This window comes from Paenibacillus sp. JDR-2 (genome assembly GCF_000023585.1).
Classification (GTDB): Bacteria; Bacillota; Bacilli; order Paenibacillales; family Paenibacillaceae; genus Pristimantibacillus.
Genome location: NC_012914.1, coordinates 4,167,263 through 4,397,948, shown reverse-complemented (window position 1 = coordinate 4,397,948; position 230,686 = coordinate 4,167,263). Strand labels below are relative to the sequence as shown.

At 49.6% G+C, this 230,686-nt stretch carries 211 protein-coding genes and 4 tRNA genes (2 of these 215 cut by a window edge); 154 read left to right on the top strand and 61 right to left on the bottom strand.

Annotated features, from left to right (window positions below):
- The 3 genes in view from PJDR2_RS19425 to PJDR2_RS19415 are tightly spaced (at most 7 nt apart) and all read left to right on the top strand, a layout consistent with a single transcriptional unit that may run on beyond the window.
- Window positions 1-2,557: the 3' portion of an ABC transporter permease gene (locus tag PJDR2_RS19425; protein WP_015845425.1), read on the top strand. The gene continues 353 nt to the left of window position 1, outside the view; 2,557 of the gene's 2,910 nt are visible here — the last part of the coding sequence; the start codon falls outside the window, past its left edge; the stop codon is at window positions 2,555-2,557.
- 5 nt (window positions 2,558-2,562) lie between these two features.
- On the top strand, window positions 2,563-3,447 hold the full coding sequence (locus PJDR2_RS19420) for an ABC transporter ATP-binding protein (protein ID WP_015845424.1): 885 nt from the start codon (window positions 2,563-2,565) through the stop codon (window positions 3,445-3,447).
- Window positions 3,448-3,454: 7 nt separating this feature from the next.
- Window positions 3,455-4,999: an ABC transporter substrate-binding protein gene (locus tag PJDR2_RS19415; RefSeq protein ID WP_015845423.1), complete on the top strand. Its 1,545-nt coding sequence runs from the start codon at window positions 3,455-3,457 to the stop codon at window positions 4,997-4,999.
- Between the two features lie 100 nt (window positions 5,000-5,099).
- Here PJDR2_RS19415 and PJDR2_RS19410 read toward each other — a convergent pair whose 3' ends face one another.
- The gene (locus tag PJDR2_RS19410; RefSeq protein ID WP_015845422.1) at window positions 5,100-5,612 is read right to left on the bottom strand and encodes a YjcG family protein; all 513 of its coding nucleotides are present in this window, start codon (window positions 5,610-5,612) and stop codon (window positions 5,100-5,102) included.
- A 184-nt stretch (window positions 5,613-5,796) separates the two neighbouring features.
- On the opposite strand from PJDR2_RS19410, the gene PJDR2_RS33250 reads away from it, so the two are divergent.
- The 6 genes from PJDR2_RS33250 (at window position 5,797) to PJDR2_RS19385 (ending at window position 7,956) form a co-directional block, all read left to right on the top strand.
- A complete protein-coding gene (locus PJDR2_RS33250) occupies window positions 5,797-5,961 on the top strand; it encodes a hypothetical protein (RefSeq protein ID WP_015845421.1) in 165 nt (54 codons plus the stop codon).
- A gap of 151 nt (window positions 5,962-6,112) precedes the next feature.
- Window positions 6,113-6,189: transfer RNA gene (locus tag PJDR2_RS19405), tRNA-Met, on the top strand.
- 36 nt (window positions 6,190-6,225) lie between these two features.
- A tRNA-Ile gene (locus PJDR2_RS19400) sits at window positions 6,226-6,302 on the top strand.
- A 21-nt stretch (window positions 6,303-6,323) separates the two neighbouring features.
- A tRNA-Leu gene (locus tag PJDR2_RS19395) sits at window positions 6,324-6,412 on the top strand.
- 161 nt (window positions 6,413-6,573) lie between these two features.
- Window positions 6,574-7,251 (top strand): ribonuclease H, encoded by a 678-nt coding sequence (gene rnhA / locus PJDR2_RS19390; RefSeq protein ID WP_015845420.1) that lies wholly within the window; start codon window positions 6,574-6,576, stop codon window positions 7,249-7,251.
- Between the two features lie 12 nt (window positions 7,252-7,263).
- Window positions 7,264-7,956: a uracil-DNA glycosylase gene (locus PJDR2_RS19385; RefSeq protein ID WP_015845419.1), complete on the top strand. Its 693-nt coding sequence runs from the start codon at window positions 7,264-7,266 to the stop codon at window positions 7,954-7,956.
- A gap of 60 nt (window positions 7,957-8,016) precedes the next feature.
- On the opposite strand, the gene PJDR2_RS19380 is transcribed toward PJDR2_RS19385, so the two are convergent.
- From PJDR2_RS19380 to PJDR2_RS19320, 13 genes are all read right to left on the bottom strand, one after another.
- Window positions 8,017-8,970 carry a protease complex subunit PrcB family protein gene (locus tag PJDR2_RS19380; RefSeq protein ID WP_015845418.1) on the bottom strand — a complete coding sequence of 318 codons (954 nt, stop codon included), beginning with the start codon at window positions 8,968-8,970 and terminating at the stop codon, window positions 8,017-8,019.
- A gap of 98 nt (window positions 8,971-9,068) precedes the next feature.
- Window positions 9,069-9,890: an NAD-dependent epimerase/dehydratase family protein gene (locus PJDR2_RS19375; protein WP_015845417.1), complete on the bottom strand. Its 822-nt coding sequence runs from the start codon at window positions 9,888-9,890 to the stop codon at window positions 9,069-9,071.
- Window positions 9,887-10,375 carry an acyltransferase gene (locus PJDR2_RS19370; RefSeq protein ID WP_015845416.1) on the bottom strand — a complete coding sequence of 163 codons (489 nt, stop codon included), beginning with the start codon at window positions 10,373-10,375 and terminating at the stop codon, window positions 9,887-9,889. Before PJDR2_RS19370 ends, PJDR2_RS19375 begins: the two co-directional genes overlap by 4 nt.
- On the bottom strand, window positions 10,359-10,907 hold the full coding sequence (gene rfbC, locus PJDR2_RS19365) for a dTDP-4-dehydrorhamnose 3,5-epimerase (RefSeq protein WP_015845415.1): 549 nt from the start codon (window positions 10,905-10,907) through the stop codon (window positions 10,359-10,361). The genes PJDR2_RS19370 and rfbC overlap by 17 nt, the downstream gene beginning before the upstream one ends.
- A gap of 16 nt (window positions 10,908-10,923) precedes the next feature.
- The gene (locus PJDR2_RS19360) at window positions 10,924-12,156 is read right to left on the bottom strand and encodes a class I SAM-dependent methyltransferase (RefSeq protein WP_041613520.1); all 1,233 of its coding nucleotides are present in this window, start codon (window positions 12,154-12,156) and stop codon (window positions 10,924-10,926) included.
- Window positions 12,149-13,213 carry a CDP-glucose 4,6-dehydratase gene (gene rfbG / locus PJDR2_RS19355; protein WP_015845413.1) on the bottom strand — a complete coding sequence of 355 codons (1,065 nt, stop codon included), beginning with the start codon at window positions 13,211-13,213 and terminating at the stop codon, window positions 12,149-12,151. Before rfbG ends, PJDR2_RS19360 begins: the two co-directional genes overlap by 8 nt.
- The gene (gene rfbF, locus PJDR2_RS19350) at window positions 13,213-13,983 is read right to left on the bottom strand and encodes a glucose-1-phosphate cytidylyltransferase (protein ID WP_015845412.1); all 771 of its coding nucleotides are present in this window, start codon (window positions 13,981-13,983) and stop codon (window positions 13,213-13,215) included. The genes rfbG and rfbF overlap by 1 nt, the downstream gene beginning before the upstream one ends.
- A 50-nt stretch (window positions 13,984-14,033) precedes the next feature.
- Window positions 14,034-15,146: a glycosyltransferase family 2 protein gene (locus PJDR2_RS19345; RefSeq protein WP_015845411.1), complete on the bottom strand. Its 1,113-nt coding sequence runs from the start codon at window positions 15,144-15,146 to the stop codon at window positions 14,034-14,036.
- Between the two features lie 81 nt (window positions 15,147-15,227).
- The gene (locus PJDR2_RS19340) at window positions 15,228-16,145 is read right to left on the bottom strand and encodes a cation diffusion facilitator family transporter (protein ID WP_015845410.1); all 918 of its coding nucleotides are present in this window, start codon (window positions 16,143-16,145) and stop codon (window positions 15,228-15,230) included.
- A gap of 182 nt (window positions 16,146-16,327) precedes the next feature.
- Window positions 16,328-16,489 (bottom strand): hypothetical protein, encoded by a 162-nt coding sequence (locus PJDR2_RS19335; RefSeq protein WP_015845409.1) that lies wholly within the window; start codon window positions 16,487-16,489, stop codon window positions 16,328-16,330.
- 140 nt (window positions 16,490-16,629) lie between these two features.
- Window positions 16,630-17,460 (bottom strand): carbohydrate ABC transporter permease, encoded by an 831-nt coding sequence (locus tag PJDR2_RS19330; RefSeq protein WP_015845408.1) that lies wholly within the window; start codon window positions 17,458-17,460, stop codon window positions 16,630-16,632.
- Entirely contained in the window at window positions 17,460-18,335 is an 876-nt protein-coding gene (locus PJDR2_RS19325; RefSeq protein ID WP_015845407.1) for a carbohydrate ABC transporter permease, read from the bottom strand. Before PJDR2_RS19325 ends, PJDR2_RS19330 begins: the two co-directional genes overlap by 1 nt.
- Window positions 18,336-18,460: 125 nt before the next feature.
- A complete protein-coding gene (locus PJDR2_RS19320; protein ID WP_015845406.1) occupies window positions 18,461-19,771 on the bottom strand; it encodes an ABC transporter substrate-binding protein in 1,311 nt (436 codons plus the stop codon).
- A gap of 292 nt (window positions 19,772-20,063) precedes the next feature.
- Here PJDR2_RS19320 and PJDR2_RS19315 point away from each other — a divergent pair, with 292 nt between their 5' ends.
- Window positions 20,064-21,692: a cache domain-containing sensor histidine kinase gene (locus PJDR2_RS19315; protein ID WP_265525063.1), complete on the top strand. Its 1,629-nt coding sequence runs from the start codon at window positions 20,064-20,066 to the stop codon at window positions 21,690-21,692.
- A 44-nt stretch (window positions 21,693-21,736) separates the two neighbouring features.
- A complete protein-coding gene (locus tag PJDR2_RS19310; RefSeq protein ID WP_015845404.1) occupies window positions 21,737-23,248 on the top strand; it encodes a response regulator in 1,512 nt (503 codons plus the stop codon).
- A gap of 96 nt (window positions 23,249-23,344) precedes the next feature.
- Here the strand turns inward: PJDR2_RS19310 and PJDR2_RS19305 are convergent.
- A tRNA-Val gene (locus PJDR2_RS19305) sits at window positions 23,345-23,417 on the bottom strand.
- Window positions 23,418-23,550: 133 nt separating this feature from the next.
- Here PJDR2_RS19305 and PJDR2_RS19300 point away from each other — a divergent pair.
- Complete coding sequence (locus tag PJDR2_RS19300; protein WP_015845403.1) at window positions 23,551-23,889, top strand: cupin domain-containing protein; 339 nt, start codon at window positions 23,551-23,553, stop codon at window positions 23,887-23,889.
- A gap of 55 nt (window positions 23,890-23,944) precedes the next feature.
- On the opposite strand, the gene PJDR2_RS31995 is transcribed toward PJDR2_RS19300, so the two are convergent.
- From PJDR2_RS31995 to PJDR2_RS19275, 5 genes are all read right to left on the bottom strand, one after another.
- A complete protein-coding gene (locus tag PJDR2_RS31995) occupies window positions 23,945-24,682 on the bottom strand; it encodes an anti-sigma factor (protein WP_015845402.1) in 738 nt (245 codons plus the stop codon).
- On the bottom strand, window positions 24,679-25,251 hold the full coding sequence (locus PJDR2_RS19290) for an RNA polymerase sigma factor (RefSeq protein ID WP_015845401.1): 573 nt from the start codon (window positions 25,249-25,251) through the stop codon (window positions 24,679-24,681). Before PJDR2_RS19290 ends, PJDR2_RS31995 begins: the two co-directional genes overlap by 4 nt.
- Window positions 25,252-25,362: 111 nt before the next feature.
- Window positions 25,363-26,043, bottom strand: coding sequence for a cupredoxin domain-containing protein (locus PJDR2_RS19285; RefSeq protein WP_015845400.1), 681 nt, complete (start codon window positions 26,041-26,043; stop codon window positions 25,363-25,365).
- A gap of 10 nt (window positions 26,044-26,053) precedes the next feature.
- Window positions 26,054-27,313, bottom strand: a complete 1,260-nt coding sequence (locus PJDR2_RS31990; protein WP_015845399.1) for a plastocyanin/azurin family copper-binding protein — start codon at window positions 27,311-27,313, stop codon at window positions 26,054-26,056.
- A 149-nt stretch (window positions 27,314-27,462) separates the two neighbouring features.
- Entirely contained in the window at window positions 27,463-27,654 is a 192-nt protein-coding gene (locus PJDR2_RS19275; protein WP_015845398.1) for a DUF2524 family protein, read from the bottom strand.
- Window positions 27,655-27,818: 164 nt separating this feature from the next.
- Between PJDR2_RS19275 and PJDR2_RS33245 the strand changes: the two genes are divergently transcribed.
- The gene (locus PJDR2_RS33245) at window positions 27,819-27,983 is read left to right on the top strand and encodes a hypothetical protein (protein ID WP_015845397.1); all 165 of its coding nucleotides are present in this window, start codon (window positions 27,819-27,821) and stop codon (window positions 27,981-27,983) included.
- Window positions 27,984-28,041: 58 nt separating this feature from the next.
- On the opposite strand, the gene PJDR2_RS19270 is transcribed toward PJDR2_RS33245, so the two are convergent.
- Both PJDR2_RS19270 and PJDR2_RS19265 read right to left on the bottom strand, forming a co-directional pair.
- The gene (locus PJDR2_RS19270) at window positions 28,042-28,275 is read right to left on the bottom strand and encodes a DUF3892 domain-containing protein (RefSeq protein ID WP_015845396.1); all 234 of its coding nucleotides are present in this window, start codon (window positions 28,273-28,275) and stop codon (window positions 28,042-28,044) included.
- 160 nt (window positions 28,276-28,435) lie between these two features.
- Window positions 28,436-29,185: an MBL fold metallo-hydrolase gene (locus tag PJDR2_RS19265; RefSeq protein ID WP_015845395.1), complete on the bottom strand. Its 750-nt coding sequence runs from the start codon at window positions 29,183-29,185 to the stop codon at window positions 28,436-28,438.
- A gap of 114 nt (window positions 29,186-29,299) precedes the next feature.
- On the opposite strand from PJDR2_RS19265, the gene PJDR2_RS19260 reads away from it, so the two are divergent.
- From PJDR2_RS19260 to PJDR2_RS19250, 3 genes are all read left to right on the top strand, one after another.
- A complete protein-coding gene (locus PJDR2_RS19260; RefSeq protein ID WP_015845394.1) occupies window positions 29,300-29,515 on the top strand; it encodes a hypothetical protein in 216 nt (71 codons plus the stop codon).
- A 170-nt stretch (window positions 29,516-29,685) separates the two neighbouring features.
- Window positions 29,686-30,255 (top strand): stalk domain-containing protein, encoded by a 570-nt coding sequence (locus PJDR2_RS19255; protein WP_015845393.1) that lies wholly within the window; start codon window positions 29,686-29,688, stop codon window positions 30,253-30,255.
- A 116-nt stretch (window positions 30,256-30,371) separates the two neighbouring features.
- Window positions 30,372-30,692, top strand: a complete 321-nt coding sequence (locus PJDR2_RS19250) for a DUF1292 domain-containing protein (protein WP_015845392.1) — start codon at window positions 30,372-30,374, stop codon at window positions 30,690-30,692.
- Window positions 30,693-30,759: 67 nt separating this feature from the next.
- On the opposite strand, the gene PJDR2_RS19245 is transcribed toward PJDR2_RS19250, so the two are convergent.
- Together PJDR2_RS19245 and PJDR2_RS19240 are read right to left on the bottom strand one after the other, a co-directional pair.
- Window positions 30,760-31,158 (bottom strand): DUF1885 family protein, encoded by a 399-nt coding sequence (locus PJDR2_RS19245; protein ID WP_015845391.1) that lies wholly within the window; start codon window positions 31,156-31,158, stop codon window positions 30,760-30,762.
- Window positions 31,159-31,268: 110 nt separating this feature from the next.
- On the bottom strand, window positions 31,269-32,738 hold the full coding sequence (locus tag PJDR2_RS19240) for an aminotransferase class I/II-fold pyridoxal phosphate-dependent enzyme (RefSeq protein ID WP_015845390.1): 1,470 nt from the start codon (window positions 32,736-32,738) through the stop codon (window positions 31,269-31,271).
- Window positions 32,739-32,937: 199 nt separating this feature from the next.
- On the opposite strand from PJDR2_RS19240, the gene PJDR2_RS19235 reads away from it, so the two are divergent.
- Complete coding sequence (locus PJDR2_RS19235; protein ID WP_041613519.1) at window positions 32,938-34,122, top strand: tetracycline resistance MFS efflux pump; 1,185 nt, start codon at window positions 32,938-32,940, stop codon at window positions 34,120-34,122.
- 124 nt (window positions 34,123-34,246) lie between these two features.
- The gene (locus tag PJDR2_RS19230; RefSeq protein ID WP_015845388.1) at window positions 34,247-34,861 is read left to right on the top strand and encodes a YitT family protein; all 615 of its coding nucleotides are present in this window, start codon (window positions 34,247-34,249) and stop codon (window positions 34,859-34,861) included.
- Window positions 34,862-34,943: 82 nt separating this feature from the next.
- Here PJDR2_RS19230 and PJDR2_RS19225 read toward each other — a convergent pair whose 3' ends face one another.
- The 3 genes from PJDR2_RS19225 to PJDR2_RS19215 are packed head-to-tail and all read right to left on the bottom strand — an operon-like array spanning window position 34,944 to window position 37,460.
- The gene (locus PJDR2_RS19225) at window positions 34,944-35,603 is read right to left on the bottom strand and encodes a TetR/AcrR family transcriptional regulator (protein WP_015845387.1); all 660 of its coding nucleotides are present in this window, start codon (window positions 35,601-35,603) and stop codon (window positions 34,944-34,946) included.
- A gap of 55 nt (window positions 35,604-35,658) precedes the next feature.
- Window positions 35,659-36,678: an ABC transporter permease gene (locus PJDR2_RS19220; RefSeq protein ID WP_015845386.1), complete on the bottom strand. Its 1,020-nt coding sequence runs from the start codon at window positions 36,676-36,678 to the stop codon at window positions 35,659-35,661.
- Window positions 36,675-37,460 (bottom strand): ABC transporter ATP-binding protein, encoded by a 786-nt coding sequence (locus PJDR2_RS19215; protein ID WP_049790060.1) that lies wholly within the window; start codon window positions 37,458-37,460, stop codon window positions 36,675-36,677. The genes PJDR2_RS19220 and PJDR2_RS19215 overlap by 4 nt, the downstream gene beginning before the upstream one ends.
- Window positions 37,461-37,665: 205 nt before the next feature.
- Between PJDR2_RS19215 and PJDR2_RS19210 the strand changes: the two genes are divergently transcribed.
- Window positions 37,666-40,683: an efflux RND transporter permease subunit gene (locus PJDR2_RS19210; protein WP_015845384.1), complete on the top strand. Its 3,018-nt coding sequence runs from the start codon at window positions 37,666-37,668 to the stop codon at window positions 40,681-40,683.
- Between the two features lie 251 nt (window positions 40,684-40,934).
- Here the strand turns inward: PJDR2_RS19210 and PJDR2_RS19205 are convergent, their stop codons facing one another.
- Window positions 40,935-41,582, bottom strand: a complete 648-nt coding sequence (locus tag PJDR2_RS19205; RefSeq protein ID WP_015845383.1) for a DUF1054 domain-containing protein — start codon at window positions 41,580-41,582, stop codon at window positions 40,935-40,937.
- A 404-nt stretch (window positions 41,583-41,986) separates the two neighbouring features.
- On the opposite strand from PJDR2_RS19205, the gene PJDR2_RS19200 reads away from it, so the two are divergent.
- The 3 genes from PJDR2_RS19200 to gndA all read left to right on the top strand — a co-directional run bounded on the left by PJDR2_RS19200 (window position 41,987) and on the right by gndA (window position 46,167).
- Complete coding sequence (locus PJDR2_RS19200; RefSeq protein WP_015845382.1) at window positions 41,987-43,702, top strand: proline--tRNA ligase; 1,716 nt, start codon at window positions 41,987-41,989, stop codon at window positions 43,700-43,702.
- A 185-nt stretch (window positions 43,703-43,887) separates the two neighbouring features.
- A complete protein-coding gene (locus PJDR2_RS19195; protein WP_015845381.1) occupies window positions 43,888-44,484 on the top strand; it encodes a hypothetical protein in 597 nt (198 codons plus the stop codon).
- Between the two features lie 270 nt (window positions 44,485-44,754).
- Window positions 44,755-46,167 carry an NADP-dependent phosphogluconate dehydrogenase gene (gene gndA / locus PJDR2_RS19190; RefSeq protein WP_015845380.1) on the top strand — a complete coding sequence of 471 codons (1,413 nt, stop codon included), beginning with the start codon at window positions 44,755-44,757 and terminating at the stop codon, window positions 46,165-46,167.
- Between the two features lie 10 nt (window positions 46,168-46,177).
- On the opposite strand, the gene PJDR2_RS19185 is transcribed toward gndA, so the two are convergent.
- A complete protein-coding gene (locus tag PJDR2_RS19185) occupies window positions 46,178-46,474 on the bottom strand; it encodes a hypothetical protein (protein WP_015845379.1) in 297 nt (98 codons plus the stop codon).
- Window positions 46,475-46,620: 146 nt separating this feature from the next.
- Between PJDR2_RS19185 and PJDR2_RS19180 the strand changes: the two genes are divergently transcribed.
- The 5 genes from PJDR2_RS19180 (at window position 46,621) to ptsP (ending at window position 52,759) form a co-directional block, all read left to right on the top strand.
- Complete coding sequence (locus PJDR2_RS19180; protein ID WP_015845378.1) at window positions 46,621-47,136, top strand: shikimate kinase; 516 nt, start codon at window positions 46,621-46,623, stop codon at window positions 47,134-47,136.
- A gap of 35 nt (window positions 47,137-47,171) precedes the next feature.
- Window positions 47,172-48,464, top strand: a complete 1,293-nt coding sequence (gene aroA, locus PJDR2_RS19175; RefSeq protein ID WP_015845377.1) for a 3-phosphoshikimate 1-carboxyvinyltransferase — start codon at window positions 47,172-47,174, stop codon at window positions 48,462-48,464.
- Between the two features lie 30 nt (window positions 48,465-48,494).
- The gene (locus PJDR2_RS19170) at window positions 48,495-48,929 is read left to right on the top strand and encodes a CoA-binding protein (RefSeq protein ID WP_015845376.1); all 435 of its coding nucleotides are present in this window, start codon (window positions 48,495-48,497) and stop codon (window positions 48,927-48,929) included.
- 198 nt (window positions 48,930-49,127) lie between these two features.
- Entirely contained in the window at window positions 49,128-51,014 is a 1,887-nt protein-coding gene (locus tag PJDR2_RS19165) for a glucose PTS transporter subunit IIA (protein ID WP_015845375.1), read from the top strand.
- Window positions 51,011-52,759: a phosphoenolpyruvate--protein phosphotransferase gene (gene ptsP, locus PJDR2_RS19160; RefSeq protein ID WP_015845374.1), complete on the top strand. Its 1,749-nt coding sequence runs from the start codon at window positions 51,011-51,013 to the stop codon at window positions 52,757-52,759. Before PJDR2_RS19165 ends, ptsP begins: the two co-directional genes overlap by 4 nt.
- 34 nt (window positions 52,760-52,793) lie before the next feature.
- Here ptsP and PJDR2_RS19155 read toward each other — a convergent pair whose 3' ends face one another.
- On the bottom strand, window positions 52,794-53,321 hold the full coding sequence (locus PJDR2_RS19155; RefSeq protein WP_085982391.1) for a type 1 glutamine amidotransferase domain-containing protein: 528 nt from the start codon (window positions 53,319-53,321) through the stop codon (window positions 52,794-52,796).
- A 55-nt stretch (window positions 53,322-53,376) separates the two neighbouring features.
- Between PJDR2_RS19155 and PJDR2_RS19150 the strand changes: the two genes are divergently transcribed.
- From PJDR2_RS19150 to PJDR2_RS19135, 4 genes are all read left to right on the top strand, one after another.
- The gene (locus PJDR2_RS19150) at window positions 53,377-53,793 is read left to right on the top strand and encodes a VanZ family protein (RefSeq protein ID WP_015845372.1); all 417 of its coding nucleotides are present in this window, start codon (window positions 53,377-53,379) and stop codon (window positions 53,791-53,793) included.
- Between the two features lie 116 nt (window positions 53,794-53,909).
- Window positions 53,910-54,323, top strand: a complete 414-nt coding sequence (locus tag PJDR2_RS19145; protein ID WP_015845371.1) for a hypothetical protein — start codon at window positions 53,910-53,912, stop codon at window positions 54,321-54,323.
- 154 nt (window positions 54,324-54,477) lie between these two features.
- Complete coding sequence (gene ccpA, locus PJDR2_RS19140) at window positions 54,478-55,488, top strand: catabolite control protein A (RefSeq protein ID WP_015845370.1); 1,011 nt, start codon at window positions 54,478-54,480, stop codon at window positions 55,486-55,488.
- The gene (locus tag PJDR2_RS19135) at window positions 55,488-56,186 is read left to right on the top strand and encodes a 5'-methylthioadenosine/adenosylhomocysteine nucleosidase (protein WP_015845369.1); all 699 of its coding nucleotides are present in this window, start codon (window positions 55,488-55,490) and stop codon (window positions 56,184-56,186) included. The genes ccpA and PJDR2_RS19135 overlap by 1 nt, the downstream gene beginning before the upstream one ends.
- Window positions 56,187-56,249: 63 nt before the next feature.
- On the opposite strand, the gene PJDR2_RS19130 is transcribed toward PJDR2_RS19135, so the two are convergent.
- Complete coding sequence (locus PJDR2_RS19130) at window positions 56,250-57,425, bottom strand: acetoin utilization protein AcuC (protein ID WP_015845368.1); 1,176 nt, start codon at window positions 57,423-57,425, stop codon at window positions 56,250-56,252.
- A 26-nt stretch (window positions 57,426-57,451) separates the two neighbouring features.
- A complete protein-coding gene (locus PJDR2_RS19125; protein ID WP_015845367.1) occupies window positions 57,452-58,087 on the bottom strand; it encodes a GNAT family N-acetyltransferase in 636 nt (211 codons plus the stop codon).
- A 237-nt stretch (window positions 58,088-58,324) separates the two neighbouring features.
- On the opposite strand from PJDR2_RS19125, the gene acsA reads away from it, so the two are divergent.
- Window positions 58,325-60,049 (top strand): acetate--CoA ligase, encoded by a 1,725-nt coding sequence (gene acsA / locus PJDR2_RS19120; protein ID WP_015845366.1) that lies wholly within the window; start codon window positions 58,325-58,327, stop codon window positions 60,047-60,049.
- A gap of 198 nt (window positions 60,050-60,247) precedes the next feature.
- Here the strand turns inward: acsA and PJDR2_RS19115 are convergent, their stop codons facing one another.
- A complete protein-coding gene (locus tag PJDR2_RS19115) occupies window positions 60,248-63,331 on the bottom strand; it encodes a penicillin-binding protein 1A (protein ID WP_015845365.1) in 3,084 nt (1,027 codons plus the stop codon).
- A gap of 457 nt (window positions 63,332-63,788) precedes the next feature.
- Here PJDR2_RS19115 and PJDR2_RS19110 point away from each other — a divergent pair, with 457 nt between their 5' ends.
- Window positions 63,789-64,319: an NfeD family protein gene (locus PJDR2_RS19110; protein ID WP_015845363.1), complete on the top strand. Its 531-nt coding sequence runs from the start codon at window positions 63,789-63,791 to the stop codon at window positions 64,317-64,319.
- A gap of 32 nt (window positions 64,320-64,351) precedes the next feature.
- Window positions 64,352-65,887 carry a flotillin family protein gene (locus tag PJDR2_RS19105; protein ID WP_015845362.1) on the top strand — a complete coding sequence of 512 codons (1,536 nt, stop codon included), beginning with the start codon at window positions 64,352-64,354 and terminating at the stop codon, window positions 65,885-65,887.
- A 73-nt stretch (window positions 65,888-65,960) separates the two neighbouring features.
- Here the strand turns inward: PJDR2_RS19105 and PJDR2_RS19100 are convergent, their stop codons facing one another.
- On the bottom strand, window positions 65,961-66,734 hold the full coding sequence (locus PJDR2_RS19100; RefSeq protein ID WP_015845361.1) for a class I SAM-dependent methyltransferase: 774 nt from the start codon (window positions 66,732-66,734) through the stop codon (window positions 65,961-65,963).
- Window positions 66,735-66,889: 155 nt separating this feature from the next.
- On the bottom strand, window positions 66,890-67,489 hold the full coding sequence (rpsD, locus tag PJDR2_RS19095; RefSeq protein ID WP_015845360.1) for a 30S ribosomal protein S4: 600 nt from the start codon (window positions 67,487-67,489) through the stop codon (window positions 66,890-66,892).
- A gap of 363 nt (window positions 67,490-67,852) precedes the next feature.
- Here rpsD and PJDR2_RS19090 point away from each other — a divergent pair, with 363 nt between their 5' ends.
- The 5 genes from PJDR2_RS19090 (at window position 67,853) to PJDR2_RS19070 (ending at window position 72,588) form a co-directional block, all read left to right on the top strand.
- Window positions 67,853-69,805 (top strand): diguanylate cyclase, encoded by a 1,953-nt coding sequence (locus tag PJDR2_RS19090; RefSeq protein WP_265525061.1) that lies wholly within the window; start codon window positions 67,853-67,855, stop codon window positions 69,803-69,805.
- A 121-nt stretch (window positions 69,806-69,926) separates the two neighbouring features.
- Window positions 69,927-70,625, top strand: coding sequence for a hypothetical protein (locus PJDR2_RS19085; RefSeq protein WP_015845358.1), 699 nt, complete (start codon window positions 69,927-69,929; stop codon window positions 70,623-70,625).
- Window positions 70,626-70,701: 76 nt separating this feature from the next.
- The gene (locus PJDR2_RS19080) at window positions 70,702-71,817 is read left to right on the top strand and encodes an aminopeptidase (protein WP_015845357.1); all 1,116 of its coding nucleotides are present in this window, start codon (window positions 70,702-70,704) and stop codon (window positions 71,815-71,817) included.
- 101 nt (window positions 71,818-71,918) lie between these two features.
- A complete protein-coding gene (locus PJDR2_RS19075) occupies window positions 71,919-72,161 on the top strand; it encodes an HPr family phosphocarrier protein (protein ID WP_015845356.1) in 243 nt (80 codons plus the stop codon).
- A gap of 139 nt (window positions 72,162-72,300) precedes the next feature.
- A complete protein-coding gene (locus tag PJDR2_RS19070) occupies window positions 72,301-72,588 on the top strand; it encodes a YlaN family protein (RefSeq protein ID WP_015845355.1) in 288 nt (95 codons plus the stop codon).
- Between the two features lie 33 nt (window positions 72,589-72,621).
- Here the strand turns inward: PJDR2_RS19070 and cax are convergent, their stop codons facing one another.
- On the bottom strand, window positions 72,622-73,680 hold the full coding sequence (gene cax / locus PJDR2_RS19065) for a calcium/proton exchanger (RefSeq protein ID WP_015845354.1): 1,059 nt from the start codon (window positions 73,678-73,680) through the stop codon (window positions 72,622-72,624).
- A 183-nt stretch (window positions 73,681-73,863) separates the two neighbouring features.
- On the opposite strand from cax, the gene PJDR2_RS19060 reads away from it, so the two are divergent.
- The gene (locus PJDR2_RS19060) at window positions 73,864-74,247 is read left to right on the top strand and encodes an Asp23/Gls24 family envelope stress response protein (protein WP_015845353.1); all 384 of its coding nucleotides are present in this window, start codon (window positions 73,864-73,866) and stop codon (window positions 74,245-74,247) included.
- 58 nt (window positions 74,248-74,305) lie between these two features.
- Here the strand turns inward: PJDR2_RS19060 and ftsW are convergent, their stop codons facing one another.
- Window positions 74,306-75,481, bottom strand: coding sequence for a putative lipid II flippase FtsW (gene ftsW / locus PJDR2_RS19055; protein WP_015845352.1), 1,176 nt, complete (start codon window positions 75,479-75,481; stop codon window positions 74,306-74,308).
- Window positions 75,482-75,484: 3 nt separating this feature from the next.
- Window positions 75,485-75,829 (bottom strand): YugN family protein, encoded by a 345-nt coding sequence (locus tag PJDR2_RS19050; RefSeq protein WP_015845351.1) that lies wholly within the window; start codon window positions 75,827-75,829, stop codon window positions 75,485-75,487.
- Window positions 75,830-76,097: 268 nt separating this feature from the next.
- Between PJDR2_RS19050 and PJDR2_RS19045 the strand changes: the two genes are divergently transcribed.
- From PJDR2_RS19045 to PJDR2_RS19005, 9 genes are all read left to right on the top strand, one after another.
- A complete protein-coding gene (locus tag PJDR2_RS19045; RefSeq protein WP_015845350.1) occupies window positions 76,098-77,279 on the top strand; it encodes a M20 metallopeptidase family protein in 1,182 nt (393 codons plus the stop codon).
- A gap of 58 nt (window positions 77,280-77,337) precedes the next feature.
- Window positions 77,338-77,760 (top strand): CBS domain-containing protein, encoded by a 423-nt coding sequence (locus tag PJDR2_RS19040; protein ID WP_015845349.1) that lies wholly within the window; start codon window positions 77,338-77,340, stop codon window positions 77,758-77,760.
- 124 nt (window positions 77,761-77,884) lie between these two features.
- Window positions 77,885-79,549, top strand: a complete 1,665-nt coding sequence (locus PJDR2_RS19035; RefSeq protein WP_015845348.1) for a DNA repair helicase XPB — start codon at window positions 77,885-77,887, stop codon at window positions 79,547-79,549.
- A 56-nt stretch (window positions 79,550-79,605) separates the two neighbouring features.
- Entirely contained in the window at window positions 79,606-81,333 is a 1,728-nt protein-coding gene (locus PJDR2_RS19030; protein ID WP_150106519.1) for a hypothetical protein, read from the top strand.
- 73 nt (window positions 81,334-81,406) lie between these two features.
- Complete coding sequence (locus PJDR2_RS19025; RefSeq protein ID WP_015845346.1) at window positions 81,407-81,883, top strand: YlbF family regulator; 477 nt, start codon at window positions 81,407-81,409, stop codon at window positions 81,881-81,883.
- Window positions 81,884-81,920: 37 nt separating this feature from the next.
- Window positions 81,921-82,184, top strand: a complete 264-nt coding sequence (locus PJDR2_RS19020; RefSeq protein ID WP_041614405.1) for a YlbG family protein — start codon at window positions 81,921-81,923, stop codon at window positions 82,182-82,184.
- Window positions 82,185-82,447: 263 nt separating this feature from the next.
- The gene (locus PJDR2_RS19015; protein ID WP_015845344.1) at window positions 82,448-82,885 is read left to right on the top strand and encodes a hypothetical protein; all 438 of its coding nucleotides are present in this window, start codon (window positions 82,448-82,450) and stop codon (window positions 82,883-82,885) included.
- A 99-nt stretch (window positions 82,886-82,984) separates the two neighbouring features.
- Window positions 82,985-83,896 (top strand): selenium metabolism-associated LysR family transcriptional regulator, encoded by a 912-nt coding sequence (locus PJDR2_RS19010; protein ID WP_015845343.1) that lies wholly within the window; start codon window positions 82,985-82,987, stop codon window positions 83,894-83,896.
- On the top strand, window positions 83,887-84,747 hold the full coding sequence (locus PJDR2_RS19005) for a PHP domain-containing protein (RefSeq protein ID WP_015845342.1): 861 nt from the start codon (window positions 83,887-83,889) through the stop codon (window positions 84,745-84,747). The genes PJDR2_RS19010 and PJDR2_RS19005 overlap by 10 nt, the downstream gene beginning before the upstream one ends.
- A 62-nt stretch (window positions 84,748-84,809) precedes the next feature.
- Here PJDR2_RS19005 and PJDR2_RS19000 read toward each other — a convergent pair whose 3' ends face one another.
- Window positions 84,810-85,394 (bottom strand): C40 family peptidase, encoded by a 585-nt coding sequence (locus PJDR2_RS19000; RefSeq protein ID WP_015845341.1) that lies wholly within the window; start codon window positions 85,392-85,394, stop codon window positions 84,810-84,812.
- 439 nt (window positions 85,395-85,833) lie between these two features.
- Complete coding sequence (locus tag PJDR2_RS18995) at window positions 85,834-87,573, bottom strand: Rqc2 family fibronectin-binding protein (RefSeq protein WP_015845340.1); 1,740 nt, start codon at window positions 87,571-87,573, stop codon at window positions 85,834-85,836.
- Window positions 87,574-87,730: 157 nt separating this feature from the next.
- Between PJDR2_RS18995 and PJDR2_RS18990 the strand changes: the two genes are divergently transcribed.
- The 11 genes from PJDR2_RS18990 (at window position 87,731) to PJDR2_RS18940 (ending at window position 99,789) form a co-directional block, all read left to right on the top strand.
- Complete coding sequence (locus tag PJDR2_RS18990) at window positions 87,731-90,505, top strand: calcium-translocating P-type ATPase, SERCA-type (RefSeq protein WP_015845339.1); 2,775 nt, start codon at window positions 87,731-87,733, stop codon at window positions 90,503-90,505.
- 115 nt (window positions 90,506-90,620) lie between these two features.
- Window positions 90,621-91,454, top strand: a complete 834-nt coding sequence (gene dapF, locus PJDR2_RS18985; protein WP_041614404.1) for a diaminopimelate epimerase — start codon at window positions 90,621-90,623, stop codon at window positions 91,452-91,454.
- A gap of 12 nt (window positions 91,455-91,466) precedes the next feature.
- Window positions 91,467-93,365, top strand: coding sequence for a bifunctional homocysteine S-methyltransferase/methylenetetrahydrofolate reductase (locus tag PJDR2_RS18980; RefSeq protein WP_015845337.1), 1,899 nt, complete (start codon window positions 91,467-91,469; stop codon window positions 93,363-93,365).
- A 314-nt stretch (window positions 93,366-93,679) separates the two neighbouring features.
- Window positions 93,680-93,940: an extracellular matrix/biofilm regulator RemA gene (remA, locus tag PJDR2_RS18975; protein WP_005548256.1), complete on the top strand. Its 261-nt coding sequence runs from the start codon at window positions 93,680-93,682 to the stop codon at window positions 93,938-93,940.
- Between the two features lie 13 nt (window positions 93,941-93,953).
- Window positions 93,954-94,571, top strand: a complete 618-nt coding sequence (gene gmk, locus PJDR2_RS18970) for a guanylate kinase (RefSeq protein ID WP_015845336.1) — start codon at window positions 93,954-93,956, stop codon at window positions 94,569-94,571.
- 17 nt (window positions 94,572-94,588) lie between these two features.
- Window positions 94,589-94,798: a DNA-directed RNA polymerase subunit omega gene (gene rpoZ / locus PJDR2_RS18965; protein WP_015845335.1), complete on the top strand. Its 210-nt coding sequence runs from the start codon at window positions 94,589-94,591 to the stop codon at window positions 94,796-94,798.
- Window positions 94,799-95,104: 306 nt separating this feature from the next.
- Entirely contained in the window at window positions 95,105-95,863 is a 759-nt protein-coding gene (locus tag PJDR2_RS18960; RefSeq protein ID WP_015845334.1) for a DeoR/GlpR family DNA-binding transcription regulator, read from the top strand.
- A 28-nt stretch (window positions 95,864-95,891) separates the two neighbouring features.
- Complete coding sequence (locus tag PJDR2_RS18955) at window positions 95,892-96,620, top strand: (Fe-S)-binding protein (RefSeq protein WP_015845333.1); 729 nt, start codon at window positions 95,892-95,894, stop codon at window positions 96,618-96,620.
- Window positions 96,617-98,131 carry a LutB/LldF family L-lactate oxidation iron-sulfur protein gene (locus tag PJDR2_RS18950; RefSeq protein ID WP_015845332.1) on the top strand — a complete coding sequence of 505 codons (1,515 nt, stop codon included), beginning with the start codon at window positions 96,617-96,619 and terminating at the stop codon, window positions 98,129-98,131. The genes PJDR2_RS18955 and PJDR2_RS18950 overlap by 4 nt, the downstream gene beginning before the upstream one ends.
- On the top strand, window positions 98,124-98,864 hold the full coding sequence (locus PJDR2_RS18945) for a LutC/YkgG family protein (RefSeq protein WP_015845331.1): 741 nt from the start codon (window positions 98,124-98,126) through the stop codon (window positions 98,862-98,864). The genes PJDR2_RS18950 and PJDR2_RS18945 overlap by 8 nt, the downstream gene beginning before the upstream one ends.
- Before the next feature lie 343 nt (window positions 98,865-99,207).
- On the top strand, window positions 99,208-99,789 hold the full coding sequence (locus tag PJDR2_RS18940; RefSeq protein ID WP_041613517.1) for a hypothetical protein: 582 nt from the start codon (window positions 99,208-99,210) through the stop codon (window positions 99,787-99,789).
- A gap of 42 nt (window positions 99,790-99,831) precedes the next feature.
- Here the strand turns inward: PJDR2_RS18940 and PJDR2_RS18935 are convergent, their stop codons facing one another.
- Window positions 99,832-100,740 (bottom strand): hypothetical protein, encoded by a 909-nt coding sequence (locus tag PJDR2_RS18935; RefSeq protein ID WP_015845329.1) that lies wholly within the window; start codon window positions 100,738-100,740, stop codon window positions 99,832-99,834.
- A 207-nt stretch (window positions 100,741-100,947) separates the two neighbouring features.
- Between PJDR2_RS18935 and coaBC the strand changes: the two genes are divergently transcribed.
- The 12 genes from coaBC to spoVM all read left to right on the top strand — a co-directional run bounded on the left by coaBC (window position 100,948) and on the right by spoVM (window position 113,832).
- Window positions 100,948-102,183 carry a bifunctional phosphopantothenoylcysteine decarboxylase/phosphopantothenate--cysteine ligase CoaBC gene (gene coaBC, locus PJDR2_RS18930; RefSeq protein ID WP_015845328.1) on the top strand — a complete coding sequence of 412 codons (1,236 nt, stop codon included), beginning with the start codon at window positions 100,948-100,950 and terminating at the stop codon, window positions 102,181-102,183.
- On the top strand, window positions 102,180-104,681 hold the full coding sequence (gene priA, locus PJDR2_RS18925; protein ID WP_015845327.1) for a primosomal protein N': 2,502 nt from the start codon (window positions 102,180-102,182) through the stop codon (window positions 104,679-104,681). Before coaBC ends, priA begins: the two co-directional genes overlap by 4 nt.
- A 33-nt stretch (window positions 104,682-104,714) precedes the next feature.
- Window positions 104,715-105,200: a peptide deformylase gene (gene def / locus PJDR2_RS18920; RefSeq protein WP_015845326.1), complete on the top strand. Its 486-nt coding sequence runs from the start codon at window positions 104,715-104,717 to the stop codon at window positions 105,198-105,200.
- 4 nt (window positions 105,201-105,204) lie between these two features.
- Window positions 105,205-106,155 carry a methionyl-tRNA formyltransferase gene (gene fmt, locus PJDR2_RS18915; RefSeq protein ID WP_015845325.1) on the top strand — a complete coding sequence of 317 codons (951 nt, stop codon included), beginning with the start codon at window positions 105,205-105,207 and terminating at the stop codon, window positions 106,153-106,155.
- A complete protein-coding gene (rsmB, locus tag PJDR2_RS18910) occupies window positions 106,152-107,627 on the top strand; it encodes a 16S rRNA (cytosine(967)-C(5))-methyltransferase RsmB (protein WP_015845324.1) in 1,476 nt (491 codons plus the stop codon). The genes fmt and rsmB overlap by 4 nt, the downstream gene beginning before the upstream one ends.
- 97 nt (window positions 107,628-107,724) lie before the next feature.
- Window positions 107,725-108,771 (top strand): 23S rRNA (adenine(2503)-C(2))-methyltransferase RlmN, encoded by a 1,047-nt coding sequence (gene rlmN / locus PJDR2_RS18905; protein WP_015845323.1) that lies wholly within the window; start codon window positions 107,725-107,727, stop codon window positions 108,769-108,771.
- 6 nt (window positions 108,772-108,777) lie between these two features.
- The gene (locus PJDR2_RS18900) at window positions 108,778-109,548 is read left to right on the top strand and encodes a Stp1/IreP family PP2C-type Ser/Thr phosphatase (RefSeq protein WP_015845322.1); all 771 of its coding nucleotides are present in this window, start codon (window positions 108,778-108,780) and stop codon (window positions 109,546-109,548) included.
- On the top strand, window positions 109,545-111,749 hold the full coding sequence (gene pknB, locus PJDR2_RS18895) for a Stk1 family PASTA domain-containing Ser/Thr kinase (protein ID WP_015845321.1): 2,205 nt from the start codon (window positions 109,545-109,547) through the stop codon (window positions 111,747-111,749). Before PJDR2_RS18900 ends, pknB begins: the two co-directional genes overlap by 4 nt.
- Window positions 111,736-112,662, top strand: coding sequence for a ribosome small subunit-dependent GTPase A (gene rsgA, locus PJDR2_RS18890; protein ID WP_015845320.1), 927 nt, complete (start codon window positions 111,736-111,738; stop codon window positions 112,660-112,662). Before pknB ends, rsgA begins: the two co-directional genes overlap by 14 nt.
- Before the next feature lie 5 nt (window positions 112,663-112,667).
- Window positions 112,668-113,312, top strand: a complete 645-nt coding sequence (gene rpe, locus PJDR2_RS18885; RefSeq protein WP_015845319.1) for a ribulose-phosphate 3-epimerase — start codon at window positions 112,668-112,670, stop codon at window positions 113,310-113,312.
- Window positions 113,313-113,359: 47 nt separating this feature from the next.
- Window positions 113,360-113,608, top strand: coding sequence for a hypothetical protein (locus PJDR2_RS32765; RefSeq protein ID WP_190276161.1), 249 nt, complete (start codon window positions 113,360-113,362; stop codon window positions 113,606-113,608).
- Window positions 113,609-113,751: 143 nt separating this feature from the next.
- Entirely contained in the window at window positions 113,752-113,832 is an 81-nt protein-coding gene (gene spoVM / locus PJDR2_RS18875; protein WP_010345573.1) for a stage V sporulation protein SpoVM, read from the top strand.
- Window positions 113,833-114,279: 447 nt separating this feature from the next.
- Here the strand turns inward: spoVM and rpmB are convergent, their stop codons facing one another.
- The gene (gene rpmB / locus PJDR2_RS18870) at window positions 114,280-114,468 is read right to left on the bottom strand and encodes a 50S ribosomal protein L28 (RefSeq protein ID WP_015845317.1); all 189 of its coding nucleotides are present in this window, start codon (window positions 114,466-114,468) and stop codon (window positions 114,280-114,282) included.
- A 303-nt stretch (window positions 114,469-114,771) separates the two neighbouring features.
- Here rpmB and PJDR2_RS18865 point away from each other — a divergent pair, with 303 nt between their 5' ends.
- The 5 genes from PJDR2_RS18865 to PJDR2_RS18845 all read left to right on the top strand — a co-directional run bounded on the left by PJDR2_RS18865 (window position 114,772) and on the right by PJDR2_RS18845 (window position 120,310).
- The gene (locus PJDR2_RS18865; protein ID WP_015845316.1) at window positions 114,772-115,131 is read left to right on the top strand and encodes an Asp23/Gls24 family envelope stress response protein; all 360 of its coding nucleotides are present in this window, start codon (window positions 114,772-114,774) and stop codon (window positions 115,129-115,131) included.
- A 57-nt stretch (window positions 115,132-115,188) separates the two neighbouring features.
- Complete coding sequence (locus PJDR2_RS18860; RefSeq protein WP_041613516.1) at window positions 115,189-117,003, top strand: DAK2 domain-containing protein; 1,815 nt, start codon at window positions 115,189-115,191, stop codon at window positions 117,001-117,003.
- A gap of 24 nt (window positions 117,004-117,027) precedes the next feature.
- Window positions 117,028-117,882 carry a DegV family protein gene (locus PJDR2_RS18855; protein ID WP_015845314.1) on the top strand — a complete coding sequence of 285 codons (855 nt, stop codon included), beginning with the start codon at window positions 117,028-117,030 and terminating at the stop codon, window positions 117,880-117,882.
- 11 nt (window positions 117,883-117,893) lie between these two features.
- Window positions 117,894-119,948 (top strand): ATP-dependent DNA helicase RecG, encoded by a 2,055-nt coding sequence (recG, locus tag PJDR2_RS18850; RefSeq protein WP_015845313.1) that lies wholly within the window; start codon window positions 117,894-117,896, stop codon window positions 119,946-119,948.
- A 74-nt stretch (window positions 119,949-120,022) separates the two neighbouring features.
- Window positions 120,023-120,310 (top strand): stage VI sporulation protein F, encoded by a 288-nt coding sequence (locus tag PJDR2_RS18845; RefSeq protein ID WP_041613515.1) that lies wholly within the window; start codon window positions 120,023-120,025, stop codon window positions 120,308-120,310.
- Window positions 120,311-120,573: 263 nt separating this feature from the next.
- On the opposite strand, the gene PJDR2_RS18840 is transcribed toward PJDR2_RS18845, so the two are convergent.
- Complete coding sequence (locus PJDR2_RS18840; RefSeq protein ID WP_015845311.1) at window positions 120,574-121,272, bottom strand: SOS response-associated peptidase; 699 nt, start codon at window positions 121,270-121,272, stop codon at window positions 120,574-120,576.
- A 157-nt stretch (window positions 121,273-121,429) separates the two neighbouring features.
- On the opposite strand from PJDR2_RS18840, the gene PJDR2_RS18835 reads away from it, so the two are divergent.
- From PJDR2_RS18835 to PJDR2_RS18825, 3 genes are all read left to right on the top strand, one after another.
- Complete coding sequence (locus PJDR2_RS18835) at window positions 121,430-122,722, top strand: DUF2515 domain-containing protein (RefSeq protein WP_015845310.1); 1,293 nt, start codon at window positions 121,430-121,432, stop codon at window positions 122,720-122,722.
- Between the two features lie 182 nt (window positions 122,723-122,904).
- On the top strand, window positions 122,905-124,158 hold the full coding sequence (locus tag PJDR2_RS18830; RefSeq protein ID WP_015845309.1) for a DNA polymerase IV: 1,254 nt from the start codon (window positions 122,905-122,907) through the stop codon (window positions 124,156-124,158).
- A complete protein-coding gene (locus PJDR2_RS18825) occupies window positions 124,155-124,631 on the top strand; it encodes a hypothetical protein (protein WP_015845308.1) in 477 nt (158 codons plus the stop codon). Before PJDR2_RS18830 ends, PJDR2_RS18825 begins: the two co-directional genes overlap by 4 nt.
- A 51-nt stretch (window positions 124,632-124,682) precedes the next feature.
- On the opposite strand, the gene PJDR2_RS18820 is transcribed toward PJDR2_RS18825, so the two are convergent.
- A complete protein-coding gene (locus PJDR2_RS18820; protein ID WP_015845307.1) occupies window positions 124,683-125,552 on the bottom strand; it encodes a helix-turn-helix domain-containing protein in 870 nt (289 codons plus the stop codon).
- Between the two features lie 195 nt (window positions 125,553-125,747).
- On the opposite strand from PJDR2_RS18820, the gene PJDR2_RS18815 reads away from it, so the two are divergent.
- From PJDR2_RS18815 to PJDR2_RS18800, 4 genes are all read left to right on the top strand, one after another.
- A complete protein-coding gene (locus PJDR2_RS18815) occupies window positions 125,748-126,611 on the top strand; it encodes an ABC transporter permease (RefSeq protein ID WP_265525195.1) in 864 nt (287 codons plus the stop codon).
- Between the two features lie 15 nt (window positions 126,612-126,626).
- Complete coding sequence (locus PJDR2_RS18810; protein ID WP_015845305.1) at window positions 126,627-127,523, top strand: carbohydrate ABC transporter permease; 897 nt, start codon at window positions 126,627-126,629, stop codon at window positions 127,521-127,523.
- A 75-nt stretch (window positions 127,524-127,598) separates the two neighbouring features.
- Window positions 127,599-129,299: an ABC transporter substrate-binding protein gene (locus tag PJDR2_RS18805; RefSeq protein WP_015845304.1), complete on the top strand. Its 1,701-nt coding sequence runs from the start codon at window positions 127,599-127,601 to the stop codon at window positions 129,297-129,299.
- A gap of 169 nt (window positions 129,300-129,468) precedes the next feature.
- Window positions 129,469-130,092, top strand: a complete 624-nt coding sequence (locus PJDR2_RS18800; protein WP_265525060.1) for a hypothetical protein — start codon at window positions 129,469-129,471, stop codon at window positions 130,090-130,092.
- Between the two features lie 149 nt (window positions 130,093-130,241).
- Here PJDR2_RS18800 and PJDR2_RS18795 read toward each other — a convergent pair whose 3' ends face one another.
- Window positions 130,242-131,123: a LysR family transcriptional regulator gene (locus PJDR2_RS18795; protein WP_015845303.1), complete on the bottom strand. Its 882-nt coding sequence runs from the start codon at window positions 131,121-131,123 to the stop codon at window positions 130,242-130,244.
- 252 nt (window positions 131,124-131,375) lie between these two features.
- On the opposite strand from PJDR2_RS18795, the gene PJDR2_RS18790 reads away from it, so the two are divergent.
- The 32 genes from PJDR2_RS18790 to mraY all read left to right on the top strand — a co-directional run bounded on the left by PJDR2_RS18790 (window position 131,376) and on the right by mraY (window position 164,956).
- On the top strand, window positions 131,376-132,254 hold the full coding sequence (locus PJDR2_RS18790; protein WP_041613513.1) for a DMT family transporter: 879 nt from the start codon (window positions 131,376-131,378) through the stop codon (window positions 132,252-132,254).
- A gap of 232 nt (window positions 132,255-132,486) precedes the next feature.
- Window positions 132,487-134,280 (top strand): cache domain-containing sensor histidine kinase, encoded by a 1,794-nt coding sequence (locus PJDR2_RS18785; RefSeq protein ID WP_015845301.1) that lies wholly within the window; start codon window positions 132,487-132,489, stop codon window positions 134,278-134,280.
- Window positions 134,277-135,347: a helix-turn-helix domain-containing protein gene (locus PJDR2_RS18780; protein ID WP_015845300.1), complete on the top strand. Its 1,071-nt coding sequence runs from the start codon at window positions 134,277-134,279 to the stop codon at window positions 135,345-135,347. The genes PJDR2_RS18785 and PJDR2_RS18780 overlap by 4 nt, the downstream gene beginning before the upstream one ends.
- Before the next feature lie 156 nt (window positions 135,348-135,503).
- A complete protein-coding gene (locus PJDR2_RS18775) occupies window positions 135,504-136,850 on the top strand; it encodes an ABC transporter substrate-binding protein (protein WP_015845299.1) in 1,347 nt (448 codons plus the stop codon).
- A gap of 97 nt (window positions 136,851-136,947) precedes the next feature.
- Window positions 136,948-137,829, top strand: a complete 882-nt coding sequence (locus PJDR2_RS18770; protein WP_015845298.1) for a carbohydrate ABC transporter permease — start codon at window positions 136,948-136,950, stop codon at window positions 137,827-137,829.
- Window positions 137,826-138,650, top strand: a complete 825-nt coding sequence (locus tag PJDR2_RS18765) for a carbohydrate ABC transporter permease (RefSeq protein WP_015845297.1) — start codon at window positions 137,826-137,828, stop codon at window positions 138,648-138,650. Before PJDR2_RS18770 ends, PJDR2_RS18765 begins: the two co-directional genes overlap by 4 nt.
- Before the next feature lie 408 nt (window positions 138,651-139,058).
- Window positions 139,059-141,056 (top strand): ABC transporter substrate-binding protein, encoded by a 1,998-nt coding sequence (locus tag PJDR2_RS18760; protein ID WP_015845296.1) that lies wholly within the window; start codon window positions 139,059-139,061, stop codon window positions 141,054-141,056.
- 123 nt (window positions 141,057-141,179) lie between these two features.
- A complete protein-coding gene (locus PJDR2_RS18755) occupies window positions 141,180-142,178 on the top strand; it encodes an ABC transporter permease (protein ID WP_015845295.1) in 999 nt (332 codons plus the stop codon).
- 3 nt (window positions 142,179-142,181) lie between these two features.
- The gene (locus PJDR2_RS18750; protein WP_015845294.1) at window positions 142,182-143,324 is read left to right on the top strand and encodes an ABC transporter permease; all 1,143 of its coding nucleotides are present in this window, start codon (window positions 142,182-142,184) and stop codon (window positions 143,322-143,324) included.
- Window positions 143,325-143,357: 33 nt separating this feature from the next.
- Window positions 143,358-144,407 (top strand): ABC transporter ATP-binding protein, encoded by a 1,050-nt coding sequence (locus PJDR2_RS18745; RefSeq protein ID WP_015845293.1) that lies wholly within the window; start codon window positions 143,358-143,360, stop codon window positions 144,405-144,407.
- Window positions 144,400-145,413 carry an ABC transporter ATP-binding protein gene (locus tag PJDR2_RS18740; RefSeq protein WP_041613512.1) on the top strand — a complete coding sequence of 338 codons (1,014 nt, stop codon included), beginning with the start codon at window positions 144,400-144,402 and terminating at the stop codon, window positions 145,411-145,413. Before PJDR2_RS18745 ends, PJDR2_RS18740 begins: the two co-directional genes overlap by 8 nt.
- Window positions 145,410-145,985, top strand: a complete 576-nt coding sequence (locus PJDR2_RS18735) for an HAD family hydrolase (RefSeq protein ID WP_015845291.1) — start codon at window positions 145,410-145,412, stop codon at window positions 145,983-145,985. The genes PJDR2_RS18740 and PJDR2_RS18735 overlap by 4 nt, the downstream gene beginning before the upstream one ends.
- A gap of 19 nt (window positions 145,986-146,004) precedes the next feature.
- Window positions 146,005-147,024, top strand: coding sequence for a LacI family DNA-binding transcriptional regulator (locus PJDR2_RS18730; protein WP_015845290.1), 1,020 nt, complete (start codon window positions 146,005-146,007; stop codon window positions 147,022-147,024).
- A 166-nt stretch (window positions 147,025-147,190) separates the two neighbouring features.
- Window positions 147,191-147,334, top strand: a complete 144-nt coding sequence (locus tag PJDR2_RS33240) for a hypothetical protein (protein ID WP_015845289.1) — start codon at window positions 147,191-147,193, stop codon at window positions 147,332-147,334.
- Between the two features lie 93 nt (window positions 147,335-147,427).
- Entirely contained in the window at window positions 147,428-148,000 is a 573-nt protein-coding gene (locus tag PJDR2_RS18725; protein ID WP_015845288.1) for a hypothetical protein, read from the top strand.
- Between the two features lie 35 nt (window positions 148,001-148,035).
- Entirely contained in the window at window positions 148,036-148,425 is a 390-nt protein-coding gene (locus PJDR2_RS18720; RefSeq protein ID WP_041613511.1) for a hypothetical protein, read from the top strand.
- Window positions 148,426-148,487: 62 nt separating this feature from the next.
- Window positions 148,488-148,952: a ribosomal-processing cysteine protease Prp gene (locus PJDR2_RS31985; RefSeq protein ID WP_015845286.1), complete on the top strand. Its 465-nt coding sequence runs from the start codon at window positions 148,488-148,490 to the stop codon at window positions 148,950-148,952.
- A gap of 13 nt (window positions 148,953-148,965) precedes the next feature.
- On the top strand, window positions 148,966-149,361 hold the full coding sequence (locus tag PJDR2_RS18710) for a DUF6547 family protein (protein ID WP_015845285.1): 396 nt from the start codon (window positions 148,966-148,968) through the stop codon (window positions 149,359-149,361).
- Window positions 149,362-149,416: 55 nt separating this feature from the next.
- Window positions 149,417-149,674, top strand: coding sequence for a hypothetical protein (locus PJDR2_RS18705; protein WP_041613510.1), 258 nt, complete (start codon window positions 149,417-149,419; stop codon window positions 149,672-149,674).
- A 209-nt stretch (window positions 149,675-149,883) separates the two neighbouring features.
- Window positions 149,884-150,411 (top strand): copper amine oxidase N-terminal domain-containing protein, encoded by a 528-nt coding sequence (locus PJDR2_RS18700; protein ID WP_015845284.1) that lies wholly within the window; start codon window positions 149,884-149,886, stop codon window positions 150,409-150,411.
- Between the two features lie 159 nt (window positions 150,412-150,570).
- Window positions 150,571-151,230, top strand: a complete 660-nt coding sequence (locus PJDR2_RS18695; RefSeq protein ID WP_015845283.1) for a hypothetical protein — start codon at window positions 150,571-150,573, stop codon at window positions 151,228-151,230.
- 27 nt (window positions 151,231-151,257) lie between these two features.
- Window positions 151,258-151,659: a hypothetical protein gene (locus PJDR2_RS18690; protein ID WP_015845282.1), complete on the top strand. Its 402-nt coding sequence runs from the start codon at window positions 151,258-151,260 to the stop codon at window positions 151,657-151,659.
- Between the two features lie 892 nt (window positions 151,660-152,551).
- Window positions 152,552-154,102 carry an IS1182 family transposase gene (locus tag PJDR2_RS18685; protein WP_015845281.1) on the top strand — a complete coding sequence of 517 codons (1,551 nt, stop codon included), beginning with the start codon at window positions 152,552-152,554 and terminating at the stop codon, window positions 154,100-154,102.
- Between the two features lie 213 nt (window positions 154,103-154,315).
- Window positions 154,316-155,377 carry a LacI family DNA-binding transcriptional regulator gene (locus tag PJDR2_RS18680; protein ID WP_015845280.1) on the top strand — a complete coding sequence of 354 codons (1,062 nt, stop codon included), beginning with the start codon at window positions 154,316-154,318 and terminating at the stop codon, window positions 155,375-155,377.
- 29 nt (window positions 155,378-155,406) lie between these two features.
- Complete coding sequence (locus tag PJDR2_RS18675; protein WP_015845279.1) at window positions 155,407-157,275, top strand: sensor histidine kinase; 1,869 nt, start codon at window positions 155,407-155,409, stop codon at window positions 157,273-157,275.
- A complete protein-coding gene (locus tag PJDR2_RS18670) occupies window positions 157,272-158,786 on the top strand; it encodes a response regulator transcription factor (protein ID WP_015845278.1) in 1,515 nt (504 codons plus the stop codon). The genes PJDR2_RS18675 and PJDR2_RS18670 overlap by 4 nt, the downstream gene beginning before the upstream one ends.
- Before the next feature lie 142 nt (window positions 158,787-158,928).
- Complete coding sequence (locus PJDR2_RS18665; RefSeq protein ID WP_015845277.1) at window positions 158,929-159,807, top strand: carbohydrate ABC transporter permease; 879 nt, start codon at window positions 158,929-158,931, stop codon at window positions 159,805-159,807.
- Between the two features lie 4 nt (window positions 159,808-159,811).
- Window positions 159,812-160,642 (top strand): carbohydrate ABC transporter permease, encoded by an 831-nt coding sequence (locus tag PJDR2_RS18660; protein ID WP_015845276.1) that lies wholly within the window; start codon window positions 159,812-159,814, stop codon window positions 160,640-160,642.
- Between the two features lie 51 nt (window positions 160,643-160,693).
- Window positions 160,694-161,638 (top strand): glycoside hydrolase family 113, encoded by a 945-nt coding sequence (locus tag PJDR2_RS18655; protein ID WP_015845275.1) that lies wholly within the window; start codon window positions 160,694-160,696, stop codon window positions 161,636-161,638.
- A gap of 180 nt (window positions 161,639-161,818) precedes the next feature.
- Window positions 161,819-163,162: an ABC transporter substrate-binding protein gene (locus PJDR2_RS18650; RefSeq protein ID WP_015845274.1), complete on the top strand. Its 1,344-nt coding sequence runs from the start codon at window positions 161,819-161,821 to the stop codon at window positions 163,160-163,162.
- A 178-nt stretch (window positions 163,163-163,340) separates the two neighbouring features.
- Window positions 163,341-163,823, top strand: coding sequence for an NTTRR-F1 domain (locus PJDR2_RS18645; RefSeq protein WP_015845273.1), 483 nt, complete (start codon window positions 163,341-163,343; stop codon window positions 163,821-163,823).
- Window positions 163,824-164,002: 179 nt separating this feature from the next.
- A complete protein-coding gene (gene mraY, locus PJDR2_RS18640; RefSeq protein WP_015845272.1) occupies window positions 164,003-164,956 on the top strand; it encodes a phospho-N-acetylmuramoyl-pentapeptide-transferase in 954 nt (317 codons plus the stop codon).
- Between the two features lie 74 nt (window positions 164,957-165,030).
- Here the strand turns inward: mraY and PJDR2_RS18635 are convergent, their stop codons facing one another.
- Window positions 165,031-165,588: a TetR/AcrR family transcriptional regulator gene (locus PJDR2_RS18635; RefSeq protein WP_015845271.1), complete on the bottom strand. Its 558-nt coding sequence runs from the start codon at window positions 165,586-165,588 to the stop codon at window positions 165,031-165,033.
- Window positions 165,589-165,784: 196 nt separating this feature from the next.
- Between PJDR2_RS18635 and PJDR2_RS18630 the strand changes: the two genes are divergently transcribed.
- The 4 genes from PJDR2_RS18630 (at window position 165,785) to PJDR2_RS18615 (ending at window position 169,230) form a co-directional block, all read left to right on the top strand.
- Window positions 165,785-166,834: an NAD(P)-dependent alcohol dehydrogenase gene (locus tag PJDR2_RS18630; protein ID WP_015845270.1), complete on the top strand. Its 1,050-nt coding sequence runs from the start codon at window positions 165,785-165,787 to the stop codon at window positions 166,832-166,834.
- 35 nt (window positions 166,835-166,869) lie between these two features.
- Window positions 166,870-167,265: a cupin domain-containing protein gene (locus PJDR2_RS18625; RefSeq protein ID WP_015845269.1), complete on the top strand. Its 396-nt coding sequence runs from the start codon at window positions 166,870-166,872 to the stop codon at window positions 167,263-167,265.
- A gap of 27 nt (window positions 167,266-167,292) precedes the next feature.
- On the top strand, window positions 167,293-168,474 hold the full coding sequence (locus tag PJDR2_RS18620; RefSeq protein WP_015845268.1) for an MFS transporter: 1,182 nt from the start codon (window positions 167,293-167,295) through the stop codon (window positions 168,472-168,474).
- Between the two features lie 174 nt (window positions 168,475-168,648).
- Entirely contained in the window at window positions 168,649-169,230 is a 582-nt protein-coding gene (locus tag PJDR2_RS18615; RefSeq protein ID WP_015845267.1) for a manganese efflux pump, read from the top strand.
- 43 nt (window positions 169,231-169,273) lie between these two features.
- Here the strand turns inward: PJDR2_RS18615 and PJDR2_RS18610 are convergent, their stop codons facing one another.
- Window positions 169,274-169,498: a twin-arginine translocase TatA/TatE family subunit gene (locus tag PJDR2_RS18610; RefSeq protein ID WP_015845266.1), complete on the bottom strand. Its 225-nt coding sequence runs from the start codon at window positions 169,496-169,498 to the stop codon at window positions 169,274-169,276.
- Between the two features lie 164 nt (window positions 169,499-169,662).
- Between PJDR2_RS18610 and PJDR2_RS18605 the strand changes: the two genes are divergently transcribed.
- Window positions 169,663-170,049, top strand: a complete 387-nt coding sequence (locus tag PJDR2_RS18605; protein WP_015845265.1) for a MerR family transcriptional regulator — start codon at window positions 169,663-169,665, stop codon at window positions 170,047-170,049.
- Window positions 170,050-170,149: 100 nt separating this feature from the next.
- Entirely contained in the window at window positions 170,150-171,112 is a 963-nt protein-coding gene (locus PJDR2_RS18600; protein WP_015845264.1) for an aldo/keto reductase, read from the top strand.
- Between the two features lie 17 nt (window positions 171,113-171,129).
- Here PJDR2_RS18600 and PJDR2_RS18595 read toward each other — a convergent pair whose 3' ends face one another.
- Window positions 171,130-171,669 (bottom strand): TetR/AcrR family transcriptional regulator, encoded by a 540-nt coding sequence (locus PJDR2_RS18595; RefSeq protein WP_015845263.1) that lies wholly within the window; start codon window positions 171,667-171,669, stop codon window positions 171,130-171,132.
- A 216-nt stretch (window positions 171,670-171,885) separates the two neighbouring features.
- A complete protein-coding gene (locus tag PJDR2_RS18590) occupies window positions 171,886-172,695 on the bottom strand; it encodes an SDR family NAD(P)-dependent oxidoreductase (protein WP_015845262.1) in 810 nt (269 codons plus the stop codon).
- A 248-nt stretch (window positions 172,696-172,943) separates the two neighbouring features.
- Between PJDR2_RS18590 and PJDR2_RS18585 the strand changes: the two genes are divergently transcribed.
- The 6 genes from PJDR2_RS18585 (at window position 172,944) to PJDR2_RS18560 (ending at window position 182,738) form a co-directional block, all read left to right on the top strand.
- Window positions 172,944-174,761 (top strand): sensor histidine kinase, encoded by a 1,818-nt coding sequence (locus PJDR2_RS18585; RefSeq protein ID WP_015845261.1) that lies wholly within the window; start codon window positions 172,944-172,946, stop codon window positions 174,759-174,761.
- A gap of 40 nt (window positions 174,762-174,801) precedes the next feature.
- Window positions 174,802-176,385, top strand: a complete 1,584-nt coding sequence (locus PJDR2_RS18580; protein WP_015845260.1) for a response regulator — start codon at window positions 174,802-174,804, stop codon at window positions 176,383-176,385.
- Between the two features lie 152 nt (window positions 176,386-176,537).
- On the top strand, window positions 176,538-177,443 hold the full coding sequence (locus PJDR2_RS18575; RefSeq protein ID WP_041613508.1) for an ABC transporter permease: 906 nt from the start codon (window positions 176,538-176,540) through the stop codon (window positions 177,441-177,443).
- A 2-nt stretch (window positions 177,444-177,445) separates the two neighbouring features.
- The gene (locus PJDR2_RS18570; protein ID WP_015845258.1) at window positions 177,446-178,321 is read left to right on the top strand and encodes a carbohydrate ABC transporter permease; all 876 of its coding nucleotides are present in this window, start codon (window positions 177,446-177,448) and stop codon (window positions 178,319-178,321) included.
- A 67-nt stretch (window positions 178,322-178,388) separates the two neighbouring features.
- Entirely contained in the window at window positions 178,389-179,963 is a 1,575-nt protein-coding gene (locus PJDR2_RS18565) for an ABC transporter substrate-binding protein (protein ID WP_015845257.1), read from the top strand.
- A gap of 84 nt (window positions 179,964-180,047) precedes the next feature.
- Complete coding sequence (locus tag PJDR2_RS18560; RefSeq protein ID WP_015845256.1) at window positions 180,048-182,738, top strand: glycosylhydrolase-like jelly roll fold domain-containing protein; 2,691 nt, start codon at window positions 180,048-180,050, stop codon at window positions 182,736-182,738.
- Window positions 182,739-182,792: 54 nt separating this feature from the next.
- On the opposite strand, the gene PJDR2_RS18555 is transcribed toward PJDR2_RS18560, so the two are convergent.
- Genes PJDR2_RS18555 through PJDR2_RS18545 form a run of 3 tightly spaced genes read right to left on the bottom strand, consistent with a single transcriptional unit; the run spans window position 182,793 to window position 186,096 of the window.
- Entirely contained in the window at window positions 182,793-184,304 is a 1,512-nt protein-coding gene (locus tag PJDR2_RS18555) for a response regulator transcription factor (RefSeq protein ID WP_015845255.1), read from the bottom strand.
- Window positions 184,304-185,353 carry a sensor histidine kinase gene (locus PJDR2_RS18550; RefSeq protein ID WP_041613507.1) on the bottom strand — a complete coding sequence of 350 codons (1,050 nt, stop codon included), beginning with the start codon at window positions 185,351-185,353 and terminating at the stop codon, window positions 184,304-184,306. The genes PJDR2_RS18555 and PJDR2_RS18550 overlap by 1 nt, the downstream gene beginning before the upstream one ends.
- A 44-nt stretch (window positions 185,354-185,397) precedes the next feature.
- Complete coding sequence (locus PJDR2_RS18545) at window positions 185,398-186,096, bottom strand: hypothetical protein (RefSeq protein ID WP_015845253.1); 699 nt, start codon at window positions 186,094-186,096, stop codon at window positions 185,398-185,400.
- A gap of 170 nt (window positions 186,097-186,266) precedes the next feature.
- On the opposite strand from PJDR2_RS18545, the gene PJDR2_RS18540 reads away from it, so the two are divergent.
- The 5 genes from PJDR2_RS18540 (at window position 186,267) to PJDR2_RS18520 (ending at window position 195,159) form a co-directional block, all read left to right on the top strand.
- A complete protein-coding gene (locus PJDR2_RS18540; RefSeq protein WP_015845252.1) occupies window positions 186,267-187,598 on the top strand; it encodes an ABC transporter substrate-binding protein in 1,332 nt (443 codons plus the stop codon).
- Between the two features lie 25 nt (window positions 187,599-187,623).
- Window positions 187,624-188,493 carry a carbohydrate ABC transporter permease gene (locus PJDR2_RS18535; RefSeq protein WP_015845251.1) on the top strand — a complete coding sequence of 290 codons (870 nt, stop codon included), beginning with the start codon at window positions 187,624-187,626 and terminating at the stop codon, window positions 188,491-188,493.
- Complete coding sequence (locus tag PJDR2_RS18530; RefSeq protein ID WP_015845250.1) at window positions 188,490-189,308, top strand: carbohydrate ABC transporter permease; 819 nt, start codon at window positions 188,490-188,492, stop codon at window positions 189,306-189,308. Before PJDR2_RS18535 ends, PJDR2_RS18530 begins: the two co-directional genes overlap by 4 nt.
- A gap of 217 nt (window positions 189,309-189,525) precedes the next feature.
- Complete coding sequence (locus PJDR2_RS18525; protein WP_015845249.1) at window positions 189,526-194,058, top strand: glycoside hydrolase family 3 C-terminal domain-containing protein; 4,533 nt, start codon at window positions 189,526-189,528, stop codon at window positions 194,056-194,058.
- Between the two features lie 69 nt (window positions 194,059-194,127).
- Window positions 194,128-195,159, top strand: coding sequence for an S-layer homology domain-containing protein (locus tag PJDR2_RS18520; protein ID WP_015845248.1), 1,032 nt, complete (start codon window positions 194,128-194,130; stop codon window positions 195,157-195,159).
- Between the two features lie 36 nt (window positions 195,160-195,195).
- On the opposite strand, the gene PJDR2_RS18515 is transcribed toward PJDR2_RS18520, so the two are convergent.
- The gene (locus PJDR2_RS18515; RefSeq protein ID WP_015845247.1) at window positions 195,196-196,113 is read right to left on the bottom strand and encodes an AraC family transcriptional regulator; all 918 of its coding nucleotides are present in this window, start codon (window positions 196,111-196,113) and stop codon (window positions 195,196-195,198) included.
- Window positions 196,114-196,212: 99 nt separating this feature from the next.
- On the opposite strand from PJDR2_RS18515, the gene PJDR2_RS18510 reads away from it, so the two are divergent.
- The 3 genes from PJDR2_RS18510 (at window position 196,213) to PJDR2_RS18500 (ending at window position 200,290) form a co-directional block, all read left to right on the top strand.
- On the top strand, window positions 196,213-198,297 hold the full coding sequence (locus tag PJDR2_RS18510; RefSeq protein WP_015845246.1) for an amylo-alpha-1,6-glucosidase: 2,085 nt from the start codon (window positions 196,213-196,215) through the stop codon (window positions 198,295-198,297).
- A gap of 161 nt (window positions 198,298-198,458) precedes the next feature.
- Window positions 198,459-199,688: a multidrug effflux MFS transporter gene (locus PJDR2_RS18505; protein WP_015845245.1), complete on the top strand. Its 1,230-nt coding sequence runs from the start codon at window positions 198,459-198,461 to the stop codon at window positions 199,686-199,688.
- A gap of 125 nt (window positions 199,689-199,813) precedes the next feature.
- Complete coding sequence (locus PJDR2_RS18500; RefSeq protein WP_015845244.1) at window positions 199,814-200,290, top strand: GNAT family N-acetyltransferase; 477 nt, start codon at window positions 199,814-199,816, stop codon at window positions 200,288-200,290.
- A gap of 166 nt (window positions 200,291-200,456) precedes the next feature.
- On the opposite strand, the gene PJDR2_RS18495 is transcribed toward PJDR2_RS18500, so the two are convergent.
- From PJDR2_RS18495 to PJDR2_RS18480, 4 genes are all read right to left on the bottom strand, one after another.
- Complete coding sequence (locus PJDR2_RS18495) at window positions 200,457-201,956, bottom strand: glycoside hydrolase family 43 protein (protein ID WP_015845243.1); 1,500 nt, start codon at window positions 201,954-201,956, stop codon at window positions 200,457-200,459.
- 134 nt (window positions 201,957-202,090) lie between these two features.
- Window positions 202,091-203,002: an ArsR/SmtB family transcription factor gene (locus PJDR2_RS18490; RefSeq protein ID WP_015845242.1), complete on the bottom strand. Its 912-nt coding sequence runs from the start codon at window positions 203,000-203,002 to the stop codon at window positions 202,091-202,093.
- A 23-nt stretch (window positions 203,003-203,025) separates the two neighbouring features.
- Complete coding sequence (locus PJDR2_RS18485) at window positions 203,026-203,661, bottom strand: GntR family transcriptional regulator (RefSeq protein WP_015845241.1); 636 nt, start codon at window positions 203,659-203,661, stop codon at window positions 203,026-203,028.
- 12 nt (window positions 203,662-203,673) lie between these two features.
- Window positions 203,674-204,480 (bottom strand): sugar phosphate isomerase/epimerase family protein, encoded by an 807-nt coding sequence (locus tag PJDR2_RS18480; RefSeq protein WP_015845240.1) that lies wholly within the window; start codon window positions 204,478-204,480, stop codon window positions 203,674-203,676.
- A 320-nt stretch (window positions 204,481-204,800) separates the two neighbouring features.
- Between PJDR2_RS18480 and PJDR2_RS33555 the strand changes: the two genes are divergently transcribed.
- From PJDR2_RS33555 to PJDR2_RS18460, 5 genes are read left to right on the top strand one after another with little or no spacing between them, the layout of a single operon-like run.
- Window positions 204,801-205,235 (top strand): NAD(P)-binding domain-containing protein, encoded by a 435-nt coding sequence (locus tag PJDR2_RS33555; protein WP_265525059.1) that lies wholly within the window; start codon window positions 204,801-204,803, stop codon window positions 205,233-205,235.
- The gene (locus PJDR2_RS33550; protein WP_322597420.1) at window positions 205,202-205,660 is read left to right on the top strand and encodes a phosphogluconate dehydrogenase C-terminal domain-containing protein; all 459 of its coding nucleotides are present in this window, start codon (window positions 205,202-205,204) and stop codon (window positions 205,658-205,660) included. The genes PJDR2_RS33555 and PJDR2_RS33550 overlap by 34 nt, the downstream gene beginning before the upstream one ends.
- Before the next feature lies 1 nt (window position 205,661).
- On the top strand, window positions 205,662-206,720 hold the full coding sequence (locus PJDR2_RS18470) for a Gfo/Idh/MocA family protein (protein ID WP_015845239.1): 1,059 nt from the start codon (window positions 205,662-205,664) through the stop codon (window positions 206,718-206,720).
- Window positions 206,717-207,457 carry an amidohydrolase family protein gene (locus PJDR2_RS18465; protein ID WP_015845238.1) on the top strand — a complete coding sequence of 247 codons (741 nt, stop codon included), beginning with the start codon at window positions 206,717-206,719 and terminating at the stop codon, window positions 207,455-207,457. The genes PJDR2_RS18470 and PJDR2_RS18465 overlap by 4 nt, the downstream gene beginning before the upstream one ends.
- A gap of 27 nt (window positions 207,458-207,484) precedes the next feature.
- Entirely contained in the window at window positions 207,485-208,795 is a 1,311-nt protein-coding gene (locus tag PJDR2_RS18460) for a glycoside hydrolase family 140 protein (protein ID WP_015845237.1), read from the top strand.
- 65 nt (window positions 208,796-208,860) lie between these two features.
- Here PJDR2_RS18460 and PJDR2_RS18455 read toward each other — a convergent pair whose 3' ends face one another.
- Both PJDR2_RS18455 and PJDR2_RS18450 read right to left on the bottom strand, forming a co-directional pair.
- Complete coding sequence (locus PJDR2_RS18455) at window positions 208,861-209,142, bottom strand: hypothetical protein (RefSeq protein ID WP_015845236.1); 282 nt, start codon at window positions 209,140-209,142, stop codon at window positions 208,861-208,863.
- 227 nt (window positions 209,143-209,369) lie between these two features.
- Complete coding sequence (locus tag PJDR2_RS18450) at window positions 209,370-210,509, bottom strand: copper amine oxidase N-terminal domain-containing protein (protein WP_015845235.1); 1,140 nt, start codon at window positions 210,507-210,509, stop codon at window positions 209,370-209,372.
- 233 nt (window positions 210,510-210,742) lie between these two features.
- On the opposite strand from PJDR2_RS18450, the gene PJDR2_RS18445 reads away from it, so the two are divergent.
- The 11 genes from PJDR2_RS18445 to PJDR2_RS18385 all read left to right on the top strand — a co-directional run bounded on the left by PJDR2_RS18445 (window position 210,743) and on the right by PJDR2_RS18385 (window position 226,582).
- Window positions 210,743-211,831, top strand: a complete 1,089-nt coding sequence (locus PJDR2_RS18445; RefSeq protein ID WP_015845234.1) for a Gfo/Idh/MocA family protein — start codon at window positions 210,743-210,745, stop codon at window positions 211,829-211,831.
- Window positions 211,832-212,004: 173 nt separating this feature from the next.
- Entirely contained in the window at window positions 212,005-212,421 is a 417-nt protein-coding gene (locus PJDR2_RS18440) for a MerR family transcriptional regulator (RefSeq protein WP_015845233.1), read from the top strand.
- On the top strand, window positions 212,418-212,939 hold the full coding sequence (locus tag PJDR2_RS31980) for a hypothetical protein (protein ID WP_015845232.1): 522 nt from the start codon (window positions 212,418-212,420) through the stop codon (window positions 212,937-212,939). Before PJDR2_RS18440 ends, PJDR2_RS31980 begins: the two co-directional genes overlap by 4 nt.
- A gap of 370 nt (window positions 212,940-213,309) precedes the next feature.
- Window positions 213,310-215,700: a helix-turn-helix domain-containing protein gene (locus PJDR2_RS18425; RefSeq protein ID WP_015845230.1), complete on the top strand. Its 2,391-nt coding sequence runs from the start codon at window positions 213,310-213,312 to the stop codon at window positions 215,698-215,700.
- Between the two features lie 217 nt (window positions 215,701-215,917).
- Window positions 215,918-217,558, top strand: coding sequence for an extracellular solute-binding protein (locus PJDR2_RS18420; RefSeq protein WP_015845229.1), 1,641 nt, complete (start codon window positions 215,918-215,920; stop codon window positions 217,556-217,558).
- Between the two features lie 85 nt (window positions 217,559-217,643).
- Complete coding sequence (locus tag PJDR2_RS18415; protein WP_015845228.1) at window positions 217,644-218,576, top strand: ABC transporter permease; 933 nt, start codon at window positions 217,644-217,646, stop codon at window positions 218,574-218,576.
- Between the two features lie 16 nt (window positions 218,577-218,592).
- A complete protein-coding gene (locus tag PJDR2_RS18410; protein WP_015845227.1) occupies window positions 218,593-219,468 on the top strand; it encodes a carbohydrate ABC transporter permease in 876 nt (291 codons plus the stop codon).
- A gap of 11 nt (window positions 219,469-219,479) precedes the next feature.
- On the top strand, window positions 219,480-222,596 hold the full coding sequence (locus PJDR2_RS18405; protein WP_015845226.1) for a glycosyl hydrolase family 95 catalytic domain-containing protein: 3,117 nt from the start codon (window positions 219,480-219,482) through the stop codon (window positions 222,594-222,596).
- A 127-nt stretch (window positions 222,597-222,723) separates the two neighbouring features.
- Window positions 222,724-223,863, top strand: a complete 1,140-nt coding sequence (locus PJDR2_RS18400; protein ID WP_015845225.1) for a GNAT family N-acetyltransferase — start codon at window positions 222,724-222,726, stop codon at window positions 223,861-223,863.
- Between the two features lie 159 nt (window positions 223,864-224,022).
- Window positions 224,023-225,063 (top strand): AI-2E family transporter, encoded by a 1,041-nt coding sequence (locus tag PJDR2_RS18395; RefSeq protein WP_015845224.1) that lies wholly within the window; start codon window positions 224,023-224,025, stop codon window positions 225,061-225,063.
- 838 nt (window positions 225,064-225,901) lie between these two features.
- Entirely contained in the window at window positions 225,902-226,582 is a 681-nt protein-coding gene (locus PJDR2_RS18385) for a serine/threonine protein kinase (RefSeq protein ID WP_015845222.1), read from the top strand.
- 65 nt (window positions 226,583-226,647) lie between these two features.
- Here PJDR2_RS18385 and PJDR2_RS18380 read toward each other — a convergent pair whose 3' ends face one another.
- Window positions 226,648-227,238: a YjgB family protein gene (locus PJDR2_RS18380; RefSeq protein WP_015845221.1), complete on the bottom strand. Its 591-nt coding sequence runs from the start codon at window positions 227,236-227,238 to the stop codon at window positions 226,648-226,650.
- Window positions 227,239-228,012: 774 nt separating this feature from the next.
- On the opposite strand from PJDR2_RS18380, the gene PJDR2_RS18370 reads away from it, so the two are divergent.
- Window positions 228,013-228,612, top strand: coding sequence for a hypothetical protein (locus PJDR2_RS18370; protein ID WP_015845219.1), 600 nt, complete (start codon window positions 228,013-228,015; stop codon window positions 228,610-228,612).
- 27 nt (window positions 228,613-228,639) lie between these two features.
- Here the strand turns inward: PJDR2_RS18370 and PJDR2_RS18365 are convergent, their stop codons facing one another.
- Window positions 228,640-229,467, bottom strand: coding sequence for a helix-turn-helix transcriptional regulator (locus PJDR2_RS18365; RefSeq protein ID WP_015845218.1), 828 nt, complete (start codon window positions 229,465-229,467; stop codon window positions 228,640-228,642).
- Between the two features lie 151 nt (window positions 229,468-229,618).
- Between PJDR2_RS18365 and PJDR2_RS18360 the strand changes: the two genes are divergently transcribed.
- Window positions 229,619-230,686, top strand: the 5' portion of a protein-coding gene (locus tag PJDR2_RS18360; protein WP_015845217.1) for a glycoside hydrolase family 127 protein. The gene runs 870 nt beyond the window's last position; the window shows 1,068 of its 1,938 coding nt (coding positions 1-1,068); it begins with the start codon at window positions 229,619-229,621; the stop codon falls past the right edge of the window.

Genomic DNA, 230,686 nt, shown 5'->3' with positions numbered 1-230,686 from the left:
GGATCCGACCAAGGTGGATGCCAGCCGTATTCGTCAAATGACGATTATGACAATGGCGGACCTAGAAGAGAAAACCGAAATTACGCAAGGCCGCTGGTTTAAAAATACGGAAGGCGAAGATGACGTTCTCGAAGCCGTCATGCTGGAGGAAGGGATGTACCGCAACGATCTCCACGTTGGCGATATTCTCGAATATCCCGTATACGGCGGACTGGATATGACCCTTCGCGTCAAGATTGTTGGCGTTGTTAAGCCGCTTAATCAGACCGATCCTTACTGGTACCAAGGTCTGGAAGGCATGATGAATACGCTGCAGATCAGCGAAGACGAGTTTATGGGATCTCTGATTCAGAAGGCGGGTATCCCGGTAAACAATGCAAGCTGGTATTATGCGTTTGATCTGTCGCAGATCAAGACCAGCGAGCTGTCGCCTCTTGGACGGACGCTGGACCGTCTCAACATCGATTTGTACCAGAAGCTCAAAGGCGCAAAAGTGGAAATTTCCTTCGCCTCGACGCTGACGGAATTCAAAAAGCAAAGCTTGCAGCTCCAGACGCTTCTCTTCACGCTTGCAGCTCCGATGCTTGCCATGGTGTTTTACTTTATAGCAATGAATGCCCGCCAGTCATTGGATAAGCAGCGAAGCGATATAGCCGTTCTGCGAAGCAGGGGGGCGGGAACCAGGCAGATTATATGGATCTATTTGCTCGAGGGTTTGCTGCTTGGCGGTTTGGCCATTGTAGCCGGACCGTTTATAGGCTGGTTTATGGCAAAAAGCATAGGCTCCGCAGACGGCTTCCTGTCCTTCGTTAACCGGAAGTCGATTCCGGTAGGCTTCTCGACCGAAGCGATGATTGCAGGGGCAGCGGCTGTCTTGCTGGCCGTGCTTTCTACCGTCATTCCGGCGGTTATCTATGCGCGTTCCTCAATTGTCAGCTACAAGAGAGACCTGGCCCGTTCGGACCGGGGGCCGTTATGGCAGCGCTGGTTCCTCGATGTCGTACTGCTGGGAGTGGCCGGATACGGCTGGTATATGTTTAATGAACGCCAGATGCTGTCCTTCCAGACCGGCATGACAACCGATCAGCTGAACGTACAACCGTTCTTGTTCTTTGTTCCGGCATTATCCATCTTTGCGCTTGGCCTTTTCTGCCTGCGATTATTCCCGTGGCTGCTGAAGCTGTTCAACTGGCTCGGACGCAAGTTCCTTCCGGTGCCGCTTTATTTGACGCTGACACAGCTGTCACGCTCGTCCAAAGGCTATTACCCGCTGATGATCTTGCTTATACTGACGCTTGGTCTTGGCGTATACAATGCTTCTGCGGCGCGGACCATCGATCTTAACTCCACCGAACGCACGTTGTACAAATACGGTACGGATGTTACCGTTCAGACGGTATGGGAAGGCACTGTCGAGGTGGTGCGGCCAAACGGAGGGAACAACGGCAATGGCGGCAACGGCGGAGGAAACGGTGGCAATGGCGGCGGATCCGGCGGAGGTGGAGGCGGTAACGGGGGCGGAGGCGGAGGTGGCGGCCAGCAACCGGTACCTACCCGAATTCTGTATAACGAGCCGCCGTTTGAAATCTTCCGCAAGCTGGAGGGCGTCGAGGCTGCTGCCCGCGTTCTCCAAACCAAAGGCAATGTGGTTGTATCGGGCCGGTCAATCGGTCAGGGCAGCATCATGGGGATTGATAACGTGGACTTTGCGAAGGTCGCCTGGTTCCGCAGTGACTTGTTCCCGATCCATCCTTACAATTATTTGAATTATTTAGGCATGTATGAGCAAGCGGCGCTTATTCCGTCCAATGTAGCAGAGAAGTACCAGCTGAAGCCGGGTGATTTGATTTCGGTAGGTTTTTCGGAAGGCATGCTGGATTTCGTTGTGGTAGGCATTCTTCCATACTGGCCAACGCAATATCCGGATCAATCGCCGTTTGTTATCACGAATCTGGATTATATTTATGACCAGCTGCCGATGATGCCTTACGAGGTATGGCTCAAGATGAAGCCGGATGCGAAGGTGGCGCCGATCGTGGAGGAACTGCAGAAGGCGGGCATCGATATCGCCAATATCAAGGATGTGCGCTCGGAGCTGATTACCCAATCGAAGCTTCCGACAAGAGGCGGCGTATTCGGGATTCTTAGTCTCGGCTTCCTCGTATCCGTCATTGTTACCTTAACCGGATATGTGCTGTATTGGTTCTTTAATCTATCCGGCCGCGTCGTGCAATTTGGCGTACTGCGGGCCATGGGTCTTTCCAGAAGACAGCTGACCGGCATGCTGCTCCTCGAGCAGCTGTTTACGGCGGGACTCTCTATCGGATTAGGCATACTGATCGGCAAAATTACGAGTCTTATCTTCCTGCCGTTCCTGCAGACTGCGGAGAATGTGGCAGATACGGTTCCGCCGTTCCGGGTCGTTTTCGACTCGAAGGATACGAACCAGCTTTACGCGGTTGTTGGATTTATGATGGTGACAGGAGCGGTGCTGCTCTTCCTGCATATCCGCAGACTGCGTGTACATCAAGCAGTCAAAATGGGAGAGGAGCGGTAAACAACATGATTACTTGCGAAGGACTCGTCAAAATTTACAAAAGCGACGATCTGGAGGTCGTCGCCCTGCAAGGCTTGAACCTGAAGGTCGAAGACGGAGAGCTTATGGCTATTATCGGCAACAGCGGCAGCGGCAAATCGACCTTGCTGAATATATTGGGCGGGCTTGACCGCCCTTCCGCCGGATCCGTCCAAGTCGGTCCATGGGATCTGCTCAAAATTTCCGAAGACGACCTGGTGAAATACAAACGCGAAACCGTCGGCTTTATCTGGCAAAATAATGCCCGAAACCTGCTGCCGTATCTGACAGCCCTTGAAAACGTCGAAATGCCGATGATGCTTTCCGGCAAGGTCGACCGGGCTTATGCGAAGCAGCTGCTTGAATGGGTTGGTCTCAAGGAGAGGATGCATAACAAGCTGCATCAGCTCTCCGGCGGCGAGCAGCAGCGTGTAGCAATCGCCATTTCGCTGTGCAACCGTCCTAAGCTTTTGCTTGCCGATGAACCTACCGGTTCCGTAGATACAGCAACATCGGATCTCATTATGGGGATATTCCGAAAGCTCAACAAGGAGCTTGGGGTAACGATTGTAATTGTTACTCACGATCTTACGCTTGCCGGCAAGGTGGACCGTGTCGTTGCCATCCGCGACGGATTAACGAGCACGGAATTTCTGAAACGCAATCCGAATATGATTCCCGGTGGAGGTGAGGAGCAGCAGGAGGAGAAGGGGCTTCAAGCCGTTCATGAGGCTTATGTTGTCGTGGATCGAGTCGGCCGACTGCAAGTACCAAAAGAATATTTGAGCGCACTAAACATTAAAGACAAGGCATCGATGGAATTTGACGGCGAGCGGATTATTATTACACCGCCGAAATCACTGGGGGGTTAGGAACCAAATGAAGAGGAAATGGGCGTCTAAAGTTACTTTTTTGTCCTTATCGTTAATTATGTCAACATCGCTGCTTGCAGCCTGCAGCAAAGGCTCCGAGAGCACGGCTGAGAAGCATGTGCTTCGTCTTGGCGTATTGTACGGGGGAACGGATAATGAGGCGTATGTCCGCCAGCAATATACCGATACGTATGAAATGATGCACAAGAACATCGATTTCGAAATCGTAAGCGCGATTGATTACAACGATCAACGATATGATACTCCGGATCCAAACGGCGTCACAAAACAGCCGGATCCGTTCGAGAAAATGAAAGAAATGCTGACCGGCGACAATCCGGTTGACGTTGTTATTCTGGATTACAACATGCTGCGCCGTCTGATCCAGGACAATTTGCTTCAACAGCTGGATCCGCTTATCCAGAAGAGCAAATTTGACCTGACCGACTATGTGCCAACCGTTATCGACGGTATCAAATCGGCAGACGACAGCGGCAATATTTATGCTTTGACGCCTACTTTCAGTTCTTCCGCTCTGTACTACAACAAGAAATTGTTCGCTGATCAAGGCATCGATCTTCCAACGGACAACATGACATGGGATGAAGTCATTAACTTGGCCTCGCGCGTAGCTACCGGCGAAGGAGCGGACCGCAAGTTCGGCCTCTCCATTAACCGTTGGGCAGGCGACGGCTTCAGCGATGTTCAGACCTATGCGGCTCCATTGCAGCTGAAAATGTGGGATGACAAGGGCGAGAAAATGCTTGTAAACAACGAGCAATGGGAATCCGCATGGAATGCGGTGGCTAATCTCTATAAGCAAAAAATTTCTCCTAGCCAAGAAGATATGAGCGCTTGGCAGACAAAAATTTCGACAGACGATCCTGGCGCTTACAATCCGCTTGGCAGCGATATGTTCCTGAACGGAAAAGTTGCGATGACAATCGCGGAATACGGCTACGTTAACGAGATCAGCAACGCAATGAACAATGCTTCGAAGATTAAGAACTTCACGCCGTTCGACTGGGATGTCGTTACGATGCCGACTCAAACATCCAAACCGGGCATCGGAGGCAATATCTACTTCAGCCAACTGATGGGTATTAACGCGAAAGCGCAAAACCCTGACGACGCTTGGGATTTCGTGCAGTTTACTAACAGCAAGGATTGGGCGGAGCTGAAATCGCGCAGCTCGTATGAGCTGGTTGCGCGCAAAGAATTCTTGAAACCAAAAGACGGAATGAACTACAACATCAATGCGTTCACGACGCTGAAGCCGATTCCTCCGCAATCTACCGATACGGAGAAGCTGCAGCGCGAGAAACCGGGCATCTGGGAAGCGCAATCTCCGGGTTATGAATTGTTCCAGAAGGTCATCAAAGGGGATATATCGGCGAAGGAAGCGCTCCAGGAATGGGAGACCAAAGGAAATGCCGTCCTCGAGAAGCTTAAAACGAATCCGAACGGCGGTACCGGCGAAGGCGTTGGTGGCGGCGGTCCAATCGTGAGACCGCTTGACGACACGGCCGTAGAAGCCGTACCGGCAGGTTAAAATTTAATATAGAAAAGCGGCTGTGCCCAGATTAGCTCTGGCCCAGCCGCTTTTTTTGTTCTTATAACCAAAAGGCAACGGAGCATTCATACTCCTAACCTTATCCTTGGAGGTCAAAGCTCTTATCAATATGCCATACTCCGCTTGCCGTCTTGCGCAGAAGATGCAGCTGGTCAATCATTGCAGCCAGGTCGACGGACGACATCCGGAGATTGCCGTAAAGATCGTGGAGCTCATCAGGCGGCATATTTTGCCCAATCGTCACATGCGGGGTGTAGACGAAGTTTGGTGACGGAACATGAAGCGGACCGCTGCAGACGGCTTCGTGGAGCCGGATCATCGGTGTTGGGTCCTCCAGCGCCAAATAAAGCACATGACTTGCTGGATAAAAGGAAGAAACGCGGTTGAACCGGACTTGAAACGGCTTTGTTTGTGAAGCAATGGCTTCCAGATGCTCGGTAATAGTAGGTAATTGCGCATCGGAGAGCTCTTCTTTTTCCCGGACCGTCATATGCGGCGGAATAATCGAATAATGCGGATCATGTCGAATACGCCAGCTGTTGGCGAAGTCCTGTACAGCTTTTGAAGGGAATACCGCAATGCCGTAAAGCATACTCATCAGCTCCTTTATTCGAATATAAGAAAGTTACGGGTTATCTTTATCCTGTACATATTTTTCACTTGCGAAACGTATGCTGCTCCTCCTGAAGACGGCGCTGCCGCTCGTATTTTGATTATACCCGATTTGCTTGATTTAACCGAATTTGGGCATTATATATCGCGAGGAGGGATCCGTTATGAAATGGATATATTGGGTACGGTTATACGAAACCAAATTTCAGGCTGGCTGTCTTGTAAGAAGAATGGAAAATGACTGGTGGGTGTATGGCTACGAATGCCCGCAGGAGATCGAGGTTTTCCGGTCGAGAAAAGGGCGTTATGGCGTACGCTTTCTTGTTTAAGCATATGTTGTGAAGGGCACAGCGATAAGTTCAAATAAAAAAAGTTCATTTTTTTTCCTCGATGAGAAATAAATGCTTGACTCTGCATATAGGAGTATAGTATATTAATTCATGTCGCCATTTCAATTTGATGACTTTAACAAATGGATATCGCGGGGTGGAGCAGCTCGGTAGCTCGTCGGGCTCATAACCCGAAGGCCGCAGGTTCAAATCCTGCCCCCGCAACCAACCACTCGACTGAAACGTGATTCTGACGTTTATCGAGGGCCCTTAGCTCAGTTGGTTAGAGCGGTCGGCTCATAACCGATTGGTCGTGGGTTCGAGTCCCTCAGGGCCCACCATTTGAAGCATCAAGACAAAATGCCGGGGTGGCGGAACTGGCAGACGCACAGGACTTAAAATCCTGCGGTGGGTGACCACCGTACGGGTTCGATTCCCGTCCTCGGCACCATTTTTCAGAACTACATAGGAATTATAAGATAAACCCCTTTCGATTGACCTCGTGGTCTTGAAAGGGGTTTTTACTTAAGTTTGAGTATGCTTGAGTATGGATGATTATCCCCGAATCCATTACAATAGGAAGACAATGTTGAAAGAAAAGGTGGTTCATGGATGGCGGGAAGCAAACATTATGTCGTCTGGGTCGGCAAGCAGCCGGGCGTGTACAAGAGTTGGCCGGAATGTCAGGCTCAGGTGAACGGATATCCGGAAGCGAAATATAAATCTTTTGAATCCAAAGATAAGGCGGAGGCCGCGTACAAGGAAGGCTGGAAGAACCATTGGGGCCAAGGGAAAGGGGCGGCAACGTCCGCCGCTTCGCCGGCAAAGAAGAAACCTGCCTTTTACGCCTCCAAGCCGGCTGCAGCGGCAGCAGAGGAACAAGAGATTGATTATGACAGCATCTCGGTTGATGTTGGCACACGGGGCAATCCGGGGCCGGTAGAATATAAAGGCGTGGATACGCAAACAGGCGATATCTTGTTCTATGTGGGTCCTATTCCGAATGGGACCAATAATCTTGGAGAGTTTATTGCGGTCGTTCATGCACTAGATTATCTCAAGAAAAAGGGAAGTAACCAAACGGTCTACAGCGACTCAAGAACGGCGTTGAGCTGGCTTAGGAACAAGAAGATTGCTTCCAGTCTCGTAAGAAACGCATCGACCAAGCAGATTTGGGAGCTGGCCGATTGGGCGCTGGATTGGCTGCGCAATAATACGTACGGCAATAAAGTCGTGAAATGGAATACGGAAGAATGGGGAGAAATCCGCGCGGATTTCGGACGGAAATAAGGGAGAAGACAGATGGATTTTCAGCTGAACAATGACTGGGCAGAGCTGCTGCACAGTGAGATGGACGAGCCTTACTTCAAGCAGATGGAAGAGCAGCTTGGTGAGCTTTATGAAACAAAGACCGTATACCCGAAGGCCGAGCATGTTTTTAATGCGCTTTCGTTTACGCCTTATGAGCAGACGAGAGTTGTCATTATCGGACAGGATCCTTATCATGGCCCGGGTCAGGCGCATGGGCTTAGCTTCTCGGTACAAGAGGGGATTGCTATACCGCCTTCTTTGAGAAATATCTATAAAGAGCTGCAGCAGGATATCGGCTGTCCGATTCCGCAGCATGGCTCTCTTGCGTCGTGGGCCAAGCAAGGGGTATTGCTTCTCAATACCGTCTTGACCGTTGAAGAGGGGCAGCCCAATTCGCATCAGAAGCTGGGCTGGGAACGGTTCACCGACCGGATTATCCGCAAGCTGAATGAACGGGAAGAACCGGTTGTCTTTATTTTATGGGGCAAGCATGCCCAGGATAAAGCTGCCTTTATAGATACTGGTAAGCATCCGGTTATCTCATCGGCGCATCCAAGCCCGTTGGCGGCAAGGAAAGGTTTTTTTGGCAGCCGTCCGTTCTCGAGAGTGAACGAGTATTTGCGGAGCCTTGGTTATACGGAGATTGATTGGAAACTGCCTGAGCAGCCGGAAGAAAATGAATAAGCAAAAAAAAGCCTCCCCGTCCATGTCGTAATGGTGGGGAGGCTTTTCATTGGAGCAATATTAGCTAGCCGAAGCCAAGCTGCTGACGGCTGTATCGGCATTAACTGGAGCCAAAACCGGCTTGTAAGCCGCGTCTACATAAGTGGTTGCGCTAACTTCAGTAATCACTTGCGGGTACATTTTGTTCGGATCCGGTTGAACCGTCTCTACTTTGATAATCGCTTGACCATCAACGAAGGAGATCGATGTAACGCGAAGTCCATAACCAGGATGAGGCGCTTGACCGGACACGGTTACTTTGTTGATGTCCTTGTTCACCGAAGTTACAGTCAGTTTAAGATCTTGAATCGGCTGCGGAGCCGGCTCTGCCGGAATAGTTGGCGTCTTCTTTACGAATTCAAGACCGTCGTACAACCAGCCAGCCGCTACGCCGCGCGTAATTTTTTGTTTTGGATAGAAATTGTTTTTCTTATCCAGCGTTGCGATTTTGGAAATGAGCAGCTTTTGGATGCTGTTCATATAATCCTTGTTAACATCCTTTTCGTCGTTAACCGTCATGTACAGTTCGATAAAGGCGAAGTCGCCTTTTTTCGTAATCGCCTTGAAGAGATGATGGGCGAACTGCTCGCGTGTCATTTCGTCGTTGGCTTTTACGTTCTTAGGTACTTCCAAGCCATTGTACTGGGCAATGATAAACGCATCCGCATACCATGAGCCGTTCTTCAGATTCGGATAATAATCGGCAACTTCGGGTTTCTTAATGAAACGAATGTTGTCGATATTAAGGTCAAAAGCCTTGACGATCATCGAAATGCCGGCAGCATAGGTCAGCTTGCCGTTGGAGTTGAATTTATTGCCTTTTTCGCCTTTAATAACGCCTTGTTTTTCCAGGGACTCAATCTTTGATTTATTCGGATCTTTGCTTGTATCACTGAAGGCGAATACGGTTTGTCCCAGAGTAAATACAAGCAGCATGGACATGGCTAACAATAGAACTGCTTTTAGTTTCATCATCGACTCTCCTCTTGTTTGGAATTTGCTATAGCATCTATAATAACGAGTCCAATATTGGTATTGTTGCACCAAATAGAGAAGAGTCATACGAATTTTTGCTAAGTTTTTGCAGATCTTCCGGTTAAGAGCCGTTGAATAGCGGTCAGGCAGGATGCCGGCCGGAAGTCGAATTCTTCTTGCATCCGCGTAATCTGGATAGGCTTAAAGACAAGCCGAACAGCGGCAGGAGAGAGGGTCAGGTCGAAGGAACGCACTTCGGACCAAGCATCAAACAGCTGTTGGTTAGTCAGGTTAACTCCGCTTGCTACATTATAGATAAATTGCTTTCCACTCAAGGCGATTTGAATTAGAGCCTCGACCGCATCCTCGACCCGAATATAATCCTTCTCCGAATCCATCGTTGACAACAATGTAACCGAGCCATGTTCAAGGATATCCTTCATAACGGAATAAATAAAATTGCCGGAGCGGAAGTCGTCGCCTACCACATTGGACAGCCGGGCGACACGGACATTTGATCGGCCTGAGCATAAGCAGACAGATTCGCCAAGCAGCTTGGATAACGCATAGATATCTTCGCGCTGATTGGAATTAACGCTCAGATTAGCTTCCTCACGTGTGGATTCCGCCTGATGATAAAGCCTGGTTGTAGACAAATAGAGCAGAGAACGAAAATCTGCCGCTTGCAGGAGCCGGCTGATATAACCTGTATGAGCTTCCACCGCATCATAGGGGCGGGAACGGAAGTCCGATGTAATGCCGGCGCAATAAAAAACATGTCCCAAAGGCCGGTCGAATACGGACGGGGCTCCTTTTTCCGGGCAAAAAACGTCGAAACCAAGCGTTCGCAGCCTAGCCGCGAGATGCGAGCCTACAAATCCGCTTGCGCCAATAACGGTCGCCAGGTTGTCGCTTGTCATGAACGGACACCCTTTAGCCGAAGCGGGTTTCCCGCATAAACGCCGTAAGCCTCCAGCTTGCCGCGTACAAGCGAGTTAGCACCTACCACGGCTCCTTTTCCGATATGAGTACCGTCCAGGATAACGCAGTTTGCGCCAATCCATACATCTTCCTCGATGATGATCCCGCCTTTGCTCGGCAAAAAGCCTTGCTCCCGAATCAGTCTGTTCCGATCCAGGTAAGCGTGATTGACAGAAGCAAAGGTACAGTTGGCCGCAACAAGCACGTTGTCGTCCACTCTGACTCCGTTTCCGGAATAGATAACGGTACCGGAGTTAATCTGGACCTGTTGGCCCAGCTGAATATCGCCGGATCCGCCGGCAAACTTTATTTTTACAAAAGCGTCAATCTTGGAATGGTCGCCGATGATGAGCTTGCTGCCGCGGACGGAGGTTTCAAGATCGCATAAGGGAGAGATAGCTGCCGAATCAGAGATCAAGTGCATAATCATCGCTCCAAGGCGCGAGATGGGCGTCGCGCTCGCTTATGACGGGATTGTCGTATACCCATTTAATATGAAAGGCGGGGTCGTCATATCGCGCTCCATTCTGCACGGAGGGATCATAAATGCCGGACATATGGTAGTAGAGGGTAGAGTGAGGCTCCAGCGTTTGGAAGCCATGGGCGTATCCCGGGGGAATATAGAGCATATGATGATTTTCGCCGGTAAGCCGGAAGGCTTCCCATTGCTTGTAGGTCTTTGAGTCCTTTCGGATATCCACCACGACATCGTATACGCTGCCCTGTATGCATTGAATCAATTTGTTTTCGGCAAACGGCAGGTTCTGAAAATGCATGCCGCGGATCGTTCCTTTATGGATATTGCTCGAAATACTCCATTGCTGGAAGTTCTCTTCAAGCCCCCGTTCCTTGAACTGATTGCGGCAAAAGGCCCGGGCGAAAAATCCGCGGTTATCGGATATCGGCTCCGGTTCGATTAAATAAACACCTGCCAGCGATGTGTTTTGAAACAGCATATGACTTCATCCTTCCTCAATAAATTTCGAGCTTGGGAATACAGACGACCAGCTTGGCACCCCATTCACGCGTATATTGGAGTTCCTTCTCAATCTCGTCTTTCAGATTCCAAGGCAGAATGACAATGTACTCCGGCTTTGTTTCCATGATACGGTCGGGAGAATAGACCGGGATCCGGCTTCCGGGCATATACAAGCCTTGTTTGTACGGATTTTTGTCCACGGCGTAATCGATATAATCGGTGCCAACGCCGAGATAATTGAGCAGCGTATTGCCTTTTGCGGGGGCCCCGTAAGCAACAACCCGTTTGTTCTCGCGGGAAGCCTGGAACAGAAAGCGGTATATACCTTCTTTAACAGCTTTGACTTGCGCGGGAAAACGGAAATACGTCTTCACATCCTGCAGGCCATATGCGATTTCTTCTAATAGTACCTTCTCCACACGCGGGGTTACCGTCAGCTTCGCATACTCGGAATGTCTGGCAAATACGCGTAGTGAACCGCCATGCGTCGGATACTCCTCAACGTCATAGACCGTTAATCCGAGACGCTCAAACAGACGGGAGACGCTTAGCAGCGATAAATAAGAGAAGTGCTCATGATAGATCGTATCGAACTGATTGTCTTCCATTAGCTTCAGCAAATGCGGAAACTCCAGGGTAAGGGTACCGGCAGGGGACAGCAGCTCCTTGAGGCCCGACACAAAGTCCCGTAGTTCCGGAACATGGGCGAGTACATTGTTACCGATGATGAGATCAGCGCTCCCCCGTTCCCGGGCAAGCTGTTTGGCGAAAGCCAATGTAAAAAACTCCGATACCGTAGGGATGCCTTTTGCTTCCGCTTGCTTTGCGATATTTTTGGCCGGCTCAATACCTAGGACCGGAATGTTGTACGGTATGAAATACTGCAATAAATAGCCGTCGTTGCTCGCGATCTCTATAACAGAGGATGAGCGGTCTAAAGACAGGCGGGGGATAATAGCGTCTACATATTGCTTGGCATGAGCAAGCCAGCTGGAAGAATACGAGCTGAAATAGGCGTATTCCTCAAAAATTTCTTGAGGCGTCCCGAACTGCTCCAGCTGAACGAGAAGACAGTGCCCGCATACAAAAACGCGCAGCGGATAATAGGCGGTTCCTTGGTTTAACTGCTCCGGCCGCAGAAAGTTATTGGATAGAGGAGAGGTGCGGAGATCAACAAACAAATGCTGCAGCGGATGGCGGCAGGAGCGGCATAGGGCATTAACCAGGACGGTTCACCTCCAATTGCTCGTATTGGCTGATTTGCGCAAAAGTAAAGGCATGCGCATCTTCTCCGTCATAAAAGGCACGGTACCAGTCTGCTGTCCAGGCGAGCGTCTCTTCGAGGGTTAGCCTGGAGCCCCAGCCTAGCCTTCGGTAAGCTTTATCGGAATTGAGCAGAAGGGTGTTTGTTTCATGGGGCTGCTTGCCGGTGTCATACGCCAGCTCCGGAAGATTTCCCCATCGTCGGAGAAGACGGGCGGCTAGTTCGCCAACCGTTATGCCTTGGTCGATTGTCTGTCCGAAATTCCATGCCCCCCCATATTGCTCATCCGCCCAAAGTTTCTCCGCAAGAAGGATATAGCCGTAAATGGGTTCCAGCACATGCTGCCAGGGGCGTACGGCAGCAGGATTCCGAAGAACCGGCAGCTCACCGGAAGTCATGCTCCGAATCAGATCAGGAACGATACGGTTGGCTGCCCAATCCCCACCGCCGATCACATTACCCGCCCGGGCGGTTGCGATACGTTTGCCAAGCGGAGCGAGAAAGGCATCGCGGTAACTTCCGGTAATCAGCTCCGAGCAGGCTTTGCTTGCGCTGTAAGGATCATACCCGCCTAACGGATCGTTTTCCGAATAGCCGTCTGCCGATTCTTTGTTTTCGTAAACCTTGTCGGTTGTAATGTTAATGATGACTTTAGCAGTGGATGCGGGGGAATTCTTTATAGCTTCCAGAAGGACGGCTGTACCGTAAGCATTGGTCAAAAAGGTCCCAAGCGGGTCGCGATAGCTGTCTCGGACAAGCGCTTGGGCGGCAAGGTGAAAGACGATATCAGGCTGATGGACGGATAACGTCTCCGACATCGCGGTCAGATTGGTGATGTCGCCTGTTAATGAAGTCATATCAAGTTTTAAACATTCCGCCATATGAGGTACCGCGGAAGCGGGGAGGGAATAGCCGATGACTTCGGCTCCCCGGTGCTTCAATACCGCGCACAGCCAGCTCCCTTTAAACCCGGTATGGCCGGTGACGAGCACTTTTTTTCCATGCCAGAACGCGTCCATTATTTCCACACCTTCCAAGGTGCATTTCCTTTATTCCATAACTCATTGAGCTCGTTCTTGTCCCTGAGCGTATCCATCGAATGCCAGAATCCTTGATGCTGGTAGACGGATAACTCTCCAAACGAAGCGAGGGACTCCAGAGGTCCATGCTCCCAGACGGTCTCATCGCTGCGGATCAACTCAATGACCTTTGGCTCCAGCACGAAAAATCCGCCGTTAATCCAATGCTTATCGTTATGGGGCTTTTCCTTAAAAGTGACAGCCTTCTGATCCTCAATCTCCAGAATGCCGTAACGCATTCCGGGGTTCACTGCGGTTACGGTGGCCAGCTTGCCCTTGCTGCGGTGAAGGGCAAGCAGCTCGTTAATTTGGATGTCGCCAACTCCGTCTCCATAAGTGAAACAGAAGGACTCATCGCCGATATAGGGAGCCAGCCGCTTCAACCGTCCGCCTGTCATAACCTGCTCGCCTGTATCCACAACGGTTATTTTCCATGGCTCTGCTTTCGAATTCATTAGCGTCACCCGGTTATCGGAAAGATCAAAGTGGACATCGGATTGATGAAGGTAATAATTCATGAAATATTCCTTAATCACGTAGGATTTGTAGCCGGCCGCAATGATAAAGTCGTGAATCCCGTATTGCGAATAAATCTTCATGATATGCCATAAAATCGGCTTGCCGCCGATCTCGACCATCGGTTTAGGCCTGGATATCGTTTCTTCGGATAAGCGGCTTCCGAGTCCGCCGGCCAGGATTACAGCTTTCACGAGGGCAACCTCCTTATGGCAGATATCGTTCAGTAGCTGCTGCGATTAAGTTACGTGATGAGTTGCCCCGAAGGCAGCAAATAACGGGTCAATCCGTCGAAGGAGCGGAGAAATTCGGGATAGCCATGCTCAAATATGAGATAGTCGAATTGCTCGCCGCCAAGCAGCTGCTTGATATCGCTGATCGTTTCATAATAGAAGGTCCGGTCGGAGACTGTCCGCAGGTCAACCAAATACTTCTCTTGATCCGATAAGCTGGTAAGCCGGACGTCGCGGGCGCCTTGCTGCTTCAAAAAAGTTTTGACGGCGAGAGGCGTGGCGCCAATACAGCAGTTAACGGCGAGTATGGAGACCGATTCCTTAGGTGACCATCGGCTTCTTACGGCGTCTACGAGCTTCATATTCGGCAGCCCTTCCGCCCAGGAATCAATTCCGTATTTATTGTAGAAAATTTGTCTGCTGACCTGAAGGGAGTTGTTTTGCTGTTGGTCAATGCCGGTTGTAACCGAGCCGTGATGAAAAATAAACGTATCGCCCGCGTAGACAAGCTTGTAGCCGGCTCTGCGGTACCGGTAACTGATATCATCGTCTCCAAACTCCCCGAAGTAGAAGCGGGAGTCGTAACCCCCGATCTCGCGGAGCCGTTCGGTCAGGGAGAAGAGGATAACGGGCATTAACCGAATTCGCTCTTCCCATTTGTCCGGGTGGGATACGTTATACGCCTTCGCCTGAAGCTGCATTTCCTCTAGCGTGTGAAAGGGGAGGTTGATCTGCTGAAAGTTGCTTACATAGTTGGCTCCGGGCGAGACAAATCCGATCCGCGGATCCGACTCGATACAAGAGATCAGATTCGGAAGCCAGCCAGAGGTTAGAATCATATCGTTGCTGATTAATGCGATATACTTTCCTTGCGCAGCGTTCATCCCAACATTAAACCCGTTGACCGGACCGACATTTCGAGAGAGATGGACGGGTCTGGCGCCCGGGATGGAATCAAAATAAGCTTGTGTGCCGTCAGAAGAACCATTATTGACAAGAATCAATTCATTATCTTCTAACGGAGTATGTAGGAGAAGGCTGTCAATACAACGTTTTGTTATCTCCAGATGGTTGTAAGCAAGAACAACAAAGCTGACGAATGGTTGGTTAGGCAGAACAATCACCTCGCAATACAACAGATTACCGATTGTTAAATTGTATTTTTTGGAATCAAAAAAAGACCTTTGCAGGTCTTTAGAGGAGGGTTACTTCGAATCATCCTTATACCACGGATTCAGATGGATGAGGACTTCTTCCACATCCTTGTGATGGTCGAGAATAATTTGTTTTATTTTTCGGGAGACATCATGGCCTTCCTGAATGGTAAGCTCTCCGGGAATGCCGACACGGACATCAATCATGACATATTGGCCGAATTCTCTCGCCCGAATTCTATCAATACGCTTTACTTCCGGGATGGAGGAGACAAGACGCTCGTAATCCTGAAGCATCGCCGGGGATACGGTTTTCTCCATTAATACATCCACGGCTTCTTTTCCCATATGATAAGCAAGCTTCAATACGAAATAGGCAACAACAATCCCAGCGGCCGCATCGCCGTAGCTTAGAAACGCGATATCGTTTCTTTCCCCGATAATAGCAGCTCCGATACCGATAACGGCGGCAAGCGAAGCATAAACATCGGCCAGATGGTCGAAAGCGGTAGCCTCAAGACTTTTACTGCTCGTTTGCTTGCTGATCCGAATGCAATATATGTATAACCACAGCTTCCAGAAAAGGGAGACGACGGCGGCAACAAATGCGACGATGCTTGCCGCTGCGGCAGGGTGGAAGAAGGACTCGAACGAATGATAAGCGATAAATAAAGCGGCGATCACCATAATAATGGCAACCAGCGCAGAGCCGATCAACTCGCTTTTGCCATGGCCGTACGGATGGTCCTCATCCGCAGGCTTCTGCGCAACTTTTGCGGCGCCTAAGGCAGCCATCGACGCAATGACGTCACCGGCGTTATGTACACCGTCAGCAATTAATACCTGGCTTTTGAACATAAGGCCTACAATTAGTTTAATGCCCGTCAGAATCAGATTGCTGAATAAGCTGATCCAGATGGCAAAGACATTCGAAGAAACTTTTGAACTTGATACGTTTAAATCGCTCACTCTTTACAACCTCCAGTAATTTCCTAACCACGTGAAAAAAACAACGACCCTTATCATATATGATGAAGGTCGTGTGGGTCTAGAGAAACAGTGTTGCAACGGGTCAAGATTTTTAGGCGTAGTTAAAAGTCAGCGAAAGGGAGGGAGCCAAGGGTGGCTCCCTCCCTGCTTGTCCTGCAAAACTAACGGTGCTCAATCAGGTCAATGGCGCCAAGCACCATATGGGCCAGGCCAAATCCGAGAACGCCGGTACCCACAAGCTTATACTTGCTTTTTCTTAGCAGGGATGCACCAGAGGCCGACACAACAGTTCCGAGAACAGCAGGAATCAAACCTTCACGCATGATATCCACTCCTTCGATTGTTTTGCAAGACGGCTTAGTTTGCGCGATTTAAGGAAGAAAATTCATATAAAAAAGCCTTGATTTCTCAAGGCCTTTATTTTGAAGGGACAGTCCGTTTTTGTGCAATCACTTTTGCAGGCTTAACCTTTTACCGCACCTGCCGTAAGACCGCTGACGATATATTTTTGTCCCGCTAAATAAAGAATGAGGACAGGGATCGACGTCATTACGAGGTCGGCAAAAATCAGATTCCAGTCACGGCTGTATTTGCCGTAGAAATTGTAGATGGAAAGCGGCATCGTCCATGTCGAGCTGTCGGTAAGGAAGTACAGAGGGATCGTGATGTCGTTCCATACCGACATGAAAACCATGATGGCAACCGTTGCGTTAACCGGTACGATAAGCGGCGTAATGATTCGGAAGAACACGCCCATCAGGCTCGCGCCTTCCAGGAAAGCAACCTCATCTAGCACTTTTGGCACCGATTTGATAAAACCGCTGTATAAAAAGATACTGAATGCCGTATTTAAAGCTGCATAAATGAGAATGACGCTCGTGATGCTGCCGTAGAAGCCCAGCCATTGCACGACGCGGATCGTTGTGATGGTGGACATCGGAGCGATTAATCCCATGAAGAAAAACAGATACAGGTAGCTTGCAACCTTGCTGTTGCGGCGCGCTAATATAAAGGCGGCTGCGGAAGACGTGATAATGTTCAATACTGCGGATACTCCGGTGATGACGATACCGTTCAGAAACGCGCGGGCAAGACCGCCTTCCTTAAACACGGTCACATAGTTAGAGAACATCCATTTGTCCGGAAACCGGATCTGAAACTTGGAAACTTCGGCGCTAGTCATAAACGAACCAAATATCATAAGCAAAAGCGGAATGATTATGCCCAGGCAAGCGATGAGCAATATGATTTCTACAAGGTAGTTACGCAGAGATATTTTTCGAGTGAAATTCATTATTCGGTAACCTCCTTACGGCGCATGAAGATCAGCAACGGGATTGCTATCAGGCTGACGATGAGGAACAGCAGCGTATTGATCGCCGTGCCAAGGCCCCAGTTGCCTTCGCCAAACGCCCGAAGAATAATCGTGCCTACAACCTGCGAGGAATTGCCCGGACCGCCGCTGGTCAAAACGAATACTTCGGAGAATACTTTCAATCCGCCGATCAGCGTAAGCATTAAGTTGATATTGATGGCCGGCAGCAGAAGCGGAACGGTAATGTTCGTAAAGCTTCTCCAAGCACCTGCACCGTCAATCGTTGCAGCTTCATAGTATTCCTTCGAGATGGATTGCAGGCCAGCCAAGTAAATAGCCATTTGGAAGCCGGCTTGCTGCCAGATGGCAACCAGAGCAACCGTCCAAATTACAAGATGGGGGTTGGTCAGCCATGCCTGACTCAGGAAGTGAAGGCCGATGGCGTCAAAAAACTTGTTCACCATACCTTCTGTACGAAGGATTGGAGTGAAGACGATAGAGATTACCAAGACGCTTAAAATAGAAGGAGAATAAAAAATAGCGCGAAGGAAATTGCGGGATTTAAGCCGCATATTTAAAGCGATGGCAAGCACAAGGCCAATCACATTTTTTCCGACAACAGTTGCTAATGCAAAAATAAACGTGTTTTTCATGGCAAGAATCAAGGTATCGTCCGTGAAGATTTTGTTGAAGTTATCGAAGCCGATAAACTTGATGCCGATTCGATCCAGACGCCAGTCTGTAAAGGAGTAATACAGGCCGATAATTGCCGGTAACACGAAGAAGACCGTATAGATAAGCAGCGCTGGCCATACGAGGTAATAGCCATACATACTTTTGGAGCGTGTCATCATTTCTCATCCCACCAAAATGTTGATTTTATATTCTAGTTCTGCTGCCTAATCCTTAAGAAGAAGCGGCCGCTGCAAAAGAACAACAGCCGCAGATACGTCTTTAACAGGTTTATAGTTGTTGTTGCTTAGAAGCCGGCTTCGCCTTTGTCTTTCATCAGCTCTGCAAACTTGTCATTCCAGGTTTGAAGCACTTGCTGGGACGTTTTGCTGCCCGTGAACTCGTCTTGCAGGCTTCTATACAGTTCGCTGCGGTCAACCAGCATGTAAGCGTCCATCGTCATGGCAACCTTCTTAGGCGTAATGTAGTTGTCCAAAATTTCTTGCTTGTAAGCAGGAAGCTCAGGCGTTGTTACGTCGCTGAGATTGGACACGTAGCTTTGGTTGTTCACAATTTTTTGCGCTACTTCTTTTGTTGCAATGAAATCAAGGAATTTCTTAGCTTCTTCGATGTGCTTCGCTTTTTTCGGTATAAACAGCTGGCCGCCAAGCGGGCTTGCGCCAAGATAAGCGTCGCCGCTGTTGTCAGTCGGGTAAGCGAACAGGCCAAGGTTCATGTTAGCATCCTGTTGCTGTACCGATTCAATCAGCCAGTCACCCATGAACATCATGGCTACTTCCTTGTTCAGGAATTTACCTGCAGCCATGTCATAGCTGTCGCTCAATACGTCGGTATTGGTGTAGCCTTTTTTATACAGATCGTATTGCTGGTCAAGGATCGTTTGGAACGCTTGAATATCCGTCCATTTTTTCTTGTTTGCATTCAGATCGTCGAAGAGAGTAGGTTCGTTTTTAGCCGCGTATTCGCCAAACGATGCGCCCGGCATTACGTTTGCCGCCCAGTTGTCTTTGAATGGCATAAAGATTGGCGTGTAGCCGGCTGCTTTAATTTTCTCGCAAGCAGCAAGGAATTCGTCATACGTTTTTGGAACTTCAAGTCCAAGCTCTTTGAAAATATCTTTGTTATATACAACCCCTTGCATGCCCGTATCTTGGCTTACGTGGAAGCTGTAAATATGGCCGTATGCGGACAGGACGTCTTTGTTCAGAAGACGGCTGACCCAAGGCTGGTCATCCAATATTTCAAAGTTGCGCTCAAGATTAAGGTCGGTCGTTGCGCTAGCCAGGTTGTATTGCAGAATGTCTGGCGTTTCGTTAACGGCTAGCTTAGTTTGGAGCACGGTCGATGTTTGCTCTGCAGGAAGCAGCTGTAAATTAACTTTGATATTCGTTGCTTTCTCGAATTCGTCGAGCAGGTCCTGCTGTACGAATGCGGAGTCTTGCGAGCTTTTGGATAGGGCAAGCTCAATCGTTACTTTTTTGCCGCCTCCGGTACTACCGCTTTCGGAATTCGAGCTGTTGCTTCCGCATGCTGCCAGCGATACGGCTAGTACTGCGCTTACTGCGCCCAATGATAGTTTACGTGCTGTTTGTTTCATGTTTTTCTCCCCTCATGGTGCCCTTTGTTGTATCTTCGACTGAATCCGTTTACAATCCAATTGTAGGTTTTTTTCAAAAGGAGGTACATGTTTGACCTTTACCTTTTCTGTGTAAAATTCTGAACTTATATCGAATCGGAGGCTATCATTCTTGAAAGGCTTCAGCAAGAAAATCAAATTTACTCCACGACACACCAGCCTTCAAACGAAGGTAGTTCTTATGTTTTTAGTTTTGTTATTGTTTGTGCTGTGCTGTTTTTTGGCATATGTGAATTGGCAGGTCATCAGGCCTTTGAAGGAAAACAATGAAAACGATAAGCAGCTCACGGCAGCCAAAATCAGCGGACAGCTGGACCAATATATTAAAAACCAGAATCAGCTTTCTCAGCGCGTTTTGTCTAACCAGCAAGTTGCGGCGGCATTATCCGGGGGCTATCATTCGGCGGATTCCGCAGAAGGTCTGACTCAAAGCCGCATATTGAAACAGATGATGTTCGAGGCAATCGGTCCCAGCGTGGATATTCGGGATATGATCATCTATGATCTTGAAGGACGGGCGGTTTCTTCCTATATCGGTTATCCGTCGAATCCCTTGCTGCTGGAAGCCGGCCTCAGAACTGAAATGGATGATAACGACTATATTTTATACCAGCAGAAGAATGGCATAACGGCGTTTGATAGAGCGATTATCAATCAGAATGGCCAGATTTACGGCTATCTATCCATTCAGCTGGACCAGTCCGAGCTGCAGCTTCCAACCGAAGATGTTGCGGTTGGCGACGTCTATATCGTGGACCAAATGCATCAGTTGATTGCCCGCTCGCAGAATGCCAAGGAGCCGGATAATCTGGAGCTTGTGGAGGCTGACCCTGAGAGCAGCGGCATGTATGTGGACGGCGATTCCAATTACATCGCCTATAACCGTTCAGCCAGCACCGATTGGACAACCTATGTTGTTACACCAAAGCAGGCCGTGCTTGGACCGGTCAATTCTGTCAAATATTTATCGATTACGCTTATTTCCATATTGATGCTGTTTTCATTCGTGTATATTTATTTCAGTACCCGAAATCTGCTGCTGCCGATTCGGAAGCTGCGTGGCCAAATCTCGCGCATCAACTATAGCAACCTGGACGTCAAAGTGGACAACCGTTCTCATAACAACGAGTTGATGGCTTTAAGTGATTCCTTTCAGGAGCTGCTAGGCCGTCTCCAGCAATCGATCGAAAACGAAAAGCTGGCGCTGCATGAAGAGGTGAAGGCGAGAAACTCGGCTCTTCAATCGCAAATCGCGCCGCATTTTATTCACAATGTGCTATATTTGATTAGCATTGCCGCCCAAGAGGGCAAAAACAAAGCGGTATCCGATATGTGCAAGCATCTGTCAGATTCCTTGCGTTATATCGTGACGTCTCCCTATCAGCATGTCTCAATGGCTGAAGAACTAGAGCATATCCGAAACTATTTGTCGCTTGTCCAGCAAAATTACGAAAGCGATCTTGAATGGGAAATTATCGCAGATGATGCAGCCGTAAATCTTATACAGCTTCCAAGGCTGGTCATCCAGCCGTTCGTCGAGAACTGTATCGAGCATGCGTTTACGAATACCGACCCGCCTTGGCGCATTAAAATTCTGGTGAAGCTGTATAACGGGATTTGGGCCATCGAAATCAGCGATAATGGTGAAGGTATAGAAGCGGATAAGATTAATGAAATCATGAATAATATTTCGAATTCCGAAGCGAGGGAGCATGAGCTCCATATGCCTTCAAGCTTTGGAAATATGGGGATTGTTAATACGGTGAATCGGCTCAAGCTTATGTATAAGAACCGGCTATTTTTCAACCTGTACAATAACGCGGGGGAGGAAAAAGGCTCAACCGTGCAAATTATCGCCTCTCTCACGAAAGATTTTTATTAAGAAAATGCTTACGAGGCAACAATTCTTTTTAGGAGGAGAAGCCTATGTTTACCGCCTTGATTGCCGAAGACAGCAAGCCGATACTGCGTAATATCAAGGCGCTTCTCGAATCATCGGAACTGCCGATTCAGATCGTCGCTACAGCCTATAATGGAGAAGAGGCATTGGATTATTTGCAGAAGCAGTCCGTCGACATCCTGATCACCGATATCCGGATGCCCAAGCTGGACGGGCTTGGACTTATCGAGCAGGCCAAGCAGCTGCATTCGTCGCTGAAAGTTGTGCTCATTAGCAGCTACAGCGATTTTGAATATACGCGCAAAGCGATTAATTTGCAGGTGTTTGATTATTTGCTAAAGCCCGTTGAGAGGAAACAGTTGATCGAGGTAATGGAGCGGATCGTTGATTCGCTCGCGGAAAAGCTGGAGTATAGCATTGATCCCTTAAAGTCGATTGTTCCTCCTGCCTTTCTATCCGGCTTGCGACTTGGACCGCAATTTCATGAACAGCCGGTTTCGTTGTTTCTGATTGGCAAGCAGCCTTTTATTCCGAATTTGGACAATTGGAACATGGAGACGCTGCAAACGATGCTTGAGGACCTTTGTCAGCCGCAAAGCTGCTGGCTGTTTCCTGCTAAGGATTCGGACCGTTATATTGTTTTGGTCCAATCCGCTGTGAAGGAGCGGTTCGCTACAACTCTTGCTTGGATGGAATCCATTGAACGTCTAATGCTCAGTGTCGATATTGAAATCACCATGGCGGGCCGCTTCCAGCCGGTTGATATCAACCAACTGCAGCTTCAATACGATAGGCTTAAAGGTTTACTCGATGAAGAAACGCTGCTTGATAAAAGAGTGCTGCTGGATACGGATTATCGCATTCCTGAACAAACAGGAAAGGAAGACATTATCAGAAGCTTTACCGATATGATCGAACAGCGCCAATCACAGCCATTCCTGATAAAGCTCCGTGAATATCTGCAAATCTCCTATATCGAGCATGCCCGATATCTTGATCTCGAGCGGCTTGTATCAGCGATCGGAGATGCTTTTGTCCATGCTCTGCCGAGCAGCGGGCCGGAGGAAAGGCTGGCAGCGGCAGCGGCTGTCAAAGAAATGCTGGAGCAAGGCAGCTACGAGAGATTTTGTAAGCAATGTTTGGACTGGAGTGCCCGCAGCTTTGAGCTGCTGCAATTGCGCAACCGGAAGAGCGGAGAAGAGTTGTTCGAGCAGATGGATGCTCACGTCAAGCTCCATAAATTTTCGCAGCTTTCCATCAATGATCTGGCTGCCAAATTCCATGTCAGCGCGTCTTATGTGAGCCGGATCATAAAGCGTTATACGAACACAACGTTCGTCCAATATTACATGGAGCTGAAGATCGAGGAAGCCTGCAAGCAGCTGCGGGCTAAGCCGGATTTGAAAATCAAGGAGCTCGCGGATGCTCTTTCCTTTAGTGACCAGCATTATTTCTCCCGCGTGTTCAAGGATTATACGGGATTGAGCCCAAGCGAGTATAAGGAGCAATATGTTGGCTCAGGATTCTTGTTAGAATAGAGCCCAACGAAAAAGCGGTGCATGGATAATCCATGCACCGCTTTTTTGCTATAAGAAAACCCGCTCAGCACAAGGCTTTGCGGGTTTCTGTTCGTATGATCTGTAGTGGGCTCGAACCACTGACCCCTACCCTGTCAAGATAGTGCTCTCCCAGCTGAGCTAACAGATCGTGTGAGTGATGAATATTAATATATCAGCATCCAAAATGAATGTCAACACAATTATTACCTTTTCATATACCCGGAAAACTGCTACGATAACAATCACATTACAGGTCAAGCTGACAGCAAGGAGCAAGTGTGATGAAGGTAAGCAGAAGCAACACGGAACACTACATATGGGGGGACCAATGTGACGGCTGGCATCTGCTGAAGCAGCGGGATCTGAGTATCATTCATGAGAAAATGCCGCCGCATACGGCCGAAACGCGCCATTACCACGAGAACTCCCAGCAGTTCTTCTTTGTTCTCGAAGGGACGGCGACCATTGAGATTGCCGGCGAGACCTTTGAGCTGGAAGCGCATGAAGGGATTCATGTTGCCCCGCATACTCCGCACCAGATGTTTAACAAATCGGATCGCGACATTCAGTTTCTTGTCATCTCGGAGCCTACAAGCAGGGGAGACAGATATCCTTCCTAATCGAGTAAATTAACCGCCATTCGTGCCTGAACGTACGGATGGCGGTTTTTATGAATCAGGAGATTGAGCTGTACAGCCTTGTTCCCCGCGGTTGGTTGCCGTGTTCGTCAGGCTCAAGCGTAATGCCAATGGAATCAAAAGCAAGCGTATCGCCGGATATAGGCATCGCGAGTACTCCGATACCTTTGTCATCAACCCGGAAAGTACCCGCGCTATCCTTTTGTCCGGCATGGTTCAGCCATACCTGGTAGACGGAGCTGTCTTTGGAAGCCGGTGCGCCAAATACATAGACGACAAATTGCATGTTGCTTCCGTTATCCACAATACAGGCGACGGCATAGGACGAAGCGACGTCATCCGATACCGGCTTTAAGGATATAAGCTGATTGATCTGGGAAGCGGATACGGACAACGCCTGTTCGATAGGGATAACGGCCGGACCGCTTCGGCTGCGATACAGCTCCACATTCCATGCCGTGCCCGCAACCAACACGGCGAGTACGGCTGCGGCAGCAGCACCCCAGGTCAGCTTCCGGAAGGAACGTTTTGCAGGGTGAGGTTGAACAGAGGCCAGAGCGGCGTCCATGACCTGCTGCTTCAAGTCAGCCGGAGGTTCAATCAGCTCCATATCGGAAGGAAGAGAGTCCCATACGAGCCGAAGCTCTTCGAGCTCGCTCTGGCAGGCCGGGCAGCCTGGAAGATGACGTTCAAAAGCTTTCTTTTCTGTATCGGAACAAGCGCCTGAGATATAGTCAAGGGCATTATGGCAAACCGTCACATTTTGCTGCTTCATGATTGCTCTCCTTCGGCCACGAGATGCCTGCGTAATATTTTTAACGTCTGATGCAGACGGTTCTTTACCGTTCCTATCGGCTGGTTATAGATAGCCGCAAGCTCGCTGATGCTATAGCCCTGCCAATAGAAATGCTCAAGCAAATGGATCTGCTGGGCGGACAGATCACGGTAAGCGCTGCGGATCTGGTCCTTCATTTCGCTGTTAACGGCAGCCGTTTCCGGTGTAGCGGAAGCTTCGTCCGGGATTTTAGCCAGCTGCTCGGGTTCGACCTGAACGAGAGGAGCCGTGTCTCTCCGTCTTTTGCGCAGCCAGTCGGTTGTAATATTGCGGGTAATGGTCAGCAGCCAGCTGGAGAACCTGCCTTGCTCGGGATCATAGACGGATTTGGTTGTCCATAATCGCATAAATACGGCCTGGACGATTTCTTTAGCGACATTCTCGTCCTTTAAGGTTTTCCAGGCAAAGGAATAAACGAGAGACGAGTAACGGTCATATAAAACAGAAAGCGCCTCGCTCTGCTTGCTCTGAATGAGCAGCATCAATTGATGATCCGTAAGCTCCCGCATACGATGGTACCTCCAAGAGGATAATATAATTCTATTCTACCAACTGTTTACAGCTGCGCAATACGAAAGGAAAACAGGGATAACCAAGTATGGTTATCCCTAAATTTGTTTCTATTTGTCTGAGACGGTAATCGTGGCTTGCATGCCCGGATGCGGCATACAGTGGTAGGCGAACTCGCCTGTTTTATCAAAGGTAACGGTTTTACCTTCATTCTCCGCTAGCAGTCCGGTGTCAAAAGAACTGTCATCGGCTGTTGCGCTATGCTTGATTTCGTCCTTATTAATAAATTTGACGCGATCTCCCGGCTTTATTTCCAGCTTGGCAGGGGAGAAGGCGAAATTCGAAATTTCAACGACATATTCCTTGCCGCCATCATCTGTTTCCGATGCTGTAGCTGCAGGCGAGCTTTTTGGATGATCTTCGCTGGCAGCAGGAGATGCCTTGGAATCATCATCATCGTTATTGCGCCCGCCATGATGATCATCATGGGAGGGAGAAGGCGAAGGTTTTGGCGTTGCCGTAGCAGCTGCTTGCGGTTTGGCTGTTGCCGTTGCTTCCGGAGCTGCAGACGGCGATTCGGAAGGCGCGGCTGATTCATGCTCCATATTCTCATGCTCATCACTAGTCATAGAAGCTTCTGGGGTAGGGCTTGGCGTGACGGTCGCGGTCTCCTGTGAAGGAGGGGGCGCAGAGGCTGCCTTATCTGATGAGCTGCCGCATGCCGCCAGCATAAACACAAACAGTAGTCCTGACAACATGAGCAGCAGGCTTTTGCTAGTTATTAACTTCATGGCAAATTCCTCATTTCACAATAATCTGACCGGTCATAAACGATTTGTGCAGTTCGCAATAGTAATTGTAGGTACCCGGTTTATCAAGGGTAATCGTATAGGACTCTCCTGTTTTGAGCACGGGAACTTTAAAGCTGCCGTCGACTGCTACCGCGTTATGCTCCATCTCGTCATAGTTGGTAAAGGTAATTTTGGAGCCAGCCTCAACGGTTAGAGGTTCCGTTCCGAAAGAGAACTGTTTAATATCAATCTGATAGGTTTTCGCTTCCGGGGTCATGCCTTTGAAGGTAGACGGATTAATAACAAACCATACCTGGTTTACGTTCTGGCCAAGTGCATCTCCGGATTTTGTATCCTTGATAAAGTAGTAGAGCGGGTATCCTTTGTAGGTCCATTGCTTCGTGCCGTCGGCACGGGTGATGCTCGAGAAATCGGCTTTATTCAGGAAGGCGGGAATTTGCAGCTCGTCGGATGTGAACACAGGCCAGTTGACGAGGCATTGACCACCGCAAGCATTAATGTTCTCGGCATCCTTGGTGAAATAGTACAAGGTCATGCCGTTATTGTCGGTCAGATAAGTACCCAGCTCTTGATGGCTTCGCAGTTGAATTCTTTTCCCTTGAGGAAGCGCTGCGGATTGCGAGAGTACGCCTTTCTGCTGGAGGTTAACAAAAAAGGATTGCCCTTGCGGCGTTTGAACGGTTAATGACTCGATAAGAGCTGTCGCAAGATGAGCGTTGGTCAGCGGACTGGCTGCCGCAATGGATGCCATGCCTTTGGAAGCGGCAAAGGTCAACGTATCCGCATAAGCGAACTCGGCACCGGAACGGAAGCCAATATTTTCGAGAAGAACTTTGTACAGCTGTTGTGCGCTGACGGGATCGTTCGGACGGAAGGTGCCGTCCGGGTTTCCGGCCCAGCCCAATTCAGGATGCTGCTTCAAGTAGGCGAGAATAGGAGCATTGGATTTGCCTGCTTTGTCTGCGTCTTTAAAAGAAGAAGTGCCCATGCCCGCCATTGCTTCCTTCAAATGGCCGTTCAGGCGCAGAGAAATGATGGCCGCCTGCATGCGGTTGGTCCGCTTGGCCAGGTAAGTATCGTTAACGCCGTTGCCGTCGCCCAGCAGCAGTCCCAGCTTCGCAGCCGATTCTGCGTCGTTTGTTACGGAAGCGGGTTGCGGCTCCGCTGCCGATGCTCCAATGACAGACGACAGCAGACCCGTTAAGAGTACGGCTGAAAATATAAACATCGTTAGTTTTTTGGTGTTCATGAATAATCCTCCTTAAAGAATAATGGTTTCTTATAGGAGGTAACGAAGGAAATGAGAAAGCGGTTTGAAGGAAATTGAATTTTTTTTCGGGGTTTATAAAAGAGTAAGGTCCATGCGTTTAAACATGGACCTTACTTCGTTTCTCGTTATTAATGATTACCATGCGGAATATCGCATTTGTTCTGAATGAACCGGATCTGATTCTCGAGCCGGTTAATCTCCTCCTGCTGCTCGGCAGTGGAAGCGGATCCGTGTTTTAACGAATCAAGCTGCGCGATAAGATTCGGCAAGTCGGAAGAAGCATTTGCGCAATCATAGCTGCTGTTCAAATCTGGAGTCATGGTGAAGTCACTCTCCCTCTGTATTGTGAGTACGATTGTCCGCCATTTAGTATGAACCGGATCAGCTATTATGATGCGAACTTGTGACAAATTTAGCATATTTCATTCTGGCCATACATACCTGTATAGAAAGCATTTGCATAACTAATAGGAGGCGGTATCGTTTGGCACAGGAGTATGCCTATATGGCCGTATGGCTTCTGGGCTTGTTTGGCATCGTGGGTACGGTAATCGCTTGTGTGGCAAGGTTTGTCGTTAAAGATTCCTTATCTTATGATCAAACGCATGTATGGCGTAGAAAACTGCCTCCCGAAACGAAGAAAAAATGACCATCGATAGTAAAGAAAAAATCGGCTGTCCGCGATCGCGGCAGCCGATTTTCGTGTTTTAGAAGGTTGGCAGATTGTCGAGATTATTGTCCTTGCGGCCATCCGCGTTAGAGCGAAGATGGTCTTCGTGGTCACGGCCCTTAAAGACGTTTAATCCGGCAATTTCATTATTTTTAACCATCGATTGTGCGGTTTTATAATCGACGACCCGGCCAGACGTTAACTGCAGCTCAACAATATCGCCGTCTCCGTTTTTGCGTACGGCAACTACTTCTTCTTGTGTGTAATCCATATTATCATCCTCCCGATGATAGTATGGATCGAATTAGCCACTTACATGCATGCGCCTGTATGTACGTCAATTTTAGACTTTGACCGGACTCAATCCACCTGCATAAGCTATACCTAGAGCGGATGTCTGCAGCGCCAGTAGCGCGGTGGATATCTGCTTGTTATGTTTTAATTTCGTAAACGGCAAGCTGCTCCGCGAAACGCATTTTTCCCGTATGGCCGATGAACTCTTCCATATTGTCGTTATAGTGCATTAACCACATCTTCTCCTGGATGTCCTCGGGCAGCGTCAGCAGCTCGTCCAGACTCGCATGAACAACTCCAGGTGAGATCAACTGACAGTCATGGAAGACCGTGGTTACCCCGCCAGCGATCAATTCCTTCAGCAAACCGCCGTCAAACTTCATATCCGCGGAATAGAAAAAGGTCTCATTAAAGAGAAAAGAATAGCTGAGCTTGCCCGCGATATGATCCGTCCGGATCAGCTTTACATGAATCCCGGGATGAATTTCGCAAGACTCGCCTTCTTTAATAGGACGAACATCAAAGAAATCGGACAGCGCGTTAAGCGGCTCCTGTGTCAGACCTCCGCGAAGCGTCTGCTCCCATAATGGATCAACCAGCGTATCGGCAATATACAGGACAGGCCTTTTACCGTAACGGAACATCATTTGGAACGCGTATTCCTCCAGCCCTCCGACATGGTCGGCATGCATATGGCTGATTAGCACCGCATTGAGATCATCAAAAGAGTAGCCGGCATCGTGAAGCGACCGGGGCAGCGTGATGCCGCAGTCCACAAGCAGTTTGAAACCATCCACTGCGATTAAAGCATTATTGTTCGAATATTTTTTCGCGAAAGCACCGCCGGTGCCAAGCATTTGGATCTGCAAGCTAAGATCGCCTCCCATTTCATGGTTGTCTCCACTTTATCAAATAACGCAAGATGTTGACAAACAACAGATGCATAATGCACTCAGCCTACATATAATGCAGAAGCAAAATGGCGGGAGGATTGAACGAAGATGAGTGCAGCAGCGGCAAAGGGCAAAGGCAAAGTAGTGAAGAAGAAAAAGTCGTCCAGCGACAGGAAACAGTATTATTACAAGCTTGTATTGTCCGACACTTGTGCGGTGTGCAAGACGCCATGCGAGCGTGGGATGCGCTATTGGAAGCGAATGCAGGAGCCCGGAGCAGTGGGGAAGGGCGTACCTTGCATCTTGACCCGCACTTACAGCTAACCGCGGGCAATACGTAAGTATTTCCTGGGCAAGCGCATGATTCAACAGTTTTTGACAAGTTGAGCCTGAACGATCGGGCTTAAAACTTTTATTGCCGGGCGCAACTTTGGGCCAAAACCCGAGTATAACCAAACATCCAGACAAACCGGATGGAGGGAGGGTTAACAGCAATGAAAGTCAGATTCAAAAAAGTAGCTATTCTGCTCGCTATATTGTCGGTATTCGGAGGTACGCTCATTTTCGCCGATTCAGCATCCCAGAAAGTACGTGTCATTGTAAACGGCAGTGAGCTGGATGACGGCGGCATTATTGTGGACGGCAAAACCTACTTGCCTCTTCGCCAGATGGTAAACAGCCTGAATGCGCTTGTTGACTGGGATAATCAGAGCAAGAAAGCGACAATTAACAAGCCTAATGTCCATATGATTCTGTTCCAGGATAAAGTGATCTTTGGCAATGTGGACAAAGGCAATAAATATACGTTTAATGTCTTCTCCCAAATCGACAACCTTAAGACGGACATCTCTGCTGTAAAAGTCTCGATAACGGACCCATATGGCACGGAGAAGGTCATTCAATCCCAGAATGTAAGCATTACGAAGGATAACTTCTGGTACCGGACGGAGGATATCAAATATAACTTCGAGTACGCAGGCAAATACGCGGTACGGTTCTATTTGAAGACATCGCCTTCGGATGACTGGACGGTTGTATCGGAGAAACTCATCACATCCCAGTAAATAAGGCTTGAAATAAGGACGCTCCGGACTACGGCAGGGCGTCTTTTGTTTGACCGGCGATACTTCGCATGGTACGATACGTAAGTATGTATAAATAACTGAAATGGGGTAATTCCATGAGCGAGCATCAACATCAGCACGGCGAAGACTGCGGCTGCGGACAAGATCATGAACATGATGAGCATGTGTTCATCGTGACAGACGACGAAGGCCAAGAGCGTGAAATGGTCATGGTCTATACATTTGAATCGGAGAACAACGTATACGCGGTATTGCTGGATCGCAACGATCCGGAGGCTGACGGCGTTATCTTCCGTATTGAAGAAGAAAACGACGAAGCATTCCTCGTTGGTATCGAAGACGATGCAGAGTGGGATCGCGTAACGGCGATCTACGAAGAAATCGCGCGCACCGAGAACGAGAACAAAGAAGGTTAATGACCTAAAACACCCGTCAAATCCAAGCGGCAGCTGCAGCCAGGATAGACGGGTGTTTTTTTGCATGTCATTTACGCGGATTATAATAAATCGTGCGGCCGTTAAACATCGTAAGCTCGGCAAGCAGCTGTTTGGCTAAATACTTGCACAGCTCGTTAGCTTTGGCTTTGTCTCCGTGTGTGGACCCGTCGGGAAGGACTATTTGAATCGTGGAAGGACCCTCTGATCCATTGCCAAACACTATATATTTGTACCCGGGATTGGTGCCTTGCAAGTAAAACCATCGGTCATCCTGTTTCGATTCGATCGTATACGGAAAAGCCGCGTTTGCATAATCCCAGTCAAGCTGCGTTCCGGTTAAAGCGGTCTGCTCCCGGTAATGGATAAGCTTTTCCTTCAGTCCTTCTAGCAGAAGTTCACTAACGGCAGATCCTTGAACAAGCTTAATAAATGCGCTTTGACTCATTCGTCCCACCCCCACCTCATCATAGCATGGCGCTCAGAGGGTTTACAATAAGTGGAATCATACGAAAAAGCCAACAGCATCGCCTTAAAGCTCTGCTGTTGGCTTTTCGTTTAGAAGATCGCGTTTTCTTCCACAATGACTTTAACGAACTGAATGCTGCGATCCTCCGGCCCTTTGACAGGCAGGCCAACCTCAACATGATCAACGATATAGTCGATGTTCTTCTGCGAGATAACTTCACCTGGCAGCAAGATCGGAATGCCCGGCGGATAGACGTAAATAAATTCGGCGATAATCCGTCCTGCGGATTCCTTGAACGGTACAATCTCCGTCTCGCCGTAGAAAGCATCGCGCGGCGTCAGGGAAAGCTGAGGGATATCCGGAATTTTTACGACAAGCTCGCGTGCTTCCGCTCCTTCATGGTACGTTTCGGACAAGCCGCGAAGCGCTTGCAGTAACTTATCGATCGATTCGGAGGTATCTCCAGGCGTCACGAGGCAAAGAATGTTATACATGTCGCTCATCTCGATTTCTACGTTGTAGTTATCGCGGAGCCAGTTCTCAACCTCGTAGCCGGTTACGCCAAGATGGCGGACATGGACCGTAACTTTGGTTGGATCGTAATCGTAGGTTGCTTCATCGCCCAAAATATCTTCGCCAAAGCAATAAAGTCCAGGGATCTGATTAATCTGTTCACGGGCAGATTGGGCAAGTTCAATCGCGCGCTCTGCAATTTCATGGCCGTTAATCGCAAGATTGCGGCGGGAAGTGTCCAGCGATGCGAGCAAAATATAGGATGTCGAGGTTGTCGTCAGCATACTCAGAATCGTCTGGATGCGGAACGGATTGATCCGTCCTTTGCGTACGTTCAGAACCGAGCTTTGCGTCATGGAGCCGCCTAGCTTATGTACGCTTGTAGCTGCCATATCGGCACCGGCCTGCATAGCGGACATCGGAAGCTTCTCATGGAAATGGATAAGTACGCCATGGGCTTCGTCAACAAGAACCGGAATGTCGTAGCTGTGGACAAGATCGACGATTTCCTTCAGATTCGCGCAAATGCCGAAGTAAGTCGGGTTAATAACCAGCACGGCTTTGGCATCCGGATGACGGTCAAGCGCGCGTTTCACCGAGCGAGTCGTAATACCGTGGTCGATCCCGAGATTCGAATCGCGCGCGGGCGAGATAAATACCGGACGTGCGCCGGCGAAAATGATAGCAGCCATAACCGACTTATGAATGTTGCGCGGTACGATAATTTTGTCGCCCGGGCTGCAGACGGTCAGAATCATCGTAATAATCGCGCCGCTTGTGCCTTGAACGGAGAAATACGTGTAATCCGCGCCAAACGCATCCGCCGCAAGTTTTTGCGCTTCTTCAATAACGCCGGTTGGCTGATGCAAGTCATCAAGCGGAGCTATATTTATAAGATCGATCGACAAGGCGTTGTCGCCGATAAATTCGCGAAACTCAGTATCGCTGCCGAGACCTTTCTTATGCCCCGGAATATGAAATTGTACCGGGTCGTTATCCGCATGGCGGCGGAGTGCGCTGAAGAGCGGGGTGTTGTTATGATCCATCGCTTTCGTCCCTGCCTTTCGACTGTCGTCTAATGTCTAATGTACAAACAAAGTTGAGTATAGCAAAAACAAGTCGGAATGCAAGCAACAATTTTATTGACGTAGACGGGCATTCCGCAGCTGGACAAGTATTGTTCTCCATTTGTTCATAACTATGGCCAGCTTGTTATGTTACGATAAGGGATGGGGTGAAGACAAAATGCGAGATAAACGACTTCTTATAGTAATGGCTATTCTAATGACCACCTTCATCGGGTTTGGGATTATTATTCCTGTTATGCCTGAAATGATTAAAGCGGTCAGCCCGGGTAACGCTGAGCATCATACGGGTTTAATGCTTGCGCTCTACTCAGCCGTATCGTTCATACTCTCTCCATATTGGGGAGGCTTATCCGACCGGATCGGCCGGAGGCCGATTATTATCATTGGCGTGACCGGTTTCGCGATCAGCTTTTTCTTATTTGGCTTATCCTCCGACAACTTGACGATGATGTATCTTTCCCGTATTCTCGGGGGCTTGTTCTCCGGAGCGGTCACATCGGTTATTGTTGCTTACGTAGCGGATATTACACCGCCTGAGCAGCGTACAAAAGGTATGGGGCTTGTCGGGATGTCGATTGGCTTCGGCTTCACGATTGGTCCGGGCGTAGGCGGTCTGCTCAGCCAGGTTTCGCTCGAAGCTCCTTTTTACGCGGCATCGATAATGGCGTTAATTACTTTGTTCTTTGCAATAACCAAGCTGAAGGAATCGCTGCCGCCCGAGAAACGAAGAGCCGCAGGCGAGAAGCGGGAATCTCGCTGGTCGGCTTTTACCGGACCGCTTAAGTTTCTGTATGTTCTTGCGTTCTTCGTTACGTTTACGCTCGCCGGCATGGAAGCAACGCTGCAGTTCTTCGGCATTCAGCGCTTTGACGTAACGCCGGTGCAGGTAGGCATGTTGTTCTTCGTATGCGGCTTTGTTGGAGCACTTGTGCAAGGCGGTGTTGTGCGGCGCAGAATCAAGCGGGGACAGGAGCCGCAGTACATTGCGCTTGGCCTGATTATTTCGGCGGTTGGCTTCTTCCTGCTGCTGGCAGCCCATTCCTTATGGTGGGCTACGTTGTCGCTTGCCGTATTTGGCATTGGCAACTCGCTGATCCGTCCGTGCGTAACCTCGTTAATTACTCAGAAGACGCAGGTGGGCCAAGGCGTTGCCTCCGGTCTCAGTTCTTCGATGGACAGCCTGGGACGTATTCTTGGGCCGCTTGTTGGTTCGTTCTTGTTTACACTCGATTTACGCCTTCCATACGTTTCTGGCGGCATTCTGTGTCTCTTGGCATTGATCCTGCTTGTACAATTCCGTAGAATGGACAGCACAGCTGGTTCAACGGCAGCACAGGAATAACGAATGGCATACAGCCGGCCTCTCATGAATACATGAGAGGCCGGCTTTTTTATTATTTTCCAGAGAATGGCATGTACCAGACCCGCATATAAATGAGGTAGAGCAAAAAGAGGTGAAAGGAAGAATGGGGATACTGTCATGGCGCAGGTGGGCGGCCATCATATTGGGGAGCCTGCTGATATCGGTCGGGATTAATTTTTTTCTTGTACCTTTGATGATTTTGGACGGAGGGCTTATTGGAATCGCCCTCATTGTCAATTATCTGCTTCACATTCAAGTAGGGCTGACCATGCTGCTATGCAGTATCCCGATTTTTGCCCTGGTCTGGTTTCAAAGCCGGAGTATGATCTACCAGAGCCTGAACGGCCTGCTGTTATCCAGCTATGTCATCGATTTGCTTAGCCCCTACCGGTTCCACTTTCTCTATTACATTGAATGGACTCCGTTTACGCGGGCGGTGCTTGGCGGTTTTTGCATTGGGACAGGCCTTGGAATCATGCTAAGGAACGGTACTTCTACCGGAGGGACGGATCTGCTGGCTCATTTTCTGTCCCGGTATGTTCCGTTAAACGTTGGAGTTATTATTTTTTTAACGGATTTTATCATTATCGGAACGGGGGCCGTTCTGCTTCCGGAAGATACGTTTCTGCTATCCCTCATAACGGTTGCGGCAGGGGGAGTGGCGACTAGTCTCTGCACGTGGAATTTACCGCATAATCATCAATTCAAGCATCATTAAAAAGCCGAAGTCATCGCGGGAAGCTGCTCTCTTGTAAGAAGGGAGATTCCTGCCATGCCTTCGGCTTTTTGATTCGGATCCTTTAGGGGGTTAACCCTTTCATAATAAAAGCGATGGTCGCTTCCCGTTCCTGTTCATCATCCCAGCTGCTGCCTTCCCGTTTGCCGTAAATCATTCGTATGGCGGCATAACCCATGAGGGAGGAGACTGTAAGTCTAATAATCGTATAAGGCGACCAGTTTACAAGGCTTCCTTCTTCCTGGAATCTTCGGATATTTGGCGTGACCTTCTCGAACACCTTCGCGAGAATCAGCTTCTCGAATTGCTCCTGCAGCTCCGGATGGAACGGAATCTCCTGGATTAATATTTTTAGCACGTTTAAATGCTTCTCGAGGAACGCCAGCCTGTTCTCGAGTATCGCGCGAAGCATCTGGTCGTAGCTGTCGTATTTGCTGTCCAGTACTTTATAGAACTCCCTCATCACAAAAGGCGCGACAAGCTTTGCCATCACCGGTGCCACGATGGAGACAAGCAATTCTTTTTTTGTTTTGTAATGCCGGAAAATGGTACCCTCCGCCACACCCGCACGTTGTGCGATTTCGCTCGTGGATGATCCGGAAAAGCCCTTCTCCGCAAATATTTCGGAGGCAGCCTTGACGATTTTCAGCTGCTTATCGGTCATCGATTTCTCATCGCCAAGCTTATTCAGCTCATCCAGCCATTCCTCAATCGGCTCGCTCATGCCTGACACTCCTTTTTTGACCATTCCCGTCATTATAGCAGAAAAAGCAAGACGCCTACATCCGGCGGTGCTTCTTTAATGCCGCAACGTTGAGAAGGGCGAACAGGATCGACAAGCCGGCTAGCACGTAAATATCGAGCTGGATATCGGCAATGCCTTCCCCGCGGATCATAATACCCCGCATGGCATCCGCCCCGTAGTACAGAGGCATGATGTAGCTGAGCTTCTGCAAGATCGGATTCATGGCATCCAGATTAAATAAACCGGAGAAGAATGCTTGAGGCACGATAATGATCGGAATGAACTGAATGATTTGGAATTCACTGCTCGCAAACGAGGAGAGCAAGGTGCCAAGCGTTAATGCCGTTAGAGACAGCAGCAGATTAATCAGCAGCATATTGACGATGTGTCCGGCCATCGACATGCCAAGCACTTGAACGGAGAACCAAGCGATCAGGGAAGCCTGGAGCAGCGTGAAAATGCCAAACCCCGCTAGGTAGCCCAGTACAATCTCGGATCTGCGGATTGGTGTCGCCAGCAGTCTTTCCAACGTGCCGCTAGTGCGTTCGCGCAGGAAGGATACTCCCGCGAGCAGGAAGACAAAGAAGAAAGAAAAGAAGCCGATGAGTACGGGACCAAATGAATCGAAGGAGGCCATATCAGGCCCGCCGTACAGATAGTGAACCGTAGGAGCAAGCTCCTGAACATTGCTCTGCAGAGCTTTCTGCATGACAAGCTGCGTGCTGCGGCTTACCGAAGGATCGCTGCCTTCCAGCGTAATATCCGGTTTGCCTTCTTTGATCTGAATGAGTGCATCCAGCTTCCCGTTCTTCAAGGCCTCTTCCGCCTCGCTAACGGAATCAAAAACGGTAATGCTGGCATTCTGCTCTTCAAGTTTCTCGGCAAACGCGCCAGCCGGGCCGGTCAATCCGATTTCGGGCGATACGGTTCGGCCGTCGAATACAAGCTTTGTTAAGCCGAGAATGAGAAGAGGGGCGAGGAATAACAAAGCCAAAGTCCGTTTGTCTCTGACGAACTGGCGCATAATGCGCACGACCAGCGCACGTATTCTCATGCTTGTTCCTCCTTCCGGCTTCCAAGGGTGATAAACGCTTCTTCGATCGTATGGACTCCTGCTTGCTTGATAATAGCTTCGGGAGTGTCCAGCGCAATTAATTTACCGTCGCGGATGAGTCCCAAGCGGTCGCATTTCTCGGCTTCGTCCATTACGTGAGTGGTGACGATAATCGTTACGCCTTGCTGCGTCAGGGCACGCAGCTCATTCCAGATCGCTTGACGGAGAACGGGATCGATACCAACCGTCGGTTCGTCTAGCACTAGAAGCTGAGGCTCATGCAGCAGAGCAATGGCAAGAGACAAGCGGCGTTTCATGCCGCCGGAATAAGCGGTTACCGTTTTATCCAGATGTTCGGTTAAATTCACCAACGCGGCAGCGGATTGGATCCGGGAAGCGAGAGCTTTGCCGGAAAGCCCGTAGAGGGAGCCGTAAAAGGCCATGTTTTCTTTGCCGGTCAGCTCCTGATAGAGAGCATCGGACTGCGCCATATAGCCGAAGGTCTGAAGCATCTTGAGCTGGGGCATCGGCTCTCCGAACAATTCGACCTGTCCGGCGTCGGCGAGGTCAATGCCGGTTATGAGCTTGATAAGCGTTGTTTTCCCGGAGCCTGACGGACCAAGAAGTCCGAACAGCTCCCCGCGTGGAACGGTGAGCGTAATATCATCCAATACCTTTCGATCCCCGAACTTTCTCACGATTCGTGAGACGGCAATAGCAGGCTTTTCCGCTGATTTCGTCAATAGAAACACCTCTTTGATTAAAAGTGAGTGAATACTCATTTTTAGTATAGATGCGGTCTGCTTAACTGTAAAGTGAGTACTTGCTCACTTTTTATACTAGACCTAAGTCGTAGAAGCGCTCCGACCCGGGGCGAGAGTAAAATACCGTCTAGAGACGTTTTTACATTATTTTCAATGCAGGTATGCTTAGAAATGTCAAAAACACATAAAAGAGAAATCCGAATAGGGAGAAGGAGTAGTTGTAATGAATAAGTTAACCGAATGGTCGTTCCGTAATAAGGCGGCCGTTATCCTGATCGTCGTTATGGCATTGACGGTTGGGGTCATCAGTTATTTGAAGCTGCCAATGGAGTTCCTGCCGGAAGCGGATAACCCGCAAGTCATGGTGACCGTAATCGGGCCTGGCATGGACGCCAAATCGATGGAGCAGCAAGTGACGAGCCCGCTCGAAGAAGCGGTTATGTTCACGAAAGGCAAGACCGATATGTTCTCGACTTCGGGGAACGGTTACGCCCAGGTTAACGTAAATTTCGATTCCAATACGAATATGAAGGAAGCAAAAGCCGAAATCGAACGTTCGGTAGATCAGGTCCAGCTTCCGCAAGGCGTCATGAAGCCTTTTGTTGTCCAGTTTAATACGTCGATGATTCCGATCTCCTGGATCGTTGTTACGTTTGACGAAGGTCTTAGCGAGCAGGAGAAGGACGCGAAGATCAAGCTGGTCAATACGGAATTGCAAAAATCCGAAGGAGCGGGTCAGATCAGCGTAAACGGCAAGTCGACGCCATCGATCCACATTACTCCCGATACGGATAAGCTGGCGCAAAAAGGACTTCCGGTTCAATCCCTGCTAAGCGTGCTGCAAGGACGCGGCGTATCCGCTTCGATCGGCGAACGCAATGTAGACGGCGCTGCCGGCAACATTAATGTTTATGACGAGGTAACAAGCATCGATACGCTTCGCGATCTTCCGGTTGCCCCTGGCGTGAAGCTGTCTGAAGTTGCAACGGTCGAGCAAGCGAAAGAACAAGAGAGCATCAGCCGGATGAACGGCAAGGACGCGATTTTGTTCACCGTATCGAAGTCTGCGAATGCAAACGCCGTAACAACGGGCAAAAACGTTGAGAAAACGGTTGAACATTTGAACAAGGATGTAAAAGGCGTTGAAGCGGTTGTTCTGCTCAGTACGGCCGAATCGGTTACTCACTCGGTAAACAGCATGCTTCGCGAAGTGCTGATGGGTGCATTGTTTGCAACGATTATCATTCTGCTCTTCATGCGTAATTTGCGCGCAACGCTGGTTACGATCGTGTCCATTCCGTTGTCGCTTGGCATCACGCTGTACCTGCTTGATCTGTCCGGCGTAACCCTTAATATCATAACGCTTGGCGGTGTGGCTGTAGCGGTCGGGCGTCTCGTTGACGACAGTATCGTTGTTATCGAGAACATCTACCGCAGGCTGCAAAAGGAGCCGTTCTCGGTTACCGTTATTACCGATGCAACAAAAGAAGTCGCAACAGCGATTACCTCTTCGACACTGGTTACCGTAGCGGTATTCCTGCCAATGGGGCTGCTCCGAGGCTCTCTTCAGGCTTTCCTGCTGCCATTCGCGTTAACTGTAGCGTATTCTCTCTTGTCCTCGCTGCTGGTTGCTTTAACGGTCGTGCCGCTGCTTAGCGCGATTCTGCTTCGCGGAACGAAGGAAAAGCCGCATAAAGGCTCGGAGAAATTCGCATCGTTTATCCGTTGGAATCTGCAGCACAAATGGGTAACGCTGCTTATCGCCTTAATTCTGTTCTTAGGCTCTATTGCCTCTTACGCGATGATGCCGAAGGGTGCGCTTGATTCCTCCAGTGCGGAGAACCTGAACATTTCCCTGCAGTATCCGAGCGATACGCCTTCCGAGAAGGTTGAGCAGGGCGGCGCGCAGCTGGAGAACTTCCTGAAGGACGACAAGAACGTTGAATGGGTCATTATGCAGCTGGGCAACAGCTCTGAAAATGCGCAATACGGTTCGGTATCCTCGCCGACGCTTGTTACGTATATGGTTGATCTGAAAAAAGGCGTAGACGCCGAGGTATTCATGGAGGAAGTGAAGAAGCAAAAAACGAACTTCAGCGATGCCGAGCTGTCCGTAAATGCAACGGATCTGATGATGGGCGGCGGAGGTTCGCAAGTCTTCGTTGACGTCACGGGCGACGATCCGGAGAAGCTGACTCAAACAGCGGATCAACTGATTGCCGCAATCAAACCGATTAAAGGCGTGCTCAAAGTACAAAGCAACCAGGAAGAGAAAAAGCCGGTCTATACGTTCCAGGTGGACCCGGAAAAAGCAAAAGGCCAGGAAATTTCGATGCAGCTGCAAAGCATTCTGAATCCGGTACCGGTAGGCAGCATCAAGGTAGACGGACGCGACACATCTGTCGTCGTGCAGCCGGTTGTTAATCCGGATACCGAAGCGGCGCTTAAGGATCTGACAATTGCAACGGAATCCGGCGTGGTTCCGGTGTCAAGCGTGGCGAAGCTGGTACGTACGGAAGAACCAAGCTTGTATTACCACAAAGAAGGCAAGGTTTATGTTCGGATTACGGCTGATGCAGATCCGCAGAAGCTCTCGGTTGTAGGTACGGATATTAAAAAAGCGGCAGATAAGCTGAATCTCCCGGATGGGGTTGAACTGAAGGTTGGCGGCGCATCGGCAGACCAGTCGAGCGATTTTGCGGACATTGGCATGACCGCGCTGATCTCAATCGGCATCGTGTACTTGATTATGGTGCTTACCTTCAAGACTTTGCGTGCTCCGCTCGCCATTATGTTCTCCCTGCCGCTTGCGGCGATCGGCGCAGTGGTAGGTCTGTTGATCTCCGGTGTTACGCCTGACTTTACGGCAATGTTTGGCGCATTGATGCTGATAGGCATCGTTGTGACGAATGCAATCGTTCTGATCGACCGCGTGAAGCAAAACGAAGAAACGATGTCGATCCGCGATGCGCTGGTTGAAGCCGCAACAACCCGGATGCGTCCAATCATTATGACGGCTGTTGCCACGATTAGCGCTATGCTGCCTCTCGTATTCGGGTCGAGCGAATCGGGCAGTATCGTTTCGCAGAGCCTAGCGATCGTCGTAATCGGCGGTCTGGCCGCGGCGACGCTTCTGACGCTGATCGTTGTTCCTTGCATGTACGAATTGCTGTTCTTCCGCGCTTCCCGCAAGCAGCGCCGTGCTAAAGCACAAGCTGCCAAAACGGTTACAGCGGTCTAACAAAAAAGGTTCAACAAAAATAGCTGTGCGGAGTTCATTCCGCACAGCTTTTGTTCTTCTCCCAGCTTTTGTATCGTTTTTTCTGCTTAGTAATTTGGTTAATTGCGGTCGAAGCAATTCGAATGATTCTGGAGAAGCGTAGCGTCAGCTTTTGTGAGTGGATTCTAACCTTGTTCAATCTAATCGAAGGAATCCACGAGCAATGGCGATCGGAAGAACATTCGAATGCGCAGCCTGCCTTTAACCTAAAATTATTGTGCAGCCAAACGATACAAAGGCATCAACGTTTCATAGGTATCCTGAGCAAGCTTGTACAGCGCATCCCCATCGTGAAGAAGCGGGTCGCCGGCGGGAAGATGGCGGCCGATCAGCAGCTCGGCTTTTTGCACGTCGCGAAGCCGGGTGAGGGCGTTGATCCAGTCCTGCTTGTTCATTTCGCTTACGGACTTGGACTCCTTCTTCATATGGTCAAGCGAAAGCGCGTAATCCGAAGGAACAGCCGCGATGACTTCATCCAGATGGTCCAGATAGATAGAAGCAATTTTGGACTTATTAGGCGCCTCGTAAATAAGGGCAAACCACAGGAACAGGTGGTCGTCGAACAAGCCAAGCTGGAAATGCGGATGCGCTTTGTAGCCGCGTTTGTTGTTGCAGATGGCAAGCCAGGTATCCTTTGGCGGATTTACGGTCCGGCGGGCATGCTTGGCGATATGCAAGAACATTTCGTCGCCGGCCTGCACCGCAATGTCGCCGGCAAGCTTTTCGCCCAGATAGCGGAATTTCGGACGAATCCGTTCCTCAATGGCAGCCATGCGCTGCTCCAGCCCTTCGATCAGAAACGTGTCAAAATCCATTTGCTCAAAGCCCGTAAAGGCGCTCGTTGTTGGTGTAGTAGTCATCTATTTGATCTCTCCTTGTCATGAAAGTCGATAATTAAGCTTGATTATAGCACATTTGTTCCTATTCGCGCATCACGGACCATCTTGACGCGGAAGAACACTTGTTGTAAATTTATCTAAATATTCCAACAGCTTTGATCAAGGTCGAGCGTTAAGCGATTGTTCATTTCAGAGAGGAAGCCCGCGGCTGCAAGGCTTCCATGAACGCTTTAGACTCATCCTGCCTTGTGAGCTGCAAAGGCTGCCGATTCCTAATCGGTCTTTGCCGGGATGAGAATCCCGTTACCCATTAGAGAGCCGGCAGCGTTGCTGCCCCGGCTAACAAAGGGTGGTACCACGAGCACATTCGTCCCTTGCGAATGTGCTCTTTTTGTTTTTCCATCAACCGTCAGGAGTGAGGAACTATGCGTCAAAGTCAACTATTATTGCCAACCTTGCGGGAAGCGCCTTCCGAAGCGGAAGCGGTCAGCCACCAGCTGATGCTGCGCGCAGGCTTGATCAGGCAGCTTGCTGCCGGAATTTATACGTATTTGCCGGCGGGCCGCCTGGTACTGCGCAAGCTGGAGAAGATTATACGGGAGGAGATGGACAATGCCGGCTGCCAGGAAGTGTTTATGCCCGCGATGCAGCCCGCCGATCTATGGCGGCAGTCCGGCCGCTACGAGAAATACGGTCCCGAGCTGGTGCGGCTGAAGGATAGGCATGACCGCGAATTCGCGCTTGGTCCAACCCACGAGGAAGTCATAACGGATCTGGTGCGCGGGGAAGTGAACTCTTACCGGCAGCTGCCGGTTACGCTCTATCAGATCCAGACCAAATTCCGGGATGAGAAGAGACCGCGTTACGGCTTGCTTCGCGGCAGGGAATTCATGATGAAAGACGCCTACTCCTTCGATGCCGACTGGGAAGGACTTAATGAAAGCTATCAAAGGATGTATGACGCCTATCACCGTATATTCTCCCGTTGCGGGCTGCATTTCCGTCCGGTGGAAGCGGATGCGGGGACGATAGGCGGAGAAGGCGGCACCCATGAATTTATGGCGCTTGCCGATATCGGCGAAGATACGATAGCAGCTTGCGACCACTGCCGGTATGCGGCTAATCTCGAGAAAGCCGGGTACAGGATCCCTGAAGGGGAAATAAATACAGGAGACTCTGAAGCTTACCCTGAGCTTGAGAAAATCCACACTCCGAACGTCAGAAAAATCGATGAGCTTGTTCAGGCGCTGGACGTATCTGCGGATCGGATTTTGAAGACGCTGCTTTTCCTTGCCGACGGCAAACCTGTTGCGGTAATCGTCCGCGGCGATCATGAAGTCAACGAAATCAAGCTCGCAGGCTTGCTGCAGGCGGATAAGCTGGAGCTTGCCGATCAGGAGACGACCGAGAGATTGACTGGCGCAGCGGTTGGCTTTGCCGGACCAATCGGATTAAGCATTCCGGTTATCGTCGATTACTCCGCAGCGGGTCTAGATTCCGCCATTGCAGGCGCGAACGAAACGGATTACCACTGGAAGCATGTTCGTCCCGGTGCGCATTTTGTGGCTGCCCGGCTAAGAGACGTGCGCAATGCCGTACTTGGGGATGGTTGTCCGAATTGCGCGGAAGGGAAGCTCCGGATGTTCCGGGGAATTGAAGTTGGACAAGTATTCAAGCTTGGGACCAAGTACAGCGAAGTCATGCAGGCTAATTATCTTGACGCCACGGGATCGGAGAAGCCAATCATTATGGGGTGCTACGGGATCGGGATATCGCGCGTTATGTCTGCGGTTGTAGAACAGCATCATGATGAGCAGGGGATTCGCTGGCCGCTTGAGCTTGCGCCTTATCAAGTTCATGTCGTGCCTGTATCGGCCAAGGACGGGCAGCAAATGGATGTTGCCGGCAAGCTGTACCGCGAGCTTATGTCTGCCGGCTTTGAAGTGCTGCTGGATGACCGCGACGAACGCCCGGGCGTGAAGTTTAAGGATTCCGATCTAATCGGCATTCCGGTTCGAATCGTTGTCGGAAGACAAGCGGCTGACGGAGTTGTAGAGCTCAAGTACAGGAATGAAGGAGAAGTCTTGCAGGCAACAACCGAGGAAGCGTTGGGGCTTGTTACAGGCTATTTCCGTTCTTAATAAGCTTTTGCGAGGCGGTCAGGCATCCGATTTGGACGGCTTGACTGCCCTTTTTTCGATTTGGACGGCCAATCCTTTAAAATTAGTCAATAATCCAAGTTGCCAGATCATAAGATGGAGTATAAGATAGAAGTAAGAACAAATTGTCAGACTATTTCGTCAACTGTTTGAAAGGAGGGATTGCCGTGAATAAGAGCTACGAAGTCGAATATTGCAATTTGGAGCTGCGTTTTGACCGCCGGCAAATCCAGAACCTCATCCGTGATCTCATTCAGGAAGGGTACTCCTTGTATTGGAGCGAGACGGAGGGGCAGTTCCTCATTTCAATTCGAACAGGTCGTAAGCTCGTGAAGTTAAGGTTTCAGCGGATGAAGAACCGTTACAAGATCGTCGGGGATTACACCATTAAGGACGAGAAGCTGTCGGAGTTGCTTGAAAAGCTTATTAATGACACACGCGGACATGCGATAGTCAAGCGGATCAAAGATCGTCAGATCGTCATTGAGAACATCATGTTTGGTGAAATAATACGACTTGTGGAGGTGTCCGGAATGGAACATCGGATTATTTATCAAAAGAAGCCATTCGTAACTATAGAGGAAATGATTAAGGCATTCCAATCCAAGCGTGCCGAAGAACGCGCGGTGGTGCTGCGCTATGAATTGGATTATGAGCTGACGGTGCTGTACGACGCACTCCAGGAGAACAACGAGGAAGCCATTGCCGAGTCGAAGGAAAAGCTGGCGCTGCTTCGTTCGGAAATGCTGCAGCTGGAGCTTTGAGATCTCATAGATAAATTTTTTTTCTAAAAACGAATCAACGGATGATTCCTGGCGAATCATTTGATTGATTCGTTTTTTTGTCGGTATCGGATTTCTCATTTTCTGGTTAGCATTTCTTCGCAATATAAGGTAAACTTTCTAAAGCGGTCAGGAAAACTAATGGACGAATGCCGACAAATTCCGCGCAAATGGTTTTCATCTCCTTGCAAAAGGAGTAATATAAAACTATTGAAGACCACCATACTATAAAGAAAAGGATGGAAGAACCAAATGGCTAAACAGCAAATTGGCGTTATCGGCCTCGCAGTTATGGGTAAAAACCTTGCCCTGAACATTGAGAGCAGAGGTTTCACTGTATCGGTGTACAACCGTTCCCGTGAGAAAACAGATGAATTGATCAAAGAATCCGCAGGCAAAAACCTTGCTCCTGCATACACAGTTGAAGAGTTCGTGCAATCGCTCGAATCTCCTCGCAAAATCCTGATCATGGTACAAGCAGGCGCAGGTACTGACGCAACAATCGACGCTCTTGTTCCGCATCTGGACAAAGGCGACATCATCATCGACGGCGGCAACGCTTATTTCCCTGACACGGTTCGCCGCAGCAAAGCTCTTGAAGAGCAAGGCATCCGCTTTATCGGTACTGGCGTATCCGGCGGTGAAGAAGGCGCCCTTAAAGGTCCTTCGATCATGCCAGGCGGCCAAGAATCGGCTTACAAGCTGGTTGAGCCTATCCTTACAGCTATCTCGGCAAAAGTCGGCGACGACGCTTGCTGCACATATATCGGTCCGGACGGTGCGGGCCACTATGTAAAAATGGTTCACAACGGCATTGAGTACGGCGACATGCAGCTCATCTGCGAAGCTTACGACCTGCTGAAAAACACGCTGGACCTGAACGCTGAAGAGCTTCACAGCATCTTCACAGAGTGGAACAAAGGCGAACTCGACTCCTATCTGATCGAGATCACTGCTGACATCTTCTCCAAATACGATCCTGAGACTGGCAAGCCTATGGTTGACGTTATCCTTGACTCCGCTGGCCAAAAGGGTACTGGTAAATGGACGAGCCAAAGCTCCCTCGACCTTGGCGTGCCACTGTCGATCATCACGGAATCCGTATTTACTCGCTTCCTGTCCGCTATGAAAGACGAGCGTATCGCAGCTAGCAAAGTACTGAACGGTCCTGAGAAAAAACCTTTCGAAGGCGACAAAGTGGCATTCATCGAATCCGTTCGTAAAGCTCTCTTCGCTTCGAAAATCTGCTCGTACGCACAAGGCTTCGCACAAATGCGCGCAGCTTCCGAAGAATATGACTGGAACCTTCGTTACGGCGACATCGCGATGATCTTCCGCGGCGGCTGCATCATCCGTGCACGCTTCCTGCAAAACATCAAGGACGCTTACGACCGCGATGCTAACCTGCGCAACCTGCTTCTTGATCCTTACTTCCAAGGTATCGTTGACTCGTACCAAGGCGCATGGCGTGAAGTAGTTGGCACAGCTGTAGCAAACGGCGTACCGGTGCCTGCATTCGCAAGCGCATTGTCGTACTTCGACAGCTACCGTACAGAGCGTCTGCCTGCTAACCTGCTGCAAGCGCAACGCGACTACTTCGGTGCACATACCTTCAAACGTCTGGACAAAGAAGGTTCGTTCCACCACAACTGGATGAACTCCTAATCCGGCTTGATTATTTTAGCCCGTATGAAGCTTCGATGAGGCAATTCCGCAGGCGGGTAGCCTCCTGCTCGGAGTAATGCTTGCGGCGGATCAGCAGCATCGAGGCTTCGGCGAAATAATGAAAGTTTTTCAATAAGCGTGGCTGCGAAAGGTCCCTGAGTGCAGGGTCCCCGTCAGCCACCTTTTTTTTAATATATTCAAGCATCCAGACCACGTCTTCGCGGCAGAGCGGGTGATCGGGACTCAGGATTCGGTCAATTCTTTCGTTGGTCAGGCGGCTGTCAGGCAAATTCGATTCATTGGTCATGCCTATTCACTCCTACTTATGAAATATGCATCATTATCATCCATACGGCATATGCAACATTTTTATACCCTATTCCAGATAAAAAATGATATGATGTTGTGGAAAAGCATGTATTTAGGGGAAAAGATGATAGGGGAGTTCTTGCATTGGAGCAACGCACAAGCAAAATTGTATTGGTAGGCTTTATGGGAACGGGCAAATCCACCGTCAGCCGTTTGCTTGCGGAGCAGCTTGGCTGGTCCCGTTACGATTCGGATGAAGTGATTGTAGAGCGCGAAGGAACGATCTCGTATCTGTTCGAGACCCTCGGCGAAGCGGGCTTCCGCGATATCGAGAGCAAAGTGCTTGCATCGCTTTTGGAAGCGGAGGAAAGCTCCGTTATTGCGACAGGCGGCGGCTGCGTGCTGATGGAGCAGAACCGTGAAGCCATGCTGAAGCACGGCTATGTAGTCGCTCTTACGGCAGACGCGGAGCATATTATCGATCGGGTGAAGTCCGATACGGCACGTCCGCTGCTCCAGGGCGATATCGCAGCAAACGTTCACCGGATTATGGAGCAGCGTAAGAATGCTTATGATTTTGCGCATCTCCGTTTGGATACAACGTCATTAACGCCGCAGGAAGCGGCCGAAGTGATATTGAAGGCATTACAGGAGAAATAACGAACCACTCTAATAAAAAGGAGAATTGCTGCATAATGGACGTAATTGTTACACCCACTCCAACACTCCAAGGGGAAATTCAAGCGCTTTCCTCTAAAAACTATACGACTCGCTACCTGCTTGTCGCTGCGCTTGCGGATGGTACAAGCACGATCTACTACCCTGCTCATAGCGAAGACAGCGACGCGATGCGCCGTTGCATCCGAGATTTGGGTGCAATCGTAGAAGAAGACGACGAAAAAATCGTCATTACGGGCTTTGGCAAAAATCCGAAAGACGTAGATCAACTGGATGTAGGCAATGCCGGCGCAGTACTGCGTTTCCTGATGGCTATTGCCTCGCTATGCCCGGATGTTACTTTCATTAACCGCTATCCGGATTCCTTGGGCAAACGTCCACATAACGATCTGATCGATGCGCTTGGCCAAATGGGCGTAAAGATTGAACATAACGAAGGCAAGCTGCCAATCCGTATCCAAGGCGGAGCGCCTAAAGGCGGCAAAATCCAGGTATCCGGTAATGTTAGCTCTCAATTCCTGAGCGCGCTCCTGTTCCTTACTCCGCTTCTGGAGGAAGACAGCGAGATCGAAGTCCTGCATGATCTGAAATCGAAGGTTGTTGTTGGCCAGACGCTTGAAGTGCTTGAGCAGGCAGGCATCGTGATCCACGCTAGCGAAGATCTCATGCACTACCGTATTCCGGGCAATCAGAAATACGAAGCGAAGAAATATGTCGTTCAAGGCGACTACCCGGGTTCGGCGGCGATTCTTGCTGCGGCTGCGGTAACGAACTCGGATGTCATCGTTCACCGTCTGGCTGAGAACAGCAAGCAAGGCGAACGCGCGGTTGTTGACGTACTTCGTATGATGGAAGTACCTCTTACGCACGAGAACGGCATCGTTCACGTTAAAGGCAATGGCAAGCTGAAAGCCGTCGAGTTCGATGGCGATAAAGCAACGGATGCAGTGCTCGCTATGGTTGCCGCGGCAGTCTTTGCCGAAGGAACTTCGCGCTTCTATGACGTTGAGAATCTTCGTTACAAAGAATGCGACCGGATTACGGATTACTTGAACGAGCTGCGTAAAGCCGGTGCTAACGTTGAGGAACGCCAAGCTGAGATTATCGTTCACGGCCGTCCGGAAGGCGTTGAAGGCGGCGTGGAGATTAATGCCCATTATGACCACCGCGTTATTATGGCTCTTACCGTTGTTGGACTGCGCGCCAAAAATCCGATCCGGATCCGCGACGCGCATCATGTTGCCAAGTCCTATCCAATTTATTTCGATCATTTGAAAGCGTTAGGCGCAAACGTAGAATGGGTAGAATAAAGGAAAAAGGATGAAAGCGAGGCGCTGATTATGGCATTTGAAAATCCGACCCGAGATGAAATCAAGGAAATTCTGCAAGCGAGCAACACCATTGCCGTAGTGGGGTTGTCCGACAAGCCGGACCGCGTATCCTACATGGTATCGCAGGCGCTGCAAAAGAAGGGTTACCGCATCATTCCGGTAAATCCCGCTGCCGAGACCATTCTGGGCGAGAAGAGTTATGCTTCTCTCAAAGATATTCCGGAGCCGGTTGATATCGTGAACGTCTTCCGCCGCCCTGAGCATACGCCGCCAATTGCGGAGGAAGCCGTGGCAATTGGCGCGAAGACCCTTTGGCTGCAGCTCGGCATCGTGAACGACGAAACGGCGAGAATTGCATCCGAAGGCGGACTTCAGGTCATTATGGACCGCTGCATCAAGGTAGAGGATTCGATTCTACTGCCGCATGGGAAGCAGACAACCTAAACAGTGCCTTTTAAGTTATACCTTACATTGGCGGGCCGTCAGGCCCGTCTTTGCTTTGACAAAAAAGCCTGAACGCCGTACCATCGTTATAGAGAAAAGGATCAGGCAAAAAGAATTATCGCAAAGAACGCGATAATTCTTTAGGTCCATGCTTACGAAGCAAGAATTGCTTTGCAATTCTTTTCAGGAGGTGACGAATTGAATTTTCTAGGAAGGTTTCAGCAGCTTGGACGGGCTTTTATGCTGCCTATGATCGTACTTCCCGCTGCGGCAATCTTTTTATTTCTAAGCCAGCTGCCATGGGATCTTCTTGGAATTCCCAATGCCGCGGACTATTTGCAGGCGGCAGGCCATGCGATTTTTACGTTTCTTCCTTATATTTTTGCCCTTGGCGTATCGCTGGGTTTAACGGGCAACGCTCTTGCAGCCGGTATGGCTGCACTCGCGGGGATGGTTATCTATGTCGGTGTAACCGGAACAGCCGATCCGCAAATCGAGCCAACCGTGTTTGTAGGCTCCATTATCGGTATGATATCCGGCTTCAGTTACGAACGTTTTAAGAACCTGCGTTTACCGGAATACATACAGTTTTTCGGCGGGCCGCGGTTTGTGCCTTTATTCGTCAGCGTTGTAACCGTTATCTTGTCCATGGCCATGATCGGCGTTGCACCATTAATTCAGCGCATGCTGGAGGGTCTGGGTGATATTGTTGCTTCAGGCGGCGGATTTGGCGTGTTTTTATTCGGTTTCTTGTACCGGATTCTAGTTGTGTTTGGTCTGCATCACCTGCTCAGCCATGTGTTCTGGTTCCAGGTGGGGGGCTACGAGACGGCTGACGGGTCGATGGTATATGGCGATTTACCGCGGTTTTTCGCCGGCGACCCAACTGCAGGGGCTTTTATGGCCGGCATGTATCCGATCGTCATGTTTGCTTTGCCGGCTATAGCGTTTGCCATCATTCATGAGGCCAGGGAAGATTTGAAGCCAAAGATTCGGAAGACGTTCCTCTACGCGTCGCTGGCATCTTTTCTGACTGGAGTCACGGAGCCTGTTGAGTTTGCTTTCTTGTTTGTTGCCCCTTACTTGTTTGTGGTGCATGCGATATTGTCAGGCGTCATTATGTGGGTCACCTATGAATTGGGGATTCGGCACGGGTTCTCTTTCTCGGGCGGCGTTATCGACTACATTATTAACGAACATCTGGCAACTAGAGGCTGGCTGCTTATCCCGATCGGGATTGTAGTCGGACTTGTATATTACCTGGTGTTTCGCTGGGCGATTAACCGGTTCCGGATTCCTACTCCGGGACGTGAGGAGGGCTCTCAGCTCGATGAATGGGCGGGCGACATTCCTTACCGTGCTCCTCTTATCCTGCAAGCGATCGGCGGCAAAGACAACATTGTGCAGATGGAATCCTGTATCACAAGGCTTCGTCTCAAGGTTTCCAATGAGAAGCTGCTTGATAATAATGCCTTGAGAAATTTGGGGGCGGCAGGGGTGCTTAGACTTGGCGGGGGGAACGTCCAGGTCGTATTCGGCACGTATTCGGAATTAATCCGGGCAGAGATGCTAAAAGCCATTCAGCGTGACCAGGAGCAAGTGCTGTTCAGCTCGCCTGTGCAAGGACGCATGATTCCGCTTGAAGACGTTCCCGATCCGATATTTGCAGGCAAGCTGGTTGGACAAGGCGTTGCCTTTATCCCCGAGAAGGGCGAGCTTGTATCGCCTGTTAAAGGCACCGTTATGATCGTGTACCCAACGATGCATGCCGTAGGCATTCGTACGCAGGAAGGGCTTGAGGTTCTGCTTCATATCGGCATCGATACTTCCAAGCTCACCGGAAAATCGTATTTCAAAGCGGTTGTCGAGGAAGGACAAGAGGTTATGCCGGGCGATATGCTCGTGCGCTTTGATCTGCAGCGTGTCCGCAAGGAAAGCAAATCTCTTGCTACGCCGATGGTTATTACCAATTCGGATCTTGTTCATTCTTGGCGCTTCGCGCCGTTTAAAGCAGTGAAGAAGGGGCAGTCTTCGGTTTTGTCCGTTGTCCTTAAAGAGAGAAATGGTGGAGGGGAAAAACCATGATACAAGGAATAGGAGCTTCGGCCGGCATTGCGATCGGGAAGTCGTTTGTACTGCCGAACTGGGAGTGGGAATTTCCCGAGCAGCGAGTGGATGTAGCAGATTTCGCCCGTGAATTCGAGCGGGTCTACGAGGGGATACGTACATCCAAGCATGAGATCGAACAGATCAAGGATGAGCTGAGGGAAGTTGTAGGTTCCGACGAGACGCAGATTTTCGATGCGCATCTGGCGATTTTGGACGATCCGGTGTTTATGAACGAGATTCAGGGGATCATCCAGCGTCAATACAAGGCGGCAGAAGTTGCGGTGAAGGAAGCCATCGATCATTTTGTAACGATGTTCGATCTGCTGGATGACGAGTATATGAAGGAACGCGCTCTTGATATCAAGGATGTCGGGAACCGCCTGCTTAAACATTTGCTAGGCGCGCCTGAGATTACGCTGCCTTCCGATACTCAACCCTTTATTCTGATTGCGCGTGAGCTTTCTCCTTCCCAGCTGGCTCATATTAACCCGAACAACGTGCTTGGCATTGTAACGCTTGCCGGAAGCTCGACTTCTCATTCCGCCATAATGGCCCGTGCTCTTGGCGTTCCGCTTGTCGTAGGGGTGGAAGCTAAGCTGGAGGAGCCGATCCAGACTGGGCAATCTCTTGTGATTGACGGTACGGAAGGTCTGCTGTTCATTGAACCCGATGACTCATTAATCGAGCATTACTCCCAGCTTCAAACCAGCCTGGCGGAAGCCAGACACCGTCTAAGCGGCATTGCCGGCCATCAGTCGGTGACCCCGGACGGCAAGGTGCTCGGCTTGGCGGCCAATATCAGCTCTCTTAAGGAGCTTGAAGTCGCGTTGTCGAGCGGCGCGCATGGCGTTGGATTGTTCCGGACGGAGTTTCTGTATATGGACCGGAACCGTTTTCCGAAGGAAGAGGAGCAGTTCGAGGTTTACAAAAGTGTTGCCGAAAAGCTCGCTGGCGAACCGCTTATTATCCGGACGCTGGATATTGGCGGAGATAAGCAGCTCGATTACTTCAATATTCCGGAAGAGGACAATCCGTTCCTTGGTTACCGGGCCATCCGGATCTCGCTGGACCGCAAGGATTTGTTCAAGACGCAGCTTAGAGCGATTTTGCGTGCAAGCAGCTATGGGCAAGTAAAGGTGATGTATCCGCTTATTTCTTCGGTAGAAGAAGTAAGGGCAGCTAACCAAGTACTGTTGGAAGCTAAGCAGGAGCTGGAGAGAGAAGGAATTGCTTACGATCCAGGCATCCAGGTGGGCATTATGGTTGAAGTGCCTGCAGCTGTTATGCTCTCGGATTTGCTTGCGCAGGAGGTTGATTTCTTCAGCATCGGAACAAATGATCTTGTCCAGTTTACCCTGGCGGTCGACCGGATGAACGATGAAATTAGTTATTTGTACGAACCGTTTCATCCTGCGGTGCTTCGTATGCTGAAGCAGACGGTTGAAGCGGCCAAGCGGAATGGAATCAAAGTGGGAGTCTGCGGCGAGCTTGCCGGCGACCTTCGTGCACTGCCGATCTGGCTGGGTCTTGATGTAGATGAAATCAGCATGTCCTCCCATTCCATTCTGCAAGTGAAAGAGCGGCTGCTCTGCACAACGCAGAAGGACAGCCGCTCGCTGCTGCCGCAGCTGCTGGAATGCCGCATGAGTGCGGACATTCATCAGAAGCTGAAGCAATTTATGGACTCCGTTGACGAGAAAGGGGCAGCCTCCGCGATTTAGCGGCGGCTCCTTTTGTCTTCATGCAGTTTTGCGCTTAGACTTGCTGCTCCAGCGCATCAACAAATGCCTTCGCATAAGGAGGCAGATCCGGCGGACGGCGTGCCGAGATCAGGTTGCCGTCTACCACGACCGCTTCGTCAAACCATTCGGCACCGGCGTTTTCCATATCGTCGCGAATGCCCGGCGTTGAAGTGACCTTGCGTCCCTGCAAGATTTTGGCGGAGATGAGAACCCAGCCGGCATGACAGATTTGCCCGATTGGTTTGCCGGCCGCATCAAGCTCCTGAACAAGCTGCAGCACCTTTGGATAACGGCGCAGCTTGTCCGGTGCCCAACCGCCTGGGACCAGCAGTCCGGCAATATCGGCGCTGTTCACTTCGTCGAAGGAGAGGTCGGCGACAGCGGGAACGCCGTATTTTCCGATGTGCTTCTTGCCCTTTTCCGGGCCGGCATAAAGGACGGTAGCTCCGGCCTCGCGAACGCGGTATACCGGATACCAGAGCTCGAGATCCTCGAACTCGTCTTCAAGCAGACAAATAACGGTTTTATTATGTAATGACATCATTGATTTCCTCCCGTATTTATTATTTCATATTCATTGTAACGAAGGAGAACACATGAATCAAACGAACAGACGCCGGATCGTCCGATTTGCCCCGGTAGTTATATGGATGGCTGTTATTTTCGGATTTTCCTCCCGTACAGGCGATGAGATGAATACGATGCTGCCGTTTTTCCGGAAGTTTTTCCCGCATATGGCGAGCTTCGATTGGGGGCATTTCATCGCTTATTTTATTTTGGCAGCAGCTTTTGATTACGGCCTTGGAAAAAAGGGCGACCGCTTGCTCTACAAGCTGTCGATAATTATCGGATGCGGTCTGTACGGAGTGACGGATGAATACCATCAATCCTTTGTTGGCGGCCGGATGCCCGATGTGATGGATATCCGGAACGATATGATTGGAGCGGCTATTTGGGTCATACTGGTATCGATTCCAATCTTGAAGAAACGCTGGCGGAAAGTCGCCCCATAGTAAAAATTACATAGTGCGGATAAGCAGGATTTTATGCAGAAAAGGTCGAATCCTTTACGCATCTCGAAATAGAAAAAGAGGAACGGAAGAGAAGCGCGTAAAGGGAGTGGACCAAAGTGCAGAAAAGGTGTCATTGCGGTGACATCATGAAGATGAAACTGCGTACAGTGATCTATTCGGGGAAAGTCGAAATTGACAATGTTCCGATCTATTCATGCTCGGTATGCAGCCGCAGCGAAGTACTTCCCGATGTGAAACCGGATTTGACCGGTCTCATCGCAAAGCTGGGTCAGGAGCCGCCAAAGCAAACATTTCTGTTTAATGAATGCAACGAATGGGCAGACCTGCTCGTAGAAGCAAGTGAAGACAAAAACCAGCCGGATCCGTATCATATCGAGCGGCTGACGCAAGAGCGCATCAACAACCTGCTCGACCTGCATCTGATTGCGCAATCGCTTCATGATGAGGAATGGATTGCTGATATTAACAAACGGCTATCTCAACTTAGCAGACGGTCAATGCATACATAAGCCATACGGGAATATCACTCTCCATTCGCTGCATGATGAAGCACAGATTGACGCTGGTACATGCGCTAACATTGCGAAAAGTAATATTTTGTCGTATGATTACGTTAATATGCAGCGAACGTAAATAAAATTTGAGATATTGGAGAGAAGTACCGTGACGGTTACCATTTATGATGTAGCAAGAGAAGCAGGAGTATCGATGGCTACGGTTTCTCGGGTTGTGAACAACAATCCGAACGTGAAGCCGGCAACGCGCAAAAAGGTGTATGAGGCTATTGAACGACTCGGGTATCGTCCAAATGCGGTTGCTCGGGGCTTGGCCAGCAAGAAAACGACTACGGTCGGCGTTGTCATTCCGGATATTTCGAATGCGAATTTCGCCGAGGTTGCACGTGGTATTGAAGATATTGCGAATATGTACCATTATAATATTATTTTGTGTAATGCAGATAAGAAGAAGGATAAAGAGATCCGCGTTATCAACACGCTTCTGGAGAAGCAAGTGGACGGACTGCTCTTTATGGGCGGCGCTGTAACAGAAGAACATATGCAGGCATTTAAGACTGCAAACGTGCCGATCGTCCTTTGCGCAACAACGGATGAGAATGGTCAAATTCCGTCTGTTGACATTAACCATGAAGAAGCGGCTTATGACGCAGTGTGCAAGCTGATTCAGGAAGGGCACAAACATATTGCGATGATCAGCGGTACGCTGCAGGATCCAGCGAATGGTTATGCCCGTTTCCAGGGGTACAAGCGTGCGCTTGAAGACTCCGGGATTCCTTATGATGAAACGCTGGTTCGCACGGGTAATTACCGTTATGAATCCGGTGTTGAAGCGATGAAATATTTCATTGATCTATCTGAGCGTCCTACAGCCGTATTTGCGGCAACGGATGAGATGGCTATTGGCGCCATTCATTGCATTCAAGACTCCGGTCTGAAAGTACCTGACGATATCTCGGTTATCAGTGTTGACAATACACGCATGGCTTCGATGGTTCGTCCGCAGCTAACCGCTGTTGCTCAACCGATGTATGATATCGGGGCGGTTTCGATGCGTCTGCTTACCAAGCTGATGAAGAAGGAAGTTGTTGAACACGCCAAAGTAATTCTGCCGCATGAAATTGTCGTTCGGCAATCCGTTGGAGGTTTGCAAGCATAATGGCTTTTAATAAAATCGGTATTATTGGCGCAATGGTCGAAGAGATCGAGCTGCTGCACCAAAATGTTAATGTAACAAACAGTGTAACGAAAGCTGGCATTACCTATTACGAAGGCCAGCTTCATGAGAAGACGGTTGTGTTCTGCAAATCCGGTGTAGGGAAAGTTAATGCGGCTGTCTGCACGCAGATTCTGATTGATCTGGGCGTTGACAGCGTGTTGTTCACCGGCGTAGCAGGCGCCCTTGATCCACGTCTCAATATCGGCGATATCGTAGTTTCTTCCAGCTGCGTACAGCATGATATGGACGTAACACCGCTTGGGTTCGCCAAAGGGGTTATCCCTTATCAGGAGCGTTCGGAGTTTACAGCCGACGATCGGCTTGTGAAGCTTGCATCGGAAGCAAGCGAGCGTTTGTTCGAAGGGCGTAGCCTGATTGGCAAAGTTTTGTCCGGCGATCAGTTCATCGCAAGCCGCGATACGGTTCGCGAGCTTTATGAAAACATGCAGGGCGCATGCGCGGAGATGGAAGGCGCATCGGTCGCTCATGTGTGTGATTTGAATGAAGTACCGTTTGTTGTTATCCGCTCGATGTCGGATAAAGCTGACGGGTCGGCACATGTGAATTATGCAGAATTTACGGTAACGGCAGCCAACAATTCTTATGCGATTATTGATGACATGATCCAGCATATCTAATGCAAAAATGAACGTCCGTACCGACAAGGTACGGACGTTCATTTTTATTTCAGAAGGGGTTTCTCATAGATCTTGAATGGCGATGGCAACGGTCTGGCGGTTCTTTACTTCAATCTCGGCTCTCCTCGGAATAGGCAGGACCTGACTCATATCATCCAGCCAGCTGACAGGCAGGGGATCAGGGCTTGAGGCGGACCATTTATCAAGCCAGGCTTGAGGAAGCGGAACATCTTCATGATGCTCGAGCTGCTCCACGATAGGATGATCCGTCATCGTCAGCCACACAAGCGACCAAGCTCTGGGCACAACACGCCACCAGTCATAACCGCCGCCGCCCAGAGCAACCCAGCGTCCCTCTGTATGCTTGTGGGCAAGCTCGTGGATGATCATAGGCATTTCCTGATAAATACGCATGCTGCAATGTATGTGCGATAAAGGGTCATAAGCATGCGCGTCACAGCCATGTTGGCTTACGATGATATCGGGTTTAAACGCTTCTGCGATTTTAGTTACCGAGCTGCGAAAGCATTCCAGCCAGGAATCATCCTCCGTATAAGGCTCCATCGGCACATTGTAGCAAGCTCCGTAACCGGTGTCTGCTCCCTTCTCATGGACGAATCCGGTTCCGGGGAAGAGAAATTTACCGGTTTCATGAATGGAGTAGGTGCAGACATCCGGATCATGGTAAAAGCTCCATTGCACGCCGTCCCCATGATGAACGTCCGTATCGATATATAAGACACGCGCGCCATAGGTTTGGCGAATGTATTGAATAGCAACGGCGGCGTCGTTATAGACGCAGAAGCCTGCTCCGCGGTCAGGAAAGGCATGATGCAGCCCGCCGGCCATGTGATATGCATGAGCAGCTTGGCCGCTCATGACGAGTTCAGCAGCGTGAACGGAGCCAGCCGTTATGGTCGCAGCTGCGTTATGCATCCCCGGAAAAAAGGGTGTGTCCTCCGTATCAAGTCCATATTTTCCGGCAGCCGCAGCCGCTTCTTGAGCAGGGATGTCCATGCTTAGCTGCTGAACGGTATTTATGTAATCCGCCCGGTGAACGAGCGCAAGCAGGTCCTCATCTGCCATGCCAGAAGGAGAGTTCATTTGATCTTGATTGAGCGCTCCCGCAGCCTGCAGCAAATCAAGCGTTAGAGCGATACGGAATGGGCTAAACGGGTGCTGCTCCCCAAATTGATAATGGGTACTGTCAGAATGATGAACGAATATAGCGTTAGTCACTTCTTAACCTCCCAAATAAAAACACGCTAATACATGAAACGCTGCCTGAAGCGGATTCGGTCGAACTGCTCTTCGGACTCCTGCGGTATTTCTTTGCCGATACGTACCATCAAGCAGTTGGCAGGATGCGAGCAAATCTCCGGATCATCGGTTGCGTACCAGACCATGCCGACGGATTTCATCAGCTTCTCCATAATGCCCCGGTACTCCCATACGCTTAGCTTTGTTCCTTCCAAATCCCAATGCCAGTAATACTCGGTGGTAAAGACGATCATATTTTCAAGCTGTTCATCCGCAAAAGCCACTTGAATCATTTTTTTGCCAAGCCCGTAGGAACGGTATTGATCAGCTACTTCAATAGCTCCAAGTTCAACTAAGTCCGGCATGCCGGCTTCATACCAGCGTTCCAGCTCGTCCGGGTAATGAAAGGTGACATAGCCAACAATCAGCTCGTCTAAGCGGGCTAGAATAATTCGTCCTTCCTCGAGGCCTGCAATCTCAACCAGCGCTTCATGCTGGTCCTTAGGCCGCCTAAACGCGTCCAGATCGGCATGCATGGCGAGTGTTTGCAAGGATTCCGGAGGGACGGGACCTTCAATGATACAGATTCGGCCGTCCTGCAATTCTATCTGCTGCCGTTGATACTTTTTGCGATGCTCCAATAACGGTATCTCCTTTCCGAGGCCGTGAGCTCCCTTATAGTTAAGGTTATAGCAAACATCGGGGAAAATGAAAAGCATAGTCGAATGGAAAGTCATTATGCTATAATTGTTGTGGCGGTTGAGTAACCGGAAAAGATGCGATTGATAGACGGCTTGTTTGCCTGCAAGATCCGGCTAGCAATTGAAAGCGTATTCTTAACGGTTAATGTTTAACAGATTTGATGGGAGAGTGATAGAATGATCAACTTGCATCAAGAACGAATTCCAGCAGTGGCAACAAATCCAAATCTTAAGAATTACGAGCAAGCATCGAAGGAATTTAGTTGGGAAGAGATTGAAAGCCAATTCAGCTGGCATGAGACAGGGAAAGTAAACATGGCGTATGAAGCCATTGACCGTCATGTGGAGTCCGGTAAAGGCGCCAATATTGCTCTTTACTATAGCGACAGCGCACGCGACGAATCTTATACGTATGAACAAATGAGCAAGCAGTCGAACCGGTTCGCGAATGTATTGCGGAAATACGGCATCGGCAAGGGAGAACGGGTATTTATCTTTATGCCGCGCACGCCGGAATTGTATTTTGGCGTATTAGGCGTCCTGAAGGTAGGTGCCGTTGTAGGCCCGTTATTCGAAGCTTTTATGGAGACGGCAGTCAAAGATCGCCTGCAGGACAGCGAAGCAACGGCGATTATTACAACACCGGCTCTTCTTCCGCGTATTAAACGCGACGAGCTGCCTAATTTGAAACATATTTTTGTCTTTGGCGACAACGTAGCGGCTGACGATGTTATTGTCGACTTCAGCGCGGAGATGGCACAAGCTTCGGAAGAGGCCGAGATCGAATGGCTCGACCGCGAGGATGGTCTGATTCTCCACTACACTTCCGGTTCTACCGGCAAGCCTAAAGGGGTCTTCCACGTACAGAACGCCATGATTCAGCATTACTACACGGGTAAAATCGTACTGGATCTTAAAGAAGGCGATATTTACTGGTGTACGGCTGACCCGGGTTGGGTTACGGGAACCTCTTACGGTGTCTTTGCGCCATGGCTGAACGGAGCGACCAACGTCATTCGCGGCGGACGCTTCAGTCCAAGCGACTGGTACGGCACGATTCAGAAATACGGCGTAACGGTATGGTATAGTGCTCCAACCGCGTTCCGTATGCTGATGGGAGCAGGGGACGACCTGTCAAGCTCGTTTGATCTGTCGAGCCTGCGTCACGTGCTCAGCGTAGGCGAACCGCTTAATCCGGAGGTTGTGCGCTGGGGAATGAAGGTGTACAAACAACGGATCCACGACACTTGGTGGATGACGGAAACCGGCGCTCAGCTGATCTGTAACTATCCGTCCATGGATATTAAGCCGGGTTCGATGGGTAAACCGTTGCCAGGCGTCAAAGCAGCAATTATCGACGATCAAGGCAATGAGCTTCCGCCGTATCGTATGGGTAACCTGGCTGTGCAAACACCATGGCCTTCGATGATGCGGAAAATTTGGAACAATCCTTCGAAGTACGAGGAATATTTCCGTATTCAAGGCTGGTACATTTCCGGAGACTCTGCTTATATGGATGAAGACGGCTACTTCTGGTTCCAAGGCCGTATTGATGATGTCATCAACACAGCCGGTGAGCGGGTAGGCCCGTTTGAAGTAGAGAGCAAGCTTGTAGAGCATCCAGCGGTCGCAGAAGCGGGCGTAATCGGCAAGCCGGACCCTATGCGCGGCGAGATTATTAAAGCATTTATCGCCCTTCGTGAGGGCTACACGGCTTCGGATGAGCTGAAGGCCGAGATTGCGCAATTCGTAAAAGTCGGATTGTCTGCTCATGCAGCGCCACGCGAAATCGAGTTCAAAGACAAGCTGCCTAAGACGCGCAGCGGCAAAATCATGCGACGCGTCCTCAAAGCTTGGGAGCTTAACCTCCCAACAGGCGATCTGTCTACAATCGAGGACTAATACCATATAAAATAAAAGGCGCCACGGATTTAATCCGTGGCGCTTTTTCTGTTCTTTTTCTTACTTAATACGGAGCATTTCGAATGATACTGGAAAAGCGTCAGCGCCCGCCTTTGCTCGGGAAATCCAACCGTATAAGGTTAAGTTCAAGGAATTCCCGAGCAACAGCGGTTGGAAGAACAGTCGAATGCGGAGTATTTATTTCCCCACTTTTACTTGCTGCGAAGGTGGGGATTTGCCGGTGTCATTTTCCGCGATGACGTAGAAGGTACCGGTCGTTAAAGGTGTAACATATTCAAAGCTTGGGTTTTGAGTTTTTCCTATCTCAACATATTTACCGTCGTTATTTGCACTAAAGAATACATGATAAGTCGTAACGTATTCGGCATCCGCATTTGCGTTCCATGTCAGCAGCACGCTCAAATCAGTTGGTGCTGCGGCCAAGCCGCTTGGCGAGGAAGGTGGAGCCAGATCCGGATGCTCGGTACCCGTGTTGTTGCTGCCGGTATCATCACCAGGCAGGCCTGGAATCTCGGGACTGATAGCTCCTTTGCCGAAAGTAACAACTTGACTTGCAGCCGATTCTTTACCCGCTACGTCTACCGCAGTGACATAGAAGCTGTAGCCTTGATTGCCGGATACCGTAACTTTTGCTTTCAGCTCATCGCCAACGAGAATGGAATCTCCAACCTTCTGAGCTGGTTGACCGTTAACGGACTGATAAACCCGGTAGCCTACAATATCCTTCTCGGTGCCGCCTGTGAAGGTCAGCATAACGACTCCGGAACCAATGGATTGCAGCTTCACATTGCTTGGAGCGTTTGGCGCATTGCCGTCATCTACACGCGGATCCGCTTTGGAAGGCGCATTGGAATCTGCATCAGCAGGAAGATAAGATGCGAGCGACTTTCTGCTGCTTGCCGGAAGCTTCTCTTGCGCTGCTTTGATTTCATCCATTAACTCATCAAGCGGTTTCTTCCGCTTAATAACGATTCGTTCGCGGACCATATCTTTCGGTGTGGCAGGATTAGGTACATAGTTGACGCCGTTGAATGGAATATATGCCATTTTCACTAACGCGTCATCTGTTTCCTTCGGCAGATACTTCTGATTGAACCAGTCTGTGACAAGCATGCCGGATTCCTTCGTCAACTGGCTTGGAAGCTTGCCGCTTGCGCTGGATACCGTAGCTTTGACAAGGCCGGAAGGACGTTCGAATTCCTTCGTCGTGAACAGATCAGGTTTGGCCTTCGTAATCTCATTCATCATAAGCGCCCAGATGGAGCGTGCCCGCTTTTTGCCAGGGTCAGACAACGTATGAATCTGCTCTTCATAACCTGCCCATACACCAAGGGTAACATCCGGGGTGAAGCCCATAAACCATACGTCGCCGTAGCTTTGCGTCGTGCCCGTTTTGCCTGCGATTGGAATTTTACCGTATTGCTTGAAGTCGGAAGTTAAGGAGTGAGCCGTACCTTGACCGCTCGATACGACCGTCTTCAGCATGTCGGTAACCAGGAATGCCGTTTGAGGCGAGAATACCTGCTTTGGAGCAGCTTTATGCTCGTAAACCGCTTTTCCTTGCGAATCGGTAATTTTCGAAATCATGTAAGCATCGTTAAAGACGCCTTTGTTCGGAATAGCGCCATATGCATTCGTAAGTTCTTCAACCGACACCCCGATGCTGAGACCCCCAATTACACCGGTCTGCGCATTGTCGTCCTGCGGCTGCAAGGTTGTAATGCCAAGATCGCGCGCGAAGCTCCATGCGCCTTTGATCGTTACATCATCAAGGAAGATCTTGATAGCAGGCAGATTGAGGGAGCGATTAAGCGCTTCGCGCGCCGTCACAAGCCCTAGGTATCTGTTCGTCGAGTTTTTCGGGATATGGAAGCCTTTTTGTCCATCCTTCAGCACAACAGGAGCATCATCGACGATACTTGCAGGTTGAATGAGTCCTTTATCAATGGCTGGCAGATAGGCGGCGATTGTCTTCATCGCCGAACCTGGCTGACGCGTCATCTGAGTGGCAAAGTTCATTTGCTCCTCGTAGAAGTCGCGGCCTTCCAGCATACTTAGAATGGCGCCAGTCTTGTGATCGATCATGACAGCCGCAGTCTGCTCGAGACCCTTCTCCTTACTGAAAGCAGAGAAGTTCTTAGGATCCGCCGCGATATCGTGCATGATCTTGTAGATGTCTTTGTCAATCGTTGTATAGACGTGATAACCGCCGTTGAGCAGACGCTGGCGGGCATCTTCTACAAGCGAGGAGTTTTCCTTCTTCTTCAGATCTGCCTGCGTAAGCTTTGGATTTTCCTGAAGTACCAGAATTTCAGCTGCCTGGCGCTCTGCTTCAAGCATCAGGTAAGGATAAGTGGTATAGGCCTTCTCCGATGGCGGTGCAAGGGTGGAGCGGATATCAAAAGCCTTTGCTTCATCATATTGCTGCTTCGTAATCCGTCCGAATTTCAGCATTTGCGATAGTACAGTGCCTTGGCGTTCCATAGCAAGCTGGAAGCCCTCTTCATCAAATTGCCCTTTGCTCGTAAACGCGGTATAAGCGGAAGGGCGCTGCGGCAGACCGGCCAGGTAAGCTGACTGCGCAATGTTTAATTGATTAAGGTCGGTGATATTGAACAGCCCTCTGGCTGCCGATTTAATACCGTATAAATTATATCCGCTCGATCCGTTGCCAAATGGCACCTTGTTCAAATAGGCGGCGAGAATCTCGCCTTTGGTCAAATAACGTTCCATCCGAAGCGCAAGAAACATCTCTTTTACTTTACGGCTGTCCGTCTTGTCCAAGCTAAGGAACACGCGGCGTGCCAGCTGCTGCGTCAGAGTACTGCCGCCGGTTTGCGTATCTTCATTTAAGAGCTTCTGTTTGACAGCCCGTCCAAGCCCGTTAATATCGACGCCTTTGTGATGCATGAAGTTGTTATCTTCAATGGCAAGCACGGCATCGATAACCTGCTGAGGCAGATCATCGTATTCGATTGGCGTACGGTCCTCTTCGGTCCGCAGCTGTCCAACCAGCGTGTCGTCATTGAAATACACATATCCCGTAATGGAATTTTCGTTTACCTTCTCCTCAATTAATGTACGAGGACGTACAGCTTCGTCCTTGACAAGCGAGGCGACATAGCCGGTTAAAGCCCCGCCGGTTAATAAACCGATAAAAATGCCGAAATAAATGAGCCATTTGACAGTCATCAATGATATGATTCCGAAAGTACGCCATCCGCTCCTGCGGGGCGGCGATTTGCGATCTTCTTCTTGCATATGTACAAATTCCCCCTCTAAATGACCAGAACCTATTATAACACAGAACGTTTATTTGGAGCACTAGCATGATTGACTTCCCTTTAGCCCTGTGGTAGTTAAGCTAAATGCGTTGATTGGTACGGAATAACTTGCGAATGATGTCGATTGGCGGACAGCTTTGGAGCGGCAACGCCGTTCTAAACGGAGTACGTTTCATGTATTGTTATATTGCCCAAATGTTTAATTTCGGCAGCGTGCTCACTGGCGACGGTGCCGCGAGCAACTCTTTGACGTGTATATAGACGAGGAAAGGCAGGAAAAGTTGTATAGCGCATGAAGAATAATTTCGCTGCCGATGCTTGGAAAAATTAAAAAAATGAAGCTTTCGATTAGAAAGCTCCCATTTTTTCGAAACAAAGTGGGGGTATATGCGTATGAATTAACAGCATATGGTTGCTGTGAGAGGAGGAGGAAGTTGGAGGCGGTATTTTGGGGATGTCTCATTGGCGGTGCTCTATATGCTATCATCAGTGCTCTGCTTGGGGATTTGATCGGTCACGCGCTTGGCGGCATTCTTGATTTTTTGTCGCTGGACGGTCATCCGTGGCTTAATCCGACAACCTTGGTTGGGGGGATTACCGCATTTGGCGGTGCGGGGCTGCTGCTTGCGCATTACACGTCGCTTGGGCTCGCGGCCGTATTCATTCTTGCTCTTGCGGGAGGTGTGGTCTTTGGCGGCAGCGGCTATTTCCTGTACGTAAAGCCGATGAGCGAAAGCGAGAATTCGATTGCGCTCTCGGAGAAGGACCTGAGCGGCAAGATCGCGGAAGTGATTACAGCCATTCCTTCCAAGGGTTACGGCGAGGTACTGGTCAAAGCGGGAGCGGGATATACCAACCAGATTGCAGCCAGCTTTGACGGTGATGAGATACCAGGCGGTTCGCGGGTTGTTGTTGTGGAAGTAAAAGAAAATACGCTGTACGTCTCCAAGCTTGACCCTTACTAAAAAGTGCTAAACTGAGAGGAGAAAGAAAGTTCATGCCAGAGTATCTTGTTATTCCTTCTATTGTAGTTGCCGTATTCGTTATCCTCGGTATTGCCTTTTGGGCGCGCTACCGTACCGTAAGCCCGGACGAAGCGATGATCGTAACGGGTTCTTTCTTAGGAAGCCGGAACGTAAGCACGGATGAAACCGGCCGTAAAATTAAAATCGTCCGCGGCGGAGGCGCCTTTATTCTTCCGATCTTCCAAAAGGCGGAGTTTCTATCGCTGCTCTCCCACAAACTGGACGTTTCTACTCCGGAAGTATATACGGAACAAGGCGTACCTGTTATGGCGGATGGTGTCGCAATTATCAAAATCGGCGGTATCGTTGAGGATGTGGCGACAGCAGCCGAGCAGTTCATGGGTAAACCAACCGAAGCGCTGAAGAGCGAAGCGCAAGAAGTGCTGGAAGGTCATCTCCGGGCTATCCTCGGTACGATGACGGTAGAAGAGGTTTACCGGAACCGCGACAAATTCGCGCAAGAGGTGCAGGGCGTCGCAGCTAAGGATTTGAAAAAGATGGGCTTGCAGATCGTTTCCTTCACCATCAAGGATTTGCGTGATAAGCACGGATATCTGGATGCCCTTGGTAAACCGCGTATTGCTGCCGTAAAACGCGATGCGGATATTGCGGAAGCTGAAGCGGTCAGAGATTCCAGGATTAAGAAGGCGCTTGCCGAAGAAGAAGGACAGAAGGCCGAGCTTGTGCGCGATACAAATATCGCCGAGGCTGCTAAAGAGAAAGAACTGAAGGTAGCTTCCTTCAAACGCGAGCAGGATATGGCGAAAGCGGAAGCGGATCAGGCCTACTCGATTCAGGAAGCGCGCGCCAAGCAAAGCGTAGTTGAAGAGCAGATGAAGGTTGAGCTCGTCCGGAAGGAACGCGAGATTGATCTGGAAGCGAAAGAAATTCTGCGCCGCGAGAAGCAGTATGATGCGGAAGTGAAGAAAAAAGCCGAAGCCGACCGTTATGCGGTTGAACAAGCGGCCGAAGCGGACAAAACCAAAAAGCTCCGCGAAGCGGATGCCGTGCAATACCGCATTGAATCGGAGGCGAAGGCGCTTGCTGAGCAGAAGCGTCTGGACGGTCTTGCGATCGCCGATGCAGAGCGTGCGAAAGGTACGGCCGAAGCCGAGGTCATCCGTCTGCGCGGTCTTGCCGAGGCGGAAGCGAAGGAAAAGCTTGCTCAAGCGTTCGAAAGCTTTGGCGAAGCTGCGGTTCTCGATATCATCGTGAAAATGCTGCCTGAGCTTGCCGGCAAAGTCGCAGAGCCGATTAAAGGCATCGACAAGCTGACGGTTGTAGATACCGGTCATGGCGAAGGGGCGGCCCGCTTAAGCAATTACGTAACCGGCTTAATGGCGACAGCACCGGAAATGCTGAAAAATGTATCCGGTATTGATGTCAACTCCCTTATGAAAAACCTAACGTCCCGGGTATCCGGTACTTTAACTCCGCCAGCGGCGGCAGCTGCCGAGGCACCTGTGCAGATCCCGCAGCCTGCTGAGCCTGTGGAGAAAAAAGAATAACGAACATAAAAATCCCGGAGAGGACAAGTGGATCCTCTCCGGGATTTCTTTTACCGCAATAGAATAGGTTTTCTCATAACTTTACGGCAGAGATACGTATACGTCTGTAATCGGCTTGATAGACGCCACTTACGACCTTCAGCTTCTGTTTGGCCGCTTCGTATACCTCCTGCTTGGCGGACTGTCTATCGGCGTCGCTGAGCCCTTTAAAGAAAGCATCCCCGAATCCGTCCAGCCAATGCATAACTCCTTTTTCACCTTCCGGCAAAGGAGTAGGGCGGTCGAAATGCTCGGCGATCCTTACCTCGAATCCATATTGCTCGAGCATGCTTGTATATTCGCCAATCGAAGGGAAGTACCATGGATTCCGTTCAGCCGGCTGAACGCCGTATCGGGGCATCACCTCATAAAAGGCCTGGACAAAAACATCTACATTGCCCTTGCCGCCAAATTCAGCAACAAACCTTCCTCCGCTTTTTAAGGAATCCCGAACGGATTCGATAACCCCGCGGGCATTTTTCATCCAGTGCAGGGCCGCATTCGAGAAGATGGCGTCAAATGGAGCTTCGAAACTGAACTGCTCACCATCGCCAACGATGAAGGGAGTATCGGGATATTTGCTTCTTGCGGATACAATCATGGCTTCAGACTGATCCATACCGGTTACTTTCGCGCCCGAACCGGCGATTTCAACGGCTAGATCACCCGTACCGCAGCCCAAATCCAGAATATGCTCTCCTGGCTGCGGATCCAGCCAATCCAGAATGCCTTTGCCAAGCTTTGATACGAATCCGAGCTGCGTATCGTACGATCCGGGATTCCATGCCTGCGTGCCTTGATTAATCATGTTTAACCGCCTCCGATCTGATATACCTTAGTTTTACCTCCTTTAGCCATATAAGTGAAATATATAATATCTATTCCCTTTATAGGTTATGCCTATTAAAGTGACAGTAAAAAACCCCGGAGAGCATAAGCTCCCGGGGTTTTCGAGTCAATCGATTAACGGCTGTAGAACTCGACGATTTGTTTCTCGTCGATCTCTTGGGAAAGCTCAGCGCGTTCTGGAAGACGAACGTATTTGCCTTCAACAGCTGCATCGTTGAATTCAATGTAGTTCGGCAGGTGGTGACGGCCTTCGATCGCTTCTTTGATCGATTTCAGACCACGGCTGCGCTCGCGCAGACCGATTACGTCGCCAGTCGATACTGTGTAGGAAGCGATGTCGACTTTTTTACCGTTAACTGTTACGTGACCGTGGGATACCAACTGACGTGCGCCTGCACGGGAGTTAGCGAAACCAAGACGGAACACGAGGTTGTCCAGGCGGCTTTCGAGAAGGACCATGAAGTTTTCACCGGAGATACCTTTCAGTTTAGCCGCTTTGTCGAACAAGTTGCGGAATTGCTTCTCGTTCAAGCCGTACATGTGACGCAGTTTTTGTTTTTCTTGCAATTGAACGCCATAACCGCTAAGCTTTTTGCGTTGGTTAGGACCGTGTTGGCCTGGAGGGAATGGACGTTTCAATTCTTTGCCAGTACCGCTCAGGGAAATACCAAGACGGCGGCTTAATTTAAATTTAGGACCTGTATAACGTGACATGAGTTGTGTAACTCCTTCAAAATTGTATTTTTGAGGATGGGGTTGTGTTTCGCCGAATACGCTCTATGCTCGAAGTCTTCGAAGCCTGATAAACAGTTCAGCCGCTGGTATATCAGCGAACGTATTTCTGAGGGTGACACAAAACCGGACGCCCATGCATTCATTTATAGATAATATATGAAATTGCTTGCCTTTGTCAAGGCGCCAGCACTTGCCATCAACGGCAGCGAACGCGGTTCAAAAGACCTAAAAGATGGAATTTTGAGTAGTGCAAAATTCTCAAAAATAAAGTATATTATAAATTGAAATAATAGCTTGATAGACTCGTCTCCTTTATATAGAGGGAAGGGCTGGGTGTTGCCGATGGCGGATCTATATAATAATCCACAGGCGTTAGATGAAGCTGCCGCGGCAGCTCATCGGATTGAAGAGGATATGCGAACAATATGGTTTGAGAATGAAGATATTCAAGCTGCGGATGAACCTTACTTGCTGCCATTGCTGCAGGAGAGCTTTGCATGCTGGCGCGAGGATTCCGATGAACAAGCTATGCCGTTAAATGGGCAGTTTGTATTATTTGATTTGAATGGCAATGTAATTGGTTCCGCAGGAACCTTGGAGATAAATCGTCAGACGGAGATTTTTGCCGCTGCACGGCAGGCTGCTGCCGTTACTATGACATCATCGGAAGCTGCGGCAGCAGATGAGCAAGTGTCGGAAGTTGTAGCCGTTCCCTTACTCACTCGATCGGATCGTCGCCCTTTTTGCGTCTTGGTTTATGCAACAGATTTTCTGGACGGCGCTCAGGCCAAGTCCATAGCGCAGCTAAGCGCGCTTCATTTCCGGACATGCTTTTACCGCAAGTTTGAGCAGCTCTTTATCAAAGATTTGCTCTTGCAGCAAAAGCGGACGGACAAGGAAGCGAGCAGGCGCGACGCATTATTTTTGGCGGCCAAAAGGCTGTATGACCAATTCGACGTAACTTCGGTATTGTCCGAAATGCTAAGCAGCTTGGAGCAGTTATATCCGAATTCGGTCGCGCAATTGTATTTATCGCAGGATCATGTGAACGGCGATTCCCGTGTCAAACCGCTTGTATTTAAAAATGCGGCGCATGATCTGGTAGCCAAGTCGTTCCTGGATGGCAAGCTTGTGACCGAACAGGACCGGGATGGGACTAAGCGTCTTGCGGTACCCATGACGGGCAAGCAGGCTGCATATGGCGTTTTATGCTTAACGGTTAACGCGAGCAGTTGGGATGACGCGGACCTGCCGGCATTTGTTTTGCTGGCCGATACGGCGGGCACAGCGTTTGAGAACGCGAAGCTGTACGAGCAGTCGAATCTTCTTATTAATGAACTCAGACTGATTAACGAGCTTACAAAGAGACTTAACCAATCGCTGAAGCTCAAGGAAATTTTCAAATTTGCATCGTCAGAGCTTCTGAGCGTATTTGATGCAGATTATTGCTGCGTGCTTCAGCTTAACAAAGAGAAGAATCAATTTGTCGTTATGGCGAGCAATATCCCGGCCATGTCGAGCGAGCATTTCTCGCCAGAATACGGGTTCTGCGGCATCGTGCACCGGACGAAGGAGCCTCTTATCATTTCGGATTATTGGCACACGAGAGTCGTCAATTCGAAGCTGATGGACAATACAGGCGCACGTTCGCTTATTGCTACGCCAATTCTTGTCGATTCGGAAGTAGTCGGCGTTATTATGGTTGCTCATAAAAGCGCGAATTTCTTTTCCTATGACAATTACAAGCTGCTGCAGGTTATGTCTACGCATATCGGGCTGGCCATTACGAACGCATCGCTTCATGCCGAAGTCCGGAGAATGGTGATAACGGATAATTTGACGGGCCTGCACGCCCGCCATTATCTGAATGAGCAGATTCAAAGCCGTCAGAGGAAAGATCCGTTAGGAGCGCTGATTCTCGTCGATATCGATCATTTCAAGCAGATCAACGATACGTTTGGCCATCAGGTTGGCGATCAGATTCTGGTGCAGGTCAGCAGCATAATCCGCAGCTCGATCCGGCAGGGCGATATTGCCGCAAGATGGGGCGGGGAGGAGCTTGCAGTCTATTTGCCTGGTATTCGTTCGGAACAGGCTTACCGGATTGCAGAACGGATCCGTACTCATGTGGAAGCAGAGACTCAGCCGGTTGTGACGGTATCCTGCGGTGTCTCCGAATGGACGTTTGAGAATGAGAAAATCAGCGTGGAATCGTTGTTCTATAGAGCGGATATGGCGCTGTATGAAGCAAAAAACAACGGCAGAAACCGGATTTATATCGGACAAGCCAACTGATTGTTACGAAGGACACCCCCAGAGGTGTCCTTTTCTTTTTGGAAACGGTCCGAATAAGGCGCTGTCCGTTCAGGGGACGATAAGGTTATGTGGAACGATTTAACGAAAGGTGTTGTGTTAAATGAAGACCATAAAACATACTTTTATTAGCACGCTGCTTGCAGCGCTTGTACTGGCCTTAACCGGATGCTCGACCTCCAGCCGCCCGCCGGAGGAATGGCTTAACATGTCGATCGCCGGTCTTGCGGGCAAGGATCAGTATGCGTTCTCCGGCCAAACGACCATCTACTCGGCGGAAGGCTGGGCTTATGCGCCCAGGACCTTTCAAGGACATATTGAAGAGCATACCAAGCTGCATGCCCAAGGCGATGACGGCGAGGACCTGGAGTGGAGTCCGATTGAGGTTCTGAACAAATTGAAAAACGCGGACAAGAAAGTAAACTTTGTCGACGCGGCAACAACAGCGGACCAAGTTGCCCTGCATATTGAACTAAACGATCAGGATGCCAACAAGCTATGGAGAGCACAGCTTCAGGATGAGATGAACGCGCTTGCTGCCAAAGAACCGCTGGAAGAAGGGCCGTATAAACAAGCCTGGCTGAAAGAATTTAATGAATCCCAAAAGCAGATGGACAAAATGCTGAAGTCGCTGCAGGTTAAAGCTCAATATGATGTGTTAATCGACAGAAATAGTCTCGTGCCGACTAAGCTGGATGAACATTCGGTCCTACATTATTCGCTCTCCGGACAAGACAAACAGGAAAAGCGCGATACAAGCGTTACCTTTAGTTCCTTTAACGGAACGGGAACTGTTCAATAAGCAAGCAACATGCTAATATGTTCGAAGGCTGTTTTTTCGGAAAACAGCGCTCATAAGTAATGGAGGTTTGAGAAAGATGCGTGATGCAAGATTACAGAAGCTGGCGGCCAACCTTGCCGGCTACTCAATTGACGTACAACCCGGCGATAATGTCCTTATCGATTTGATTGGCCTTGAGCTGGAGCTGGGCAAATGCCTGATTGAAGAAGTAACAAAGCGCGGCGGAAGACCGTTTGTGGAGCTTAGCGACCGCTCTGTCCTGCGGACGATGCTGACGCATGCAACCAAGGAGCAAATTGAGCTTTGGGCGAAGCATGACCTTGAGCGCATGGAGAAAATGCAAGGATACATCGGCGTGCGATCGGGCTCGAACGTAAACGAACTGTCTGATGTGCCAAAGGAAAAAATGCGTTTATACGAGCAATTATACACCCATCCCGTACATATGGAGGAGCGCGTTAAGCGGACGAAGTGGGTTGTTCTCCGTTACCCGACTCCATCGATGGCGCAGCTGGCTAACATGAGCACAGAAGCGTTCGAGGATTTCTATTTCGATGTATGCAACCTGGATTACGCAAAAATGGACCGAGCGCAGGATCCGCTTCAGGCATTGATGTCCCGTACGGACAAAGTGCGGATCGTTTCGCCGGGTACGGACTTAACGTTCTCCATTAAAGGAATCGGTGCGAAAAAATGCTCCGGCCAGCGCAATATTCCTGACGGCGAAGTATTCTCCGCGCCAGTCCGGGATTCGGTTAACGGCGTAATTACGTACAATTCGCCAAGCGTCTATTCCGGAACAACGTTCCAGAATATCTCGTTTACTTTCGAGAACGGCAAGATCGTTAACGCTACCAGCAATGATACGAAGAAATTGAATGAGATTCTGGACAGCGATGAAGGCGCGCGTTACGTCGGCGAATTCGCAATCGGCTTTAATCCGTATATTTTACATCCGATGAATGATATTTTGTTCGACGAGAAGATTGCAGGGAGCCTTCACTTTACGCCGGGTCAGGCGTATGAGGAGACGGATAACGGCAACCGTTCTTCCATTCATTGGGATTTAGTATTGATTCAACGCCCTGAATACGGCGGCGGAGAGATTTATTTCGATGATGTATTAATCCGCAAAGACGGCGTTTTTGTGCTGCCTGAACTGGAAGGATTAAATTCCGAAAATTTGAAATAAATGAAAATGAAGCGTTTTTGAACTTTTCTCTTGATGGATGATATATTTCGGGTTATCATGATGTCAAGGAAAGCTTTACTAATTAACTGGAGGGATTCCCCATGTCCAACAATGCAGCTATCGTAGAAATTTCTCAAGCGGCTAGCCAATTCCGCTCTTCAATCGTTCTGCAAGCCGACAACAAATATATCGATGTTAAGAGCATTCTTGGACTGTTTACGACATTGGTAGGCGGCCACGCTTACGAGCTTCATGTTCATGGTCCTGATGCTGAAGAAGCAAAAGCAAAAATGGCAGAGATTTTCGCAAAACATAACTTGAATGTATCTGTAATTAGCGAATAAGACCCGTTTGGTCACAAACAAAGCGTTTCTTCTTCTGAAAAGAAGAAGCGCTTTTTTGTTTTGTCCTTGTGTATTGGCTCTTTTTCGTCTAATATAAAAGATATAGACGACGGCGGGTACACGCACAGGGGGGAAAACGATGTCTTCACCGGAAGTCACGCTTCAATTGCATGAGAAAGCGCTTCGTCTCCTAACGGAAGATGCGAGTAAAATAGAAAAACTTATCGAAGTTCAGATGGAGAACTTGACGACCCGTCAATGTCCGCTGTACGAGGAAGTTTTGGACACGCAAATGTATGGATTCTCTCGGGAGATTGACTTTGCTGTGCGCGCGGGATTAATTGCCGAGCAGAGCGGAAAAGAAATGTTAAGCCGATTGGAACGCAACTTGGCACAGTTGTATGAAGCGTTAAATAATAAAGAGTAGACTCCATTTGGAGGCTACTCTTTTTTTGTTTTCTCAAACTAGATAGAAGGCAACGCCTAGTATGACATAAACCATAAGCAGCAGGAACCCTTCATACCAGTTGGTTGTACCGTCTCGGGAAACGGACTTCGCTATAAAGACCGAAACGCCGATGGCGGTTAATTCGATTGGCGTGAAGATAATATCCATTGTATTGCCCATAAATGCACTAATCAGAATCAGCACCGGAGCGACGAACAAAGCGATCTGCAAGCTGCTGCCGATGGCGATTTCGACTGCTGCGCCGATTTTGTTCTTGAGTGCCAGCATAACCGCAGCACTATGTTCGGCTGCATTACCGATGATCGCAATAACGAATGCACCGACAAACAGCTGGGACAGGCCAAATTTCTCGGTAAAGCTGTCGAGAGTATGCACAAGCCATTCGCTGACGAATGCCACCATAACAGTGGCAACAATCAGCATAATAACGGATACGCCTTTCGACCACATCGGTTCCTCGCCGTGATCGGCATTCATTACGTTATCCGCAAGAACATCTTTATGGGTAATCATCGAGAACACAAGCCACAGCAGGTACGATACGATCAGAATACAGGCAACCGTGATGCTGAGGAAATGGTCCTTATTAAGCGTGAAATGCTCTGCGCCTACAAAGACAGCCGGTACAAACAAACCGATAACAGCCATAATCATCAGCGTTGCGTTATGCTCGGCCAATTGATTATTGAAAAATTGCTGTTTGAATTTAATGCCGCCCGCAAGAAGACTAAGTCCAAGGACGAGCAGCAGGTTGCCAATAATGGAACCGGTAATACTCGCTTTAACGGTATCAAACAAGCCTTCTTTAACGAGGAAGATCGCGATGATCAGCTCTGCCGCGTTACCAAACGTGGCATTAAGAAACCCGCCAAGCCTTTGTCCGGCGTAATGGGCAACACTTTCCGTCGCTTTGCCGAGAAAGCCCGCTACAAAAACGACGGCGATAGCGGAAACGATAAATTGAAGCGTCATGTCCCAATGGGCGAAATGCCCGATTGCGCTTAAGAGGAACATAACTATTAATCCGCCGAAAAACAGTTTCTGTCTCACCAAATCCACCTCTTCAATTATGTAGGTCTAAAAAACATTATTAATCATAACGAAAAAAGGCAACCATGTAAACTTTTCCAAAAAATATTGGACAGGGCCTGAGATAGATCTACTTCCTTCCTTGCTTCAAATTGAGCCATCCAGTACAATGATGGTATATGGCAAATTGAGGAGTGGAATAACATGAACGAGGACCTTCAAACAGGCATTATCCGTATTTCAGACGATGTAGTGGCAACGATTGCAGGACTCGCTGCGCTTGAGACTCCAGGCATTGCCGGAATGTCAGGCGGGATCTCCGAAGGACTGGCGAAGCGCCTTAGCGGTAAAAACGTACAAAAAGGCGTATCCGTCGAAGTTGGCCAGCTGGAAGCGGCCATCGATCTTCGCGTTATCGTTCATTACGGCATTCCGATTCAGGAAGTCTGCAGACAGCTGCAGCTGAACGTAAGAGAATCGGTTGAGAATATGACCGGTCTTAATGTTGTTGAAGTTAATGTAAAAGTAGAAGGCGTTGCCTTTAAAGAAGAGGAAACGTCCGAAGAACCGCAGCAGCGTCTGAAATAAGATGCGGAGCTTACATAAAAAAGGCTGAACCGTTACTTGAAAACGGGTTCAGCCTTTTTTAATGATGATGACGTTTCGCGCGTTCCGGCTTGTCCTGCTTATTGGCTTCCCGCGAAATGCTTAGAAGCACTCCGATACACATCAGACAGACCAGCAGGGAGGATCCCCCGTAGCTGACGAAGGGCAGCGTTACGCCGGTAAGCGGTATAGCGCCGGTTACGCCGCCGACATTAACGAAGGCCTGGATTCCGAACAAGCCAACAATCCCGACTCCAACAATAGTTCCATAGTGATCGGGGCAGCGAAGAGCAACGATAAGCGCCCGCCAGAGAAAGAGCAAGTAAAACAAGAGGAACAGGCTTGATCCGATAAATCCCAGCTCCTCGGCAATGACAGAAAAGATAAAGTCATTATAAGGGTAGTCCAAGTAATGCAGCTTTTGCACGCTTTCCCCAAAGCCAGCTCCCGTCAAGCCTCCGTGTCCAAGCGCCTGCAAGGAGGATACCAATTGGAATCCCGAGCCTTGTTGATCCGCCAGTGGATCGGAATAGGCTGTAAACCGGGCAATCCGGTAAGCCCAACCATCGGGATTTGTGGCCATGCCGATCGCTGCGAAAAGGACGGCGAAGATGCCGATTATGCCACCTGAAACGGCAACCTGCTTTAGATTAGCGCCGCCTGCAATGATCATGATCCCCGCACAAGAAGCAAGAACGAGACAGGAGCCCAAATCCGGCTGCATCATAATAAGGAAGCAAATAAAGCCTACGATGATTAATACCGGAAGCAGGCCTTTTTTGAAGTCCCGGAACTTTTCGCCCTTCTTGGTAATAAGAGCCCCTATATAGAGGATCATGGCAAGCTTGGCCATCTCCGTCGGCTGAATTCCCATGGTTCCGATTCGGAACCAGCTGCTCGCACCGTTTAGCGAGCCAATGGTTGGTACAATCATCAGCATGACTATGACCGGAATGAATAGGAAGATAAATCCCTTTTTAAAAATCTGGTAAGGGAGATTCATCAGGAAAAGCATTGCAAAGATGCCGAGAACCGCCCAAATGAGCTGCCGCTTAGTAAAATATAACGCATCATTGTGGAATTTCGCTGAAGTCAGAGTAATGTTCGAGCTTGCGCTGAACACCATGACCAGTCCAAATCCAACTAGCAGCAGCGTTAAAATAAGGAGCAGAAAGTCCGGTCTGCCACGACTGCCATTCTGCTGTGTCTTCTTCATAGATTAGGCAAGCAGCTGTTTCAGCTTCTCGAGGCGTTGATTTGCAATGGCCATAATTGGCTGCGGAACCGGAGATTCGTATTCAAGTCCATGAGGGAATGTAGTTTTTCCGATGTATACGTGTTCAATTGCAAGAACGGCATTAGGATTTTCGAGCTTGCCTTCAACAGCGCGAGTGTTGACGCGCAGGAAGTATTCCGAGTTTGTTGCCTGATCTTCCAGCTTCAGATCGTAAGTAGCGCGATAGTATTCCCACTGCCAACGTACAAAGCCAAGCTGCTCGGCAGACTCGTCCAGATGAGCCAGATCGCTTTGAAGGCCGTTAAGACCCGAGTTTTCAATAATCATCGTTATTTCCTCCTATAGTTGCTTGTGGAATGTAAGGTTTATGCTGGCAAAGCCCGTTTTGCGGAAACGCGCAAAACGTATTTGTAGATCTTTTCCCATGATAGTATGTTTCCCCAGTCAGCGCAAGACTTACTCTCTGCTAGAGCCATGCTTTCTCTTTGCCGCATCGCGCCGTTCTGTTAGAATAGATGGAAATAAGTTTTGTTTCACAACGCTTTTGTAAGGTTTATGCGTTTACTCCAAACAAAACTTTTAGGAGGTGTGTCCAATGAAGACTAGTAGCTATATAAAAGAGCAGCTGCAGCGTCTTTATCCGGAAATGGTCCGGTGGCGCAGACATCTCCACCAGAATCCGGAGCTGTCTTTTCAAGAGGTACATACATCGCGGTGGATCGCGGAGCAACTAAAGGCTTTCGGCTGCGAGGTGCGCGAAGGCGTTGGCGGACATGGTCTGCTGGTTACGATAAAAGGGGAAAAGCCGGGTCCGGTTATAGCGCTTCGCGCGGATATTGACGCCCTTCCGATTCAGGATGAAAAGGAATGCGAATACCGCTCCAAGGTTCCCGGCGTGATGCACGCCTGCGGGCATGATGGACATACGTCGGCATTGCTTGCCGTAGCGAGTTTCTACCAGCAGCATAAAGCGGAGCTGGCCGGAGAGCGCCGGTTGATTTTCCAGCCTGCGGAGGAGCAGACTCCGGGCGGCGCGATCCGAATGATTGAAGACGGGGCCTTGGACGGCGTAGACGCCATATACGGGGTACACTTGTGGTCGCCAATTCCGTATGGCCAGACTGCAACCAAGCCGGGACCTTTCATGGCTGCGGCGGATGAATTTACTTTAGAGATTATAGGCCTTGGCGGACATGGCGGAATGCCGCACAAAACGGTAGATACAATCGTAATCGGCTCGGCTCTCGTGCAGGCGGTTCAATCCATTGTTGGCCGCAACGTTGATCCGTTGAAGCCCGCGGTAGTTACAATCGGCTCCTTCCAGGCCGGAACGACCAATAACGTCATTGCGGAGCGCTGCGCGATGAAAGGGACGGTCCGTACATTCGACGAGGAATCCCGAAAGCTTACGCATGACAGGCTTGAGCAGTTGATCAACCATACCTGCAGCATGTACGGAGCGAAATACGACTACCATATGCGTATCGGGTATCCGCCCGTCATCAACGACGAGCAGGAAGCGGACCGTTTCTTCCGGGTATCCGGCGAGCTGTTTGGTACCGAGAATACCCTTCGTTCCGAAGCGATGATGGTCGCAGAGGATTTCTCGTATTATTTGGAGAAGGTACCGGGGTGCTTTATGTTTGTTGGGGCCGGGAATGAGGAGACGGGGGTTGTATTTGCCCATCACCATCCGCGTTTTGATATCGATGAGCGTGCCATGGTGCATTCCGCCCAGCTGCTTATTCAAATGGCGGAAGATTTTGCGGCAGGATGACAATACTTCTGGCTGGATATCCTAATGGAAGATATTCCGATTAGGAGGTTTGTCCGCCTTGCGTAAAACGATCAAAGAGGTTATGTCCTCGCCGTGCATTACGGCAACTTTACTGGATAACGTATATGAGCTTGCCGTCTTAATGAAGAAGCATGACATTGGATTTATACCTATCGTAGAAGGTTCAAAGCTGATTGGCGCCGTAACGGACCGGGATCTTGTCGTCCGCGGTTATGCGGATAAGCATTCCGGCTCCACAGCCGTTGAGAAGGTAATGACAACCGATTTACTGACCATTGAACCGGGTACAACCATGGATGAAGCGGCAGGTCTGATGGCCAAGCATAAAATTCGCCGTCTTCCTGTCGTGGAAAACGGGCAGTTGATCGGAGTTGTCGCGATTGGCGATCTGGCTGTCCGGGATGCCTTCATTCACGAGGCCGGCGCGGTGCTTAATGAAATATCGGAGCATGTGCATTAGATGAAATAACGGGATTCTTCCGGGGCGAATGCCTTGGGAGAATCCCGTTTTTCGTATAAAATGCTGGATATTTTTGCATACTGGGAGGTGAATGCTTACCGCTAAGAACGTTGGAGGAGATCATATGTTGGAACGACAGGATGGACCGTTAATTATTCAATCGGATATGACGGTGCTGCTCGATTATGAGCATCCTTTATCGGAGGAAGCGCGCAGGATGCTAATCTTGTTCGCTGAGCTCGTGAAACGTCCGGGAAATTGGCATACTTATAAAATGTCCTCTTTATCTTTGTGGAATGCGGCTTCTACCGGCATGGATGCGGCAACGGTTATCGAATCCCTAAGAAATTATGCCAGATACGGCCTGCCGGGAGTATTGGAGACGAATATCCGTATGCTAATGGAGCGGTACGGCAAGCTTCGGCTGGAAATTAACGAGTGCCAGCTCCTGTTGTACGGGGACGATTCTTTGCTGGAAGAGCTCGCGGGGCATCCGACCATTCTGGAATGTCTGAAGGAACGCGGAAGCGATGGCTCATGGGAGGTTTATCCGGAATACAGGGGTCAGCTTAAACAGGAATTAATCCGCCTCGGGTTCCCTGTTATCGATTTGGCTGGCTATCATACGGGGGAAGCTTTATCCGTGGCGCTTAGACCGTTAACGATGAGCGGCAGATCCTTCGAATTGAGGGACTATCAGCGGGAGGCGGTTGATCTTTTTTATAAAGAGGGGACGATTCAAGGTGGCAGCGGCGTTATTGTACTGCCATGCGGAGCGGGCAAAACCATCGTTGGCATCGCGGCATTGGCTAGGCTGAATAGCGCTACGCTTATTCTCACCTCCAACGCAACCAGCGTACAGCAATGGAAGGAAGAACTGCTGGACAAGACAACCCTTCAGCCGGCGGAAGTCGGGGAATATACGGGCGCCTCGAAGGAGGTCCGTCCCGTAACGATCGCAACTTATCAAATTCTTACCCACCGGAAGTCGAAAAAAGATTCGTTTCATCACATGAAGCTGTTCTCCGAGCGCGACTGGGGGCTCATTATATACGACGAAGTGCATCTACTGCCTGCGCCGGTTTTCCGCATGACAGCCAATATCCAAGCGACCAGAAGGCTTGGATTGACGGCTACGCTGGTCCGGGAAGACGGCTGCGAAGAGGATGTTTTTTCTCTGATTGGGCCAAAACAGTTCGAGCTGCAATGGAAAACGGTCGAAGCGGAAGGGCACATTGCATCGGTTAAATGCACGGAAATAAGGGTGCCGATGGATCAAGGCATATCCGAGCTGTACCATGCGGCGGAGAAGCGCTCGCGGCTGCGTCTGGCAGCGGAGAATCCCGGCAAGGTACCGGTTGTCCGCCAGCTGCTGGAACGTCATGAGGGAACTCCAACTCTCATAATCGGACAATATCTTGATCAGCTTCATTCCATTGCCGACTCATTAGAGGTACCCGTTATAACCGGAGAATTGCCGCAAAATGAACGTCAAAGCTTATATGAACAGTTTAAGTCGGGAGGTGTGCCTGTTCTTGCGGTATCAAAGGTTGCGAATTTTGCAGTTGACCTTCCGGATGCGGCCGTGGCCATTCAAATTTCGGGAAGTTACGGCTCACGGCAGGAGGAAGCGCAGCGGATAGGCCGCATTTTACGTCCGAAGGAAGGAAGGAATGAAGCCTGGTTTTATACCATTGTGACCGATGACACCAGCGAAACGGAATATGCCGCAAGGCGTCAGATGTTCCTGCTTGAGCAAGGATACCAATACGAGCTTGAAAAACACTAGTAAGGGAGTGATTCGTCATTTTTATACAAGAATGGTCGGAAAAACTGGCGAGCCATGTGAAGCAGCAATTCATGATGTCTCCCTTCTGGATTGGTGCGGCAGAGCGTGAATTGAAATGGGAGGAAGCCGTAATCGACAGGCTGTCCATTCAAGAAGCGGTGGACCAAATGGACGAAGCAAGCGCCGCCGTCTTGCGGGCATTTTATAATTGCTTTGGAGCCGGTCCCGTCTCGGAGGAGCGGCTTTTTTCATTGCGGCAGAGATTCTCGGGTGCAGAGTTCCGTTACGGATTGATCCAGCTGCAAAATGCGGGAATTGTTTTAGCGCTTCGTCAAGGCTGGGGTGAGCGCCTATATGCGATGCCAAGCGATTGTTTTATGCAGTGGCATCCCTATTTGTTTCCGTTTGGTCAATGGCCTGAAGTAAATAGGATAAGCGGATTATGGGAGCAGCGGCAGGAGGATATGGCCCTTAAGCCGCTTGGAAGGCAGCTTCTGGCCGCTTGGGCGGAGCTGGCCCGAAGCGGTCTTGGTCTGACGGCAAAGGGAATTCTGCCGAAGAAAACAACCGCAAGGCTTATGCAGGCTATTTCTATTACGGATGCGGATCTTCTTCAGTCCGGCTGGCGGCAGGAGGAAACGGATCCTTACAATCCCGCCGTATCTTTCGTGCTGAAGCTTAGCAACCAGTTAGGTGTATTGGCCTTTGAAGGGAAGCTGATAAGGTGGAAAGAAAAAACGCTTGCTGCCTGGTTCTCGAAGGGGGAGCTTACGCGGGAGTCTTTATTGTTTCAGTGGTGCCTGAATGAGCTTCTGGAGAAAAAGCCTGCGATGTGGCATGTCATGGCGCTGTTGACCCGGCTTGAACCAGGGACTTGGTATCCGGATGGGGCTATTGCTGATCAGCTCCCTGAGCTTGATTTAAAAGGCATGGAGTGGGATCAGAGCCGCAGTGCCTGTTTGAATCTGCTGCGCAGCTTTGGGTGGTTAGAGCTCGCATGGGCGGGGGACAGCAAAATGCTCCGGTGGACGATGATACCGTTGTTTATCTATAATGAGCAGCGTCCGTCAGCAAGACCCGAGCCCATTATGATTGAACCTAACGGCGATCTGCTTGTTCCTCCAGGTTGTCCCTACAGTATCCGATGGGAACTGGAGCTTGTGGCAGACAGGAAGAGTGATGATCAGCTGTCGGTATGGCAATTATCGCGAAGCTCAATAGAACGGGCAATTACTCACGGACGGTGTGTTGCTTCGGTTATAGCCTTTTTGCAATCGGCCTCCGGCGGAATGCTTATCTCGTCCTTGCTTGAAACCAGTTTGACGGACTGGGGAAAACAGACGGAAGTGGAAAAGAAGCCGCCGGCAGACGCGTATCCCGAATTGCCGCTTGAAGACCAATCAGAAGAAGGCGGATTCCCGCTCCGTTTTTCCGGACGGGCGTTTGCGGGCTGCGAGCTCATGAATCATGAGGATTTCAGGATAGAGCGGTTTCTGCCCGAGCTTGAACGGGTACCTATAAATTGGATGCAGCAGTTAAGGTCTTATCATCACTCCACGCGCTTTGAGATTCTGGAAAGGGCTTTGAGTTGGCAGGCTCCGGTCCAATTAAGGATAAAAGAAAACGTTGTGGCTTTTGTGCCTGCGAGGCTGGAGAGGAGCGGGAACGGCTGGACCGTTACCGGCTTGTTGCGTGAAGCGGATACGCACCGCGAAGTATGCTTGTCCCCGGAAATGTGGGAAGGGATGAAGCTGGTTGCGCCGGGAGTGAGTGGATTTGTGTAAAATTGTATCTATTCATTGAATGATTATGATATGATAGTTTCTAAGCAAGTGTAAAAGAAAAGAGGGTGAACGAATGCCAACGACCACAGTTCTGCCCTATGATGGTGCAAGCGGCGTTTCTTCGCTGGATATGGCGTCGCTGTTGATGTGCGCCTACGAGCTGGGTGACTTTATTAACCAATCGGCGGAAGTTGCCGACTATTTATATTGGAAAGAAGCTGTACAGGAGGACGAGCGGGTGAAGTTGCTGTCCAAGCAATTCGCCAAAGCGAAAGAGCTGTTCTCGGAATGCGAGCGATTCGGCAGATTCCATCCGGATTATCATGCAGCTAAGGATAAAGTGAAGCAAATCGAGCGGGAGCTGGACCAGATTGAAGCGGTGAAACGATTCAAGACGGCTGAGCAGCTTGTGGATACGATGCTGTATGACGTATCCCGCATGATTGCGGAATCGGTGTCCGATACGATTAAGGTGCCGAGCAATGAAGGGAAAACGGGCGGCTGCGGAGGCGGCGGCTCCTGTAGCTGCGGTAGCGGCGGCTGTGGATAGACCTTTGCTTGATTTGACTCGACGGAGGGAATAGATGTTGTTACCGGAACGGACAGGTTATATCATATGGGTGAGCGATCTGAAAGCGGCCAGAACGCTAGAAAAGTACGGAACCGTTCATTATATGTCGCGCAAGATGCATTATGTCGTGATATATATGAACGCAGAACGCGCGGAGGAAGCGGTAAAAACAATAAGCCGTCTTCCATTCGTGCGCAAGGTTGAACGATCTTACCGCAACGAATTAAAGACAGAATATACAAAAGATGCCGAGGATAAGACCAGATTCTACAGCATGTAGAACTAGAATTTCATAAGCTGTGAACATTTATGAAATTCAAGCAAGGAAGTTAATAATAATTAAATAAAATTGCGGGAAGATCGCTGGTACACAGAGAGACCAATGTACGGCGATCTTCTTTCTTTTATTAAGTTTTACAAATAATTACATTTATGGGCTGAGTTTATTTTATTGTTGAAATCTCGGACAATCATGGTTAAAATATCCTTATACATAAAAGTGGTAAAAAAGACCTGGTTCCTAAGACGGAGGTGTGGTGAACGATGAAGGACAAAACGACTAGAAGATGGAGCACTTATGAAACTTTCTATATCGAATTGGGCGATAAGAAAGTGGCGGACATCGTTATTACAAACCATGCCAGGAGCCGATGGGTGGATCGGGTTGAAACTGAGAAGACGGGCTACGAGGATATTGCCGAATTCTTATGGGAATGCCTGAAGCAAGGACGAATTGAGCCTTATTACCGGAATGAAGAGGATGTTTACCTGATTGACGACGATCTGGTGTTTGTTGCTGAATTTGCCCCATCGGAAACAGACATTGATCTGCTTGGCAACCCGCTGCACAAGATGATTGTAGTCACCTTTTTGGGACGCATGTCGGAGACGATCGAATTGCGGGATTTGAAATCATACTATTCATGGCTTCGTCACTCCAGAAGAATGACCTTGGTGAAAAACAGTCGAAAAAGAAAATAAACGATGAAATGTAAGCGCAGCATCCTTTCAAAGGGTGCTGCGCTTTTTTACGTGCATTTGTAGTATAATAACCGCTAAGAAGAGAGGATGGTCGGACAGATGGCGCTTAATTTTCATCAATTGCATATTTTTTATACGGTAGCGGAACGTGGCAGCTTCTCTGCGGCCGCCCAATCGCTGCATATGACTCAGCCGGCCGTGACCATGCAGGTGCAATCGCTGGAGGACTATTTCGGGACAAAGCTGCTGCAGCGGTCTACCAAACGGATCGACTTGACGGAAGCCGGAAAGGCGTTGATGCCTTACGCGCGGAGAAGCATCGAGCTGATCCGCGATACGGATCAAGCGATGTCGGCGTTTACCAAGCAGCTTAAGGGACGGCTTCAGCTTGGCGCCAGCCTGACGATTGGAGAATACATTTTGCCGCGTCTGCTCGGTCCGTTCGGACAGACGTTTCCGGAAATATCGATCAGCATGAAGGTAATGAATACCGCTCAAATCATTGAAGAGATTATCAATCATCAGCTGACATTCGGATTGATTGAAGCTCCAGTTAACCACCCGGATATGCAGATGGAGGCCGTCATGAGCGACGAGCTCAAGCTGATCGTTCCGAAAGATCATCCGCTGTCGAAGCGGCAGAAGGTTCTGTTGGATGAAGTGGCAGATTATCCTTTTGTCGTCCGTGAACAGGGCTCCGGTACGCGATTAGTAATGGAGGAGCAGCTTAAACGGAAAAAGATCGATCCGGCCGACCTGAAGATTGTGATGGAGCTGGGCAGTACGGGCGCGGTGAAGTCGGCGGTTGAAGCCGGTCTTGGCGTTTCCTTTGTCTCCGAATCGTCGGTAAAGCATGAGGTAGCGCTGGGGCTTCTGCATGTGATTCCGATTGAAGATACCCGGTTCAAACGGCAGTTCTACTCGATTTATTTGAAATCCACGCTTCTGCCGATATCGGCAGTTACGTTCCTCACCTTTTTAAGAGAGAAGGATTTGCAGCAATGGTTATAGGAAAAGCGGATTTGCACAATCATACGACCGCTTCGGACGGAACGATGCCGCCTGCAGCCGTTGTTGCCCGTGCGAAGGCGGCGGGGCTAGCGGCTGTTGCCATCACTGATCACGATACGATGGCAGGAGTTGAGGAAGCGCTCGCAGCGGGACAAAAGCTGGGGATTACCGTTGTGCCCGGGGTAGAGCTAAGCACAATTGCTGATGGACGCGAAATTCATATTTTGGCCTATTACCCGGACTGGCGTAATGAGCTATGGCAGGAACGTCTAGCCGGTCTCCGGGCGACACGCGGTACGCGGAATGAGATGATTGTAGAATGGTTAGTCCAGCTCGGAATTCCCGTTACGATGCAAGAGGTCGAGCAAATTGCTGCCGAGCAGGCTTTAGCCGGAGGCGGCAGAGGCAAAGGGAAAACGATTGGTCGGCCGCATATTGCGGAGCTTTTAATCCGAAAAGGTGCCGTTGCAACGATGGCTGAAGCATTTGACCGGTATTTGGGGGAAGCCGGCGCCGCGTACGTGAATCCTCCGCGTATCCATCCGTTCGAGGCAGTCGAATGGATACGCGAAGCGGGAGGGACAAGCGTAATCGCGCATCCGGGCTTGTATGGCCGGGATGATCTGGTCGAGCGGCTGATCGCGAAGGGTGTTCAAGGAATCGAGGTTTACCACTCCGACCATGGACCTGAGGAAGAACGTCGTTACGCGGAGCTGGCAAGGAATCACGGACTTATAATGACCGGCGGCTCGGACTTCCACGGGGAGCGTCAGGGCGAGATATTCCACGGCGAGATTGGCAGCAGAACCGTTGATGCGGCGGTGCTGGACCAGCTTCGCAAGGATAGATAGCTTCCACGAAAAATAGCGGTGCAGGGGAGATATCCCTGCACCGCTATTTCTATATATTGCCGTTAGTTAACGATTCTCTTCGCGTAAACCAGCGAAGACGCAAACCATGTGCCTTCCATTTTTTCGTAAGTTACTTTACCTCGTCCACCGCCGGCTTGGAGGATGTAGTGCTTGCCGTTAACCACGCCCGCATAAATGCCGACATGGCCGCCGCCGCCGCTAGTAGAGCGGTTTAATGATCCGTCACCCGGATCGGCCGAATTTTTAAAGAACAACAAGTCTCCGACTTTCAGGTTTTTGTATTTATTTTTGGAGTCAACGATAACTTGCTTGCCGATGCTGCTGCTATAGCGCTGCGTGCGGGAAGCGCTGGAAAATTTGATCCCGAGCGTGCTGCTGTATACCCAGGAAGTAAAGTTCGAGCAGTCAAACCCGTAACCGGCCTTCTGCGTGCCGTAGCGCCATTTTACGCCAAGCTGGGTTTTGCCTTTCGTAATCAGTTTGCTAAGCTGCGTGCTTTGGGTAGAGGTTGCTGCTGCCGCTTTAGGAGTAGTTACTCCAAGCGCAGGGGCTTGTACGGCACCGGTTAATGCGATAACGCCTGCCAAGGTGATAATTCCTTTTTTGAAGATCTTGTTTTTAGTCATGTATGTATTCCTCCCAATGGTTTTTTTGTGCAAGAAAGCGTGTAGTCTGCCAGCACAAGTTTTGTTTGGCACTTTTAATACTAATGACTTTTTAAGGGGGTAGTCAGCTAATAAAAGTTACCAATTCCATAGAAAAGGACTAAAATAAATATTTTTTTATAAACCCTTATTTCACCTTTAAAACAAAAATTTCTAATAAAACAAATAATAATCGCGTAACTAGACATAAAAGTAATAAAAAATAACCGTTAGTCGTCTATATTTATATAGTTAAGTATGATTAGGTAATTTAAGGTTCCCGGATTTATCGGATTGGGCCATTATTCCAGAGAAGGTTAGCGAAGGATTTAAGGTTCGTTAAAGATTTCTAATTTAGGATAGATCGAGCAAAAAACGAAAAAGCAGCCCGCCTCAGGCTGAGGACGGACTGCTTTTTCGTTTAATTCACGCTGCGGGATGGCATGGCTTTAATCCGCTGCTCATCGGGAGTAATAAACAGAGTCTTCTGATGATCATAGATAACAAAGCCGGGTTTCGATCCGCTTGGCTTGCGTACATGGCGGATAAACGTGTAATCCACGGGAATCAGGCTGGATTCCCTTGCCTGGCTGTAATAGCCGGATAGCATAGCTGCTTCTTCCAAGGTGGCATCCCCAAAGTCGCCTCCGCGGATAACGACATGGGAGCCCGGAATATCCTTCGTATGAAGCCACACATCCGAAGGGGATGCAAGGCGGTTCGTTAAATATTCATTCTGCGTATTGTTCTTGCCGACATAGATGCTGACGCCTTCGGAGGAGGTATAGCAAATCAAGGTTGGGCGAGCCGGCTTTTTCCGTTTTGGTCCGCGCTTCACTCTGCTGCGAAGATAGCCTTGCTCCACAAGCTCATCCCTAATCTCCTCGATATCGGCAAGCGAAGCATTGTCCAGTTGCTGGAGCAGAGTTTCCATATACGATATCTCGCCTTGGGCGATCGCCATTTGCTCTTCAACCACGGCAATACTGTTCTTCTGCTTCGTGTATTTGCGGAAATACCGCTGCGCATTATCCGACGGCGTAAGCTGCGGATCCAGATCAATCGCGACCGTTGCCTGTTCTTCATCATAGAAGTTGATGAGTTCAACCGTTGTGTCCCCGCGGTTGATTTGATGCATGTAAGCTGTTAGCAGCTCGCCTAGCACGCGGTATTTATCGGCATCCTGTGCTTCCTCGACCGTTTCCCTCAGCTTCTCTATCTTCTTCTCGTTTTTGACTTTCTCATTCTGGACGAATCGGATGAGATCCAAAGCACGCTGTTTGACCGTATCCCGTTCCGCTTTATTGCCGTAAAAGGCTTCCAGGCATTCGCTGATTGAAGCAAAATACTCGGAAGAACCTTGCACATGGGTTAGCGGAGTTATAGAGAAATAGGATTTGCCATTGGCATCCACCGCTATGGTTGGTTCGTAGACATGTGCCCGAACATCGTTCATAAGCGCCTGAAAGCTGTTCCAGAGGCTGCCGTTTCCGTTCTCCGCACGGAATACGATCTCTTTGGCGAGCAAAGGGCTTAGTCCGCTGAACGTCTGAACAAGCTGCCGCTGCGGCGGTAAGGGTTCGGCGGTTTCGGCAGTATGCTGCTCGAGTGCGTCCAGGAATTCTTTTTCGCTTGCCATGGCAAGCGGATCGGTCTTTGCTTGATCAGGCGGGGCGGTGTATTTGCTGCCCGGCATAACAATCCGGTATGTACTGATGGCAGGCGTTACATGATGGATGCCGTCATGAATGGTACCGGTTGAGGGGTCCAGCAAAATAATGTTGCTGTGACGACCCATAATTTCAATAATGATCGTCTTAAGCGAAATATCGCCAAGCTCATCGCGGTGCCGGACGTCGATATGAATAATCCGTTCGCGTCCGATTTGTTTGACTGCTTCAATGGTCGCGCCTTCGCAATATTTGCGCATCAGCATGCAGAACATCGGTGCTTCCAGCGGATTTACGTAAGAAGCATTCGTCCAGTGAACGCGCGGATACGTAGGATTGGCGGACAAGAGCAGTTTGCCCTGCGCCCCCGCGCCGCGGATGCTGAATACGAGATCATTGTCCGTCGGCTGGTGAATTTTATGAATGCGAGCGCCTATGCAGCGCTGAAGCTCTTCAACTACTGCGTGAATAACAATGCCGTCTAAGGCCATGAGGGTTAAGTCTCCTTTATCAATGTCTTTCTCTATCATGCCATAGTTAAACCAAAAACTTAAGTCTTTAAGTGGGATATTTTGCAGTTTGTCCGAATACATTTAGGCTTGAGAGGCTGTCCGAGAGCGCTCGGCATATACGGGAGGGAGTCGTACAATGGAACAATTGAAATGGCACCAAATGGAAGCGGGCGAACTGGCGAATAAGCTGGGCAGCTCGCTTGCGCAAGGGCTGTCTGCATCGGAAGCAGAAGACAGGCTGTCGAAGAACGGGCGAAACGAACTGGCGGAGGGCGAGCGTATTTCCCCGGTTGTGCTTTTCCTGAATCAATTCAAGGATTTTATGGTGCTTGTGCTAATGGGCGCTACTCTCATATCGGGGCTCTTGGGCGAATATTTGGATGCCGTGACGATTGTGGCCATTATCGCGATTAATGCGATATTGGGCTTCATTCAGGAATTCCGTGCGGAGAAATCCCTTAGTGCCCTCAAGGAACTGTCAGCGCCTACGGCAAAAGTTATTCGCGGCGGACAGCAATTGATGATTGCAGCCAAAGAGCTTGTTAACGGTGATGTTCTGCTGCTCGAAAGCGGCGACCGCATTCCGGCCGACATCCGGCTGATTGAAGCAAACAGCTGCTATGCCGAGGAATCTGCCTTGACGGGCGAATCGGTGCCGGTCGGCAAGCATGCCGCAGCTATTCACGAAGAAGACCTGCCGCTGGGCGACCAACGGAATTTGGGCTTTATGGGCACCATGCTTACCCGCGGGACAGCCAAAGGGGTTGTTGTCCGGACGGGCATGGAAACGGAAATGGGTAAAATCGCGGGACTCATTCAGCAGACCGAATCAATGGAAACGCCGCTTCAGCACAGACTGGAGCAGCTTGGCAAAATATTAATCGCCGTTGCGATCGGACTTACGATTATGGTCGTTGTTGCCGGCATTCTGCATGGACAGCCTGCCTACGGCATGTTCCTCGCCGGTGTCAGCCTGGCCGTAGCGGCTATTCCGGAAGGGCTCCCGGCCATCGTTACGATTGCGCTTGCCCTTGGCGTACAGCGGATGATTAAACGGAAGGCGATTGTCCGCAAGCTGCCTTCCGTGGAAACGTTAGGCTGTGCTTCGGTTATCTGCTCCGACAAGACGGGCACGCTGACGCAAAATAAAATGACCGTCACGAACATTTGGCTGGGCGGCCGTCATCTCCAGGTGACGGGCGAAGGCTATGAGCCGGTTGGAGCTGCTTTTGAGGATGGCGCCATGGTAGAAGTGAAGCATGATATCTCCCTCAAACGTCTCCTGCAAGTATCGGCGCTTTGCAATAACGCGACTATTACGCAGGCGGAACAGCAGGAATCGAAGAAACGGAAAAGCAAAGAGGCACAGGAAGAATGGGTACTGAAAGGAGACCCGACGGAAGGCGCTCTTACCGTACTGTCCGCTAAGCTTGGGATGTCCGCGAAATCGCTGGAAGGCTTATATAAGAGGGAAAAGGAATTTCCGTTTGATTCCGAACGGAAGCGGATGAGCGTTCTTGTCTCGCACCAGGGAGGCAAGGTTGTGTATACGAAAGGCGCTTCCGATATGCTGATGGATCATTGCAGCTACGTGTTATGGGACGGCAAGGTTGTGCCGTTTACCGCAACGCTCAAGAAAAAATGCGCGGATGCCGCGGAAGAAATGGCGCAAAACGCTCTGCGCGTGCTTGGCCTAGCTTACCGGGATATCCGCAGCGGCGAAACGACGGAGACGGAAAGCGATGTGGAATGCCAGCTTGTATTTGTCGGCTTGACCGGGATGATCGACCCGCCGCGCCGCGAGGTGCGCGATGCGATTGCGACCTGCCGCAGGGCAGGCATCAAGACGGTGATGATCACGGGTGATCATCAATTGACCGCTGAAGCTATCGCTCACCAGCTTGGCATCATGCCGCGCGGCGGCGTAGCGCTTAGCGGCAGCCAATTGGAAAATATGACGGATGATCAGCTCGACAAGCATGTCGACAACATCTATGTCTTCGCCCGCGTATCGCCGGAGCATAAGCTGCGGATCGTTAAGTCGCTGCAGAGACGAGGGCATGTGGTTGCCATGACCGGCGACGGCGTTAACGATGCACCGGCAATTAAAGCAGCCGATATCGGCATTGCAATGGGCATTACCGGCACGGATGTCTCGAAGGAAGCTTCCGCGCTTGTATTAAGTGACGACAACTTTGCAACGATCGTGTCGGCCATCGAAGAAGGCCGGAGCATTTATGAGAATATCCGCAAGTTCATCCGTTACCTGCTGGCATCCAACGTCGGCGAGATTCTGACGATGTTCCTGGCGATGATGGCGGGCCTTCCGCTTCCGCTCGTGCCGATTCAGATCTTGTGGGTTAACCTTGTGACGGACGGCTTGCCGGCTATGGCGCTGGGGGTCGACCAGGCGGAGAAAGACTTGATGCAGCAGAAGCCGCGCTCGGCCAAGGAAAGCGTATTTGCGAGACGGCTGGGCTGGAAAATCATCAGCCGCGGCGTATTGATCGGGGTATGTACGCTAGGCGCCTTCTGGATTACGTTAAAACTTGCTCCGGGTACAGCCGCAGAGCAGCTTACCAAGGCGCAGACGGTCGCTTTTGCCACGTTGGTATTGGCCCAGCTCATTCACGTCTTTGACTGCCGCAGCTCGCGTTCCATCTTCCATCGCAACCTGTTCCAGAACCGTTACCTGGTGCTGGCCGTTCTATCGTCCTTGATCCTGATGATCGGGGTGCTCTACATTCCGATGCTTCAGCCGATCTTCAAGACGGTACCGCTCAATTTCCGCGAATGGTGTCTGGTATTTGTGGCCGCCGGCATTCCAACCTTCCTGATGGGTATCGGCAGCGTGCTTGGAACGAGCAAGCCTAAAAGCAAACCGGCAAAAATGGCGTTCAAAAATGTGTAACGAAGTACAAATGATGATCGGAATTATGAATAGCGTTTCCCTTTGCTTTGCGGTATGCTAAGGAAAAATGATAGCTTATTTTATCCATTGGCTGCAGTAAAGGGGGAACACCATGATGAAGTTTACAAAAATGCATGGTTTGGGGAATGATTTTATCGTTATCGCCGGCGAGCAGCAGCTGCCGGGCAATGTAGCGGAGCTGGCGAAAAACCAGTGCAACCGGTTCTTCGGTATCGGCGCTGACGGACTGGTGTACATCCTTCCTTCGGAAGTGGCGGATTTCCGCATGCGCATCATCAACTCCGACGGTTCGGAGGCGGAGCAATGCGGCAACGCGATTCGCTGCGCGGCGAAATACATTTACGATAACGGTCTTACGGATAAAGAGGAGTTAACGATCGAAACGCTTGGCGCCGGTGCGCAGACGGTTCAACTGGAAGTAGCGGACGGCAAAGTTCAGCAGGTTCGCGTTGATATGGGCGCGCCGATTCTGAACGGCCTGCAAGTGCCTACAACGGTTGACGAAGACCGCGTAATCGAGCATCCGATTGAAGTGGACGGCCGCGAATTCCGGTTCACGGCGGTATCGATGGGCAACCCTCATTGCGTGATCTATGTGGACGATGCCGCTAACTTTGATCTTGCAACTTGGGGACCCAAGCTAGAGACTCATCCGATGTTCCCGCGCAAAATCAATGTGGAGTTCGTTACCGTAATCTCCCGCGAGCATGCGGAGATGCGCGTTTGGGAGCGCGGAGCCGGACCAACGCTGGCTTGCGGCACCGGCGCATGCGCAACGGTCGTTTCCTCCGTATTGAACGGCTTAACGGACCGTACTGCGGTTGTAACGCTTAAAGGCGGAGACCTGACGATTGAATGGAACGAAGCAGATAATCATGTTTATATGACTGGACCTGCAGCCGAAGTATACCGCGGCGAATGGAAATAGGGAGAAATGAATATGAAGCCCGATTTAAGAACGAAGCTTAAGCAGCGTATCTTGACCGGGGACGGCGCGATGGGAACCTATCTGTATCAGATGGGGTTCCCTGTCGGCGTTTCTTACGAAGAATTGAATATGACCCGTCCGGATGTCATTGAAGGCGTCCATCGCCGGTACTATGAGGCGGGGGCGCGCGTAATCGAGACCAACACCTTCTCGGCCAATCTGGTCAAGTTGTCTAAATACGGCCTGGAGCCGGATATGGAAGCGATTAACCGTGCCGGGGTGCGGATTGCGAAAGCGGCGGCCGGCGAGGATGCCTACGTGGTTGGCGCTGTTGGCTCGATCCGAGCCGGCAAGCTGAAGGATGTGCGGACATCCGAAGTCAGCCATGCGTTTGAGCGTCAGCTCGACGCTTTGCTTGTTGAAGGCGTGGACGGAATTCTGTTCGAAACGTTTTATGATTTTGACGAAATGCGCCTGGCACTGGGACTTGCCCGCAAGCTGACCCAGCTGCCTGTCATTTGCCAGTTTGCCGCCCAGGATGTCGGACGCACGCAGGACGGTACCGGCTTGCTGGATGCCTTCACTTTATTGAAGGACGAGGGAGCGGATGTTGTCGGTTTCAACTGCCGGAGCGGTCCAAACGGAATTATGCGGGCGGTTGAGTCGATTGGGGGACCGGTAGAGCTCCCGCTATCGATTTTCCCGAACGCGGGTATTCCGGATTATGTTGACGGCAAATACAAGTATTCGGCTGGGCCGGATTATTTTGCCGAGACCGCCCTGCAATTTGCGGACCGCGGCGCGCGGATCATCGGCGGATGCTGCGGAACAACGCCGGAGCACATTGCGGCCATGGCGAAAGCGTTGAAAGATTATAAGCCGCAAAACGGGGCAGCAGCCGTTGCGATAGCCGACTCCCCGGAGGCGGAGATTATCGTAATAGAGGCGGAACCGGCTGAGGTCGTGAAGAATGCTTCCGGGGAGCGGGCGGACACGCCGATTAATTCGGAACCATCGCTGGTGGACACCGTAAGAGTAAGACATGCGGTTATTGTTGAGCTGGATCCTCCGCGCGATCTGGATATTACGAAATTTATGGCTGGAGCAGCAGCCATTAAAGCCTGCGGAGCGGATGCCATTACGATGGCGGACAACTCGCTGGCGGTGACCCGTATGAGCAACCTGGCGCTTGCCGCGCTGGTGAAGGAGCGAATCGGATTGCGGCCGCTCGTCCATATTGCCTGCCGGGACCGCAATCTGATTGGAACGCAGTCGCATCTGATGGGATTGGACGCACTCGGAATCGACCATGTGCTGGCGGTTACCGGCGATCCGGCGCGCTTCGGCGATTTGCCCGATTCCAGTTCGGTATACGATCTGACTTCCTTCGAGATGATCCGAATGACCAAGCAGCTTAACGATGGTATCGCCTTCTCGGGCAAGCCGCTTAAGCAGAAGGCCAAATTCGTCGTTGGCGCTGCGTTTAATCCAAACGTCAAGCATTTGGACAAGGCGGTCCAGCGGCTGGAGAAAAAGATCGCATCCGGCGCGGATTATATCATGACCCAGCCGGTCTATGATCCGGTACTTATTGAGAAAATCGCGGAAGCGACAAAGCATTTGCCTGTTCCCGTGTTCATCGGCATTATGCCGCTTGCGAGCGGGCGCAATGCCGAATACCTGCATAACGAGGTTCCGGGCATTCAATTATCCGACGAAGTACGGAAGCGGATGGCGGGACTTGAGGGTGCGGAGGGACGCGCGGAGGGCGTTCGGATCTCCCGGGAGCTGCTTGATACCGCTATCCGTCATTTCAAGGGCATTTACTTCATGACACCGTTTATGTTCTACGAGATGGCGGCGGAGTTGACGGACTACGTATGGGCGAAAACAGGGGTGCAAAGACGATAAAATAGTCTGTTTTCGCAATTTATCTTGTTTTCTCTTGTTCGTTTCTTCAAAATCCATTAAACTATATAACAATGGATCGGGCTGCCTGTTTGACCGGCTGCATCTTTCCCGGGACAGGCAGTGTCCCCGGAATAGCGGGAACAGGCGTGAAGGCGCGGCGTAGAACGTATGCTCCGGACTTTTTTCGTCAACAATAGTGCAATGGTTCTGTCGTTATTTGGCACGGTGGAGCAATTCATCAGGGTCCAATACATTTATACAAATATATGATTTATACGGGAGTTGCACGAGGAAGACCGGAGGGGGAACCTGACTTGGCTATTAAACTTATTAATATCGGCTTCGGCAATATTGTTTCGGCCAATCGCATTATTTCAATTGTTAGTCCGGAGTCGGCACCAATTAAACGAATTATTCAAGAAGCACGTGACAGACATATGCTGATTGACGCGACTTACGGAAGACGCACGCGTGCTGTCATCATTACGGACAGCGATCATGTCATTTTATCGGCGGTGCAGCCAGAGACAGTTGCGCATCGCTTGTCGACCAAGGATGACGATAACGACGAATAATACGGGGAGTAATATGGATAAGGGATTGTTGATTGTATTGTCCGGACCTTCAGGCGTAGGAAAAGGAACCGTGTGTTCCGTCCTTCGCCAAAAGGTGCCTGAGCTTGTCTATTCCGTTTCTGCTACGACCCGGAAGCCAAGACAAGGCGAAATCGATGGTATTAATTATTTCTTCAAGACGAAAGAGCAGTTCAAGGAGATGATTGCAAAAGACGCACTCCTCGAACATGCCGAATATGTTGGCAATTGCTATGGTACTCCTCGCGATTTTGTGGAGAGTACGCTTGCAAGCGGCAAGGACGTTATTCTGGAGATTGAAGTTCAAGGCGCGTTGAAAGTGAAAGAGAAGTTCCCGGAAGGCGTGTTTGTCTTCCTGCTTCCTCCTTCGCTTGACGAGCTGAAGTCCCGTATTACGGGCAGGGGAACGGAAACCCAGGATACGATCAATAACCGGATGACGGTAGCGGTTGAAGAAATGAACCTGATCCGTCATTATGATTATGCGGTTGTTAACGATGAGATCGACGCCGCGTGCCACCGTATTCAAAGTATTATTACAGCTGAGCATTGCCGGAGAGACCGGTATTATTCCCATCTGGGAGAGCTGTCAGCGGCTATTGAGAAAGTCTGAGCGAGAGGTGAAGAACAATGTTGTATCCATCGATTGATGAAATGGTGAAAAAAGTAGACAGCAAATATTCGCTTGTAGTTGCGGCTTCGAGACGCGCGCGCATGCTGCGTAACGGGGAGAAATCCGAGCTTCGCAACCCGAAATCCCGTAAATTTGTTGGTGTTGCACTGGAAGAGATCTTCCACGACATCGTAATTGTTGAACAAACAATAGATAAAGATGAATAATAAGTTTGATTGAAAATAGGATGGAGCTGATCAGCTCCATCCTATTTTTTTGTTTTTTTGCCGGTTCCGGTCATGTCCGTTTTTGTTTGAAATAACAGTTTTCAAAAATAAACAAACATGTTAACATATAAACAAACAAAAACAAATCTAATCGGAGGGGAAACAAAAATGGCTCGCAAGTTATGGGATTCCTGTTAACCCAACATGTTGTTTCTTCTGGTTCTGATCCTTCGTTGTATAATAAATAGCTTGGCCTTAAAATCGATAGGTATGGAAAAATTGAGAAGAAAGAGAAAGAGGTAGGCTATGCTGGTTGCGGAACGGTACGAAACGATAGTTCGATTGGTGAATGAGCGGGGCAGCATCCGGGTATCGGAGCTGAGCGAGCTTTGCCAGGTTACGGAGGAGACGATCCGACGGGATCTCGACCGCCTGGAACAGGCGGGACGGCTTCGCCGCTCGCATGGCGGCGCGGTCAGCGTGAAGGATGCGCAGCCGGAGACTCCGGTGGCGGAGCGCGAAATTATGCATGCAGACGAGAAGCGACGTATTGCGGAAGAAGCGGTCAAGCTGATTAAGCCGAATGACCGGATTTTGCTGGACGCCAGTTCCACAGCATGGTATATGGCATCGATTCTACCGGATATTTCTCTCACTGTTTTGACCAATTCGATTAAAGTTGCCGTCGCCCTAAGCAATAAGGAGAAGATCGAAGTGATCTCGACCGGCGGCATTCTGGCTTCGCGTTCTTTATCCTATGTAGGGCCGCTCGCGGAACGGTCACTCGAAACCTATCATGTAAACAAGCTGTTTTTATCCTGCAAGGGTGTGCATCTGGAGCGCGGCATCAGCGAATCGAATGAGCTCCAGGCACGCATTAAACATAAGATGCTCGGTATTGCGGAGCAGGTCATCCTGCTTGCGGATTCCAGCAAGTTTGGCGTTCAGGCATTTACCCATGTAGGTGATCTGGCTGAGGTCGACGCCATTATCACGGACCGCCGGCTTTCACAGGAAGCTGCAGCCGGGCTATCCGAGCGTTCAATCCCGGTTACGATGGTTTAACGAATCGATACGTTTGTGAGGTGACGAGGTGAAGGTCTCATTATTTATCACCTGTCTTAGCGACACGATATATCCCCGAGTGGGAGAGGCAATGGTCAGACTTCTGGCCAAGTACGGAATTCAACTGCATTTTCCAACGGTACAAACCTGCTGCGGCCAACCCGCCTTCAACAGCGGTTATTGGAAGGAAGCGCGGGAGAGCGCAAAGACGATTCTCGATGCATTCGAGGACTCGGACTTCGTTATTTCGCCCTCCGGCTCCTGTACGGGCATGATTCATCATTATCCCAAGCTGTTTGAAGCGGATCCGGTTATGCATGAGCGGGCATTGAAGCTTCAACGCAAATCTTATGAATTTACGCAATTTCTAGTTCAAGTGCTTGGCGTAAAAGACGTTGGCGCGGTATTCCCGCACAAAGTAACGTACCATCCTTCCTGTCATGGCAGCAGGCTGCTAGGGATTAAGGAAGAACCGATGGAGCTTATGCGCCATGTGCAGGGGCTTGAGCTTGTTCCGCTTCCTTTCGCGGAGGATTGCTGCGGCTTTGGCGGCACGTTTGCGGTAAAGATGGCCGATATTTCCGGCGCGATGGTAACGGAGAAGGTGGACCATGTGCTGGAGACGGAGGCCGAAGTGCTGGTTGGGCTTGATCTGGCTTGTCTGATGAATATTGCCGGCAACCTGCGGTACCGCAATCAGCCGGTAAAGGTGATGCATTTGGCAGAGCTCTTGTATGAAGGGGTGAAGCAAGCATGAGTACGGCTGGTACGGCATCAACGGTAAAAGAACGCGCAGAATTGGCGCTGAACGACGAGTTCCTGCGCAAAGCGGTCAAGTTCACAACGGAACGTCTTCGGAACGGCAAAAAGCAGGCTTCCGCCGAGCATGGCAATTGGGATGACTGGCGGGAGCGCGGACGGCAAATCCGGCTTCATACGATAGCTCATCTGGATTACTATTTGAATATGTTTGCGAATCAGGCGCGCGCTAACGGCGTGCATGTGCATTTTGCCGAGACGTCTGCCGAAGCGGTGAAGCTGTCTCTTGAGATTGCGCAGCGCAAGCAGGCGAAGTCGGTTGTAAAGTCGAAATCGATGGTTACGGAAGAGCTGCATTTGAATCATGAGCTTGAGTCCATCGGCGTTGAAGCCATCGAAACGGATCTTGGCGAGTATATCATCCAGCTGGCCGGCGAGACGCCTTCCCATATTATTATCCCGGCTATTCACAAGAATCGTTATCAGGTGGCCGATCTTCTGTCTCAGGAAGCGGGCGAGACGCTTGCTCCCGATACATCCATTCTTGCGGGCTTTGTGCGCAAGAAGCTGCGGGAGAAGTTCCTGGAGGCGGATATCGGGATGACCGGCTGCAACTTCGCGATTGCCGAGACCGGCTCGATGGTGCTCTTCGAGAACGAAGGAAACGCACGGATGGTTACAACCGTTCCGAAGACGCAGATTACGCTGATGGGGATGGAGCGGATTATTCCGTCCTGGGCGGATCTGGAGGTTATGGCTACTCTGCTGCCGCGGTCGGCGACAGGGCAGAAGCTGACGGTTTACATGTCCGGCATAACCGGTCCAAGACGCGATGTTGACGCGGACGGACCGGATGAGATGCATATTATTATCGTCGATAACGGACGGTCCCTGCAGCTGGGCGATCCCGAGTTCCAGGAACTCTTGAATTGCATCCGCTGCGGCGCTTGTCTAAACGCTTGTCCGGTGTACCGTCACATCGGCGGACACGCATACGGCGGTACTTACAGCGGTCCTATCGGTGCCGTACTGACTCCTGCATTGCAGAAAAATGTAGCGGAGTGGGACGATATCGCCAACGCATCAAGCTTGTGCGGCGCCTGCTACGAGGCCTGTCCGGTCAAAATTCCGCTTCACGAGATGCTGATTTATTTGCGCCGGCGCAAGCTGGAGCAAGGGCATGGCAATGCGGCAGAGTCGATTGGGATGAAAGGCTTTGCTGCCGTAATGGGCAGCTCGAAGCGTTATGCCGGCCTTGTGAAGCTAGGCAAGCTGGGACAAAAGCTTGTGGTAAGAGACGGGGGAATCCGTCTGAAGCTTGGTCCTCTTAAAGGCTGGAATACGTACCGGGTAACGCCAAGCCTGCCGAAAAAGTCGTTCCGCGAACAATGGGGGACGCTTGAGCAGGAGCTGCGCCATGGATTGAAGGAGGTTGCTCCCGACATGCGCAGCCGGATGGAAGCCATTGTGCAGGGCAGAGACAGCGAGGGAGGCAACGGTCATGGCTAAGCAGGTTGATTCCCATGAGGAGTGGCTGAGGCGGTTAGCGGAAGAATCAAAGCGCAAGCAGGAGACGTTCATGAACGGGATCGCCCAGAAGCTGGGACATCCCCGGATGACTTCGGCGCCGGAGCATCCGTTCCGTGGCGCCCCGGATTTCTGGCAAGCCTTTGAATGGCCGCTTGAGGAGCGCATGGACCGGTTCGAGTCGAACTTCAAGGCAGCCGGCGGGCATGTGGAGCGGCTTGCCGACATGGAAGCGGCTAAGCGGTTTATCGCGGAAAAAGCGGATGCGCTTAGCGCCAAATACGTCATCCGGCAAAATCAGCCGGAGTTAAGCGAGCTTGGACTCGAGGAGGCGCTTGCCGCATCGGGAGCGGAAGTCCGCGTATGGAACAGCGAGGCAGGGGAGAACTGGAGAGCGCGAGCTGCGGAATCGGACTTCGGTATTGTAATTGCCGACTATGCGGCCGCTTATACCGGCTCCGTAACCGTCTTATCCTCGGAGGATAAAGGCCGCTCGGTAAGCCTATTGCCAACGGTATTGTTTGTTCTGATCCCGCTTGAGCGCTTAAAGACGCGACTAGGCGAGATCTTGATAAATTTCGATGAAGCGGGACGCGAGCAGCTGCCGGCCGGGATTCACTTTATTTCCGGTCCAAGCCGTTCGGCCGATATCGAGAATGATTTGACGATCGGCGTCCACGGACCCGGCGTAGTCTATGCTTTGCTGATTGGTTGAATTTGTGCATCCCCTCAAGCTTGGGCTGGCGCTTCTGGCGCCGGATTAGAGCCTGCGGGCTTTATTAGTCATCAGCTTGCACCTCGTCGTTAAGGGACACCGCATCTGTCATTTCTGCGGATCCCGGCGATTTTACATGGCTTAACGATGCGGGGCATCGTTAAGCCTCTTCTTTTTACCCTTTGAAAACTCCTTGGCGATGTGACACGTCGTTAAGCCAGGCCAACGGATTGTGTTCATGCACCGTCGATTCAAGTGTGGCTATAGAGCAGGAAAAGACTTGAAATGGCTTGAATTAGTAGGAGGATGTAATGAGATTATCCGTGAGGAGGCGGCTTTGACTGTGAAAGTAAAACCGGAGTTGGTTCTAGACGTAGCCGGCGTGATTGCGGCGAATTTTTCGCCGGGGTTTTGGCAGGAGCTTGTATTGCGGTATGGACTGCCATGCGACAAGCTGTCCCAATTCAAACAAGAGATCCGTGTGAGTTTGTGGACGGGCCATATAACCGAAGATGAATTTTGGGGCGAGATCTGCGGCCGGTTCCCGGCAATCGATAGGGATGAGGCTAGAATAAAGCTGTTGTCGCAAATTACGCCGCTGCCCGCCGCGGATCAAATTCCGGGCTGGAGCGAGCATGCCAAGATCCATCTGCTCAGCAACCACCGCTTGGAATGGCTGGAGCCTATCGTTGCCCCGCTCCGTCCATATTTGCACAGCGTGACCATTTCCAGTACAGCCGGCTGCTGTAAGCCGGATGCTCCAATCTACGAACGGGTTGAGCAGCATTTCGAATCAAAGGCGATCTTGTTCGTTGACGATCAGGCGAAAAACTTCAAGGAACCCGAGCTGCGCGGCTGGACGACTCTTCTCGCCGATGAGCAGGGTGACTGGATGAATCAGGTCAACCGGTTTCTCCAAACATAAAAGGAGCAAGCTCCCCTTGGGAACTTGCTCCTTTTACTTATCCTATTGTTTGGTCTCGAGGAATTTCTCGATGAATTGAAGTGCTTTTTCGGTGTTTTTGGAGCCTTCGCGAACGCTGGCGATATAATTGTCTTTGGCTTGCATCGGAATATTTCCGATAATCGGGCTGCCGGAGATTTTTACGCCGTACGTATGCTCGGCCTGATCCTCTTCCGTTTTTTGCTTGAAGCTGTCCTCCGGCTTAAGCAGCTTGGTAATGTCCGTCTGCGAGTCCAGATTCATGAACGCGCCTTGCGGGCCAACCCAGTTAAACGCAGCCGTATCCGTAATATAGATGTCCGGGCGTTCCGTCGCGAGTACGACCATGGCTTTTTGCTGGGAGGCAATGTCCATTTGATCCTTTGCATCCAGCGGTACATACGTGAAATTGACTTTAAAGCGCTTGAATTCCGGGAACTGCTTAATGAGCGCTTCTTCGATATCCGCTTCTTCGGTCTGCTTGCCCGTGCTGTCGCTCATGTAATACTCGCCAAGGAACATAATGGACAAGTCTACCGGCGGAAGCTTGGCGAGACGCTCCTGCTCAGCCCGGTGGTCCAGGTAGCTGTTAATGCCAACGATAACAAGAATGATGGCAATGATGCCGCCAAGCACGTGGAACTTGTAGTAGCGCCAGAAATGGTCTACTTTCTCCGCGGAGCCGGCCATTTTTTTGTACTTGCCGTATTCCTGCTGGTTGAATGCCTCATTGGCTTTCCGGTTGTCTTCGCCGAGGATATACCGGTAAGCGCGCGTTACTTCCTCAAAGTCTGCCTGGTCGGTTCCGTCCGGGTTCTCTCTTTGTCTTGCCCGAGCTTGTCGCATTAAGGTGGTGTAACGCTTATCGACCTCTTCTTTCGAAGCGTTTTCAGGAAGACCCATTGTTTCGTAAGCTCGTTTCAGTTCGTCCATGGAGTTGCTCTCACCTCTGTTAGGATTAGAAAAAAAATAATAGCTACTCTCTAGTATACGGATTTGAATAGAAGATTTCCATTCCTCCATCTGGGAATGGCGCAGGCTACAAATTAGGATGACCTATGGTATGATAGGAAAAAGCGCGAATGGGTCTCACCTAAACGGTCAATACATAGATTAACGGCATAAATCGGGGGAAACAGTATGTTGAGAGGAAAAACGATAGTATTAGGCATTACCGGCGGCATTGCAGCCTATAAAGGCGCGGCGCTCTGCAGCAAGCTTGTTCAGGCAGGGGCCGAGGTCCATGTCATTATGACGGAATCGGCAACCAAATTTATTACGCCGCTCACGCTGCAGACCTTGTCCCGCCATCCGGTGCACATCGATACGTTTGACGAGAAAGACCCTTCGGTCGTCACTCACATTGATTTGGCGGACCGTGCCGATCTGGTCGTAATTGCGCCTGCAACTGCGAATATTATTGGGAAAGTGGCAAACGGCTTGGCCGACGATATGCTGAGCACAACTCTGCTTGCAGCAACAAGTCCGGTTCTGGTCGCTCCGGCCATGAACGTACATATGTATGAGCATCCGGCGGTTGTCCGCAATCTGGAGCTGCTGGCATCCCGCGGCGTGATGTTTGTGGAGCCGGGAACGGGTCAGCTTGCTTGCGGTTACGTGGCAAAAGGCCGTCTTGCGGAACCGGAGGATATCGTCATTGCGGTACATTCCCTTCTGAAAGCGAAGGAGCATGGAACGCTTGCTGGCAAGCGCGTGCTGGTAACGGCGGGAGGCACGATGGAGCGTCTTGATCCGGTCCGTTATTTAACGAATGATTCTTCCGGCAAAATGGGCTTTGCCATCGCGGAGGCCGCCAAGGTGATGGGGGCTGAGGTTACGGTTATCGCGGGAAGAACATCCGTTGATCCGCCAGCCGGCGTGAAGGTTATACGGGTAGAATCGGCGCGGCAGATGCTTGATGCCGTGCTGGAACGGTTCGAAGAATCGGATATTGTGGTTAAATCGGCAGCCGTAGCGGATTACCGTCCGGTGACCAGACACGGTCAGAAGATCAAGAAGTCCGGCGAAACCTTAACGCTTGAGCTGGAGAAGACGACGGATATTTTGCAGACGCTTGGCGAGCGGAAGACGCATCAGCTCTTGATCGGTTTTGCGGCGGAGACGGAGCAGCTGGAGAAGTACGCCATGGACAAGCTGAAGCGAAAAAATGCCGATCTTATCGTGGGCAACGATGTCAGCCAGGAAGGCGCAGGCTTTAACGGGGACACGAATATCGTACAGTTATACGGACCAAGCGGATTAATTGAAGCGATGCCGCTGCTGTCCAAGCGCGAGACGGCTCAGCGCATTCTGACGATTGCAGCCCGGCGCCTTTCGGAGGGAGCTGCCCAAAGCGGAGGTCGGGGCGAAGAATGATTGCCAAAGTGATCGTAGACGTGCCGAGCCGACAAACGGACCGGCCGTTTGACTATAAAGTGCCTCCCGGCATGGAGAACTGGATTGAGGTCGGCAGCCGGGTAGGCGTTCCTTTTGGCCCACGGGTCCTGCAGGGCTTTGTCATTGAGCTCGCGGAGACGGCGGATGTGGATCCCATGAAGCTTAAGGCCGTATCCGAGCTGCTTGATCCGGTTCCGCCGCTGCTGCCCGATCTGATTGAGCTGGCCAAATGGATGAGCGACAAATATTGCTGCTCATGGACGACGGCGCTGCAGGCCATGATTCCGGCCGCTCTGAAAGGGAAAGCGGAACGGTATATCAGTCTGAACGATGATCCGGATTATACGGCAGAGGACTACGGTCTGACGGCGCTGCTGCCGGAGGAGATGCTGACGTGGATCGGCAGGCAGAAGCAGCTTAAGCTGGAAACGCTGCAGCAGCGGTATCCGGAGCAGACGGCAGCTATAAAAGAGGCGCTCCGCGACGGGCTGCTTCAGGAGCAGACTTCGATCCGCGACCGTCTGGCGATCCGAAAGGTGCTTACCGTGTTTCCGCCGGATGATGAAGCTGCGGCACGCGAAGCGCTGGCGAACTTTCCAGCCCGAGCCGGGAAGCAGCGGGAGCTGCTCGCCTTCATGCTGGAGCGCGGCGAGGCGATGCCGCTGCAGGCGCTGCTGGCGGAAGCAGGCGGTTCGCCTGCCAGCGTTCGGGCGCTTGCGGACAAGGGCCTGCTTGGCCTTCATGAGGTAGAGCAGGAACGGGATCCGTACGCAGGCCGGGATTTCGAGCGGACCGTACCGCTGCCGCTTATGCCCGGCCAGCAGGACGTGTACGAGCGGATTGCCGGCACGGTAAGCCGCGGCGAGCCGCAGGTATTGCTGCTTCATGGTGTTACGGGAAGCGGCAAGACCGAGGTCTATATGCAGTCGATCCAGCATTGCCTGGAGCTAGGCAAGCAGGCAATAGTGCTGGTACCGGAAATTTCGCTTACTCCGCAGATGGTGGAGCGATTCAAAGGACGCTTTGGCGAAGCCGTCGCCGTGCTGCACAGCCGGCTGTCGAACGGCGAGCGTTATGACGAGTGGCGCAAAATCCGGAGCCGCCGCGTACAGGTCGCAATCGGCGCTCGTTCCGCGATTTTTGCACCTTTTGAGCGGATTGGGCTTATTATTATTGATGAAGAGCATGAATCCTCCTACAAGCAGGAGGAGAGCCCGAAATACCATGCGCGGGATGTCGCGGTAAGGCGCGCAAGGCAGCATGGGGCAGCGGTTGTGCTTGGCTCAGCGACGCCGTCGCTGGAATCGTTCGCCGCCGCCAGCCGCCAGCCTGCGCCCGGCAAGGAGTCGGCTCTGCTGCCAATGCCGGAGCGGGTCGGCAGCCGTCCGATGCCGCCGGTGCAAGTCATTGACATGCGCGGCGAACTGCAGGACGGCAACCGGTCGATGTTCAGCCGGAAGCTGCATGCCGCGCTGGCCGACAGGCTGGAACGCGGCGAGCAGTCGGTGCTGCTGCTTAACCGGCGGGGCTATTCCACCTTCGTGATGTGCCGCTCCTGCGGTTATACGGCTGCTTGTCCGCATTGCGATATTTCGCTGACCTACCATCAGAAATCACGGGCGTTGCGATGCCATTATTGCGGGCATGCCGAGCTGGCTCCGAAAGAATGCCCGTCCTGCAGCAGCGAGCATATCCGCTATTTCGGGACAGGGACGCAGCGGGTAGAGGAAGAGCTGGCGAAGCTGTTCCCGGGGATCCGGGTGATCCGGATGGATGTGGATACAACCTCCGAGAAGCATTCTCACGAGAAGCTGCTGAAGCAATTCGGCGAGCGGAAGGCCGATGTGCTGCTGGGCACGCAGATGGTCGCGAAGGGACTCGACTTTCCGTACGTTACGCTGGTTGGCGTAATAGCCGCTGATACGTCGCTCAATCTGCCGGACTTCCGTTCGGCGGAGCGGACGTTCCAGCTGCTGACGCAGGTAGCGGGACGCGCCGGGCGCCATCATCTTCCCGGGGAGGTTATCATTCAGACGTATTCTCCCGAGCATTATGCCATTCTTACCGCCCAGCATCATGATTATGCCGCATTTGTGCGGGAAGAGCTGAAGCACCGGAGCGTGATGGGCTATCCGCCTTATTGCCGGCTGGTTCTGGTGACGATGTCGCATGAACAGCTGCCTCTGCTGTCTTCGGTCAGCGAACAGTTTGCCGAGCGGCTTAGGGGGCTGGCGTCGGATGAAGGGGTTCTTGGCCCGCTTGAAGGCGGTCTGCCAAGGGCGATGGATATTCTTGGGCCGGTCGCCTCGCCAATTTCTAGAATGAAAGATCGCTACCGTTTTCAATGTGTGATAAAATATCGTGGAAACATCGACATACCCGCGCTGCTAAGGCATGCAATGGCGCCTTTTGTGGAGGGCTCACAGGCAAAGCTGGTGCAGTTTAGCATCGATGTCGACCCACAAGTCATTTTATAAAATAGATAACGATTGTAAAGGAAGGTAACGGCCATGGCCATTCGTATTATTGTGAAAGAACCCGATCCGGTGCTCCGCGAGACGGCAAAGGAAGTAACGAAATTCAACTCCAATCTGCAAAAGCTTCTGAAGGATATGGCAGAGACCATGTATGACGCGGACGGCGTAGGGCTTGCGGCTCCGCAGATCGGCATATCGAAGCGCGTCATTGTTGTGGATATCGGCGACGAGACAGGTCTGATCTCGATGGTTAATCCCGTTATTGTTGAAAATGAAGGCGAGCAGGTTGGTCCGGAGGGCTGCCTCAGCATTCCGAACCTGAACGGCGACGTAAAGCGTTACGAGCGGATCGTTATAAACGGGCAGGACGGGGAAGGCAATCCGTTTACGGTAGAGGCAAGCGGCTTCCTCGCGGTTGCGTTCCAGCATGAGATTGATCATCTGAATGGCATTCTGTTCACGGATATTGCGCAAAATGTATATGACATTACGGCAAGACAAAGAAAAGGCGGCGAGTAAAGGAATGCGTATTGTATTTATGGGAACGCCGGAATTCGCCGTTCCTTCTTTGCGGCTTTTGATCGAGCAGGGCTACGATGTAGTTGCTGCCGTGTCGCAGCCAGACCGACCGAAAGGACGCAAACGCGTGTTGACGCCGCCTCCTCTGAAGGAAGCGGCTCTTGCATTTGGCCTGCCGGTCCTTCAGCCGGAGCGGATGCGCAGCGCTGAAGCGGTTGCGGCCATCGCCGAGCTTCAACCGGATCTGATTGTTACAGCCGCTTACGGACAAATTTTGCCGAAGGCGCTTTTGGACATCCCGCGGCTTGGCTGCATCAACGTGCATGGCTCGCTGCTGCCGCGCTACCGCGGCGGTGCTCCGATCCAGCGCTCGATTATTAACGGCGAGACGGTTACCGGCGTAACGATTATGTATATGGCGGAAGGTCTCGATACCGGCGATATGATCAGCAAGATTGAAGTTCCGATTACGGACGAGGATACTTCGGGTACTTTGTTCGAAAAGCTGAGCGCTGCCGGCGCTGAATTGCTGGGACGTACGCTCCCTGCCCTTCTTGCAGGCGAACTGCAGGCCGAGCCCCAGGATAACGAACTGGCTACGTATGCGCCAAACTTAACGCGCGAGGATGAGCGGATCGACTGGAGCAAGCCGGCGCGCAGCATCTTTAACCAGGTACGCGGATTATCTCCGATGGCAGGCGCTTTTACATACCTGAACGGCGAAGTGTTTAAAGTATGGGCATGCGCGAAGCCTGACGGCAAGGCGGGTAACGAATCCGCTGCTCCGGGTACCGTAGTTGCCGCAAGCACCTCCGGTATTGACGTACAGACCGGTGACGGGCTGCTTCGCTTGCTTGAGGTTCAGCCTTCAGGCAAGCGGGTTATGACGGTTGCGGACTGGCTGCCTGGCGCACGACTGTCTTCCGATGCTGTATTTGGCGGTGGCGAAGCATGAGCGAACGGGAAACTTTTAAATCGCGGCCAAAGCGGAAGCCAGGCGGAAAAGGCCATGGCCGCGGACCTGGACAGGAGGGGCGCAAGGAACAGCGCCCGGCACGCGTCCGTACGCCGCGCGAGCTTGCGCTTGATACCCTGGTAAAGGTGGCGGAGACTGGTGCGTACAGCAACCTGCAGCTCAACCGTGTCCTGCAGGAAGCACAGCTGCAGCGCGCGGACGCTGCTCTTGTAACCGAGCTCGTGTACGGAACAATTCAGCGCCAGCTGACACTGGATCATTGGCTTGGCAAATTCGCGGCCAAAGGGCTGCGCAAGCTGGAGCCTTGGGTCCATCAGCTATTGCGCATGAGCGCTTATCAATTGCTGTATCTTGACCGTATTCCGGCCCATGCTGCGGTGAACGAGGCGGTAACCATTGCAAAGCGCAGAGGACATCAGGGAATTTCAGGAATGGTGAACGGCATTCTTCGCAGCATTGACCGGAACCGTGCAGAGCTGACGGTTGATGCCATCGCGGACAAGAATCCTGTCGTGCAGATCTCCGTCAGATATTCTTATCCGGAGTGGCTGGTTGAACGCTGGGTCAAAGCATACGGCGCGGAAACAGCCGAAGCGATCTGCGCTTCGGGCAATGAGCCGCCGCATGCCAGCGTTCGCGTCAATCCGCTCCGCTCATCGCGAAACGAGGTGCTTAGCCTGCTGACCGAACAGGGCGGCGATGCTGAAGCTTCAAGACTTGCGCCTGCCGGTATCGTAGTGCGACGCGGGGGCAATCTGGCCGATACGGAAGGCTTCCGCGATGGTCTCTGGACGATGCAGGACGAAAGCTCCATGCTGGTTGCCGAGGTGGTCGCGCCTAAGGCGGGCATGCAGGTGCTGGATTGCTGCGCGGCGCCGGGCGGGAAAACAACCCATATGGCGGAGCTGATGAGCGGCAAAGGCAAGGTCTATGCCAACGACCTTCATCCGCACAAGCGCCAGCTTATCGTCGATCAGGCGGTACGTCTCGGCCTTCAAAATATCGAGGCGATCACCGAAGATGCCGGCAAGCTGGGCGAACGGTTTGCCCCGGCTTCGATCGATGCGGTGCTGCTGGACGCGCCATGTTCGGGTTTTGGCGTTATCCGCCGCAAGCCGGAAATCAAATGGACGAAAACAGCCGGCGATGTCGCCGAGATCGCGGCGATTCAGCGCCGGCTGCTCGGGGCTGTGGCAGGACTGGTTAAGCCTGGCGGAACGCTGGTGTACAGCACCTGTACGATTGAGAGTACCGAGAACGAAGAACAGGTGGCGGTTTTCCTGAAGGAGCATCCCGAATTCCAGCTTGACGCGGAATGGCCGGAGGAAGCTCTCGCGCCGCTGCGCGAGAAAGGCATTATCGACAGTTCATTCGACGGACAAGCGCAGCTGCTTCCGCATCATTACGGCAGCGACGGTTTCTTTATTGCCCGTCTCCGCAGACGCCCGTAGGGCCCTTGTGGCTCGGCATGGGCGTTTGTGGTAAAATAAATCATCAGCGCCGGCATAACAGGCGCGCTATTTCAGAGTCAGGTGTGATAATAAGAAGATGAAACCAATAATTTATGACTATAACCTCGACCAGCTTCAAGACTGGATGAAAGAGAACGGCGAGCCGGCTTTCCGCGGCGGACAGCTGTTCGATTGGCTGTACGTTAAGCGCGTGAAGAGCTTTGAAGAGATGTCCAATCTGCCGAAACCGCTTCGCGAGAAGCTGGAAGAATCCTTCCAGTTCGTGACGCTGTCGGAGATAACAAAATTCGAGTCGAAGGACGGCACGGTCAAATTCCTGTTTGGCCTGCATGACAACCATGCGATCGAGACCGTTATTATGCGCCATGAGTACGGCAACAGCATCTGCGTAACGACGCAGGTAGGCTGCCGGATTGGCTGTACCTTCTGCGCCTCGACGCTTGGCGGTCTGAAACGCAATCTGACCGCCGGCGAGATTGTTGCGCAAGTGGTAACGGCCCAGCAGATGCTGGATGCCACAGGGGAACGCGTATCAAGCATCGTTATTATGGGTTCCGGCGAACCATTCGAAAATTATGACGCCACGATGACCTTCCTGCGTATTATGATTCATGAGAAGGGTCTGAATATCGGCCAGCGCCATATCACCGTTTCGACAAGCGGTATCGTACCAAGCATGTATAAATTTACGGAAGAGAATACGCAAATCAACCTTGCCATCTCGATCCATGCGCCTAATGACAAGCTCAGATCCAAGCTGATGCCGGTTAACCGCCGCTTCCCGTTCGAGGATGTAATGGCAGCCTGCCGCAATCATATTGCGAAGACCGGCCGCCGCATCACGTTTGAATACGCCTTGATCGGCGGCGTTAACGACCAGGCTGAGCATGCTCAGGAGCTTGCCGACGTGCTTCAAGGCATGTTGTGCCATGTCAACCTGATCCCGGTTAACCACGTGCCGGAGAGGAACTATGTACGCACGCCGCGCAATGACATTTTCGAATTCCAGCGCATTCTGGAAAAGAACAAAATCAATTGCACGATCCGCAGGGAGCAAGGCCATGATATTGCGGCTGCATGCGGCCAATTGAGGGCGAAACATATGGAGTCCACGACGAGGTGATCACGGTTGATTACGGCAAACCGAAGCGATGTCGGACGAATTCGTCATATTAACGAAGATCGTTCGTGGGTAGGACAGCTGGATAACGGCATTACTTTAGCGATTGTCGCCGACGGAATGGGCGGCCATCAAGCCGGGGATGTAGCGAGCCAGCTGGCGGTTAATACGTTCAGAGACATGCTCGAGAAGAGCGCGTCGAAGGCGGATTTATCGATGCAAGAGGGGAAAATGCTGATTCGCCAGGCGCTTGTCATGGCTAATGACGTCGTCTACGATATGGCATCACGCAACGAGCAGTACTACAATATGGGAACGACAATCGTAGCTGCCCTGTACAAGGAACAGCAATTGATTATCGGGCATATCGGGGACAGCCGCGCCTATCTCATTACCGCAGATGGAATTGCGCAATTGACGGAGGATCATACCCTCGTCAATGAACTGGTCAAATCCGGCCAGATCAGCCTGGAGGAAGCGGCGCATCACCCGCGCCGCAATGTTATTACCCGTGCTGTTGGCACGGACGCGCAAGTCGAGGTAGATATTTATACCGCAGCTTTGTCCGATAACGATGTTTTGCTGCTCTGCAGCGACGGTCTGACCAATATGGTCAGCGACGAAGAGATGCTGCAGACGGTTCGTGAGGAAGGGCTGGGATTGGATGATAAAGCGGATCGCCTCATTCAATTGGCGCTGCAAGCCGGAGGAGACGACAATGTTACGGTCGTGCTTCTTCAGGAGGAAAGCGCTGCTTATCGAGGAGGTGACAACGGATGATCGGACATCAATTAGGTGGTCGCTATGAAATTTTAACGAGAATCGGCGGAGGCGGAATGGCGCTTGTCTATAAGGCGCATGATATTCTGCTGAACCGTAATGTCGCAGTAAAGATTCTGAGACAGCAATTCGTCCATGACGAAGAATTTATTCGGAGATTCCGCAGGGAAGCGCAGTCGGCTGCCTCTCTGTCTCATCCGAATGTCGTCAGTATTTACGATGTAGGACAGGAAGAGGATACTCACTACATCGTAATGGAATATATCGAAGGTCATAATCTTAACGAAATTATTCATGAGCGTGCGCCGCTGCAGGCCGACGAAGCGGTGCGTATTGCCGTGCAGATCTGCGATGCGCTGGAGCACGCCCATCAGAATCATATTATTCATCGCGATATTAAGCCTCATAACATCTTGATTGGCAAGAACGGAAGAGTGAAGGTAACGGACTTCGGGATTGCCCGTGCCGTAACTTCCTCTACGATTACGCAGACCGGATCGGTTGTCGGTTCGGTTCATTATTTTTCGCCTGAGCATGCCAAAGGGATCAGCACGGGGGAGAAGTCCGACCTGTACTCTCTCGGCATTGTGCTCTACCAGATGCTGACGGGGAAGCTTCCGTTCTTCGGAGAAAGCCCGATCAGCGTTGCGCTCAAGCATTTGCAGGAGGAGTTCGAGGAGCCTAGGAAGGTGAATCCTCACATTCCGCAGAGTGTGGAAAACGTGATTTTGCGCGCGATGCGCAAAAACCCGAATGAACGCTATCAATCGGCCCGCGAGATGCTTAACGACCTGGATACTTGTCTTAAGCCAAGCCGTTTGAGCGAGCCGAAGGCGACGTTCACAAGCGGCAGCGATCTCGATGAGACACGCGTGATGCCCGCGATACGGGGCGATATGCTCGCCTCTGCGCAGCAGTACGAATTAACGCCTGTTCCGCCGCCTGTTGAGGCATCCGCTCCCCTTGAGCGAGCGAATAAGGCTGCTGCTGCATCGAGTCAGCCGGAAGCGGAATGGAAAGACGAGAAAGCAAGCGGAAAGCCTAAAGGCTGGAAGCGCCCAACAACGATCGTAGCGGTAACCCTGGTCATATTAGGCTTGATTATATGGGGCTTCTTTGCTCTGTTGAACAAGCTTGACGTGCCGGAAGTGGACGTGCCTTTCGTAGTCGGCAAGCAGGAGGATGTAGCTAGGGCTATGCTCGAGGAAAAAGGGCTCAGGGTCAAGGAGCCCGTTATTCACGAGTTTATGGGCGATGTGCCTGCGGGCCAGGTCTTTGCGCAGGACAAGGCCAATATGCGGGTGAAGGAAGGCTCTTGGATTCAGCTGTCCGTCAGCGACGGTGCCGTGCTGGAGAAGATAACCGACTATAAGGGCAAGCAGCTGCAGGAGGCCAAGGATGATCTGATAGCGCTCGGCGTGCCTGATGATCAGATTTCAGCGGAGCAAGTATTCAGCGATCAGGATCCGGGCACGATCATAAGCCAGACGCCGGAGTTTGGCTCGGAATTCGATCCGAAGACGGCGACCGTCAAGTTTATGGTGAGCAAAGGCCGCGAAACGATTCCGATGCCGAATCTGATCGGCCATACCGTTGCCGAAGCCAAGGATATCGTGAAGTCCAACGGGCTGGTCCTGCAGGATGACGACATTCTGGAAGAGCCAAGCTACACGCAAAGCAAAGGATCCGTTATTGACCAGAATCAGTTCAAGCCTAACGATCCGGTGCCTAAAGGATCGAAAATAACGATTACCGTAAGCTCCGGTCCGCCGAAGGATGCGAAGAACCATACGTTCAACGTAACGATTTCGCCGGCCGAAGCGGGGAAAACAAGCGAAATCCGGATCGTATATTCCGATGCTCGCGGTCAGGATATCGAATGGGGCAAGCGCCAAATTCAAGATACCCAATCCTTCCCCGTGCAAGTCATTTTGGCGCCGAATACGGAAGCCAGAGTGACGGTATACCGGGATGGTCAATTCGTGGATACGCGCACGATCACTTATGAGGAGCTGGCGCAAGGTTCGAATTCCTCTTCGCTTACCATACCGGGATCCGGCAACAGCAATAACGGCGGCACTAACAATACAGGCACGGAGACCAGTACCGACCCGACAGAGAAAACCGAAAGTCCGGATCAGCCGGCAAATGCGGATCCGACAGAAAGCACTGACAACGGAGGCCAAGATGAGCAGCAATAGTGAAGCCAAGGGAAGAATCGTCAAGGCGCTCAGCGGTTATTACTACGTATTGCCGCATGATGCGGAATCGCCGGGGCAAACGGTGCAATGCCGTGCTCGCGGCGTATTCAAGAAGAGAGGTTTAACGCCGCTTGTAGGCGATGACGTGGTGTACAGCTTAACGGAAAACGGGGAGGGAACGGTAGAGGAACTCCTGCCCCGCTCTTCCGAGCTGATCCGGCCGCCGGTCGCCAATGTCGATCTGGCTATCCTTGTCTTCTCCGTGACGGAGCCTACCTTGAATTTGCAGCTGCTTGACAAATTCCTCGTCCATATCGAGCATTCGGGTATTGAGGCGGTGCTCTGCTTAAGCAAGCAGGATTTGGAGCAGAACGGCGAAGAGACGGAAGAAGCCATAGCCGCTGCCGAAGCGGTAAACCGGATTTACACGGCTATTGGCTATGAAGTATACGGAACCAGTTCTCGCCAAGGCGTAGGCGTTGAGGAGCTGCATGACCGCCTTAAAGGGCATGTAGCGGTCTTCGCGGGTCAATCGGGCGTAGGCAAATCCTCGCTTCTGAACGCTCTTGTGCCGGGCCTTGAGCTCGAGACAAACGAGATCAGCAACAGACTTGGCCGGGGCAAGCATACAACGCGCCATGTAGAACTCGTCGAGATAGGCGGCGGTTACGTGGCGGATACGCCGGGCTTCAGCCAGCTTGATTTCACGGAGCTTGGCATTGAGGATCTGGGGTATTGCTTCCGCGAGATGCGTGAGCTTGCGCCGGACTGCAAATTCCGGGCCTGCACCCATGTGCATGAGCCGGGATGCGCAGTGCTGAAGGCGGTCGAGGAGGGCTCTATCGCGCCTAGCCGCCATCAGAACTATTTGACGTTTATGACGGAAATGAAAGAGAGAAAGCGGAGGTACTAAACCATATGGCAATTATCGCACCATCTATCCTGTCGGCGGATTTCGCACGGCTTGGAGACGAGATCAAAGCAGCGGAAGAGGCAGGAGCGGATTGGATTCACGTCGATGTTATGGACGGGCATTTTGTGCCGAACTTAACATTCGGTCCTCCGGTTATCGCGGCGGTACGTCCGGCTACAAAGCTTCCATTTGACGTGCATCTGATGATTGAACGTCCGGAGCTGTCGATTCCGAGCTATGCAGCCGCTGGAGCGGACCGGATTACGGTTCATGCCGAAGCAACGGTACACCTGCACCGCACGATCCAGCAGATCAAGGATCTAGGTCTGCCTGCCGGCGTTGCGCTGAATCCAGGCACGCCGTTGTCGGTTCTGGAACATATTCTGGGGGACGTTGACCTGATTCTAATTATGACGGTTAACCCTGGTTTTGGCGGACAAGCCTTTATCGAGGAGTCGCTCAATAAACTTCGCCAGCTGCGCAAAATGCTTAATGAACGCGGCCTCGGCCATGTTCATGTGCAAGTGGACGGCGGTATTAACAGTGTTACTGCTAAGCAGGTTGTAGAAGCCGGTGCGAATGTGCTTGTTGCAGGCAATGCCGTATTCGGGGAAAGGGATCGCGCGGCCGCGATTGCTGCGCTTCGGTAACGAGTGTGGATGAGGATTTCGAGTTAGAGGAAAGTATTTGGAAGAAATTGTTCTGGATCGCTTTTTACGCGATAACAGCAGGCGTTCTGCTTGGGCTTTTTACGGCCATCAGCTCGCCTATCAAGTACGTCTGCTCCCTGGTGGCTTTGTATGTCGCCATCAAATGCTTCAAGCGTTTCTCTACCTGGGGACCGCGGATTTCCTTTATCGTTTCTGCAATAATCGTTTATTTTGCTACGGCTCTGGTGATCGCGATCGTGGTCTACATGCGGGATAATCCGATGCCGGCAGGCTAATAGAATACTAGCTGGAGCTTTGGAATAGGACAGCTTAGCATCGCATAGGATGGTTACATGAACGAAGGTTCGTGTAGCCATTTTTGCGTTTATATTATTGGTACACATCCAATTTCGATGAGCGTGTCTGAGGAGGGATGGGCATGAAATTTTACACGATCAAACTGCCGAAATTTCTGGGCGGATTCGTAAAAGCAATATTGAATACCTTCCAAAAAAACTAGGTCCGATGCACGGCTTAACGAACGATCGTGGGCAAGGCAGAACGGTCCCGCCATTTAGTGACGGCGGGAGGCGTTCTGATCCGGAGAATTCTGAGCCAAATTATAAGAGTAAACTTATAGATCCTTAGAATTCAAGGCAGAACGGTCCCGCCATTTTAACGGCGGCGGGAGGCGTTCCGATCCGTAGAATTCTAGGCCATCTTATAAGAAAACTCTTATAAGTCCTAGAATTCAAGGTGAAACGGCTCCACCATTCAGTGTCAGAGGGGCGGGTCGCATTCGGAGAAGTGAACAAAGAAAAAGCACCTGAGCTCAGGTGCTTTTTGTCTAAATATAAGAAAGTATAAACAAGTATACGACGCTTATATTTCATAGCGAAACGTTTGCTGCGCCGCCAAATTGACGGCGTCAGCCGTTTGCGCTAGACCGCTTGGTTAAAATCCGGAATTAAACGCGAGTTACTTTGCCGGATTTCAGTGCACGTGTGCTGACATAAACGCGTTTCGGTTTGCCGTCTACCAAGATGCGAACCTTTTGCACGTTTACACCCCAAGAACGACGGTTTTTGTTGTTTGCGTGGGATACATGGTTGCCTGTACCAGGCGATTTACCAGTAATGAAACATTTGCGGGACATGAGTACACCTCCTTAAGTTTGTGCCGCAAGAAAGCCGGGCTTTCCTGCAAGCATGCGCTTAGAGTTTGCTTTTTGAGCGATTAGCTGCATTGTTAGCACAAGCTGTATTTAAAAAATACCTGGGTCAAGCCTGCACATAAACATACTTGACTATCGTATCACAATTGTTGTGTATCAGCAACTTAAAACTACATGAAATGATGGATTTTGTCATCGTTTTTACCTTGCGCCCTTCTATAATGAAGCGGTTTATAGTACAATAATCCTTAGTCCATATTATTTACGGTAAAGGAGTGTATTCCCATACCACTGCAGATTAAGAACGAGCTTGGACAGATAATTGTGAATGATGATTGCATTGCAGTGATTGCAGGCTCTGCAGCCATGGATTGTTATGGGCTTGTAGGGATGGCTTCCCGCAAACAGCTTAAGGATGGCATCGCCGAGCTGCTCGGCAGAGAGAACATGTCGAAGGGTGTCGAGGTACGCCGGGAGAATGAACAGCTCCATATTGAATTGCATATTATCGTAAGCTACGGCACGAAAATTTCCGAAGTCGCGCATAATATACAGAACAAGGTTAAGTACGTCCTAAATGATGTAATTGGTCTTCAAGTGGACCAGGTCCATATATTTGTTCAAGACGTAAGGGTATCTACTTAGTCAATGCTTACGAAGTTAGAATTGCTTTTGCAATTCTTTTAGGAAGGGGAATTGTCGTTGAGTAAGCGCTCCATTAACGGATCTGATTTTACCGCCATGGCACTGCTCGGTGCGGAGTATTTAGAAAGAAATGTAGACCGGGTTAATGCATTAAATGTGTTTCCGGTGCCAGACGGAGATACGGGTACGAACATGAATCTAACGATTGTCTCGGGGGTTCGCGAACTGCGAAACAAGCCGTCCGCCCATTTGGGAAAGGCCGCTGAAGCATTGTCCAAAGGACTTCTGATGGGGGCAAGGGGCAACTCGGGGGTTATTTTGTCCCAGTTATTCCGCGGCTTTGCCAAATCGCTCTCCAATCTCGAAGAAGCCGGGACGCTGCAGATTGCTGCCGCCTTCCAAAACGGCGTTGATATGGCTTATAAAGCGGTCGTGAAGCCGGTCGAAGGAACGATTCTTACGGTAGCAAGAGAAGCGGCCAAGCATGCCGTTCAGTATGCCCGCAGAACGAGTGATGTCGTTGAACTGATGCAAGAGATTCATGCGAAGGCAAATGAAGCGCTTCAGCGCACGCCGGATCTGCTGCCGGTATTAAAGCAGGTTGGCGTTGTTGATTCCGGCGGACAAGGTCTCGTCTTTATTTACGAGGGCTTTGTTCAGTATCTGACGCATAGCGGTACGATTCAAGAGAAGGTATTCGCATTCCCGTCTGAAGCGGCAGCACCTGAAGAAGTGGCTGCAGCGCAGCCGGCTGCGGCGAACAGACCCTCGGCCGTTGCAAGACCGTCCGTGCCGGCATCTGCGCAATCGAAGCTGGCGACTGAGGATATTGAGTTCCTTTACGATATGGAGTTCTTTATCAATCGCAAAATCAGCGGGAAACCTGCAACGTTTTTTAATGAATACGCTTTCAAGAAGGCGCTTGAAAAAGACGGCGATTCGATTCTCGTCATTGCCGACGACGTTATTATTAAAGTGCATGTCCATTCCCGCAAGCCTGGCGATGTATTGAACCTTGCAATGGCTTATGGCGAACTGACGGACTTCCACATTCTGAATATGCGGGAACAGCACCGCGATCTGCTTGAGCATGAAGCGGCGGCGGAGCCATTTGCACCGGTACCCGAGTATGCGCTGACCGGCGATATTTCGTCGACGGAGCTGCTGGCAGGACCGGCTGCGCAGGTGGTCGCGCCGGAGCAGCTGCATGAGCTTGCGCCATTCGGCATCATTGCGGTTGCGCTTGGCGAAGGCATCGCGAATATTTTCCTCAGCAACGAGGTGGATATCGTATTGTCCGGGGGGCAGACGATGAATCCGAGCACCGAGGATTTCGTGAACGCGATTGAATCGCTGCCGGCAGAGCATATCTACCTGCTGCCTAATAACAGCAACATCATTCTCGCGGCAGAACAAGCCGCAGAGCTGAGCGGACGCGAAGTAACGGTTATTCCGACAAAAACGATTCCGCAGGGCTTGGCAGCGATTCTTTCCTTCAAGGAAGAAGAATCGGCGGAGCGTAACGCAGCATGGATGAAGAACGCGGCGGAGCAGGTCGTATCCGGCCAAGTGACGCAGGCGGTACGGAATACGTCGATTGACGGCGTAGACATCCAAGAAGGCGACTATATGGGGATTAAAGAGAAGACGATTGTCTCCTCCAAGCCAACCTTGCTTGAGGCTTGCCAGCTGCTAATGGCGGCTATGGCCGAAGAGGGCGGCGAGCTGCTTACGATCCTGACCGGCGAGGATGCGAAAGAATCCGATACAGCCGAATTATGCGAATGGATCGAGGAGGCATACCCGGATATTGAGCTTGAGGTTCATGCCGGCGGCCAGCCTTTATATCCTTATTTGTTCGCTATGGAATAGCCATAATAAGTTGGGAGGGGACGTATGGGGAACATACGCATCGTGACCGACAGCGCATCGGACATTCCACTCGCGCTGAGGCAAGAGCTCGGCATTGAGATGGTTCCGCTGAAAATTCTGTTCGGAGAAGAGACTTACTATGATGCCGTTACGATTAATACGGAGCAGTTTTTCGAGAAAGTAGCGTCATCACCGGCAATGCCTACTTCGTCCCAGCCATCACCGATGGAGTATCAAGAGGTATACGAACGCATTTTGCAGGAGGACCCCGGGGCGTCCATTATTTCGATTCACTTGTCGGGTGCGGTCAGCGGGACTTACCAGTCGGCCGTTATCGCCAGCTCGATGATTGACGGGGACCCGGATATTACGGTTATCGATTCAAAAACAGCTTCTTACTCCTATGGCATGCGCGTGGTAGCAGCGGCCAGAATGGCTAGGGAAGGGGCTTCGAAAGAAGCGATTATGGCCGAGATCGAGCGGATGCAGCGGGAAACGCAGCTGTATTTTCTCGTGGATACGCTTGAATATTTGCAAAGAGGAGGACGGATCGGCAAAGCTTCCGCTCTTATCGGATCTATTCTTAATATTAAGCCGATTCTGTCGCTCGACAAAGAAGGCATGGTATATGCCGTAGATAAAATGCGCGGTACAAAAAAAGCAATGGCGCGGATTATGGATATGCTTGGCGATGCTTGCGGCCAGGATCCGGTCATTGTAACAATCGCCTGGAACACGAATAAGGAAGCTGCTTTGGAATTCCTCGAGCTGATCAAGGGACGCTTCAATGTTCAAGGGGTTGAATACGCAACCGTTGGTGCCGTAATCGGAACCCATGTGGGTCCCGGCACGATGGCTGTGTTCGTGCGCAGAGTGTGAGGTAGAGAACAATGACGCTGGAACAGTATTCGGTCCGGCAAATTAAAGGCGTGAGCGCTCCGAAGGAAGAAGAGCTTCACGCCTTTGGCGTACACACGGTCGCCGATTTGCTGGATTATTTTCCATTTCGATATGAAGATTACCGTATTCGGGAGCTTGCCGAGATCAAAGACGGCGAGAAGGTGACGGTTCAGGGGACGATTCGCGGGAACGGGATTTTGCAGCGGTACGGAAAAAACAAATCGCGCCTGACCTGCAAAATCGAGGTTGACCATATGCTGGTGACGGCTGTCTGGTTTAACCGTCATTTTCTGCAAGGACAGCTGACGCCGGGTAGAGAAATTATGCTGACGGGCAAGTGGGAGCAGCAGCGCCTGCAGATGACCGTGTCGGAATCCGAATTTGCGGACAAGTCTACAGGCATGGTGAAGTCAGGCACTCTTCAACCGGTCTATTCCGTAGGCGGAGGGATTACGCAAGCCTGGATGCGCAAGACGATCAAGCAGGCGCTTCTCCAATACGGCTCCATGATTGAGGAAGTGCTGCCGCATGAGCTTGTTGAGCGCCACGGGCTTATGGCAAGGCGTGATGCCGTGCAGCGGATTCACGATCCGGAAGAGGTTAAGGAAGGCCTGGAAGCCAGGCGGCGGATGGTCTATGAGGAGCTGTTTCTTTTTCAGCTGAAGCTGCAGGCTTACCGTTCTTTGACGCGGAAACGCGGGGATGGCATTGTTCATCAGGTGAACGGGGAGACGATCCGCAACTTTGCGGCTACGCTTCCTTTCGAGCTGACGGACGGCCAGAAGAAGGTTGTTAACGAGATTATGTCCGATATGCGCCAACCGGCGGCGATGAACCGCCTGCTGCAGGGGGATGTCGGGTCCGGCAAAACGGTCGTTGCGGCAATTGCGCTGTATTGCACGATCAAAGCCGGCCATCAAGGGGCTCTTATGGTGCCGACGGAGATTCTGGCCGAGCAGCATTTGCGCTCGCTGCAGAAGCTGTTTGCGGATACGGGGATTGAGGTCGCTCTCCTGACGGGCAGCTTGACGGAGAAGAAGCGCCGCGATGTGCTTGCCGGGCTGCAGATGGGCATGATCGATATTCTGGTCGGCACGCATGCGCTTATTCAGGACGATGTCTTTTTCCGCAGCCTGGGGCTTGTCGTGACGGACGAGCAGCACCGGTTCGGGGTGAATCAGCGGAGTATTCTGCGCCGCAAAGGGATGAATCCCGACGTGCTTACGATGACGGCCACTCCAATTCCGAGGACGCTTGCCATTACGGCCTTCGGGGACATGGATGTGTCCACGATCAAGGAGCGTCCGCACGGCCGGAAGCCGATTAAGACGTATTGGGTTAAGCATGACATGATGGAACGCGTTCTTGGCTTTATCCGGCGTGAGGTTGGCGAGGGACGCCAGGCGTACGTGATCTGCCCGCTGATCGAGGAGTCGGATAAGCTGGATGTGCAAAATGCGATTGATCTGTACGTGCAGATGCAGCAGGCTTTTCCGGATTTGAAGGTCGGGCTTCTGCACGGCCGGCTGTCGGCTTCCGAGAAGGACGAAGTGATGCGCGGGTTTGGCGCCAACGAGACGCAGCTGCTTGTTGCGACAACGGTCGTTGAGGTTGGTGTCGACGTTCCGAATGCCACGCTTATCATCATTATGGACGCGGAGCGGTTCGGGCTTTCGCAGCTGCATCAGCTGCGCGGGCGCGTCGGGCGCGGGGCGCATCAGTCGTTCTGCGTGCTGGTGGCCGATCCGAAGTCGGAGAACGGACGCGAGCGAATGAAGGTGATGACGGAGACCAATGACGGCTTTGAGGTGTCGCGCCGGGATCTGGAGCTGCGGGGACCGGGAGACTTCTTCGGGACGAAGCAAAGCGGCTTGCCGGAGTTCAAGATCGCTGATATGGCGGCGGAATACGAGATGCTGGAGCTTGCCCGCGATGATGCGGCGGAGCTTACCGGACGGGATGATTTCTGGACGAATCCGTTGTTCGAACGGATGCGTGTCCAACTGCTGAAGGATCAAATTTTTCAAGGGGAACAGCTCGACTAAGCAATATCTTCCCTCTTGCGGCATATAGTTAAACGATCGAATCATCGGAATGCCGGATGGAGGTGTTAGCCGAAGTGAGTTACCAAAAGTACGGCATTCGGCCGCAATTGGTCGAACGCGTCAAATTCAAATTAAAAAATCCGGTCGTTAAGGACCGGATGCGGCTGTTGCTGGGCAATGTCACGAAGTATGATCTGCAGGACCGGGTAAAGGTGCGGAAGCTGGTGAAATCAGCGACTTCTATTTTACAGGAACCGCTGACGGATATTCAGGAAGAACAGATTATCGATTTTGTCCTCGGACAAAAAATAGATCCAAACAACACCTTCCATTTGCTGAAGCTATGGGGGATGTTCCGCTGACCGCTTGCGGTCGGCTTTTTTTTATTTAGCGAAAGACACTGGCTGCCTACGTTGGAGTTTATACAGCAGATGGGTGCACTTTGCCCAGTAATTGAAGCTTTGTTGGAATTCATCCAGTATAATCCAGACATTTGAGCGAAAAAAGTTCATCCGGGTGATATTTATTGGAGTGAATCCAACCTAGCGCGGGTTATCTGCCACTTCGGCATTTTACATTGGATGAAATCCAATGAAGTGGTCCCCTTTACAGTCCTACCCGTAATCTACCACAGATGCAGCTGGCCGCCCGGGGCTGCCGGTTCGATGCATTCGGCGGTGTCATTCTTGACGCTCCCGACTGCCGGGGATACCGGATAGGCTTCGAGCTCTTCCGCCGCATACGGCAGGAAAAGACGCTGCAAGGCCTGCGGATCCTGTACGGTACGGTCGAGCCAGAAGGGCTCGTCCTCCGGACGCAAAATGACCGGCATGCGGTCGTGAATCGGGGCCATCAGCTCGTTGGGAGAGGTCGTCATAATGGTGCAGGTGCTGATTGTTGTTGTGCCGTCCGGCGCAAGCCACGACTCGTACAGACCGGCCATGCTGAAGACGGAGCGGTCCTTGCGGACAATACGCATCGGCTGTTTGCCGCCGTCCGTCTTTTTCCATTCGTAGAAGCCGTCTGCCGGGATCAGGCAGCGCTTGCGGCGGAGCGGCGTCTTGAAGGCCGGCTTATCGGCGGCTGTCTCGGAGCGGGCATTGAGCATTTTATTGCCGATCTTCGGATCGTCGGCCCAAGGCGGAACAAGTCCCCACTGCAGCTCGCCGAGCCGGTTACGCTGACCGTCATTAATAATGGCAAGCACCTGCTGGCCTGGCGCTACGTTATATTTGGGACGATGGTAAGGCACCTTCGTCTCGCCGATCATATAACGGATCATCAGCTCCTCGAGCGATACGGTGATGGTATATCTTCCGCACATGGCCAGTCCTCCTGAAAAGTTTTTTGGGAATGAAAGTGAGTTTTGCGGAACAAAAATACAGCTCCACAAAACTTGTACGTTCTTTGCTTTTTATTATGCATGAACAGGCGGCCTGACGGCAAATACTTGTGTTACCAGGATAGGAGGAGGGCGGTCGATGTTGAGCAGGGGGAGAAGGCGCGGCCGCACCGGACTAAGGCTCCGCAAAATCAAACAATTCTTTTCTCTGCCTGCTGCGGCATGGGATTATGCGGTAGGCAAATGGCATGGCCTGGAGGCTTCGCATGAGATGCTCGCGGAAGCAACTCCGCTGAAGCTCGCCGAGGATACGGTTGCCGAGCTGGAGGAAGAGTGGCGGAAGCTGGAGGAGCAGCAGACGGAGCCCGTGACGAGCGCTTGGAGCGGGGAAGAGAAGATCCTTATCGAACGGATTCGGGCGGAGACCTCCCGTCTTAACCGCAATAACGTGTCGCGGACGGAAGCCTACCGGCTGATGTATCAAAGTCATCCGGAGCTGCACTGGGCGATGTTAGCCCATCTCGTATCCCGCAACGGCGGGTGGAATATGACCGATCTGGCTGGCGAATGGCTGCCGCAGCTGCTCCCGGGCGATAAACGGCAATCGGTCTTTCTGCTGCTGGAGCATGCGAATACGTTTATTTTTGGCGATGCCTATCCGCAGCTGCTGCTCTACGAGGAGAGCGTTCGCGTTCAGCGTCCGTTGTTTCATTTGCTTCCGGCTTTTGGGGTAACGCGGTTTATGAGGCCGGTATGGGAGCAGTTCTGGCGAAGGCGCGATTCCGTACCGCTGACGGTTGCGCTTATTGTGAACGAGCAGCATTTCATTGAGCAACGGGTAGTGCAGGACGATTACTTCCGCAAAAACGTGATCGATACCTTCTTCTTCGGCATGCAGTCGCTGCTGCAGCTGAACGCGGTGATGTTCCCGTACCATACGGTAGGGGGGCGGGAGCTGCGGCTGGCGGGATTAATCATGGAGGATTTCGACGATGTGTCCGAACGGATTGAATTCGGCAAGTCGTTGTATGCCGTTTTGTTTGGCGTGCCCCGGGTACGGGAAGGGGCGCTGGCCTTTGCGGCGAATGCGCGCCATACCGGGTCAAGGGCGGATTATGCCCCGCATCTATTCGCCCGGATACGCCGGGAGCTGCCAACAGCGCTGTACAAGGAGCGATTGCTAGGCGGCAAGCTGCTGCCGGGAGCGGCGCCGCTCTACAGCCCGGAGCTTCGCGATGCCTGGGCGAACCAGAAGCTTGAGACGGCGAAACGGGAAGACTGGTTCGGTTCGGCTGGCGACATCATGCCGTATTTCCGAAAGCTGAAGCTGCCCCGCAGCTTTGAACTGACAAGCGAGTACGGCCTGCTGCTCAACAAGATTGAGCTCGCCGTGCTTGCTGCCCAGCAGCTGAGGCAGGAGGAGGATCCTTGAAAACGAAAAGAAGCCTGCTGTTCCAACCCGAACAGTAGGCTTCTTTTTGCTGTTTCAAGGGCAGGATCGGCTTCTGGCCCAACTGTTTGAAATTACCTCTAAATATCCCTTGCATAGCGAACATACATTCGGTATATAATAATATACGAACATACTTTCGCATTTGTATTGGAGTGGGGATTATGGAACGTGTCATTATGCTGATTGACTGCCAGTCGTTCTACGCGTCCGTCGAGAAGGCCGCGCATCCCGAATATAAGAACGATCCGGTTGTTGTTGCCGGCGATCCTTCGAGGCGTTCGGGCATTATTCTGGCAGCTTGTCCGCTTGCGAAGCAGTACGGCGTGACGACCGCCGAGACCCTTGGCGAGGCGCTGGGCAAATGTCCGCATCTCGTCATTATCAGGCCGCGGATGCAAGCTTATATCGATGTCTCGCTAATGATTACCGACATTTTTCGTTCGTTTACCGATCTGGTGGAGCCCTTCTCCATCGACGAACAGTTCCTGGACGTTACCGGTTCCTTGTCTTACTTCGGCTCTCCCGAAGAGATTGCAACGCAGATCCAGACCAAGATCATGACCTACACCGGCGTATGGGCCCGGGTAGGCATCAGCTCCAACAAGATTCTGGCCAAGATGGCCACCGATATTTGGGCGAAAAAAAACGATATCGGCCAATTCACTCTTCCGAAATCCGAGGTGCAATCTTTATTATGGCCGCTTCCCGTGAACAAAATGTTTGGTGTAGGCTCGAGGATGACCGCGCATTTCCAACGGATGGGGATCACAACGATTGGCGATCTCGGCTGTCTTCCCCTGCCGGAATTCAAGCGCAGGCTGCAGGCGCGGATGGGCCGCAACAGCGATATTCAAGCGGAGCTGTTCTGGCAGACGGCAAACGGCATTGACCCGAGTCCGGTCAAACCGAGTACTCATGACGCGCAGCAAGCCGTCGGCCATCAGATGACGCTTCCCAGGGATTACAGCAAGCCGCAGGAGATTGACGTTGTTCTGCTGGAACTAAGCGAGGAGGTATGCCGCCGCAGCCGCGCCAAGGGTTATATGGGCAGCGTGGTTGCAGCAGGCGCGCAAGGCGCGGATTTCGACCATCCGACCGGTTTTTTCCGCCAGATGACGGTACCCGATCCGACGAATATTACGAAGGAAGTATTTGCTGCGGCCCGCACGTTGTTTTACGCCCATTGGGACCGGCTTCCCGTCCGCAAGCTTGGCGTGACCTTATCGAAGCTGGTACCCGACGACCAATATCAGCTTACCCTGTTCGGCAACAGGGAGAAGGAAAGAAAGCTGGATCGCGTCACGGACGCCATCCGCCATAAATTCGGAACGACCTCGATTCTCCGGGCGTCCTCGCTGCTCGAATCAGCCCAGGCCCGTGAGCGCAGCGTCAAAATTGGAGGACACTACAAATGAGCAAGAAACTGGAAGGAAACGGCCGCTGGGAATCCAGCCGTATGATGCTGCCTGAGCACCGGGAGCAATATTTAGAACGGCGCGAGCCGCCCAAAGCCTCCGGACCTGTCCCCGTCCCAAGCAAAGAGGAGCTTGAGCTTATCCGGGATTACGTGCTTCTCCCTATGATGCTGACAATCGTAGATAAGAACTGCAAGGACATCGAGCTGTCTTTCTACTCCATGAAGCAGCTGTACATGAAAGCCTCGCGCGTCCTGATGGGGCATATTCACACTGATCTGACCGCTGTCCGCAAAGCGCTTAAGGAGCGCAATATCCGGGTCTTTCTCGAGGAGAGCGACAGCGAGCATGGAGCCATTCATTACAAGTTTGTCTGCCGCGGCTACGAGGACCGCTTCTCCATGATTCGCGACGCGGCCCGCGCCGAGATTAGCGTCCGCATCGCCAAATATATCTCCACGATGTTTAAGTGAACCTTACGAAAGCACCGTCCGCTGGCATACAGCGCGGTGTTTTTTATTTGGTCAATTAAACTGCTCCCGGCGGTATACCTTGGGAGCTAGCCCGTAAACCTTAGTGAATTGGCGGGTGAAATAGTTACTGTCGTTAAAGCCGCTTTTATAAGAAACCTCCGTAATTGGAACGGGGGTTGTCTTAAGCAAATGGCACGCGTGCTCTAGGCGAAGGCGCAGAAGATAGGCAAAGGGCGTCGTTGGATAATAGGATTGAAAAATCCGGTTCAAGTGCCTCACCGATATGCCTGATTTATCTGCAATCTGCTCACGCGTAAGCGGCTCGAGATAATGATCCTCCATAAAAGAAATGGCATTCGCCAAATGCATCAGATTTCCTTGGATTCCTTGCTGATCCTGATTCTGATATTGCCTGGACAAATAGACGACAAGCTCCATGAAACGCGAGCGCAGCATGGTTTGATAGCCTTGAAGCTTATTCGTGTATTCCTCAATCATAAAGGCGGCGAGGGAGGACACGTATTCCAGACTCGGGATTGGCAAGCTGAGCTTGCTGTTGAAAGGCTGGATATTCCGATAAAACGGTTCCAAAACAAAAAGCGCCTGATAGCCGATGGACGTTCTCAGGTCAGGGCCGGCTGAGGTAAGGATGTCCGGACGGTACATGATGTTGCAGATTCTGAAATCATGAGGATCCTTGTAGGCATGGGAGGTAGCACCGTCAATAACAAAGACATCCCCCTTCTTAATAAACGAAACTTCGGTGTTCACGATATGAGTGGCATTCCCGTTCAAAACAATGACGAGCTCGGAAAAATCCACATGATCATGAAGGTACATGTCCTCGTCATGCCCGCCATACCCGATATAAAAAAGAAATTGCTCGTCGGATGTAAACCAATTCAAATGGACGCTTCTCATAAGACTCCCTTCTTAAACATGGTACAACTCATCTAATGTCCTAATCATGCTATTTTAAGACCCTAAAATCAAGGATTAGGTCTAACTCGCTCTATTATAATGCTAGAGGAACAAGAAAAAGAGCAGAGGAGTGGTACAGATTTGTCCGTCATAAGCATTTGGCAGCGCATCGTTCGGCAGCGATATCTTTATTACATGTCGGTCCCGTTTGTCCTATTTGTTTTTCTGTTTAGTTATTTACCGCTATGGGGCTGGACGATGGCTTTTCAGCAATTTCGAGTAGGTAAGTTCTTCTTCGACCAGAAGTGGGTCGGCTTTGATAACTTCCGGATGTTATTTCAGGATGATCAATTCTTTAACGCGCTGCGAAACACCTTGGCGATGAGTTTTATGGGGCTCATTGCAAGCTTTACGATTCCTATCCTCTTCGCCGTCCTGTTGAACGAGGTCCGTATTTCGTTTCTGAAACGCTTCGTACAGACGGTTTCCTATCTGCCGCACTTTGTCTCATGGGTGGTTGTTGCGGGGATTGTGACGAAGATGCTCTCAGCGGAGAATGGCGTTGTGAATCAAATCTTGCTAGGCCTGCATCTCATTCATGAGCCGATTCAGTTCATGGCCAAGGAAAATTTGTTCTGGTACCTGGTGACCAGCGCGGATATTTGGAAGGAAACCGGCTGGAACGCCATTATCTATCTGGCCGCCATTGCCGGGATTGGTCCGGAATTATACGAGGCAGCCCGGGTTGACGGTGCAAGCAGGTTGAAGCAGATTTGGCATATTACGCTGCCGGGTATCCGTTCCACGATTATTATTTTGCTGATCATGTCGATCGGACATCTGATAAGCATCGGGTTCGAGAAGCAGTTTCTCCTCGGCAACAGTCTGGTAAAGGAGAAATCCGAAGTGCTTGACCTGTATGCCCTTAACTACGGACTGGGAATGGGACGTTATTCCTTCGGCACTGCGATTAACATTTTCAACTCCGTAGTAAGTCTAATCCTGCTATTCGTCGCGAACGGCATTTTCAAGAAAATCACCAAAGAAAGCATTATGTAAGGAGGACTTGAAATAGTGAAAGTTCGTATCTCGCTGACGAATCGGCTTTTTGACGTGATCGTCTACCTCGTGATTTCGCTGGTAGCGGTCTGTACCCTTTATCCGTTCCTGAATGTGCTGGCTATCTCCCTTAATGATTCAACCGACACGGTAAGGGGAGGCATTACGGTTTTTCCCCGTCACCTGACGTTTGACAATTATTCGCTTATTTTCTCGTTCGCAGGGCTGCTTACCGGACTCAAGATTTCGGTGCTGCGGACCTTGGCCGGTACGGTATTGGGGCTTATCAGTTCTTCCATGCTGGCTTACGTGCTAAGCCGGGCGGAATTCGACGGACGTAAATTTTTATCCATGTTCCTTGCGCTAACGATGTATGTATCGGGCGGTCTTATTCCTTTTTACCTTCTGATGCGCGATATGCATCTTATCGGGACGTTCTGGGTGTATGTGCTGCCCGGACTCGTAAGCGCATTCAATGTATTTATCATTCGTTCGTTTATCGACGGGCTGCCGTATGCTCTTCAGGAATCGGCCAAGCTGGACGGAGCCAATGATTTCACAATCTACTGGCGTGTCATTCTTCCTTTATTGCTGCCCGCACTGGCAACGGTTGCGCTGTTCCTGGCGGTTGGCCAATGGAATTCCTGGTTCGATACGTATTTGTACAACGGCTCGAAGGAGCATTTGACCACGCTGCAGTTCGAGTTAATGAAAGTGCTGCAGAGCACTCAGGTGGGAAGCAACGGTCAAGAGGTTAACGGGATGAACATGAATCAAGTGATGAACAGAATTTCTCCGGAATCGGTCAAAATGGCGATCACGATCATTGTTACGGTTCCGATTCTTCTGGTCTATCCGTTTCTGCAGCGGTATTTCGTTACGGGGATGACGCTGGGCGCGGTGAAAAGCTGATCGATCTGACAGCGGTATCGGCAGGGAAACCTGTTTATACGATATACGAATCTTAATTTAAATGGGGGTATACAGATGGTAAAAGCAGGGGAAATCTCGAAGCTGGGCATGGTCTTTACGCTCGCGGCAGGTGTGTTGGCCGGATGTGCGGGAAATAACGGCAATGGCAATGTTGTAAGCGATAACACGGGAAACGAGCAGGGTAATGAAACCTCACCGGTCACCTTCTCGTTCTTCAGCGAGGATCCCAATCCCAACTGGAGAGATATGCAGGATGATGTAGGCAAAGAGATCACCAAGCAGACAGGCGTTACGCTTGATGCCGAGTTTGCGGTTGGCGATCCTTCACAAAAAGTAGCTCTCATCGCGACCAGCGGGGATTATCCCGATCTTATCAGCCCCAAAGGGGATTTGAACAAAATGGTCGATGCGGGGGCTATGCTTGATCTGACGGATTTGATCGAGAAATATGCCCCAAATCTCAAGAAGCTGTTTGGCGATCAAATTAATCGGTTGCGCTATAGCAACGACGATCCGTCTATCTATGTGATCCCGACCTATTCGGCCGTTGACGGCCAAACGTTTGTGGCGGGAGGCGGATTCGAGCTGCAGCACCGCGCGGTGAAGGAAGCGGGTTACCCTGAAATCAAGACTCTGCAAGATTACGAGAATGTCATCAAATCCTATATAGAGAAGCACCCGACGGATGAAAACGGGAATAAAAATATTGGACTCACTCTTAACGGGGATGATTGGCATACCTATATTTCCGTTACCAACCCGGCAGCGGAAACGACCGGCAAGTCAGGGGACGGCGAGTATTACATTGATCCGAAAACGAATGAAGCAACCTATCATTACCGTACGGAAGGCGAGAAAGAGTATTTCGAGTGGCTGAACCATATGTATAATATAGGGCTGCTGGACAAAGAAAGCTTCGTAGAGAAGAATGACCAGTACCTGGCGAAGGTAGCTTCCGGTCGGGTAATCGGTTTGATCGACGCGGATTGGGGGTATGCGGACGGCGAGAAATCTCTGAAGGCAGACAATAAGCTTGACCAAACCTACGGGCATTACTCGGTTATGTTATCGGACGCTTATAAAGATAACCGCTTCCAGTCTACGGGCTTTATGGCTGGCTGGGGCATCGGCATTACCACATCCTGCAAAGATCCGGTAAGAGCAATTAAATTCCTGGATTATCTGGCTTCTGAGCAAGCTCAGGTTCTTAACAATTGGGGAATTGAAGGTAAACAATATACATTGCAGGATGGTAAACGTGTAGTTCCGGAGGACGTTCAGAACCGTATTATTAACGATAATACAGCTTTTAGTCAAGAATCCGGCGTAGGCTTCTATTCTAATATCGGCGCGCATTACGGTGACGGCGTCAAAGATTCCGCGGGCAATTATTATACGAAAAATTTCCCTGAGCAAATCGTGAGCACGTACACAAGCGCCGATAAGGAAACACTCAAGGCGTATAACGCTGCAACCTGGAAAGACCTGTTCCCGCAAGAGGATCAGTTTCCGGTGAAGGCATGGGGAGCGGCTTGGAATATAACCGTGCCTGGCGATGATGAAGTGACTATTCTTACCAATAAGATGAAGGACATTACATGGAAGCAGATTCCGCGGATTGTTATGGCGAAGCCGGAGGACTTCGCTAAGATGTGGGACGGCTACCAGAAGGAACTGCTGGATGCAGGTGTCGAGAAGATGGAAAAAGGTTTTACGAAGTATGTTCAAGACCGCGTAAAGCTTTGGAGTGAATAGGCCTTAAGGAAATGGAATGGATTAGGAGAGAGAACATAGTGAATCAATATAGCAATCCCGTTATTAGACCAGCCGGGTATTGGCCCCCGTTACTTGGACGGAAGATGCATGGCCTGTTATTGGAGATAACGGAGCGATCGGCGAAATCATGCCTGCGGGAAATCTTCCGTTGCAAGCCAAGACGGAGCCTGCGGCTAGAGATGACTTCGAAGATGCACCGCTTGCCCCATGCTGGAATTTTCTGCGCTTGCCGGATCCAAGCAATTGGTCGCTTTCCGAGAAGAAAGGCAGCCTGACGTTATACGGCTCCGGAGATACCTTGAATGAAACGGGGGTTCCGTCTTTTGTCGGGCGCAGACAGCAGCATTTTTCATTCCGGGCAAGTACTCACCTGACCTTTGCGCCAAAGCAGGATGGTGAAGAAGCGGGTATTGCCGTGTACATGAACGAACGCTTCCATTACGAGCTTGCGGTCACGCAAATAGCAGGCGCGCGCAAGTTGATTTTCCGCCGGAGGCTCGGCACGCTGTGGAAGGTAGAAAGCGAGATGCCGTGGTCCGCTGACACCGTTGTACTGAGCATTCGCGGGGATAGAGCCGATTATGTTTTTGGCTTCGCCAGAAGCGAGGAGGAGGACCCTGTCCGAATGGGGCAAGGGGAGTGCAGAATGCTGGCCACGGAAGTAGCCGGCGGGTTCACCGGTATATTTATCGCCATGTACGCAACAGGCAATGGGGTACGTTCGATATCGCCGGCACATTTCGACTGGATGGATTACCGGGCGGTGGAGTAGATCGCGGTGGGGAGTACAAGCGTGAAAGAAGGGATGAACGCGTTAGTTAAGAACAACAAAATGGCAGCTGATCTAGATGATCAGTTGCCATTTTCGTTGAAGTAAGAGTAGATTACTGTAATGCTTTTTGACGTTCCGATACCCTTGCTCTAGATTTTCTCGCGAGTCCTGTACTGCAAATAATCTAAAAATCGCTTGACCGCGAGCGGTGCGGACTCCTTATCTTTCATGGCAAGGCCAATCTCGCGATAGGCAGGTACTTCGAGTTCTTTTACTACGATTCGGTAAGGAATACGCTTCAAAATAAGCTCCGGTAAAATGCTGATGCCTAAGCCGCTTTCCACCATCGACATAACGGCATAATCATCCCAGGTCGTAAACTGTACCTTAGGTGTGATGTTGCATCGCTCAAATATTTCCGATATTTCAGCCTTTGCGCCTTTCTCTAAGAGCATAAAGGGGTCTTCGCTTAATGCTGTGACAGGGAAACGATCACAATTAGCTAGCAGGTGATTTTCAGGCAGGATTACAAGCAGCTTGTCCTGCTCCAAAAAAATCGTATCCAGTTCTGTCTGTGTGGGAAGCCTTAGAAAGCCGCAATCCACGCGCCCTTCCGTAATCCAGCTTTCAATTTCCGTATAATCGCCAAGCAAAAGCTCATAGTCAATATTCGGATACTCCTTTCGAAAGGCTTTGATTATATTCGGAAGCCAATGGGTAGCTACACTTGAAAAGGTTCCAATCCGAATTAATCCGGATTGGAGTCCGTGTAATTCGTCAATTTGCGTTTGCAATTTCTGATATTCACTACACACATTTTTTGCGTATGGAAGTACTTTAAGACCTTCTGAAGTCAGGCGTACGCCGAATCGTCCTCGTTCGAGAAGAGATATCCTCCACTCTGCTTCTAAGTCGCTGATCATGCGGCTGATCCCCGATTGTGAATAGTTAAGTGCCTCAGCTGCTTTAGTAAAGCTCCCATGCTCTACTGTTTTGATTAAAGCTAAATATTTCTGGATATTCTTATCCATGTTATTACTCACATCCAATACATCTGGTTTTATCATTAAACCCATGACAAACATTCGCTTTTGTAATAATAAAATGGATGATACACTACATTGCAACAGAACTCAAACGAAAGGAAATTAACGATGTTTTTCATAAGCGAAATGATAAAAAAAGTATATTAGTCGTAAAAATCGGAGTTGCAGCTATATTTTGGTTTTGTTGGATAAGGAATGTGCTTTCATTTCAAATTTAATAAAGTGATGCGATAAAAAATGAAGGAAAAAATGTATTTTGTCTTGTCTATGATCATCTTTGGCGCAGTTGGCGTATTTGCAAAATTTATCGATATTTCTTCTGGCAAAATTGCGTTGTTCCTGAGCTTGATCGGTGCCCTATTTCTGCTTGTCGTCTTTGTATGGACAAAGCAGAAAGTATCGTGGCGCAGCGTAAAAAAGAATGCTATCGCTTTGCTCGTTGCAAGCATCGCTTTAAGCGGAAACTGGATTTTTCTGTTTCAGGCATACAAAGAAACAACGATCGCCAATGCGGCATTAAGCTATTATTTTGCCCCTGTTCTTGTCGTTATGCTCTCCCCTTTCGTTTTGAAAGAAAAGTTGTCGCTCAAAAAGGCGTTATGTATCGGCATGGCTCTACTGGGTTTGTTCTTTATTTTGCAAAACGGCAGGGTGGAAACAACCGGGCACCAACTGCTTGGTATCGGCTACGGACTAATCGCGGCGGGATTCTATACCGCATTGACACTAGTCAACAAGTTTATTCGGGATCTGGACGGGCTGGCCAATACGCTTCTGCAGCTAGGCTTGTCAGTTATGATTCTATTCCCATTCGTACTGTTTACGGAAGGCTTCAATCTTATTTCGGTCACCGGAACCAAGGTTATCCTGATCCTTGTATTAGGTATCGTTCATGGCGGGATTGGTTTCTATCTTTTCTTTGCCGGCATGAAAGGACTAAACGGCCAAAGCATCGCGGTATTGAGTTACATCGACCCCGTGACTTCTTTACTAATCTCAGTCCTGGTTATCGGAGAGAAGATGACATTGCAGCAACTTATCGGCGCTGTCTTGTTACTAGGCTCAATATGGGTAGGAGAAATTAGCGGAGAGAAGAGAAGACAGCGGCAAGGTTGACGTACGGAACTTATTCTTTTTTAATACATGTTGGACGCAACAAAATCCGCTTCGGCTTACAGCTGCAGCGGATTTTGTTATTAAGGGGAATGGAGTTGTTAACGGTTCAAGTGAATCATCGATCAAGCGACTCGTCTTATAAGTTCATAGCCTCGAATAATGAAAGCGTTGACAACTTGGCAGGGCCGAGGTCAAACTGTAGATGCCATCATACGTACAAGAGGGGATGCAGATGAAGACCAAGTGGGTCAGGAATACTTTGGGGGGAATCGTCCGCCCGTTTCAAATCAGTCTTCGGTACAAGCTGATGCTGCTCATGGTGCTGATCGCGGTGCTGCCGCTGTCGCTGGTCACGCTGTTCGCGACGAAGACGACCAAGCATTCGCTCGCTTCGGAGGTTATCCGGTCGAACGAATCGCGGATGGAATGGGCGGCCAAATATTTCGACGAGAAATTCGATCAATTGCAGGCGGTGTCTTATTCGCTGCTTCTTGACAGCACGCTGTTCCCGAACGCAACCGGCGGTGCCATTCAGAGCGAGGGCACACCGTCGTTCGTGAACCAATATACGATCGATAAGCTGAAGTCGTTATACAGCGCCAACAACAAGAACATCGCGCAGGTCGCGCTGTATCTGAAATCGCAAAATCGCCTCTATGTCGTCGACAAGGATGCGGGTATCTCGACCGATCAGTTGAAGACGCCGCAGGTCGACTGGGGGGCAATCGGACAGTCTCACGAGAGCTTGAATTTGCTGCTGAACAACGGGCAGAACACCTTCTCCATCGTGCGGAGCATGAACCGGTTTCCGGACAGGGAGGTGCTCGGGGGCGTCAGGCTCGAGGTAAGGTGGAAAATGATGAACAGCGTGCTCGAGATGATCCGCTCGGAATCGAACAGCGAGGTGTTCGTGGCGGATGCGGACGGCAACGTTATGTATAATCCGTATTCCGAGCGGATCACGACCGATCAGGAGATGGTGAAGGCGGCATTGGCCGAACCGGATGGACAGGGCTATACGGAATCGAAGCGGGGCTTCCTGTTCTATCAGCCGAGCGTGTCGGGCCAAGTCTGGGTCGTGAAATTCATTCCGATTGAATACGTGACCGAAGGCGCATCCTCGACGCTGAACTTCAGCTTGATAACGGCGCTGGCGTTCGCGATCGTGGCGATCGCGGCTTCCGTGCTCATCGCGTATATTACGACACGGCCAATCATCCGGCTGACGCAGTCGATGAAGGCGGTTGAAATCCAGAACTTCGAGGTGGATATCCGTGAACCGAGAAGCGATGAGATCGGCACGCTGGAGCGCAGGTTCAACTCCATGCTGAGCCGGATTAAGGAGTTGATCCAGACGGAGTACAAAGCCACCATCGAGAAACGGACAGCCCAGGTGAAGGCGATGCAGGCGCAGATTAATCCTCATTTTCTGCACAACGCGCTTCAGGCGATAGGAGGCATCGCGCTGTCCCGGAACGTGCCGGAGATCAATGACCATGTCCGCGCGATTAGCGATCTGTTCCGCTATACGATCCGAATGAAATCGGACTTGGTCACGATCGCGGACGAGCTGGAGCATGCCCGGAACTACCTGCAGATTCAGAAACTGCGCTTTCAGAGCATGATCGAGATTCGGATCGATGCGGATGAGGAATGTCTGGGCTGCAGGATTCCGAAGTTTTCGCTTCAGCCGATTGTGGAGAACTGCTTCGTTCACGGACTGGAGGGGAAAATGGATGCCTGGACGATATCCATTCGGGTGGAGAAGGTGCTGGACGAGATTGAAATAGATATCGCCGACAACGGCATGGGCATCGACGAAGCGCGTCTGGCCGAAATTCGCCGTCAGCTCAGCCAGCCGGCGGACGGGCAGGAGAACGGAGAGGGCATGGGAATAAGCAACGTCAACGCGCGGATCAAGCTGCTCTTCGGCGACGAATACGGGCTGTTCATCTCAAGCGAGTGGAATGCGGGAACGACGGTGAAGCTGCTCATCCCCGCGCAAGAAGAGGGGGAGAAGACATGAAGGCGGTTATCATCGACGATGAATTCTGGACGCGCGACAGCATAAAGCGGCTCGCGGATTGGGAGCGATTCGGAATCGAGCAAGTGGAAGAAGCGGAAGAGGGATTAAGTGGGCTGCGGATCATCAACGAGATCCATCCGGACATTGTTATCACAGACATGCGCATGCGCGGAATGGACGGCGCGGAGCTGCTTAAGAAGCTTACGGAGGATTATCCCTTCATTCGGAAGATCGTCATCAGCGGCTTCGACGATTTCGCGTACACGAAGCAGGCGATCCTCTCCAGAGTGGATGAATATATCCTGAAACCCGTGCAGGCGGAGGAATTGAACCGGGCGCTGGAGAAAGCGGTATCGGAGCTGCGGATCGCGCGGGGTCTTCATGCCGCGCAGCCCATGGACAAGGACCTCATGAGCGTGGTGACCGAATATAAGGAGCAGATCTCGCGGCAGTTTCAGGAGCTGCGGGCCGAGGACGTTCGCGAGTCGTTCGCGAGGCTCGAAACGCTGCTGCGATTGCAGGCAAACACCGCCCCGGGGCTGCATCATTTACTGTATAAGCATTTCATGCTGCTGCTGGACGAACTGATGGCGAAAGCCGGCATCGATTCCGCCAAAGCGCTTCCGGAGCAGGCAGCCTCGTTCTTCGTGACCGACTTCACGCCGCTCGGGCAGTGGATCGGCATGCTCCGATCCTCGTACGGGGCGGTGCTGGAGCAGACGATTCAGCTGCGCCAAAGCAAGCATCGCATCGATATCGAGCATATCCGCCAATTTATCAACCGTTCATTCGCGGAGCCAATCACGCTGGAGTCCATTGCGAGCCTCTACTTCGTCAGTAAAGAGCATCTGTCGCGGACATTCAAGCAGGCAACGGGCTCGACGGTCATGGACTACATCGTGACGAAGCGGGTGGAAGAGGCGAACCGGCTGCTGCAATCCTCCGTATCGATCAAAAACGCGGCGGAAGCCGTCGGGTATTCCGACCTGACCTATTTTCACCGCATTTTTAAGAAAGTGACGGGTATAACGCCCGCGCAGGCGAGAAAAGAATTGGCCGAGCAGTGACTTCGAACGGATGGGCTAGGCTGAAATAGCGCGTCGATTAATTACCAAATATCAATATCGTCCATAAAAACACGCAAATGCGGTCCAATGCCAAAGATGCTGCCTCCCGTTATACTCAATGACGTAAGCGTTATCCATACTTAGGGAGGTCTTGAAATGAAGAAAACGATTTCAATCTTGACAGCGGTTACAATACTGGGACTAACGGCGGCCTGCTCCGGTGGAGGCAACGCGAATAACGGAGCGGGAGCCGGAAATACGCAAGGAAGCGGGGCGAACGATGCTCCTTCGAATACGTCGGCCGATAATAAACCTTCGGGAGCGCCGAAGAAAGTCGAGCTGAAGATCTTTCTCGGCGGCCTAGACCGTTTCCGCGAGCAGTTCGACGGCTACTTCGAGAAATTCGCGGAGAAAGAGAAGGCCGAGAAAAATATCGAAGTCACGTTTAACTCCGAATATCCGGGAGCGGATAACGCACCGCAGATTTTGAAAACCCGTCTCGCCACGGGCGACGTACCCGATGTATTCAGCCTGCATGCCGGAAACGATATGCCTACCTTCTACAAAGCCGGCTACCTGACCGACCTGTCCGACCAGCCGCTCGCGGGTAAGTTGATCGACGGCATCAAGGACCTCGTCTCCATGGACGGCAAAGTTGTTGCAGTGCCAATGGAAAGTTTATCGTGGGGCTACTTGTATAACAAAAAGATTTTTGCCGATCTCGGCATCACGCCGCCTAATACGCTCACCGAGATGAAAGCGGTTGTGCAGAAGCTGAAGGACAACAAGGTGACGCCGTTCCTGCTAAGCTACAAGGAAAGCTGGATTCCGCAATTGTTCCTGCCGCTCACGGTAGGAGGTCTCGTCAACAGCAGTCACCCGGACTTCATGGATAAAATGAACAACGACCAAGGCAGCTTCGCGGACATCAAGGAGATGTTCGACATTATCGATCTTGTCAACGCGAATGGCACGGATCGCGCATTCGAGAAAGGCAACGACGATGGCGCGGCCGACTTTGCGAACGGCAAAGCGGCTATGTGGGTACAAGGCACATGGGATGCGGACAGCATCCTGAAGATGAACGACAAGGCGGAATTCGGCGTTGCTCCGCTGCCGATTAACGACGACCCGGCTTCGCTGCGCATCAACGTATCGGTGTCTACGGCTCTGTCCGTACCGCCGACCAGCAAGAACAAGGAAGTCGCGATCGACCTGCTCAACTTCATCCTCGACGACCAAGCGTCGAACGATCTGTACCAAAGCCTGAAATTCAACCCGGTTTCCAAGAACCATACCTTTAAGCCTTACCCTTGGGTAGAAGACGCCGCCGTTTACGTAAACAAAGGCCAGTCCTACAGGGACCCTGCGATTCCATCCGCGGTTAAAGACGAGTCGGGCAAAGCGCTGCAATCCTACTTCGACAAGAAGTTGTCCAAAGAAGACGTCATCAAGCAATTGGACAAGACATGGAAGGAAGCCAACGCGGCAGCCGCCAAGTAAACCGAACCCGGATCAAAACGAGCGTATCCTGCTTCCGCAAGACCCCTTTAGGGCAAGCGGGAGCGGGGTATGTCTTCCCTAAGGAGTGAATGCAATCATGACGACCCGCTACAAAGCGACCTTTTCGCTCATTTTGTTCGTGTTGCCCGCCTTCGTGCTTTATCTGCTTTTTCTGGTTATCCCGATGCTCCAAGGCTCTTACTACAGCTTCACGGATTGGAACGGACTGAACAAGACCTACGGCTTCGTCGGCATTCAAAATTTCGTCGAGGCGCTGAGGGATGACCGTTACTTCCGTTCGGCCATTTGGTTTACCGCCAAGTACGTGATCTTCGCGGTCGTCTTCCAGAACGTGGTCGCCCTGCTGCTGGCGATACTCATTGAATCCCGTACGCGGGCCAAAGGGCTGTTCCGGACGATTTTCTTTATGCCGAACATGCTGAGCGTCATTATTAGCACGTTTATGTGGGTATTCGTCTTCTCGAAGGTTATTCCGGCCCTGTCCGAGTACGCCGTATTCAAATTCCTCGATTTGTCCTGGCTCGGCGATCCTCAGGTGTCGTTCTGGTCGATTCTGCTCGTATCCTTATGGGGCGGGGTCGGCACGCTGATGCTGATTTACATGTCGGCCATCCAGGGGATTCCCTTACACCTGAAGGAAGCGGCAATCATCGACGGGGCGACACCATTCCGTATGCTTCGGTACATCACGCTGCCGCTGATCGCTCACGCGTTGACGATCTGTATCTTCCTAACCTTAAACAGCTCGTTCAAGGTATATGATCTGGTCTATGCCTTAACCGGAGGAGGTCCGGGACGGGGCACTCAGGTCATCACGATGAATATTCTCGAGGAAGCATACCAAGGCAATAACCGGTACGGCTATGCCAGCGCCAAAGCAATCATCCTGTTCCTGATCATTCTCGTCATCACCATGATCCAAGTAACGATGATGAAGAAGCGCGAGGTGGAAGCATGAGCAGACGCATCTATTCCGTTCTGGCCTGGGTCGTGCTTGCCGTTCTGGCGGTCTACTTTCTCTTTCCGATCTACATGGCTATCGTCAATTCGTTCAAGACGGAGGGCGAGGTATACAACTCCGTGTTGGGCTTGCCGTCTGCATTAAAATTCGATAATTACACGGAAGCATTCAAGAAAGCGAACATGCTCCGAAGCGGCTGGAATACCGTCATCGTGACCGTAACGGGCATAGTAGGCATCGTTGCGTGCAGTTCTCTGGCTGGTTATAAGCTGTCCCGCACCAGAAGTAGGCTGAGCAGCTGGATCTTCATGCTGTTCGTCGCGTCCATGCTTATTCCGTTCCAGACGATCATGGTTACGCTGACTAAGATGGCCCGCGATCTCGGGCTGCAGGGTTCGCCGCTTGGCCTCGGAGTCGTCTGCGCCGGGCTCGGCGTCAATATGGCTATTTTCCTCTATCACGGTTTCGTTAAAGGCATCCCCCGGGAGCTGGACGAATCCGCGAGCATGGACGGCTGCGGCGAGTGGAAAGGGTTCTTCCTGATCATTTTCCCGTTGCTCATGCCCATCACGTTTACGATTGTTGTGCTGAACTTGCTGTGGCTCTGGAATGACTTCCTGCTGCCGGTGCTGCTCCTGAACGATTACCGTCAATATACGCTTGTTCTGACGATCAACATGTTCTTCGGCAAATACAGCCGGGACTGGGCGCTTATTCTTGCATCGCTGATCCTTTCGTCGATTCCGATTGTCCTGATCTTCGCGTTCTTCCAGCGGTGGATTATTCAAGGCATTACGGAAGGGGCGGTCAAAGGATAAACCTGATTATGCTTACTCAATTGAGCTGTTTGATTTTAGCCTCCGCATATGGCATCGCTTTTTGTATCTTAAACTCCCTTTCCGGGAGTTTTTTTGTTTGAAAAAGAGATTAAATCTCCACGCAAGTAAGGCATGGCGTTCACTGCAAAGTGTCGCCTTTTTAAAGGGATAAGTTAAAACCGAGTGTTCAGGTATGTTAGTGAAGCGCTTTATATTTTTTTGGATTCGTATTTTAAACCGCTTTAAAAGATGACATTCTTTCAAATAAAGCGCATACAATTTACAAAAAATTAACATTACGGAGGTGAATATTTCCTTCATCCTGGCAGCCGAGAATCTACTTAAGGCAAGAAATAAGGGGAGCGCAGCATAGTCAATGAAGCAAAACTCACGAATGGAGGGGTTCATTTGAGGAGACAGCGGAAGCTGCTGGCTGTTCTATTAGTTATCATTTCTATTATTGCGGCAGGGTGTACGAATAATAATAATTCGCCGGCGCCGTCGAATGCGGCTGGAGAGCCGAACAGCGACAAGGGCACCGACAAGGATGAAGACAAGGGTGGCGGAGGCGGCGGTACGGACGCAACAGCGACCAAGGAAGCCCCTATGCTTGCCAAGCTTGTAGCAGGCGGTACTCTTCCTCCGTTGTCGGAACGCCTCCCAGTCCAGGCTGACGTCATGGTGGAGCCAGTGGTTGACGAAATCGGACAATACGGCGGGGATTGGAAGATGGCTTGGACAGGTCCGGGCGACAAGTGGTCCGTCGGGCAGCCGACGGAGGAGGCGCTTTTTCGTTTCAACAAGGACGGCAGCGGCGTCGAACCAAACGTAGCCAAGAGCTATGAAGTCAACGAGGATTCAACCGAGTTTACGATTCATCTTAGGGAGGGCATGAAGTGGTCCGACGGTGAGCCCTTTACGGCGGACGATGTACTTTTCTATTGGGAGCACATGTTGACGAAGGAAACCTTTGGCAAGGCGATCTACGATGCTTATTACTCGGTTGATCCGGTTACGGGTGATAAGGCGCTGGCCACGGTCACAAAGGTAGACGATTATACGTTTAAGGTCGTTCATAAGTATCCGAGCGTTCAGTTTTTAGAACGTGTCGCAATCGACAATAAATGGTTTTTCGCACCGGCCCATTTCCACAAGACGATTCTGCCGGAGCTTGTCGGCGAGGAAAAAGCACTTGAGATCGCCAAGCAGTGGGGCTTCGAGGATACGACGGCTTTCCTGAAGGAAACCGGTTATTATTACTGGCTTTATCCGCAAATTCCTACGCTCCGGCCATGGGTAGCTAAGAACGATCCGAATAGCGATCAGTTCATTATGGAACGGAATCCGTATTATTGGAAAACGGATCCCGAAGGCAATCAGCTGCCTTACATGGACCGAATCGTCGCAACGAAAATACAAGATCCGAGTCAGCGGGTTCTAGGTACGCTGGCAGGCGACTTTAATTTGTCTACGTTCGGAGCGCAGGATTTTACCGTATTGAAGGAAAACGAGAAGAAGGGCGATTACCGCGTTATCTCCTGGCAGCAGCCGGCTTGGATGACTTCGGGTATTCAACTCAACCAAACCATAGACGATCCTAATCTTCGCAAATTGTTCCAGGATATCCGCTTTAGAGAAGCGCTTTCGATTGGCGTTAATCGCAGCGAGATTACGGAGATCGTGACGAACGGCATCGCGGACCCGATCCAAGCTTCCGTTCAGGAAGGGCTTGTCGGTTACCAGGAGGGCTGGGCGGATCAATGGTCGAGCTTTGATCCAGATCGGGCGAACGCGCTGCTCGACGAGATTGGATTAACGAAGCGCGACAAGAACAATTTCCGGCTGTTCCCGGACGGTTCGGACGTGACCCTCACCATTATGGATTCTTCAGAGGATAGCGCTAATTACACTGAGCTCCTCAAGAAGTATTACGAGGATATGGGCATTAAGACGAACGTGAAGCTCGTCGATCAAGCGACGCTGCAGGAATTGAAGTATTCCAATCAAGTACCGGTCAGCATCGAGAACATTTCCGTTGTTAACGTAGCTTACCGTCCAGATGCGCTTGTTCCGCTTCGCGTCTTGACTCCGTGGTATGGACAATACGGCTTATACGTTTCGTCGGGAGGCAAGGAGGGCGTAAAACCAGAGGGTGACATTGCCAAAATTCTAGAGTACTGGGATCAGATCAAAGCGGCCAAAACGCCCGAAGAGATTAATCGGCTTAGCAATGAGATCGTCAAGTTGCACATGAAAAACCAATGGGTAATCGGTTATGCCGGCCCGACGCCGACCTTGATTGCCGCTTCGAATAAGATGGGCAACATTCCGAAAGATCTGATTTGGGCTGACGAGTTCCGTTCGCTTGGAGCGGCTCATCCCGCACAGTTCTATTTAAAGCCGTAACCTTTATTTCGTAAAAGCGTGCCGCAAGGGGAGAGTGTCAGCTCACCCTTTGCGGCGGCATGTTTATTCGAAAGACATTTGCTTCAAGTGACGCGTAATGGTAAAGGGAAGGGAGGATAACAGGTGCTACAGTATACGTTGAAGCGTATTTTACTGGCCATCCCGGTCGTGTTTTTTATATCCGTTATCGTGTTCTACATTATACAGCTGCCGCCCGGCGATTACGTATCCAATTACGCGGCTGAAGCCTCAGTTGCCGGAGAAGTATTCACCCAGGAAGACATGGCTGCGATGAGAGCGGACCTTGGTCTTGATCGTCCCGTTTACGAACAGTATTTCATTTGGGTTAAGGATATCGTATTGCACGGAGATTTTGGCTTCTCCTTTAACTATAACAAGCCTGTGCTAGACGTCATTAAGCAGTACATGGGCCTGACGTTAACCGTGTCCCTGGTGACGATGGCCTTCCAATATCTTGTGGCGATTCCAATTGGCATCTACTGTGCGGTCAAGCAATATTCGGCAGGCGACTATTTCTTCTCGGGACTAAGCTTTCTCGGAATGGCAACGCCGCATTTCTTGATGGCCGTCATTCTGATGTTCCTTTCTTATACCTGGTTCGGTGACCCGCTGCTTGGTTTGTTCTCCGCCGAATACGTTAACGCGCCTTGGTCAATGGACAAGGCGATCGATCTGGCGAAGCATATGGTCATTCCCGTCATTGTAATCGGGCTATCCGGGACGGCGGATTTGATTCGCGTTATGCGGGGCCAAATGCTGGATGAGCTGAACAAACCAAACGTCGTTACGGCAAGAGCAAAAGGCTTGTCGGAACGGAAAATCCTGTTTAAATACCCGACAAGGGCCGCGCTAAACCCAATCGTCAGCACATTCGGCTGGTCGCTTACTTCGATCTTTACCGGTTCTACGATTACGGCGATTGTTCTAAATTTGCCGATTCAAGGGCCGGTCATGTTTAATGCCTTGCTTGGGCAGGACATGTACCTGGCGGGGACTTGGCTATTGTTCATGGCGCTGCTTACGGTGCTCGGAACTTTGATTTCAGACATCTTGCTCGCGTGGCTGGATCCAAAAATCCGTACAGAATTCAGGGGATCGTAGACTATGAGGCGACTATCGGTATTTAGAAGACGAAAAGCGTCTAGCGCTGAGCCTGCCAAAGATAAGGATGCAAACTACAGTTCGCAATGGCAGCTTATGTACGTCAGGTTCAAGAAGCATAAGCTCGCACGGGTCAGCCTGATCGTGCTTGCGCTTCTCTACGCAGGGGCTTTGTTCGCCCAATTCCTAGCTCCTTACGGATTGGAAAACTACGACAGTAAATACGTGAATGCGCCTCCGATGAAGTTGCGATTCGTTGATACGGAAGGAAAGTTTCATATCCGGCCTTTCGTGTACGGGTTGAAATCTGGACGCGATCCTGAGACAATGCGCAAAACGTTTACGAACGATACGAAGAAGTATCCGCTTCAATTTTTCGTGAAAGGCGAGCGTTATAAGTTTCTAGGCATGATTCCCTCAACCACGCATCTTATCGGAGTCGAGGAGCCCGGTCGCCTCTTCTTGCTGGGTACGGACTCGCTTGGAAGAGATTTATTTTCCCGCATTTTGCTAGGCAGTCAAGTCTCATTAAGCATTCCTTTAGTGGGAGTGGGGATCAGCTTTGTCTTGGGCTTGATTATCGGCGGGGCGTCCGGTTATTTCGGAGGCTGGCTGGATGCCATTATTCAGCGTGTTATTGAGATTATACGTTCTTTCCCGACGCTGCCGTTATGGATGGCATTGTCGGCGGCGATTCCTCCGCGTATTCCGGTCGTCAGGATGTACTTCTATATCGTTATCATTTTTGCGTTTATTGAATGGACGGGGCTGGCGAGGGTCGTACGAGGCAAATTTATATCCCTCAGAAACGAAGATTACGTTGTTGCCGCCAAAATCGCGGGCGTCAGCGACACGAAAATTATCGCCAGGCATTTGCTGCCCGGCTTCATCAGCTATCTGGTCGTAGCAACGACGCTGGCGATTCCCGGCATGATTCTAGCCGAGACGGCCATGAGTTTCCTTGGGCTTGGCATTCGTTCTCCTGCCACCAGCTGGGGCGTACTGCTTCAGGAAGCGCAGAAGATTGATAATATCGCTTTGTATCCGTGGAAGATCATTCCGCTTGGAACGGTTATTCTCACCGTCTTAACGTTCAACTTTCTTGGCGACGGCTTGCGCGACGCTGCAGATCCATACAAACGGTAGGCTCAAATACAAAAATATAGCGAGGGGATATTTATGACAGCAGAGACCGCTCAACCGCAGCATCCGCTTCTCCGTGTTCAGGATTTGAAAATTCGGATCAAGATGGATAACGGAGTGATGAATGCTGTGGACGGGGTAGATTTCGAAATCCGAAAGGGAAGGACGTTAGGTCTCGTAGGCGAGTCGGGCTGCGGAAAAAGCTTGACGAGCCGGGCGTTACTCGGCATTAATCCGAAGGAATGCGAGACTTCGGGGACAATCGATTACCTTTCTTCGGAAGAGACGAAGGATGGTGCGTTGGATTTGCTCTCGCTGGATCCAAACGGTCGTAAGATCCGCTCCATTCGCGGCCGTAAGATCGCTATGATCTTTCAAGAACCGATGACAGCTTTCTCGCCAATGTATACGATTGGGAATCAGATTATGGAAGCGATCTTAATCCACCGAACCAGGAACAAAAAGGAAGCGAAGAAGATCGCTCTTGAGATGTTGAGCAAGGTCGGTATATCGGACCAGGAAAAGAGGTTTGATCAATACCCGCATGAATTCTCTGGCGGAATGCGCCAGCGGGCTATGATTTCTATGGCATTGTCATGCAATCCCGAAATTTTGATTGCTGACGAGCCTACGACAGCGCTTGATGTGACGATCCAAGCCCAGGTACTAGAGTTAATGAAGCGGCTGCAGCAGGAATTCGGCATGGCGATTCTGTTAGTGACGCATGATTTGGGAATTATCGCGGAAATGTGTGACGAAGTGGCCGTCATGTATCTCGGTAAAATTGTCGAGCAGGCGCCAATGAGGGAGATTTTCCGCAATCCAAAGCATCCGTATACAAAAGGGCTTTTGCGATCGATGCCGAGACTAGGCGGCAATAAAACAAAACGGCTGGAATCAATCGAAGGCTCGGTGCCTATTCCATTCAATATGCCGCCAATGTGCGGCTTCTACGAACGCTGCAAAGACCGGATCGAGGGTGTGTGCAATAAGCAGTCCGTGCCAAGCACGCAAATATCCGACAGTCATACGGTCAGGTGCTTCCTGTATTCGGAGCAGCAGGGAGGGGGAAATGACGATGGCTAAACCCATATTGGAAATTAAAAATCTTAATAAAGAATTCAAAGCGAAGTCCAAGAAAGCGCTGTTTGGCAGACCGATACCCGTACGCGTGCTGCAGGATATTTCATTCAAGCTGCAGGAAGGCGAGACGCTAAGCATCGTAGGCGAATCTGGTTGCGGCAAAACTACGCTTGGCCGATGTATCGTGAGGGGGATGGATGCCTCTTCCGGGGAAGTCGTCTATCGAACGGATAATGGAGATTCTGTTGATTTTCTGAAGCTGAAAGGTGCCGAAGCGAAGAAGTTCAGAAAAGACATTCAGATGATATTCCAGGATCCGTACTCTTCGCTGAGTCCGCGGATGAGCGTATTCGATATTATATCCGAGCCGCTGATCGCCAACTTTAAACTGCCCAAGTCGGAAGTGGAACGGAAAGTGTCGGAGATCGCGGAGAAAACGGGTTTAAACGTCAGTTATCTTAAACGTTATCCGCATGCTTTTTCCGGCGGACAGCGGCAGCGGATCGCTATTGCACGGGCACTCATTACCCAGCCGAGGCTGATCGTATGCGATGAAGCCGTATCTGCGCTGGACGTGTCGATTCAAGCCCAAATCATTAATCTGTTGAAGGATTTGCAAGAGCAATATAAAATCACTTATATATTCATCTCGCACGATCTGTCGATCGTGGAGAATATTTCTGACCGCGTGGCCGTCATGCACTTGGGCAAGGTGGTGGAGATGGCTGGCGTTGAATCCATGTTCAGGCAGCCCAAACACCCGTATACCGAAGCGCTTCTCTCCGCCGTGCCGCAGCCGGATCCGGATATGAAGAAGGAGAGGATCGTCCTGGAAGGGGAGGTGCCGAATCCGGCGAATCCGCCAAGCGGATGCCATTTTCATCCCCGCTGCGCATACAAGACGGAAAGATGCATGAAAGAGGTACCCGCTTTGCGGGAAATCGGAGACAACCATATGGCGGCTTGCCACTATGCGGAACAATTGACACTGAGGGGAGCAAGGGCATGAACGGAGAACAGGCGAATAACAATGAAGTGAAGGAACTTATTATTTTTCTAGACTGCGGGGATACGATTATCGATGAAGGTACGGAGGTACGCGATGAGAATGGCACGGTCATAGAGGGAAAAGTTATTCCCGGTGCCGATGAGATGGTTAGATTGCTGGCAGAGCGTGGTTATCGACTGGCGATCGTAGCTGACGGTTTGGCCCAATCGTTCAAAAATTTGCTCTCGTTAAACGGCCTATACGATTACTTCGAAGTACTGATCTACTCCGAGCAGATGAAGATCGAGAAGCCGAATCCGCGCATGTTTAGAGCGGCTATGGGCGCGATGGAGCTTGGCGAGCAGGACAAGGAGAGGATCATTATGGTTGGCAATAATCTGTCGCGGGACGTCAGGGGAGCTAATCAGGAGGGTATTACAAGCGTACATCTGAACTGGACCTCGCGCTATCCGAAAACATCGCTGGATCCCGCGGAACGGCCGGATTACATAATTGAAGAGCCGCTTGCACTCGTGGAGCTGGCGGATCGCTTGAATGAACAACTTGCTTCCAACAAGCGGATTAAGGCTTAAACGGGAGCAATAGCTGTCCATGGCGAAAATCGACGATGTGGCGCGTCTTGCCGGCGTATCCAAAGGAACCGTCTCCAACGTGTTCAGTCAAAAAAGGCCGACCAGCAAGAAAGTAACGGAAAGAGTTCTCAAGGCATCCAAGGAACTAAATTACGTCCCGAATCACATCGCGAGAAGCTTGGTGACGAAAAAGACGATGGCGATTGGACTAACCATCCCTCATGGCAATTTCTTTTTCAGCGCCTTTCATAACCAATTCATTAACGGTGTCGTGCTGGAGGCCTCAAGATACGGCTACAGAGTGCTGCTTGATATGCTTCCGGTACTGGAGGTGAAAACACCTTCTTTGACCAGTTATCCCATAGACGGCGCGATCGTGCTCGGACCCACCGAAGAGGATGAGCGGATACGCTTACTCCATATGAACGGCATGCCCTTTGTTACGGTTGGAAAAATTTTAAATGAACAAGTAAAGGAAGCGCCAACAGTAAACAACGATAATAGGCGGATTATGCATGATATTTGCGATTACTTAATCGCAAGAGGGCATGTGAATTTGATGTTTCTGAACGCGACGGAAGGGATGACCGTTTCGGTGGAGAGAAAAGCGGCGTTTATCGAGGCACTGGCAAAACATCGAATTGTCATACGGGAGGCTATGCACCATTACAAGCCACGAATTCAATCGGAACAATATTTGCGTTATGGCTATGCAGAGACAATCCGCGTATTGCGGGAGAGCGGAGAGATGGTTACAGCGATTATTGCGGACGACGACCGTGCGGCGTTTAACGCCATGAACGCAATCCAAGATTTGGGCTTGCGGATTCCCGAAGATATTTCCCTATTCGTCATTTGCGGCGATCTTTCGATGATGCATCAGACCGTACCTCCTTTGACCGGAATGGATTTACAGCCCACTGAGTTGGGGGCGCAGTCCGTCAGGTTACTCATGCATAAGCTAGGCAGCATCGAAGGCGATTGCCTGAACCATATCATCATCGCAAGCAAAATCGTGGAGGGTGCTTCTGTTGTTTAACGATTAAAGTGTTGAAATAATGATATGGGGATGACGATAATTTAATAGATTAAACGATAAAGCTGCCGGTATAAGATCGGTAGCTTTTCTTTCGATACTGGGCAGTTGTAATGGATAAATGTTACAATGAGATATAAGAGTAATTAGGATTATAGAAGGTGAGAGAATGGAAATTCTTATTTTTATTGCACTAATAATCGGCTTAGCTGGGTTGATTGGAAACCAAAATCTAATGTTAAGAAAGATGGATAAAGTAGAAGCCATCCTTCGTGAATTAAAAGATCAAAATGAGTTAAGGGATAAAACATAAAAAAGTATTCTTGGCCATGAACATTAGTTTATCACAACAAACCGGCAGCAGATCAGACTACTGCCGGTTTGTTGTCGGATCGGAGGGACTTTAATGTTTGAGATAAAATATGAGATCTTTGAAGATCATATTTCCGAACTTGAAGCAGTTGATATTGAGACTTTTACAAAAGAATTCAATCAAATTTATGGTTGTTTTACTATAATTATTAATGGAATCGAATATATACCCTTCCCATCTACTGAGATGAGTCTAGAAACTAAGCATATATTTTCCGAACTAATTCTCAGACATTTTGAGTCTCTAATTGATGCATATCTCGAGCTCCAAAAGAACAACTATGTAGCAATAAAGTACATTGAGAACGGTTGGACTTGGCTAGAGTTTGTTAGGAAAGAAAATGAACTAACTGTTAGTGAGCTGAACATTGAGATTCAAGTAAGAAATTATATTCAAAACAAAAACAAATTTTTTAAGAGAGCGAAGAAAGTAGGAATTATTAATGAGAAAATACAATGGAGTGATTTTGAAACAGAAGTAATTACAAAGACAATTGAATTGCTTAACAATATTAAGATAATCAATAGTCATGTTCTAGAAGCAAAATGTTTTGACCAACTCCGATCATTTGGATATACCGGATTCAGCTCAATCATTCATTCATGAAAAAATTAATCCGACAAAGAGATAAGGAGAAGGCTGTGGAAATTTATACTCCAAGTAAAAAATTTATCCTTTTGGGATTTCTATTCATTTGCTTAGCCATATTACCTATAGCCGAGCATACAATCATTGGGGTCATAGCCGGCATTTCATCAATCATCGGTGGCATGGCATTTATACTATTTGGGTTAGGTAAATTATCATATGTAGAGTTAACTAATGATTACTTGATGTATCATACCTATTTTAAAAGGATTAAAAGATGGAGAATTGAAGAGATATCTCTAATTACAAGTACTAAACGATGGGACCGAACAACTATCTATGTATATAAAGGAAATGAAAATATAATACTCTACTCTTATAGTGATCGGCTATTAAATCATCTAAAGCGTATTGCAATAAACGCAAAAGCAACTATTGATTAAGCTACCGATGAATAGGTCAAGCATATAATTGAATTTACGCTCTCATAAGGAGTAAAAATATTATGGATAATCGAATTAATATTACTGATCCATTTTTTCAAGATTATGATCAGCAGAAAGATATTGAAAGGCAAAGAGCTATTCTAGATGAAGAAGTTCGCGATCCCTTCATTATTACATTTTATTTTAATGCACAAGATCATGACAGTATTTATGGTTTTATAGCCAAGGGGACTACTGGTTTTACTCAATACGGTTATGATATTATTGCAGCCGGCGTATCTTCTTTATCCATTAATACCATTAATTCCATAAAGCAATTTACTGAGGATGCTGCGGAAATTGAAACAAAAAAGAATTTTGCTAAATGCATAATTAAGGGCCGAGTTAGTAAAGAAGCCATTATATTATTTAAATCACTCAGGCTAGGTATGTATGCCATTCAAAGTACATATGGTGAGAAATTCATTACAATTGAAGAGGTTAAGTTAGGGAAAAGTAAGAAAATCTTTGGTTGGCTGGGTTAGAGAGGAACGATAGTTGAATAGTGAAATGAAATGGGGCGCACAGATGGAAAAGCAAGCTATAGAACGATATAAGGAATTCATTGATGATTTGGTTGAGCTTCGCCCAAGCGTATATCCTCGTTGGATTATGGAAAACGGCTGGCCGGTTAAGGTAGAGAATGAACGGATCAACAGAGTCTTGAGTGGGTTGACGACAGAACAAAAAGAAGTAATTGCAATGATCGCCCAATCGGCGCGAGACGGTGGTATACATGATGTACTTGTCTATCTCACGGATCAGATCAATCTAGAAGGTCTCGAAATGGTTAAGAATGGCGTTAAATTGGCCACCGAACCATTTGATTCCGGTATGCATTATGATTGGGTATGCCGAAGAGAAGGGGATTCATGGCCAGATCAGAATAGTTAATCCCTTGCTCGGAAAACGGCATTGTTTCTAAAAAAAACGTAAAGGGGTGAATAGCTTGCATCTTGGTTTAATGATTCTAACCTTAATAATTATTTTACTAATGCTTGTCTATTTATCAGGAATACTCTTAACTCTCATCAGTCCCACTGTTCTTCAAATTCAACTACTCGGTATTCAACTAACCGTTTTCGGAGCAGTTATTTTACTAGCTTATAATGGAGCTAGCGGATATGGACTTACTATTGGCATTGTTGGACTTATTACTGGAATTGTTGGTTCTTTTAGAGATAAGAATACGACCAAAAATAATTAAGCATACATTAGTGAGTTAAATATACCTCCTAATAAACTAGAGAAACCTGCAGGCAGTTTTTATAACCGCCTACGGTTTTTTTTATTAGAGAGCTTATCGCATTTCTTTGGCTATAGCAGCAATTGTATAACGTATATTTTTCAACATTTTTGGAAACATAATGTATTTCATTTGCGTCTATACACAACAAAATGACTAGGAGGGGTAGAGTGAGACAATATACAAAAGTAGGATTATTAGGAGTTGCTTGCATTGCATTATTTAGTTCTGGAGTTTATGCAGCTACTGTCGTACCCAAAATCTTTATTAACGGCAACGAAGTTAAGACTACAGCCGAGCCCAAATTGATAAACGGCAGCGTATACGTTCCTATTCGGGCAATCTCGGAAGGGTTAGGAGCAGCAATCGCCTGGGATAACAAAAGCAAATCTGTCTACGTGAATTCTGTCCCGTCGTATGATAAAGAGACGGATCGGACATGGTGGGTACCCTATCGCAATATGGTCTTTAAATTTATTATGGCCTATGATGAAAGGGACAGTAAGGCATACCAAGAATTAATTGGCAGTGACTTTACGACAAACGTATTTTTAGAATTCCCAACTGGCGGGTACACGGATATGACCAGCATCATAGATTATAAGCTCATCGGTTATCAAGAACTAACTGACAAGAAACAGTTAAAGTTCACTGTGCAAATCGTAAAACGGCCTACTGATGAGGATTATACGGTTTAAAGTAGAAAATTGGGATTTCATTATATATAACAGCCGGATTCAATCCGTTGTCATTGACCCGAACTCAATTAAATACCTAGACCGCTATACGGTTGTGCCTAATGCCAATTTCGGAAATCCCCCAAATCGATAATATATATTCGTCAGCCAAAGGGTGCGATGGAAATAGCTAAAAGAGCTTGGATGATCACTGTTTCGCTTGCTGCCGTGCTAATCTTCCTATTCTTGGCACAGAACAAAAAAATTGAAATGCTCCGCTTACAATTAAATGAAACGAACCGGGAATTAAAAGAGAAAGAAGACGAAATCAGCTCAACCAAGAGCGAAATGGATACAAAGAAGAAAGAGATGCTGAAGGTAACATACAATTTAGAATTGGAAAGAAAGGCATCTGAAGAAAAAAATAAGGTGTTAAACGAACAATTACAACAGGCAGATGCAATGGTTTTTGCTAATGTATCGCAGTTGTTTGGGGATCATGCACCTGTTGTTGACAGTTCCGTTACATCAGAAATATTATCGACTATTACTAACTTGTTTGAGGCTATGCAGAAGAACGATGCGGCAAAATTCGCTGAGTTGGACAAGAAGGGCGTTCTAACCTCTTTTTACAAGCAGCGAGATAAGGTTGAAAAAATATTATGGATACAAAACGACCCTGACAAAAGAGCGGAAGCCGTAAAAGAGTGGTTAGAAATCAACCATTCTGATATGAAATTGATAAAAGTGTTCTACTTTATGAAGGACGGCTCCATTATTGAGCCAAACTATGCCATGGTGCGGGAGAACGGTAAATGGATTATTCTCAGAGAAGATTAGGCGATCATTTCGGAGGACGGAGAGGACATGAACTCAAAAGTTAAAATAACACTGATCATTGTTGTATTGGCAGCTGGGTTGTCTGTATGGGGTCTTCTCTATTACCAGAATAAGATGACCCCAACGCCTGATAATGGACAATGGTTGTCGGTTGGATCGATAAGCGAATTGCAGAAGTCTAAGAAACAAATCGATTTCGTTGATTATGAAGGATCCATGACTTTTCAAGGGGAGTCCGTGGACAAGAGCTTAGAAGCGCCCAAAGGGTTCGTTGTTACAAAAGATACGCTTGTTTTCAAAAAGAAAAGCGATGGAAAAAGAGAAATAGCGGCCGTTGATGAATTAACGAATGGGCAGGAAATAGAAGTGTGGACTCAATTGTTGAGTGACCATCTCGTCGGCGCTTACGAAATTACAATATTAAACTAAAACGGGGGGTGTCCCATATGTCATGAACATGACGATGGGACACCCCCTTTTCCGTACCAATACAACCTTCGGGAAGCATTTTCATTAATAGTGAGGCTAGACTCGCTGTTAGTGAGGCTTTCCACGCTGAAACCTGCCTCGGCGAGGCATTTGTGCGCAAATAGTGGGGATAGCCTCATAGTTAGTGAGGATCAACGTGCGCATTAGGCGGAGATACTCACTATTTGGTGCTTGGTGCTGCATCGAGCACCACTTTACGGCGGAAAAGCTCACTATTAGTGAGCTTTTTCGCTACGAACCTACCTCGGGCGGGCATTTGTGCGTAATAGTGAGGATCGCCTCATAGTTAGTGAGGATCAACGTGCGCATTAGGCGGAGATTCTCACTATTTCGTACTTGGACCTGCTTCAAGCACCACTTTACGGCTGAATGCCTCACTATTAGTGAGCTTTTCCGCTCCGAACCTACCTCGGGCGGGCATTTGTGCGCAAATAGTGGGGATAGCCTTATAGTTAGTGAGGAGCAACGTGCGCATTAGGCGGAGATTCTCACTATTTCGTGCTTGGTGCTGCATCGAGCACCATTTTACGGCGGAATAGGGGGTGTCCCATAAGTCATGTAAATGACGATGGGACACCCCCTTTGTTTGTATTTGGGCTAAACAGCAGCCTGCGCATTAAATGTTCTTCCGATCGCCATTGCTCAGGGATTCCTTTGAATCAACGAGGTAGGGTTGGCATCCCTTCACAAAAACGAACGCTAACGCTTCTCCAGAATCATTTAATGCTCCGTCTGCCCTTCACCTGTTCAAGAAATGCTCAAACAAAAAGAAGCCATCCCTTGTTAAACTGGAGGTACCACCCAACCAATTTAAGTAAAGAGAGGCTTCTTTATGTACAAAGAATATACCATGGATCAACTGTCCTTGCCAATGGACTTGCAAGAAGATATCCCCGAAAATCATCTCGTACGCATCATCAACGATGCGGTCAATCGCTTAGATATGAAGCTCTTTACCAAAGCTTATCCCGGAGGTGGCCGGGACAGCTACCACCCCAAAATGCTCATGAAAGTCGTTATCTATGCGTACACACAGCGTATCTACTCCTCTCGCCAAATCGCCAAAGCGGTACGCGAAAACATCATGTTTATGTGGTTAGCCGCTAGACAATGCCCAGATTTCCGCACCATTAACCGTTTCCGCTCTGAGCGGATGAAAGATGTGCTAGAGACCGTCTTCACGGCTGTTCTTCAGTTTCTGAAGGAAGAGAACTTCATCAAGCTGGAGCACTACTTCTTGGATGGAACGAAAATCGAGGCGAATGCCAATCGTTACACGTTTGTCTGGGGTAAAGCTGTCGTCAAACAGAAGATGAAGCTGCAAGAGAAAGTGCAGGCTTTGTTCGCTGCCATTGAAGAGGCAGAGAAACAGGAAGATCAGGCGCTGAATAACGTGGACCTTCCTGAGCTCGGAGAGGCTTCCGCTATCACGAGCGAAAAGCTGGAGCAAGCGGTTCAGCGACTAGAAAACAAACTTCAAGAAAAACCGAAGGACAAACCGTTAAAGAAAACTGTGCGCCTTGTTCGGAAAGATCTTCTTCCTCGCCTGCAAAAATATGAAGGGCAGCAAGAAACACTCGGTAGCCGAAACAGCTTCAGCAAAACCGACACCGATGCGACGTTCATGCGCATGAAGGAAGACCACATGCGCAATGGTCAGTTGAAGCCGGGATATAACGTGCAGATTGGAACGGAAGATCAATTTATTCTCAGTTACAGTATTTATCAACGTCCAACGGATACGCGTTGTCTCAAGCCACACCTGGATAAAGTGAAAGCCTCACTTGGTCAATTGCCGGGAACCATCATCACAGATGCAGGTTATGGCAGCGAAGAAAATTATGCTTACCTAGAATCTGAAGAACAACGAGCACTTGTAAAATACAATACTTATCCCAAAGAAAAAACCAAAGCATGGAAGCAAGATATAAGCAAGTTCGAGAACTGGTTGTATGACGAGAATGAAGATTCGTGGACATGTGCAGCAGGACAGAAACTGCTATTTCGCTATGAAAGCAAAAGCTTAACCGAGAGCGGATACGAGATCGTTACTCGCAACTATCGCAGTATTTCCTGCGAGGGCTGTCCGCTAAAGGACAGGTGTACAAAGGCACAAGGAGATCGAGAAATAAAAGTTAGCATGGAATATCTTCGACTCAAGCAGCAGGCGAGAGCGCAACTAAAGAGCGAGGATGGACATGCCTTGTCAGTTCGACGGATGCATGAACCAGAAAGTGTGTTTGGCCAAATAAAGAATAACCGGGGATTCCGCAGATTTCTGCTTCGAGGCTTGCCGAAAGTTAGCCTGGAGGTCGGGTGGCTTTCGCTTGCCCATAACTTGCTGAAGAAAGCAGCAAGAGCAAAAATATCGCTGCAAGGATAACCCCCTGCAGCGATATTTTCATAAACAAATGTTTTTATTTACCTATGCGAGCCATCTTTACAGTGAGCGATCACCTTTTGAGACAGCTCCATTTTTCTTGTTTGCCCTTAAATCAACAAACTTGTTAGCACAAACAAATTCATTTTTACCTAACAAAAGATGTGTTATGATAACGCGTATACAGCTAATTAGCCAAAAGGATGTGCTAAACCCATGGTCATCAAAGTTACGATGCAGCAAATCGCCGATCATCTTGGAGTTTCAAAGTTCGCGGTATCTAAAGCGCTTTCGGGGAAACCGGGTGTCAGCGCGGAAACAAGGGACAAAATTGTAAGCGTTGCCACTCAGCTCGGTTATTTTGTCAATAAACAAACGAACACCGCCGCGAAACGGAATAAACCGGCACCCTTCATAACCAATACTCGGGATACGGTTATTTTACTCGTACCGAAGGTTAGGTTCCAGACGCGGGATTCTTATTTCTGGGGACGGATTATTGACGGCGTTACGGAGGAACTCGCCGACCGCGATATCAGCGCCTTGGTCGTTACCGAGAATTTCAAGGACAACTTCTCCAATCTCATTAATCCAAATGGCGTTTCGGGCATCATTGGCGTCGGTTATATCGCTTCCAAAATGCTGCTCGAAATTCGGAATCTCGGCATTCCGTTTGTTCTCGTCGATCACGAGGACCCGCTTATTCCTTCGGATGTTCTATTCATGAATAATATGGAATGCACGAGACGCGTCACCAATTATTTGATTGGCTGCGGCCACAGCAAGCTGCAATTCGTCGGCAACACCCGCTATTCGCGCAGCTTCGTTGACCGCTATATCGGTTACCGTACAATGATGGAGGAACATGGGCTGGCTCTTAATCAGGAGGAAAGACTTCTTTCATTTGAAGGCGGGAATCGGAGTGAAATCACCGAGGCTCTGGAAGTCATTGTGAAAGAGCTGATTAATGAACATCGGCTTCCGACCGCCTTTGTCTGCGCGAACGATTCCATAGCCATTTGCATGATGACCGTTCTGGGCAAGCTGTCGGTACAGGTTCCCGGGCAATGCTCCGTTACGGGCTTTGATAACATCGAGGATGCCGCATGGGCAAAGCCAACGCTGAGCACCGTTAATGTCCAGAAGGAAGCAATCGGCCGCCGGGCTGTGGAGATGCTTCTTAGAAGACTGGAGCATCCCGACAGTCTGCAGGAAAAAATATTGCTTGCGGGAGAATTCATCATACGCGAGTCGACAGCGCTTCCGGTGGGCGGCTAACCGGGCAGCCGGTTAAAGGAGATGACAATTTGAGTAAATGGAGTTCCCGTTTGCGAATATGGACCGAGTGGCCGTCTACGCGGATGGAAGCGAAGCTGTTAATCGTTTTTGTCCTGCTTATTCTGGTTCCCATAGCTTTGCTTACTTTATTGTCTGCGCAGCGATACACGCAAACGATCGAAAGGAACACGGTATCTTACGCATCGGAGCTCACCGATAAGATGATAGGCAAGTTGGACGATTACACGGTGGATATGAAAAAAATCTCGATTATCCCGTCTTATTTGGACGAAATTCAAGCCGGGTTGAAGCAGTCCAACGACTATTATGCGAAGGAGCTTGAAGCGAAAGGGACATTAACGGACACAGCGGCTGAGGATGATACGGTCAAACTGAAAATCCAGCGAAAGATCGAGAGCAGCATCTATTTCATGAACAATATTAAAGAAGGAACAAGCAATATTTATTTGTTTGACCGTTACGGCAATCCCTATTATGTGATAAAGAGCGGGGGCGTACGGTCGAATCTAAGCGACTATTATGGGAACTGGCAGCAAATTGCGGATGAAGCGCATGGCAAGCCTGTTCTGGTCAGCACGCAGGAAGTGACAACGGTTAACCGCAAGCAGTATGTATTTACGGTTGTCCGCGAAATTATTGATAAATCCTATAACCCTATTGGACTCATTGCGGTTGACGCGAACATATCGGTTATTACGAATATTGTGCGGGATTTGGATGCGACGACGCATGGAACAACACTCATCTTGGATGAGCAGAAGAACGTCATTTATGACAGCGAGCAAAAATACTTGCTGCAAAATCTATCGGATAATGAGCTGCTAAAGCAGGTGACCGGCAAAGAAGGCAGCTTCCATATAGGCGAAAAAGCTCATTCGCAGCTGGTCATATACCGCAAATCGGAGGTGTCCGGCTGGCTGATGCTGATCTCGATCCCGGAGAAGCAGCTCAAGTCCGAGGCATTGCGAACACGCAATTATACGACGGCAGCTGCCATTTCCACGATGTGTCTGGCGCTTGTCATTTCGCTTATCACTATTTTCGCGTTAACCAAACCGCTGCGCTCGCTCGTTAAGCTGATGAAGCAGGTTCAATCCGGGAAGCTGGATGTCATGTTCCCCATTAAGCGGCGTGATGAGGTAGGCATGGTGGGTAACGCGTTTAACCGGATGATGGCACGCATCGTCTCTTTAATTGACGATATTTACCGGATCGAGCAGCGCAAAAAACAAATCGAACTCGAGAGTCTGCAGCGTCAAATCAATCCTCACTTCATCTATAACACGCTTGAATCGATTCGGATGACTGCCGTCATTAATGATGATCCGGAAGTAGGGCAGATGGTGCAGCTGCTCGGGCAGCAGCTCCGCTACAGCATTCACGCCGGAAGCGAGACCGTACAAGCCAAGCAGGAATGGGAGCATTTAAGAATGTATATGCAGCTTCTAAGCTATCGTTACGGAACTCGTTATTCTTTAAAGCTGCCGGAGGATCCCGCGATTGGGAAAATCGAAGTGATGAAGCTGCTTTTCCAGCCCATCGTTGAAAATGCGATTAATCATGCGTACGACGAACAGACGGGAGATTTAGTTATTTCAATCGGTTATAGGCAAGCTGGAGGAGATCAATATTTTATCGTCAAAGATGAAGGCAGCGGCATGGATGAGAAAGCGCTGCAACGGCTGCGAAGCATGCTGGATGCGGAGCAAATGCCGGAATGGGAAGGCCGCGGCATCGGCCTGAGAAATGTGAACGAGCGGCTCAAATTACGCTATGGCCCAGCTTACGGTATTACGGTAGACAGCGTGTCGGGTGAAGGGACAACGGTGTCCATTAAACTTCCGATTCAATCCAGACAGGGGGGAATGACCTTATGAACATTATCGTAGTCGATGACGAAGAACGAATTAGACTTGGATTGTGCAAGCTGATCGAACAGGCAGGGGATAACTACGACGTTATCGGCTCTTACGGCAGCGGTCAGGAGCTTTTGGACGAAATCGAGCATCTGGAGCCGGATTTAATTATTACGGATATTAAAATGCCCCAAATGACCGGAATTCAGCTTATCTCGAAAGTGGTCGGCATGCGGAAAAAGGTGAAATTCGCCGTCCTGAGCGGCTTTAATGATTTCGAATACGTGCGCGAGGCGCTGCGCTACGAGGTAAAGGATTATTTGCTTAAGCCCGTAAATTTAGACGAACTGAACCGTATGCTTGCAAAGGTAGAGGAGGAAGTGAGGCAGGAGAATAACCGCAGACGGCTGGAATCGGAAGATTTGGTCAGTCTGCTGCTGTTTGCTGACGACAGGCAACTGCCGGCTTTATTGAAAGAGGAGGTAAGCAGCGAGCTTGACCGCAGCCGGTTGTTTGCTGAGCATTATGCCGTATTGCTTATAGGCGCTGAGCCCGCGATTACCGATGAGCATCTTGAGAAATGGACTTGCGATTGGCAGCGCGAACGCAAAATAGTAAGGAACGAAAGCCAGCGACAAGCCGCCATTATCGCGATCGGACAAAATGACCATGCGAATACGGTGCGGGATCTTGCGGTAACGCTGCTGCAGCGATTGCCTGGCTTTACGAAAGCAAAGATCGGATTTAGCGGTGTATTTAGCGGCAGCAGCCGTCTTGGGCAGGCTTATCGCGAAGCTTCGGCCGCTTTTCAACAAGCTTGGTATAATAGTGTGCTTCGCGGGTGTTCGGGAGTAAGCAACCAAACGGCGCATAAGGAAGAGAGGTATCGCTTGCTTCGCATTATCGATAAGGAGGTTTTGCCAGCCCTTCAGGTATGCGACTTCGCAATGGCAAGCCGTGCTTTCGAGAACTGGCTGACGGAGTGTGCCAAATACCGTTTTCATTGGGATGAGCTGAGGGAAGTATGTTCGGACATGCATGTGCTTATAAGCGAGGAAATAAAGCAAAGGCTTGACCGGCAGCTGACGGTTGGCGGCGAGCCGAGCAAGATGATTGCTCCCGAGAGCTTCGAGGATTGGCAGGCCTTTGCCGCTCAGCTGCGCGCGGATATGAGCGACCGTTTCCATAAGCTTGAGCAGGGGCGTTCCGAGAATAAGGCGGTTGATACCATTAAAGCCTATCTTCAGAAGCATTATACGGAAGAAATCGAACTGCAGCGTCTGGCCGATCTAGTCTATTTGACGCCAAGCTATTTGAGCAAGCTGTTTAAAACCGAAACAGGCGAGACGATTACCGACTATTTGACTTCGGAGAGAATCGAACAGGCCAAACGTCTGCTTCGCGACGGGCATGGTCTGAAAACCTATATGGTCGGCGAGATGGTAGGTTACGCGGATCCGGCTTATTTTACGAAAGTGTTCAAAAAAATGACCGGTAAAACGCCCAAGGAATACCGTGATATTGTTAGGTAGTTGTAGTTAGGTGAAAGTTAGCAAAATTGAAGACAATAAAAAATAACGGAGTCCATTAAAATAATAGAGCCTTTCTCCTATAATAGGATGTAAGCGTTAACAACTCAGCCTGCAGTCATCTAACAGAAAGCGAGGGAGCCTATTGTTTAATTTCAGTTATAAAACGCAGCGTTATCTTATTTTATTCGGATTTTTAACGATTCCCGTCCTGTTGTCGCTGACATTCTCTTATTATCCAGCCATCTCCTTGCTCTATTACAGCTTGACCGATTGGAGTGGGCTAGGCTGGGATATGAATTTCATCGGCCTCGATAATTACAAGGAAATTTTCACGAAACCGGAAGTGTTCGGCGCGCTGAAGAACAATCTCTATTATTTTATAGGAGGACTTGTCCAGGTTGCGTTATCGCTCTATTTCGCGGTTATCTTAACTAGCAAGCTGCGCGGCCGCAACGGATTCCGGGCAATGTTATTCATCCCTTACGTCCTGCATAGCGTTGCAACCGTAATCATGTTCAAAAACCTGTATCACATGGAGTACGGGTCGCTTAACGTCCTGCTTGGCTCGATCGGATTGGAGTCCTGGCAGCAGAGCTGGCTTGGCAACAAACATCTCGTCAATTTCTCGCTTGCTTTCATATCGATGTGGAAGTACATGGGACTCAACATGGTTATTTTTATCGGAGCGCTGCAATCCATTCCGAGTGACTTGTATGAGGCTGCTTCGATAGACGGGGCAAACGGCAGACAGAAGTTCCGGTTCATTACGCTGCCGAGCATCCGAAAAGTAATGGAACTGATGCTTATTCTAACCTTGACCGGCGCGCTCGAAGCCTTCGATATTCCCTATGTCATGCTGCTTGGCGCGAATGATACATCGACCTTCGTCATTAAGACCGTGGACACGGCGTTTAAATATCAGAACTTCGGTCTTGCTTCCGCGATGGCAGTGATACTGCTCATCATGGTGCTTATCTTCATCGTTATTCAACGCAAGCTGCTGTTCAGAGAGGAGAGATAACGGGATGAAACGAGAAGAGTCATTCTCCTTTACGATATTCAAATACTTTACGCTGGCCATGGCCTTGTTCGTCGTGTTCTTTCCCTTGTATTCCGTATTTATCGGCGCTTTCAAGACGCAACGGGAATATTACCAATCCGGGCTCCGAATGCCTGCTAATCTATTCAACTTTGAAAACTTTAGCAAGGTCATTGAAATCGGCAAGCTTGGTCTCGGCTTTAAAAATATTTTCATCATTCTCGTTATAGCGGTTGCCGGCAATGTCTTGTTCGGAACGATGGTAGCTTATGCGGTCGGGAGATTCGATTTCAAGTTGAAAAAACCGATTATGGGAATGTATCTCATTGCCCAAGTTATTCCGATGGTAACGACCCAGGTTGCTACGTTTAGCGTTATCAAATCGCTGCATCTGTACAATACCATGGGCGGTCCGATCATTTTGTATTTGGGCGCTGACGTGCTTCAAATCGTTATTTATTTGCAGTTTGTGAACAGCATTCCGAAGGACTTGGACGAAAGCGCGATGATGGAAGGGGCTTCTCTATTCCGGATTTACCGCTCTATTATTTTCCCGCTGCTGGGACCCGCCACGGCAACGCTTGTTATTCTGAAAACCATTTCGATTTACAACGATTTCTATACCCCGTACTTATACATGCCGAGCCAGAAGCTGAAGGTCGTATCGACAGCCATTTACTCCTTCGTTGGACCAAATGCTGCTCAATTAAACGTGATATCTGCCGGCATTCTTATTATTTTCATTCCGACGCTGCTGCTGTTCCTGTTCCTCCAACGTTATATTTTTGCGGGGGTTACGAATGGCGCGGTGAAGTAGCTGAATGAACTAAATAGCTGTTACAAAAGGAATTCATGAAGGAGTGCATCAATGTTGAAACAATGGAATGAATATGTGAACGGAATGACGTGGGGCTGGACTGGCGTGCGCGGCACTTGGGCAAGTCCCGAAGCGGAGCACTCCATGTCGGAGATGACGAAGCTGAATGTAAACTGGGTGGCGATCGCTCTTGCTGCCAATCAAGAAACACCGCAATCCACTGTTATTCCTTATTGGGAAGAACCAACCGTAACGGACGGCGAAGTGTTATGGGCGATCCGAGAGGCGAAGCGGCATGGATTAAAAGTATGCTTGAAGCCGGTCGTTAACTGTACAAACGGGACTTGGCGGGCTCACATTAATTTCTTCGATGATGAAGTGCCCGGCGAGCCAAGCTGGGCAGAGTGGTTCCGTTCTTATCGTTCATTTATTAAGCATTATGCCGTAATTGCAGAAGCGGAAGGCTGCGAGATGCTGTGCATCGGCTGCGAAATGGTGCAGACCGACAAACGCGATAAGGAATGGCGTGCTTTAATTGCGGAGGTTCGCGAAATCTACAGTGGGCTTATTACCTATAATTGCGACAAATATCAGGAGGAGCGGGTTACCTGGTGGGATGCCGTGGATATTATTTCCTCCAGCGGCTATTATCCCATTGACCAATGGGAAGCTCAGCTCGATCGGATCGAAGCGGCCGTGAAGTCTTGGGACAAACCGTTCTTCTTCATGGAGGCTGGATGTCCAAGCCGCGAGGGTTCGCTTGCGAGGCCCAATGATTGGTCGCTTCCCGGAAGTCCTTCCGAGCTCGAACAAAAGCGTTATTACGAAGCCATGTTCGCAGCCTGCTCAAAGCGTGAATGGATGCAGGGCTATATGCTGTGGGATTGGCCGGCACGATTGTATAAGAGTGAGGAAGCTGCAAGCAACGACGATTACTGCATGTACGGCAAAATCGCGGCTGAAGTCATAAGCGAGCATTATGGCAGAACGGAGTAGTCTTTTATTGTCTTCTAACCTAACAAAACAAAAAATGTTAGCATAATTCATGACAATAAAAACAAAAAAACTTCATATGAATTTGTTTTTCCAGAGGATATGATGATGATGTAAGCGATACCAAAGTGTGAAACAAAGCAAATGGAAGTTGTTAAATACTAATTGCAGGGGGTAACAACGATGGAAAAAAGATTTGCGGTCTCATTGGTTCTTGCTTTAACGGTAGTCCTCACGGCAGCTTGCGGAGGCAACAATGCAGGTAATAACAATGCGGGAACGGCTACGAATACCGGCACTAACAATGCTACGGCTTCTAACGACGCTGGTACGAAAGACGCTGGAACGACAGATGCTCCAAGCGATCTGAGCGGCACGATTAAAGTACTTACGCAAAGAACGGACTACGTAAACGATGGAACCTTCGACCGGTATGCGGCAAAATTCAAGGAAAAGTATCCAAACGCGAAGATCGAATTCGAAGGTCTTACGAACTATGCAACGGACATTCAAGTCCGATTGACGACTGGGGAAGCAGGCGACGTTCTGATGATTCCGGCAGGCCTGGCTACATCGGAATACAGCAAATATTTCGAGCCGCTTCCGGATGAATGGTTCAATAACGTTTACTTTGCGGATAACACGTTGTTTGACGGCAAGCGTTACGGCCTATCGACAGGCGTTAACACGCAAGGTATCGTATATAACAAGAAAGCATTCGCGGCTGCGGGCATTGATAAAGTGCCAACAACGCTCGATGAGCTTTATGCCGATGCCGAAAAGCTGAAAGCGGCGAAAATCACACCGCTGTACATGAACTACGGCGCGCAATGGCCGATGGGCAACTGGGGAGATGGCTCCGCTTGGTACGTAAACGGCGATCCGCAATTCGCTACGAAACAAGTATCCGAGGATGCGCCTTTCCAATTGGATAACGCTTGGGGCACACTCGCAACAATCGGCCGCACATTCGTTGAAAAAGGTTATGTAGAGAAAGATTTGTACACGAACAACTGGGAAATGTCCAAAGGCGAAGTAGCAAGCGGCAAAGCGGCCATGTATTTCCTTGGCAACTGGGTAATCCCTCAAATTATCGGTGCTGGCGCAGCATCGGAGGATATCGGCTTCTTCCCTCTTCCTTACGATAACAGCGGCAAGTATAACGCACCGCTTGGTTCCGACTATTTCGTAGCCGTAAGTAAAGACAGCAAAAACAAGGAGCTCGCTAAAGCTTGGGTAGAGTTCTTTGTAAAAGAATCCGGTTACGTTGAAGATTCCGGCTTTATGCCAATCGACAAATCGGCGCAATCCTCCATTCCGCAATTAGCAGAGTTCCAGGCGTTGAACCCGACGCTGATCGAAAGCGAAGCAACCGATCCTAAATACAATGAAATCGCGAACAAAGCGCAAATCGGCATCGGTACCGGAGACTACGTGCAGGAGTATATCGTAGCTGATGATCTCAAAGCAGCATTCGATAAACTCAACAAAAAATGGAAAGACGCAAAGACAGCTTTGGGCTACTAAGCAAAAGCTAAAAGACTCGCTTCGGGATATGCCGAAGCGAGTTTTTTATTTCAAGAAACGCATGTTTCTTGTAACTCTATGAAATGGGCCTCAAGACAGGCTATTGGAAGAACCAAGCCGTACAAGCCTTCATAGAATGAGATAGCTTCACAATCCATCTATGAGGGGGAAACATGCGATGAGTATCATTAATTATGTCACGAATAGCGGATTCGAATCGGGGCTGACAGGGTGGGTAACCTCCGGGACAGTAACTCTCAATTCGACTTACAGCCAGACCGGCTCGAACTCCGCCCAGGTTGCAGGAGGGACGTCCGGCTCCTATATCTATAAGCTTGCTAGCGTGCCTGACAGCAACAGCTTCGAGCTGATGGTCTCGTTGTCGAAGAACGGCTCCGGTCTTGGACCGTCCGTCGTTATTGGCGTCTTTTACTTCACGTCCGGGCTTGTCTATCAGAATACGGGACTTATAGCCACGGTGCCTTCCCGTTTGCCGGACGGCACGGCGAATAACTGGAAGACTGCCTACTTCAATGTAGAGCCTGCCTTCTCGGGAGCGACCGTGGCTCAAATCTTCATTATGAACAGTTCGCTGGCCAATTCGGTAGATTTGTTCGTCGATGATGTTCAACTGCTCAACAGTGCTTTGGATCTTGGCTAATGCAAGGAAAGGAAGAGGGAAGAAACAGGTGCGTCCTGATCTTCCCTTTTTATTTGCCTTGATAATTTATAATGCAATTATCATTGACGAGTCATTGTAGCTGGAAGGATACCGCAGTAAAATATTGGATAAGCATGATTGGAAAAACGTAGGTTAGCGGTTGGGGGAGAGAGGCTGAGGTGGATACTTCGTTACTTGTTGCGTTAAGTATTTCATTTGCCATTGTGACGGTGTTTACTCCTGTCTTGATATGGGGGCTTCGCAGCTTGAAGCTGCTTCAGCCTATTCGGATTGAGCTGCCGGCGGATCATCAGGCCAAACGCGGAACGCCGCTAATGGCTGGGCTCATTCTGCTTATCGGCGTGTTTACCTCGGTCTATTTTCATCCCAGTCCGCTTATGCTTTTTCTTGGAGCAACGTTTGTTTTGTTCAGCCTGGTAGGCTTTATGGACGATATGAAGAAGGCGGCCTTTCAAGATCCTTCAGGCATTTCAGGGAAAACAAAGCTGGTATTCCAGTTTGCGTTTACGATTCTATTGCTATATATACTGTTGACTCAATTTCATTTGAGTTCCGATATTCTGCTGCTTAGTAGCTTAGCGGTTCACCTGCCGGTGTGGGTATACTTGATTCTTATGATGCTGTTTATCGTCGGCTCCGCGAATGCGATCAACTTTACGGATGGGCTCGACGGGCTGCTCATTAACGTCTCCATCCCGACTTATTTTTTCTTCTTTATGATTTCGGACAAAACAGAAATTAAGACTTTCTCGTTAGTGATGATTGGCTGCCTGCTGGGGTTATTCCTATACAATATTTATCCGGCCAAAGCTTTTATGGGCGATACCGGCTCGCTTGCGATTGGCGGATCGCTAACCTTTTTAGCTGTTATTGAGAAAGTTGAAATTCTAATTCCGATATTATTTTCAGTCTATATAGCTGAACAATTATCGGTCATTCTGCAGGTCTGGTATTACAAGAAAACGAAAAAGAGATTGTTCCGGATGGCTCCGATTCACTACCATTTCAGTTTGAAATATGGCTGGAGTGAAAATAAGATCGTTATTATTTTCGGATTTGTATCTTGGATATCCGCCTTGATCTGCTGGGTTTTATGGAAGTACATGCGATGAACAAGCAAAGGTAATGGATAAGCACTGACACCTTAGGGGTCAGTGCTTATTTTGTTAGCCAGCAGCTATCTTAATTAAAGACTTCGCTCCAATAAAACCCCAACTTGCTTCGCCATAACTTCCGGCGGATGGGGCATACCGTTCCTGATCCACCATTCAATTACCCCTACATAAGCAGTCCCGGCATACTGCAGCATAACCTCATCGCTCAAATCGGTATTTCTTTCGCTTTCCCTGTCAATTTCACCTTTAAACCCTTCCATAAAAGAGTTCAGCAGCCGGGTTCGGAAAGAGGACGGGGCACCCTTCGCTTCTTTACTGGCAAGCATCGTGGAGAAAAAAAGAAAATTTTCTTCGAAATATTTGAAATAAGGAACCAGCGCGTCAATCCAATCCATCTCGCATGCCCATTTATCCATTTCTCCCAATTCATTCAAGTGTGATTCGATGAGTTTATCGAGTAAGTCGTATTTGTCCTGATAATGCAGGTAAATCGTTCCGCGGTTTAGATTTGCCCGGTCCGCGATATCCTGAATCGTAATTTCGTCGAAGCTTTTTTCCGACATTAGATCGATAACCGCGTGTTTTAATGACTCCTGCGTTTTAACAATTCTTCGATCCACTTTGGGCATGAAAATAGTCACCTGGCCTTCGCAAGATAATTAACATTTTTGTCTTCGTTGTTGATATATCAACATATTCTGATTTTTTAACCATTGAATGCAATCTTCTAAGTTATATAATAATGAACATGAGTTGATTAAACAATGCATTTTGTTTATCCAGTTCATGTTGATGTTTATTCAAAAACTACCGGGAGGTTATATAATGATTACAGCTCATGCACGCGCAACATTTAGTCAAGAAGGGACTTTCGAACTCACGGCTATCGAACGCAGGGAACTGCAGCCTCGCGATATCCTTATAGAAATTAAGTTTGCCGGAATTTGCCATTCCGATATTCATTCCGCCAGGGGTGAATGGGGAACTGTGCAATATCCTTTTGTTCCGGGGCACGAGATTGCCGGAATTGTCACTAAGGTTGGTTCGGAAGTAACCAAGTATAACGTTGGCGACCGGGTTGGAGTAGGCTGCATGGTTGATTCCTGCGGGAAGTGCGCAAACTGCCATAAGGGGGAAGAGCAGTATTGCATGGAAGGAATGACCGGTACTTACGGCTCTATCGACCGCTACGGGCAATATACCCAAGGCGGTTATTCCACTCATATCGTCGTAAAGGAAGAGTTCGTGGTTAAAATTCCCGACGCATTGGCGCTGGACGCCGCCGCCCCGCTTTTGTGCGCCGGCATTACAACGTATTCGCCGCTGCGGCATTGGGGAGCCGCTCCAGGCAAAAAGGTTGCCGTTGTGGGACTTGGCGGTCTTGGACATATGGCCGTGAAGCTCGCCCACGCCATGGGAGCAGAGGTAACGGTATTATCGCAATCCTTGAAGAAGAAAGAAGACGGTCTGCAGCTTGGCGCGGACCATTATTATGCGACAAGCGATCCGGAGACGTTCAAGCAACTGGCTAGTTCCTTTGATCTTATCGTAAATACGGTAAGCGCGAAGATCGATATTAATGCGTACCTTTCTCTCTTGGCCGTGGACGGTACGCTGGTCAACGTTGGTGCTCCATCGGAGCCGCTGCCGGTTCAAGTATTCTCGTTGATTCCTCAGCGCCGTTCGTTTGCCGGTTCGTCTATCGGCGGAATTCGCGAAACGCAGGAGATGCTGGACTTTTGCGCTGAACACCAGATTACGCCCGAAATCGAAGTCATTTCGGCCAATCGGATAGATGAAGCCTGGGAGCGCGTATTGGCTTCGGATGTCCGGTATAGATTTGTCATTGACGTCAGCACGATGAGGAATCAGTAAGATCTTATTAAACGATACGAATGGAGGAATTATAAATGACGATCAGAAGAATTGGAACTCAGCCTTCCGGCAAAGGACCGTTTGATTATTTTACGGGAACGGTGCGCATTGATCCTCTGTTTGAAGCGCCAGACCCTGCGCGGGTTGCAGGAGCAAGCGTGACGTTCGAGCCGGGAGCAAGGACCGCATGGCATACGCATCCGCTTGGCCAGACGCTCATTGTAACCGCGGGCAGCGGACGGATCCAACGCTGGGGAGGACCAATTGAGGACATTTTCCCCGGAGACGTGGTCTGGTTCCCGCCGGGAGAGAAGCATTGGCATGGCGCTTCTCCAACGACCGCGATGACTCATATTGCCATACAGGAACGTCTCGACGGCAAGGCAGTCGAATGGCTGGAGAAAGTAAGCGAAGATCAGTACCAAGGCTGATCGGGTGCGACATGAGGATGATTTCTATTGAGCGCAAAACCGAATAAATGGCTGATTATTATTTTGGCATTAGGCGTCTTTGGGATATTGAATACCGAGATGGGAGTTATCGGGATATTGCCGTTAATTGCCGAGCGCTATGACGTCAGCATAACCACAGCCGGGCTGGTGGTCAGTCTTTTTGCGCTGGCCATTGCCGTATCCGGTCCAATTACGCCATTATTGTTCTCTCGCATGAATCGCAAGACAACGATGCTGCTTGTGCTCTCTATTTTTATTCTGGGCAACGCGGTCTCCGCGGCAACGTCCAATTTTGCCTTGTTACTAATTGCTCGAGTGATTCCGGCCCTTTTTCATCCCGTATATGTGTCACTGGCCTTTACGGCTGCTGCTTCGTCTGTCAGTAAGGAAGAGGGCCCCAAAGCGGTGTCGAAAATATTTATCGGAGTATCGGCAGGAATGGTTCTTGGCGTGCCTGTCACTAGTCTAATTGCCGATGCGACCACCTTAAGCATGGCGTTGATATTCCTTGCCGTTGTGAATGCGCTCGTGTTTTTGGCAACCCTTCTTTTTGTGCCAGCCATGCCGGTTAACGAAAAAGTATCCTATGGGGCACAAGTGAGAGTACTGAAAAGATCAGTCATTTGGCTGTCTATCGCCGCCGTTATTTTTATGAACGGGGCCGTATACGGCGTATATAGTTACCTTGCCGAGTATCTGGAAACCGTTACGAATATGGCGTGGAACACGATTAGCTTCGCGTTATTCCTTTACGGAGCGGCCAATATCGTCGGAAACTTCCTGGCAGGAAAACTTCTCGCAGCATACGCCTATAAATGCGCCGTTATTTTTCCTTTTGCGCTGGGCGCGGTTTACATCGTGATGTTTTCTATGGGACAGATCGGCATTTCCATGTTCTTCATTATAGTAATTTGGGGAGTAGTGGCAGGTATCGGAGCGAATATCAACCAATACTGGATAACGTCCGCTGCTCCGGAGGCGCCAGAATTCGCCAACGGATTATTTCTGACATCAGCCAATTTAGGAACAACCTTTGGAGCGACGGTATGCGGACTATTTATTACCGGAATGGGTACGCCGTACGTTGTGTTAGGCGGATTTCTATTTTTGCTGTTAAGCTCCATTTCCGTATTGTTGAGAAGATCCTCCTCTATTAACGCAAATACAATTCGCCTGACCAAAGGCTGAAACGCAAAAAAAGAAGCATGGACGTTTCCGTTCATGCTTCTTTTTTTTGCATTCGCTACACATTGGGCGATATGCCGTTGCACGTTCAACCCGCAGCTAGTTCTAGGCAGGAACCCATAAAGAAAAGCCGGCATAACATAAACTATTGTCATCAAGAGGGGAGACGGGAAGGAATTGCATTGGCTTAGTATTTTGGGGATTGGTCTGGCATCTAATTTAGACAATTTGGGAATCGGCTTTTCTTTTGGCACCCGGCGCATAAAAATTCCTATTCGTTCTAACCTGCTTATTGCCGCCTTATCAACGTTATCCGCTTATATCGCTATAAGATGCGGACATCTGATTGCAACGTATACGTCACCAACCTTTGCGAATACTATTGGCGGCAGTATGATAATGGCCATTGGCTTGTGGGCGATAATCAAGTCCCTGATGGCGGCAAACAGAAGGAAAGCATCAAATGCGCAAAAATCATATAAAGCAGACCATGACGGAGATGTCATCATAACTTGGAAGGAAACATGGACGCTTGGTATTGCTCTTTCGTTAAATTGTATTGCCAGCGGATTAGGGGCGGGAGTTACAGGTGTCTCGGCATGGGGAACAACGATTTCGGTAGGAGCGTTCTCGATTATTACCATTGCAATGGGTTCGCGTCTGGGACACCAAATATCCAATACGGTGGTTGGGAAGTATTCCAATGCAATAGGGGGAATTATTTTAATTGGCATTGGTATTTATGAAATCATTATCTAAGCCCACGGCCATTATATAGGCAATTAAAAAACAGCAGCTTCCGTTATTCCGGAAGTTGCTGTTTTGAATTGGGACGGTCGGTTTCGTACTCTGCCGTGTTCTTTTTCGTATTTGGTTCGTCGTCATTCATCAGGCCATGCATGCCGGACTTAAACTCCCGAACGGTGCGTCCAAGCGCCCGCCCAAGCTCGGGAAGCTTTTTGGGTCCGAATAGCAGCAATGCAACAATAATAAGAAGGATAAAGCCGGGCATTCCGATGTCAGCCATCAATGAACCCTCCTAAAACTAATGTAAACGCTATACTTATTATAAACCACAACTTAGCCTAATAGAAAGTGCCGGTTAGGGGCGGCATGGAAGTTGACAGTGTGAGCGTTGGCGCGTATACTCATAAACATTACGTTAACGTCATGTTTGAGGGGCGAAGGTTCATGGAAACACGCATGCGAATTGGTGAACTGGCAAGAAGGGCAGGGGTTACTCAACGCACCGTCCGGCATTACGAGAGCATCGGGCTTATGCCTCCGGGAGAGCGGGAAGGTTCTGGCCAGCATTATTATAACGAGGAATCCCTTGAACGTCTCCGAAAAATCGACCAGTTAAAGAGGCTAGGCTTTAGCCTCGATGAAATGCGCGAGGTCGTTCAGTTGTATTTTATCGATCCCAGCGGCGTACAGACCAAACGGAAAGCACTTGATATCCTGCGTCAGCATTTGGCCGAGACGGATCAGAAAATGAGTGAATTGGAAAGGTTTCGCGGGGAAATGCAGTCTATGATTGACCATTTCGAGCGGTGGTTTGAACAAAAAGGTGAATAGCCTTTTTTTGCATAAACATAACGTTTAACGTAATAGGTTATATTTATGAATAAGTCGAACCGTTCGTGTATTGCCTAAGTCAATTCAGGAGGTATGTGAAATGAACGAGAGAAGAAACGCAAGATTGGGACTTGGCTGCAGCCGGATGTCTCAAGCAAGCTCTAACCGCAAGGAAAGTATTGCAACGATTCATGCGGCATTGGAATCCGGAATTACGCATCTTAACACGGCAGACTTTTATTCAAGCGGACATAACGAAATGCTGATTGGCGAAGCGCTCAAAGACGGCTATAGGGATAAGGCTTTTTTATCCGTGAAATTCGGGGCATTGACGGCGCCAAACGGAGCCATGTACGGACTGGATGTCAGGCCGCACCATATAAAAAATTACCTTGCGCATACGCTTAAGCGGTTAAATGTGGAGTACATCGATTTATACCAGCCGGCAAGGACCGACTTGGCTATTCCCGTTGAAGAGGTCATTGGCGCTATGGCCGATATGGTGAAGGCGGGCTACGTTAAGCATATTGGCATGACGCAGGTGGATGCGGAGACACTAAGAAGAGCGCATTCCGTGCATCCGATCCATATGGCGGAATATCAATATTCGTTGTTTAACCGCAGTATCGAGCAAGAGATTATGCCGGCTGCAAGGGAATTAGACATTGATATCGTGGCGTTTGGGACGCTGTCTCACGGCTTGCTGAGCGGCACTTTTTCGAAAGAAAAGGTGGATCATAGCAACGCTTATATTCCGTTATTCTCGAAAGACAATATTGATCGCAATCTTTCGCTTGTAGAAGCCCTGCGCGAGATCGCCGCTGAGAAACAATTGACGGTAGCGCAGCTTGCGGTATCATGGGTTCTGGCCAAAGGCAAAGACATTATCCCGTTAGTTGGCGCCAGAACCGTTGTCCAGCTTCAAGAATCCATGAAGTCTCTGGATGTGCGTCTGAGTGAACGGGATGTGAAGAGAATAGAAGAGGCTGTTCCGGCTTCTCAGATAGCGGGCGGAAGTTTTCCGCAAATGAAATTTAATAACGGCGTTGTTGTGAGTTCGTAATAAAATTTCAGCATGACTTAACTAAAAATCGTATCAAAAATGGATTCAATTTTATCGGCAATATCAAATTGACCATTGTCGAACTTCCACATAACGATCGCTCCGACCATGGCAGCCGTATAGGCGTCGAAAAGCTTCTTGGCGGATTCAGCGGAATGGATTTCTTGAAGCTCGATAGCTTTATGGATTAAACTGACGGACTGATCCTCCGCATGGAGATACGTGTAAAAATGCCGGCCTTCAAGCTCAAATTCCGCCATTAGGATATGGTACATTAAATCATGCCCCACCTGATGAATAATGGCAGCGTAATCCATCGTTTGTTTCTTCAAAATCCGTTTAGGAGATGCCAGGCTCATATCAACGGCTATATTTTTTTCGACCTGGGAAGAAAACCAGAACAACAATAAGTCGTTCTTGCTGGAAAAGTGATGGTAAAAGGAACCGCGGGTAACCTTCAGTTGATTGCAAATCATATTAATGCTGACTTGTTCAAAGCCCATTTCCTTGAACATCTGAATGGCTAGCTCGCACATATTTTCTTTTGTCGTGATCATTTTTTTAACTCCTCAAACGTTTAGTTCATTTGACCAAGGCTACTCCTGGTCATGAACTAAACGTGCATCGTAAGCATAACCTCAAACGTTTAGTTCATTTGACCAAGGCTACTCCTGGTCATGAACTAAAGTGCATCGTAAGCATACTCTTAAAGCGGATTATAGCATAAAACGAAAAATAACTTCCTGGACGGGAAGTTATTTTTAGTAGGTTTATTAGTCCAAAATCTCCGGATGAGACCATTGCGTAGGAGTTACTTTGCCAACGTGGGAACCAGCGTCGATCGTTATGGCAGAACCGCTGATATAACGGGCAAGATCGGAAGCCAGGAATAAGGCGACATGGGCCACTTCCTTCGGATCGCCAAGCCTGCCGTTTGGTGAGAGGATCTTGGCGTATTGCTGGATCACTTCTTCGGGTGCGTCTCCCCAGATCGAAGTCCGGATGGTTCCCGGGCAAATGGCGTTGACGGTGATGTTGCAAGCGGCATAATCAAGGGCGGCGCTTTTCGTTAATCCTACAACCCCATGCTTGGACGAAGTATAAATGCCCATCGAACTATTGCCCATAATTCCTGCCAGGGAAGCCACATTAATGACAAATCCGCTTGCGGATTTCGACTTCAGAATCGCCTCGATCCCGTATTTCATTCCCATAAATACACCCTTGAGATCAATAGCCGTAATTTTATCGAATTCTTCAATGGAATATTCGTGGATGGGCCTGCTATCGGCGCTTATGCCCGCATTATTGACGATACCGTCCAACCGGCCGTAAGTCTCAACCGCAAAATCGATTAATCCTCTGACATCCTCTTCTTTGCTGACATCCGCTTTGAAAAAGACAGCATCTCCGCCATTTGACGCAATCTCCCGTGCAACGTCCGAGCCCTTGTCCGCATGAATATCGGAGACAACGACCTTCATTCCATTCTCGGCAAAACAAAGCCCGATAGCTTTGCCGAGACCGTCGGCTGCACCGGTTACGATGGCAATTTTACCGCTTACGCTTGCGAAATCCGTCATGCCAAACACCCCCTCTTATTAAAACATACATATGTATGTTTTAATAAGGATATTAGCTTTGCCAAACAGCACTGTCAAGCACGAGCCGTTCCGGGGATGAGGGGAGTTTGATTGCAGGACGATAAGGACTACAATAATTCATAAAAAAGACCGGGTAAAAACTTAAAAAACACTATTTCATTATCGATTATGCTTAACTTAAAGTTCCGTGTAATCGGTTACAAACATGGGTAAAGGCAGGGCTGCATATGGAGCGAAGAGGCTGGCTGCGAAAGGCAGTAGTATTAATCAGAAATATGAGGTTCCAGAACAAATTAATGGCGGGGTACCTTTTGGCCTGCGTTATTCCGCTGCTTGGAGTAAGCGCACTTATTTTTCATAAATCGGCGGAAGGGCTTGAACAATCTTCACAGGAATTCGCTTCCTTGTATACTTCTCAGATCAGGACGACATTAAACGAATTTATTGATGAGTATGACAAGGTTACGAAGTCGGTACTGGTCGACAGCGAAGTGATTTCCAAGCTTGGTGAAGAGCAGACTTTATCCATGGATGAGTTAATTATTCAAAGAGTAGCCATCCAAAGATTACTGATGCGCATTACTTTGCTCAAGCCGGCTATAGGTACGGCTATATTAATCAGCAAGGAGAACAATGTGTACCAATACACGACAACCACGAGCAGAGTAAACGAGGGGATGCTGTTATCGCGGGACTGGTACAAGCAGCTTCGCAGCTCGGAGGATACATTTTTTATTACCGGCTTGCATGACCGTTCCTATTACGAGGATAAGGGTGCAGGAGCCGTAGTGACGGTAGGAAGAGTGCTGTTCAGCTCCGACGGAGCGTATGCGGGCATGCTCCTGATTGATCTGGATCCGTTTGCGCTGCTGCAGCTTGACCCTGATTTTATACTAGCCAGGGATAAATACGGGATCAGCGTCATAATCAGCAATCGCGAGCATGAGATTGTGTACCATTCCGATGCGGCCAGCGGCCGGCTTTCCTGGGAACAGGTGCTTGACTCCGGAGAGAGATATATCCAGGACGACAGCAGCCATGGAAAGATTATTTTAACCGGGACGACTTCGCGGGAGAAGCTCTTTATCAAAACGGAGATTCCTCGCTCAAAGCTGTTGCAGAAAATCAATCAGATTAAAGCGATGACCGTAATCGCTATTCTTATGAGCTGCCTGGTTATTACGCTTATCTCGCTAGGACTCAGCTATACGATAACAAAACCTATCAAAGCGCTCCGCAGAAGGATGAAGCAGGCGGAGACCGGCCAATATTTGCCCATCGAACGAGTGCAGTCCAACGATGAGATTGGAAGTCTCGTGCGCAGCTACAACAAAATGATTACGACAATCGGAACCTTGATTGAAGATGTGTATATAGCGGAGATCAAGCGGCGTCAAGCCAAGCTTGCCGCGCTCCAGAACCAGATAAATCCCCACATGCTGTACAATACGCTGGAATCCATCCGCATGAAATCACTGATGAAAGACGACGAGGAAACAGCGGATATGATCAAGATTTTGGCGCGCATGTTTCGCTTAACGCTGGGGAAAGAAGGCAGGCACCATTCGGTGCGGCATGAATTGGAGTATACGGCCAATTACTTGCAGCTTCAGAATATCCGGTTTGACGATTCTTTCCATTTGCATATAAAGGTACCGGATGAAATGCTGTCATGCAGTATTATTCCCCTTGTATTCCAGCCTATTGTTGAAAATAGCATTAACCATGGATTCGAGGATTACAGCAGGCCATTAAATATCGAGATTGAGGGCATCTGGACGGAAGAAGGGGAGATCCTGATCCGGATAACGGATGATGGGGCAGGGATTTCTGCTGGGAAGCATAAGGAGCTGCTTCATTTGCTGGAGGAAGCAGGGGCGGGCAAGCATAGGCTAGCAGATGCCGAGCTGCCTGAGAATGAAGGCTTAGGCCTGAAAAATATTGCTGAACGTATTAAGCTCCATTACGGTGAGCGGTATTACCTTACGATTCGTCCGGGTCAAGACCGAGGAACCATTGTGGAAATTTTAATCCCCCGGCTTTAAGTGAATGCTGAATGCGAAGAGACAAGGAGCGATGTTGGATATGAGGTTGATTTTGGTGGATGACGAAAAAGGCATTGTGGACGGTCTCAAAAAAATGATAAGCCGTTATATCCCGGAATGCGAAGTTGTTGGTACAGCCCACAACGGCGTGGAAGGGTCCAAGCTTATTCAGAAAATAAAACCCGATATTGTCATTACGGATATTCGGATGCCTCAGGCAGACGGTCTCGATATGATCCATATGGTGCAGGAGGCTGGCGTGCAAACAAAGTTCATTTTGCTTAGCGGCTATGCCGACTTCGAATATGCCCGGAGAGGGATGCAGCTTGGCGTGCAATTCTATATCAATAAGCCGGTCGAGGAAGAGGAATTGCGGGATTGTTTGTATACCGCGATGAAGACCGTTCAAGCGGAAAAGGCGAAGCGCCGGGAAGTTGACGATTTAAAGCAAGAGGTGCACAGCCTTATGCAAGAGAACGCTTTGCGGGATCTTCTGGATATCGGCAGCGAGAAAGAGGAAGTGATCGAAGAGCTTCTTCAGATTGCGAGGATTCCGTCGGCGGGCATCTGGTTTGGCTGCATGCTGCTTGAATTTTATGGCTCCGCGGATACCTTGAGGGATTCCGTAATTCAGCAAGTGCTTGATCAAATTGACCAGAATCTCGGCAAATACCGGGCAGTCTACCGGTTTCGTTATTCAAGCACCCAGATTGCGGTTATTGTGTCGCAAGGCCGCTCGATCGGCTATGCGGACCTGGTAAGCTCGGTGCACCGGTTGAAGGAGCAGGTCTATCAGCATTACGAACTGTCAATGACGGTTGGAATCGGCACGGTTCAAAAGGGGGCAGCCGGGATCAGCTTGTCATTTGAGCAAGCCCGCCATGCGCTTAGCTATAAGGTAATCAAGGGAGCAAACGCAGTAATCGCCCATCCTGAAATTCATAATCTGACAGGGCGGAGCGAGCCCGTTCCGGAGGAGATGATTACGAAGCTGGAGGCAGCGCTCGAGAACCTCGACGAGAAGGAAGGCATAAGCATCATACGCGACATCTTTCGGAAGATGGAAGCCAGATCTGGCATGAGCCCGACCGATCTTCAACTGCAGTGCTTGAACATTCTATTATCGAGCGTCCGTAAAATGTCGTTCCGGCAGCTGCAGCAAAATGATTTCTTGGGCCGCCATATCCTGTCGCTGGAGGGGATGTCCAGGTTTCAGACGCTTGAAAGCCTGGAGGAGTGGATGGCCCAAGTCATTCGGAAAATTATCGTATTCAAGCAAGAGCATAACATCCCGAAGAAAAAGGATATTATCGCGGAGGTGAAGGAATACGTCGCCGAGCATTACAGCGAACCTATAACGCTTGCGGATTTGTCCGCGCGTTTCTTTATCAGTCCTTATTACTTAAGCCAGTTTTTCAAACAAAAGACGGGAGATACCTACGTTAATTTTTTGACCCGAATACGGATTAACAAAGCGAAGGAGCTGCTTGAGAGAACCGACTTAAAGGTGTATGAAGTTTGTCAGATGGTGGGCTATTCGGATACGCAGCATTTTGCGAGAATGTTCGAGAAATTAACAGGCTATAAACCTAGAGATTATCGTAAAAGGCTGCCCAACGCATAGCTATGTTGGTCGCCAGGCGAAAGCCGGTTCGCCATTTTTTACTTAAAAATGACCTTGTTTATCCTTAAAAAAGCCCGATTGAGAGGGCTTACCCCTGATTGTATAGTTACGATGTAAGCGAATTCAACAACGAACATACAGGGGGGAACCTATTGAAAGCAATTGCATTTCATCGAATGAAGGTCTACTGGCCGCTATATGCCATGGCGATTCCGGGAATTATTTTTCTAGTTGTATTTAAATACATTCCGCTGGCCGGCGCTGTAATCGCCTTCAAAGACTACTCGGTATTTAAAGGGTTTATCGACAGTCCATGGGTGGGCTTCAAGCACTTTGATACGCTGCTGCATCATCCGGACTTTGCCCGGGTGTTCGGGAACACGTTAATGCTCGGATTGCTCAAGCTTGTACTGGTCTTTCCGATACCCGTTCTGCTGGCGCTGATGATTAACGAGATTCGTAAATCGGCGCTGAAGAAAGGCATTCAGACCGCGCTCTATATCCCGCATTTCTTGTCTTGGGTTATCGTAGCCGGCATCGTGTTTGATTTCTTCTCGTTAAGCGGATTGTTTAACATCGTCCTTGGCTGGTTTGGTCAAGAGCCGGTACTTGCGATGCAGGAGAGCGATTACTTCCGTCCCGTGTACGTCATTTCCTCCATATGGAGGGATGCCGGTTGGGGAACCGTCGTGTATATGGCGGCGATCAGCGCCATTGACCCTCAGCTGTACGAATCGGCCATGATCGACGGAGCGTCCAAGTTCAGGCAAATGCGCCATATTACGTTCCCGCTGCTGCTTCCTACCGTATTGGTGCTGTTCCTTCTGGAAATCGGCAATTTCCTGGATCTGGGCTTCGACCAGGTGTTCAACCTCATCACGCCGATGACCTATAACGTAGGGGACATACTCGATACTTACGTATTCCGGACAGGCATTCAGCAGGCACAGTACAGTTTTGCGACGGCGGTTGGCTTATTCCAGTCCGTTATCGGATTTATCCTGGTCTATATGTTTAACAAGCTATCGAAGAAAGTTTCGGATGGGGGGCTCTGGTAGACATGTTTGAATCGCGAAGCGAGAAGGTCTTTGTTTCCGGCATTACGATCATTCTCATCCTCTTGTCCGCCATAGCGATTATACCTCTCCTGTCCGTCATCTCTACCTCGCTTAGTTCCAAAAGCGCAGTGGACATGAACCTGGTAACCTTATGGCCGAAGCAATTTACCTTCGACTCCTGGGCGTATATCATCGACCGTCCCGATTTGTGGAAATCGTTCTTCCTGACCTTGGTCACGACAGTAATCGGAACGGCAATTGCACTTCTGATGACCGCGCTGCTTGCCTACCCGCTGTCAAAGACGAAGTCGGAGTTTCGCTGGGGTGGCGTGGTTATGATCGGCGTCGTTATCGCCATGATTTTTAAAGCGCCAATCGTACCCTACTTCCTGACCGTCCGGGGTATTGGTCTTTATAACAATCCGCTTGTACTTATCGTCCCGCATATTCTGAATCCGTTTAATCTCATCATTATGCGGACGTTCTTTAAACAATTTTCCAAGGAGCTTGAGGAAGCCGCATTTCTTGAAGGCTGCGGATATTTCCGGATGCTGTTCCAGCTGGTACTCCCTCTGTCCAAGGCCGTTCTTGCAACGCTAGCGTTGTTCTATGGGGTTCTGCTCTGGAATCAGTTCCAGCACCCGCTCTTCTTTCTGCAAAATCCGGACTGGTTCCCGCTGCAAATCAAGATCCGCCAGTTCATTACGGATGACAGCGTGATTATGGCAGGCTCCGCATCAACGGCGGATCTGAACTATAATAGCCGGACCTTGCGAGCCGCAACCGTCATCTTTGCGATTGTCCCGATTATTCTGGTTTATCCTTTCCTGCAAAAGTATTTCGTCAAAGGGGCCATGATTGGCTCTGTAAAAGGGTGAAATTCGTATCCGGTTTATAGGCAACCTGCCTTAAACATATCCATCATACACATAAGGGGGAAAAGAAATGAAAGCTAGGAAAATGGGATTATTATTGGCAGCAGGCGTCCTTGCCATTACGGTCGTAACGGGCTGCAGCGGAAACGCAAAGAACTCATCCTCGAATTCCGGCAAGAATCAAACGGAAAGCGCGGACGGTACGGTCGATATTGAGGTATGGGGTACAAATATCGGCTATAAGCCGGTTACGAAGGGCAGCAAGCTGTATGAATTTTATAAAGAAAAGCTTGGGGTTGGCGTCATTAACCCGTATGTGGAATGGAACGGAGGCACGAACTACCTCAACCAGCTGAACTTGAAAATCGCAGCTAACGAAATGCCGGATCTGTTCGTACCCCAGCAGGGCATTGAAGACAATCTTGCCAAAAACGGCGCGATTGCGGATTTGACGGATTTGCTTCCTAAGTACGCGCCTAATGTGATGTCAGCGATTCCGGAAGAAATCTGGAATGTGGTTAAGGCGAACGATCCGACCGGCCAAGGCAGAATCTATTATATCCCGAACGTGGTGGAATACGGCCGTTATGGCAGCATGATTCGCCAGGATTGGCTTGATAAGCTAGGCTTGTCGATGCCTAAGACGCAAGATGAATACGTGAAGGTGCTTGAAGCATTCCGCGACAAGGATCCGAACGGCAACGGCCAAAAGGATGAAATCCCAACAGGCGGCCGGGAGCAAGCCCGCTGGATGGATCATTTGTTTGCCATGTACGGCGTAGCGATGTTTGAAGGTTATCCGGACTGGGATATTTACGATGGTCAGCTGACTTATTCCGCGGTAACGCCAAATATGAAGGCTTCTCTGGAGTTTATCGCCAAGCTGTATAAGGAAGGCTTGATCGACAAGGAATCGCTGCTTAATACGAAGGATAAATGGGAAGGCAAAATCCAGTCGAACCGGGTAGGGAACTATTTCCACTGGGTAGAGCAAGGAAATCTGGTGTTCGAGAATCTGTATAAGAGCACGGGCGTAAAAGCGGAATATTCCGTTCTCCCTCTGCCGGAGGTTCCGGGCTATAAAGGCTTCTACACAATGAAGAAAATCGCGAGCCCGCAATGGGTCGTGAAGAACAATAAAGATCAGGACAAACTGATGGCTACGCTGAAGCTGCTCAATAACGCGTATGACAAAAAGAATTGGAAAGATTTGTTCCTAGGCGTGGAGGGCATGCACTACACGATGCAAGACGGCAAAGCCATCAAGCTGCCGGATGACAAGAGCACGCAAGAAAATCAGATTATTAATCCGGCGACAAGCATCTCGACACTGGATATGACCATCGATCTCTTTAACAGCACGGCATCGGAAGATAATAAATGGGCCATTGACCAAGTTACCCGCAACATGCAGGAAGCTCAGAAGTATGCCAAAGCCATTGCTGGCGACGGATTGCCTGCTAGTATTTACGAAGGGTTCCCGGATATCAACAACCGCACGTTGTATGCGGAGTATGCAACCAAAATTATTATCGGAGAATATCCGATCAGCAAGTTTGACGAGTTTATTGATAAGTGGAACAAATCCGGCGGTGAAGAAGTGACGAAGCGCGCAAGGGAATGGTACGAGAAAGTAAATAAATAATCTCTATGGATATCCGCCCGTATCGACCCGTACCCGAGTCCAAGACGGGCGGATTTTTTAATAGAGCTTTCACGGGAGGCAATCATGAGTAATCGACTTAAGGAAGTGCTTGAAGGCCGGGAACATAATTATATTCTTCCGTTTCTTTGGCAGCATGGGGAAGATGAGCATAGGATCCGGGAGGAGATGGCCCGGGTTCATGAAGCGGGAATCGGCGCCGTCTGTGTTGAAGCCCGGCCGCATCCGGATTTCCTCGGTCCGAAGTGGTGGGCGGATATGGATATCATTATGGACGAGGCAAGGCAACGCGGCATGAAGGTATGGCTGCTGGATGACGATCATTTTCCGACGGGGCATGCGGCAGGCAAGGTGAAGCAGGCTCCGGAAGAGCTTCACCGCAAGTTCTTGGCCGAGCGTTATATCGATACGGTTGGGCCGGCAAATGGCACCTCTCTCTTGCTGGATACGCTGTTGATGAACGGACTTCGGCCGACATTTTCCACGCTAGAGAATGCCAAAGGCAAAAATAAGCTCATTTCGGTTGCAGCGGTACGCCGGGATTCTTCTGATGGTTCATTACTTAATGAGTGTATAGATCTAACCGACCTTATCACGGACGGCATCCTGTATTGGGATATTCCGGAAGGGTATTGGAGGGTATTCGTTATTTCGGAAAGCAAGGATGGGGGAAGTGCCGCGCAAGAAGATTACCTGAATCCGCTGGTTCGGGACTCCGTCCGTATTTTGCTCGATACGGTGTATGAAGCCGTCTATAAACGCTATAAAGCGGATTTCGGCAGCACCTTTGCGGGATTCTTTTCCGATGAACCCGGATTCTATAACGATAAAACGACCTTTGATTTTCAATCGAGACCGGGTAAAAAGGGAGTGCCGCTTCCGTGGAGCAGTGCAATGCCGGGCTTGCTGGAGCAGGCACTTGGGGGAGACTACCGCAAGAAGCTGTATCTTCTTTGGCAGGAGGATGAGTCGGCACAATTTAACGCTGTGCGCTACGCGTATATGAACATTGTCAGCAAGCTTTATGCGGATAACTTCTGCAGCCAGATCGGAGATTGGTGCAGAGCGCGGGGAGTCGAATATATCGGGCATGTCCTCGAAGATAACAATGTGCATGCCAGACTTGGGCCAGGCCCGGGGCATTTCTTCCGTTCGCTCTGGGGGCAAGGCATGTCGGGGCTTGATGTCGTGTTGTGGCAGATTGTTCCCGGCTTCGACGAATTGAGCTTCCGCAATACATCGGGTGAAGCAGACAGCGAGTTTTTTCATTATGGCTTAGCTAAGTTAGGAGTATCACTTGCTCATATTGACCCGAAAAAACAAGGCAGGACCATGTGCGAAGTGTACGGCGCTTATGGCTGGACGGAAGGTCTGAAGCTGATGAAGTGGTTGACCGACCATATGCTGGTTCGCGGCGTGAACTACTTTGTACCGCATGCCTTTACGCAAAAAGCGTTCCCGGAACCGGATTGTCCGCCGCATATGTATGCTGACGGAAAAAATCCGCAATACCGCTACTATAAGCATTTAAACCACTATATAAATCGGATGAGTCACTTGATTTCAGGCGGAAGACATGTAGCGACCGCCGCTGTCATGTATCATGCCGAAGCAGAGTGGTCCGGGAAAGCGATGTATTTTCATAAACCGGCAAAGGTATTGATGCAGCATCAGATCGACTGCGATATTCTTCCTATCGATGTTCTATTGGAATCAGCCAGCATAAAGGACAATAGGCTGGTTGTTCACCAAGAAGACTACAAATGCCTGATCGTGCCTTACGCGGAGGCTCTTCCTGCAGCGATCATTCGAAGTCTAGTGCAATACGCTGAGCAAGGTCTGGAGATCTTCTTTGTCGAAGAACTGCCATCACGAACAAGCGAGGGATTGGATGCTGCTGATGAATTATTTACTCTTGCCAATCATCCGAAGGTGAAGCGGGTAGCTTTGGACATCCTGGCGCAGGAACTTACGGCAAGCGGTTATTATGAGATTAGGGCTGATCAGTACCAGCCGTATCTGCGGAACTATCATTATCAACATGAAGGCCTGGATGTATGGATGTTCTTTAATGAACACCCGTATCAAACGCTGGATACGAAGCTTGAGTTGCCCGTTTCGATTCAAGGCGATGTCTACGCTTATGATGCTTACTTGAATCGGTTGAGCAAGGTAAAGGCAATAGGAAAGGGCGGCGAATTAAAAACGGTGCAGCTGGTCCTTTCTCCGTACGAATCGGTTGTTCTCCTGCACGGAAAGGATCTTGAAACATGTACCGCGCTGCCATCGTATGCCGTTGAAGCGGTTTTCGAATTGACGGGAGAATGGAGCGTTTCGATCGCTGAAGCCGTGCATTACCCTAGCTTCAAGCAATGGGGCCAACTCGCGGCATTATCGAATATGAGCAGGCCGGATTATTTGCCGCGGTTTAGCGGCACATTCCGTTATGAAACGGAATTTGAATGGAGTGAGTCGTCGGAACAAGCTATTCTCGAATTGGGGGAAGTGTACGAAACGGCAGAGGTATGGTTAAACGGCGAGCAGGCGGGCGTCCGCATCTGTCCTCCATACCGCATGGAGATCAGTGGTTTACTGAAGAAGGGGATAAACAAGCTTGTCATTGAAGTAACAAATACGCTTGCGAAGGATCAACGCGACTTCTTGTCATCCTTTGCGCAGCAGGAGCCTAGCGGACTTATCGGACCGGTTACGGTTAAGAAAATTACGGAGCCGGCTGGACGGCCTATTAGAACATAGACATAAAAAGGCCGCCGGTTAATTATTACCGGCGGCCTATTCGTTCCTGCAAGTCTAACTAAGATTCTTATAATCACTAGGGCTGTATCCCGTATGTTGCTTAAACACTTTGCTGAAGTAAAAGGCATCCAAATAGCCAACATGCTCAGCGATTTCCTTGATCAGCACATAGGGGTTTTCTTTAATGAAGCGGCAAGCTTCCTCCATCCGGATCTGTACGAGAAAATCGGGAATGGAGATTTGATAGGCTTGCTTGAATAATCGATTAAGGTACGAAGAGTTTAACTGGAAGGTGTCTGCGATGGTGCTTAGCGAGATGTTCTCCGTGAAATGAGCCAATATATATTTCTTTGCATCTTCCGCCCAGTCTTTTTGCGCGCGCTGCTCGAGTTCGGATTTGAAGAAATAGGAGCTCAGGATCTCCATAACGTGACTGCCGAGCTCGGCTGTGCTTTTGGCCTTCCAGACCTCTTCCGTCAATTCCGATTCCATCGCTTGCTTGGAGTCAAATGTTGTGCGAAGCGATTCCTTCGTGACGGCATGCAGCGTGTGCGATAGATAGAGCAGCAGATTATCCCATCCCTTTCGTGTAATAGGAGCATGCGCTCCAGTCGGGGAGAGCAGCCGGTCCAATTCCTTAACGAAATATTGCTTTTGCTGTTTGATAATATGCTGCGCCATCCGGTGCAGAGCCGGAGTCAAAGCATCCAAGTAACGGCGTATGTCCTCATGTCCTTCCTCGCCGCTTAGGAAGCAATAGGGCTGAAACCGGCTTTGCAGGACCGTTTGTCTCTTGGCATCCGCTAATAAGGCCGGAACGGGTTTTAGCCCTTTTGTTGATAATGAAATAGAGACTGTATCATAGGAATCGGATTTAAGTCTCGAAGTTAATACAGCTTTCCATTCGGATAACCGTTCAGGAGAGCAGGAGTAAACGCCAACCATCAAGATCGCCGTATTGCTGTTTCCTGAAGCAAGAGGATAACAACGCTCGCCATCATAGAGTAGAGCTTCGCAGCTGGATTTAAAGGCTGCTGTTACTTCGCCGAATGGCGACCAGGCATATACAAGCAAGTAATTGGCATGGTAGAAAAGCTCTTGCGCAATATCATCCCACTGAATGTGCAACTGCTCGTTGGCGGAAGCTTCAAGCAGCTGCTTGCCAACCTCTCGTTCCAGCAAAGATTGATTGAGCAGCAGCTTGCTTTTCAAATTATCGAGCAGCTGGACGATCTCTAAATCCGTTGCGGGTTTCAGAAGATAATCGGTAATTTCCAGCTTGATCGCTTCGCGCAGATAAGCATAGTCATCGTATCCGCTAATAATGGCGCATTGAATATCCGGCAGCTTATTTTTAACCTGGGAGATCAATTCCAGTCCATTCATCACGGGCATGCGGATATCCGCAATAAGGACATGAGGCTGCGTCCAATGAAGCTCAATTAACGCATCTTCACCGTTATTATAGGTGCCCACAACCTTAAAATCCGGATTCAGCTTCATGATTTTATCCTTCAAATAACGCAGGATCCGGGGCTCGTCCTCCACAATAATCGTACGGAACATTAGATTGACCTCCTGATACGTAATGTAAATTCCATCCCTTGCTGCCGATTGCGGAGTTCAAATTGAACCTTTTCGTTCCAGAAAAGCCGGCATCTCGTTAAGGTGTTGACAATACCCAGATTACCGATTCCTTGCGCGGACAAGTTCTCTAATTGGCGAATCTGTCCTTCATTCAGCTCTGCAATAAGCGTTTGCGTCTCCCTTAGAGCTTCCTCCGAAAATCCGGATCCGTTATCGCTCATGCGAATCTCCCATTCATCCAAGCTCTCGGATACCACGGCTGACAATTCGATTTTCCAAGGAGGTCTAGCCATCTGGAAGCCATGCGTGAACGAGTTCTCTACAAGAGGCTGAAGCAGAAACTTGGGTACGGGCTCATATTCCAGATCCGGGTCAACATGAACGGTAAAATTGAACTGCCCCTCGTACCGGAACTGCATCAAATCCATGTATTGCACGGTGTACTGCATTTCTTGCTTCAAGGTTACGGCCTCAGATAAAGAGTTTGTAGCGTATCGCAGCATACCGCTAAGCTTCTGAGCAATCCTGGCCTGGTCGGGAAAACCGGATTCTTCCGCGTAGGAGGCCATGGCGGTTAAGGTGTTAAATAGAAAATGCGGGTTCATCTGCGCGTACATCGCTTGCAAATGGGCAAGATTTTCGCGTTTTTGCGATTGCAGTACTTCATTTAAAGAATGATTCAGACTTTCCTTCATCGACTCAAAGGTAGAGTACAGGACCGCGATTTCTTTGGTTCTGTTCAATTTCTTGACAGGTACGGTATTCACGTTGTCTATGGTTAGTTTCTCTAACCGTTTCTGTAAGTAGCGGATCGGTGCGGATATGCCCGCGGACAAAAAGTACGCAATCATTAACGACACGACTTCGCCAAGAATAGCGAGGACCCATGTAATCCGGCGGAGATGGGCGATCGGCTGCATAAATTCGTTTTTCGGCTGCTCTATCATAACCGTCAGACCGCTGTAGTCGGAACGAAGCTGGCTCCATATATCGGTATCATTGCTGTTCTCGCGACCGATTTCTTTCACGTCTCCGGTCCACTGCGGCAGCGCGGGCTGGGCATGGTCAGGTTCTACGAGGGGGTAAAACACATTTCCTGAATCATCTTTGACGTAAACTTTTGCTTGCGAATTCCCGTTCCGGCCAATCTCCATCGCATCGGACAGATGCTCGTAGGTTTGTTCGACCTCAACGACGGCAGGCGTTGAGAAGCGGGGAATCGAAAGCTTCGCACCAGGGAAAAGTTAAAAGGCAAGGTTTGCTGCCATTTGCTGGAATGAGGAGGTACAAGTAGCTTTTCGCCATCCAGCTTAATGGCATCCTGAATCCAGCGGGCATCGCGTATTTGAGCCTCAAGGTCGGAGACCGTATTGTTCATGTTCTGACCGTAAGTCAGAAAGAAGCCTTCTAATGTAATCAGATTGATCTGAGTGGCGATAAACCACGGACCGTTTAAGGAAGCCAGTAAGTCCTCGTACTTCTTACGCTTGGCATAACTCTGGAAGGAAGAAGACTCTTCCTGGCTTTGCTCATATAAGTAATTTTTAATATCGGAACTATAGATCACTTGCGCGGAGATGCGGTCCAGATCTTCTATCATATTATCGAGCGCTTCCTGATAACGGTATAGCTGTTGTCTGTTCGTTTCCTCGCCGCGGATGGCTAGATCCTTAGAGGTTTGTCTATAGAAGAGAAAGCTGCTGCTGGCGACAAGAATCGAACAAAGAAGCGTAAAACTAAGGAATAAACGAGTGTGAATAGTGAGCTGCATAGGTTCCCCTCCTGTGAAGGTATTATAGCATGCAGTCAAAAAGAGATTATGCAAAGGTTCAGATTTTACAGGCTTCAAGTACAGTTTTTCCATTCCGATGCAGGGGTTAATACTCTAAGATAAAGAAGCACTAAGCAAATAACACGATTATACAAATCGGAGGGGTCATCATGGCAATGGGGAAAAGAGCGGCAGTTGTATTAGTCGGACTGACCGTCATGCTGTCAGCATGCAGCCAAGGTAACGGAAATAACGGAAATAACTCGAGCGAGACTACTAACGCGGGAGCAACTCCGGCTGCTACGCAGTCGACCGACAAAAAGCCCGTCACTCTTAAAGTTCTGGTAGCAAGCGATTGGTTGAAAGAGAAAAAGTGGCAGATGATATTCGACGATTACGAACAGCAGACCGGAAATAAGCTGGATATCCAAAGCGCTCCGGTTAATAGCTACAAGGATTTGGTGAATACCCGCCTTGCTACTCAGGATGCGCCTGATCTGTTGTTCTACTGGAGCCAAGCAGGTGCGATCAGCCAACTTCAGCCGGAGAAAAACCTTCTGGATCTCAGCAATGAAGAGTTTGTATCGCGCATTAACCCTGCTGTCAGCAAATATTTCCTTAAATCGAAAGATAAATTGTACGGGATTCCGGTGACGGGCTTAAGCGTTGGCGGCGTGCTGTACAACAAAAAGGTATTCTCGGATCTGGGTATTGAGATTCCGACGACTTACGAGGAGTTCCTAGCAGCTTGCGAGAAAATCAAAGCTGCCGGAATTACGCCGATTTACGAAGCGGGCAAGGAAGGCTGGCCGCTGCAAATCTTCTCGTTTGACGCTATGGCGAATGTCATTAACAAGCAGCCGGATCTGATGGATAAGCTGAATGCGCGCCAGGTTACTTATGACCAAGTGCCGGAGTTTGTTGATGTTCTTCAAAGACAAAGCGACTTGCAGAAGAGCGGCTATGTGAATAAGGATCTGTTCTCCGCAACGTATGACATGTCCCTTGAGCAAGTGGCTACCGGGAAATCCGCCATGATCTTCCAGGCCGATTGGGCTGTCAGCCCGCTGCTTGAGAAATATTCGGATGCTCAAATCGGTATGTTCCCGCTTCCGGCGGATGGCGACAGCTACGCGGCAATCTCCGATCCTAACGGTCTGTATGTTCTTAAAAACTCCAAAAATGTGGATGCGGCCAAGGATTTCCTGAATTTCTTCAGCAGCCAGGAAGAGCTGACGAAGTATTTCAATGAGGTGAAGTCGATTCCGACTTGGACAGGTCTTAGCGTTGATCTCAATCCGGGAACTTCCGATATGAACACTTATGTGGAGAGCGGCAAAGCGGTACCATTCTTTAATGCCTTGTCCATCATTGATATCGGCGATTATCAAAGCATTCTTCAACAGCTGTACGGCGGCCAATTGTCTGCCGAAGGCGTTGCTAAGAGCTTGCAATCCAACATAGATAAAGGGGCGAAGGCGGCTGGTATAGCCGGTTTCTAATCCCCTAAGGAAGGAGTGGGGGACTATGCTGCATAGAAGAATGTACCCCTTATGGTTAATTGTTCCTGCACTTGCGATTTATTCGATTATGTATGTGTTCCCGACTTTATCCGGGTTCTATTACTCGCTTACCGACTGGTCTCCGTATAAGGATACGATTAAATTCGTTGGCTTTGATCAGTTTAAGGAGCTGTTAAGCACAAAACCGATGTATACGGCTATGAAGCATACGGTCATTTACGCCGTTATTGTTACGGTTCTGCAAAACGGGCTAGGTGTTATCCTAGCCCTTCTTATGAACACCACCATCGGAGGACGCAATTTCTTCCGGAGCGTATTCTTTTTACCGTGTATTTTAAGTGCTTTGGTTGTAGGCTATATGTTTACGATTGTTCTTCATCCAAACGGCATACTGAATCAATTTTTAGACATTTTCGGATTATCCTCAATCGCAAAGGATTGGATCGGCGATCCCAAGCTTGCGTTATATTCCATTACCGGAGTAGCCGTATGGCAATGGGCAGGTTCATCGATGGCTCTGTATCTGGCAGGTCTTCAAGGCATTTCGAAGGACATGATTGAAGCGGCCGTAATCGACGGAACAACGTATTTTCAACGATTGCGTTTCGTCGTTATGCCAATTCTGGCGCCGGTGGTAACCATTAGCGTTCTTCTAAGCATGATTGGTTCCATGAAAACCTTTGAGCTTATTTACACAACGACGGGAGGGGGCCCTGCCGGGGCTACCGAAGTCATGAATACGTTTATTTTCAAGCAGTTTGGCGCGGGGCTATATGCGTACGGTACAGCAGCTAACGTTGTATTATTCCTGTCGGTAACCATTGTTTCTCTTCTCCTCGTTAAGCTGATGAAGAGGGGGGAGACTGCGGTATGAAGATCAACTACGGGGCCGTACTGCGTACGTTTATAGCGATTCTGGGCAGCTTGATTATCATATTGCCGCTCTTGCTGATTGTTCTGGGTTCGTTAAAAAGCCCGGCTGAAGCCGCAAAGCTGGATTTAAGCCTGCCTTCCAAGTGGATGTGGTCCAACTATAAGACGGTATTTGTGGAAGGACGACTATTAAACGGTTTTAAAAATAGCGTCCTGGTTACGGTATCAACGGTTGCTTTAACCGTCGGCGCGGGCTCGATGTGCGCATTTTTCCTGTCGCGCCGTTTGGGCCGCTGGGTATCTTACTTATTTATTTTCTTCTTCGCGGGAATGATTGCTCCGCCTTCCATGATTCCGTCGATAAAGCTCATGCAGTCGCTTCATATTTCGGGTGAATATATCGGGCTGATTCTATTTCTGGCCGCGTTGTATCTGCCGCTTACGATCTTTATCATGAGCGGATTCGTGAAGACGCTGCCGCGGGAACTGGACGAAGCGGCGACGATTGACGGGGCAGGCAGTTTCTATACCTTCTTTAGAGTTGTTTTTCCGCTGCTTAAGCCTTCCATCGCTACGGTAACGGTATTTATTTCGATCTACGCCTGGAACGATTTCGCGAACACGCTTTATATTATAAGCGACAGCAGCAAATGGACGCTGCCGTTCTCGGTCTATAACTTTGTCTCGCAATACGGTACGGAATGGCAGTTTGTATTCGCGGATCTTTTATCGGTTATGCTGCCGATGCTGGTCGTATATCTCTTCTTGCAGCGCTTTATTATTGAAGGAATGACAGCGGGATCGGTGAAAGGCTGATTTAGTTTAGATCAACGCAAGAGCATCTTATGAATTTATTTTCATAGGGTGCTCTATTTGTTTTTCGATCGGAAATAAGGAAGAAAAGATTATTCATAAATGTACGATTTTTACAGGGGGCATGTTCATTATTTCCATTCTCCGGGTGGATAGAAACCTTTAGGATATGGTTTGTAAGCGTTTTACGAATCTATTAGCAGAGTAAAGGAGAGGGAGTATGGCTGGAACAGATCAAAGAAGCAAGAAGCTCCGCAATCGTGTGGCCTCATTATCCGTTGCGGTGGCATTGTCCATTTCTGTTGTTTCTCCGGGGTATTATACGGCGCACGCCGCGGAGGGGAGCAGCTTCAAGACTCAAGTCGGCGGAGTTTATGACGGCATGCCGTTGTTTGACGGCAATCCCGATCATCTTAATGCCTTCGTGAATACTTATTTCGATTATATCGGCCTGGAAGGAGCCGCTTTGTACGCTACGGGCATTCGGGATAATTATACCTTTGTCATGGACGATAATCCGAATAAAGGGAAAACCGTTCCCGGCGGGATTGCGGCAGCGGATAATCCTTACGGCGTATCTACCGATTTTGCATCGCTGCTAGGCCTCGGACAGACCTGGAACAAGGAGCTGGCGGCCCAAGTAGGTCAAGTAATGGGCAGCGAGAAAATCAGTCAGCTGAACGTGAAGCAGGGGACGTCCAACATTCATAACGGCTCGAATGCTTCAAAGCCGATTGCTTTCACCGCTATTACGGACTTACGGGTTAACCCGCTGAATGGCCGTTACGCGGAGGGGTACGGCGAGGATCCTTTTCTAACGGCAACCATGGTTGACAGTATGTCCGCCGGTCTTGCCGGAACGAATCAGGATGAGAGCAACAACGGCTTCTGGCAGCGGGCCATCGTTGGCACAAGGCATTTCTCTTTGTACAATGCGGAGTGGTTCCGTCAGACAGCGAGTTACAACGCTAGTGCCAGAGGCATCTACGAATATCATGCGACTTCAGCCTTCAAAGCGCTGGAATCGGGCTCGCTCTCCGGTGCCATGACGGCATTCGGCCGCACGAATGGAATCCCGAATCTGATCTCGCCTTACATGCTGTTAGGCAATAAGGTTGCCAAATACGGAATGTACTCTTCGCCGGACTTTAATGCGGAGAATCATACGTTCGCGAGCGGCAGTATGGGTAACGGATACGACACCAAATATACGCTGGACCGGAAACACATCCTGGCGTTGATGGTATTGGCCCGTTCGGAGTCGACCCGGGCTTCGGGCACGGATAAGACGGATGTTGTGACATTAGCCAATGCCGTTAAAGAAAGCCTGTACGGGATTACGCTGCAGGACGTGCAGGATGCCGGCAGACCGCTAATCAATCAGCTTGTCCGCATCGGCGTATTTAACGAAGTGGATGCAAACGGAGTGCCGATTAATTATCCTTTTGCCAATCAGGCGAAAGACGTAGCTTCGACACTGACGGACTATAACACTGCCGCGCATCAGGAAATTGCGAAGCAGGAAGCAAGGGAAACCGTTGTGTTGTTGAAAAATACGGACGTAACCTTGCCTCTCTCCAAGTCGGATAAAGCAGCTGTCGGCGGTCTTTATGCCGATACCCGCATTGTGGCGCAAAACGGCCTGAACACGCCTAATATTGCGAATGCAAGCAAATCTCCGCTGTATTCCGTCTTGAATGAGATTGGAGCGGACCATGTACAGTACGCGACCGGTAATGAAGTTATTGCGTTAAAATCGAAGCTGAACGGACAATACCTGACCGCAGGCGCCGGAGCGGGAAGCCAGCTGGTGGCCAATTATACGCCGGCAGACAATCAATTTACGGATGCGCAGCTGTTCGATGTAGCGGACTGGGGCCAGAACGCGACCAGCCTGCAATCGAGAGCTAACGGCTACTGGGCGATCTCCCCGTCGGCCAACAGCTCCAGCGTCAGCAACACGTCCAATACAACCTTGTATCTGACGGATTCGAACTGGGCAACGCTGACGGCTAAGGCAAGAACAAGCACGATTCCGCCGAAGCTGCGTATCGAGAGCAACAATGACCAATCGATCTCGATGATCGCGAACGGCTTAGGCTTCCAAACGGGAGTATTCAGCGGCAGATACATTAAAACAGCCTCGGACGGGAAGATTGCCACGGATTCCGCAACGATTGGCAACATGGCAGCATTTAATACCCGTGCCGATGACGTGAAATATGAAAGGACGGTTGTCAAGGAAGCGGGTGCCGACCTTGCCGCTATGGCTAATACGCAGGACTATGCCTTGTTGTTTGTAGGCGCCGATCCTCGCAACAGTGCTTCTGAAGGCAATGACCGTGCCAGCCTTTACCTTGGCGCCAACGATTATAAGCTTGTGAAGAATGTCGCTGCTGCTTTTGCGGCGAAGAACAAAAAGACGATTGTTGTCGTTCTGGCTAATTCGCCTGTTATTGTCGACGAGATCCAGAAGGATCCGAACGTCTCGGCTATCGTCACGCAGCCTTATTCCGGCGAATTCGATTCGCAAGGATTGGTTGACGTGCTGTACGGCGACTATGCGCCAACCGGCCGATTGACATCGACCTGGTACGCGGACATGTCCGCTCTTCCTAATATCGACAAGTACGATATTCCGGAAGGCAATACGACTATTACGTCGCTGGACCAACTGGATCCTCGTTACACCAAAGATATGTTTGATGCCGATCCGGTTCAAACGAAGCTGACTTATATGTATACGTCGGCACCTGTTACTTATCCTTTCGGTTATGGACTAGGTTACTCGGAATTCACTTACAGCAATTTCTCCGTGCCAAGCGCTGCAGGCAGCAACAAATTTAACGTGGCGGTAGAGATTACGAACGAAGGCAGCGTTGCTACTTCCGAAGTTGTTCAGCTGTATGCCAAGCACAATAAATCCAGCTATGACGGGTATGCTCCATCCAAGAAGCTGGTTGCTTACGAGAAGGTTGATCTTACCGCTGGAGAGCACAAAATTGTGAATCTGACGGTTGATCCAAAAGATCTGGCCATCTGGGACGTAAATAAAGGCGATTATGTTCTGGAAAAAGGCTCTTATTCGCTTATGGCGGGCCACTCTTCCGCGGATATTCGCCAGACCGCTACGATTCAAATTGCCGGCGATACCGTTGCATCCGTGAAGGGAACGGACGGGTTAAACGTATTCGATCATTCTTTTGCTTCGAATGGGGTTGTCTACCGCGAAGCTTCCAAGCAGCGTACGGCTGATAACCTGAAAGCACAGGAGCTTGTAGGCGGTTATTATGCCGTCATGTCCAAAGGAAACGGTTCTTGGACGGCTATTCCGAATGCGGACTTTACGGGCGCCATGAAAATCACAGCGAAGGTTGCGACAAATGTTGCGGGCGGGAACATTACGCTGCGGGCGGATTCGCTAACAGCCGAGCCGTTTGCAACGATTCCTGTCCCGGTGGCGGATAAAGTAACCTACACGATGAATGGGGCAGCCGATCAAACGGTTAATGAGCTGGGGTATGCAGAACAAGAGGTTGACGTTACGGATGCGCCGGCGGGCTTACACACGGTTTACGTCGTCTTTGAAGCTCCGGATCTGCGCATTGACTCGCTGGCGGTTACGGAAACCGCATTTGGCATTACCAAGCCTTTGGCCAATGCCGCTTTACCTTCCGCTTTGCCGGGCGTTGCTTACGATCAAACCCTTGAATTGGAGGCAACTGGCGGCAAGGCTCCGTATACTTGGACGGTGACGGGTCTCCCTGAGGGTCTAAGCTTTGACGCGGACGCTAAGAAAATTACGGGAACCGTGGATGAGAACGCATCGGAAGCTAGTCCTTATACGCTGACGATTACGGCGACCGATGCGAATAACGCTGCGGTATCGGTTTCGAATACGCTTGCCGTTCGCAGTTCCGCGGCAGCCGGAGTATTAAGCGGACCTAACCAGATCCATTCGGGTGCGGCTTTTGACGTAAAGTATGGGCTCGCTGGCGTATCTTCGGGTAATGTTCTGGCAGAGGATGTAACGGTAACCTACGATCCTTCCAAGATGGATTTTGTATCGGTGGCATCGTTGGATGAAGAAAAATACCTGGTTGTGGGACAACAGCCGGATGCGGCAGCCGGCAAGCTCCGTTTCCTGGGAGTCCGCCTGGGCGATGCCCAGACCAATCCGAACGGCGAACTGGTTACCTTGAAATTTAAGGCGAAGAGAAACGCCGGAGCGGGAATCGCGAATATCTCCATCACGAATCTCGTGATTGCGGATGAAGAGGCGCATGAAACGTCACTCGACGGATCGACGCTTGGCGTGCAAATTAATGTCATTGACCGGACCGCGCTTGAGACGCTGATTAGTGAAGCGCAAAACTTCTATGCTGCTGCGGTAGAAGGCACGAAGGTTGGTCAATATCCGGTTGGTTCGAAAGCAGCTCTGCAGGCAGCCATCGATACGGCGCTTAACGTGCTGATTGACGATAACGCGGGCACGGCGGATATTCAAGCAGCGGTTACCGCGCTTAACTCGGCCCTGCAGGCGTTTAAGGATGCGAAGATTACATCCATAGACGGCGATTCGAACGGAGATAACAATCTCACGGTTGGCGACCTTGCGATCGTAGCTAAGGCATACGGAGCCAAGTCGACTGACCCGAACTGGAACTCCGTGAAATCGTATGACCGCAACAACGACGGAAAAATCGATATTGAAGATTTGGTATGGCTTGCAGTAAAAATCCTGAACGCTTAATTTAGTTCAAATGGGGGAGAAGGCAGCTTGCTGTCTTCTTCCCGTTTCCCGAAAGGATGAGTGTCCATCATGTTGTCACGGACGATAACCGGCTTACTGGCCGTACTGATGCTTTTTGTTTGCTTCCCGATTAGCGATACTTATGCAGCCGAAACGCCAAGCTTTACGATTACGGCGGATAAGACTACCCCGCAAGCAGGCGGTGAAGTGGTTGTCACCGTTCATGGCGATCATTTGCAAGCCCTTTACGGTTATGAAATCAATCTCTCTTATTCTTCGAAGAAGTGGCAGTTCGTTAGTGCGGCCAGCGCTCTGAGCGGTGGATTTGCGGTGCCTCCTATTGTAAAAGATGATACGTTGACCTTTGCCTACACGAAGACGGGCAGCACCACGGCGGGAGTCAGCGGATCCTCCAATCTGGCGACCGTCAAATTCAAATCGATAGAAGCAGGGAGTTCGGATATCAAGCTCACGCGGATCAAAACCGTGGATAAAAGTCTGAAGGCCAATGAATATACGCCTAACGTTACCGTATATATTCAACCTTCTTCCATTTCTTTTAAGGATGTGCCGGAAGGTTTTTGGGCCAAATCGGCTATCGAACGCGCAGCCTCAATGGGGATTGTGACCGGTTATCCGGATGGCAGCTTTAAGCCGAATCTCGCCGTCACCCGCGCGGAATTTGTTGCGATGCTGGTTCGCGCCTTGAAGGGGAATGCCGGTGCGATTCAATCCGAGCTTAACTTTGCGGATAACGGTTCAATTGGGGGATGGGCTAAGCCGTATATCGCAACAGCAGCTTCGGAAGGATGGGTTACAGGCTTTAATGACGGGACATTCCGGCCGAATCAGCCGATTACGCGGACAGAAATGACCGTTATCGCAACACGCGTGTTGAAATTAACGGCAGACGGGTCCGTAGCGATTCCATTTAAGGACGCAGAGACTATTCAGGCTTGGGCCAAGCCGTATATTGCGGCAGCCGTGCAAGCCGGGATCATTCAAGGACAAGGGAATAACCGGTTTGCTCCGGCTGCCTCAACCAGTCGTGCCGAAGCCGTAACCCTTATTTTGAGGATGATCGATTACGGACAAAAGTAAAAAAATCGCCACTCGCAGGAGTGGCGATTCTTATTTTCAGAAAGAAGATTTATTGGATGCCTCAGGCCTATATTGGCTTGGAGTAATGCCCATAACCTTGCGAAATACCTCGCGGAAATGAGCGGGATCCTGATAACCAACCTTCTTGGCGATATCGGCTACCGATTGACTGGTACCGGTCAACAGCTGGCAGGCCAGCTCCACACGCTTGTTCTGCACGTATTCGGAGAACCCCATCCCGGTTTGCTGCCGGAACAATCGGATGAAGTGCCGCTGGCTAATGCCGGCCTGGTCGGCTAACTGCTCCATCTTTAACGGTTCGGCAATGTGCCGATTAATATGCTCAACTATGCTTACAAACTCGCTATGTCTCGTGCTGCCGGTTGTTTGGTCGCCGGTGGAATCCTGCGTCTTCAGTTTCCTGGAAATGCGCGTCAGCAGTTGAAGCAAGCCGGCAAGTACAGTCGTTTCGAAGCCCCAAGACTCCTCCGTAAATTCCCGGTGCAGCTGTTCGAACGATGGCGCTAGCTCGAGCGGGGTATCCCGGAGAAATAGATACGTCCCGGGATTACCGTCAAGAACATGCAATACGTCGGTATCCCGGCAGTATTGAGATAACCATACGCCGAGCTCTCCGATCCAATCGGGGCGGATGCAAAGATTATAGACGAGTAGACGGTTAGCCGTACCGTTTGGCCGGAAAATATGGGAAGTGCCTATCGGAATGATATACAGACTGCCTTTGCTCGTTTTGTTCACTTCGTCAGCGACATAATGATAGCCCTCACCCGACATGACATACACAATCTCAAGATAGGCATGATCATGCTCTCTAAGATCAAAGCCTTCTTCCCAGCGGTTAATGAAAACAGGAAATTGATTATGGAAATGCTCCTCGATGGAAGAGTGGTGGGCGGGAGCTTTCCCCGCTTTTTTGGTATCGTTTGTAACCATGTCATTTTCCCCTATGCATCATGTCATTTGTTCCTGCTTCGCGGATGTTTTGCTTATTATACAATTTACGTAAACGATTCGAAAGGGGCAAGCTAACCGATGGTTTCACAAGATAAGAAAAAGGCTACCTGGATCTGGTATCCCGGAGATTTCGAGATTCGGCTGCATGAGAAAATGTCGGCAAAGCGTACCGCGCGAGGGGTTGCTTATCCTGCTTATTGGCGGCTTGACCGGCATTATTCCAATATTAAATTCCGTTATGCCTATGAGCTGGAGCATGAAGAAGAAATTACGATTGCGGCGGAAGGCGTCTTTTCCCTCTACCTGGACGGCAAAGATAATTACCGCTCCAACCGTTCAACGATAACGCTTCCCGCAGGGCGCCATGAAATTTCGGTCAGCGTGTTTAACGATAAGGAAATGCCGGCGCTTTATGTTGCGGGGGACTCCATTCAATCCGATTCCTCCTGGGAAGTGACTTCCTATCAGAATGACTGGCTGCCAGCAGGTCTCTGGAATTTTGATGCCCCGGAAAATAGACCGTCCGCCTTCAGATTGGCGGTTACGCCTCAAGAACCTGTCTCGGTTATCGATCAAGAAGGCTATCCGCTTCTTGATTTTTGCAAAGAAACCTTCGGCTATCTTCGTTTTCATAATCTGAGGGGCAACGGTTTCGTAAACGTCTATTTCGGAGAATCAATTGCAGAGGCTCTTTCGCCGGAGGAATGCGTGACCTTGGATGCTTTCGAAGCAGAGGAAGCAAGAGTGTTGGAAGAGGATGGCGTATTCACGCTGGAGGAGCCGAAGGCGTTCCGGTATGCGTGGATTCACGCCGATCCGGATGTAACGTGGGAACGGGTATCGATGCTCTACGAATATGTGCCGGTTCAGTACAGAAGCACGTTCGAATGCTCGGATTCAAGACTAAACGACATTTATAAAATGTCGCTGTATACGCTGCACTTGAATACGCGCGAATTTTTCCTGGACGGGATCAAGCGGGACCGCTGGGTCTGGTCCGGGGACGCTTACCAGGCGTTCCTGATGAACTACTACAGCTTTTTCGATCTGGATGTTACGCGCCGGACGCTTGTAGCTTTGAGAGGGAAAGACCCGCTAACCATGCACCTCAATACGATTGTGGATTACTCGCTCTATTGGTTCATATCTTTATACGACTATTATCTGTATACAGGAGATTTCTCCTTCATCCGCCAAAATTATGACCGTGCCGTAACCTTGATGGAATTTTGCTTACACCAGCGAAATGAAGAAGGATTTATCGAAGGACGGCCGCAGGATTGGGTATTCGTGGATTGGGCGGATTTGAACAATACGGGTGCGGTAAGCACCCTGCAGATTTTATTGGCCCGGAGTCTGGAAGCGATGAGGGCGTTCTCAGGCCAGATTGGCGAGATAGAGGCATCCTCTAATTACGGTCGCTTGGCGGCAGAGCTTAAAGAAAAGACGTTAGCCTTATTCTGGGATAACGAAAGAGGCGGGCTGCTGCATCACCGCGTAGATGGGGAGACTAAGCCGGTGCTCACAAAGCATGCCAATATGTTTGCGATGACCTACGGATATTTGTCGGAAGAACAACGTTCAAGCGTGATCCGTCAGGTGATGCTGAATCCTGAAGTTCCGCAGATTCGGACTCCTTATATGCGGTTCCATGAATTAGCCGTGTTATGCGACAGCGGCGAACATGATGTCGTGCGCAAGGAGATGCTGTCCTATTGGGGCGGCATGATGGATCTGGGGGCTACATCCTTCTGGGAGGAGTACGACCCTTCGCTTGCCGATGATCAGCATTACGGCATGTATGGCATGCCATTTGGCAAAAGTCTATGCCATGCCTGGGGGGCGGGTCCGATCTATCTGATTGGAAAATATTATCTTGGCATCACCCCGGCGTCGCCCGGCTATGAAACCTACCGCATACAGCCGAACTTGGGCGGGCTGCAGCATATGCAAGGGACTATTCCGATCGGTGAGGGGCAGATCACGGTTAAGATGGATCTATCCAGCATTCAAGTGGAAAGCACAAGCGGCTCTGGCGTGTTGACCTTTGTAAGCTACCGTATACCCGAATGCTCGGACGCCGAAGTTAAAGCCATCGGGAATAACACCTATGAAGTAACCGTAGAGGCGGGGAAGCCTTACCGCATCATTTATCAAGCATAGGACATCTCATTGGAGAAACTCCTCAGGCGGGGAGTTTCTTTGCGTGCAAGCTTATTGTTTTACATTTATTTTTCTTGACTTGGAGTGAACTCCGGGTTGTATAATCACATTTGACACAAATAGAGAAAACAGACTAGGGAGATAGGAGATTCTTATTCGCAATGAATGCAAACAAAAAATCGAATTTCATTCGGCAAGCCTTGCTGTTAGGGTTATTTTCGACGCTAGGCCCGTTTACGATTGATATGTATCTGCCGGCGTTCCCGGAGATTGTGGAACAGCTTGGCTCTTCGGCTTCACTCGTTCAGTTCAGTCTCACAGCCTGCTTGCTTGGACTTGGCATCGGCCAGCTTGTGATGGGTTCGCTAAGCGATGTCTATGGCAGACGTATTCCGCTGCTTATTTCAATGGCCTTTTATGTGGCATCCTCATTGGCATGCGCATTCTCGCCGAATATCGTTCTTTTGATCCTATTCCGCTTTATTCAAGGCGTTGCCGCTTCGGCCGGCATTGTCATTTCCCGCGCGATCGTACGCGATCTGTACAGCGGTCACGAGCTGACCAAGTTTTTCTCGCTGCTCTTGCTTGTGGGCAATTTAGGGCCTCTCGTGGCGCCTGTTGCCGGAAGCGGTGTGTTGTCGGTTACCTCCTGGATTGGAGTCTTTATCTTCTTGGCGGTACTTGGCATCTACCTGCTGTCCGTCACAAAATGGAGCCTCAAAGAAACGCTGCCGGTCGACCGCCGCAGTCCTTCGAATTTCGGGCAGCAGCTGCGCAACTATGGTTCGCTGTTAAGGGATCGCCAGTTTGTCGGTTATATGCTGGCACAAGGCATTATGATCGCCGGGGTGTTTGCTTATGTATCGGGAACACCGTTTATTTATCAAAATATTTACGGAGTATCGCCAACCGTATTTGCTCTTCTGTTCGGATCGAACGGGGTCAGCCTGATCATCGGTTCCCAGATCGTCGGACGTCTGGCGCATCGCGTATCTGAACGCAGCTTGTTGTTATTCGGTCTTTGCCTTGCTTTATTGGCAAGCATGATCGTTGTAGTGGTAACGCTTGTTCACGGACCGCTATTTACGCTTGTTATTCCGTTGTTTATCTTTGTGGCCTCGATTGGCATTACCTCAACGGCAGCATTCCCGCTTGCTATGGAGAGTCAGGCTAATCAGGCGGGCAGCGCGGCTGCGCTGCTTGGCGTTGTTCCGTTCCTGCTTGGTGCGGTTGTTGCTCCGCTTGTTGGCATTGCCGGTGAAGATACGGCTGTTCCGCTTGGGATCATTATTTTAATCACAAGTATTGCGGCTATGCTCGCCTACTTCCTGCTCGTAAGAAGAGGGACGAGCGCGCCTAAATTAAAAACGGTGGGTCAAAAAGCCGTATAAGAGACCGACAAAAATCCCGATCATGATTGATCGGGATTTTTGTCTTGATGTACAGATAGGATTTGACTACAGTCGCTTCGTGCTATACTCTGATATAACGATGAAACAGCAAAAGGGAGATACAGATGCCTTCAATTATAACAAAGCCGTTCGATAAAGAAATGCAAAACCTGTTAAGCGAGTTAAGCTCGGGTTATCATGCCGGGGAATTAAGCCGGAAGGATCCTTCGGAATTACCCGAAGTGATTTATACGATTGAGCATGATGACGAAATGGTTGGATACGGAGTCGTGCGGGAATACGCGCAGGGCAACCAATTGATTCAAAAGGCGGAAAAGGATTATTTTCACCCGGATGAAAGATATCTGGAGAAGGATTTCTATATTGATATCAAGAACGAGACGAACTTTATTTTTATCGAAGCTTTGGATGTGCTGAAGGAACATGAAGGAAAAGGGTATGCAGCGTACTTCATGAATTGGCTGAAAGCGAAATATCCAAATAAAAAGATGTATGTCTATTCGCTTGATAAATCACAGAACTTTTGGTACAAACAGCAGTTTGAAGTTGTAGGAAGCACGGTTTGGATGACTTACAATTAAATGGCTTGAATAAACCTGAGTCAGCTCGCTGAAGAAATAGCTCGCATAATCATTAACGTTTAAAAATAGCGGAGTAGGGGCTACCCTTACTCCGCTATTTTACGTTTTTTCTAACTTATGCTTTTTTAGAGGATTTTGGGCATACCTGCTCACAGCTCTTTGTTTATTAAGGATTAGGAAGATACTCGCATTTGAAGTTCGAGAATTCTGCGTGAGAGTTATGGCCATGGGCATACAGCCCGATAATAACGCCAGTAAATCCTCCGGCAACTTCCGAAGAGAGATACTTCGACTGGGCTGATCCCAAGTCAATCAGTCCGCTGTCCGTAACGATATGGAAGCTGTAGCGGGTATGGCTTGCTTTGATGAGCAGCGACGCCTGATTAAATTGCTTCAAATTCACATCATGTACGATTGATTTAATATCGCCGATATTCAAGCGTTGAATCACTTTGTACCCGTCTTCAATCTTCCGGATGGCGAAATCATAATGATGATTCTCATCCATATAGAGGGTTAGGCCGGCTTCGCCGCTGATTAAGGAGATATCGCAGGAGATATCCGCGATAAAGTCCTTTTGACGAATGCCGATAAAGGTCGGGGAGTCTGCCTGATCCAGGGAAATTTCCGTACCTTTAAGCGTCAGCTTGTTCCGCTCAAGCGTATAGTTGTCCTGCTCCGGAGTGCGGAGATAACACCACTCCTTGCTCCAGTCCGTATTTTCAAACGTGAAGCTTGTCTTCTCGGTCTGAACAACATGATCCGGAATTAACGCGTTTTCAAAGCTGCTCAGGGTAGTGCCGTTGTGGCCAGCCGTAAACCAACCATCTTCTTCGAAGGTAACCGGCGTAAGGAAGACTTCCCGTCCAAGATGATGGTAGGCGAGCCATTGGCCGCTTTGGCGGAAGCCTAGATGAAGCATCCACCAATTCCCGTCAGGATCCTGAATCAGGTCTCCATGGCCAACAGCCTGCACTTCATAACCGCCTAAATTGCGATTGGTTAGGACCGGATTGAGGGGATAAGCTTCAAAGGGGCCATGTAAGGATTCGCTGCGCGCGTAAGTAACCATATGCCCAAATTCGGTACCGCCCTCGGCCGCTACCAGATAGTACAGACCTTTAATATTGTACATATGGGGAGCTTCAAGGAAACGTCCTCCCGTACCTTGCCAAATCGTGCGGCTTGGAGTCAGCTTGCGTCCGGTTGCAATGTCGATTTGACATTGTACGATCCCGCCAACTCCGAAATCATCTGATCCGTTGCTCATGAAATAGGCCTTTCCGTCTTCGAAAAATAAATCCGGGTCAATCCCTCCTTGATCGACATAGACCGGTTCGGACCATTCTCCGTAAATGTCATCCGTCCACACATAGAAGTTCTGACGGGTGGTATCATTGGTGGTTGTCATGTAGAAGCGTCCGTCGTGGTTACGGAGCGTAGGGGCAAAAACGCCGCCGGAGCTGTTCACTTTTTCGAGCTGAATCTGGCTTTTTCTGGTCAGGCAATGGCCGATCTGATGCCAATTCACGAGATCTTTGCTTTCGAACAGCGGAACGCCGGGGAAATACTGCATGGAGCTGCATACCAGATAATAGGTGTCTCCAACTTTGCATACGCTTGGGTCGGGGTAAAAGCCTTTAATAACCGGGTTGTTGAATTTCATATCGCTACCTCTAATTCGTCTAATGTTGGACTGGCGCCAATAAGGAAATTAAACAACATAAGCACCATGCATTCAATGGTGTAAGAGGGAAGCGGCGAACTATTTTAGTTGAATTCATATTCATGTGAATTTAATTACTCGTCCTCGGGATAAACACGGATAACGATATCCTTATCGTGATTGCCAAAGCCTGCGCCGTACAGCGTTAATCCGCCAACATGTGGACTGTCTTCGTCTACCGTAAAACGAAGCGTCCAAAATGGCTCAGCCAACCGAAGATCGGCTACAGTTACGTCCGACATTTGCTCGTTATCCATAAAGGTGCCCTTCGTATCCACGCGGATCGTCTTCCATAACCCGTATTGATTCACGTTGCGATGCCACCAATCCGGTGTATATTTGCCGCGTGCGGCCCTGCCGAAGTCAGCCGGACTTGTCCAGGTTCCCAGGTCAATCCCGTTAAAAGCGAAAGCAATGTCGGAAGGCCAATGATCGCTGAGACCGGGTGCTTCCGAAGCGATTTCCATTGAGATTTCCAAGACGCTGACGGATTGTTCGGGCTGCAAATAGTTAGGCGTTTTGTACTCCACGTATCCTTTACCAAACCAAAGAATTGAGGCATTCACCCGTTCCGGATCGAGAAAATAGCGGGGATCGTCCCAGACGCCAATCTCCATCTCGCGGGTTCCAAGCCCGCAGGTCGGATGGACTTCAAAGGCGGTATAATGTCCCACTGGGATAGATTGCTCTCTGAATTCCCTGGGCTTGCTTGCGAAAGGCAAGTCAATCCCGATATGCCTTTCCGTCAGAAAGCATAATTTATGGGTTCCGCCATTCCGGCGGACTCTGCGGCTGCCAATAAGCCCGGCTTGTTCAAGCTTGCGGATATGCATCGTTATAATGGACGGGCTAAGCTGCATGCGACCGGCAATATCTTTGGTGTTCATTTCCTTTTCGGCTAGCAGCTCCATAATTCTCCACCTGACTTCGCTCGCCAGCGCTTCGTATAAAGGCAGGAACTGTTTATCTCCGTTAGCTCTAATCATCGTGCAACAACCCCTTAGCTTGCTTACATAATTAAAATCCGTTTGCCGAACTCCAGATGCTCCTCCATCGCTTGGCTGGCTTTTTCCGAATCGCCTTCCTGAATGAATTGGAATATCCGCTGATGATCGTTAAAGGAGACGCCGATTCTTGTCCGGTCCTTGCGAAGAACGCCGATAGCAATCCGGTACAGCTGATCCTGCAGCCGCTCCATCGCTTGAATGATTTCCGAGTTGGCGTAAATCTCGACTAGCTTGCGGTGAAATTGCGAATCTGCATCCGTAAAAAGGCCGTAATCGCTCGCATCGACGTACAGCTGCTGATCCCGTAAATTCTGTTCAAACCAGTTGATATCACTGTTTTCCAGCTCCATGGCAGCCAGCTTGCGGACGACAAAACATTCCATCGCGATCCGGTAATCGTATAAATCAATCGCTTTGCGAAGAGACAGTTCGGCAACGACTAATCCTTTGTTGGGGGTATAATTGGCAAGCCCTTCGGCATCCAGTCTCTCCAAAGCAGCTCTTATAGGGGTGCGGCTCATCTCGAGCATTTCGACTAACATTCGTTCAGTCAATACTTCTCCGGGCTTGAGCTCGCCATCTAGAATGAGTTTGCGAAGATGAATAAAGGCCTTTTCTTTTAAAGTAACACCAGACATTATGATATTCTCCTATTCCGAAAAATGATTCGTTTGCAAATAGTGAAGACTCTCTTCCAGCCATTGGCGTTCCAAAGCTACAGTTTGTTCAACCGTTTCGGTAAAAGGAGTCCATAGCTCGAGAATAACATTTGAGTCTCTATGACTATCTCGTACGGTCTGCAAAAGTCCATCTATATCCAATTTACCATACCCTGCGGGTTTGCCCAAAACCATAAAGCCCATTTGATGATCCACTCTGGTAATATCGAAATCTTTCAAATGGAGATTAATCACATAAGGTGAGAGATCCTGAATTACGGTTTGAGGGCTGTCTAGCGCGCTAAAAGAATTGACGGTATCGAGGCAGCAGCCTAGAAACGGGCTATTAATGTCAACAAAAAGGGAGGCCAGCTGCTTCGTGGTATGAAGACCGTGATTTTCGACGGCAATTCGCACTCCGGATTGTTCAAAGAGGGGCAAGACCGCTTTAAGCTCCCGTACAGGATTTGTCAAATTTTCCTCCACAATCAACGTGCGGCAAAGAGAAGCGCCAAGTAAATTGGCGATGCGCAAATACACAAGAAGATGATCCGGATCCGTTCCCCTGGTACCGATCTCAATCTCGATTCCCATAGAATCAGCGTATTCCTTAATAGATATCAATTCTGTATCTTTCAGTAGATGGAGAGGGAAGTTATCGGCAATTTGGACAAGCTTTATGCGGTATGCGCGCGCGATATCCAGCAAATCAAAAACGCCTATAGGCTGAGGGGGAGCGGGATAACCGGGTACTCCTATCGACCATGTCAAAGAATAGGTGCTGATTCCAAGCTTCATTTTACCCCTCCTAAAAGAATTGCCGCATGCTCTTGGTGGCAATTCTACTTCGAAAGCATCTGCTAAGAATTGCCGCATGCTCTTGGTGGCAATTCTACTTCGAAAGCATCTGCTAAGAATTGCCGCATGCTCTTGGTGGCAATTCTACTTCGAAAGCGAGTGATTATATTAAAGAATAATCGGTTAAGAAGACATTGCAAACTATATTGTATACAATAAACTTTATATTGTATACATATTGTGTGCGAGAAATTTGTATGTTAGTCTGACCGTAGAAATACATTCCAATTGCGAAGTAAATGTCTTTGGAGGTGCTTGCTTTGGCTCAAATCGCACTGATTGGTGCAGGAGGAAAAATGGGATGCAGAATAACGGACAACATGAGAAAAGGGGATCACTTCGTTTCCTACGTTGAGATTGGCAGTAAAGGAATAGAACGCTTGGCCGAGCGCGGGATTGTACCGGTCAGGCAGGAGGAAGCCGTTCCGGATGCGGATGTCATTATTCTCGCGGTGCCTGATGTTGCTATCGGACAGATATCCGCGGCGGTTGTTCCTCTTATGAAGGCGGGGGCGTTGCTCTTGTTATTGGATCCGGCAGCAGCCTTTCTGGGAGAGCTGCCTTCCCGAAGCGATATTTCTTACTTTGTTGCTCATCCTTGTCATCCGCCGGTGTTTAATGACGAAATACGCTGGAGGCAAAGAGGGATTTCTTTGGCGGGGTGGCGGCCAAACAGGCCGTTGTGTGTGCTTTGATGCAAGGGCCAGAAGCTCACTATGCTTTGGGGGAGAGCCTTGCACAGGAAATGTTCGCACCCGTCATGAGATCTCACCGAATTACGGTGGAACAGATGGCCATACTTGAGCCTACCATGACTGAGACGATAAGTTCGATGATGGTTACGGTATTAGGCGAGGCGCTAGAGGAAGCCGTAAACCGCGGCGTTCCCTATGAGGCTGCCAAAGATTTTCTATTAGGGCATATCCATATTCAGTTAGGGATCGTGTTTGAAAAAGTGAATCCGTTTTCAGACGCTTGCCTGGTTGCCATTGAATACGGACGCAAGGCCATGATCAAAGAAGGATGGAAAGCGTTATTCCGACCGGAAAGCGTATATGAGCAGGTAGATGTCATGCTTCATCCCGAGAAACTGAGTACCCTCCAGTTCAAGGATTCCTGATATGACGGTCTGGAAAATTGGATTGGTAGGAGCCGGTTGGTGGTCGGAGAAGCATTTAAAGGCATGGCGCAGCATTCCCGGCGCAGAGGTCGCAGCCCTTTGCGACCCGAATGAAGAGCGATTGAAGGAGAAGGCAGCTGCATTTGGCGTATCGAGTAACCAGTTGTATAGCAGCCTATCTGAAATGCTGGAGAAAGCGGATATCGATATCGTGGATATCGTAACGGGGCCGGATACTCATCTGGAACTTGTACGGCGCGCGGCTGCCAGCGGAAAGCATATTTTATGCCAGAAGCCGTTTGCGACTTCCATGAAGGAAGCCGAGGAAATGGTAAGGATTACTAAAGAAGCCGGCGTGAGGCTGATGGTGACGGAAAACTGGAGATGGCTTCAGCCTTTCCGGCTGATTAAAAACGTAATTGAGACCGGTACACTGGGTACGCTGCATACTGCGAGATACATACACACCGATTACTATACGCCTAGGATGGAACCCGGCACGATTTTGCCTCAGCCATTTTTCAGGGATATGCCGAAGCTGCTGTTTTTCGAGATGGGAGCTCATTGGTTTGATACTTGGCGTTTTCTATTCGGTACGCCGGAGCGGCTTTATGCGGAGATTCAGCGTGTCAGCCCTTATATAACCGGCGAAGATTCCGGCATCGTCATTATGGGATATGATCATTTTTACGGCTATCTTGATGCCAGCTGGGCTACAAGGCAGAGGTTGGATCGTCCGCTCGGCACGGAGGTAGGACCCGTACATTTGGAGCAGCTGATCGTCGATGGCTCGGAGGCAACGCTCAAAATGTACACAACGGGCAAAATCTCAATAGTCAGCAAAGATGGATCGAGTGAACGGATTCTAGCGGAAAGCACGGAATTGGATCATGAGGAAAGCCATATCAGGCTGCAATCTCACTTTTTGGAATGCGTACGGAGCGGATCTGTATTTGAGACTGAAGGCAGCGATAACCTGATCACCTTAAGCATGGTCTTTGGCGTGTACGAGAGCGCTGCTAAGCACGTGCCGGTGATAATGGGGAGGAAAAGCCCGTGATTATTGACGTCCATGCCCATTTGGGATGGGACTATGTATTTGACGAGGATTTTACATGGGAAGAGCAACTGGAGAAGCATGAGATTTACGGCGTAACGAAAACCATTCTGCAGCCTGCTTCCTGCCACGATATCGAGACGGTGCGGGAGCAGCATGACCGGATTGCCCAAGCAGCCAGAATGTATCCGGGGAAGTTCTACGGAATGGCTAATCCGAACCCCCATTTAAAAGACGCGGTCTATGAAGAGGAAGTCAGGCGGTGCGTTGAAGAGCTTGGGTTTGTTGGCATTAAGATTCATACGTTTGCCCATGCCGTACATCCGGGAGGGCGCGACGGCATGAAAGTATTTGCGCTTGCGAGCGAACTAGACGTACCGGTCATGGTGCATACCGGAGCGGGAATACCGTTTGCCAACCCGACGAATCTGATCGAACCGGCACTGGCCTTTCCGGATGCGAAGATTGTGATGGCCCACTGCGGCATGATGATCATGGCTGGTGAAACATCGATCGCGCTTAAGGCGGCCTCTAATCTTTATGCCGACGTTACTTGGACCTCCGGCTTTAATTTGCGGCACTGGTCGCAGCAATTCGGAGCTCACCGGTTTCTGTTTGGAACCGATCACGCGGACAACGCGGGCACAGAATTAGCCAAGGTCAAGACATGCGGTTTAACGGAAGAAGAGCAGGAATGGATTTTGTATAAAAGCGCGCAGTCAGTCTACCGGCTGACTTGATCCAATCACTAAGGAGAGTGCTATATCGTGACCCATCGCATGCAGCGTATTAAAGTGAGCGATAGCAAGCGTTTTCTCGTACACGAAGACGATTCCCCCTTCTTTTGGCTGGCGGATACGGCTTGGGAGCTGTTTCATAGGCTTAGCCGGGAGGATGCCGATCTGTATCTTCGCAATCGCGCGGAACGCAAGTTTACCGTTATTCAGGCAGTAGCACTAGCAGAGCACGAGGGACTTACGACGGGTAATGTTTACGGCCGGCTCCCGCTGAAGAAAAATAAAGAAGGCTGCTATGATCCGCTGCTTCCGGATCTGGACGGGGACTACAGCTATTGGCATCACGTGGACTATATTGTTGATCAGGCAGCAGCGCAAGGACTATATATCGCCTTCTTGCCAACTTGGGGAGATAAATACAATCAAATGTGGGGCAAGGGGCCAGAGGTGTTTAATTCCGAGAATGCCCGGCAATACGGCAAATGGCTCGGAGAAAGATACAAGGACAGAAATAATTTGTTCTGGGTGCTTGGCGGCGATCGTCCGCAGCATACCCGGGAGCACTTCGACATTATTTGTTCCATGGCGGAAGGTCTTCGGGAAGGCGACGGAGGGACGCATCTTATGACTTTCCACCCTCCAGGCAATCATTCCTCTTCTTTGCATATGCATAACGAGCCTTGGCTCGCTTTTAATATGATCCAATCCGGTCACCACGAATGGATCCGCACGAATTTTGACAAGGTAGCTGCCGATTACAACCGCGAGCCGGTAAAACCGGTGGTGGACGGGGAACCGTGTTACGAGGATCATCCGATTAACTTTAAAGCGGAAAACGGTTATTTTGACGCCGCTGACGTTCGTAATGCCGCTTATCATGCCGTATTTGCGGGAGCGTTCGGGCATACCTACGGACACCATTCCGTCTGGTCGATGACAACTGAGCCGGATACTTATTTCGTTATGACCTGGAAGGATGCCATCGGGCGGCCTGGAGCGGAACAAATGACCCATTTGCGTTGCTTAATAGAATCGCGTCCGTTTCTTGCCAGAGTCCCCGACCAAAGCTTGATCGCGGAAAATTACAGCGGAGCTAACCGTATGACCGCTACGCGCGGAGAAAATTATGCCATGGTCTACTCTCCAAACGGCATTCCTTTTCATGTCGCAATGGGGAAAATCCGCGGTTCTTCCGTCAAAGCTTCCTGGTTTGATCCCCGTACGGGGAACTGGAAGGATGCGGGAGAGTATCCGAACAACGGAGAAGTTCATTTCCGACCTCCTACAAGCGGAAGAGGCGGGGACTGGATCCTTGTACTAGACGGAATGGAAGAAGGATAAGGGATATGAGGGATAGTATTAATGCCGTTTGCTTTCCATAGGGAAGGCGAACGGCATCTTTTATTTTATTGATCCTTTAATTCAAATGAGGTTAGGAGCTCTTGGTTTAAAATTTCTAGAATCCTTTCCAGACTTATATGGTTATTCACGATACGAAAATCGATCAAACCAAAAAACGTTTTTGCATTGTCCTCTTGGGTCTGCCCCGCCTCAATTGCTTCGTAACTGACTTGCAGAACCTCGCAACCCTTAATGGAGTATAAAATGCCGGCAGCCGTGTTGGTCAGTTCGTTATCCAGATGTAACGTATACCTCGTGTAGTTTAACATGATGCTGTTATTATTCAAAAATATCCTCCTATATTGGTAAATTTTTATAGTTAATAGTGGTAGTATAGCATGAGCACTTTCTAAATGTAAGTATAATATGCAAAAAACATAGGACTAAAGTCATGTCTTTTGTCGACAACAAATAAGTTTTAAGATCAAAAAGAGCCGGCAAGCGACTCAAACGAGTGGCTTACAGGCTCTTCTGGGAGGTGTTACGAAAGAACCGATATTATTGAATAGGTCGATTATTTGATCACTTCCGTGTTAGGACCCAACGTGGTAGTGTATTGCGGTGTCTCCATCTGACCCGTGTCCGTGAGATACTCCGTAACGAGCTGATCCGCATTGATGGATGTTGAAGCGAGCCAATCCGCGTATAAATTGCCGAATCTCGCGTACAGCCACTCGTCCGTATAAGCATTGCTGTAACTAAAGAGGTCATAGATCTCGCCGACAGTGTTCACATGCTTATTGCCATTCTCGTCTGTCCAAGTCACTTTCTGATTTAGATTGACCTTACGAATGTCTTCGGTCATGACCGACAGATATTGTCCGTCATACTTAAAATAAATGCGTATCGACTTTTCGTATGGATGACCCTTTAAGATTTTCCATCCGGCCATTTCACCGGTTGCGGCGACCTCGTACATGCCGGTCGTATTGGCAGGTTTCGGCTTCTCGGCATTAACGATAAGCTTCCCTGAGCCAAGCGAAATCGTTATACGATAGTTCGCGGCATCCCATTGCAAGCTGGCGCCCAATGCTTTTACGAGAAGATCGGACGTGAATAGCGTCTGTCCCTTATCCACGATCGGAGCGCCTTTCATGACGATGGCTTTGCCGTCTACTTTCGCTTTTGCGGTATCTCTCGTGATGGCAATCTTCGTCTTCCCGATTTGAATTCCGTAGCTTTTGGAAGGGGCATCATAATTCACGGTTCCGCCCAAAGCTTTAATGACCGGCATTAGAGGCAGATACGTTACGCCTTTGATTACCTTAGCCCCTGACATAGGCTCGGACGCGCTGGCGCTGATTTTCAAAGACCGCTTTACACCGCCGGCTTCGACATTAATCGATGCTTCTCCTACGGCAGTCGCTTTAATCTTGCCATTATCCAAAAACTTGAGGATATGCGGCTTGTCAATCGTGATGCGGGCACTGCTCTTGTTAGTAGAAACGATGCCGTTGCCATATTGGATTCTGATCGAAAAATCGGTGGACTGACCGACATTAAGCTTGCTATTCGATACTTTGACGGAAATATCCGTTACCGAAGGAGTATCCGAATCTTCCCCTTCAGCAGCAGTCACTGTGACCTGCATCGTGAATATGGATAAACACAACAGCAGGAGAAGCGCTGATAACTTAGATATTGAAATTCTCATGAAGCATCCCTCTTCCAAAATAGATAATTTCATACAAGGGAATTATAGCCTATTCACTTTCATTCTTCTACAAAAATATGTAAATTATTGCATGTTTCGACTATCTCGATTCACTAGATATCGCAACTTTTAATAGCAGCTTGCGTTTTAGTTGAATAAGCTCAAAGCGAAGAAGGAGAGAATGCTAGGTTGCCGTTGCATGATTTCAAGTAGAAGGCGGTGTAAGTGAACTGATGGGAAAATCAATAACATTCAGCATAATAGGCGGCGGGAGCTTTCGCGCGCAGTATTATCTAAGAATTGCACAGGCACTGCCGGAACGCTTTCGAGTTAGCGGTATGGTCATTCGTGATGAAGCCAAGGGTAGAGAAATGGAAGAGTTATGGAAAGTAACGACTTACCGGACACTGGATCAGCTTTTGTCAGTTGAACAACCGGACTTTGTTGTACTATCGATTCATGCATCCGCCGCTATCGATTATATGCTGCAGCTGTCAGAACGGGGGATTCCGGTACTTACCGAAACACCTCCCGCATCTGATCTGGAAGGCTTATTGCAGCTGCACGAGAAGCTTACCCGTCAAGGTGCGCGAATTCAAGTGGCTGAACAATACCAGTATCATCCGATACAGGAAGCAAGGCATAAGATTATTATGTCCGGTCAGCTAGGCAATGTTAATCAAGTAACGGTATCAATCTCGCATTTCTATCATGCGGTAAGTTTAATTCGGAAATTGTTAGGAGTGCGCTTTGAAGAGGTCCGTATTAAGGGAATGAGGTTTGAATCGGATTGGGTCGCCGGGCCGAATAGAAGCGGTCCGCCTACGGAAGATAAATTAATCAAATCGGAAAGAGATTTAGCTTGGTTGGATTTTGGCGGTAAGCTTGGGATTTACGATTTCACTAAGGATCAACATCGTTCATGGACCCGTTCGAATCATTTATGCGTGCGGGGGGAGCGGGGCGAAATATTCGATAATCGGATTAGCATACAGGATTCCTCCTGTACGCAGATTCAAATGGAATTAAAGCGAATCAACAAAGGCGAGTACGAGAACGCGGAAGGTTATTTCCTTAAAGGAATTATGGCTGGAGAACGATGGGTATACGAAAACCCGTACATGCCTGCTCGGCTTTATGATGATGAAATAGCTATTGCGGTCTGTTTGAAGAAGATGGCGGTATATGCAGAAGGAGGGCCAGGATTTTATGGTCTTCCGGATGCTTCCCAGGATCAATATATCGGATTGCTGATTGAACAGGCGATTAGATCCGGCGAGACTGTCGTATCGATTCGGCAGCCATGGGCTGATAAGGAATGATGGGCATAATCCATTTGCATAATTAGGAATTTTTATATTGTCTTGTTTAAATCCGCTATCATAGCGGATTTTTTTTGTATGATTTGCCCTTTGACAGCAGTGTTTCAGTTGCAGTATACTGTAACTGAAACACATTAGTGACATGCTAACACCTTAATGTGCTGGAGGGGACGATGGATACTTTTACCGCGAAACAAGTCACTGAGATCATTCAGCAAGATGACGCCAAAATGAATCTTAGAACAGTGCGTTATTACACGCAAATCGGGATACTCCCGCCTCTTGAGTTAGTGGGGAATAAACGAGTGTATACAAATAAGCATATACAATACCTTAGAGCGATCATCACCTTAAGTAGAACGGGTGAAACACTGGCGGCAATTCAAGAAAAGTTAAGCAATCTCACCATAGAGGAAATAGAAAAAATCGGCGACCAGATTAATCTTTTTAATCCTGGACGTATTTTGGAGAGCGAAACGCACCAAATCACGGAAGATGTTGCGATTACCTTGAGTCCGCGTATATCGGCGGAGATAAAACAAAAAGTCATTGAATCCGTTTCAATGCTTTTAAGGGGAGATCGGGGTTGATTATCGAATATAAGCTTGCAAAATCGATGATGGAGAATGAGGAGGGACTGAATCATCTATGGATTCGATTGGCTGAAGCTGATCAGTCTGAGATTACAGATATTCAAATAAATGTTGGTATGCCAGAAGGTATATCTCGTTTGCCAAACCTAAATAATCACAACGAAGATGAGGCAGGTACAATCGTACTTACAAAAACGGATGATCTTATGATGGAAATCTATACTACGAACACAATTGTTTGCGGTGATCAAGCAATAACCGTTGATATTGTATATATGGATTGGCAAAAACAACGAAGCATGAAATCTGTTTCTATTCCTATAAAGGTAGTATTGGCGGATGAAATGGAAACCGTAGAGATTGACGAGGAGGTTGTTAATCGTGTTACGCAACTGACCATTAAACAAATCTCTAATGAATTAGATGAGTTTGAGGTAATCGGAATTCGTCCTAAACGATTGTCTGTAAATAACAAATATTCTATTCTGGAGCAGAAATATCGAGTAGATTATTGAAAATTCCTGATCGGAGTTGAAGATATGACTCTTATTCCATTTGTAATGCATGAGTATACCGTGGAACATGAAGATGGGTTTGGAGTAACTTATTTTGACATGGTGATGGCATGCAGCATAATAGACGCAAAAGAGCACATACGCAGCAGGTATCCAGACGTCAACATTCAAGCTGTCACAAAAAATCCGTCTATTAAAGCCAAAAGAAGCCGGTTCCATCTTTAGGGAGCCGGCTTTTTTGTATGCGCTGGCTAATTTCTGGCCGAATTTAGAGGAGCTTTTTGGAAATCAAGCGAATATGTAAGTTATTATTCCTCACGCATATCAGCTTCGGAAGTATAGCATCCATAAGATCACTTCAGGATGGGACGTGATTAGCTTGCATCTGCCGATTCATAAAAGATTATTCCGCAACCGAAGCCATGCGCTCCAGACGATGATTATCTCCAATCTTTTTATTCTATTAATTCCTCTTGCAATGGGTGTGTTTCTGTATGCCAAGGTTGAGAACAGCCTCGAGAAAAGCACGAACCGGTCCAATGAAGCGATGCTGGAGCAGCTAAGGCTGACGCTCGACAATAAATTGTCGGAAGTCGATTTATTGGCACGTCAGGTTGTGTTTGATCCCAAGCTGGATTACATGTTGAAGATACAAGGACATCCAAGCAGCGCGGACCGGTATCAGTTCGTCGAATTTATGAGGGACAAGCTGGCTCGTTACCGAAATATGACCAGCAGCTTCATTTTTGATTATTTCGTCTATTTCTCGCGAAGCGATACGATTATCAAATCCGATCAGCTGACGGATTCGCATACGTTTTACGAAACGAATTATACCTTTAAAGATCAATCCTACGAGCAGTGGAAAACCGGAATGCTGGAAAGCACGCATCAATCGGCATACCTGCCTGTTACTCCCCTCTCCCGCGGACTAAATCCGCTCGCAAGTCTTGAGGTCATTCCGGGCGACGTCATCGTGTACGAGCAAACGCTGCCCGTCAGCTCACCGTCGGATCGTATGGGGAATTTTATCGTTCTGATCGATGTGAATGAAATCAAAGCTATGTTCGCCCAGCTTGAATCGGCCAGCAACAGCGACATCTATATTATCGATAACAACGGGCAGACGATTATGAGCACCGGCTCTGCGTTGTTCCCGGCGGATCTGCTGAAGCGAATGGATCAGACCAATGTCCCTTTTGCTTACAAGATGGGCGGAGTGGATCAGATGGTATCGTTCGTAAGCTCCCAGAAAGCGGGCTTCCGCTATGTATCGATTACCCCGAATAACGTGTTTATGAAGCAGGTTAACCAGATTCAAAGCTGGTCGCTTGGATTATTTCTCTTATGCCTAATCGCCGGCCTTCTTGCGGTTGTAGCGGGGGTATACCGCAGCTATAAGCCGCTGCATGCCACCATACACGCGATCATGCGCGGCAAAGCCATTAACGGACGCTCCTTCAACAATGAATACGAGTTCATAAGGCAGACATTTGAGGGATCTATTCACGAAGAGAAGCATTTGCGGAACACGCTGACCAGGCAGACACCGTTCATACGCGCGAATTACTTGTCCCGCCTGCTGCACGGCTATATGGATGTGGATCTGTCCTCCGAGAGTGAAGAGTCCCTGCATTTCATGAATTTGAACTTTATTAGCGACCGGTTTGCCGTGTTTCTGGTGAAAATCGAGGATGTGCATCTTTTCTCCGACGAGGATGAAGAGAAGTGGGCAAGGGCTAGGTTTGTCGTTTCCAACATTGGCATCGATCTAATCGGCACTCCGCAGAAGGGATATGTTGTGGAGCTCGAGCGGGACAGGCTTGCGTTCCTGATTAATCTGGATAAGGAGCGGAGGAACGAGGAAGTCGTCATACACGATATCGTACAGTCCCTATACGAAGTTCTTTCGAAGAAATTCAAAATCGGAATAACGATCGCGGCCGGAGGCGTCCACGAAGGCCCGAAAGCGATCCGGAACTCTTATCCGGAAGCGCTGGCCGCGTTGGAATACAGGCTGATTTTAGGCAAAAACGCGATTATTTATTTCCAGGACCTTGCCAGCACGAAACAGCATTACTACTATCCGCTTGAAATCGAGATTCAGCTGACGAACTTCGTGAGAAGCGGGGATACCGACAATGCCGGCAAGCTGCTGGACAAAATCTACGAAATGAATTTCTCGTCCAGCCACTTCACGCCGGAGATGGGGAAATGTCTGTTCTTCAATATTATCAGCACCTTCCTGAAAATCATGAACTCGACCAATATGAATCAGCTGGAAGAGCTTGGCGAGGACTTCGATCCGATAAAAGCCGTATTTACCTATACAACGGCAGAGGGCATGCAGTGCAAAACAAAGGAACTGTATGATACGCTTACCCGGTCATTCAACGTGGAGCGGTCCGATCATCGCACCCAGCTGCTTCAGGACATACTTGCCTATGTGGAGCAGATGCTTGGCGATTCCAGTCTGGGGCTTGCGATGATAGCCGAGCATTTTCGGATGACCCCGCCGTATATCTCTACATTCTTTAAGAAAAATCAGGGGCAAAACCTGATCGACTACATTACCCAGAAGCGGATGAAGGCGGCAAAACAGCTGATGGACAATAAGGATCTGACGATCGCTCAAATTGCGCAGCTGGTCGGCTATAACAATGATGTTGTTTTTATCCGGGGATTCAAAAAGCTTGAGGGAATTACGCCGGGGAAATACCGGGAGACCATTGTACCGGATGCCATTAGCTTGAATGAATAGCCAGACAGTCTCCATGAGACTGTCTTTTCCTTTATTAATCGAGTACTGATCGGTTTTAAGATCCAACTGACTAGTTTTTTGCTTGTGCCGAAATCTTATGAAAATACAATGCAGATGAAAAGTAGAGCATAGGCGTACCTCGGCCTCCGAACGTACACTTGGAATCGTAAGCGCTTGCAAGACGATGGCCACTAATTCAGGGGGAGTGTTCACACGTATGAACAAAACTTTAAAATGGTCCGGCAGTATCTTGACCGTATCTGCTCTTGCTGTATCGCTTGCGGCATGCAGCAGCGGGAACAACGGGGGCAAGGGAAACGCTGAGCAGCAAACAAGCGGAACCGAATCGTCTGGAAGCACGGAAACCCAGCCGCCAAAGCTTAGTCAGCTATCTTATTGGGTGGCGAATCACGCCGCGGCCGCAGCACAAATGAAAACCTACGCGGAAATGGGCATGTATAAGGAGAGGGAGAAAGATTCGGGCGTAAAGGTTGAATTCCAGCATCCGCCGCTCGACCCGGCGCAAGCGAAGGAGCAGTTTAACCTTATGATTGTGTCCAGCAAGCTTCCGGATGTCATTGAATACAACTGGAATGATTACTTGGGGGGACCGGAGAAAGCGATCCAGGATAATAAAATCATCAAGCTTAACGATCTTATCGATCAATACGCCCCTAATCTGAAGAAGCTGCTCGACGAGCATCCGGACTGGAAGAAGCAAATCACGACGGACAACGGCAGTATCTATGCCTTCCCGTTCCTCCGCGGCGACGATAAAGTAAGGGTGTTCTTTGGGCCCGCGATCCGCCAGGATTGGCTCGACAAGCTGGGCCTCGGCAAGCCGGAAACCATTGATGACTGGTACAACGTTTTGAAAGCGTTTAAGGAGAAAGATCCTAACGGTAATGGACAAGCGGACGAAATTCCTCTTTATCTGGACAAAGATCTGTTAAATGTAGACGCGCCATTCCTTGGTGCATGGGGAATTAACAACAGCTTCTACCAGGATAACGGTACAGTCAAGTTTGGCCCGATTCAGCCGGAATTCAAGTCGTTCCTGGAGACCATGAACAAATGGTATAAGGAAGGGCTGCTGGACAAAGATTTCGCCGCGCCCAATGCCAAGCTGCTGGACAATAAAATGACAACAAACCTGCTTGGCGCAACGGCTACCTATAACGGCGGCGGAATCGGTAAATACGCAGGTCTAATGAAGGACAAAGATCCTGACTTTAAGCTTGTTGCGGCTCCTTATCCGGTGTTGAACGCGGGCGACACCCCGATTTGGGGGCAAAAGGATTTTGCCTTTAACGGGATTGGCGCTGCTATTACAACAAGCGATAAAAATCCGATCGAAACCGTTAAATGGCTCGATTATGCCTATGGCGAGCAAGGCGAATTGCTGTTCAACTACGGCATTGAGGGCGAAAGCTACACCATGGAGAACGGCAGAGCTGTCCTGAAGCAGGATCTATTGACTCCGTCAAACGGGATCAGCAGCCAGCAAGCCATTGCCAAGTATAACCGCGCCACATGGAGTGCTCCGTTTGTGCTCAGCGACAACTTCCAATTGCAATATCTCGCTCTTGCGCAGCAGAAGGAGGCTCTCGAAATCTGGTCCAAGCCAACGGTTGAGCGCAAGATGCCGCTTGTGACGCCAACGCAGGATGAGAGCAGCAAGTTCGCCTCGATTATGACGGATATCAATACCTATAAAGATGAGATGCTGTTGAAATTTATTATGGGCGTTGAGCCTATCGACCAATTCGACAGCTACGTGAAAAAGATTAAGAGCATGGGAATCGACGATGCTGTCCAAATTCAGCAGGCCGCGCTCGAACGCTTCTCCAAGCGTTAATCCCGGAATCGGCTGGGTGGGGGCGGGACAGCTCGTCTCCACCAGCGCGAGTGCGTCACCTTGAACAGAAAGGAAGGAAGGATCGATGTCCAAAAACGTCGGAAATCCAGCTTTGCTGCATACGATAAAAACGGATATGAAGCGGCATTGGGGCGTTTATTTGATGGCGCTTCCCGTTCTTGCTTACTATATTATTTTCCATTACGGCCCCATGTACGGCTTGCAGATTGCATTCAAGGACTTTCAGCCGTCCGATGGCATATGGGGCAGCGCATGGGTGGGGTTTAAGCATTTCGAGAGCTTCTTTAACGGTATCTATTTCTGGCGTTTAATTACGAATACGATCCTGCTTAATCTTTACGAGCTGCTGTTTGGTTTTCCGGCTGCGATTATACTGGCTCTTCTGCTGAATGAGATCCGGAAGAGCTCTTTTAAACGAATTGTGCAGTCCATATCCTATTTGCCGCATTTCATCTCCATTGTTGTAGTGGCGGGAATGATGGTCGATTTTCTTAGCCGCGCCGGCCTTGTGAACCAGCTTCTTGGCTCCTTCGGCATCCAGCCGATCGATTTCCTGATGGAAGAGGGATGGTTCCGGTTCTTGTACGTATCCTCGGGAGTCTGGCAAGGCGTGGGCTGGGGATCGATTATTTACCTTGCCGCTATATCAGGGATTGACCCTACGCTCTATGAAGCGGCGCGAATCGACGGAGCGGGGCGCTGGAGACAAACGCTAAACGTAACGCTGCCCGGGATTATGCCGACCATTATCATTTTGCTGATCCTGCAAATGGGCAATATGATGTCCGTTGGCAGCGAAAAGGTACTCTTGCTCTACAATCCGCTTACCTATTCAACGGCAGATGTTATCTCAACCTACGTGTACCGTAAAGGGGTATTGGAAGCCAGTTACAGCTTTACCGCCGCAGTCGGTTTATTTAACTCTATAATCAGCTTTATCCTAATTGTGGCAGCCAATAAAATCAGCCGGCGGTTCAGCGAGACCAAATTGTGGTGATAGAGGAGACTTGCCTATGAAAAGAACGATGGGAGAGAGGGTATTCGGCTGGATAAACGTCATTCTGATGATTGGCCTGTGCGTGGTGACGCTCTATCCGTTCCTGTATGTACTGTTCGCGTCGTTTAGCGATGCAACGGCTTTTCTGCAGAACCGCGGGGTGCTGCTGGCGCCAGCCGGATTCGACTTAAGCGCCTATAAGGCGGTATTCCGCAATCCGATGATTATGAAAGGGTATGAGAACACGCTGCTCTACGTGCTGCTCGGAACGGCAATTAATCTTGTCATGACCGCTATCGGCGCTTACGTGCTGTCCCGGCCGAATTTGTATTTCCGGCATTTCCTGATGTTCCTCATCGTACTCACGATGGTCTTTCACGGCGGTTTGATTCCAAGCTATTTGCTGGTCAACAAGCTTGGCATGATGAATACGATGTGGGCGCTGCTTATTCCCGTCGCTATCAATACGTATAACCTGATAATTATGCGAACCTCGTTCCAGACCATTCCGGTGAGCCTGGAGGAATCTGCAAGGATGGACGGGGCTGGCGAATGGACCATTTTATTCCGGATCGTGCTTCCGCTGTCGATGCCAGTTATCGCCGTCATGATTTTATGGTATGCGGTTGGGCATTGGAACTCTTATTTCAATGCGCTCGTGTATTTACGCGACACCCAAAAATATCCGCTTCAGCTCGTGCTCCGCGATATTCTGATCGCCAACAGCACAGATTCGATGATGACCGGGGCTGCCAGCGATGATAAATATGCCATTGGAGAAACGATAAAATATTCGACGATTATCGTATCGACATTGCCGATCATTTGCTTGTACCCGTTCCTGCAAAAGTATTTCGTTAAAGGCGTTATGATCGGGGCGATCAAAGGGTAGGAGGATGGCCTATGACAACCGTGACGTACGACAATACGCCAAGCAGCTGGAACGAAGCCTTGCCGCTTGGCAATGGACATTTTGGCGGAATGGTCTATTACGAAGATGAGATGATGACCATGGCGCTTAACCATTATGAGGTGTACTATCGCAAGCTGCACCGTTACAGCACAGCCTTTCAGCAAGGGGAGGGACAACATTTCCGTTTGCAGTATGGCCGGACGTTTGACGAGCTACGAAAGCATGCGCAGGAAATGTACCGTAACCCTGCAGAAGAACCGTTCTTTCTATATGGAGATGCCCTAAGCGCCAGCAGTATGTATCGGAAATACGGCAAGCCGCCTAGGGGAAGCTCCCATTATCCGACCGGAGAGATAAAGCTCTATCCGTCTGCAGAGCTGAAGGATCCGGATCATTACGAGCTGCAGCTTGACGTAATCAAGGCGGAAGTTCGGCTGCGCATTGAGAAAGAGGACAAGAAGCTTGAGGTTGCTACGATTACAGCCGAGGATGGCGATTTTATTGTCACGGATATCAGACAAACAGATGGCACTCTGGTAAGCGCAATCGAGCTAACGCTGCCTTTAAGAAGATATGCGGATATTGAAGCATCCTACCATTCGCATGATGATACAACCTTTTATTATATAGGCTCCTTCTACCCGGACGGGGAAGACAAGGAACGCCATCGCCCTTTTTCCTTTGTTGTTATGACAAAGCTGCTTGGCGCGAAAGGTACAGCCGTGAATAGCACCGGAGTTATTCGAATTCGATTAGATGATGCCGAGAATAACCTGACTTTGCTTACAACCGTCGTTACGGAGGCTCAGGCAGATGACCCGCTGCAGACTGCATTTGAGCGTCTGCGTCAATATGTTCCTGGACTATCTGCGGCGAGAGAACGGCATCAATCCTATTGGCAGAATTTCTGGAGGCGTTCGTCCGTTACGCTTCCGGATAAGCTGCTTGAGGATTTATACAGGATCAACCTCTATGCTCTGTCCTGCAGCAGCGGAAGGGGAGGAACTATGCCTGAACAGGCCTGTGGTCTAAACGGTCTATGGGATATCAAGCAGCCGACCAAGTGGGGCAGCATGTGGTACTGGGATGTGAATATTCAAGCCGCTTTTTGGCCGCTGTACACGTCTAATCACCTGGAGCTGGCCAGCTTGTTTAATGAAGGATTACTCTCCTATGCCGGCAGCGCCGAACGAATGGCTAAGCAGTTCTACGGATTGGACGGGATTGCCGGAGATTACCCGCATGCCTTGTATTACAGCATATGGCCGTGGTGCGCGCAGTTTTTATGGGACTATTACCGGTACAGCATGGACGAGACGTTTTTGCGGGAGAAGGCTTATCCGCCGATTCGAAAGATCGCCAAATTTTTTGAAGGGTTATTGTTATTTGATGCCGAAAGCGGTTTGTATAACGTCTTCCCGGATATTTCGCCGGAGCAAGGACCGCTTACGCGTAACTCGACCTGTACGCTGTCTTCCGTCAACTATTTATTTCGCATGGCAATAGAAGCAAGCGAATTGCTCGGCGAGCCGGAGGAAGAGCGGAGTAAATGGGAGGACATTGCCGGGAAGCTGGCTCCGTATCCTGAAGCGGATTCAACGCGTTACGGGAAAATATGGCTCGATTCCGAATGGGCGCCGCCTGATCTGGCTCTGCGGCATCCGTCGTTGTTAATGCCTATCTATCCGATTGGCGAAATCGATAGGAATGCCGAGTTGCCGCTGCGACAGCAGGCAGGGAATACGCTTCGTTACGTGGAGGAAAATACGGAATTTGGCATGTTCCAATTCGGCTGGCTGTCCTGTGCGGCTTCGCGGTTAGGCAAGGGAGACGATGCGCTACGGCTGCTGTACGAGCAAGGCATCGATCTGTCGCTTCGTTGCAACGGATTGTTCGCGGAGGAGACGGAAAGGTGGATGAATTACTGCAACATAACGAACGAACCCTTGTACCATCCGTTTATGATGGAGGCTTCAGGCGAGCTTGTGGCTGCCGTAAACGAAATGCTTCTGCAAAGCTATGACGGAGTAATCGAGGTATTCCCGGCCGTTCCGGAAGGAACCTTGGAACTGGAGCGGACAAATAGCATGTATAACCATCAGTTAGAGCAGCGGACTTATGGCAAATGGGAAGCCTGCGCATTCCGGGGGCTGCTCGCGGTTGGCAGTTTTGAAGTCAGTGCCAGACGTAAGGAAGGACGTACGGAGTGGGTACATATACGAAGCCTTGCCGGCGCCAAGGTTGTTTTGAGGAATCCGTTTGACGTTGAAGAGAATATCCAGGTTGTGAATTTGTCCGGAAGTGCCCTGACGATGGAGGAGTATTCCGTTGAACAAGGAGATCTGGTTTTTAATACGGTTCAAAATGCTGATTATCTCGTTTATGTTGATCTTGCGGACGGTACTTTGCAGTCGGATTGGCCGCTTGCTCATACAGGGCGGATAAGGAATAACAATGCCATCAGCAGCCCGCGTGTTCATGAAGCGCACACTAGGCGGCGCGTATTTCTGGGGAAGAACCGGGATACGGAGCACTACCGGCTGCTCGATCATTTTACGTTCGATTACTATGCGGGAAACAGCAGAATATCGAGGCTTGCGGCGTATAGGCTGGATTTTGGCGTCAACGAAGAGCTGCTGGTCAAAAATTATACGGAAGCCCTTCCCCGCCAGATTCATACTGCAGGGGTGCTTGGTCAGGCATTCCGTAAAGTAACCCCGGATATGATCTTTACGCCATACAGCGGGATTGGCTGGGAGCGGACGGATCAATTAACAGCCATCGACCGTGGAGCCTCCGACCTGCTTCGGCGGGACTTTGTTGGTGGAGCAGGCGAAGCGGTGTTTAGGATTGAACTGCCCAAAGGACGATACGATCTATTGATTGTCACAGGTGATGAAGCGGCCCCTTCCTGTACAGAGCTTGAAATCCCGGGACAGCTGAAGTGGAGGCCGGAGAAGCCTCTGAAGGCGGGGGAATATGCAACGGAAATGATCCCGATGACGCAAAAAAAGGATGGCTGCGCATCGCTGCGATTCCGTTCGCGCGAAGGGCTGCCATGGCGGATAAATCTGCTGGTTATTAATCGGAATTACTCGTATTTGTGATGTTGCAGAGTGAAGGAATTGCCATATAAAACGGCGAAGAAGTTTGACACGGAAATTCTTTCCAAAGTTACAGTGAATTATGAAACAGCAAACAAGCAGGTATGTTGAAGAAATCGGAGGAATGGAAATGGTGCAGATCCGAAGATTGACAGGCGTTGAAATACAAGAAGCTGTCCGCTTGTCGGATGCGACATTCCGGGACGGCAATCAGACGTCCATGGGCCAATTGTTTCCGTTCCTCTTCTCCGATGCGGCGTTGCACTTATCCTACGGCGCATTTGAAGAAGACGGCAAATTGGTATCGTTTATGGGCGTTGTCCTATGGACGATCCGGATTGGGGAGGCTGCGCTGCGCGTAGCCTCGCTTGGTTCGGTCTGTACGGAACCGTCGGCAAGAGGCAAAGGGTACGCGAGCCGGCTATTGGAGCAAGTTCAGCAATTCACGCGGGATGCAGGGGCATCGTTGCTTCTAGTATCCGGTGACCGTTCTTTATACACGCGGGCGGGTTGCAAGCTGTTCGGGAGAATTAGCAAATACCGCATGGATGCGCTGCAAGCAGAGTCCTTATTGGGTGGATCGGAAGTGAAAGGGAAGATCCGAGAGATGCGGACGGACGATTTGTTTGCCGTGCAGGAGGCTGCTGAAACTCGGGAAGTACGTTATCAGCTGGGCATTAACGAATTCGGCACGCTGCTCAAGGCGGAAGCCATCGCAAGCGTGATGCGGATGAGTCAACGGGTACTTGTTCAGGAGTCGGATGGGAAAGTCATCAGTTTTGCGGTGATTGGCGTTACGTCGGATACGCAATCAAATGGGGCTGTTCTCGATTATGCCGGAGATTCGGTCCAGGTTGTAAGACTGTTCGCCGATGCCGTAAACCGATATGGCCTGCAGTCTTTGGAGATTCCTATTCCATGGCATGAAAAATCCATTCATGAAGGGTTGTCGGCAATTCCTTCCGCGGAGGAAGGTCAACCGGGTACCGTCCTAATTCTGAGCGGTGAGGCTTTAATTGACCAATTATCGCCTTGGCTGGAGAAACAAGAAACTGCGAATGGTCTTCGATTGAACCGGCAGGAAAACGGCAGTTGGGAATTATCCGATTCGACAGGCCGACCTTCCGCTTCGTTAAGCGATGAGGAACTGATCCGACTCCTATTCGATCGTATCGGAACGGATGCTGTGCAACTGCCCGCTGAAGCCCAAGCCTATCAGGAATTATTCCCGGTTCCGCTGCCGTATACGGCAGGCTTGTGCTTTGTGTAAGCTGCTATAATAGCAAAATTCAATTGTTTATTTAAATAAAGCTGCCGAAGCCGGCAGCTTTATTTTTTATATAGACCGTAAAAGGTGCGTTTTATTAATAAAACAGGTATATTAATTATAAACGAATAATAAATAAATCGAATTTTGCGGGGGAAATCTTTGGAAACACTCAAAAACTTTTTCACTCATCCGATTATCAAAAGAATTGTGTTTGTCTTACTGGTCGTTGTTCTTCTCTACAGTCTCCGCGATATGTTGAATTTGTTGCTGCTTCTGTTTATGGTCACGTTTGTGATGATGCGGCTGCAGAGTTTTATAACCAAGCAAATTCGCAGGGTGATCCCGGTGTCGCCTGTTGTAGTGACCTCTGTTTTGTATGTCGCGCTTGTGTTTGGCCTCGTCTACGGTCTGGTCAATTACGTGCCAAAGCTAATTAACGAGATCGTGGATATAGTCAACAACGTGCAAAAGTTTTTAGGATCGGCACAAAACGATCAGATCGCCCAAGTGGTCGCCGATACGCTCGACAAAATCGAATACAAAACGTTTTTGAACAGTGCGCTCGCTTACGCCAAGAAGATTGGCGGCTGGCTCGAGATTATTTTGCTGGTTATCTTGCTTAGCTATTTCTTCCTGCTGGAGAGGCGCAAGATCGTTCAGTTTACCGAGAAATTCAGCAACAGCTCGATTGGCTGGCTGTACCTCGAATTCCGGTATTTTGGCGGTAAGTTTATTGCTTCCTTCGGAAAAGTGCTTGAAGTACAGCTGATGATCGCCTTATTTAATACCGCGCTTACGATTGCCGGTCTGTGGATCATGGGCTTCCCGTACCTGTTCGCGCTTACCATCATGGTGTTTTTGCTTAGTCTTATCCCGGTTGCGGGAGTAGTCGTTTCCTTTGTCCCGATTGGCATTATCGGCTATCAGCTTGGCGGAATAAAAACCGTCATTTGGGTTATCGTTCTGGTGCTGCTTATTCATGCACTTGAAACGTACTTCTTGAATCCAAGGCTATATTCGCACAAAACAAACCTGCCGATGTTTTACACGTTCTTTATCCTTATTTTGTCCGAGCATTACATGGGCATCTGGGGACTGTTGATCGGTATTCCGATCTTTATGTTTATGCTGGACGTGTTAAAGGTGGAGCAGGCTGATTCATTGGAAGAGCAGGCGAAACCGGTGAAAAGCGGACGATAATTGCCGTATCCGTAATCCCGCAATGAGACAGCTGGTCTTTATGACCAGCTGTCTTTTTTCTTCTAAGTGCTGTTCAACGTAACATTCCAATCACTGGAAGCGTATATATTTTAGCTAATGGTCAAAGAAATTTTCTGGTAAGGAGCGTTGATTAATTGAGACCAAGCAGGCAGAACATATATTGGTTTTTAGCCGGAGTATGCAGCAGCGCCGTTGTTTTTATCGTTGTAGGGCGGATTCACTTATCCCATTTAGCCGCTGTCCTGCTGACTGCTGTAATCGTTACTTTGGGCGGTGGCAGTATTAAGAGGGCTTTTAGGGTTACGGATGAAAGGAGCTTCCACCCGCTGTTTTTCAGCGCAGGGATGCTGTTATTGTTTATCGGTTTCAGCATTATTGGCGTTATAAATTAATAAGGCCGAGTAATCAATGGCATGATAAAACGTTTTAGAGGGAAGTTAATTACGGAGTGAAGTTGATAGGAACCATAAGAAGCAGAGGGGCGTATACCTATATAAGATTATGAAAACCAGTCTATGGATTTTAATAGCTTTGATGATTATCATTTTTGTCCTTATGTGTTTGTTTGGAATTTTCTTTATTTTGGGAGTTTGGTACAAAGATGCCTTCATGAATTGAGTTTTTATGTTTGAGAGCCGGCCGTGCATTTTGCACAGTCGGTTTTTTTGATTATGGAGGATAGTTGAAACAGATTTCACGCTGTAAACGTAAAACTATTATCAATAACTAATGAGATCGAAGCCCGCTATTATTTATTCCTTCGAATTGTAAGCAGTTGCGAAGTATGTAATGCCAAAGCAAGAAGGAGAAGATAGTTGTGATTGAGGATTGGAAACAAGTTGAGGAAGCACTGAAGAGCATTGAGGTCGTTGGACATGAAAATAATAAGCCGGTTTCCGTTGTCGGCTTCTCGGAAGATTTGCGTTGCATCGGCATAGGAACCGATGCCGCGGTCTTTTATCACCCTGACACTCCTAATTACGCATATAAAGTATATACCGCTCAGTCATTAGAGAAGAAGAACGTGGAAGCAGGCATCTATGAACGGTTACAAGGCTCCCCCTATTTTGCCCATTGTTATGGTGCCGGTTCCAATTATCTGGTGTTAAGTTTGGAACAAGGAGTTACTCTATATGATTGTCTACTACAGGGGATTCCAGTATCAGAGCAGGTGATACAGGACGTCGAAAACGCCCGGGAGTTTATTCGCAGCCAAGGAATGAACCCAAGAGATATTCATCTTAAAAATGTACTTCTGCAGGATGGAAGAGGTAAAGTACTTGATGTTTCGGAATATAGCAAGGACGGAAACGATAACCGGTGGGAACACTTAGTATGGTCATTCAAACATTTTTATCCTATGATTAGCGGAGTACAGATCCCTTTGTGGATATTGGAAACCATAACGAATTGGTACAACCGGATCGATACGGCAAGTTTTGGAATAGAAGACTTCTCAAAACGGGTGAGTCAACTTTTCTTGGGAAAACGCAAATAGGGAGTTGTAGAAAGGCAGATGGCCTTAAGCGGACCATCTGCCTTTATTTCTAAATAGAGTGCTGTTTACTTAATCGTTTTGTTCACTAGGTTGATATGATTCAAGTTCGTTCCATTCGTGCCATCAAAGATGAATTCGAGTTGGTATTTACCTCGAACATAGGTAATTTTCTTTTGTACGGTTTTGCCCGACTTAATCTGGACGGACTCATTTGGAGTGCCCCAGTGTTGAACCAGCATTTTAACGGAGATGCCTCCCAGGTTGGTCTGCCGCTCCACATTTGTTCCGAAGTAGCGCATTTCTTTGATTTTGCCTAGCTTATAGCTAATCGCATATCCAGGATGACCCATTTCGGAATGATATACATCAAAGTCGTCGGAATCCTTTGCCGGAGATTCAGCTTCACCAATAGCTTTGATAACCGACTCATGCGTAGTTGAACCAATCGTAAAACCGTGGAAATTAGGGAACTGGCCATTAAGGGCCGGCTTATAGAAACTCATCAGCGTTTCAAAGGCTTTTGCGTGCGCATCAACGGAAGCGGCGCTTTGTGCGGCGGCAGCATGCGATGGGACAGCGCCTGTGGCAGACAATGCTAACGTTCCAGCGACCACTGAAGCCACTGCGATTTTTTTCATGGATTTATAAAATTTCATTTGATTTACCTCCTCGGGATGTCGGGATATGTTCCCCGTTCAAGTTGCATTAGCTTTGACGCATGTACATTCAAAATTGTTGCAAACAAGATTCGATGTAAATAATTACCTCGAAACGGGGAGGGGTATTCCATTATGTGGTACAATCCCTGTTAAGAGTTAATCTTTCAGTAAGAAAGCTGAGGTGACATAAGTGTGATTCGGTTTCTTGTTTTTGCGATATGGATTATGGTTCTGATTATCGAAATGATTCGTTTTTCAAACACAATACATAGAGTGCATGATTTCGAAGAAACGTTATTTCATATCGTCCTTATAGTCATTACGTTAGTAGTTGGAACTGTAGGAACATTAAATGCTAAAAAGAATTGAAGAGCTCACGAGAGGATGAAAGATTATAGCTGGGGCGAAGAGATTTATAAAGTTGTTTGCCAAAAATCTGAAGGAAGTCAAGGGACCGGGTGAATATAGCGCTAATGGAATCACTGTCCTTTGCGTGCATTGCCATTATAATAAATTCGAAAAAAGTTACGCGCAATTAAACACGGCTTTTATGAGTTTCCTCAATCTTGATTTTGCTAACCGCTCAGCAAATATATTAATCTGTGATCGTTGCGGTTATATTCATTGGTTTAATAAAGAAATCAAAAGGGTGTATTAAATAGGCAAGAAATATCAAATAGGCTGCCTCAAGAAGAAATAACTAGTCCAATCTACTAAATTTTGCTATGATTCCAGTAGGAAAATTTTTACCTAACAAGGAGTCATATACAAATGAGAAACAACATTTCTACATGCTTGATGGGAATCGGAATACTGCTGCTTGTCATTGGGTTTATTGAAGGCCTAATTTTAGGGAATGCTCCTGATGGCTTTCATATGACTATCGCCCTATATTGGTGGTTGTCGGGGGTTACGGCAGGCTTTATCTTTATAGGCTTATCTGAGATTGTTAACCTGCTGCAGAAGCTAGTGACTAAATTTGATGCTGACCAACCGGTTCAGTCCGGAATTCTATCGCTGTTCCAGCCAACTACGTCCAGAAGCATAGAGGAGAAGATCGCTGAAGTCTCCGACACCAAAGTTAAGGATCTGACGATTCTGATAGACGATGTGCGGTTTAGAGGATTCTTTGTATTTACGGATGCCGAAGTTAAAGTTATGAAAAAATCGTTGTTCCAGGCGGAGTCTGAAGCCGTGCTCATTAAGGAAATCAGCAAGAATAGTCTTTCGGCAGATTTCGAGAGGGATGCGGATTATGTTATCTTTCATTTCACGGAAGGCAGCAGGAAGCATAAATTAGCCTTTAAAACCTTTAATATTTATGACTATGAACGAATAATCAACCTGTTTAAGCAAAGAGAAAGCCGATAACTTATCGGCTTTTTTGTTTGAGCTTTTTTATTGCTGAACCGATTTGCGGTAGCGTAGAGGAGAAATCCCTTCCCTGCGCTTGAAGCAGGCCGTGAAATAAGGGGCATACCGGAAACCAACCTCTTCGGCAATTCGTTCAATCGACCATTCGGAGGAAACGAGCAGCTTCTTTGCCCGGTCCAGACGGAATTCAAGCAAGTAGTGGCTGGGCGTCATGCCGTAACGCTTCTTCATGCAGCGGACGATGTAATTAGGGTGAAAGTGCAGTTCTTCGGCAAGAAGCTCGCTTGTAATGTCTTTCTGGAAATTCTGCTGTAGATAAAAGGCGGCTTTTTCCGCGAGACGCGCAGCCGGAGTGCTGGTTTTGTTCAAGCTTTCGTTTTCGAGCAACGAGAGAAGCTGTGCCAGCAAGCCTTGTTCCTCCCAAAAGGAATCCCCGACGGTCAGATTCAGCAGCTGATACATCAGCTTTAAGGCATTCTCGGGATCAGTAAGGGAAATATGCTTCGGAATTCGAATGAGGTGAGGATTCAGGAAAGATTGCGCCGAAGCTCCTTCCTTGGCATGCGACCGCCAGTTAAGATGCTCGAAATGTACCCAATAAAAAACGGTATGCTGCTCGCAAGGCTTCACCGAATAGTGCTCACCGTCCGGCAGCAAAAGTAAGGTATCCCCTTTGCCAAGCGACCATTCCTGACCGTTCTCCCCGATAAATAACTCTCCTTCAGAAACAATAATCAAGTCGAATATGCCGAAGTTTCTTCGATTGGGATGCCGGTCTCCGGTTCGAAACTCGGAGCGGCCGGACTCCCAGTAATAAGGGAGGGGCGGGGTTTGCAGTTCTACGAAGCTCAAAAACGATTCACATCCCTACTGTGTCATTTTGTATAAGAAAAAGTTCATTCCGTTCCTATTGAATCAAATGAATAAAGCATATACTCGAACTTACAAGGAGTCAATTTTTATCGTTTTTAACGATTAGGCAGTCATCTGAAGGAGGATTATGATGAAGGACACGCAGATCAGCATCAAGGATGATTTTTGGAATGAATATACAGAGCTTGTACGCAAAACGGTCATCCCTTATCAATGGGAGGCTTTAAACGACCGTATTCAAGACGCGGAGCCCAGCTACTCGATCCGTAATTTCCGGATTGCCGCGGGCTTGGAGAAGGGCGAATTCGGCGGATGGATTTTCCAAGACAGCGATCTCTATAAATGGCTGGAGGCTGTTGCCTATTCGCTTGAACGTCAGCCCGATCCGGAGCTGGAAAAGATTGCGGATGAAGCCATAGAGCTGATCGGACAAGCTCAGCATGAGAACGGATATTTAAACACTTATTTCACTATTCAAGAGCCCGGCAAAGAATGGTCCAACCTGTATGAAGCGCATGAGCTGTATTGCGCGGGTCATTTATTCGAAGCCGCCGTTGCTTATTATCGGGCAACCGGCAAGCGTGAGCTGCTCGACATTTCCTGCCGTTTTGCCGATCTTATCGCAAGCTTGTTTGGTACGGAACCAGGGCAAATGCGGGCTTATTGCGGCCATCCGGAGGTTGAACTCGCCTTAGTTAAGCTGTATCAGGCTACGGGGGAAGAACGGTATCTGAACCTGAGCTTGTACTTTATCGACGAACGCGGCAGCAAGCCAAATTATTTCCTGGAGGAATGGGAACGACGCGGCCGGACAACGATTTGGGCGCAAGGGGAGCCTAATCTCGAGGTTTACCAGAGCCATCTTCCGGTTCGCGAGCAGCCGGTTGCCGTCGGACACGCCGTTCGTGCGGTATATCTGTATACGGCAATGGCGGACCTTGCCCGCTTAACCGGTGACGTCAAGCTCCGCGAAGCATGCGAGCGGCTGTGGGCGAATACGACCGGCAAGCAAATGTACATCACCGGGGGGATTGGCGCGACGCATCTCGGAGAAGCTTTTACATTCGATCATGATCTTCCGAACGATATTGTCTACGCGGAGACCTGCGCGTCGATCGGCCTGATCTTCTGGGCACGGCGGATGCTTCAGTTGGAGGCCAAAAGCGAGTACGCGGACGTGATGGAGCGGGCCTTGTAC

Coding starts and splice junctions, on each gene's coding strand:
- PJDR2_RS19420 (WP_015845424.1), top strand. CDS start 2,563: ATGATTACTTGCGAAGGACTCGTCAAAATTTACAAAAGCGACGATCTG.
- PJDR2_RS19415 (WP_015845423.1), top strand. CDS start 3,455: ATGAAGAGGAAATGGGCGTCTAAAGTTACTTTTTTGTCCTTATCGTTA.
- PJDR2_RS19410 (WP_015845422.1), bottom strand. CDS start 5,612: ATGCTTTACGGCATTGCGGTATTCCCTTCAAAAGCTGTACAGGACTTC.
- PJDR2_RS33250 (WP_015845421.1), top strand. CDS start 5,797: ATGAAATGGATATATTGGGTACGGTTATACGAAACCAAATTTCAGGCT.
- rnhA (WP_015845420.1), top strand. CDS start 6,574: ATGGCGGGAAGCAAACATTATGTCGTCTGGGTCGGCAAGCAGCCGGGC.
- PJDR2_RS19385 (WP_015845419.1), top strand. CDS start 7,264: ATGGATTTTCAGCTGAACAATGACTGGGCAGAGCTGCTGCACAGTGAG.
- PJDR2_RS19380 (WP_015845418.1), bottom strand. CDS start 8,970: ATGATGAAACTAAAAGCAGTTCTATTGTTAGCCATGTCCATGCTGCTT.
- PJDR2_RS19375 (WP_015845417.1), bottom strand. CDS start 9,890: ATGACAAGCGACAACCTGGCGACCGTTATTGGCGCAAGCGGATTTGTA.
- PJDR2_RS19370 (WP_015845416.1), bottom strand. CDS start 10,375: ATGCACTTGATCTCTGATTCGGCAGCTATCTCTCCCTTATGCGATCTT.
- rfbC (WP_015845415.1), bottom strand. CDS start 10,907: ATGCTGTTTCAAAACACATCGCTGGCAGGTGTTTATTTAATCGAACCG.
- rfbG (WP_015845413.1), bottom strand. CDS start 13,213: ATGGACGCGTTCTGGCATGGAAAAAAAGTGCTCGTCACCGGCCATACC.
- PJDR2_RS19335 (WP_015845409.1), bottom strand. CDS start 16,489: ATGCGTGAAGGTTTGATTCCTGCTGTTCTCGGAACTGTTGTGTCGGCC.
- PJDR2_RS19330 (WP_015845408.1), bottom strand. CDS start 17,460: ATGAATTTCACTCGAAAAATATCTCTGCGTAACTACCTTGTAGAAATC.
- PJDR2_RS19325 (WP_015845407.1), bottom strand. CDS start 18,335: ATGATGACACGCTCCAAAAGTATGTATGGCTATTACCTCGTATGGCCA.
- PJDR2_RS19320 (WP_015845406.1), bottom strand. CDS start 19,771: ATGAAACAAACAGCACGTAAACTATCATTGGGCGCAGTAAGCGCAGTA.
- PJDR2_RS19310 (WP_015845404.1), top strand. CDS start 21,737: ATGTTTACCGCCTTGATTGCCGAAGACAGCAAGCCGATACTGCGTAAT.
- PJDR2_RS19300 (WP_015845403.1), top strand. CDS start 23,551: ATGAAGGTAAGCAGAAGCAACACGGAACACTACATATGGGGGGACCAA.
- PJDR2_RS31995 (WP_015845402.1), bottom strand. CDS start 24,682: ATGAAGCAGCAAAATGTGACGGTTTGCCATAATGCCCTTGACTATATC.
- PJDR2_RS19290 (WP_015845401.1), bottom strand. CDS start 25,251: ATGCGGGAGCTTACGGATCATCAATTGATGCTGCTCATTCAGAGCAAG.
- PJDR2_RS19285 (WP_015845400.1), bottom strand. CDS start 26,043: ATGAAGTTAATAACTAGCAAAAGCCTGCTGCTCATGTTGTCAGGACTA.
- PJDR2_RS31990 (WP_015845399.1), bottom strand. CDS start 27,313: ATGAACACCAAAAAACTAACGATGTTTATATTTTCAGCCGTACTCTTA.
- PJDR2_RS19275 (WP_015845398.1), bottom strand. CDS start 27,654: ATGACTCCAGATTTGAACAGCAGCTATGATTGCGCAAATGCTTCTTCC.
- PJDR2_RS19270 (WP_015845396.1), bottom strand. CDS start 28,275: ATGGATTACACACAAGAAGAAGTAGTTGCCGTACGCAAAAACGGAGAC.
- PJDR2_RS19265 (WP_015845395.1), bottom strand. CDS start 29,185: ATGGGAGGCGATCTTAGCTTGCAGATCCAAATGCTTGGCACCGGCGGT.
- PJDR2_RS19260 (WP_015845394.1), top strand. CDS start 29,300: ATGAGTGCAGCAGCGGCAAAGGGCAAAGGCAAAGTAGTGAAGAAGAAA.
- PJDR2_RS19255 (WP_015845393.1), top strand. CDS start 29,686: ATGAAAGTCAGATTCAAAAAAGTAGCTATTCTGCTCGCTATATTGTCG.
- PJDR2_RS19250 (WP_015845392.1), top strand. CDS start 30,372: ATGAGCGAGCATCAACATCAGCACGGCGAAGACTGCGGCTGCGGACAA.
- PJDR2_RS19245 (WP_015845391.1), bottom strand. CDS start 31,158: ATGAGTCAAAGCGCATTTATTAAGCTTGTTCAAGGATCTGCCGTTAGT.
- PJDR2_RS19240 (WP_015845390.1), bottom strand. CDS start 32,738: ATGGATCATAACAACACCCCGCTCTTCAGCGCACTCCGCCGCCATGCG.
- PJDR2_RS19235 (WP_041613519.1), top strand. CDS start 32,938: ATGCGAGATAAACGACTTCTTATAGTAATGGCTATTCTAATGACCACC.
- PJDR2_RS19230 (WP_015845388.1), top strand. CDS start 34,247: ATGGGGATACTGTCATGGCGCAGGTGGGCGGCCATCATATTGGGGAGC.
- PJDR2_RS19225 (WP_015845387.1), bottom strand. CDS start 35,603: ATGAGCGAGCCGATTGAGGAATGGCTGGATGAGCTGAATAAGCTTGGC.
- PJDR2_RS19220 (WP_015845386.1), bottom strand. CDS start 36,678: ATGAGAATACGTGCGCTGGTCGTGCGCATTATGCGCCAGTTCGTCAGA.
- PJDR2_RS19215 (WP_049790060.1), bottom strand. CDS start 37,460: ATGAGTATTCACTCACTTTTAATCAAAGAGGTGTTTCTATTGACGAAA.
- PJDR2_RS19210 (WP_015845384.1), top strand. CDS start 37,666: ATGAATAAGTTAACCGAATGGTCGTTCCGTAATAAGGCGGCCGTTATC.
- PJDR2_RS19205 (WP_015845383.1), bottom strand. CDS start 41,582: ATGACTACTACACCAACAACGAGCGCCTTTACGGGCTTTGAGCAAATG.
- PJDR2_RS19200 (WP_015845382.1), top strand. CDS start 41,987: ATGCGTCAAAGTCAACTATTATTGCCAACCTTGCGGGAAGCGCCTTCC.
- gndA (WP_015845380.1), top strand. CDS start 44,755: ATGGCTAAACAGCAAATTGGCGTTATCGGCCTCGCAGTTATGGGTAAA.
- PJDR2_RS19185 (WP_015845379.1), bottom strand. CDS start 46,474: ATGACCAATGAATCGAATTTGCCTGACAGCCGCCTGACCAACGAAAGA.
- aroA (WP_015845377.1), top strand. CDS start 47,172: ATGGACGTAATTGTTACACCCACTCCAACACTCCAAGGGGAAATTCAA.
- PJDR2_RS19170 (WP_015845376.1), top strand. CDS start 48,495: ATGGCATTTGAAAATCCGACCCGAGATGAAATCAAGGAAATTCTGCAA.
- ptsP (WP_015845374.1), top strand. CDS start 51,011: ATGATACAAGGAATAGGAGCTTCGGCCGGCATTGCGATCGGGAAGTCG.
- PJDR2_RS19155 (WP_085982391.1), bottom strand. CDS start 53,321: ATGTCATTACATAATAAAACCGTTATTTGTCTGCTTGAAGACGAGTTC.
- PJDR2_RS19150 (WP_015845372.1), top strand. CDS start 53,377: ATGAATCAAACGAACAGACGCCGGATCGTCCGATTTGCCCCGGTAGTT.
- PJDR2_RS19135 (WP_015845369.1), top strand. CDS start 55,488: ATGGCTTTTAATAAAATCGGTATTATTGGCGCAATGGTCGAAGAGATC.
- acsA (WP_015845366.1), top strand. CDS start 58,325: ATGATCAACTTGCATCAAGAACGAATTCCAGCAGTGGCAACAAATCCA.
- PJDR2_RS19115 (WP_015845365.1), bottom strand. CDS start 63,331: ATGCAAGAAGAAGATCGCAAATCGCCGCCCCGCAGGAGCGGATGGCGT.
- PJDR2_RS19105 (WP_015845362.1), top strand. CDS start 64,352: ATGCCAGAGTATCTTGTTATTCCTTCTATTGTAGTTGCCGTATTCGTT.
- PJDR2_RS19100 (WP_015845361.1), bottom strand. CDS start 66,734: ATGATTAATCAAGGCACGCAGGCATGGAATCCCGGATCGTACGATACG.
- rpsD (WP_015845360.1), bottom strand. CDS start 67,489: ATGTCACGTTATACAGGTCCTAAATTTAAATTAAGCCGCCGTCTTGGT.
- PJDR2_RS19090 (WP_265525061.1), top strand. CDS start 67,853: ATGGCGGATCTATATAATAATCCACAGGCGTTAGATGAAGCTGCCGCG.
- PJDR2_RS19085 (WP_015845358.1), top strand. CDS start 69,927: ATGAAGACCATAAAACATACTTTTATTAGCACGCTGCTTGCAGCGCTT.
- PJDR2_RS19080 (WP_015845357.1), top strand. CDS start 70,702: ATGCGTGATGCAAGATTACAGAAGCTGGCGGCCAACCTTGCCGGCTAC.
- PJDR2_RS19075 (WP_015845356.1), top strand. CDS start 71,919: ATGTCCAACAATGCAGCTATCGTAGAAATTTCTCAAGCGGCTAGCCAA.
- PJDR2_RS19070 (WP_015845355.1), top strand. CDS start 72,301: ATGTCTTCACCGGAAGTCACGCTTCAATTGCATGAGAAAGCGCTTCGT.
- PJDR2_RS19060 (WP_015845353.1), top strand. CDS start 73,864: ATGAACGAGGACCTTCAAACAGGCATTATCCGTATTTCAGACGATGTA.
- ftsW (WP_015845352.1), bottom strand. CDS start 75,481: ATGAAGAAGACACAGCAGAATGGCAGTCGTGGCAGACCGGACTTTCTG.
- PJDR2_RS19050 (WP_015845351.1), bottom strand. CDS start 75,829: ATGATTATTGAAAACTCGGGTCTTAACGGCCTTCAAAGCGATCTGGCT.
- PJDR2_RS19045 (WP_015845350.1), top strand. CDS start 76,098: ATGAAGACTAGTAGCTATATAAAAGAGCAGCTGCAGCGTCTTTATCCG.
- PJDR2_RS19035 (WP_015845348.1), top strand. CDS start 77,885: ATGTTGGAACGACAGGATGGACCGTTAATTATTCAATCGGATATGACG.
- PJDR2_RS19025 (WP_015845346.1), top strand. CDS start 81,407: ATGCCAACGACCACAGTTCTGCCCTATGATGGTGCAAGCGGCGTTTCT.
- PJDR2_RS19015 (WP_015845344.1), top strand. CDS start 82,448: ATGAAGGACAAAACGACTAGAAGATGGAGCACTTATGAAACTTTCTAT.
- PJDR2_RS19010 (WP_015845343.1), top strand. CDS start 82,985: ATGGCGCTTAATTTTCATCAATTGCATATTTTTTATACGGTAGCGGAA.
- PJDR2_RS19005 (WP_015845342.1), top strand. CDS start 83,887: ATGGTTATAGGAAAAGCGGATTTGCACAATCATACGACCGCTTCGGAC.
- PJDR2_RS19000 (WP_015845341.1), bottom strand. CDS start 85,394: ATGACTAAAAACAAGATCTTCAAAAAAGGAATTATCACCTTGGCAGGC.
- PJDR2_RS18995 (WP_015845340.1), bottom strand. CDS start 87,573: ATGGCCTTAGACGGCATTGTTATTCACGCAGTAGTTGAAGAGCTTCAG.
- PJDR2_RS18990 (WP_015845339.1), top strand. CDS start 87,731: ATGGAACAATTGAAATGGCACCAAATGGAAGCGGGCGAACTGGCGAAT.
- dapF (WP_041614404.1), top strand. CDS start 90,621: ATGAAGTTTACAAAAATGCATGGTTTGGGGAATGATTTTATCGTTATC.
- PJDR2_RS18980 (WP_015845337.1), top strand. CDS start 91,467: ATGAAGCCCGATTTAAGAACGAAGCTTAAGCAGCGTATCTTGACCGGG.
- gmk (WP_015845336.1), top strand. CDS start 93,954: ATGGATAAGGGATTGTTGATTGTATTGTCCGGACCTTCAGGCGTAGGA.
- rpoZ (WP_015845335.1), top strand. CDS start 94,589: ATGTTGTATCCATCGATTGATGAAATGGTGAAAAAAGTAGACAGCAAA.
- PJDR2_RS18960 (WP_015845334.1), top strand. CDS start 95,105: ATGCTGGTTGCGGAACGGTACGAAACGATAGTTCGATTGGTGAATGAG.
- PJDR2_RS18950 (WP_015845332.1), top strand. CDS start 96,617: ATGAGTACGGCTGGTACGGCATCAACGGTAAAAGAACGCGCAGAATTG.
- PJDR2_RS18945 (WP_015845331.1), top strand. CDS start 98,124: ATGGCTAAGCAGGTTGATTCCCATGAGGAGTGGCTGAGGCGGTTAGCG.
- PJDR2_RS18935 (WP_015845329.1), bottom strand. CDS start 100,740: ATGGACGAACTGAAACGAGCTTACGAAACAATGGGTCTTCCTGAAAAC.
- coaBC (WP_015845328.1), top strand. CDS start 100,948: ATGTTGAGAGGAAAAACGATAGTATTAGGCATTACCGGCGGCATTGCA.
- priA (WP_015845327.1), top strand. CDS start 102,180: ATGATTGCCAAAGTGATCGTAGACGTGCCGAGCCGACAAACGGACCGG.
- def (WP_015845326.1), top strand. CDS start 104,715: ATGGCCATTCGTATTATTGTGAAAGAACCCGATCCGGTGCTCCGCGAG.
- fmt (WP_015845325.1), top strand. CDS start 105,205: ATGCGTATTGTATTTATGGGAACGCCGGAATTCGCCGTTCCTTCTTTG.
- rsmB (WP_015845324.1), top strand. CDS start 106,152: ATGAGCGAACGGGAAACTTTTAAATCGCGGCCAAAGCGGAAGCCAGGC.
- rlmN (WP_015845323.1), top strand. CDS start 107,725: ATGAAACCAATAATTTATGACTATAACCTCGACCAGCTTCAAGACTGG.
- pknB (WP_015845321.1), top strand. CDS start 109,545: ATGATCGGACATCAATTAGGTGGTCGCTATGAAATTTTAACGAGAATC.
- rsgA (WP_015845320.1), top strand. CDS start 111,736: ATGAGCAGCAATAGTGAAGCCAAGGGAAGAATCGTCAAGGCGCTCAGC.
- rpe (WP_015845319.1), top strand. CDS start 112,668: ATGGCAATTATCGCACCATCTATCCTGTCGGCGGATTTCGCACGGCTT.
- spoVM (WP_010345573.1), top strand. CDS start 113,752: ATGAAATTTTACACGATCAAACTGCCGAAATTTCTGGGCGGATTCGTA.
- rpmB (WP_015845317.1), bottom strand. CDS start 114,468: ATGTCCCGCAAATGTTTCATTACTGGTAAATCGCCTGGTACAGGCAAC.
- PJDR2_RS18855 (WP_015845314.1), top strand. CDS start 117,028: ATGGGGAACATACGCATCGTGACCGACAGCGCATCGGACATTCCACTC.
- recG (WP_015845313.1), top strand. CDS start 117,894: ATGACGCTGGAACAGTATTCGGTCCGGCAAATTAAAGGCGTGAGCGCT.
- PJDR2_RS18840 (WP_015845311.1), bottom strand. CDS start 121,272: ATGTGCGGAAGATATACCATCACCGTATCGCTCGAGGAGCTGATGATC.
- PJDR2_RS18835 (WP_015845310.1), top strand. CDS start 121,430: ATGTTGAGCAGGGGGAGAAGGCGCGGCCGCACCGGACTAAGGCTCCGC.
- PJDR2_RS18830 (WP_015845309.1), top strand. CDS start 122,905: ATGGAACGTGTCATTATGCTGATTGACTGCCAGTCGTTCTACGCGTCC.
- PJDR2_RS18825 (WP_015845308.1), top strand. CDS start 124,155: ATGAGCAAGAAACTGGAAGGAAACGGCCGCTGGGAATCCAGCCGTATG.
- PJDR2_RS18820 (WP_015845307.1), bottom strand. CDS start 125,552: ATGAGAAGCGTCCATTTGAATTGGTTTACATCCGACGAGCAATTTCTT.
- PJDR2_RS18815 (WP_265525195.1), top strand. CDS start 125,748: ATGTCGGTCCCGTTTGTCCTATTTGTTTTTCTGTTTAGTTATTTACCG.
- PJDR2_RS18805 (WP_015845304.1), top strand. CDS start 127,599: ATGGTAAAAGCAGGGGAAATCTCGAAGCTGGGCATGGTCTTTACGCTC.
- PJDR2_RS18795 (WP_015845303.1), bottom strand. CDS start 131,123: ATGGATAAGAATATCCAGAAATATTTAGCTTTAATCAAAACAGTAGAG.
- PJDR2_RS18790 (WP_041613513.1), top strand. CDS start 131,376: ATGAAGGAAAAAATGTATTTTGTCTTGTCTATGATCATCTTTGGCGCA.
- PJDR2_RS18785 (WP_015845301.1), top strand. CDS start 132,487: ATGAAGACCAAGTGGGTCAGGAATACTTTGGGGGGAATCGTCCGCCCG.
- PJDR2_RS18780 (WP_015845300.1), top strand. CDS start 134,277: ATGAAGGCGGTTATCATCGACGATGAATTCTGGACGCGCGACAGCATA.
- PJDR2_RS18775 (WP_015845299.1), top strand. CDS start 135,504: ATGAAGAAAACGATTTCAATCTTGACAGCGGTTACAATACTGGGACTA.
- PJDR2_RS18770 (WP_015845298.1), top strand. CDS start 136,948: ATGACGACCCGCTACAAAGCGACCTTTTCGCTCATTTTGTTCGTGTTG.
- PJDR2_RS18765 (WP_015845297.1), top strand. CDS start 137,826: ATGAGCAGACGCATCTATTCCGTTCTGGCCTGGGTCGTGCTTGCCGTT.
- PJDR2_RS18750 (WP_015845294.1), top strand. CDS start 142,182: ATGAGGCGACTATCGGTATTTAGAAGACGAAAAGCGTCTAGCGCTGAG.
- PJDR2_RS18745 (WP_015845293.1), top strand. CDS start 143,358: ATGACAGCAGAGACCGCTCAACCGCAGCATCCGCTTCTCCGTGTTCAG.
- PJDR2_RS18740 (WP_041613512.1), top strand. CDS start 144,400: ATGGCTAAACCCATATTGGAAATTAAAAATCTTAATAAAGAATTCAAA.
- PJDR2_RS18735 (WP_015845291.1), top strand. CDS start 145,410: ATGAACGGAGAACAGGCGAATAACAATGAAGTGAAGGAACTTATTATT.
- PJDR2_RS18730 (WP_015845290.1), top strand. CDS start 146,005: ATGGCGAAAATCGACGATGTGGCGCGTCTTGCCGGCGTATCCAAAGGA.
- PJDR2_RS33240 (WP_015845289.1), top strand. CDS start 147,191: ATGGAAATTCTTATTTTTATTGCACTAATAATCGGCTTAGCTGGGTTG.
- PJDR2_RS18725 (WP_015845288.1), top strand. CDS start 147,428: ATGTTTGAGATAAAATATGAGATCTTTGAAGATCATATTTCCGAACTT.
- PJDR2_RS31985 (WP_015845286.1), top strand. CDS start 148,488: ATGGATAATCGAATTAATATTACTGATCCATTTTTTCAAGATTATGAT.
- PJDR2_RS18695 (WP_015845283.1), top strand. CDS start 150,571: ATGGAAATAGCTAAAAGAGCTTGGATGATCACTGTTTCGCTTGCTGCC.
- PJDR2_RS18690 (WP_015845282.1), top strand. CDS start 151,258: ATGAACTCAAAAGTTAAAATAACACTGATCATTGTTGTATTGGCAGCT.
- PJDR2_RS18685 (WP_015845281.1), top strand. CDS start 152,552: ATGTACAAAGAATATACCATGGATCAACTGTCCTTGCCAATGGACTTG.
- PJDR2_RS18680 (WP_015845280.1), top strand. CDS start 154,316: ATGGTCATCAAAGTTACGATGCAGCAAATCGCCGATCATCTTGGAGTT.
- PJDR2_RS18670 (WP_015845278.1), top strand. CDS start 157,272: ATGAACATTATCGTAGTCGATGACGAAGAACGAATTAGACTTGGATTG.
- PJDR2_RS18660 (WP_015845276.1), top strand. CDS start 159,812: ATGAAACGAGAAGAGTCATTCTCCTTTACGATATTCAAATACTTTACG.
- PJDR2_RS18655 (WP_015845275.1), top strand. CDS start 160,694: ATGTTGAAACAATGGAATGAATATGTGAACGGAATGACGTGGGGCTGG.
- PJDR2_RS18650 (WP_015845274.1), top strand. CDS start 161,819: ATGGAAAAAAGATTTGCGGTCTCATTGGTTCTTGCTTTAACGGTAGTC.
- PJDR2_RS18645 (WP_015845273.1), top strand. CDS start 163,341: ATGAGTATCATTAATTATGTCACGAATAGCGGATTCGAATCGGGGCTG.
- PJDR2_RS18635 (WP_015845271.1), bottom strand. CDS start 165,588: ATGCCCAAAGTGGATCGAAGAATTGTTAAAACGCAGGAGTCATTAAAA.
- PJDR2_RS18630 (WP_015845270.1), top strand. CDS start 165,785: ATGATTACAGCTCATGCACGCGCAACATTTAGTCAAGAAGGGACTTTC.
- PJDR2_RS18625 (WP_015845269.1), top strand. CDS start 166,870: ATGACGATCAGAAGAATTGGAACTCAGCCTTCCGGCAAAGGACCGTTT.
- PJDR2_RS18610 (WP_015845266.1), bottom strand. CDS start 169,498: ATGGCTGACATCGGAATGCCCGGCTTTATCCTTCTTATTATTGTTGCA.
- PJDR2_RS18605 (WP_015845265.1), top strand. CDS start 169,663: ATGGAAACACGCATGCGAATTGGTGAACTGGCAAGAAGGGCAGGGGTT.
- PJDR2_RS18600 (WP_015845264.1), top strand. CDS start 170,150: ATGAACGAGAGAAGAAACGCAAGATTGGGACTTGGCTGCAGCCGGATG.
- PJDR2_RS18595 (WP_015845263.1), bottom strand. CDS start 171,669: ATGATCACGACAAAAGAAAATATGTGCGAGCTAGCCATTCAGATGTTC.
- PJDR2_RS18590 (WP_015845262.1), bottom strand. CDS start 172,695: ATGACGGATTTCGCAAGCGTAAGCGGTAAAATTGCCATCGTAACCGGT.
- PJDR2_RS18585 (WP_015845261.1), top strand. CDS start 172,944: ATGGAGCGAAGAGGCTGGCTGCGAAAGGCAGTAGTATTAATCAGAAAT.
- PJDR2_RS18580 (WP_015845260.1), top strand. CDS start 174,802: ATGAGGTTGATTTTGGTGGATGACGAAAAAGGCATTGTGGACGGTCTC.
- PJDR2_RS18570 (WP_015845258.1), top strand. CDS start 177,446: ATGTTTGAATCGCGAAGCGAGAAGGTCTTTGTTTCCGGCATTACGATC.
- PJDR2_RS18565 (WP_015845257.1), top strand. CDS start 178,389: ATGAAAGCTAGGAAAATGGGATTATTATTGGCAGCAGGCGTCCTTGCC.
- PJDR2_RS18560 (WP_015845256.1), top strand. CDS start 180,048: ATGAGTAATCGACTTAAGGAAGTGCTTGAAGGCCGGGAACATAATTAT.
- PJDR2_RS18555 (WP_015845255.1), bottom strand. CDS start 184,304: ATGTTCCGTACGATTATTGTGGAGGACGAGCCCCGGATCCTGCGTTAT.
- PJDR2_RS18545 (WP_015845253.1), bottom strand. CDS start 186,096: ATGCAGCTCACTATTCACACTCGTTTATTCCTTAGTTTTACGCTTCTT.
- PJDR2_RS18540 (WP_015845252.1), top strand. CDS start 186,267: ATGGCAATGGGGAAAAGAGCGGCAGTTGTATTAGTCGGACTGACCGTC.
- PJDR2_RS18535 (WP_015845251.1), top strand. CDS start 187,624: ATGCTGCATAGAAGAATGTACCCCTTATGGTTAATTGTTCCTGCACTT.
- PJDR2_RS18530 (WP_015845250.1), top strand. CDS start 188,490: ATGAAGATCAACTACGGGGCCGTACTGCGTACGTTTATAGCGATTCTG.
- PJDR2_RS18525 (WP_015845249.1), top strand. CDS start 189,526: ATGGCTGGAACAGATCAAAGAAGCAAGAAGCTCCGCAATCGTGTGGCC.
- PJDR2_RS18520 (WP_015845248.1), top strand. CDS start 194,128: ATGTTGTCACGGACGATAACCGGCTTACTGGCCGTACTGATGCTTTTT.
- PJDR2_RS18515 (WP_015845247.1), bottom strand. CDS start 196,113: ATGGTTACAAACGATACCAAAAAAGCGGGGAAAGCTCCCGCCCACCAC.
- PJDR2_RS18510 (WP_015845246.1), top strand. CDS start 196,213: ATGGTTTCACAAGATAAGAAAAAGGCTACCTGGATCTGGTATCCCGGA.
- PJDR2_RS18505 (WP_015845245.1), top strand. CDS start 198,459: ATGAATGCAAACAAAAAATCGAATTTCATTCGGCAAGCCTTGCTGTTA.
- PJDR2_RS18500 (WP_015845244.1), top strand. CDS start 199,814: ATGCCTTCAATTATAACAAAGCCGTTCGATAAAGAAATGCAAAACCTG.
- PJDR2_RS18495 (WP_015845243.1), bottom strand. CDS start 201,956: ATGAAATTCAACAACCCGGTTATTAAAGGCTTTTACCCCGACCCAAGC.
- PJDR2_RS18490 (WP_015845242.1), bottom strand. CDS start 203,002: ATGATTAGAGCTAACGGAGATAAACAGTTCCTGCCTTTATACGAAGCG.
- PJDR2_RS18485 (WP_015845241.1), bottom strand. CDS start 203,661: ATGTCTGGTGTTACTTTAAAAGAAAAGGCCTTTATTCATCTTCGCAAA.
- PJDR2_RS18480 (WP_015845240.1), bottom strand. CDS start 204,480: ATGAAGCTTGGAATCAGCACCTATTCTTTGACATGGTCGATAGGAGTA.
- PJDR2_RS18470 (WP_015845239.1), top strand. CDS start 205,662: ATGACGGTCTGGAAAATTGGATTGGTAGGAGCCGGTTGGTGGTCGGAG.
- PJDR2_RS18450 (WP_015845235.1), bottom strand. CDS start 210,509: ATGAGAATTTCAATATCTAAGTTATCAGCGCTTCTCCTGCTGTTGTGT.
- PJDR2_RS18445 (WP_015845234.1), top strand. CDS start 210,743: ATGGGAAAATCAATAACATTCAGCATAATAGGCGGCGGGAGCTTTCGC.
- PJDR2_RS18440 (WP_015845233.1), top strand. CDS start 212,005: ATGGATACTTTTACCGCGAAACAAGTCACTGAGATCATTCAGCAAGAT.
- PJDR2_RS18420 (WP_015845229.1), top strand. CDS start 215,918: ATGAACAAAACTTTAAAATGGTCCGGCAGTATCTTGACCGTATCTGCT.
- PJDR2_RS18415 (WP_015845228.1), top strand. CDS start 217,644: ATGTCCAAAAACGTCGGAAATCCAGCTTTGCTGCATACGATAAAAACG.
- PJDR2_RS18410 (WP_015845227.1), top strand. CDS start 218,593: ATGAAAAGAACGATGGGAGAGAGGGTATTCGGCTGGATAAACGTCATT.
- PJDR2_RS18405 (WP_015845226.1), top strand. CDS start 219,480: ATGACAACCGTGACGTACGACAATACGCCAAGCAGCTGGAACGAAGCC.
- PJDR2_RS18400 (WP_015845225.1), top strand. CDS start 222,724: ATGGTGCAGATCCGAAGATTGACAGGCGTTGAAATACAAGAAGCTGTC.
- PJDR2_RS18380 (WP_015845221.1), bottom strand. CDS start 227,238: ATGAAATTTTATAAATCCATGAAAAAAATCGCAGTGGCTTCAGTGGTC.
- PJDR2_RS18370 (WP_015845219.1), top strand. CDS start 228,013: ATGAGAAACAACATTTCTACATGCTTGATGGGAATCGGAATACTGCTG.